The following is a 216,963-nucleotide window of genomic DNA, read 5'->3' on the forward strand; positions in this document are numbered from 1 at the left end:
AGCTGGCCGAGTTCGTCCTCGCGGAGGCAGCCAAGGAGCTGGCCGAGCTCGTCCTGTTGTTCTTCGCCGGCCAACGCCCCGACCTGTGGCATGCCATGTGGGCCAACATCAGGCCCAGCAACCAGACGTCGCCGAATGCCATCGGCCGGCTGTGGAGTGAAGAGGCATGTGCCACGGCCTGGCAGATCTACTCGGCGTGCGACAGCGCCGAACACCGCGACAAGGTGCTGGACACCCTGTACGACCTCAAGCCGTAGCCAGGCGCCCGACCGGGAGCCCCAAACCCCCGCGACCCCGTACAGACTGGTCGCGGTTTCGGCTGGGCGGCTCACCGTCGCCTGTCGACAGAGACCACTGTCCAGACGGCAGCGGCGCGGCCCGGTGGTGACCTATGACCGGTGCGTCAACACCCGCTGTCAACAATGTGCGCGGCGCCTACCTATGGTCACAGCCTGCCCGGGACCAACGCCCTACAGCCGAGAGCCACCGGGGAGATCGTGGAAGAACCCCTGGCCCGAGGGAGTATCGGCATGTCCGAAGATCCGGACCTAAAGTTCCTCAACCGATCCGAGTGCCTTCGGCTCCTCGCCAGCGCCACAGTGGGACGAGTCCTATTCACCCACATGTCGTTACCTACCGCGCATCCGGTCACGTTCGTCCTCGACGGAAACGCTGTCATCTTCCAGACCAAAGACGGCTCAACCCTCGCCGAAGCCGTCGACAATCGAGTGGTCTCCCTCGAGGTCGACGAGGTCGACATCGAACAAAAACGCCGATGGTGGATCAACGTCATCGGCAACTCCCACACGGTCACAGACCCAGCCGAAACCGATCGCCTATCCGGCCTACCACTGCTGCCCTGGGGATCCGGTGAACACCAACACTTCGTCCGCATCAAGGCACAAGCAATTCAGGGCTGGCGACTCAGACCCGCCGAATAGCCCGCGCTGTTCACCGGCCTGGCCCGGCCGTGGTCGCCATCGTCGCCCAGCCGCCCAGGCGCTCGCCGAAGGCGTGGTCGAGGAGTCCGACCTCGTGACCGCCCTGGTCCGCTCGGCGCTCGCGTCGGACGTCGTCCAGGGCGCGGCGCACCGTCCGCCCTGGAAGGAAACCTACGTCGGCACCGTGGTGCCCGGCACCGAAGCGGCCGGTCTGGCAGCGGCTCTGGGTGCGAACACTGGCGAAGACGAGGTCGTGCTCGAGGGTTTCATCGACCTCATCTACCGGTCCGACGACGGGCTCGTCGTCGTCGACTACAAGACGGACGCGGTGCCGATGGGCGCGATCAACTCCCGCGTGACGCTCTAAACCGTCCACAGCTGGCGGCGTACGTCCGCTGCGTCGAAGCGGCCACCGACCAACAGGTCGCGCACGCCGTCCTGCTCTTCCTCTCCCCCGGAGGTTCTCACGAGCGCTGGCTCACCCGAAGAGAGCTACACCTATCTGCAACGCCTCCATAGCCGCCCCCGAAGCAACAAGTCGCACCCAAGGCGGCAACCGCCTATCCACCCTGCCTCTGTGCTGTGGATCACTGAACACATTTCAAGTCCTGTAAGGACTGTGCCCTTGACCTGCGGCTTCTTGCCTCCGGGGCCTTCGGGCCGAGCGCATTCCCCGCGCGTGGGATGACACCCTGACCGCGTGCCCAGCGTCGCGGGCGCTGCGCGTTGCTGGATGGAGCCGTCGCTGGGACCAAGGGCGGCGGGTCCCTTGCTACTCGTCCGAGGCTTCGAGCCTTACTGACTCGTCGGTCACACCGATCTGCAGGCCGGTAATCGGCGCAAGCCAATAGTGAAGCAGTGGGTCAAGGACGCCAACACGCTCGCTCGGTGTGAGGGCTCGGACCGCCTTCGTCGCCGCAGCCAGGCCTCCGGCATGAAGCTCGTCCACAAGTCCGGACAGGGCTCCGCCAGAGACCTCGACGGCGAGGAAGCGCGACACGCCAGACCCGTAGGGCCAGCCACTTCCCGGAAGGGATCCTCCTGTCTGGCGGGCTGCACGTTCACAGGCAGCAAGCAAGTGGACGATGTGTATGGGGCCGTCCAGGTCGTCGTGCGCGATCTCGTGCATGTGCTGTTGAAGGTCACCGTCACACAGATCCAGCGCTACGCCAAGTAGCCTCGCTAATGGCGCTGGGTCCACATCCCAGCAGGTGTCGACAGGCCGCCGTTCCGCAGGTGAGCCGCCGAAGTCGACGGAGTCGACCCACATCAAGTTCCCGAAGACTCCCGGCACATCGGGAGTGTGCTTCTCAAGACCAGGCACTTGCCTCAACCCCCATGACCTCGCGATGGATACCTACGGTAACGCTGAGTCTACTTTAAGCCACGACCTTTACGAGCGCGGGTTCCTGCCCGAGAGGAGTCGACCCCATCCGCGAGTTTGATCACGTACCAAACACAAGATCGTCGATCGCCTGACGGCCACGCCTGCTGCCCGGTAGCCTCGCTGCTCGCTAGACCGACGTCCGTGACGACTCGGAGCTGGGATCAGAGAAGTGGCATCGACGTGACGACCGTCAACCCCGTCGTCGAAACGGCCGGCGGCGCGAGCCGTCCGATAGAACCGAACCATGAGCCCGACCGGAACGACTTCGAAGGAACGCAGTGACCGACCGCATCAGTCTGTCCGAGCTGGAGCAGTACCTCGCCAGGGCCGCCGACCTGTTGCGCGGCAGTATCGACCAGGCCGACTTCAAGGCGTACATCTTCCCGCTGATGTTCTTCAAGCGGATCAGTGACGTCTACCTGGAAGAGTTCGCCCAGGCCATGGAAGTGTCCGGCGGCGACCATGAGTTCGCGGCGTTCGCCGAGAATCACCGCTTCACCATCCCCGCGGGGAACCTGTGGGACGACGTGCGCAACCACACCGAGAACATCGGCAGCGCCCTGCAGACGGCGTTCCGCGAGATTGAGAAAGCCAACCCTGAGACGCTGTACGGCATCTTCGGCAACGCGAACTGGACCAACAAGGACAAGCTGCCGGACCGTAAGCTCGCCGACCTGCTCGAGCACTTCTCGAGCAAGAGGCTCTCCAACGCGAACGTGGCCGCTGATGTGTTCGGTAACGCGTACGAGTACCTCATCAAGCGCTTCGCCGACCAGTCGAATAAGAAGGCCGGCGAGTACTACACCCCCCGCTCGGTCGTCGGTCTGCTCATCAAGATCCTCAACCCTGCCGAGGGCGAGAGCGTCTACGACCCGGCCTGCGGCACCGGCGGTATGCTCATCGAGGTCATCGAACATGTCAAGGCCGCCGGCGGCAGCCCCAAGACTCTTTGGGGCAGGCTCTACGGCCAAGAGAAGGTGCTCGCCACCTCGGCCATCGCCCGCATGAACCTGCTGCTGCACGGTGTCGAGGGAAAGGTCGTCCGCGAGGACACCCTGCGCAGGCCCGCCTTCTACACCGGCAACCAACTCGCCCAGTTTGATTGCGTTGTCGCCAATCCACCCTTCTCGTTGAAGAACTGGGGCGACAGCGAGTGGGCCTCGGACAAGTGGGGGCGCAACAACCTCGGGGGCGTCCCGCCGAAGGGGTACGCCGACTGGGCATGGGTACAGCACATGCTCACCTCCGCACGTCCCAAGACCGGTCGCGTCGCCGTCGTCCTGCCACAAGGTGCACTCTTCCGTCAGGGGGCGGAGGCACGGATCCGGACCCACATCCTCAAGTCCGACGTGGTCGACGCCGTGATCGGACTTGCCCCAAACCTCTTTTACGGCACCGGCCTTGCCGCTTGCGTCCTGGTCCTGCGCCACAAAAGGCAGCCCAACGAGCAGGGCAAGGTCCTATTCATCAATGGAGAGAGCCTTCTCAAGAAGGGGCGCAACCAGAACACCCTGGAGTCCGAGCACGCCCAGCTGGTGCTTGACGCATACGAGACTTTCGGCGATTTTGACGGCCTCTCACGCGTCGTCGACCTCGACGAGATCGCGGGCAATGACTACAACCTCAACATCCCCCTCTACGTGGCCCCCGCCGATGCCGGCGAGAAGCTGACGCTGGAGCAGGCGCTCGCCGACCTCGAAGCCGCCCATGCGAGAGCCGCGGAGGCCCGCTCCGCCCTGGAAGCAGAGCTGGCGAAATGGAGGCTGTCGGTATGAGCACGCGAATCACCCAGCGCGAGCTGGAAACCTACCTGTGGGGCGCCGCCATCGTCCTGCGCGGCCTTATCGACGCCGGCGACTACAAGCAGTACATCTTCCCGCTGGTCTTCCTCAAGCGGATCTCTGACGTCTACGACGAGGAGCACGCCGCCGCAATGGAGGTGTACGGCGACGAAGAGCTCGCCGACCTCCCCGAGAATCACCGCTTCGCCATCCCCGATGGCTGCCACTGGGACGACATTCGGTCTGTCACCAGTGACATCGGCAGCACTGTCCTGAAGGCCATGCGCGCGATCGAGTCCGCCAACCTCGACACCCTCCCGGGCGTGTTCGGCGACGGCGACTGGGGCAACAAGAACCTCTTGCCCGACTCGACGCTGAGCGACCTGATCGAGCACTTCTCGACCAAGACTCTGTCGATCGCGAACCTGCCGGAAGACGAGTTAGGCAACGGGTACGAGTTTCTGATCAAGAAGTTCGCAGACGATTCTGGCCACACTGCGCAGGAGTTCTACACCAACCGCACCCTCGTCCACCTGATGACGCTCATGCTCAAGCCACAGCCGGGGGAGTCCGTCTACGACCCCGCCTGCGGCACCGGCGGCATGCTCATCTCGACTGCCGCAGAGGTAAAGCGCCAGGGCAAGGAGTGGCGCAATCTGCGCCTCTACGGCCAGGAACTCAACTACGGGACGTCGGCCATCGCACGGATGAACCTGTTCCTGCACGGGGTCACCGACGGTCATATCGCCCACGGCGACACCCTGTCGCGGCCGGCATTCCACGACGTGAAGGGACGCTTGCAGACCTTCGACGTCGTGTTGGCCAACCCGCCCTACTCCATCAAGGCATGGAACCGTGACGCCTTTGCCAACGACCGCTACGGCCGCAACCTCTGGGGTGTTCCGCCTCAGGGTCGTGCGGACTACGCCTTCTTCCAGCACATTGCCAAGAGCCTCGACCCCAAGACCGGACGAGCAGCGATTCTGTTCCCGCACGGAGTGCTCTTCCGCCGCGACGAAGCGAGGCTGCGCGAGGCGCTGGTCAAGTCCGACCTGGTGGAGTGCGTGCTCGGTCTGGGCGAGGGGTTGTTTTACAACTCGCCGATGCCCGCCGCCGTCGTGATCCTCCGCACCAAGAAGGATGCAGTACGCCGTCGGAGGGTACTCTTCATTGACGCCGCCGCGGAGGTTGCCCGCGAGCAGTCGCAGTCCTTCCTGCGTGACCGGCACCAACAGCGGATCCTCGATGCCTACCGCGCTTTTGAGGACATCGACGGCTTTGCGGCCGTCGCGGCTATCGAAGAGATCGGGGCTAAGGGCCACACGCTGGCGATCCCGCAGTACGTCTCGCCGTTGTCAGTCGAGGGCGGGGCACCCGAGGTGAGCGTCGAAGGCGCAGTCGCGGCTTGGCAGAAGACGGCCAAAACATCGGATTGTGCCGTTGCGGACGTTATCGGCCTGCTTCGATCCGGGGTGACCAGGTGAGCCTCAACCTGGACAGGCCCGCCTGGAAGCGCGTCGCCCTCCGAGAACTCGTGCGTCACGTCACCGATCGTGTTGATCCCGAGACCTCCGGCTTGGAGCGATTTCTTGCTGGCGAGCACATCCCGAGCGGTGAACTCGCGATATCTACCTGGGGGGTCATCGGTGAGGACCCAATCGGCCCGATGTTCTACAAGCGGTTCAAGCCCGGGCATGTCCTCTACGTCTCTCGACGCACCTACCTGCGCAAGGTCGCCGTACCAGACTTCGAAGGCATAACCGGTGAGAAGACCTTCGTGCTGGAGACCCTAGACCCGCACGTGCTGCTCCAGGGGTTTCTGCCGTTCGTGCTCTCGGCGGAGCGCTTCCACGCCTATGCCATCGCTAACTCGCGCGGCTCAGTCAACCCCTACCTCAATTGGGGAGAGCTCTTGGCGTATGAGTTCGACCTACCGCCACTGGAGGAACAAAAACGCCTCGCCGACCTCCTCTGGACCATCGAGGCCGAGCTACGAGCAACTGAGGACCTTGCGTCCTCGTTGCGGGCTGCTCGTGGGCGCCTTGTCGACGCGTTTCTCAAGCGGCCGGAGTACGAAGTAGAACCGATTGATCGCGTTGTTGAATTCCTGCGTGACGGGCCGTTTGGCTCGAAGATCAAGTCTGAGCACTACGCCGATGCGGGTGTCAGGGTCCTCCGCCTCCAGGATGTCCAACGAGGATATGTCTCAGATGAAGACATTGCGTATCTGGACGAGTCCCACGTCGTGCGGGAGTTGGAGCGTTATCGCGTGGCGGAAGGAGACGTGGTCATCGCGGGACTTGGGGATGAACGTCATCCCGTGGGACGTGCATCGCTCGCAGGGCGCGTTGCAGGTGCGGTTCACAAAGCAGATGTGTTCCGGGCGCGCGTGAAGCAGGACCGCGTGTTACCCGAGTTCTTTGTCAACGTTCTCAACGCTGAGCTTGCCCGGCCGCGAGTCGCCGCGCTGAGTCAGGGAACGACGAGGCTTCGAATCAACACATCCAATCTCAAGAAGGTTGCACTGCCCTGGCCGCCTGTGGCGGACCAAGGGGCTCTGCTCAGCGCGGCCGGCGAGTTCGACGACGGCATTGAGTTGATCAGCGCTCGAATGGCCTCCGCGGCCGCCGTCAGGGCGACCCTCCGTAACGAAATCTTCGGGGGCGGCCGATGACGCAGTTCAACGAAGCCAACTCCGTCCGGGACTTCATCCGGGGCCTGATGAAGTCGATCCATGTCCAGTTCGTTCCTGGCGCAGAGCTGCCACGTCGAATCGACGAGGTGATGCTTGAAGGGGCGGTCAAAGCGGCGCTGATCCGTCTGAACCCCGAGATCGAGGCCGATCCAGCGAAGGCCGACGAGGTCATCTACAACCTCCGAGCGATCCTGATCGCCGCCCGGACCAGTCCGCATCCCGTCGTGGCGAACGAAGAGTTCATGGCGTGGTTGACGGGACAGAAGTCGATGCCCTTCGGCCCGAGCGGCGAGCACACGACCGTCCGGTTGATCAACTTCGATGACCCTCAGGACGACTCGTCGAACCAGTGGGTGATCTCGACCGAGGTCACCTTCAAGCAGGGACGCGTCGAGAAGCGCTTCGACCTGGTGCTGTGGTGCAACGGTTTGCCGCTAGTGGTCGGTGAGGCGAAGACTCCGGTTCGGGCCGCGTACACGTGGATCGACGGCGCTGCGCAGGTCCACGACGACTACGAGCAGAGCATGCCGCAGTTCTTCGTACCGAACGTCTTCTCGTTCGCTACTGAGGGTAAGGACTTCCGCTACGGCACGGTCGGTATGCCTGTCGAGCTCTGGGGTCCATGGCGCGAGGAGACGACCGACGACGATGCCCCGGCCAAGGTCGGCCTGGTCGCCGTCAAGGAGGCGGTCGAGGGCGTCCTTAACCCAGCAGCCGTACTGGAGTTCCTGCGGTTCTTCACGGTCTTCGCCACCGACAAGAAGCACCGCAAGATCAAGATCATCGCCCGGTTTCAGCAGTTCCAGGCGACCAACTTGATCGTCGAACGGGTGCTGCTGGGCAAGATCAAGCAGGGTCTGATCTGGCACTTCCAAGGCTCGGGGAAGTCGCTGCTCATGGTCTTCACCGCGCTCAAACTGCGGGCGATGGCTGCGCTGACCAACCCGACGATCCTGATCGTGGTCGACCGCATCGACCTCGACACTCAGATCACCGGCACCTTCAACGCCTCCGACGTACCCGGACTTCTATCGACCGACTCGCGAGCACAGTTGCAGACGCTGCTGAGCCAGGGTGCGCGGAAGGTCATCATCACCACGATCCACAAGTTCGGAGAGGCGCCTGGCGTGCTCGACGCTCGCGGCAACATCATCGCGATGGTCGACGAGGCGCACCGTTCCCAGGAGGGTGACTACGGGCAGAAGATGCGCGAGGCCCTGCCCAACGCGTTCCTCTTCGGCTTGACCGGCACACCGATCAACAAGCGTGATCGCAACACGTTCATGTGGTTCGGATCGCGCCAGGACGAGGGCGGCTACCTGTCACGCTACTCGTTCCATGACTCTATCCGCGACGGGGCCACCCTGCCGTTGCACTTCGAGCCGCGCCTGTCGGACCTGCACATCGACCAAGAGGCCATCGACACTGCGTTCGAGGAGCTGGCGGTTGAGGAGCGGCTGACGGAGGCTGAGAAGATCACCCTGTCGAGGAGGGCCGCCTCGATCGAGGTTCTGATCAAGACCCCTTCACGGATCGCGAAGATCGCTGCCGATATTGCCGCCCACTTCAGCGCCAAGGTCGAGCCGCAGGGGTTGAAGGCGCAGGTCGTCGTCTACGACAAGGCCTCGTGTGTTGCGTACAAGGAGGAGCTCGACAAGCACCTCGGCCCGGACGCGTCGACAATCGTGATGTCGAGGTCGCGTGGCGACTCAGCCGACTGGGCGAAGTGGACGCCGGCCGCGGACGAGCTGGAACGCATCGTCGCGCGGTTCAACGACCCCGCCGACCCATTGAAGATCATCATCGTCACAGCCAAGCTGCTCACCGGGTTCGACGCCCCCATCCTCTACTGCCAGTACCTCGACAAGCCCCTCAAGGAGCACACCCTCCTGCAGGCGATCACTCGTACCAACCGGGTCTACCCGCCGAACAAAACTCACGGCCTGATCGTCGACTACCTAGGCATCTTCGACGACGTCGCCAAGTCACTGGCCTTCGACGAGAAGTCCGTCCAGCAGGTGATCTCCAACATCGATGAGCTCAAGGCACAGGTCCCGCCGGCCATCGCCTCAGCGCTCGCGTTCTTCCCCGCCGTCGACCGAACCGTGGGCGGCTACGAGGGCCTCGTCCAAGCTCAGTCCGCGATCGCGGATGACGCCACAAAGGACGCCTTCGGTCTCGCCTATAGCGTCGTCTCGCAGCTGTGGGAAGCAACCAGCCCGGACCCGATGCTCGCGCCGTATCGCGACGACTACCGCTGGCTCACTGACGTCTACGAGTCGGTTCGTCCATCCGACATCACCGGCCGACTCGTGTGGCATGCACTCGGAGCCAAGACCATCGACCTGATCAACGAGCACGTCCAGGTCGAGATCCCGCAGGGAGACGAGACGATCGTCCTCGACGCACAAACGATCGAGGACCTGATGACAGGCAAGCGCAACGACATTCCGCCCGAGGAGGTTGAGAGGCAGATCACCGCCCGGATCGCGCGCCACCTCAACAACCCCGTCTTCATCGAACTCGGCCAGCGGCTCAACGCATTGCGGGAGAAGTACGCCGACATCCAGCAGTCGAGCCTCGACTTCCTGCGGGAACTGCTTGAGCTGGCCCGCGACACTGTCGCTGCTGAGAAGGCGGCAGCGGACGTGCCTCGAGAGGAGCAGGGCAGGGCCGCGCTCACGGAGCTCTTCGAAACCCTCAAGGGCGACGAGACACCCATCATTGTTGAGAACGTCGTGAACCGGATTGATGAGGTCGTCCGCGGTGTCCGGTTCGAAGGCTGGCAGGCCACCATCCGGGGCGACCAGGAGGTCCGGCAGGCGCTCCGGCGCACTCTCTACGTTCAGTTTAAGATCCGCGACCCGGACGTGTACGACAAGGCGCTGAGCTACATCCGCGAGTACTACTGAAGGTTCACCGATCGGGCCCGGGGAGAGCTTCGCCGATATCCAGGCCGGCTGCACCGGTCCCGCCACCACGCAACCACGCATGGTCACCCGGTCCCGGATCGCCGACGTGCTCGACGCTGGGATCGGCGCAGGCTACCTCGAACCCCGCCCTATTCGCCCGCGTCGAGCAGGCCATCGACGAGCTACTCGTCCAGCTCGACTCAGGCGAGTTGACCAAGCGCGTGCTCGCAAACGACGGCCAGGGCCTCCGCGACTGGCTCGGCCTCCCCACCGACGCCTGGACCGAAGCCGCTGACCAGACAGCCAAACGAGGACACGGGATCTGGAGCCAGAACCGCATTGGCACGAGCCCGTCGGCGGGCGGCCACCGATTGCAACGAGCACCGGTGGTCCCGCTAGAGCAGCCGCCCATCGGAGTCGACTCTCTGTCCCGACCGTGCCCCGGCTCAAGCGCATATGCGCACGCCTACGCTGTAACGTGCCAGGCGTCGATGTCGCCGTTGAGGGTGATGCGGCAGGCGCCGTTGGACGGGGTTTCGTGGCTGATGTGGTAGAGCTGCCCGGTCTGGAGTTGCGGCTGGCTGACCCATCTAGCGATGGGGTGCGAGTAGAAGTCGCGGAGTCTCCAGCCAGTTCCGGGGTTGTAAAGCAGGATCCGGTGATCGTCAGCGCCCGAAACTACGAGATCGTGTGCCGTCTCTGCGTCAGGCGAGGCGAGGCACGGAACTCGTAGGCCGGCGACCTTGTGGGTGTGCGGGCTTGGCCGTGCCTCGTGGGGGTCAACGTCTGTGATACCGACGCCAAGGTCGATCGGTTCCTTGCGCTGACTGTCGAGGACTGCCAAAGGCCCGTACGCACCCTCGGTGATGATCTCGCTCGGCTGTCGGGACGCCTGGTAGGACACCTCATATATGGCGCCGGACCAGCGACCGGGCACCTCTGCGATGCGGACGGGCTGGATCCCGATTCTGGAGTAGTAGTCCTGGAGGGCGTCGTTCGTTCGCCAGACGTCCCATCGAAGGGTCGGAACGTCGCGTTGCGCGGCGTAGTAGTTGGCCCAGTTGATGAGCATGGCGCCGAGCCCGCGTCCTCGCTGGTTGAGGGCGGTCGCGAGTTTGCTCAGGTAGAGCGCCGGGGTTGCTCGTTCGTCAGTGCTCCAGAAGTCGGGGTCGCCGACGCTGGTCAGGCTGAGGGTGGCAACGGGGGTCTGGTGTTCCCAGAGGAGCCAGGTCTGGCCGCTGGCGATCGCGTTTGTCATGATCGGCCGGAAGTCGCGCGTGGACCATTGGTTGCTGCCCCGGTCGTGGAGCCAGGAGATCCGGTCGGCGAGCAGCTTCATTACGGCGTCAAGGTCCGCGGGCGTGGCGCGCCGCATCGTGTAAGCACTCACCTGGCGTCCTCGCTGTTGTGCGCCGCACGGATGAGGTCCAGGCCGCCTGCGTCGCCGACTTCCCACACCAGCCGGTTTCGTTCGGCGATGCGGACGTATCGCATCACGCGGGTTACTCGATTTGCGGTGGCGGCGATTCGGGTCTGCATTAGGAGTGGTGCGCCGATAGTGAGGCCGAGATCATGGGCGTCCTGAGGGCCGGCGGTCTCGTAGGTGAGTTCGTCGCGGTGGGCGATCTCCTGGTGTCCTGCGTCCGCTAGTGCCCGGATGGTGCCTTGGGGAATGTCCTCGGGTGTGTCGAGGCCTACTTCCTCGGCGAGGTCGCGGGGGTAGTAGCCAACTTCGCGGGACCACGGCTCGCCGTCAAGCAGCTGGTGGAGCGTTCTTATGACGACGAGAGCGCCTGGGTCGACCCCAAGGATCTTCGTCACGGACTTGGGTGCGGGTTCCATGCGCATCGAGAAGCGCTTGGATGCCCGCTTGCCGACCTTGGCGGCGTTCTCTGTGAAGGCGTCCATGGTGGTGCGGTCACGGTCTGGTCGGAGCGCATCGGTCAGGTAGGTGTCGATCTTGCCCTGCGAGCGAACGATGGTTCCGCGCCGTCCACCGATGTAGCCGGTGTAGACGAGTCCGCGTCGGGCGAGTTCCTCCAGGCCTCCGCGGACGGTGATTCGGGACACGCCGAATCGCTCTTCGAGGGCGGGGATAGTCGGAAGCGCCGATCCCGGCGGCCAGACGCCGTTCGCGATGTCAGCCGCGAGCTCCTCGGCGACTCGCTCGTATGCGTGCATTGCTCCACTCTCCACGACTTGGTTATGACGAACATACCCGACCCCCTTGACCTGTGGTACGGTCGTTCATCATGTTGGTTATAACCGAGATGTCCAAGAGGAGCGATCTTGAACACACCACTAGGTACCGCCGCTGGGAATCGTTCGCAGGCTTGGTTTCGGCCAGGTCGCTACGTGCCAGTCCGCCGCATGCCGGTATCGAGTGTTCTCGGTACCGAGGTCCTCGCTGAGTCTCGCCGCGGTGTGCAGGTGGGGCGTACGACGATCCATGGCACGGCGGGGGAACTGCGCGAGCTGGCGGCGCAGCTCCTGCGTGCCGTCGGGATCGTCGAGGCGGCTGAGAGGAACGCGCGGGAACCCGGGCTCGAGCCCGGCGATCGGCCGCGCGCCGCATGAGGACCTGAAACCCGTCCTGGCGGTGCTGGTCCGGCCCGCATGCCGTGATGCGGACCGGGCCAAGGCCTTCAGGGCCTGACCGGGGCCATCGGCCCTACCGGCTGGTTGAGAACTGAAGACGGAACTGCGGGGCCGGACGGCTTGCCCTTCAGAGGTTGGTCGGGGTTGACGTTCCACATGGTCCCCCGACGCCGGACTTCTGGCCCCGCAAATCGCTTCGGGTGGCTGCTTGTGCTGCCCACCTGCACACGAGCCTTGGTGGCTCGTGGCGGCTGGGGAACCCAAGACGCGAACACCCTTCCTGGAAAGGATATCGAGGCGATGAGACACAACCGCCGGCCCGTGCTACTGGCCAGCAACCTGAACCCAAACATGATCTCGCTGCATCCGGGTGAGCATCCGTCCGCGGCCTGTCCGGACTGCGGTCGGTGGCGGATCCTTCGCCGCGGGATGCTCGCCCCTCACCGCGACACCGATGGTGCCACCCGCTGTCCTGGCAGTGGCCAGCGCATCGTCGTCGACATCACCCCAGCGCAGTGGATGTTCCGGCTGAGCACTGCCACCCGCCACGCCTGGCGGTTCCGGGCGCCATACTCCGTGCTGCGGACGCGGCCGAAGCCGCAGCCGCCGCTCGCGGCGCCGCTGTTCCGCATGCCTGCCGCATAACTCTGCACTTCCCGCCCCACGGCCGGCCCGTACGTCGAGCCCACCGCTCAGCGTCGGGCCGGCCTTTCTCGTCGCCGCCACCGTCCCGAACGCACAAGAGGAGTGCGACTGATGGTATCCGCTTGTTGGGCCTTCCGACCGAGTGTCAAGCAGTCGTGGACACCCTCGTCGGTTACAGACGAGAGAGCCGGGTGGTGTGAGCGAATGTATAACCGCCAGCTGCGGTCCTCTGGGCAAGCCATGAACGATAAGGCGGGCCGCCCCAAGGCCAGGGGTGGCCCGCCGTCTGCAGCGATCAGGCGAGGGTGAGGTCCAGGGCGTCCAGCGCGGTGGCCCCCACCGCGTGGGTTAGCTCAACGAGTTCTTCGTCGCCGCGGCGCATCCCGAGAACGGGAGCGTTCGCCCGGACGAGTGCCTGCTTAGCAACAGACTTTACGACAGGAGCGGCCCGTTCACCCTGCCGCGCCGTTGACCCTTGGCTGTGGCTACTTGGTTTCGGTGGCGTCGGCGCTTGGGGCGGTCGCTTCTGGCGCCTGCAACTCGTCGATCTGTCGAAGTCTCTTGCTCTCCTCGTACGGCAGCTTCGTCACATACGTGTAGTCCAGGAACGCCTCACACATGAACATGGCATTCTGGGCGGCCCAGCAGCCGACGTGCGCGCCGAGGAAGTGGGCGCCACGGTTCCTGAGGCCCCTGAGGTCTTGTGCCACGTCGTACTGGGCTTCGTCGATCAGGTTCAGATCCCGCATGGTGTCGAGCATCTGGCCGAGCATGCCCTTGGTAACGCCGTGGTCGACGCAGGCCCCCTCGATGACCCGGCCAGCCATCACAACGGCCGCCCGGAACGCCTTGGCGTTGAAGCACTTCGCCGCCTCGTAGTACTCAGCCTTCAGCTTTTCCGGGATGAGCTCGCTGAGGTAGCCGCTGGGAGGCCGGGGCCGAGTCAGATTCCAGTGATCGTCAGTCGGTATCTGGTATTGGTCGGTGGCGTAGGAGAAGACGGCCGAGCGTCCGCAGGCATCACACACGACGAACGTGGTGACGAACCAGATGTGGTCATCCAAGTCCGCGAAATACAGCTCCGAACTCTCCTCCTTGATTCTCGCGAGCACGGTGGCGGTGCCTCGCGTGTCGCAGGTGGTGCACATGATGGTGACCTTCCCCTGGTCACTCTGGTCGCTCACCTGGTTTGACTCCCTCTTTGATCAGCTGAAGCTGGGCGACCCTTGCGGAACCCCCAGAGCGGGTCAGCGGTTCCCCAAAGGCCCGCAGCGGCCCCCGAACGCTACGGTGCGCCGCCCCAAAGGATCAAGGGACGGCGCACCGTAGTGGGGGCTAGCACTGCTGTAACCCCTGGCCGGTTGGTCATGTCGAGCTACGCCCGACTGACCGACCGGCTTTGTCATGCCTGCTACCGCACTCGTGGTGTCGGTCCGCGATGTCGACACCCAAGCCCCTCACCACTACCGCAACGAAAGGAACGAACTCGTGTCTGTTGCTGCCATCGTGCTCGTGATCGGCTGCATCGCTTATGCGGTGTGGCATCGAGGTCAGGACTGGTTCGGCATCACGCTCGGCGCGGCTCTCGGCGTAGCGATCGCCGGGACCGCTATCGGGCAGATGCTGACCGCGCTTCTGAACGCGCTCGGATCGGCTGGATCCGACGTCATGGCCTCGATCTTCTCCTGACAGGGGTTGGCGCCGCGGCAAGCCCAAGCAGCCCGCGGCGCCAACCCACCAACACCCTCTGTCTCGCCGCCGCTCGCTGTCGTGCGCGCGGTCTGCCCTCTCGCCTCTTGTTTCTAAGCCGTTGGGAGCTCGCCATGCCCACCGACCTCGATACGTTGACCGCCGTGTGGCGTGCACACGGCTACCAGCTGGTGCTGGTCGGCCTGGTCGTCACCGCCATCTTTCTGATCGTGACGCTGGTGGCGGCGCACCGAAGGGGCCACACCAACCAGTGGGTGGCCCGGGTCGCCTCCGTCGCCGTGCTCGCCCTGTCTGCTGAGGGCATGTGGGTAGTCGCTCGCGAGCGGTTGGGTCTGCCGGTCGTCCTGGCCGCGGCGGTGTTCTTCGTCGCCGAGGCGCTGATGGTGTCGGCGGCGTTGCAGGCCCGCCGCCACTACGAACGCACGACTGAACGCGGCACCGACGGCCGGCTGATCCGACCCGGTCATCCTGGTCCGCACGGACGTGCGGTGTGGGTGATCGCCGCCGTCGCCGGCGGCATCGTCGCGCTCAACTCGAAGTCAGCTGTCGAGGTGCCGCTGCGACTCGCGTTGCCGCTGGCCGCCGCCTACATGTGGCAGCTCGCGCTCACCGCCGACGGCACCACCCGGCCCGCCGGGGCGTGGCGGTGGACACCCCGCCGCCTGCTCGTACGGCTCGGTGCGATCGACCCCACCGAGCAAGACCTGACCACAGCTGATCGGGAACGCCGCACCGCCACGATGACCGTGGCCGCGCGCCGGATCCACTCCGGCGCCTGGCCTGCCGGCTGGCATCTGATACGGCTACAGCGCCTCGCCGCCAACGCCGACCCGGCGATGGTCGCCGAAGTCGCCCGACGAGTCCGCCAAGCACACCGGATCCGCGAACTCACCGATCCCACCGTTCACGAACCGTCTACGAACATCTCGGACAACAAATCCGCGAACACCACAGCTGGCCATGAACCATCCGCCAGCCATGCGTCCGACGCTCACGGGGCCAACCGGCCCGCACGTGCTGGACGCCGTACGACAGGCAGCGCCAAGCGGACGGAATCGCGGCGCACGACTGCCGAGGACTACCTCGCCGCCGCACGGGCCGCATGGGCTCCCGGCGTCGAGGTCGACGTCGGTTGGATCCGCGACGTCACCGGATGTTCCCGGACTACCGCGTACGCGCTGCTGCCCCAGCTCCGAGAACACCTCGCGAACGACCCACACACTCCACCGGCAAGTGAGCAGGACGGTTCTGGGGTGAACGTGGTCGCGTTCGCGAACGGTCCACGCACCGTCCACCGATAGCAGGCCGCGAAACGTCCGTGGCCGCCGGATGCGCCTACCCGAGCCCCGGCGGCCACGGACCACCAAGAAGGGAAGGAGTACCACACGTGGCGACACCACACGCGGTTCGTCGACGGCCGCGCGGCCCCGCGGTCCGGAGCCGGCCCGGTCGCACCCCGTCTCGTCCACGCCGGTCGTCTCGTCGACAGCCGGGAGTTCTGGCTGCCGTCCGACGTGCCCGCACCTCCTGGGAACGGCCCAACACCCTGACCGGGTGGGCAACCAAACACGCCCTGCTGGCCACGCGGTGGACCCTCGTCCGGGCTGGCCGGGCCGGCTGGCGGGCGACCCGAGCAACTGGCCGCGCCAGCGCCAGGGCCGCGGGGAAGATCCGCGTCGGGATCGTGCGTGCCGCCGACTGGGCCGCCGACCGTTCCGCAAGCGGGGGTCGCGACGGCGCTGCTGGGGCGTGGCGGTGGCTCGCCAACGCCGTCGGCCGGCGCACCACTTACACCTGCTGCGGCCAGTCCTGGACCAACCAAGACGTCTACCGGACCCACTGGAACACCCACCAGCACGAGACACACCAGTCAGGCATCCCCGCTTTCCCGGAGACAGGCGTAGCGGATGTCGCCGAGACTCCCCGACCGACCGGTGTTCCCACCAGCGGTCGGAGCCGCGCCACCACCACCGCGACCCCCACGACTACGACGACCAGCACTGTGACCCGGGCCGCCGGTCGGGCAGCCCGCTACTGGCAGAGGAGAACCCACATGGCCGAAGGTGCCAAGCAGTACCTCGACTCCTTCAACGGCCTGCTCGAAGGCCTGCAGGAGTTCGACAACCACGCCGATTTCGCCGCCAAGCTCGACGACCTGGCCGCGATCGAGCGGCAGCGTGCCGAGATCGTCGCCGACTTCATCGCCGACCTCGGCTCCTGCATCAAACTCGACCACCGCGTCACCAACGTTCTGGTCACCCGCGCCGAAGACGGCGACCTGCTCGGCGCGTTCGAAGACGCCGCGAAAACGTTCCGCTCCGTCTACGAATCGATCCTCGAAGCCGAGGAGAACGGCGTCGCACCACTCAAGGCCGCGTCCTAACCCACCATCCACCCACAGCACCATCCGCCCACAGAGCACTACTCGGTCAGAGCACCACTAGGTCACAGCGGGGCCGGCTCGTCTTCACGGGCCGGCCCATTTTCCTACCTACCAACCGAATCGACACAGCCGAATCGGCCCAGCAGAAGGGAACACCTGTGATGGCGAGACGACGTCCCGCCCGCCGACCGGCGCGGCGAGGTATGCGGCGACCGGACCGTTCGGTGGCACGTCACCAGCAACCCCTCGAACCCCTCAACCGCCCATTCGACCGCCGCGGAGCCGGACGTTTCGACCGGCCCAGCCCCCGGAACCTGAGCGGTCCGCGGAACGTGGGCGGCTGCCCCGAGCCGCGTCCGTGGGCGACCTATGGGCGGGCATCTGCCCGGTTGGGCCGCTGGTACTACCGGTACCGGTGGGAACTCGCACCCGTCACCTGGGCGGCCGTGACCGCCGTTGTCGGTGTGGTCGCGGCAGAACTGCTCGCCACCTCGACGATTCTGCTGGTCGCCGGCGCGGTCTGGGCCGGCACCGCAATCGCGGTACGACGGTGGAAGAACGCCCGCTACCGGACCCACGCCCACGCCGCCGCCCTGGCGACCGGCGGCTGGGCAACCGCCGCCTCGGTGTGGGGGCCAAATAATCAGTGGGTGGCGGGCGCCCTTGTCGCGGCGACCGCCGCGGTCGGCATCCCGTGGTGGCTCAACCACGCCGTCCGCGACCACGTCGTACAACTGCGGGAGCGGGAACGCTGGTCCGACATTGCTGGCCAGATCCAGCTGGCCGGGTCGAAAATGCTCCGCCGCAAGAAGCTCACCGACACCACGACCGGCCGCGAGATCGGCTGGGAAGCCCTCATCGAGCTGCCACCCGGCCAGACCGCGAACGCCCTCGCAGCCCAAAAGGCGCGGATCGAATCGCTGCTCGGACTGCGGATCGGATCCGTGCAGGTCGACAAGGTGCTCAAGCACGCCCGCCGCGCCACCATGACCGTGGTCCGCGACGACGTGTTCACGGCCACCGGCGAAATCCCCCACCCAGCCCTCGCCGAGGCATGGGAAGCCGGCTCGCGGTCGATCGTCGACCCCGTGCCGGTCGGGGTGTGCGAGGACGGCACCACCGCGACCATCCAGCTCGTCGACCCCAACTCCGGCGCAAACCGCGGCCTGACCATGGGCGCTGCCGGTGGCGGGAAGAGCAACTGGATCAACGTCAAACTCGCCGCCGCCGCGGCCAGCTCAGACTGCGTGATCTGGTACGGCGAGGTCGCCAAACGCGCCGCCAAAGCCCGCCCCTGGCTCGCCTGCCTGGACATGCCACCAGCCGACACCCCGGCCAAGGTGCTCGCCATGCTCAAAGCCGGCGAGGCGATCATCGCCGAACGCGGCCTGTTCGCCGGCGAGACCTACAACGACGACGCCATCCCACCAGGCAGCGGCACGCCCACGGTGCTGATCATGTTGGACGAGTTCGCCTCCATGGTCGCCGACCCCACCCACGGGGAGGCGATCCTGGCCTCGGCCACCAACGTCGCCCGCACCGGCCGGTCACTGCTGGTCTCGATCGACATCCACAGCCAGCACGGATCCGCCGGCGCGTTCGGCTACGGCCAAGCCGCGCAGCTGATCGCACAGCTGAACATCCGCGCCTGCTTCCGGCTGGCCAAGAACGAACACGCCCGGTTCGTGTTCCCATCCCACTACTCCCAGATCGACGCCTCCGCCCTGCCGCACGACGGGTCGTTCTACCTGTCCACCCGCGGCGACGCACTGCCCACACTGCACCGGGCCTACGCGCTGTACAAGCCCGAGGACGTTCGCAAAGTCGCGGACCGGCTGTCCACCGGCACCCGGCCAAGGCTCGACGAACGGTCCGCCACCGCCGCCGCGAACGTCCTCGGCCCCCTGTACACGAACACCGCGAACGCAGCATCCGGCGACCTCGAAGAACCCCCGGCGCAGGTCCGAACCCCTCCGCGGACCCTGGCACCGGCACCCGTCCCGATGTCCGCAGACGAAGAAGAACGCGTACGGGTCGACATCGAAACCGTCCGCGAACGAATCAGCCAAGCCGCCGACGCCGCGTTCCGCCGCGCAGACGCCACCCGCGCCGCCACCGGCGGAACCGGCTACCTGACCGGCAACACCACCACCCTGCCCACAGCCCGCCAGGCCGTTGACGATGACCTGGCGAAGAACGACGAACCGGGCGATGCGCACGACGATCTGGCGCGTCGCATCCTCGACGTTCTCGACAAGGCGGCCGGAATCCCCGTCAGCGCCGGCTCGATCCAGGCCAACTTCGGGGTCGACGTGTCGAGGGCGACCATTGTGCGCCGCCTCAACACGCTCCAGGAAGCAGGCCTGGTCCGCATGGTCGGAGCCGGCCGCGGCGCCGGGTGGACCAGCACCCGTCACCTTGAGTAGCCAACTTTCGGCTCATAAACGAATCAGCTCATGAGTCAATTCGCCCATCGCCCGCGCGTAGAGACAGTTTTCGGTTTTCGGCTCACGTGAGCTGATTCGATTCCGCGCGCACACGCAGTGATCACCCACTGCGCGAGCCGGGGGCGGCCGACCAGCCGCCAAGCAAGCGGCCGCCCCCGCAGTCCCCTCATCGAAAGGACGGTCCTCAGTGTCTCGTACCCGAACTCTTGCTAGGCCCGGCTGGGTCCTCTCGGCCGGCGCCGCCGTCATCGCAGGCCTGGCCTTGTCGGCCATCTCGCCTGTCCTGGCTGTCGCGGCCGGCGTCCTCGCCCTGGTGGTGATCGGCGTCGACATCGCACAGATCGTGGCAGGGCGGTGGAGCAGATGACCCCGTCCATCACCGCGCGACAGACGGCCCGGCACCTCCGCGCCCTCATCGGCGCCGGCATGACCATGCCGCAGATCTCTCGCCTGTCCGGCGTCGCCGTGCGGGTCGTTCAAGACGTCGTGAGCGGCCGCCAGGACAGGGTTCTCCGTGCAACCGCCGAGCGGCTCCTCGCCGTCACCAACCCCGCCCCAGGTCCCGCCGGATCAGTGCCGTCCATCGGTGTCCTCCGACGAATCCAGGCACTGCTGGCCATGGGATGGCGCCACCGCGACCTGGACCTCCGGACCGGCCTGGACACCAGGACTCTGCTGGACCGCGGCAACGGCTGGGTACCACCCTCGGTCCACGCCGAGGTCAACCGCGTCTACGACAGCCTCTCCATGACACCAGGGCCGTGCGCCCGCACCCGCGACGAGACACGCGCCGTCGGGTACGCGCCACCCCTGGCGTGGGAAGACAACACCATCGACGACCCAGCCGTGCTGCCGAACCTGCACGGCGACGGCCAGGACGCGGGCGTCGACGAGGCCGCCGTACTGCGTCGCATCGCCGGCGACCGGGTGCCCGTCACACCGGCCGAAGCAGCGCAAGTGATCGCCAGGATGCGCCGCACCGGGCTCCCCGACGCGGCCATCACCCGAATCACCCGGCTCCGCACCGACCGGTACGCACCGCTGCAGCGTGACCTGAACCGGGCCGCGTGATGCGCCGGCCGTACGGGTGGCGCGACGCGGTGATGATCCAGCTCTGGGACGGCAGACAAGCACCCGGCCGTTGGATCAGCGGACTCCCCGCCTTCCGCTACGGCTGGGCACCCGACGGACTCGCCACCCGCCGACAACTGCGAGCAAACGGTTTGTGTCCCGGCGGGCAGGAGCCGTACGCGCTGCTGGTGTGGCGACACGACCGTGCCTTCGCCTGGCTCTACCGCCTCGACCTAGCCCAACCGCGCCCCATCCCCACACCCGCCCAACAGGACGCGCTCGCCCGCGCGATGGCGGCCCGCCGCTGGTGCGCCGGCTGCCAACGACACGCCGACCACTGTGTCGCCCGGTCCACCGGACTGTGTGGCGACTGCATGGCCAAAGCCGCCGACAACGCGGCATGACCCCACGCCAACCCGGCGTCGGTATCACCAACCCACATCCAAAGGGAGCAGCACATGTCCGAGACCACCCTCGACCACGGCGAGCTCTTAGAGCTGGCCGACGACGCCGAGAACGACGGCGCCACCGACCTTGCCGCCCAGCTCCGCTACCTCGCCGGCGAACGATTGGAAGACCTCGCCGACCGCGGCGGCTGCCTCGACTGCGGCCAGACCATGACCGAGCTCGCCTCCGGCGATGTTGTCTGCACTCCGTGCGGCAACACCTGGGACGACTGGGACGACTACCTGCGCGACGTCGAACGGCAGGCCGCCTGAATGCCGCGTCTCCAACGCGACCTCCGTCCCATCGTCAAAGCCGCGCTCAGGGCCGGTTGGCGCGTCCAGACCACCCGCCGTGGCCACCTCAAACTCCGATCCCCACGCGGCGCCATCGTCGTCCTCGGCGGCACACCGTCGGACCGCCGCGCCCACCGCAACGCCCGCGCCCACCTCCGACGCGCCGGCCTGAACTGCTGACCCACAACCAGCCCAACCCCTTCTCCGAAAGGAAACTCCATGCGCAATGGTGAGATCACCACAACCGTGGCCGGCAACCTCACCGGCGACCCCGAGCTCCGGTTCACTCCGAACGGTGCGGCCGTCGTCTCGTTCACGGTCGCGGTCAACTCCCGCAGCTACGACCGGCAGACCGGCCAGTGGACCGACGGTGAGACCTCGTTCGTCCGCTGCACGGCGTGGCGTCAGTTGGCCGAGAACGTCGCCGAGTCCCTGCAGAAGGGCGACCGGGTTGTCGTGGCGGGCCGGTTTGCAGAAGACCACTGGACCGATGCCAAGACCGGTGAGAACCGGTCCGCGTGGAAGCTGACCGCCGATGCGGTAGGGGTTGAACTCAGCTTCGCCACCGCCACACCGAAACGGGTCCGCCGGGCGCCCGCGACGTCCCCTGATGACCCGTGGGCCAACGGTACCCGGACACGGCCCGAGCCAGTCGGCGCCGGGTCGGAACCTGCCGACGAACCACCCTTCTAACCGCACAGTTTCATGACCGACACGGCGGCCTGGCGCGCCCCTCGTCCTCGAGGGTGTGCCTGGCTGCTCGTGCTCGTGCCTACTGTCCGCCTTCCCCTCATGCGTAGAGAGGTTCCGAGACTGTGGTGGCTCCCGATCACGACGACCCGCCTGACGATGCCGGTGCGTACGAGCCTGCGGGGATGGCTGCCGACCCGTCCGGGGATGGGAAGGGGCCGACCCAGGCACAGATTCTGATGCAGATGGCCGAAGACGCCTACCGGCTGGTCCGGTCCACCGACGGCCGCACCTACGCCGTCCCGCTCGGCTCAAAGTCCGGCTCCGGGATCCGCGCCAAACTGGCCGACTCGCTGTGGCGGCAGACCGGCAAGGTCGCCACCGGCTCTGCCCTGTCCGACTGCATCAACGTGCTAGAGGGCGAAGCCAGCGAACTCGACCCGCAGCCTGTGTTCCTCCGCATGGGCCACCATCACGATGCCGACAACCAACCCGGACATGCTGCCGGCGGCGACAGCAACACCGTCGCCGATGGTGTGGGGGCGTTGGTGGTGGACATGGGCACCGAGACCGGCCAATGCATCCGCATCACCAGCGACGGGTGGGAGATCTGCCCGTCCTCGCCGGTGATCTTCCGCCGCTCCGAACTCACCCATCCCCTGGTCATGCCTGTCCGCGGTGGGACCCTTGACCAGCTGCGGGAGCTGATCAACCTGTCCGATGACGACTTCCGGCTGGTCATCGCCTGGGTGGTCGCCGCGTACTTCACCGACATCCCGCACCCGATCCTGCTCGTCCAAGGTGAGCAGGGCACCGCGAAGTCGAACCTGATCCGCTGCCTGCTCGGCCTCATCGACCCCCAGCCCGCCGAGGACCGGGAAAGCCCAGCGGACAAGCGGGAGTGGGCGATTTTCGCCCGCGCCTCCTGGGCGTTCTCCTTCGACAACGTCACCGAGATCCCCGACTGGCTGTCCAACTCCCTCTGCAAAGGGGTCACTGGTGATGCGGTGCTGCAGCGGGTCCTGCACTCCGACGAAGACATCGCCGTGTTCTCGTTCCGCCGGGTGATCGCGATGACCACCATCGCCATCAAGCACGACCTGGCCGGTGACCTGACCGACCGGATGCTGCTGGTCGAACCCGAAGTCATCGAAGAACGCATCCCCGAAGCCGAGATCACCCGCCGCCGCAACGCCGCACTCCCCGATGCACTCGGCGCCGTCCTTGACCTGGTGGCCGGCGTGCTCCGCGAGCTGCCCGCCGTCCAGCTGCAGGACCCGCCGCGGATGGCCGACTTCGCCCACGTGCTCGCCGCCCTCGACAAAGTGACCGGCTGGGCCACCCTGCCCGCCTACCGCGCCCGGGTCGCTGCGCTGGGAATGGCCCTGATCGAAGGCAACACTTTCGCCCGCGCGCTGCACTGGCACGCCGCCAGCCTCAAACCCGGCCACACGGGCGCGGCCTTCGAGCCAGGGGTGTGGGAGGGCACAGCCGAGGACCTCCTCACCAGGCTCCGAGCTATCTGTGAACGTCACGGGCTGCCCGTCGACGAGCTTCCCAAAGACTCGCGAGCGGTCGGGCGGAAGATCCGCGAGATCGCCCCCTCGCTGCGCAAGGTCGGCGTCGACATCCGCCCGGACCGGACGAACAAGCGCCGCACGCTGAGGCTGCAGCGGATTACCGACCCCGACCTGCTCTCCGGCCAGGGGTAACAGTGCTCTCTCCTTCTTAGATTTGAAAAGGAGGAGAACTGATGTCACTGATGTCACCGGCGAAGCATCTGCGCAGGTCAGGGGCGGCTTTCGGCGGTGACAACAAGCCGAGTCTGTTGTCACTTTGTCGTCACTGATGTCACCGCTCCGGTGACAACAACCCGGCCCCTGAGACGTCAGGTGACAACAAGACCGGGCTGATGTCACAGCTCGAAAAGCCGGCCTGACCTGCGCAAATGCGCGGCCGGTGACAACAGTGACATCAATCCGGGCCCATTCACCATCTACGAACCCCCGCGCCGTAGTTCGCCTGCCCGACCACGGCGCGGACGGGGCGGGGGATGTCTAACCCCTCACCCCGCACTCACCTGTCGCCGCGCCACACACCTGCATCTCCGCCGCGCCGCGGCCTGGGGGCCTGCCGTCAGTGGCGGCGCCGCGGTGGCCTGCCGTAGGCATCCCCCGCCCCAGCACGAAGGGAGGCCCGTCGCGTGTCCGAACCGCGTTGTCGTCGCTGCCGTAGCCGGCTGATCCCGGTCTACCCCGGCCAGACCGAACACCCCGGCCGCTCACCCACCCCCACCGGCTGGATCCCCAAACCCACCCCACGCCAGGCGACGCTCACCCCCACCGAGGACCAGCCCGGTGTGCGTCTCGCGCTCCAGCTGGCCGGCCTCGGCTGGCATGTCTTCCCGCTCTCCCCCAGAAGCAGACGACCACTCGCAAACTGCCCCGCCTGCCGAACGACCACCCGCACGACGCCGCACCCAATCGAGCAATGCCCCTGCCTGCCCGCCGGCAAGTGGTGCCACGGCGTCCGCGCCGCCACCACCAACTCAGTCACCATCACCACCTGGTGGCGGACCAAGCCGAACGCCATCCCCGGTGTCGCCGCCGGACCGTCTGGCCTGGTCCTCATCGACATCGATAACCACCACGACCCCCTACCCGACGACCTCGCCACCGGACTGCTGCCCGGCATCAACCTGGTCGCCGAACCCATCCCCGAACACGAATGGAACGACGCCACCCGCTGCCGGGACGGCCGCGACACCCTCCGCCTACTCGCCCAGCTGCGCGGCGGCCCAAACCCCTGGCCGGGCGGGCCGCAACACCGGCCCGTCGCCGTCGACACCCCCTCTGGCGGACGACACCTCTGGTACCAGGCACCCGTACAAGGCCTCCACCAAGCACTCAGCGACCACGGACTCGCCTGGCAAATCGACATCAAAGCCGGCTGGTCCTACGGTGTCGCTCCCGGCGCCACCGCAACCGCCGGCCCGTACGAGGTTGTCGCCGGCGACATTGCCAGCCCCGGTCAGCTGCCCACCTGGCTTTCCCGCGAAATCATCCGCGTCACGTCACGGCATCCAACGCGGCCAGTCCCGCGCTCGCCCAGACCTCAACAGGGCCGTTCGGGACGAGGACCGGCCGCCTACGTGACCACCGTCATCAACCGCGGCGCCGAACGGCTCGCCACCATGCGCGACGGCCGCAAACGCGCCCTCGCCGCCCTCGCTTACCAGGTCGGTGGCCTACTCGACTGGTCCGGTCTCGACGAGTCGGACGTCGCCGAGCAGCTCGTCATCGCCGGCTCCAACAGCGGACTCTCAACCAGCCAAGCCCACCGCATCACCCACCGGTCATTGGTCCGCGGCATGGCCGCACCGCTGCCCAGGCCACGTCCTCGAGGCCTCGATCGCCTCACCGCCGGCTGACCAGGCTGCCGGCTCCACTCTGACCCGGCGGTCCGACCGAGGCATTGCACGCCCGATCCCGTCACGACGCGAAGTCGACCCAGCGTCGTACATCCTTCGCCTTGCAACCAAAGGAGTGCCAACCAGCATGGCTGAGCCCAACCCCAACCAGAAGCTCACCATCCCCGAAGTCTGCTCCGAGCTGCGCGTATCGCGGAGCACCTTCTACCACTGGCGCCAGATCGGAAAGGGGCCGCGCTGCATCAAGCTGCCCAACGGTGACGTGCGGGTGCGCCGGTCCGACCTCGACGCATGGATCGAGACCTACACGGAGGCCGCATGAAGACTTCTCGGCAGCGAGGTGCCGCCCACACGGGCGGCACCTCGCTCTCGCACAAGGTCCGGATCTGGGGTGTACGCAAGAACCTCAGCCGGAGCAAGCAGGAGAACGCGAAGCAGAAGAAGCCGACCTACACGGTTCGATGGAACGTAGACGGTGTTTCGCATCAGTCGACGTTCGCTACCCGCGCCCTGGCCGAAGCCGAGCGAAGCACGCTGCTGGCGTACGCCAACAAGGGTGTCGCCTTCGACAAGGTGACCGGCCTGCCGGAGCCTCTGCTGCGCGAACGGCAGGCACGGTCCTGGTACGAGCACGTGTGCGCCTACGTCGACATGAAGTGGTCCACTGCGGCCGGCAACTCACGGCGGAGCATCGCAGAGACAGTGGCAACTGTGACGCCAGCGTTGATCGTGAAGCGACGCGGTATGCCAGACCGGGCCCAGATTCGCCGAGCCATGTACGAGTGGGTGTGCGTGAAGACCGAGCGCGACTCCAACGTCCCACCCGCCGACCTGGCACGTGTCATCGCTTGGTTGCAGCAGAACACCGTCTCCCTCGCGGACCTGCAAGACGATATGACTGGGCCCGATCTGGTCCGCTCCGCGCTGGACGCGCTGTCGCTGAAGCTCGATGGCACCCGTGCCGCGAGGAACACCATCACGCGAAAGCGAGCGGTTCTCTACAACATGCTGGCCTACGCGGTGGAACTGCGGCAGCTCCGGCAGAATCCGATCGACCAGATCAGCTGGAAGCTGCCCAAGGCCGTCGAAAGCGTCGACGCCAGGGTCGTGGTCAACCGCCAGCAGGCTGGCCGTCTCCTGGACGCCGTAGCCGGACAGGGCGAGAGAGGCGCCCGGATGAAGGCATTCTTCGGCTGCATGTACTACGCCGGCCTCCGCCCATCTGAGGCCGTCGACCTCCGCAGGGAGAACCTGGTCTGCCTGCCCGAGTCGGGTTGGGGTGACCTTCTGCTCACCGCCTCGAACCCTCGTGCTGGCAGCGCCTGGACGGACTCGGGCACATCGCGGGAGCGTCGGACGCTGAAGCACCGGGACCGCCAGGAAACGCGGTCCGTGCCGATCCATCCGAACCTTGCCGAGCTGCTACGAGCACACCTGGAGCAGTTCGGTGTGCACCGTGACGGGCGGATCTTCGTCGGCAAGTACGGCGGCACGTTCCAGGAGACCACCTACCACGCCGTCTGGAGCAAAGCCCGCGAGAAGGCCTTTTCTGCCGCCGAATACGACTCCCCGCTAGCCGCCCGGCCCTACGACCTGCGGCATGCCTGTGCCTCCACCTGGCTCAACGCTGGCGTGGCACCGACGCGGGTCGCACAATGGCTCGGCCACAGCGTGGAGGTGCTCCTACGGGTCTACGCCAAGTGCATCGACGGCCACGAGGACGCAGATCGTCAGCGAATCGAGAGGTTCATGAGCCCCGACATCGAGCCCTGACCACGCGAGTCCGCTCACCGACACAACGATGGGCGCGAGGCCGGCGGCACGGACACGCGCCTATCGTCGATCATGCGTTCGTGTCGACACGCCTGACCGATCCGGCCCCAATTATCCGCGCAAACCGGCATCCTTTTGTCATGCCTTCCACCCAGCTGATCGAGATGGACGTGGTTGCCGCTCTGCGCGAAGGCGAGCTAGCGCCCCTTCGCCTGCAAGCCGGCAACGCACTGCACGCCAGTGCGCTCAAGAGCCTGTATGAGCGCGGCGCCGGCCAGGAGCTTGTGCGGCAGCAGTACACGGGTCGCTATCCATTCGAACTGCTCCAGAACGCCAACGACGCGGCCGGCGACGCCGGAACCCGCGGTCGAGCCTACTTCCACCTCACCGAGTCTGCGCTCATCGTCGCGGACGACGGCGCGGGGTTCGGTGATGTTCAAGTCAACGCCATCTGCTCTCTGGGACGATCCTCGAAGGGGCCTGGCGAAGCAGTCGGGCACAAGGGACTGGGATTCAAGTCGGTCGGCGAGATCACCGATCGCCCTCAGATCACGTCGGCGCTCACATCGTTCCAGTTCAATGACAGCTGGGCCCGGGACCAAGTGTCCGAGATCCTGGGCCCACTTCCACCTGGACAGAAGCTACCCGTCTACGCGATTCCGTTCCCCGTTGAGCCCTCAGACTTCGGTCCGGATGAGGCTGTTGTCGAAGCGCTGCGCGTCGACGGATTCGCCACCGTGATCCGCTTACCGTTTCGTGACGGGGTTGATTGCGGCACCGTCGAAGAACACCTCCTTCTCAACCTGCAGCCGCGGCTGCTGCTGTTCCTGCCTCACGTCGACCACTTAGAGGTGCGGGGCACCAGTCGCGACTTCTCGTCCAGGGTCTTCCGGAGCCAACAAGGTGGCGCCGAACATGTCCAACTCGACACCGATGGTCGAAGCGAAGAGTGGTTCATCTACCGAGGGACAACTACACCCGATCCGACTGTGCTCGAGCCACTGGGCGCGGCGTGGAAGAGGCTCGAGCAGGTCAGGTTCGCCGTTGCAGTTCCTGTCGATGGCAAGGGCCAGCCTTCCCCCAAAGAGACATTCCCGCTCCACGTCTACTTCCCAACCGACGAACGGCCCGGCCTGCACGTGGCTGTTCACGCCGAGTGGGCACTCACCATGGATCGCCGTCAAGTCGCCACAACACCTGAGGCTCTGCCGTTCAATCACATGTTGACAATGGCGGTGGCGGAGTTCCTGTCATCGACAGTCGCCCAAGACCTGGTGAACCGTACGGGTGCAAGCGCAGCCGCGATCCAAACGCTCGTGCCCGCAGCATGCGGACCAGTGGGAGAGGGGGGAACAGCGCTTCGCATGCGATGGACGGATGCGCTGATGAGCGCCGCCTTCCTCCCGAGTGCAGACGGGCAATTGCGACTACCAGCACAGATCCGTTCGCTCCCAAGGAGTCTGCCCGATCTGACCACCGCACATTCGCTTGCGGCGTTGGACCTCGCTCACACGCTGCGCCCGGAGATCGAGCGTCTCTCAACCGTGAGAAGCTTCCTGGCCGACGTCCCGGAGATCGACGAGATGGGCGTGTCCGAGTTTCTTTCTGTGCTGAAGCCGCCAACGCAGGACACAGCGGCGGCCTACTACTCGTTCTTGGTCTCATGGCGTGATGCTGTCGGGTACGCCCTCCTGGGCGACCTGAAGAAGTTCCCGATCGTGCTCAGCCTCAACGGCCAACTGCTGGCACCGGGCGAGGAGACCATCTTTTTTCCGAGGGAGCGCGGCGAGGTCGCACTCCCGGACGATCTCCCAGTGCCCATCGCCTACGTGCCCCAAGTCGGCGGCACGCAGACGTTGCTCCGAGAACTCGGAGTCAAGCCATTCGAATGGCGCGAACTCATTCGGGACTTCCTCATCAAGATCCTGAGTGACCCCGAAGCAAACGATGACGCCAGGGCAAGGGCCTTTGCAGGCCTGCGTGCCTATCATGAGGTACGTCTGTCGGGAAACGAGGATCTTGAGCCGGTGCTCGGCCGGGTGCTCCTGCCTGCCCGAACTGCCGATGGATCCGTCCGCGCGTTCCGCGCGGCGGCAGAGGTCTACTTCGGTGCTTCCTGGACCGGCTCAGATGACCTCGAGGTCATCTACGGGCCGTTCGGCCAAGCCGAGTTCCTAGATGTCGACGTGCCGGACGACACAGACCAGCGTCAGAACGACCTAGACTTCTACCGGATGCTCGGGGTCGAAGCGCACCCGCGTCTCGACGAAGCCAAGCCGACCGAGACGTCTGGGTACATGGTCTTCGGAGGCCGTCACCCCCATCGCGGCCCGCTCTTCCAGGAGTGGATGGCGCTGCCTGCGGTCGTCGAGGCGGCGCGCTGCCCACAAGGTCACCCGCAGTCACAGCAGCTCAAGCGGTCCTTCCGCCTCGACCGGCACGCTGAACTCATCGACTCCCAGGACCCAACCAGGCTCATGGCCCTATGGGACCAACTAGCGCGGCGCTGGGGCTCAGTCTACGAGAACGGTATACACGCCCTGTTCTACTGCGTGCACGGCAGCCACGCCGGCGAGCGCGGACGCACGGCGCCATCACTCTTTTCACACTCTCTGCACTCGCGAAAGTGGGTGCCCGTGGACCACGGCAACACTGCTGCGCTCGTACGACCCGCGGAGGCATGGATCGAGGCCGCACAGATACCACGACGAATCCAGGAACGGATCCCGCGGATCAGTGAGGCGATGTACCAGACCCATGGCGGGGCCGGCCTAGCGGCGGCTCTTCATCTGACCGACGCTGGTCGCCCTCGTGTCGCAGATCTGCTCGCGCTGCTCAACAGCATCGCCGACGAGGCGGAGGCCGCCGGGAGCACGAATCGGGAGATAGACCAAGCAGCGCGCTGGGTGCAGCGCACGCTGCACGACGTGCTTCGGGACGAACAGGAACCCCATCCAGAACCGCAGACTGTGCGGCTTCTGGCCAGCCAAGACGGCAATACGCACTTCGTGGCTCAGCCACCCTACGCCGACGATCCACTCCTGCGAGACACGTTCGAGAGACGCCGCCCATTGCTGTCTGCGGAGGCAGGGCTCAACAAACTGACTCGATACCTGTCACTGATCAAGCTCGACGAGGCCGTGAAGACCTCTGCCCTACCGCTCGGCGAGCACCACGATTCGACCTACGATGCCGTCCGGAAGCGCATCAACGCGATCAAGCCGTACCTCCTCGCCCTAGTGCGAGCCGAGAACTCCAGTGCCGAGAACCGCGTCCGTCCCGCTCTACGGAATCTGGAGCTGGTCGTCTGCGACCAGCTCATGCTCAGCTATGAATACGAAGGCACGCAGGTGGCTCGCTCGGACGCGGTCTGCTACATCGCAAGTCGTCAAGAGAGGCGGCGTGGGCACATCGTCAATCTGGGGACTGCGTTCCTCGAACTCGACCCGTCGACTAACGAACCGCACTGGTTCCCACTTGGGCGCCAACTCGCACAGCATCTGAACGTGCCGACCCTTGCAGATGCCTTCACCATGCTGCTGACGGCCTCACTGGACGACCGCAAGCGCATGATGGCAGCCCGGCAGATCCAGGCTCATGACATCACTGAGGCCAGGCACATCCTGCAGATCGCTCCTGAGGACGATGAGGAACTGACCAACATCCTTGACTCGCTCGTGCCTGAGCCGACTGACGATGACCAGAGCGAGCCAAGTGAAGTCGCGGCGCTCAACCAGGCCGCCGCGGCGACGGTCACCGCACTGATCCCCGAACCAGGCGATGAGCCCACGGCTGACGATACTGAACCGCCGACGGCACCGGACTCGAGGAAGCAGGCGCCGAAAGGTCCCCCGCCCGTAGATTACTCATCACTTCACATCGTCGATGCCGTGCCGGGAGCAGCTAGCCAGTCGGCGCCCAATGAGCGATCTGTGCGCCACAGCGGTGGTGGGGGCGTCAGCTACGCACCCGGAATCCAGACCGAGGAGGAGAACCGTCGGGTTGGCAAGAGAGGGGAGGACGTAGCCTTCCACGCCGAACGGCGGCGGCTGAGCGAACTCGGTAAAAACCCCGATTCTGTCCACTGGGTCTCGACGAGCAACGAGCTGTCGCCCTACGACATAACAAGTGTGGACGAAGACGACCAACGCATCTACATAGAGGTGAAGTCGACCAAGGGGGCCGACCCAAGGGAGCCCTTCTACATCTCCCATGGCGAGCTGATCGAGGCGACATACCGGCGGAGCCGGTACTACATCTACCGCGTCACCGACGTCGACGCCGAGGTGCCAGTGGTAACTAGGTGGAAGGATCCGCTGACGCTCATCAGGGAGGGCAATGGCCGCCTACTGCTTGCCAAAGCGCAAATGGCGCTGGCGCTCGAGAACGAGGCCGACGGCTCAGGCACGTCACGCGGCCCCGACTACAGAGCTGACGGTCCCGATTAGCTCGGAGTCCCCTGGTGCGCGTGACAGGGGTGTGCCGTGGGATGCAGGTGGACCTTCGGATGTCAGGGACTGTCGACGCACCGGTTGGGCCGAGGCACATGTGCGCACGTGGCCCCTAACCGACAGTTTGGTCCGACACTTCGACGCCGCCAGATGTTGCCCAATCCCGCACCTGCTGCGCGTCATTGTGACTCCAGTACCGGATGCGGAATGAGCCGTCGCGCGTCACTTGGAGTGCCTCTGGGTATCCGAAGTGTTGAACCAGGCCGGTAGTGATGGCGTAGGTTGCGGAAACGAGCGGTGGACCGTTCTCGGCGAGGTCGTCGATATCGAACACGCCCGTTGCCACAGGCTGACTTGCAATCGCCTCGCGGCCGAGTTGATCCGTCATTCCGTAGAACCGACGGTGGACTAGCTCTGCGGGCAGCTGTGCGGAGACGGGCCAAACGGTCGCCCTGGCTGTGGCGTTCCCGCCGGCTGCGGCCCGATCTCGAGCATGCCGAGCAAGGAACCGCAAGCCCGACCACACTGCGTTGACCATATGTTCATCGTCGACCTGGCTTGACGTGGCGTCGCTACCACGCAATGCCACGGCGGCGGCGAAGGACCCGGCGCCGCTCTCGCGGAGCTCGCAGGCCAGCCACCTTGCAGCACCCGTGTCATGCGTGCCGTCGGCGACCAGACGGCGGTTGCCAACTCGGACTCGGTACCAGTGGAAGCCCCGGCGGAGTATCAGTGGCTCCTTCTGCTTTATCTCGGCCTCGAAGTCACGCATGGCTTTCGTGTCGATGGTGAAGCCGCCGGCGAGATCGGGGATCAGGGTAACCACGACATAGGCGTGCTCGGAGGTGTCGAGCCGGTCGAGGAGATCTCGCTCGTCGCTGGCGAGTTCGTCGAACCTGCTCTGAAGCCCGGCGAAACGATTTCGGTAGGCGGCGGCGACCTCGGGTTCGGAGAGGTAGGTTGTGGTCGTCCCATTGCGGCGTGGGAAGCGCAGACCTTCGTTGACCAGCACGGCGTGTGGCGCGGACGGGCTTCGTGGAACTGCGATGAGGAGAAAGCCTCGCCCAGCTCGTTCTGGATCTTCGACCGGCTCTATGTCGAATATTGGCACCGGGGCGACCAGCGAGGCAACGATCTGACGTATCCGCCGGGTCTCGCCGTCGCTAAGCGCAACCCCCGGAGCGGCTGCCGCCTTCGCCTGGTCGTCCTCGGCGACTCCTAGCACGATGACGCCACCGGCAGTGTTCGCCAGCGCAGCGACGTCACCTGCACATGCTCGTTTGTCTTTGTCGGCATTGCCGTACAACTCCGCCTTGAAGTCGAGGTCGTACGCCTCTGTCACCGCGTTCGTGACCAAATCGGCAATCTGAGCATGCGAGACGGCATCAATCCGAGCGCCGAGGAGCCGCTCCAGGCGGCGTGAGCGAAGAGCGACCATAGTTGGATCTTGGACTACGGAAGGGCTGATGTCACGGCGCAGGAGTCTCTGCTCGGGCAGCTACCGCGGCAACCCGCGACTGCGGGACCAATGTGGCGTGGGTCGCGACTCGGCACCTCCCGAGCCGGCCCCGCGTATTCCCCGCAGCTACTCGTTTCCAGCCGCAAATCACTGCACAGCACTGGACGGTGGGGCGGTCAGAGCAGGCGCAGGGCAGGCCCTCGAAACAGGCTCTGACCTGCGGGAACGCTGGTGAGCGGAGGGCGTGGGATTCGAACCCACGTGGCGAGGGGTTACCTCACCTAGCGGTTTTCAAGACCGCCGCACTAGGCCACTATGCGAGCCCTCCTGACCTGCGGATTTATCCCGAGAGCCTGGCTCCTCCCCGCCCTCTGCCCGTGATCTGCCCGCAGTTGCGCCTCCACCCCAGGGCAGAGGCTCCGCTCGTCATTCTCCCATCTGACGGGTGCGGCTCCGGTACGTGGTCGATGGTCAAGGTGAGGTGATCCGGCGGCCGCTCCATTAGCGCGTTCTTGGTCACCTCCAAACTGTCGATGCAGTTGGCGTACACGGACCACATGACTCCGCGCCTATGGCCCGCTCGCCTGGCGACGTCCGCCGTCGGGACCCCAGCCATAGGGAGATGCCCGCATGCCGCGAGACGTTCGCTCTGCGCCAAAGGGGAGGCGCCAGGTCCTCACCCAGCGCAGCGACTCGTGTCCGCCGCCGGATCTGGCCTGCATGGACTCCACCGTTCCCGCTCGGCGGCGGGTCCCCATCAGCCTCACCCGTCCGCGGCAACGTTGGGTCCTCATGAAGAGCCACGCTGGCGATAGATCCCCTGATCCAGGAAACCTTCGCAGGTGGGCACCACCGAGCTGATCATCCAGGCGACAATCGCCGTACTCGCTCTTGTCGACCGTTCACCCGAGCAGTGTTCTTCCGGATCCTGACCGAGCACGAGCCAGAGCGACGCCGTGAGTGCGTCATCAAGATCATCGGTCCAGTGGGCAATCGTTCTTGGCTGATCGGCTCTGATCGGTTGTGTGGTCCTGGACCTGTTGGGCATCAGCTTGGCTGCGTTCGGCGTCGCGGGAGGCATCGTGCTCGATCCGCAGCCGTTGAGTCCCAAAAGACTCCACTCTGGTGCCCTAGGCCATCCCGTTCATGGCGGCCCTACGTCTGCCACGGGGGCGTCTCATTTCCAGACCGCCGGACGCGGACCCCGCGCCCCATCTGACACGGCTGTTAGCCTCCGCAGCCGAGGGCGATGAAACCTTCGTCCGTACGTACGAAGGAGGACGATGACGAACCCGGCCCCAGCTACGGCACCAGGCACGTCCGCCCCCGCCACGAAACCTGCGAGCCTTGACGCCCTTCGCCGGCCGTCCGGAGGTTTCGCCATGGTGGCGCTCGACCAGCGCGAGTCGATGCGGGCGATGTTCGCCGAGCATCAGGACGGCAAGGTCAGCGACGCGCAGGTGACCGAGTTCAAGCTGACCGCCGGTCGCATCCTCGGGCCGCACGCCTCTGCGGTTCTGGTCGACCGGCAGTTCGCCCTCGACCGCTACCTCGACGACGGCATCCTCGGCCCGGACACCGCCCTCATTGCCGCCGGCGACAAACTGACCGCCCGCGGGGACGAGATTGTCGGCGAAGCCGCGATCGACGAGGACATCGACCTACCCGACTACCGCGCCAGGGGGGTCACCGCGATGAAGCTGCTGGTGCTCTACCGCCCCGACGACGAGCCCGCGGCCCGCCTCGCGATGGTCGACCGGTTCGTCGAGCGCTGCCGGAGCGCCGGACTGCTGAGCATCATCGAACCGGTCTCCCGCCCGGCCCGAAGTCGCACGAACCCCTCGCGCATACACGACGGCATCCTCGCGGCGGCAGCGGAGCTCGGTGCCCGCGGCGCGGACCTGTACAAGGCCGAGGTACCGCTGCATGGTGAGGGCGCCGATGATGACATCCGCCGCATGTGCGGCGCGCTGACGAGCCTGATCGCCTCGCCATGGGTGGTCCTGTCCTCGGGCGTACGCCAGGACCGTTTCCCGCGCGCCGTCGAGCTCGCGTGCAGCGAGGGCGCGTCGGGGTTCCTCGCTGGCCGGGCAGTCTGGCGGTCGTGCATCGGCCAACCGGACGTGGAGGCCGCCCTGCGAAACGACGCGGCCCGACGGCTCCAGCACCTCGCCGAGGTCGTCGACGCGGCCGTCACGAAGGGGTGACAGCCGGGCACGCGGGCGAGCGCCGGGGCGCTCTCAGACGTCGAGCGCGATCCGGAGCATGGAGCCGATGCGTTCCATGACGTCATCCTCGACGACGTCGACCTGCTCGAGGCACGAACGCCGATACAACGCGTCGAGGTGCTGCGGCGCCACCCATCCGTGCCGCGGCAGCTCCACGGCCAGCAGATGGCCGGGGTCGTCCGGGCTGACCTCCACGGCGAGGAACCAGCCCTGGTCAGGGGCGGCGTTGACGGCATCGGTGCTGACGACGACGATCAGCCGTTCGCGGTTCAGGCCCTTGGAGACGTACCGCCAGACCTCACCCCGCCGCACGGTAGGCGGCTTCCTCCGCCGAACGGTCCTCTTCGTCGCGCAGCTGCCGGTCGTCGCTGACCGGGCTCGGCGACTGCCACAGGGCGTAGTGGCAGGCCGCCCGGGACAGCCAGGCGGACAACGACATGTCGGCCTGGACCGCGGCCTTCTCCGCGAGCCACAGAGCGTCACCCGACATGCTCACGGTGATCTTCTTCGTCGTTGCCATATCCGGGACCATACCGATCGCCTTACCCGACCGCCATCCCCGACATACGTCCGTACGCCTGAAAAGCGCAGAACCCTACTGCTTCGGCGTACTGCAGTCCGCCCTCGCCGCGCGGAAGGCTGCCTCGGCGTCGTGGAACGCATCGATGTTGACCGGGGCCTTCTCGTACGCCGCCAGCCACATCGTCGTCGCGACGCCCGGGTCGAGATGACCGGAGCGCCGGTGCGCCATCGCGGCGAGGTGCGCCTTCCACTCTGCGACCGCGTTCCGTGCGGCCGAGAGCGCCTTGTCCGTCTCCTCGCCGAGCACCCGGCACCCGTCGATGGCGCCCTGCTGTTCGGCGGTCATGTCGGCCGCGTCGACGTCGGCGCACACCGCACGGACGTCCTGGTAGTCGGCAGCCGCCTGCTCGAAGAGCGTGACCCGGCCCGGCCCCGCGGTCCGCGTCTCGGTCCAGATCGCCTTGGTCTCGGTCTCGGTGTTCCTGCCGGCCTCGAGGTCGGCCATCGCCTGGATGTGCGCCGCCCAGTCGTCGACGGAGTCATCGGCCGCCTCGACCGCATCGACACCCACCCGGGCGGCCGATCGACACTTCTCGACCGCTTTGGCCGACTGACTCTCGACACTCGTCGCGTCCACGTCGCCACGAGACGTTTCGCGTGGTGCGGATCTGGTTGCCGTCGGACTCACCGTCGCTCCGGCATTTTCGGCCGCCCACATGCCGATGCCGATTCGAGGCGCCAGGAGAAGCCAGCCCAATCCAGTCGCACCTGCCACAATCAGGACGCTGATCCCAATTGCCAGCCCTCTGCCCCGTTTGCGATGAATCGCTTTCCTACGCCCGCCTGCCACCAGATTTCCCTTTGCCCTGAAGCCGCTCCCGTGCTTGGGCAGATTAGAGGCTCATTAGGCCGGACAGAAGCCTGTAGGTCACGATAATGAGACGACCAAGCTTCGAATTCGTACCAAACCTGATCGTTATGGAATGCGTTTTTGCCAATAGCCCGGCGAGTCAAAAGGCGATCAGCCCGGTTAAGGAAATTCCGAGGCAAATGACCGGAATCTCCTTAACCGCACGGAAACACGCAGGATCAGCGGCGGACGAGAAGATCCACGAACAACGGCAGGTGGTCCGACGCGTCGGTGGGCACGACCTCGGCGTGGCGGAAGACCAGGTCGCGGGAACCGAGTACGTAGTCGATCCGGCTCACCGGGTTCTCCACCGGGTACGTCGGGCCGGCACCTTCGCCGACCTCCGCCCACGCGTCGGCGAACACGTTCGTCAACGTCGCGATCTCCGGTGTGCCCGGAAGGGCGTTGAGGTCACCGGTGAGGAGGGTCCGCCGCGGGTCACTGCCGAGCAGTTCGACGATCGCGGCCGCCTGCGCCTCCCGTTCGAGGTTGTCGTTGTGCTGCAGGTGGGTGTTGGCGACCCGCATCGCAACGCCACGGACCTTGAGGTTCGCGACGAGCAGACCGCGCTGCTCGTGGTTACCGAACTTCGGAAGGTACGTGTTGCTCCACGAGGTGATCGGGGAGCGGGACAGGATCGCGGTGCCGTACTGACGGCGCTCCTGACCGGGCTCTGCCGGGTCGAGGTCGAGGTTGGCGCCGTAGACGGCGTACATGTCCAGTCGCTCGGCGAGTTCTCGCGCCTGGTCGGCGAAGTCGCTCCGCTCGCCCCAGTGCCGGTCGACCTCCTGCAGACCGATCACGTCGGCGTGCATCGAGGAGAGGACCTTCGCCGTGTGCGCGACGTCGAGCACGTCGTCAGGCCCGGCGGCGTGGTGGATGTTGTAGGTGGCGACGCGGATCTTCACCAGGTCGGAGTCCGTGTCTTGCGCGGCCGCCGATCCGGCGACAGGACCGAGCGCGCCGGCGGCACCCGCGGCCATCACACCCACCATGGCGAGAACGCGCCTCCGGCGCAGCGTACGTCGTAGCACGAACGGCTCCCTTCACGAGCACGAGATGCGAGCGCCATCTCACCGCCCCCGCGAACACACGACCTGAACGAACAAGTAACACTTCCTGACGAACAGCGCTCGGATTCCGGCACAAACTAACGACACCACGCAGGCGGCGCGCGACACCTCGCAGACCAGGCCGGAGTTGGTCATCCTCGCCGCACCCGCAGCAACCATGCCCGCCCCCGGGAATGATCACGCATGCGTGATCATTCCCCACGCAACCCGGCGAATGTGGCGTGCATCGTAGGGGAATTGCCGAGCATGCGTGATCATTCCCCACGCAACCCGGCGAATGTGGCGTGCATCGTAGGGGAATTGCCGAGCATGCGTGATCATTCCGCGGCGGGTCCCAGCCCCCTGGGCACGGCGGCGCTACGACACGGCACTGGTCCGCCCATGGGTGGTCACGGCGACAACGGTGTAGCTGTACGACGCGTGCGGCAACGCGGTGGCGTCCCGGAAGACCTGACAGTCGGCGGTTACGTAGGTGAGGTAGGTGTCCGGGCCTGGCGGAAGGCCCTGCGTGGCCCCGCGGTAGATCCGGTACGCCGCGACCGGGCCGCTCGCCGGCTCCCAGGTGACGACCCGCGCGCGGGTGTCGTCGACGGTGACGGTGACGTTCTGCGGCACGCCCACCGGCGGGTCCGGCTGCGGCAGGACCGTCACCGACCGCGGCACACCCGAAGGCGCCACCGTCTCGTGACGACCGTCGCTCGCGACCACGACGTACTCCACACCGCGCTCGGTCAGCGCCCACGCCGGCATCGCCGCGACGAAGGTCCGCGCCCGGCCGCGGACGTTGGGACACATCGCGACCTTGTGCCAGTCACGTTCGCCGATGATGCGGTAGCGCAGGTGTGCGCTGAGCTCACTCGCCACCCGACTGCCGAGCACTGTCGCCGACACGGGGAAGGCCGCGCCGGCGTAGGCCTGGTCGCGCGCCGGCAGCAGGAGCACGCGTGGCGGTGGTGTGTCGTCGGCGTCACCGGCCTGGACCGATTCGACGCAGGAGGGTGGACTCTCCGAGCCGGCCGTACCCACGGCGGTGACGCGGTAGCGGTAGTGGCCCGACACCTCGTCGTCGTAGGCCTGGTCCTTCACCGGCTCCCCGGTCAGGCGTACGAACTGCTCCGATCCGTCCTCTGGCGCGCGGTCGACGTGGAACCCGACCACCTCGTCCTCGCGGCCGGGGTAGGCCTTCCACGTGAGCGCCGCGCCGTCGGGTGTGCTGCGAACGACGACATCGATCGGCGGAGCCACCGGGAGGCCCGCCACGAACGTGTCCTGGTAGGACCGCAACGGGTCCTTGACACACCGCGGCCACGCCGGGTCGCCGAAGTACCACCGACCGCCCGCCGCCGACACCAACCCACCCAGCCCGGGCAGGTCGCGCACCATGTCCTGGTAGGCGACGATCGCCTCCCGGAACCCGCTCCCGTGCAGGTCCGCCCACGTCGTCGCGCCCGGAACGATCGCCCGCGCGGTCCAGTACGACTCCAGCCACCGCAGGAACGCCAACCAGTACGCCAGCTCGTCGTTGCCTTCCGCGCCGCCCGGCACGAGCGCGGCCAGGTGTTCGAACTCCGTGCGTACACGGGCGTAGCGTTCGGCGTACTCGCTCGCCCCCGGTTCACCGGCGAAGCCCCAGCCGTGGAACTCCGAGGTCTTCATGCCACCGCCCGCGAACCCGTAGACACCCGCGGCCTCCAGTGCCGACAGCGCAGCCGCGCCGGCATCCGCCACGTCGGCGGAGGCCGCCTCGGTCCCGGCCAGCGTCGCCGCCGCGAAGTCGCGGTAGAACCCCTCCGCCGGAACCACTGTGCCGGGTGCCTGCCACAGATCCCTTGCCAGGTAGGCGACATTGGCATCGGCCGCGCGTTCGCGCCACAGGATCCCGATCACGCCGTGCACGCCAGTCGCCCGCAGCTCCGGCAGCCGGCGCTCCATCAACTCGACCGCCAACTGGGGCTCGGACAGTCCGCCGCCGAACTCCAGCCACGGCACCGCCCACGCCTCCCGGTCGGCGGCGACCTGTGCCCACTCCGGTCGTACGGTCATGTCGTGCGGCATCAGCGTGGAGAACACCACGTCGCCCGGCACCGCCGCCGCCAGCTCCGGGAAGCGTTCCTCCTGGAACCACGACCCGGTGACCAGCCGCACCTGCGGTGCGCGCTTCGCCAGATGATCGCGGACGATCGTGTACGCCTTGGCGCCGTCGGCGGTCGAGACCTCGTTGACCTCGCTGAAGTAGAGCTGGACATGGCTCAGGTCGGGATAGGTGTCGAGGATGTCGTCCACCCGTCCGGTCAGCACGGCCGGATCCAGCGGGTCCAGCTCGTCGCGCAACGCCTCCGGCACGATGTCGAAGTCTGTGCCGAGCACGACCTCGACCCCGCGTTCGCGGGCGTACGCGATCACCTGCCGCAGCATCGTCGCCGCCTTGGCGTAGGCATGGTCGCGCGCGTCCGGCTGGCTCGCCACGTCGCGCGCGGCGTCTGAACCGAGGACGTCGAAGGGCAGCAGGTCCCCCGCCCCGAACGCCAGGTCGTCGGCCCGGCTCGCCGCGAGTCCCCACCGCTGGTGGTCGACCGAGGTGTCCAGCCATGCGTCGTAGCGGGCGTGGCCGTCCTCGTCGCGCGCCACGCAGGCGAACGGCTCGTTGATGTCCTCGCCGGGGTAGCCACCCTGGTAGCAGTGCAGGACCAGGGTGTTCATCCGGAGCTTCACCAGCTGGTTGACGTACCGCTGGAAATCCTCGAGGGAGTACGCCGACGGGCCGCCCCGGAAGTCGTGCCAGGGCAGCAGGCCACGCCGCGCCACCGCCGGCTGCTCGGTGAGGTCGAGGTCGCGCACGACGAACGCCGCCGGACGCACCGCCTCCGCCCCGGGCTGGCCAGCGCTGTCAGAGCGGTTCGGGCGGTCTGCGGCGACGTCCGGGTCGTCTGCGGCGACGTCCGGGTCGTCTGCGGCGAGGTCCGGGTAGTCTGCGGCGAGGTCCGGGTCGGCCGGCACCCGCGGCGGCAGGACGTCGCGGCTCAGCAGGAAGCGGACGCCGTACTCCTCCAGCAGCCGGTACGCACCATAGAGCGTGCCCAGCGAGCTCCCGCCCATCACGGCGATCACCGGGCGCGGGCCCGCCAGCGTGGCGGTCCGGATGACGTAGCCCTCCGGCGCGGGTGCCTCCGGTGGCAGCGCACCCGCCTCGACGAGAGCCGCGATCACGGCGTTGGAGTTCCGGTCGCCGACCGCGAGCACGGGATCGGTTCCGTCGTCCGGATAGGGCCCGATCTCCATCGCCTGGCCGGTCAGGTGGTACAGGTAGCGCCGCAGCTCCGCCGCCGCCAAGCGCTCGCGCTCATGAGCGTGTTCGCCGACCACGATCACCGCTTCGGTCCCCTCCCTGGTGACGTACATGGGACAGACAGTGCTGTGCCTTGGGCAGTGCCGTGCCTCGGAGCCCCTCCCGGGTTCAGCGCAACGACGCCGGATCCACCGGTGTACCGAGGCGGGCCGACTCCCCGCCGGCCAGGGCGAGCGTCAGCGCCACCAACCCGTCCTCGGCGGTGACCCGTGACTCGGCGCGCCCCTCGAAGGCGGCGACGAACTCCGCCAGCTGCTCGGCGTACGGATCGACCGCACCGTCGTCGGCGTAGACCACCTCACCCGCGCCGTCGGTCACCACCGCCGACGGCTTCGAGTCGAACCGCAGCACGCCTTCGTCGCCCACGATCTCGAACGTCGACCGCAGCTCGGTGCCGGGTACGTCCCAGATCCCCGTCACCTCCGACTCCACCCCGCTCGCGTGGGTGAGCGTGGCCGACGCGTGGACGTACTCGTCGGGGCCTGCGCCTGGCTCCGACGTCGTGAGGGGCTCGGACCGGCCGACCACGTGGGTCACCTCGCCCGCCACCCAGCGGGCGAAGTCGAGGTCATGGATGGCGAGGTCGACCAGCACGCCGCCGGACCGTGCGACGTCGACGAACCAGGTCCCGCGACCCGGGCTCGCGTTGATCCGGAAGAACCGCAGCTTGCGGAGCGCGCCGATCCGGCCGGAGAGTACCGCCTCGCGGGTGCGTACGTACGCCGGGAAGAAGCGCAGCACCTGCGCGGGAAACAGTCCCACTCCCGCCGACCGGCAGGTCTCGATCATCGCCCGCCCTTCGGCCGGCGTCCGCGCGAGTGGCTTCTCGCAGATCACGTGCCGGCCCCTGGCGGCCGCCTCGAATGCCCACTCGGCATGGGTGTCGGTCGGCGTGCAGATGTCGACGATGCTCACCCGGCCCAGCAACTCCGCCTGATCGGCGACCGCGGTGATCCCGTGCTCGGTCGCGAACGCCTCCCCGCGGCCCCTGTCGCGGGAATGCACGACGACCGGGATGCCGAGTCGCTGCCACGCGACCGTGTGCTGGTTGCCCATCAGGCCGGTACCGACCAGCCCGACGCACGGCGTGGTTTCCGTCATGCGGCCTCAGCTTAGATCAGTGATTCCGCTCCGAATCAGTCCTCCGGAGTGCCGGTCAGCGGTCATCGGCCAGCACCGGCGGCGCCGGCGTGCGCTGGACCCGGGCCGTGAGGCAGTTCGTCGTCGACGAACCTCGGCCGCGCGGCCAGCAGCCCCGCGGCCATCTGCGGAAGGACCAGCACCAGGAGGAACCCGATCGGGATCGTCCACCCGCCGGTCACCTCGAACAGTGCCCCGAGGGCGAGCGGACCGATGGCGGCGATGAGGTACCCGATGCTCTGTGTGAACGCCGACAGCGGGCCTGTCACGTCGTACGACCGCGACCGCAGCCCGATCATCGTGAGCGTCAGCGGAAACGCGCCGCCGCCCAGCCCGAGCAGCACCACCCACGCCACCGCACCGGCCCGGGGGGCGAGCAGGAGTCCGGCGTACCCCACGAGGAACGCCACCCCGCACGCCCACACGAGAATGCGCTGGTCAGGGAGCCGGGCCGCGATCGTCGGGAACGCCAGCGAGAGCGGGATCCCCATCAGCGGCAGGACCGCCAGCAGCAGGCCCGCCGACGCCGCCGAGACACCGGAGTCGCGGAAGATCTGCGCCAACCAACCGAACGCGGCGTACGCCTGAAGGGACTGCAGGCCGAAGTAGAGCGCCAGCGACCACGCCAGCGGCGAGTGCCGGAGGTCGGCGAAGCCGCGCTTCCTTCCGTTCCTACGACGGGAGTCGCGGTGGCCACGCGCTCCACCGAACACCAGCAGCCAGCCGACCAGCGCGACACCGGCGATGACCGCCCAGACGCCGAGACCGGACCGCCAGCCACCGAGCGTGGCGGCGAGCGGCACCGTCAGCGCCGCCGCGATCGCCGCCCCCGCCGCCATCGACGTCGTGTAGGCGGCCGTGGCGAGGCCGACCCGCCGCGGGAAGTACTCCTTGACGAACGCCGGCAGCACGACGTTGCCGACCGCCATGCCTGCCAGGGCGAGCGTCGTGGCCAGCAGGAACACAGTGCTCCACGGCACCACGGCCCGGACCGCCTGGCCCACCACCACGACCGTCAGCGCGACCGTGAGGACGTTGCGGGCACCGAACCGGCGCGCCCACCCGGCCGCCACCGCACCGAACGCCGCGAAGCACACCAGCGGCAGGGTGGTGAGCACACCCGCGACTGTCGGCGTCAGGTGGAGGCCGCCGCGGATGTCGGCAAGAAGGGCACCGACACTGACGACCGCCGAACGAAGGTTGAACGCCAGCAGAACGACCGCCGCGAGGAGCAGCCAGCCCGGCCACCCCTTCACGCTCCCGGCGGGACGAACGCCCGCCGCGGGGACGCCGTCCCCTGCGGCGTCACAGGATTGAGCGGCGTCTGCCGCGTCAGGGGCACCTGCCGCGTCAGCGGCGTCGTCCGCCTCCGGGGCGGAGTCCACTTGTGCTGGCAGGGAGGGCGAGGGGACTCGCGGCGATAGTGACACGTGGTCCCACCCTATGGCGTCACTCCAACCCAGCAGGTGGCGGCCGAATCCTCGGACACCATGTTGGCGGCGCCGGAGACCCAGAACGGGTGGTCAGGAAGGTCGCGCCCCGCGGGACGGCCGGAGCCGACGTACGACGTCGCGGACGACGAGGGCGATGAACCGGGTGTTGGTCACGGCGTACCGCCCGAAGAGCCGGCGCGGCTCCTGCGCCAGCCGGAACAACCACTCCATCCCCAGCCGCTGCACGGTCACCGGAGCGCGACGGAGCTCACCCGCCAGGACGTCGAAGCTGCCGCCCACGCCGATGCAGACGGGTACGCCGGTCGCCTCCGGTCCCGCCACGACGACGCGTTCCTTCGCCGGTGTCGGCATCCCGACGAACAACACGTCCGCGGCGCTACGGCGGATCTCGGCGAGGATCGCCGGCTCCTCCTCGGGTGCGTAGTAGCCGTTCCGGAGCCCGGCGACCTGCACGCCGTCGGCACGGAGACGTTCGCCGAGGCGGGTGACGACGTGTTCGCGGCCGCCGAGCAGATAGACGCACCAGCCGGCTTCGCGCGCCAGCCGCAGCACCTGCTCCATCAGGTCGATGCCGGCGACGCGTCCGGGTAGTGGCTGCCCCAGCATCCGCGCCGCCCAGACGAACGGCTGCCCGTCCGATCCGATCAGATCGGCGCGTTCGAGGAGGGCGAGATAGTCGGGGTCGTCGCTCGCGCGTACGACGTTGGCCGCGTTGACACACAGATGCGTGCCCGGCCCACGTGCGGCGATCCGATCCTCGACCCAGGCGAGGGTCTCGTGCATGTCGACGGCGTCGACCGGAACACCGAGGATCCGCATCCTGCGTCCCTCGCTGACCGGTGCCATCCTCGCCGCCCTTGCCTGTCGCGCGCCCGCGGACACCCTAGATGTAGCGGTCGACGACGGCGAACCGGCGGTGGGCAAGGGTGGGATTGCGCTGGCGTACGGCTTCCACCCGGGCCGCGTCGATCTCGCCGACGCAGCTGCCTGGCTCCTCTCCCAGGCTGGCGACCACCACGCCCATCGGGTCGACGACCATGCTCCGCCCGCAGTAGGCCGGCGGGGACTGGGCGGCCGCCGCGACGTAGCAGGTGTTCTCGATCGCCCGGGCCCGCAGGAGGGTCGACCAGTGGTCCTCCTTGAGTGGCCCGCGCATCCACGCCGCCGGGACCACGAGGACGTCGGCGCCGTCATCGGCGAGTGCGCGGGTGAGCTCCGGGAACCGCAGGTCATAGCAGGTGAGCAGGCCGAGCCGATGGTCCCCGAGGGGGACGATGACCCGCTCGCTGCCGCCCGACACCAGGCGGTCGGACTCCCGGTAGCCGAACGCGTCGTAGAGGTGGATCTTGCGGTAGGTGTCCATCAGCGAACCGTCGGGCCCCAGCGCGACCAGCGTGTTGTACGCCCGCGCGCGATCATCGTCACAGGTCTCGAACATACCGGCGATCACCGCGGCGCCGAGGTCCTTCGCGAGCCCGCCAAGCGCCTGGACGAACGGACCGTCGACCGGCTCCGCGGCGTCGCCGAGCGGCGTGTCCGGCGTCCCGAAGTCGTACATGCTCGCCTCCGGGCACACCACCACGTCGGGCGCCGCCCACGCCGTGGCCTGGGCGAGGCGTCGGATCTCCGCGAGGTTCTCGGTCTTGTCGAGGCTGGCACGGAACTGCAACAGGGCTATGCGCACGTACGCCAGTCTGCCCGGTGAGGGTGAAAGACTCGACCTGTGGGCGACCAGGGATCCGCGGACTTCGACGTCGTCGTTCTTGCCGGTGGGACGGCGCGACGGTTCGGCGGCGCGGACAAGGTCCTGCTGCCCGTGGCCGGCCGGCCGATGCTGGAGCGGGTGGTCAGTGCCGGTGCGGCGGCGCGGACGGTCGTGGTCGTCGGACCGCAGCGGCCGCTCCCCCCTGGCGCGCCGACCGTGCGGTGGACCCGGGAACAGCCGGCCGGCTCCGGCCCGCTCGCGGCTGTGGCCGCCGGCCTCGAACTCTGCGGTTCGGCGATCGTCGTCGTCCTGGCGGGCGACATGCCGTTACTCGACTCTTTCGTCGTACGCACGCTGGTCAGGACCGTCGCCGCATCGGCGGGCGCTGAGGGACCCGCGCCCGTCGACAGGTCCCCCATCGACAGGTCCCCGCTCGGCAGGTCCCCGGCCGCTGAGCCTGCTGTGGACGGGGTGGTCCTCGTCGACGCGGAGGGTCGGCGGCAGCCGCTGGCCGCTGCGTACGTCCGCGCATCTCTCCAGCGCGCCTTCGCGACGATCGGCGATCCGGCCGACCGGCCGATGCGGTTGCTGCTGGACCAGCTCCACGTCGCGACTGTCACCGACCCGCGGGCGGCGCTCGACTGCGACACCCCCGAGAGCCTCGCCCGCGCCGACCACCTGGCCGACTCGCCACCCGACGCCGAGCCGCCGCCACGGTGACTGCCCTCGCACCTGCGTGAAGCCCCCCGGTGGAAATCCCGGCGTTGGCCGCTTGCCAGTCGATGCATACGTGGTATACATACTCGGTACGCACTCGTCGGCGAGGGGAACAGGGATGTCCGTTCGACAGGGGTTGTTGACCCTTCTGGAGCAGCAGCCGATGTACGGCTACCAGCTCCGCATGGAGTTCGAGTCACGCACCGGCTCGACCTGGCCGCTGAACATCGGTCAGGTGTACACCACGCTCGCCCGGCTCGACCGCGACGGGATGGTGGAGGGAGCCGGGTCGGACGAGGAAGGCCACGTGATGTACCGCATCACCGACGCCGGCCGAGCCGAGGTCGCGGCGTGGTTCACCACGCCGGTCCAGCGCACCCAGCCACCACGTGACGAACTCGCGATCAAGCTCGCGCTCGCGGTCACCATGCCTGACATCGACGTCGCGGCGGTCATCCAGGGTCAGCGCCGGGCCACGATGACGGCCCTGCAGGACTACACCCGACTCAAGCGCACGGCGGAGGACAGCACGGCAGCGGGCGGGCAGGTCGACCCGGCCGGACTTGGCTGGGGTCTCGTGCTCGACTCGCTCGTCTTCGCCGCCGAGGCCGAGATCCGCTGGCTCGACCACTGCGAGGCACGGGTGCGCCGGGCCGCGCGGGAGCGACGACCCTCCGTCGAGTCCGCACCCGCACCCCAGGACACGAAGGCGGACGCGTGATGAACGACGTCGTTCTCGAACTGCGTGAGGTCAGCCGGGTCCACGGCGCCGGACCGACCCAGGTGGAAGCGCTGCGGTCGGTCTCCGCCCAGGTGTACGCCGGCGAACTGGTGGCCGTGATGGGTCCTTCGGGATCTGGCAAGTCCACCCTGTTGACCCTGGCAGGGGGCCTGGACCAGCCGTCGTCGGGCTCGGTTCTCGTCCAGGACAACGCCCTCGAGACGTTGAACCAGACCCGACGCGCTCGCCTGCGGCGGACCACCATCGGCTACGTCTTCCAGGACTTCAACCTGATCCCAGCCCTCACCGCTGCCGAGAACGTCGCGCTGCCGCGGGAACTCGACGGTGAGCGCGGGCGCGCAGCCCGCAAGGCTGCGCTGTCGGTACTGTCCGAGGTGGGGCTCGGCGACCTGGCCGACCGGTTCCCCGACGAACTCTCCGGCGGACAGCAGCAGCGGGTGGCCATCGCCCGAGCCGTCGTCGGCAACCGCCGCCTCATCCTCGCCGACGAGCCGACCGGCGCGCTGGACACCGAGACCGGCGAGGACATCCTCCGCCTCCTGCGCGCCCGCTGTGACGCCGGCGCCGCAGGCGTTCTGGTCACCCACGAGGCACGACACGCCGCCTGGGCGGACCGGGTGGTGTTCCTCCGGGACGGGCGCATCGTCGACCAGTCCCGCGCCGACCGGCCGGACACGCTGTTGGAGCCGGAGGTGACCCGGTGACAGCCTGGCGACCCATGCTGCGCATGGCCCGCCGGGACGCCACGAGAGCCCGTGGTCGCAGCCTGTTGGTCCTGCTCATGATCGCGCTGCCCGTCTTCGCGGTCACCGCCGCCGACGTGGTGATCCAGACCGCCGAGATCTCTGGGGCGGAGGCACTTGAGCGGCGCCTTGGACCCGCCGACGCGCGGGTCGATTTCGACGGCCACGGCCGCGTGGTGCAGGGAGTCGACCCGAACTCCGGCGTGAACGCCTCGGCGTCGAAGGACCCCGCGCCTCCCACCCTGGCGACGGTGAGCGAGGCGCTGGGACGCCCGGCGCACGGTCTCGAGCTCCGCGAGGGGACCGTGCGGGTGCGTACGGACAAGGGCGTGGCCAATGCCGAGGCCACCGAGATCGACCTGCGCGACCCGCTTGCCGACGGCCTGTTCAGGTTGACCGCCGGACGGCTGCCACAGGAGCCGGGCGAGGTGGTGGTGAACGCCGCCCTGGCCGCGCGTGGCCCGAGCCTCGCCGAGAAGGTCGACGTGGTGGGCGAGCAGGAAGTGACGGCGACGGTCGTGGGCATCGCCGAGTCCATGTCAGCCCGCAACTACCCGGTCATCGTCGGTCCGCTCGACACCCTCGGGCTGACACATGGCGAGAACGCCGCGACCTGGCTGGTCGACGCGGGCGACGCGGTGAGCTGGCAGGACGTCAAGGCCCTCAACGCAGACGGCGCCGCCGTCCTGTCGCGCGCAGTCCTGGAGGATCCGCCGAGCGCCTCGCAACTCCCTGACAACCTTCCTACGTCCAGTTCCGATGCCGCGGTCGCGATCATCGCGCTCATCGTCGCGATGGCTCTCGTCGAGGTCGTCCTGCTCGCCGGACCGGCGTTCGCCGTCGGTGCACGCCGGCTCCAGCGCACCCTCGCGCTGATCGCCTCGAACGGAGGAACCCCACGACAGCTCCGCCGGGTCGTCCTCGCATCGGCCGTCGTACTCGGTGGCGCGGGGTCGGCACTCGGCGTCCTGGCGGGAATCACCGTGGCGTTCGCGGCACTGCCACTCGTGCAGCGGCTCTCCGACGGCTGGTTGGGTCCGTTCGACGTCCCCTGGCTCCACGTGCTGGGCATCGCCGCCTTCGGCCTGCTCAGCGCGGTGCTGGCCGCGGTCGTACCCGCTGCCCTCGCGGCGCGGCAGGACGTCGTCCAGGTGCTGGCGGGTCGTCGCGGCGACCGGCGACCGGGCCTGCGTTCGCCCGTTGTCGGGCTGGTCCTGCTCGGTGCGGGGATCGGCGGCAGTGCGTACGGAGCGCTGGTAAAGAGCTCCGGGGAGCTCTACATCGCCGTGTCCGCACTGGTGGCGGTCCTCGGCATGATCCTGCTGGTCCCCGTCGTCATCGCGACGGCGGCCAAGGTCTCGGGACGGCTGCCGTTCCCCCTCCGGTACGCCGTCCGTGACGCCGCTCGGCACCGCACCAGGACCGCGCCGGCGGTGGCCGCCGTCGCCGGCACCGTGGTCGGTGTCGTGGCGCTCGGCATCGGCGCGTCCAGCGACGCACTCGAGAACGAACGCACCTACGTTCCGTCGCTTCCGCTCGGCACCGGCGCCCTCGTGTCATGGAATGCGAAGCCGGCGGAATGGCCACGATTCGAGCAGGCCGTACGCCGAGAACTGCCCGGCAACGAGGTCGTACCGGTCCAGGGCATTCCCGAGCAGGCCGTCGACGGCTCTTCGGTGTACCTGGAGTTCGGCGTCCCCGCGGGTGGAGGACGCCAAATCAACAACTGGGGCTCGTCTCTCGGGTCAGCCTTCCTGGTCAGCCAGGACTCCGTTCCCGTGGGACTCGTCGAACTCGACGCCGATCAGCGTGAGGTCGTACGCCGCACACTGGCCAGCGGCGGAGCCGTGGTGATCACCGACCAGCCGGTCGACGCCACCACGGTCAAGGTCTCGGCAACGTACTTCGACGAGAACGGCGAGCCCGACGAACACCGGCCGGTCACCGTCCCAGCGGCGTTCGTCGACATCCCTGGCCCCATGGCCCCGCTGCAGGCGGTCCTCTCCCCGCAGGCGGCCGACCGGCTCGACCTGGAACCCGTCGTGACGGGACTCTTCGTCGACGGACCGATTCCCGCACAGGCGGAGACCAACATCGGTGAGGCGATCTCCGCCGTGAGCCCCGATGCGGGCTTCCAGGTGGAGCGGGGCTACCAGGCAGGCGGCGAGACCCAGATGGTTCTCCTGATCCTGGCGGCCCTGGGTGGCGGGCTGATGCTCGCCGGCACGCTGACCGCGACGTTCCTCGCGCTCTCCGATGCCAGACCCGACCTCGCCACTCTGTCCGCGATCGGCGCCACCCCCCGTACCCGCCGAGCCGTTGCCGCCTCCTACGCCGGGACGGTCGGCCTGCTGGGCGCGATCCTCGGCGCCGCGGTCGGGTTCGTGCCCGGGATCGCCGTGTCGTATCCGCTCACCTCGTTCGGCTGGACCGACATCGACGCCGAGGGGCGTGCGCTGCCGGACCACTTCCTCGACATCCCGTGGCTGCTGCTGGCAGCGGTGGTCGTCGTGCTGCCGCTGCTCACGGCCCTGATCGTCGGCCTCGCCACGCGGTCCCGCCTGCCGCTTGTCGCTCGCGTCGAATGAGTGCCGGCAAGCAGCCCTGCGGCGGCGGTCGCTGGACCCACATCGCTCGGCGCTGCAGGAGCTGCGGCCGGCCCGGTGTACCCCGGACCGGCCGGTAGCGGCATGCTGCTTTTCATGGCAGTCGCGCCGACCGGAGGAAAGGGACCGACCATGCTCACCGAATGGATGCAGGACCTGGCCGATGCGCTGGGCGTCGATCTTGCCTCCGTGGGTGACGCGGAACTCGTGGACCTGATCCTCGACCTGGCCCGGGACGCCGCCCACGCTGTCGACCGTCCGGCCGCGCCGCTGACGACGTTCCTCGTCGGCTACGCGGCGGCGCAGCATGGCGGCGGGCGGGCGTGTCTTGCCGAGAGCGCCGCGGCGGCCCGGGACCTCGCGGCCGCGTGGGAACGAAGGTCGTCGACGGACCGGCCCGGCGACGAACCTCCGGACGGACACCGGACGGCTGGCGGCATCGCGGAGTCCTGACCTCGGCTACTGTCGTCCCGCCATGTCCACATCCCGCCTGTCCAGCGTGTCGTCCGCGTCGGCCCGCCTGCCGGACGTCCGCCTTCCCGCCCCCTACGTGTCGCCGCTGCGTCAGATCGGGACCAGGATCGTCGCCGCCCTCGTCCTGCTGATGCTCGTGGTTCTCGTCGTCTACCTCGGCCGTGACGGCTACCGGGACAGCGGCGACCCCGAAGGTCAGCTCAGCCTGCTCGACGCGTTGTACTACGCAACGGTCAGCCTCACCACCACCGGCTACGGCGACATCACGCCGGTGACCCCCGGCGCGCGTCTCGTCAACATCCTGCTCGTCACGCCGCTGCGGGTCGCGTTCCTGATCGTCCTGGTCGGGACCACACTGGAGGTGCTGGCGACGCGGAGCCGCGAGCAGTGGCGCATCTCGCGATGGAGGAGTCGGTTGCGCGATCACACAGTCGTCGTCGGATTCGGTACGAAGGGCCGCAGCGCGGTCGACACCCTGGTCAACGGCGGGATACCGCCCGAGCAGATCGTCGTCGTCGACCCGCAGCAGTCCGCGATCAACGAGGCCAACGCCGCCGGGCTCGGCGGCATCGTCGGCGACGCCACCCGTGCCGACGTGCTGCGCCGCGTCGAGACGCAGACGGCGAGCCGGGTCATCGTCACCACCCACCGCGACGACGCCGCCGTCCTGGTCACCCTCACCGCCCGCCAGCTCAACCCCGACGCCACGGTCGTGGTCGCGGTCCGCGAGGCAGAGAACATCCCGCTGCTCCGGCAGAGCGGCGCCGACATCACCGTCACGTCGTCGGACGCGGTCGGCCGGATCATGGGTTTGTCGACGGTGAGTCCGGCACTCGGCGCCGTGCTCGAGGACCTGCTCACCTACGGCGACGGCCTCGAAGTGGCCGAGCGCTCGGTGCTGCCCCGCGAGGAGGGCTGCTCGCCGCGCCAACTGGACGATGTCGCGGTGGCCGTCGTCCGAGACGGCGAGGTCTACCGCTACTACGACCCCACCGTCTCCCAACTGCTGCGCGGTGACCACGTGGTCGTCGTACGCCCGGCCCAGGAACTGCCTTGGGCGCCGCGACCAGGCGCCAACGGCGACGACGACGCGATCGCGCCCGACGAGGAGGGGGATGGTCCGGGCCGGCCGGGTTCGTCGACCGGCGACCGTCCCAGTCCGGGGAGCTGATCGATGATGCGGGCAGTCGTGGCGACCGGCACAGGCGGTCCGGAGGTCCTCACCGTCGCCGAGGTGCCAGATCCTGCACCCCCGGGACCCGGCGAGGTCGCGATCGCGGTCACGGCGGCCGGCGTCAACCGCCCCGACCTGGTGCAGCGTCAGGGCAACTATCCGCCGCCGCCCGGCGCGTCCGAGATCCTCGGCCTGGAGTGCTCCGGCCGGGTCGCCGAGGTCGGCCCAGACGTGCAGCACCTCGCACCCGGTGCCGAGGTGTGCGCCCTGCTGGCGGGCGGCGGCTACGCCGAGCGGGTCGTCGCATCCGCCGGTCTTGTCCTCCCCCGCCCCGAGGGCGTCTCGCTGGTCGAGGCCGCGGCACTTCCCGAAACCGTCTGCACCGTCTGGTCCAACGTCTTCATGCTGGCCGGCCTGCGTCCCGACGAGACGCTGCTGGTCCACGGTGGCGCGAGCGGGATCGGTACGACGGCGATCCAGCTCGGGCGCGCCCTCGGTGCCCGGGTGCTCGCCACTGTCGGCGGTGCGGAGAAGGCCGCACGTTGCCTGGAGCTCGGCGCCTCGGCGGTCGCCAGCTACCGCCAGGAGGACTTCGTGGAGTTCGTCCGGCGTGAGACCGATGGCCACGGTGCCGACGTGATCCTCGACATCGTGGGAGCGCCGTACCTCGCCCGCAACCTCGACGCGCTGGCCACCGCGGGACGGCTGGTCGTCATCGGGCTGCAGGGCGGCCGCCGGGGCGACATCGACCTCGGCACGCTGCTCGCCAAGCGGGGCGCGGTCCTTGCGACCACGCTGCGTGGACGCCCGCTCCCGGAGAAGGCGGCGATCGTGGCCAGCGTCGCCGAGCACGTCTGGCCGCTGGTCGCGGACGGCCACCTCCGCCCGGTGATCGACCGGGTTCTTCCGCTCGACGAAGCCGCCGAAGCCCACCGCGTCCTGGAGGCGAGCGAGCACGTCGGCAAGGTCCTTCTCGCCGTAGCGCCAGGCTGAGTGCGCGCTGGGACCGGATGATCCAGTCTGAGTGGCTTGTCGGAATTCGGTCAGATTCTGGTGGCTTCGGGGAAACCGTTCGGGCGGTCCGCCGCGTCGTAGCCAGATAGCCATGGCACGCCGTGCCACTCCCGTCGCGCGCGGTGTGGCCGCACGGGACGCGCACGCGATGCCCGGTAGTTCGGCAATGAGGGAGGCAGGCGACCGATGAACATCGACCACGCACTGAGGGAACGCCGGCTCGCCCGCATCCGGATCCGCGCCGAGGTGGCCCGCAGGCGTTCCGAACGCATGCGCACCGGACAGCGAGCGGGCGGCCGGTCCGCTGGATCGGTCCGTACCTACACACCCGGTGGTTCCCCGGGATCGGGCTCCTGACCTGGGCAGGCGTCAGCTCTGACCTGGGCAGTTCCTACCGTGGCGTCCTCGTCGAGGGGGCCGTCCTCGCATTGCGTACGACATGGGGTAAGGATGGGGCCATGACCGATGCTCCCCAGAGCCCTGGCGTCCCCCACGACGAGGACAGCGACGGGCAGGACAAGCAACGCCGCGACGAGTCTCCCCGCGTCATGATCGTCGGTCCGGACGGCATGGCGGTGGAGGGTCCGCCCGCCAAGGAGTCCGACGGCGACGACGAGGAACGCTCGGTCACCGACCTTGTCGAACAGCCGGCCAAGGTGATGCGGATCGGCAGCATGATCAAGCAGCTGCTCGACGAAGTGAAGGCCGCCCCGCTCGACGAGGCGAGCCGGCAGCGGCTACGCCAGATCCACAAGTCGTCCATCTCCGAACTCGAGAAGGGCCTCGCCCCCGAGTTGGTGGAGGAGCTGGAGCGGCTGTCGCTCCCGTTCGACGAGGGGACGGTGCCGAGCGAAGCGGAGCTTCGGGTCGCACAGGCGCAGCTGGTCGGTTGGCTCGAAGGCCTCTTCCACGGGATCCAGACCGCGTTGTTCGCGCAACAGATGGCGGCGCGGGCACAGCTCGAGCAGATGCGGCGGACGCTTCCGCCGGGTACCCCGATCCCCCCGCAGATGCAGCCGCCGGCCGACCACGACCGCCCGGGCGGCATGTACCTCTAGACGGTATGCGGAGGCTGAGGCCTCGCGCTCATACCGTCGAGAAGCCGAACAGCTTGTCGAGGACGGCTGCGACGCCATCGTCGTCGTTGCCGGGGCACCGGCGCTCGACCGCTGCCAGCACGTCGGGGTGTGCGCCGGCCATGGCATAGGCCGTGCCTGCCCATGACAGCATCGCCAGGTCGTTCGGCATGTCACCGAACGCCACCACCTCGTCCGCCGAGACACCCCGCTCGGCGCAGAACGCGGCAAGTGTGGTCGCCTTCGACACCCCGGGCGCGGAGATCTCGAGCAATCCGGCACCCCCGGAGTACGTCAGCTCGGCGAGGTCTCCGGCGACCTCACTGGCCTTGGCGAACAGCACGTCCGCGTCATGTCCGTTGTGCTTTGCCAGCAGTTTCACGGCCGGCTGGCTGCCGAACAGCTCCGTGACCTCTCCGACAAAGGTCTGGCTGGCGAAGTCGCCGAGTGGTTCGTACGTCTGCTCGTGACCGAACGTCTCACCGAACTCCACCCCGAAGCTCACCCCAGGTATCGCCGCCCGAATGGCGTCGACGACCGCGAGCCCGATCTCGGGAGCGAGAGGGTAGCTGTCGACGACCCGCTCCTGGTGCAGGTCGTAGACAAGGGCGCCGTTGGAGCAGACCGCGATGCCGCGGTGTCCGGTGGCGTCGGCGATGTGGCGGAGCCACCGGGGCGGCCTGCCGGTGGCGAACACCACCGTGGTGCCGGAATCCTCGACGCGGGCGAGGGTACGGCGGGTCCTGGGCGACACCGTTCCGTCCGTGCGCAGAAGAGTGCCGTCGAGGTCGCTCGCCACCAGCCGAGGTCGACCGGCGCTCGGGGGGCGGTGTGGGCGCGGAGGTGGCGGCGACATACCCCCATCCTGTCAAGTACGGAGACCCGCTCCGTCCCGGACCTGGCCGCGGGGGATCACAGCTACCGTTGCCCGCGTGGGATTCGAAGGGTCATACCTGTGGCGGCTGCGGCAGAAGATCGGCAATGAGCTCCTCCTCCTTCCGGGTGCTGACGTCCTGGCCTTCGACGACGCTGAACGCGTGCTGCTGATGCGGCGTGCGGACACCGGGCGATGGTCGGTGCCAGGCGGTTGCGCTGAGCCTGGTTCTACGTTCGCGCAGACGGCGATCCGTGAACTCGAGGAGGAGACCGGCCTTCGCGCCGATCCTTCTGGTCTCGAGCCGTTCGCCAGTCTTTCCGATTCGACGACGACGTACCCGAACGGTGACAAGGTGCAGGCGTTCGTCATGTGTTTCGCTGTCTTCAGGTGGACCGGCGCGCTGAGGCCGTGCGATGGTGAGGCGCTGGAGCTGAGCTTCTTCGCGCCGCAGGAACTGCCCGACGATCGGAACCCGTACGTCGACGAGGCGCTGTCCCTATGGAACGCGTACCGGAAGACCGGGCGGTTCCAGGCCTGCTGAGCTGGCAGCGCGTCAGCCGACGGCCCGCTCCAACCGGGCGGCTGCCTTCGGCGCCACCTCGTCGGCGACCTCGCGTGCCTCGTCCTCGCTGGTCGACCAGACGTAGACGGCACTGACCAGGTCGCCCCTGCGCTGGTAGACCGCAAGGTAGGAGTAGTCGGTACCGCCCTTCCGGCTGTCCTGACCACGCCACGCGAACGCGTCGCCGAGGGTACCGGTCGGCGGATCGACGATCTCGACGTCCGCCATCTCGCCCTGGCTGTGCTCCCAACCGTCGCAGCCCCCGACTGCCTTCTTGATCTCCGCGAACGCCGCCGCGCCCTTGCCCGGCTGGTAGGCGACCGCTTCGTTGCTCACCACGAGCTCGGCCACGTTTGCCGACTTCCAGAAGAAGTCCTGGTTGCGGGCGAGCCGGTCACCATCGGCCGCCGACTTCCGCGCGCAGATGTCGTTGGTTGGTGCGTCGAGGGAGTCGTCCTGGTCCTGGACCTCCACCTCGCGGCCGACGTCACCTTCGCCCAGCACGATGACACCGATCGCGGCCTTGAGCTCCGCCGCGGTCATCTTCCGTTCGGGCTTCGGCTTGTCACCGACCGGCTTCGCCGCTGGCTTGTCGGACCGGGAGGCGGTCTCGGGAGACCCCTGCTCGTCCGAGCTGCAGCCGGCCAGCATCAACACGCCGACCGCGAGCACGGAAAGGACATATCGGGTTCTAGGCACGGGTCGGCACTCTAACGAAGATCCGCCGAGCGCCGACAGGCCCGGGCGCCGACCGCGATGCAAATGACCACGCCACCCATGCCTGTGGAAGCCGGAACAGGTGTCGGTACCTGTCCAACGGCCAAAGGCATACCCAGCGTGGTCATTTTGCGGCCGTGCTGCCCAGCCCGTACGCACTGTCACGGTGAGCCATGGGCCTCGACGCGAGGAAACACGGGCTCGGGCGTCGGCAGTTCCCCGCCCGGACCGACGACGCCGGTCTGGGCCACCAGGCGTCCGGCGATCTCCGGCGTGAAGGGGTGGAGTTCGACGGCGAGGGCCCGAAGCGCCGCCACCAGGACTCCGAGCACCGTGTCGAGCCGTAGTCCCGCATCGCCGTCGCCGCCGCGTTCGGCCTTGGCCAGCAGCCACGGTGCGGCGTGCTCGACGTACCGGTTGGCCGCATTGACCACCGTGGTCACCGCCGCGGCCGCACCGCGCAGGTCGAACCGCTCCAGCGCGGCGTCGATCCGCGCCGGTAGTTCGGTACACGCGGACAGCAGCGGCTTCGCGTCGGTGTCGGCGTACCCGCCGTCAGGAGGCGGCGGGACGACGCCCTGCCGGTAGCGGTGCACCATGCTCACCACCCGCTGGGAAAGGTTGCCGATCCCGCCCGCCAGGTCGCGGTTGGCGGCGTCGACCAGCCGCTGGACCGTGAAGTCGGTGTCGCCGACCTTCGGTACCTTCGCGACGAGCCACCACCGCACCGCGTCCGTACCGAAGTCGGCCGCGAGCTGCGCCGGGTCGACGATGTTGCCGAGCGTCTTGCTGAGCCGGCGCCCGTTCGCGGTGAGGAAGTCGTGGACGAAGATCTCGTGCGGCAGCGGCAGTCCGGCCGACAGCAGCATCGCCGGCCAGTAGACCGCGTGGAACCGCAGGATGTTCTTGCCGATCACGTGGACGCGCCGGTCGCTCTCGCGCCACCAGGTACGAAACGCGTCCGCGTCGGAACCGGTGCCGTAGTCGAGCGAGGTGATGTAGTTGCCGAGCGCGTCCCACCAGACGTACATCACCTGGGTCGGATCGTCGGGCACCGGAACTCCCCAGCCACGGGTGCGTTCGGCCGAACGCGAGATGGAGAAGTCCTCCAGACCGGCGGCGACGAACGCCTTCACCTCGTTGGCCCGCACGGCTGGCTCGATCCGGAGCCGGCCGCTGTCGAGGAGATCCGCCAGCTGGTCCTGGTAGCGGGAGAGCCGGAAGAACCAGTTCTCCTCGCTGACGAGTTGCGGCGTCGTCTCGTGGTCGGGGCAGAGGCCGTCGACCAGTTCGTCGGGCGTGTAGAACTGCTCGCAGCCGACGCAGTAGAGCCCTTCGTAGTGGCGCCGGTAGAGATCGCCGGCGGCCGCGCACGCCCGCCAGAGTCGTTCGGCGCCGGGACGGTGACGCGGGTCGCGGCTGGTACGGATGAAGTCGTCGTACGACAGGTTCAGGGCATCCCGAAGCGACTCGAACACCGCCGCGTGGTCGTCGACGAACTCCTGCACGGGCACGCCGGCCTGCTCGGCGGCCTGGACGTTCTTGAGCGCGTTGTCGTCGGTCCCGGACTGGAGCCGGACCTGCTCACCGCGCAGGCGGCGATGTCGGGCGAGGACGTCGGCCTGGACCAGCTCCAGGGCGTGGCCGAGATGCGGGTCGGCATTGACGTACGGAATCGACGTGGTGACGTAGTACCGCTTCGGTGCGGTGGACATCGGGCTTCCTTTCACGGGTGGTGCTCGCGAGAGGGCGCCGGCCACAGACTTTGCGGTGACATGAGAAAGGCCCCTCCGCGAGGGGCCTTCGGGCAGTGAGTACGGCACGTAGGCGGCCCCTAGCGGGGCCGCATCATCTCCTCGGCGCCGGCGATGCGCGCCGGGCGTGGACTGTGGTGCCGGATGGTCATGGGGTTGAGATTACCAGCCGGCTGAGGGTTCGCCCGCTGGTCCAGCGGACGGAGCGAGGGCGTGGGGACCGAGCGAGGGCGAGGGGACGGCAACCCCCGCGCCTGGGCTGCGTCACGCCAGCGATCGGGCGAGGTCGGCCAACCAACGCTTGGAGTCCGCCGCCGAGCGCAGTCGCACGACCCGCACCCCGGACGCGCTGAGCTCCGACAGCCGGCCCGGCAGTTCACGGCGATGCCGGCGGTGCGACCTGACCGCCCACACCAGAAGCGAGTTCCGGCCGAACAGCGCGGCCCAGTGCTCCCGGTTGCCGTTCCACAGCTCGGTCCGGCGAACGATGCGTACGACCGTCCGCCGGACGATTCTGGGGACGATCACCCACAGCGGCAGGTCCAGCCAGACCACGACGTCGGCCTGGGGCCACAGGCTTCCGCTCACCCGATCGAGGTAGTTGCCGTCGAACACCCATCGCGGCCGCCGGGCGTGCTCCTCGACCGCGCTGGTGAACTCCTCAACCGGCCGCGGTGACCAGTTCGGTCCGTGGGCGAGACTGTCGAGCTCCACATGATCGGCGCCGATGAGTGAGGCGACTCTGGCCGCGAGCGTGGACTTCCCGGTACCGGTGGTACCCAACACCACCACCCGGCGCGGGGACTGCGGCTCCGCAGCCTCGTCCGCCTCCCGCCGACTCACCGCCATCGCTTGTGCCCTCCTCGCTCTCCTCGCCCACCGGTGCCGTACGCGCCTCCTCGAGGAGCGTACGGGCCGTCAGAAGCACGACGTTCCGGCACTTCCGGCAGCGAGGAGCTCCAGGGCGTGCCGCGCGTGCGCCGACAGGGTCACTCGGTCGAGGTCATCCGGGTGGACCCAGGTCGCGCCATCGGTGCTGCCGTCCCCTGGCTCGGCCCGGAGCGTTCCGCCGATGATCGTCACCTGGTAGAGCAGACGTACGCCATGGATCGAGACCCCGGCGCTGTCGTAGACGTTGGCGTGGACGCCGAGCAAGGCTCCGACCCGTCCGATGAGGCCGGTCTCCTCGGCCAGCTCCCGGAGTACCGCGTCGCCCGGGTCCTCGCCGTGCTGGACCCCGCCGCCGGGCAGGGTCAGAGTGCCGGGCGTACGCGACCGTCGCGACATCCGGCACAACAGCACGCGGCCCGTTTCGTCGAGAGACAGGGCGTACGCACCGACCCGCTGCCGCTGCCCAGACATGGGGTCACTTCTCCCCGTCACTCGCTCCGGTCACCCTTGCCGTGCGACGGGTGTTCGGCGACGAAGACTCCGCGCTGCGGCACGATGATCACCAGCCCGTCGTCCGCGAGGAGGCGGACCGCCTTCCGCACGGTGTCTCGGGCGAGGCCGAACTCCTGCACCAGCCTGGCCTCCGACGGGATCGCGCGGCCCGGCCGATAGTCCCCGCGGGCGATCCGCGCCCGAAGGATCGATGCAAGCTGTCGGTACGGCGGCACCATGTGGCCATGGTCGATCTCGGCGTCCGGTCCGAAATCCATGGCTGCAGAGATTAGGCGTCTGGCCACGAGGCTCCCCCTCCATCCACGTGCCTAGACGTGGCTGGCTCAGCTCAGCTTACGGTGCTCGCTATCGGTGCGGCGGCTGGTTGACCTGCCCGACCCCGGCCCTCGGTCCCGGCCGCCGCACCGACCCACACCGCGAGGAGGCCGAGCAGTGCGCTGGAAGCCGGCGACATTTCTGACCTGCGCCACCCGGCAGGGGCGACCATGATCATGCGCGGACAAACGGGCGGTCCAGGCATCGAAAGTCCCCGACTTCCCGCGCCTGATCATGGCTCAGCTACGCCGACGACCGGATCGCCCGCAAGCCCCTCGGTGGCCCAAGCCCGGCAGGCTTCGGGGAGTGCAGTCCACCACGCTTCAGGGAGTGGGGACGTCGGCGAACCAACGGCGCAGCTCGACCGCCACGCCGTCCTCGTCCAGGGGCGCGGTCACGTGGTCGGCGGCCGCCAACGCCTCGGCCGCGGCGTTGCCCATCGCCACCCCACGCCCGGCCCATCGCAGCATCTCGACGTCGTTCGTCCCGTCGCCGATGGCGAGCACGTCCTCGCGCCGGACCCCGAGCCGTTCGGCCACCTTCGCAAGGCCCGTCGCCTTGCTGACACCCTCGGGCGCGAGGTCGAGCCAGGCCGTGAAGCCGATGTAGTACGCCACACCGTGGACGCCGACCCGTTCGATCACCTCGAGGAAATGCTCGGCCTCGATCGACGGCTCCCGCAGGATCACGCGGGTCACCGGGTCGGCGATCAGGCGTTCCAGAGGTTCGACGCTGAGCTCACCGGTGAGTTCACCCGGCGGGAACGGCGCGTTGACCCGGTACCCCACGCCCAGCTCCTCGACGGCCACCAGCACGCCCGGGAGGTGGGAGAGCAGCATCCGCAGGACCGGCGCCGCGTCGAAGGTCACGACGTCGACGAGTTCGACGTCCGGGCCGGCGGCCAGTCCGGGGTTGCCCCGCTCGATCGGGTGAGGGCGCCCATCGGGCCCGGCAGCGGGAGCGCCGTCCGGGTGCAGACGTACCGTCACCGCACCGTTGCTGCACACGAGGTACGGCAGCGACAGGTCGAAGTGCAGCGCGAGCGGCCTCGTCGCCGTGAGCCCGCGCCCGGTCGACAGAACGACGTACGCACCAGCCTCCGCCGCATGACGTACGGCAGCGTCGACGGCGGGCGTGACCTGGTTCTGCACGTCGACGAGCGTCCCGTCGATGTCGAGCGCCACCAGGCGGGGTCGCCACGCCCCGGGTGGGTGGTCCGGGTCACGGTCACTCGTCACCCGGGCCGTCACGCGAGCGGCTCCAGGTGGGCCCGCCCGCCGAGGAACGGCTGCAGCGCCTTCGGGACGCGTACGCCTCCGTCGGCGTCCTGGTGGTTCTCCAGGATCGCCACGATCGTCCGGGTGGTCGCCATCGCGGTGCCGTTGAGCGTCGCCGCGTGCCGAGTGCCGTCGTCGGTACGGAACCGGACGCCGAGCCGGCGGGCCTGGAACTCCGTGCAGTTCGACGTCGACGTGACCTCGCGGTACCTGCCCTGCGTCGGGATCCACGCCTCGATGTCGAACTTCCGCGCGGCACTCGCGCCGAGATCGCCGGCCGCGGTGTCGATGACGCGGTAGGGCACCTCGAGCCTGTCCCAGAACTCGCGTTCCCAGGCGAGGATCCGCTGGTGCTCGGCCTTCGCCTCGTCGGGATGGACGAACGAGAACATCTCCACCTTGTCGAACCAGTGCACGCGGATGATGCCCCGTGTGTCCTTGCCGTGGGACCCAGCCTCACGACGGAACGACGGGCTGAAACCCGCGTAACGCAGCGGGAGCTGGTCGGCGGCGAGGATCTCGTCCATGTGGTACGCCGCCAGCGGGACCTCCGACGTGCCGACGAGATACAGGTCGTCGCGTTCGAGCTTGTAGACGTCCTCGGCGGCCTGGCCGAGGTAGCCGGTGCCCTGCATCGCCCGCGGCTTCACCAGGGACGGCGGGATCATCGGCGTACACCCGTAGCTCATGGCCTGATCGACCGCCATGTTGATCAGGGCCAGTTCGAGGAGGGCGCCGATGCCGGTGAGGTAGTAGAACCGCGAGCCCGAGACCTTCGCGCCGCGTTCGATGTCGATCGCGCCCAGCACCCGCCCCAGCTCCACGTGGTCCCGCGGCTCGAACCCCTCCGCGGTGAAGTCGCGCGGCTGGCCGACCTCGTCGAGCACGACGTAGTCGTCCTCGCCGCCGGCCGGCACCTCCGCCTCGACGAGGTTGTCGATCTGGAGCATGAGTCGGTCGTACGCCTGGGCGGCCTCGTCCTGCGCGGCCTCGGCGGTCTTGACGTCGGCGGCGAGCTGCTTCGCCCGCGCCAGCAGGGCCTGCTTCTCCTCGCCGGCGGCACGCGGGATCTGTTTGCCGAGTGTCTTCTGTTCGGACCGGAGCTGCTCGAACGCGGCGATCGACGACCGCCGGCGCTCCTCCGCGGCGAGCACCTCGTCGACCAGCTCGACGGAGGCGCCACGGCGCCGCTGACTCTCGCGTACGCGGTCAGGGTCTTCACGGAGCACCTTGGGGTCGATCACGCCTCGAGATTAACCGGGAGTACGGGAGGCACCGCCACCGGTTTCCTCTCCGCGTGGCGACGGGCGGGTACGCCTGGTGCGACCCGGCGTGGCGGCACTGCCTACCGGACGGTAGACATTGCTTCCGTGGACGCGGGTGTCGGACGTCGCGGTGGCTGGGAGAGGTCATGAGACCGCCGCATGTCGCGACTCATCGCCGTGGCCCGACTCGCCATGGCTTGTCCGGCCTTGACCTGGCCGGCGGTGGCCTGAGTGGCATTGGTGCGCCGGTGGCGATCTGTGTGGGCGGCGTCGGTTTCGTCGTTCTCCTGGTCCTCGTCCAGTCCGGATGGGCGCCGCTCGTGGGGTTCGACCGGAATGTCGCGGCCGAGCTTTCCGCCGATCTCGCCGCGCATCCTGCGCTGGTCGGGCTGTTCGTCGTGGTCCAGGAGCTGACGCAGCCGTGGGTGCTGCGCGGAACCGTCGTGATCGTGGCCGCACTCCTCATCCGGCGAGGGCGCGCCCACCAGGACACCATCGACCGGGGCCTCACCCCGCAGGCCTTCGTCCGGCAGGACCTCATCCGGCTCGGCTGGTGGCTCGTCGCCGTCGTCATCGCCGGCGCCGGTGCGGAGTACGTCTTCAAGCGCGCCGTCGCGCGTCCACGCCCGCAGGTCTCCGACGGACTCGTCGAGATCGGCGGGCACGGCTTCCCGTCCGGGCATGCGTTGGGTTCGGCACTGTTGGTCGGCGCACTCCTCATCGTCGTCTCGCAGCTCAACGTGACCCGCCGCCTGCTGATCACCCTCTGGACCTCGGGCGCCTGCGTGGTCGTGCTCGTCGGCTTCGACCGGGTGGTCCTGGGTGTCCATCACGTCTCCGACGTCCTGGCGGGTTGGTGCCTGGCGGCGGCTCTGCTGGGGGCGACGACCGCGGCGTTCGGGATCGGCCAGGCCCGTACGCGGATTCCGCGCCGGCGCGGACGCTCGCGACAGCGGGTCGCCGTGATCGTCAACCCGTCCAAGATCGACGACGCCGCGGCCTTCCGCGCACAGGTCGAACGCCACGCCGCCCGCGAAGGATGGGCGACACCGCTGTGGTTCGAGACCACCCGCGACGACCCGGGCCAGGAGATGATCCGCGCCGCCGTCGACGCCGACGTCAAGCTGGTGATCGCGGCGGGCGGCGACGGGACGGTCCGCGTGGTGTGCGCCGGGCTCGCAGGTACCGGCGTACCCCTCGGGATCGTGCCGGTCGGCACCGGCAACCTGCTCGTCCGCAACCTCGGCCTGCCGCTCGACCGAGCGGCCGCGCTCCGGGTGGCGTTCACCGGGCAGGACCGGCAGCTGGACCTGGTCCGCGTCGAAGGTGACGGCGTACCGACCGACCGGTTCGCGGTGATGGCCGGGCTCGGCCTCGACGCCGCGGTCGTGGGTGAGGCACCGCCGAAACTCAAGGCGCGGATGGGGTGGGGGGCCTACGTCGTGTCGATCGCGCGGAACCTGTCGTTCCCGGCGGTGCGCGCGGAGATCTCCGTCGATGACGAGCCGCCGGTCCGGCTGCGGGTCCGTACGGTCCTGATCGGCAACGTCGGCACCCTGCATGCCGGGCTGTCGCTGCTGCCCGACGCCCGGCCGGACGACGGGATGCTCGACGTGGTGGCCGTGGCGCCTCGCCGGCTGACCGACTGGCCGGGGCTCGCGTGGCGGGTCGTCTCCAGGTCGGCCGCGCAGGACGACCGGCTGCGCACCTGGCGCGGCGAACGGGTCGTCGTACGTTCGGTCGAGGCGTGTCCGCGGCAGCTGGACGGAGACGTCATCTCGACCGGTCACGAGCTGCGGTGCGAGGTGGAACCCGGCGTCCTGCTGGTCCGTGTTCCCAGGCGCGCGAACTTCTAGGGATCCCGCTGCCCGCCGGCTTGGTCAAACGCCGACTCGGCGAGGAGCTCGGCCAGGCGGTCGGGCTCGAGGAGGATCACCGTCAGTGCGTGCCGTTGGTCCCAACGGCCGGCGGCGTGGGCGAGGGCGCGGGCGAGACCTTCGCCTGTCGCGGCGTGGGCGGCCCCGCCTTCGTCGACCCACCAGTCGACCTCCTGGCCGTCCACCCGGAGGTCGTCGTGTTCCCACCATCGAGTGGGTACGCCGGGAACCAGGATGCGCGCCGCCTCGGGTACTTCCCGTTCGGCGCGCTCGTCATCGTCGTCGACCGCACCGGTCGCCGCATCGGACGCCAGTGGCAGGTCGAGCAGGTCGGCGAGCCGTTCAGCGGCCGCGCCCGGCGCGACGACCTGCCCGCCGAGGTCGGTCCGCTGCATCCACATCGGACCGTCGACGACAACGGCGGCGGAACTGTCGACCACCCGAGTGCCGCTCCCGCCGGTTGCCGGCTCGGTGAGGACGCGGACCTGTCGTGGCGGGGTCGGGCGCGCGTCGTCCGTCGGCGGCTCCAGGTCGGCGAACTGCGCCCAGAGCGCCAGCATGGTGGTCGCCGACACCTCGAGCGACGGATCGCTGAGCCGATCCAGGATCGTGCGTACGCCGGTGGGATCCAGGTCGGCGATCCGGCCCACCAGGCCGAGCGCGCGCCGGACACCGGCGTCCAACTCGGCAACCCACCGCGGCGGCGGGGTCAGCAGGGCGGCTACGGCCGGGTCGGCGTCCGGATCGGCGAGGTCGGTCAGCGGTACGCCGTCGATGCGGACGTGGCGGCGTAACCACCAGGCGGTGTAGGACAGCGCGGGGGTCGCGGCCCGATCCGGCCGGGCGACTGCGTGCACGCGGACCGGTTCGGTCAGGGCCCGTCGGGTTGCCCGTTCACCGGCGAGCAGGCGCAGGGTCCGCGGCCAGGCGTCGTCGCGTACGAAGTCCAGGTCCCGGACGGCGACCACCTCGTCGATCCGCGCGGCGGCCGGTCCGCCGCCCTCTCCCGGGCCCCGGTCATCGCCAGCGCTCGACGCGGCGTCCAGTGTCTCGCCGACCCATGCATCGATGTCGTCGAGTTCGGCGAGCTCATCGGGGAGTACGTCGAGATGGACATCGGACGCGGTCACCACGCCGAGCGTCCTCGCCACCCCGACGGCCTCGAGGACGTCAGGACCCCACCGGTCCAGGAGTTCGGTGGCGACCGGCGCGAACTCCTCCGGATCCAGGACCGCCTCGGCCTCGGAGCCGGGCAGGACCAGCGCGTTCGCCGCCGCCAGGTGCCCGCCCGTGTCGGACAGAAGCAGCTCCCCCAACCACGGCAACTCCCCCGGGGACAGTTCACCGGCGGAGGTCGCGGCGGCCACGAGGGCGAGTACGCCGTCGGCGACGGTCGGGTCGTCAGACTCCGCCGCGTCATGGACCGCCGCCTGCACCGCACCGTCCTCCAGGAGGACGCGCGGGCCGGCCCGCTGGGCACCCAGGCGTTCGAGGACGCCCGCTGCCGTACCCGTCGCGGCCTGCGGATGGACGAGCCGAAGTCCGGACGACGCCAGCAGGCCGAGGGCGTCCTCCGACAGGCCACCGTCTGCCGTGGTGCGGTGGGTGCCCAGACCGAGCGCCTCGTCCGGCAGGAGCAGCCCGCGCGCACCCCGGACGATGCGGCCGTCGGCCAGCGGTACCGGCAGGGCGCCGAGAGCCTCCCGGCGTACCGGGTCGGCGACGGTCGACACCAGCACGGTGTAGAAGTCCCGCCACCACTCCGGCGGATGCGCGGCCGCGACACCGGAGAGCTCCTCCACGATGTCGGCCAGGGAGAGCCGTCGTACGCCGAGGGCGTCGTGGGCCGCCCGGTCACCGCGGCGCTCGGCCACCAGCCCCGCCATGAGCGGCGCCAGCGCCCGGACCACCTCGTCGTCGGCACCCTCCACGACGACCGCGTCTCGGGACCGGATCAGCGTGTGGTCCTCGACGGTACGCAGCAGCGGGGTGTCGGGAAGCCGGCGCAGTATCGCCTCGCGGATGGCGCCGTCGAGCCGCCCGGCCGGCAGGCCCACGGGCACGAGGTGGATCACGTTGTCGCCAGCCTCGGCGCGGGAGCGGGCCAGGTCCGCGTAGGCGCGCGCGGCCTCCTCGACCAGTCGGTCGGTGAGCGGGCCTTCCGCGACATGGCGACGGGTCGGGTCGAGCGGGAACGACGCCAGCAGCATCGCCGGCAGCGACAGCGGCTCGTCGGTCGGTGTGGGTGCGTGGACGACTGCGGGCAGGTCGCCGGACCGCGCGCCGATGCCCGCTCCACCGGCGCTCGGGCCGGTCACGCTCGGGCCGCCGAAGGGATCCACGGTCGTGGGCGTACGCGGAAGAGCCCACAGCACGGTCCACGACGGGCGGCTCCGCTCCTCGGTCGGGCGGTCGGCCAGCAGCTCCGCACGTTCGTTCGGCGTCCAGACGCCGCTGGCGCGGTGGGCGTGCCACCGCTCGCCGACGCCGGTGAGCACCCGCACGCCGTCGCCGTCCTCACCCCCACCACGGGCATCCGCACGACCGGCATCCGTACGGCCGGACTCGCCGGGGTCGATCTCGATCCGGTCGAGGTGCGGCAACGCGAGAAGCAGCGCGTCGTCGGCCTCGGCCAGCAACCGGCGTACCAGGTCAGCGGCCGCCTCGTCGCGCAACGGCAACAGGACGGCGGTGTCGAAGCCCTCCGGCGGCTCGCCGTCCGCGGCGAACGGCAGCCGTAGTACGGGGACGTGACCGTCGCGGCGGCGCTGCTCGGCCGCCAGCCCAGGGGCGGCCTCCCCGGCCTCGGCGACGAGGGCGGCGGTGTCGTCGCGGGAGAAGCGAACGCCTCCGGTACGGGAGACGATCGTCGGTTCGTCCGTCACGGCCAGCACCGCCGCGAAGCCGACACCGAAGCGACCCACGGTCAGATCCTGACCGGACGTCAGAGGGGTCGACTCGGGCACCGGCGTCGGGGACTCGTCCCGCTTCGCGGAGGCCCGGAGAGTGGCCAGCGCCTCGACACCGGCGGCGCTCAGAGGCGCTCCGGTGTTCGCCGCGATGAGGACCGGCCCGCCCGACTCGGCACGCGTCTGCGGATCGTCACGAAGCGTGAGCCGCAGCCGTCCGGGTACGCCGGCGCGTGCGGCCGCGTCAGCGGCGTTCTGGGCGAGCTCGACCACGAGCCGGTCGCGGTAGCCGCCCAGCGCCAGGTCCTCCTCGGCATTGGCGTCCTCCCGGAACCGGACCGGCGAAGCCGACCAGGCAGCAAGCACCCGGTCGCGGGTGGCTGCCGTCGCGAAGGGATCAGTCACCCGGGTGATTATTGAACCTTTGGCGGAATCGCGCCCGTCTATCGCTGGCCAGCAGGGGTCGGCGTGCTGCGGATGAGGGGACCGCACCGCCCATGCGGCTTCGCACCCCCGGCAGTTCCCACTAGTGCCCAGACCGGCGCTCGCCGCCGTCGGGTCCCCAGAAGATCACCCAGGTCTCGAAGTCGGCGCTGAAGTCGACGAAGCGATGCTCCACGCCCGCCTCGACGAACAACACGTCGCCCGCCTGGCAGAGCGTCTCCACACCGTCGTTGACGAACCGACTCGTGCCCCGACTGACGAGGTAGAGCTCGTCCTGGCGATGCGGGCTCTGTGTGTCGACGCCACGCGGCGCGAACAGCTCCACCCGCATCGAGCCGTGTGCCAGGGCGACGACGAACGGCACGTCGCTCGTGGCCAGCGCTTCTCGCAGATCCGCGGTCCGTGCCTGCCACGCCTCGTCCCGCGCCCTCTCTTCCCGCATCAGTGCTCCTTTTCGGGACGCAAGTCGCCGTCTGTGTCGTGGACCCTATCTCCGCTGATGAATGGGCAATCGCGGGCGAGACCGAGGACCTCCAGCAGGGCGTCGTAGTGCCGTCGAGTGGCGCCCTCGGGCACCGGTCCACCGAGTTCCTCCGCGCCCGCGAGCGGTGTGGCGAACCGGCGCAGCGCTTCGCGGAGAAGCATCGGGACGACCAGCGTACGTTCGGTCGAGGTCAGCGCTCGGCCTTCGTCGTACGCCGCCACACTCGCCCGGATCTGGTCGACGTCGATGCCACCGGAACGGCGGAGGCCACCAGGATGGACGGGCCCACCAGATTGGTCGGAGCCACCCGGATGGACGTGGAACCAGTACAACGCCGACCCCAACCCGAACAACGCGGACTCGTGGAACGGCGTGAAGTCCACGATCGCCACCACCTCGTTGCCGTCATAGAGCACGTTGTCGGGTCCGATGTCGCCGTGGACGAGCTGTCGAGGCAGGGCGGCGATCTCCGGCGCGGCGGCCACGAGCAGGGCCAACCCTTCCGCGACTGAGCTCGGATCGACCCACCCCGGCGCGTGGTCCCGTACCAGCCGAGGCAGGTTCTCGCCCAGGTAAGTCGGCGACACGACGCGCGTCCAGAGGGTGTCGGCGGTCAGCCAGGCGACGGGCACCGGATCGACGGGCCCCTGATCGACGGGCCCCTGATCGACCGGCACGTGATCGGCGGTCAGCGGGATCGTCGCCAGCGCTTCGTCGTACGCCGCGAGATGGCGCATCGCCCGGTCGGTCTGCCGGCGATTCGGCCGTTCGGTCATCACTGCGGTCAGGAACTCCTGGACGCAGTGGCCCGACGTGCTGACCACTGCGCCGGAGGGAGTGCGGAAGAGCCGCGCCTGTCTCACGCCCCGAGCGTTGAGGGCCCGCTCGACCACGGCGTACAGCTCCCAGTCGGGCACCCGGTAGACCGGCTTGACGACGAAGCTCCCCTGCGGGGTGGTGAGCTTGACGACCTCCGCACCCCCGCCGCGGAGCGGCTCGGCGGCGACCGGCGTACCGAGCTCGAACTCGCGGGCCACCCGCTCGAGCAACCCGGTCTGGAGACCGCTGGTCGGGCATGATCGGGAGTCATCCACACCGGCGATGCTCCCAGAGCCGCTCGGCGAGCCATTTCGGCCGGCCGCCCGCAGGCGGACATCGATGACAGTCGGCCCGGCGGGTCCGGCGAGCCAGCCGAGCCTGACCGCGAATGACCACGCTGAGCAGGTCTTTGGTATCCGGCGGGGCGTCGATGCCTAGCTCGGATACCACACGCCTGCTCAGCGTGGTCATTCGCGCATCGCCTGCGCGCCCCCAGGTGACCGGCCACCTTTCCTCGCGGTGTCTGCGGCGGCGGTTGTGTGGTTCGGGGTTACCGGCCTTCCTTGAGTTCGGCCAACCAGTTGGCCGCGCTCTCGAAGTCGGCGTCGGTCGTACCCACCCGCAGGTGGGGTCGGGCGCCGTCGGCGCGCGGATAGGACCCGAGGAAGCGAACATCGGCGCACACCCGACGCAATCCCATCAACGCCTCTCCAACCCGCGCTTCGGCCACGTGCCCCTCGCAGTCGATCGAGAAGCAGTAGCGCCCGAGGCCGTCGCCGGTCGGCCGGGACTCGATCCGGGTCAGGTTCACCCCGCGTACGGCGAACTCCTCCAGGATCTCCAGCAACGCGCCCGGGTGGTCGTCGCGGATGAACGCCACCATGGACGTCTTGTCCGACCCGGTGGGCGACGGTAGCGGGCCGGGCCGAGCGACGAGAACGAACCGGGTCACGGCGTCCCGCACATCCTCGATCTCCTCGGCGAGCGTTACCAGCGGATAGTGCTCGGCGGCGATCGGCGAGGCGATCGCGGCGTCGAACTCCGAGCCCGGTTCGGCGACGGCGGCAGCCGCGACGGCATTGGACGACGCGAGCATCACCTCGGCCTGCGGCAGGTGCGTCGCCAGCCACCTGCGGCACTGGGCCGCGGAGTGCGGGTGCGTGGTGATCCGCTTGCAGTCGGCGAGCTGCGTGCCAGGGCGGGCGAGCAGAGCGAACGACACGGGCAGCAGGATCTCGCGGGTGATCACGAGGTGACCGCCGGCCAGGGTGTCGAGGGTGACCGACACCGCGCCCTCGACGGAGTTCTCGATGGGGACGACGGCCCCTTCTGCCTCTCCGTTACGTACGGCGTCGAGCGCGGCGGGCACGGTGGCGAGGGGGATGGGCTCCACCCGCGCGATCTCCGGCAGGGTCCGCAGGGCGGCCTCGGTGAAGGTGCCCTCGGGCCCGAGGTAGGCGTAGCGCGGCGATTGGGTTCCGGTCACGCTGTCGAGCGTAGAGCCAGCCGCGAGCCGCGCCCGCGGCGACCCGCCCTGGTAGCTCGTCGTGTCGCCGCACGATTGGTCTGGCTCACGGGCGCCTGATCGGCTTAGGCGTACGCACCAAAGCGTGCTTAGCGCGCCCGGAATCCTCACGCCGGTCTCACGAGGGACCCCTCACACGAACCTATTGGATCAAGGCGCCCCTCATCCAAACGCCCGTTGCGCGATGGCGCCCCGCACCCAGACCACCGATTGCCAGAAGGTGCCCCTCATCCCAAAAGAACAGCCGCGCGGGCCGGCCAGGTCGGGCGGCCGGCCAGGCGCGCCCAGCGCCGCCGAAACGGTGATGCCGTCGTTCAGCGAGCGGCGATCTCGTCGACGTGGGTGACGTTGGCCCGGTTGTCGGCGTCCTCGCTCGCGCTTCCCGCGAACCACGCGTCGAGGATCTCGCCCAGCAACGGTTCGGACACGACCCGCAGGCTGAGCGCCAGGACGTTCGCGTCGTTCCAGCGCCGCGCGCCGTCGGCGGCGTAGGCGTCGGCGCACAAGGCGGCCCGCACGCGCGGCACCTTGTTCGCCGCGATCGACGCGCCGGTGCCGGTCCAGCAGCATACGACCGCCTGGTCGGCCCGCCCCTCCGCGACGTCACGCGCCGCCGCCTCGCTGGCCCACGCCCAGTCATCGCGTTCGTCGGGGTTCAGCGCCCCGTGCGCGACGACCTGGTGGCCGCGGCGGCGCAGCTCGTCGGCGAGGCGGACCGCAACACCTGCGGACATGTCGGACGACACCGAGATTCGCATGTGTACGACGCTACCCCGGACGGCCGGACCAGCAGGACCGCTCGTCAGGCCCCGGACTCGGTCTTGTCCCCGGACCAGTCGAGGTGGAAGGTGCCGTCCGCGTCGACCCGACGGTACGTATGGGCGCCGAACAGGTCCCGCAGCCCCTGCACCAACGCCGCCGGCAGCCGGTCACGCCGCAGGCCGTCGTAGTAGGCCAGCGCGGCGCTGAAGCCCGGCACCGGAACCCCAGCCGTCGCCGCGACCGACACCACCCGGCGCCATGACTCCTGCCCGTCGCTGACCGTCTTCGCGAAGTACGGGTCGACCAGCAGCGACGGCAGGTTCGGGTTCTTTCCGTACGCCTCGCGGATCCGGTCGAGGAACCGCGCCCGGATGATGCAGCCGCCGCGCCAGATCGTGGCCATGTCGCCGAGGTCGATCTCCCAGTCGTAGGTCTGCGATCCCGCCCGGATCATGTCGAAGCCCTGCGCGTAGGCGACGACCTTGGAGGCGTACAACGCGCGGCGTACGTCGTCGATGAAGCTTTCCGGCTTGCGGTTGGTCGACTTCCGCGCGGGCGGTGGCGCCAGCGCCTCCCGAGCGGCTGCCCGCTGCTCGGCGTGGGCGGACAGCGACCGCGCGAAGACCGCTTCGGCGATGCCCGACACGGGCGTGCCGAGGTCGAGGGCGATCTGCACGGTCCAGCGACCGGTGCCCTTCTGCTCGGCCTCGTCGAGGATCGCGTCGACCAGAGGGCCTCCGGTGCGCGGGTCGGACGTGGCGAGGACCTCGGCGGTGATCTCGATGAGGAACGACTCGAGGTCGCCTTCGTTCCAGCTCCGGAACACCTCGGCCAGCTCCTGAGGCGACCGGTCGAGGACGGTACGCAGCAGGTCGTAGGCCTCGGCGATGAGCTGCATGTCGGCGTACTCGATGCCGTTGTGGACCATCTTGACGAAGTGCCCGGCACCGTCGGGGCCGACGTGGACACAGCACGGCGTGCCGTCGACGTTGGCCGCGATGGACTCGAGGATCGGGCCGAGCGTTTCGTAGGACTCGGGCGTGCCACCCGGCATGATGCTCGGGCCGTTGAGCGCGCCTTCCTCGCCGCCGGAGATGCCGGTGCCGACGAAGTGCAGGCCGCGTTCCCGCAGCGCCGACTCGCGCCGCCTGGTGTCGATGAAGTGCGCGTTGCCGCCGTCGACCACGATGTCGCCGGGCTCGAGAAGGTCGGCGAGCTGGTCGATCACATCGTCGGTGCCGGCGCCGGCCTGCACCATGACGATCACCGTGCGCGGCCGCCTCAGGGAGGCCACCAACTCGTCGAGGGAGGCGGCCGGAACGAACCGCCCCTCGTCGCCGTACTCCGCGACCAGCGTGTCAGTGCGCGTCTTCGTCCGGTTGTGAACGGCAACGGCGTGGCCGTGACGTGCCAGGTTGCGCGCGAGGTTACGGCCCATCGTGGCGAGCCCGGTGACCGCGATGTCGGCCAGGTGATCCCCCTGCGAGGCGGCCGCCTCGCCGCCGCTGCTCGCCACCTCGGGGGACTCGGTCGTCGTCTCCGTCGTCTCCGTCATGCCACGATCCTCTCGCCTTCTAGGCCTGGATGCGTAGTCGGGTCGGCGCGACACCGGGCGGCGTCTCGAGAGTGATCGGGTCTGTACCCGGAGTGATGCTGCCGAGGATCGAAGGAGCGCTCGCACCCGTACACGCAGGCACCGTCGCCGGAATCCCCTTCGACGTAAGGAATCCGAGCAACGCGAACGCGTACGCCTCCTTCGCATCGGCGGGCAGCCCGAGGTCGTCGATCGGGCGCAAGGACATGCCGGGATCGGCCAGGATGCCGATGCGTCGCATCAACCACGTGTTGCGTACGCCGCCACCGGACACGAGCAACTCGCCCACGCCGTGTTCCTCGCACTCCTCGGCAACCACGATCGCCGTGAGCTCCGCCAGCGTCGTCATGAGGTCGGGTGGGGAGACGTCGGGGAACGCCGACAGCTTCGCGTCGAGGTAGCCGCCGTGGAACAGTTCCTTGCCGGTCGACTTCGGCGCCGGTCTCCCGTAGTACGGCTCCTCGAGCAGGGCACCGAGCAACTCCACGACCACCTGACCGCTGGCGGCATGCCGGCCGCCCAGGTCGTACGGCTGGTTGAAGTGCCGCCGCGCCACCAGGTCCATGAGCGCGTTGGCCGGGCCGATGTCGTAGGCGAGGACACCGCCGTCCGGTCGTACGACAGTCATGTTGGCGATGCCGCCCAGGTTGAGCGCGGCCTTGGGTGCCGTACCGGGTGGCATCAGGAGGACGTCGAGGATGCTCACCAGGGGCGCGCCCTGGCCGCCCTTCGCGATGTCGCGGGCGCGGAGGTCGGACACGACGGGTGCGCCGGTGCGTTCGGCGATCCAGGCCGGCTGGCCGAGCTGGAGCGTGCCCTTGGCGGCGCCGTTCTCGATCCAGTGGAAGACGGTCTGGCCGTGGGAGACCACCAGATCGGCGTGTCCACCGGCCAGCTCGTCGATCCCCCGTGCGGCGGCGGCGGCGAACGCCTGGCCGAGCAGCGTGTCCAGCCGGCAGACGTCGTCGAGGGTCACCTTGGCGGGAGGGAGTACGCGGTCGATGAGCTCCCGTGTCTCGGCGGTGTGCGGGTGCTCCAACGCACCGAGTGGCGTGAGGACGACCTCCTCGCCGTCGACGCTCAGGTCGGCCACCGCGACGTCGATCCCGTCGTACGACGTGCCGGACATGAGGCCGATCACCCGGCTCGCGGACTCCGGTGGAGGCCCGGGGGCGGGCTTCGGCGTGGATGTGGGCGAGGGCGTTGGCGTGGGTTGTGGGGTGGGCTCGGGTTCGGGCCACGGCGGAGGTCCGGGAGGAGGCTCGGCTCCGTGTGGTGGCGTCGGCTCCTGCCCAGGTCGTCGGGTGGGGGCGGCTCGCTCGGGCCCGGGCGTGGGGGCGGGCGCTGGCCACGGCATCTGGCCAGGCTCGGGCTCGGGCCACGGCGTCTGCCCCGGCTCGGGCTCAGGCTCGGGCCACGGCGTCTGCCCAGGCTCGGGCTCGGGCCACGGCGGGGACCCTGGACCAGGCTCGGGCCACGGCGGGGTCCCGGATGATGCGGGCAGGCCTGGACGGGGACGAGGCGCGTTCCCTGGCGCGATGCCATCCATGCGGGCCATCCAACCGGGCGAGCCCCCATGAACGCCAACCGGGCGATGCCCTGGTTCGACGGTAGTGGTACAAGGTCTGCTCCCACCCCTGTCGTGCGTACGCCTCGATGCTCACCATGCGTGGCTGGCAGACGTACGTTGCGTAGGCAGTTATGGCCTGCCCTGGCCGTCGAGGTGCCGGCGGAGGAACGGGATCTGGATCGGCGACAGGACGCTCTCGTCGAGCTCCGCCGGTGGGACGACCCGGCTGGCGAGCTCCCACCCCTCCGTGTCGGTCCAGGCGGCGTCGACGCCGACCGATCGGCTGCGGGCGATGCCACCGAAGATCAGCTGGAGGCCGTCGGGATAGGGGTACGCATAGCCGTCCGGGCGCGGGCCGAGGTGGGCGAGGTGGACGAAGCCGAGGTAGGTGAGCGTCTGCGGATCGAGCTGCCAGGCGGTCTCTTCCGCGATCTCGCGGACGACGGCCTCGGTCATGGTCTCGCCCGACTCGAGTCGACCGCCGGGCAGGACGTGCTGTTCCCGGCGGTTCTCGCAGACGACGATGCCGCCGGGGGCGGTGACGATGCAGCGTACGGACGTGACGAGCTCGTCAGGCACCCGCGCCGTCGTGAGATACGCCGAGAACTCCAGCGGAAGCGTCCCGGCGCCCCACACCTCGCGATGCGTTGCGGCAGGGCGGTTCCGGGCGAGGACATCCAGGAGTTCCGGGTGGCGACCAGTTGATCCCTGCGTCATCACGGCCCCCTCTACGTTCCGGCGTATCCGTCCATACCCGTGGTAGCAGAGCTTCGGAAGTACGCCCGCGGAGAAGCCGGACGTCGTCCACCACCGCGGAGCTCACCCAGACGCCGCCGACCTCTCACCTGGTGCCACGCTTCGGGTAGTCCTCGACCACGTAGGCGCCCCGACCGGCGATGACCACCAGGATGCCCTCGTCTGACATGGCCTTGATCGCCTTGCGCACCGTGTCTCGACCCAGTTCGAACTCCTGGATCAGCTGCGCCACCGACGGGATCGCACGACCAGGCTGGTAGTCGCCTCGCTCGATCCGTGCCTTGAGGATCGCCACCAGCTGCTGGTGCGGCGCCACCATGTGGCCGCGGTCGATCTTGGCGTCGGGTCCGAAGGTCATGACCTGGACCGTAGGTAGCGACCCATAGGCCCTCCACTTCCTCCCCTAGAGGCCCCTAGGGGTAGACGTGCCAGGTACGGCGTGGTTACAGGTCGAAGCCTCGGCGCGGTGGTTGGTCGAGCCAGCTCCCAACCACGGGACCCGCACACCAGCCACCGGGCCGAAGCCGGCAGGAGTGCGGGCGACCTGGAGGCGGGCCGCCCGCGTTCCTTCGACACGGGGAGGCGATACGGGTGGGCTGGCGAATCGGCCTGTGGCTGGTGTGCGTGACACTCGGCCTGCTGCTGACGGCGGTGGTCCGATGACCCGCGAACCGATCGACTCGGGGCGACTGGACTGGACCTGGAAGAAGCGTCCCTCTACGTCCCAGCGCCCCACACTTCGCGATGCGTTGCGGCAGGGCGGTGCCGGGCGAGGACATCCAGGAGTTCCGGGTGGCGACCAGTTGATCCCTGCGTCATCACGGCCCTCTCTACGCCCCGGCGTATCCGTCCATACCTGAGGTAGCAGAGCTTCGGAAATACGCCCGCGGAGAAGCCGGACGTCGTCCACCATCGCGGGGCTCACCCAGACGCCGCCGACTCACTCAGGTCGCTTCTGGACCGCCGTCTCTCTCGGCGACATAGGTGCCGCGGCCCGGAACGACAAAAAGGACTCCGTCAGCGACGAGCATGCGAATAGCTCTGTGCACGGTGGTCCGCGCCACACCGTACTCCGACGCGAGTCGCTCCTCCGCCGGGATCGCTCGGCCCGGAGTCCAGTCACCGCGATCGATCCTCGCGACGATGATCCCGGCCAGCTGCTTGTACGGCGTGAGCGGTGCGCCGTGATCGATGGTGGCATCAGGATCCATTCGATGAACCTACGTATCGCGCCCTGCCGTACTCCCGTGCGCTACTGGGCGACCATAAGCGCTACTGGTCGCTACTGGTCGATAATGGCCTAGACGTATGACTACTGGCGGCGTTACAGTTCGAATCCTCGGCAGGAGGGCGGGCGACCTGGAGGCGGGCCGCCCGCGTTCCTTCGACACGGGGAGGCGATACGAGTGGGCTGGCGAATCGGCCTGTGGCTGGTGTGCGTGACACTCGGCCTGCTGCTGACGGCGGTGGTCCGATGACCCGCGAACCGATCGACTCGGGACGGCTGGACTGGATCTGGAACGGTGAGCTAGGCGAGCAGGGCTACACCGACCTCGACCTGGAGACGACCAGCCGCGTCCTGTCCCGTTTATGTCCGACCTGCGCGGCAGCCATCGGCGAGTGGTGCCGGACAGCGGGCGGCCACGTGCTCGACCACCTCGACCTGCAACACCTCACGCGGCGGAGGTTCGACTGAGCCCGCGCCAGCCGACGTGCATGCTCAAGCGATGGCCTAGCCCGAGTTGTTGGAGGTTTTCCGGCATAGAAGCCGGAAAACCTCCAACAACTCGGGTGGCGGGCGGAAGCTCAGCGGAGACCATCGGCTCCGTCGAGACGTCAGGGCTTGGGGAGCCAGTCGGCGACGAGAGAGCGCTCCTGCTCCAACTCCTCGGTCGTCACGCGCAGCCGCTCCTGGGCCTCCGCGTCGTGTGTCAGGCCCTCGACGACCCGCCACTTCGTGCCGTCGGACGTGACCGGGAAGCTGAACGACAACCCTTCCGGTACGCCGTACTCCCCACGACTCAGCACGGCCATCGACGTCCAGTCGCCGGCCGGCGTCCCGCCGTGCAGGGCCTGCACCGAGTGGACGATCGCGTTCGCCGCCGACGCGGCCGAGGACGCACCCCGTGCCGCGATGATCGCCGCACCGCGCTTCTGGACCGTCTCGATGAACTCGCCGCGCAGCCAGGCGTGGTCGTCGATCACCTCGTGCGCTGGGCGGCCGCCGATCCGGGCGTTGAACGCGTCGGGGTACTGCGTCGCCGAGTGGTTGCCCCAGATCGTGACGTTGCTGACGTCGGCGATCCGCGCGCCGGCCTTCTTCGCGAGCTGCGCCTTCGCGCGGTTCTCGTCCAGCCGGGTCATCGCGAACCACCGGTCGTCGGGGATCTCCGGCGCGTGCGCACGCGCGATCAGACAGTTGGTGTTGCAGGGGTTGCCGACGACGAGGATGCGTACATCGTCGGCGGCCTGTGACGCCAGCGCGGTCCCGATCGGGCCGAAGATGCCGGCGTTGGCGCCGAGCAGGTCGCCGCGCTCCATGCCCTGCTTGCGCGGCATCGCGCCGACCAGCAACGCCCACGACGTACCGTCGAACGCCGTGTCCCGGTCCGCCGTCGCCACGACGTCGTGCAGCAGTGGGAACGCCGAGTCGTCGAGTTCCATCGCCACGCCCTCGAGCGCGGGCATGGCCGGCTCGATCTCGAGCAGGCGCAGCACCACCGGAGTCCGTGGCCCGAAGACCTCGCCGGAGGCGATCCGGAAGAGCAGCGGGTAGGCGACGTTGCCGGCCGCTCCGCTGATGGTCACGTGCACAGGGCGTACGACAGAAGCATCGGACATGTCCGTGAGACTAGCCGGCACGCCCTGGCACGAGCGCGAGGGCCCTCCCGGTCGCGCGGCGGCGCACCTGATGGTCACGACCCGCGACGGTGAGGCCCAGGTTTCCGGCGAGACCTTTCCGGTAAGGCCACTCTTCGGGTGCGACAGTCAAACTCCTGCGTCTTGGCCGAATCCAAGTCTGCGCCACCCAATGGGCCGTGGCGGGATCTCTCGCCGATGATCAGAATCAGGGCGCGGAAATGAAGCAGCTCTTCAATGTCGTCGCCATTGGCTTGGCTCCGTTGTTCCTTCTCGCTGGAACGCCAGAGGCGCCCGGCACCATCGAGCCGCCGGAGCGCCAGGCCGCCCAGCAGAGTGCCGGCCCAGCAGCGGGCGCACACACCTTCGCGGCGAGCTACCACGGTGACGGCTGCGCCCCCTCGGTTTCGGATCCCGTCACGGTCGTGCTCGCGCACAAGGTCCGAAGCAAGCCGCATCCTGAGCCGACGTACGTACCCGCGGGCATCAGGTCGATCGCCGATGTGCGGCCGGCAGCAGTGCCCGCCCGGAAGAGCGGAAGACTGGCCGAGATGTTCGGCTACGGCTTCCTGGCCTCGATGGGGGTGGCAGGTGTCCTGCTCGTCGCCGTGCCCGCCTATCGCAGCCGTCGCCGCCGGAACGCCTGACCGGGAGGCTACTCGGGCTCATGAGACGTGGCCCCTGCATACGTGTGGAGGGATCCCGCCAGGGCCCTGACCGCGTCCCGTAGTTCCGCCGGCCGCCTGATCACGAACGGCCGGCCGAGCCCCGCCAGCATCTGCGCCACGCCATCCAGCCGCTCCGCCCGGAGCGTCACGACCACGCCACCAGCCGCACCGGAGTCGTCCACTGGAGCGTCGCCACCCACACCGGGCCCGCCCACACCAGGGCCGCCCACACCGGGCCCGCCCACACCAGGGCCGCCCACACCAGGGCCGCCCACACCAGGCCCGCCCGCCAGTTCGGTGAGGGTGGCCATCGACGGCGGGAGCCGGCGGCGGACCTCCGCGAGCGGTGCCCGCACGACCACCTCCACCTCGTGGGTCCAGGGCACCCGCGCCAGCGACCGGTGGACATGGTCAACGGCGTCGAAGTCGGCCGGCGGCGTAAATGCCTCGGCGCGGACCTCGACGTCCGCGATCCGATCGACTCGGAAGGTACGAATCTCGCCACGCCGGTGATCGTGGCCCGTGACGTACCACCGGCCGCCCTGAACAACGAGGCCGTACGGGTCGAGGTCGCGGACGCTGCGTTCGCCGGCTCTCGATGCGTACGACATCCGCACTCGGTGTCGCTGGTGCGCGGCGGTGGCGAGCCGCAACACGACAGCCGTCGGCGGGGCGTGACCGGGGTGCGGTGTGAGCCCGAACCCCAGTGTGTCGGGCACCGCGGTGATCTGGTCCCGCAGCGCGTCGGGCAGCACTCTGGTGATCTTCGCCAGCGCGCTCTCGGTGGCGACGTCGCTGGTCGTGGTCGCCACACCGGCCGCCCGCGCCGCGAGCAGCCCGAGCACGACCGCGGTCGCCTCGTCGTCGGTGAACATCAGCGGCGGCAGCTTGTAGCCCGGCCGCAGCCGATAGCCGCCGTACCTACCGCGTTCGGCCTCCACCGGGATCCCGAGGTCGGCGAGCCGGGTGGCGTACCGCCGGACCGTTCGCGGATCGACGCCCAGCCGCTCGGCCAGGTCGACCCCGGTCAGCCGGCGGTGTGCCTGGAGGAGTTCGAGCAGGGCGAGGATCCGGGTCGTCGGGTGCTGGCTCTCGATCGTGGACACGGAGACAAGAATGCCGCGCAATGCGGGCGGAGTCGGTCCGGATTAACTCCTACGGTACGTACAGACCGCCCGCCAAGGGGGCGACAAACCGGAAGGGAAGCCCGACATGGCTACATACGTCCTCGTTGCCGGCAACTGGCTCGGCGGCTGGGCCTGGTCCGACGTGACGCGCCACCTGCGCGCCGCCGGCCACGACGTCCATCCCGTCACGCTGACCGGTGTCGGTGACCGGGTGCATCTGGCGTCGTCCACGATCGACCTGGACACGCACATCAGCGATGTCGTCCACACGATGGAGTACGCAGACCTGCACGACGTGATCCTGGTCGGGCACAGCTACGGCGGGTTCCCGGTGACCGGCGCGGCCGACAAGGTGCCCGACCGGCTGGCGCGAGTGGTCTACGTCGACAGTGGCCCACTACCGGACGGGTCGTCACAGCTGGACACGCTCGGGCCCGAGGGACGAGACGCCATCCTCGCCCGGATGGGAGCGGACCCCGACGACGGTTGGCGCGAGCCGCTTCCGACCTGGGCAGCGGTCGAGGCGGACGGCACCGGCGGCGGACTCGACGAGGCCGCATGGGCGCGGATCGCGGCCCGCGCCACGGACCAACCACTCGGCGCCAACGCGCAACCGCTCCACCTGGTCGACGACAAGGGCAGGAACGCGATCCCCCACACCCTCATCACCTGCCTGTTCCCGCTGGAACAGGTGCGGGCCATGATCGCGGCGAAGCATCCGTTCTTCGCCGCCTTCACCGCCGACCAGGACTGGTCGTACGCCGAACTGCCGACCGGTCACTGGCCGATGTTCTCCGAACCGGAGCAGCTCGCTCGCATCCTCGACGACCTCAGCGGCCAGTAACCCCAGGAAGCGAGGTGCCGTACCGGTCGCCCACCGGCTCCGGGAGACCGTCGAGCTCCGCCAGCGCGTCGGCCGGCAGCTCGAGGTCGCCGGCCCCGGCGTTGTCCTCGAGGTACCGCAGCCGCTTGGTCCCGGGGATGGGCACGACATAGCGGCCCTGCGCGACGACCCAGGCCAGCGCCACCTGCGCCGGCGTGGCACCGAGGCGTTCGGCGACGGCACGGACACCCGCGACGATCGCCTGGTTGGCCTCTGCCGCGTCGGCCTGGAAGCGCGGCATCTGGCGCCGCATGTCGCCCTCCGGCAGATCCTCCGCCGAGGCGATCGCACCGGTGAGGAACCCTCGCCCCAGCGGCGAGAACGGCAGGAACGCGATGCCCTGATCCTCGCAGTACGGCACGACGTCGGCGAGCTGGCCCCGCGTCCACAACGACAGCTCGGACTGGACGCTCGCCACCGGATGGATCGCCTGCGCCTGTTTGATGTCGTCGACGTCGACCTCTGACAGTCCGATCGCCCGCGCCTTGCCTGCCGCGACGACCTCGGCCATCGCGCCCCAGGTTTCGGCAAGCGGTACGGCCGGGTCGATCCGGTGCAGTTGGTAGAGGTCCACGTGGTCGACACCGAGCCGGGCGAGGCTGCCGTCGATGGCGCCCCTGACATACTCCGGCCGGCCGTTGCGGTGCATCGCACGGGCGCCGTCGGTGAGCAGTCCGACCTTCGTGGCGAGCACGACCTCATCGCGGCGACCAGCCAGCGCCCGGCCGACCAGTTGTTCGTTCGAGTAGGGGCCGTAGACGTCGGCGGTGTCGATCAGTGTGACGCCGAGGTCGATGGCCCGGTGGATCACGTCGAGGGAGGTCGCGTCGTCCCGACCCGCCTCGTCGTACGCCCAGGACATGCCCATGCAGCCGAGGCCGATCCAACCGACTGGTACGCCGTCTGCGCCAAGAGTGGTTGTCCGCATGTCACCCATCATGGTCGTACGACGGCTCAGGCGAACGACCACCCCGAACCGGCGTGGCCTGGCCAGCGGCGAACGCCGCCGCCAGCAGGCACAGCGCCGCCGGTGAGTAGAACAGACCGACGCTCAGCCCGGTGATGACGACGCCGGCCAGCGCCAGGACGGCGATCGTCCACAGCACCGGCACGTGAAGCGCCGTGGGAAGAAGGGACGTCGCCACCGCGAGAGCAGTCACGGCGACCGGCGTGCCCAGGACGACGGCCGCACCGACCACATCGACGCCGAGATCGACCGTCCCGCCCATGAGTGCCAGCCCTGCCACGACCGTCATGACCACGACGTAGCCGAGGGCGACGATCCGCAGCCACCAGCTCACGCCTCCCGCCCGGCGACGCCACCCGGCCGACCGGCCGAGCAGGGCGAGTACGCCGAACATGACGGCAGCGAGGCAGGTCAACACGATCGTCACCACGGGTCGACCTCCGGAGTTCCACGGGCGCGGTCCGCCCGAGCACGTCAGCTGACGTCGGCCGCCAGGTAGTTGCCGTCCTCGTCCACCTCGCCGGCCGCCCAGGCATCGACCCACTCGCTCACCAGATGGAGCAGGAACAGGTGCATCTCCTGCGTACGCGCCGTCGTCATGGACGTAGCCAGCAGCGCCAGGTCGGCGTACTGGACTGCTTCACCACCGTCACCCGCCGCGAACAGGACCGTCGTCGCACCGGCGGTCCGCGCCGCCTCCAGGCCCTTGACGACGTTGACCGAGCGACCGCTGGTGGTGAATCCGACGACCACGTCCCCGGGGCCGGCCAGGGCCGTCACCTGGCGGGCGAACACCTCGTCGAACGTGTAGTCGTTGCCGATGCAGGTGACCACCGAGGGATCGACCGTCAGCGCGACAGCGGGCAGTGGCCGACGCTCACGGCGGTAGCGACCGATGAGTTCGGCGACAAGATGTTGTGCGTCGGCCGCACTGCCACCATTGCCGAACGTGTATGCCCGGTTACCACTCTCGAACGCCTGGCACAGCTGCCGGCCGACGTCCTCGACCGAGGGAAGCAGAGCTTCGACAGCTCGAGCGGTCTCCAGATGGTCAGCAACCTGCCGGGCAAGCAGATCACGCATCTCGCACCTTCCACAACGCTTCTGCGGGGCAGTGGTGCCCGGCTTCGTGAGGCTATCGCGCGGGGGCCCGACCTACCTCCGCGTCCACGTCCAAACGGATCGCCCCGCCCATAACTGGACAGTTTGATCGGTTTAGCTCGTCTCGGTCTCGGTCATCGCGTCGGTCTCGGTCATCGCGTCGGTCTCGGTCATCGCGTCGGTCTCGGTCATCGTGTCGGTCTCGGTCATCGTGTCGGTCTCGGTCATCGTGTCGGGCACGGCTCACTCGGCTCGCTCGGGTCCTCGAGCAGGTTGGCCGCGACGACCGGCTCACCCGCGGCCGTGGGGACGAGGAAGGTCCTGATCTCGTGCGGGCCGAAATCCGCCTGGACCGTACGACCGAGGAAGGGCAGGTCCAGCCGCATCGTCCCTGCCACCCCGGTCGATTCGTACGCCCGGACCACCACGTGGCTGCCGCCGTCCTCGGCACGCTTGACCACGGTGGGGACCACCGGACCGTCGGACACCGCCACGAACGACGCCGTCGGCGGGCGGGTGCCGGCGTGGAACGACTCGTACATCGCGACCGGACGCTGCGCCAGTTCGGCGGCGAGGCGGACAACGCCGGCCGCCCGCCAGTCACCGGCATGCGGCACCAGCAGGTACCGGAACTGTTGGCGGCCCTGGTCCTGGAAGCTGTACGGACTGGCTGGGCCCAGCTGGTCGGCGTCGAGCTCCCGCGGCTCGTGCCAGGCGTAGACCGGGCTGCGGGCCGCGGTGATGCCGATGTCGCCGGTGCCGTCGGCCGCGCCGGACGTATCGGGCTCCGCGCCGGACGTGTCGGAGGCCGCGCCGGACGCATCGGAGGCCGCATCGGCGGACGTGCTCACGTCGTATGCGGACTTCGCGTCGTTGATCACCGTCAGCCCGGCGCGGGAGCCGTCCGGCAGCTCACCGGTGACGTCGACCCACGTCTGCCCGGGCTCCTCGGCGCCGTCGGCGGGGCGTTCGAGATGGCCGTACGGGATCTCGTAGGTCGCGGTCGGCCGGCGCAGCGCGGTGGGAAAGCGCAGCTTGAGGAGCTTCAGGCGTTCGTGCCAGTCAAGAGTGACGCGAACCTCGAGATGTCGGGCGTCAGCCGCGAGGACCAGCTCCTCGACAAGGGTGGAGGCGCCGTACGTGCTCTCGATCCGCACGATCGAGCGGACCGGGCCGTGCTCGGCGAGGCGTACCGACCGAGCGGTGAACGGCGTGCCCGGCTTGGCGTAGGACACGACGCGGTGCCCCCAGGTGTCGGTCGGGTCGTCGGTGACGACGGTGTGCGGGCGGTTGACGCCATAGGCCAGGTCACGCCCGGTGCTCTTGTCGAGGAGGCTGCGCAGCCAGCCGGTGGTCGGGTCGACCTCGACGCGAAGGTGCGCGTTTTCCACGACGGTCTGCGAGCCCGGATCGCTGGGACTGGCGGCCCCGGAACTGGCGGCCCCGGAACTGGCGGCGCTGGAACTGGCGGCGCTGGGACTGGCGGCGCTGGGACTGGCGGCGCTGGTCGGAGCGTCGCCGGGGCAGATCCGGTAGAGGCGGTACCCGAGCGGCGGCAGGTCGACAGGGAAGACCAGTCGGCGGGGGTTGGACGTGGTGGCGAGCGGCTGGGCGTACTGCACCGGCACCGGACGACCCTCCGCGTCCTCGACGCGCCCGCGTTCACCGCTCAGGCCGAACTCACACTCGACGTACGTACGCACCGCCCACGGGTGCGGGTTGAAGACCATGACCGGCTGGTCGCCCTCCCGGAACCGGATGTCCACGTCGCGCGCCAGGGTCTGCAAGGCGAGGTTGACAGTACGCCGGGCGATCGAGCGGGCCTCGCCGAGTTGGTCGCGGGCATCGTCGTACGCCGGCTCGATCGACGTGCCGGGCAGGATGTCGTGGAACTGGTTGAACAGCACCTGCTTCCACGCGTGCGTGAGTTCCTCATGGGGGTAACGCGTGCCGGCGACGTGAGCCGCGACGGTCGCCCACTTCTCGGCCATCATCAGGGCGTGCTCGGCACTGCGTACCCACGCCTTGATGCCCGAGTGCGCGGCGTAGCAGCCGGCCGCGTGGTGCTGAAGGTCGCCGCGCCAGGTCGGGATCTCGGCACCGGAGTTCTTGACATCCTCGACGTAGGCGGGCGGGCTGGACAGGCGCAGTTCGCCGTACGCACCGAGTTCGTCGAGTCGGCGGATGCTGGCGAGGTTGGCCTTGGTCGGACCTCCACCATGGTTGCCGACGCCGTAGAACACCATCGCCGTGGTGAGGCCGGGCGGCAGTTGGGCGATCGCCTTGTCCGTGTGGTGGGCGATGTCGGCGCGGGGACTGCAGTATTCGTGCGGGATGCGGTAGGCCAGGACCCGCGACCCGTCCGGCGACTCCCACCAGAACGGGTTGCCCGGAAGCTCCGCCTCGTGCGGGCCCGGGCGGAGGAAGCAGTAGGCCTCCATGCCCTGCTGGCGCAGGATCTGCGGAAGGTTGGCGTGGTGGCCGAACGGGTCGGCGTTGAGACCGACGGTCGCTGCGACGCCGAACTTATCCCGCAGGTAACGCTGACCGTAGAGCCCTTGTCGTACGAACGACTCGCCGGTCGGCAGGTTGCAGTCGGGCTCGACCCACCAACCACCGACGTTGACCCAGCGGCCTTCGGCGACGCGCTTGCGGATCGCCTCGAAAAGGGTGGGATCGCTCTCCTCGACCCAGGCGAGCAGGGCAACCTGGTCGCAGGTGAAGACGAAGCGGGGATACTCGGCCATCCGGTCGATCGCGGAGGCGAACGTCGCGCGCGCCTCGGCGAAGCCCTCGGGCCACTGCCAGAGCCACACGGGATCGATGTGGGCGTTGCCGATCATGTGCAGGATCCGGTGCGGTGCGGCGGCGGGCCTCGGCATGGACTGGCACTCCTCCTTCTTGGCTGCAAATCCCGTCTTCTTCGCTGTGGATCCCGTCTGCCCGACGGCGTGGCGGTCTGGAATCGTTACCACGTTGAAGGTAGGGGCGCCTGTCCCTCACCGTCAAACGCTGCAGCTCGCCCGCGGGGCGGCCTTGCACCCGGGAGAGCCCGCGAATGACCACGCTGAGCACCGCGAATGACCACGCTGAGCAGGTGAATGTCATGGTGACAAGGCGTCGATGCCTGGATTTGGTTCACAGGCATGCTCAGCGTGGTCATTTTCAGCGGCAGCGGCGGCACACATCAGCGGGCAACCAGGGCCGGACGGACGTAGGTCAGGAACTCGTGCGGCTCGACGCGCGGCGGCGGCCGAGCCGGGCGGTGGAGCCGCGCTCGATCAGCGGACAGTCAAGGCGGATGGTACGCGGCCTGCCAGGCTTGCCCATCCGGTTCACCAGCTGACGCGCGGCCCGGGCCCCGACCTCAACCGACGGCTGGCCCACCGTGGTGATGCCGGGCTGGACCATGCTCATCCACGGCGAGTCGTCGAACGCCACGAAGGACAGGTCGTCCGGAATCCGCAGCCCGAGCCGAGTCGCCTGCCGCCACACGATCTCCGCGACCAGGTTGTTGGCCGCGAACACGGCCGTGGGGCGGCGCCGCTTCGACAGCAGCTCGGTCACTTCCTTCTCGATGCGTTCGGGATCGAAGCCGCAGGACACCACCGCGTCGTCGCCGGCCGGCCGATCCGCCTCGGCCAACGCCTGCAGGTAACCCTTCGCGCGGCCCGCACCCGTCGTCCACCCCAACTCGTCGGCGATCAGGGTGATCCGCCGGTGACCCAGCTTGATCAGGTGCCGGGTGAGGTCACGCGCGGCCGTGACGTTGTCGACGAGGACGGCGTCGCACTCGCCCCGGCAGTACTGCCGGTCGATCTCGACCACCGGTACCCCCTGCCGCACGATGAACTGCGTCGCCGCGGCCGAGACAGGCGTCAGCAGAACTCCCGCCACCCGCATGGCGAGGAACGTCCGTGCCGCGTCCATCTCCTCCAACTCGCTGCCGGCGTCGTCGACCAGGAGGATCGTGTAGCCCTGCGCGCGCAGGACACCGCCGGCCCCTGCCGCGACCTCCGCATAGAACGGATTGCGCAGATCCGACACCAGCAGGCCGACCGTGGGGGTGCGGCGCGCCTTCAGGCTCCGCGCGTTGGCGTCGGGAACATAGCCCAACTCCTCGGCGGCCGCGTCCACCCGGGATTTCACCTCTGGCGCCGCATAGCCACGACCGGTCAGTGCACGCGACGCGGTCGAACGTGACACGCCGGCATACGCGGCGACATCGGCGAGGGTGATCCGAGCCGGGACATCTGACCCTGCGGTGGTACGCCGCTTCGCGTGGGTCACGCCACCTCCCAACGAGCGAACCGCGACCAGTCGCGGGTCAGGAAACATGCGTCGGAAGTCCCGCGCGCAAGGAATATCAACGGACCGTAGCCAGTGTTCGGCAGGAGCGTCAACAACGCGTCAGTGGGGAGTCGGCGCGTCGCCTGTGAGATCTGCTCCGCGATGGACGTGTGCGGTGCCATTTCCGGCCCGGAATACACCCGGCGTGACACCCCAGTGCCGGCTGAATGCGGTGGTGAAGTGGCGCACATCGGGATATCCGCACGAACGCGCGATCTCCGTAATCGACCGCGGCCTTTTCGGTACGGCCCGTTCCAGGAGTCGCTGTGCGGCGATCTCCAACCGGAGCCGGACGAGAAATCCGTGGACCGTCGTACCAGTGAACGCACGAAAGACACGGCCGGCGTGGCGCTCGCTGAGATGCACCTGTGCCGCCACATCGCGGACCGCGACCGGCCGGTCATAGTTGTCCTGCAGGTACCGCACCATCGTGCGCGCCACCTGTTCGTCGCGGGCCGGCAACGCCGCCTCGGGACTGGGGATGAGGGTCGGGTCGTCCACGACCGCGCGCGCCGTGTCGATCACCAGCATCCCGGCAAGCCGGTTGACGATTTCACCGAATGCCGGACCCGGCTGGCTCGCCTCGCGGGCAAGGAGTTCGAGTAACGCGGGTACCCGTACGGCGGAACGGGAAAGGACCGGCGTCGCCGGACTCGCGAAGGTTTCGAGCAGCCGGCGTCCGTGATCGGTCATCTCAGAGTCGTGAGCGGTCAACCCGGTTCCGGGGCCGGGATCGGGACCGAGAAGGGGACGGGCGTGCCGCTGCGTCGTTCGAACGGGCGCGGGAATGAGGGTGTAGGACCAAAAGTGCAGGCAGAGTGGATCATCCGTACTCGAGATGATCTCGTGGACATCTCCAGGCCGGGCCACGAACAATGTGCCGGAATCGACGGTGTACTCCCGCTCGCCGGTACGGAAGACGCCGCTTCCGGAGTACGCATAACAGATCTCGAAGAATGAATGCGTATGCAGAAAGTTTCGCCACGGGCGCGGTTCGTAGAAACCCCAGTAGAGGAATTCGGCACGGTGATCTGCGACATCCACCCCAATTCGTACAGAATGGAGGAATTCGATATCTCGCCCGTCGTACGCCAATACCGGGCCGCCCGGCTCCCGGGCCGGCAGGTGTGTCGCCGACCGGTCCGAGATCGGAAGGTCCGGTGTCTGGGAGTTGGCGGTGTCGCCAACCGGAACCACACTCACGGCGAGGCTTCGCTCCGACAGGTCGGGTCGACACCGCGGAGGATCATGCCCTGGCCGAGCGAGTTGGTGTGCATGTCCGTGGTCGGCGGGTCCTCGGGATCGCGGTACTGCACGAGCAGCGTCGTCCGCGCCTGGTCGGTCGTGTTCACGCCCGACCCGTGCACCGTCAGGTAGGTGAAGAAGAGGACGTCGCCCGCCTCCGCCTCACAGGGCACCGACTTCTCCAGCGGCCACTCCGAGAACGGCAGGTGGAAACTGCCCTCGGACGCGTGCGCCAGTGGGCCGTTCTTGTGGCTGCCCGGCACCACCCGGACGCAGCCCTTCGCCAGCGGAGCGTCGTCGAAGTGGAAGATCGCGGCGCCCATCGAGTGCTTCGCGTGCGGGAAGAAGGGGTGGTCCTGGTGCAGCGGGAAGGGCGACCCCTTCTCCGGTGGCTTGATGAACAGCTTGGTGTGGTGGAGCTGCACATTCGGGGTGCCCATCACGGCCGCGGCCACGTCTGTGAACCGCGGATCGATGATCAGCCTGGCGAACGCCGCCGCGTAGAACTGCACGTCGTGGCAGTGCTTGAGCTCGGTCTGGTTGCCCATCGCCAGCGCTCGGGCGCTTCCCCAGGTGGGGTCGGCGTCCCGGTTGAGACGCTTGATGAGGGCGTGGGACTCCTCGCGGTACTGCGCCGCCTCGGCCTTGTCGAGCAGGCCTTTGACGAGGACGAAGCCCTCCTCGGCGTAGGACGCGGCGTAGGACGCGAGCTGTGCATCGTCGACCATGGTTCCTCCCGGCTCTCCCACCTCGTCTCGGCGGAGGTGGTGACGTCGTGCTACGTGCCGACGTCCCGACCGTAGGCGCGCACGGCGCTCGGGTCGCGGGGCCTCGACGGACATCCTTGTTGAGGAAACGGACATGGACGAGTGGTACGCCGGAGTCGGACACCTGCCTACGGCGCACATGTCGGCGCCGGCACTGCTGCGCGGAGCGGTCGCGCGGGCCCACGGCGCACCTCGGCGCGGGGCGGTCGCGCGGGCCCACGGCGCACCTCGGCGCGGGGCGTCGGCGCGGGCGGGCCTTCGCTTGCTGGGTGACCCGCAGCTTGGCCCGGCACTGCTTGACCGGTGGGTACACGCTCTGCTTGCGTACCGGCCGTGAGCAGGTTGGTCTTCGTCGGATCCGTGAACGCCGACACCATCGCCGTCGTGCCCCGACTCCCCGGTTCGGACGAACGACTCCTCGCCGATGCTGTCATCCATGCCGGAGGAGGAAACTCGGCCACTGCGGCGGTCACGGCGGCGCGGCTGGGCGGTGACGTGGCGTTCATCGGGCCGGTGGCCGCGGACGAGCAGGGCGAACGGATCCGGGCCGACCTCGTTCGCGAAGGCGTGGACACCGGCGGACTGGTCCCTGTCCCCGCGGGCACGGGCGGTGCGAGCGTCGTGCTGGTGGACCGGTCGGCGGGTACCCGGGCGATCTGTACGCGACCGCTCCCGGCATTCGGCATTCCAGACACTGAGCGCTCTGCCCGCGACCTCATCGCCGGTGCGCGGTGGGTGCACTGTGACCACATCGGGTGGGCGGCAGTCCGTCCACTCCTCAACCCTTCCGCGGCGGACGGACCACGGCTGTCTGTCGATGCGGGCAACCCGATTCCCGGGTTCACACCCTCCGGAGTCGACCTCTACGGGCCGACGGTGGTGTCGCTGCGACGTGCGTACGGCGATCTTCCCGTGCCGGACCTGCTCACCCGCGCACTCGACGACGGCGCCCGTTGTGTGGTCGCCACTGATGGTGCGAGGGGTGCATTTGTCGCCGGAGATCCGTACGCCAGCGAACCGGCGAGTGCCAATGGAGATCGCCAGGGTGACACGCGGGACGAGGCGGTGCACGTTCCCGGCTTCACGGTTGACGTGGTGAGCACGCTCGGCGCCGGTGACGTGTTCCACGGCGCTCTCCTGGTCGCTGTCGACCGCGGGCTCGACCTCCCAGCCGCCGTGCGGTACGCGAACGGCGTCGCCGCTCTGTCGTGCCGCGCCGTCGACGGACGTTCCGGCGTACCCACCGATGCCGAGGTGACGGCCTGGCTGACTCAGGGCCCAGGCTGACTCGGGGCCCTGGCTGACTCGGGGCCATGGCTGACTCGGGGCCCTGGCTGACTCGGGGCCCTGGCTGACTCGGTGCTCGGGCGTACCGATCCGGCGACGCGGGGCGTCAGAGCAGTCACGCAGGAGTTGATGGTTTCCGGGTGCCGGAAGCCATGTTTCGAAAGGGCGTCCGAGTCCGGACAACGGCACCACGGCCGTTCGTTCACCCGCCCTAGGCTCGACCCGCCGACGCACCACGCACGACGCATCCACCGGGACAACCCGAACGCTGACAACGCACCGGGTCTCCAGCGTTCCGAGAGGAGCACCAGCGATGGCCATCGACGCCAGGCTCGCCGCAGATCCGTACAAGCTGACGGCCGACGGGATCAAGGAACCACCCACGGGTTGGGGCGCGAGCCTGCGCTACCTCGGCCCAGGACTCATTGTCAGCGCCTCGATCGTGGGATCGGGTGAGCTCATCGCCACCACGACGCTCGGCGCCCAGGCGGGCTTCGCGCTGCTGTGGATGGTCATCATCTCGACCACTGTCAAGGTCGCCTTGCAGGTCGAGCTGGCGCGCTGGACGATCTCGACCGGCGAGCCTGCGCTGTCGGGCTACAACCGCGTCCCGCCACGGTTCGGCCGGATCGGCTGGATCAACGTCCTGTGGGTACTGCTCGCCCTGTCGAAGGTGCTGCAGTTGGGTGGCATCGTCGGTGGTGTCGCGGTCGCCTTGAGCATCCTCATGCCGTTCGGCGACCCGTTGGGTACGACATCGCTGGCGATCTGGACCGTGATCATCGTCCTGGGCACGGTCACGCTGCTGTATTCCAATCGCTACAGCCTGATCGAGCGTGGCGCGTTCGTGCTCGTGGTCGTGTTCTCGGTCCTCACCGTGGTGATCGCCTTCGGTCTACCCTTCACTCCGTTTGCCTACGACAGCAGCGAGATCCTTGGCGGGTTGGCGTTCCGCATTCCGGCCGGCGCGGTCGGCGCGGCGGTGGCGATGTTCGGCATCACCGGCGTCGGCGCGGACGAGATCACCTTCTACACGTACTGGTGTGTGGAGAAGGGGTACGCCCGCTGGGTTGGCCCCAACGACGGCAGCGAAGCGTGGGTGCGCCGGGCCAACGGCTGGATCAAGGTGATGTACAAGGATGCCCTTGTCTCCTGGGTGGTCTACACCTTCTCGACGCTGGCGTTCTTCATCATGGGGGCGGCTGTTCTGCATCCGCAGGGGCTCTCACCCGAGGGCAACGACATGTTGACAACCCTCTCCAGGATGTACACCGACACCCTCGGCGAATGGGCCACCATCGCATTCCTCATCGGCGCGATCGCCGTGCTCGGCTCGACCCTGTGGGCGGCCGTGCCGAGTTGGGCGCGGATGTACACCAACGTCCTCGCGACTCTCGGCGCCCTCGACTGGCGCGAGCCCTTCGCGCGGCAGCGGTGGATCCGGCTGTTCATCGTGGTGCTGCCCATCGTGTGGGGTGCCGCGTACCTTCTGATCAGCTCGCCGGTGATCATGGTGCAGATCGGCGGCGTCATGACCGGCGTCTTCCTGCTCGCCGTGGTCGTCGCGGTGTGGTACCTGCGGAAGATCGATGTGGACCCACGGCTGTACGGCGGCCGGGCGTTCCACCTTGTCCTGGTCGTCAGCAGTGCCGCGATCGGGCTACTCGGGCTCTACACGCTGGTGAGCGTGTTCGGCTTCACGATCGAGTAGCTCGATCGGCCCCAGCTCCCCCGGCGCGTCTGGCGACGAGTTCCCGATTGGATGAGGGGCCCCCTGATCCAATGGCGGTTCGCATGAGGGTGCCCCTGATCCACTAGGTTCGTGTGCGGGGTCCCCTCACCCAGGCGACTCCCGTCGCAAGGGTCCCCTCACACAGGCCAGGCCCGTGGCAAGGGGTTCCCTCGTACCAACGAGATGTCCCTCGCCCCGTGCTAAGGTGCGGCTCATGCGCAGACGGAACGCACTCCAGCTTCAGTGGTGGCGCCGCCTCTAGGCGGCAGCCCCTCGTTCCGTAACGCAACTGACGATCGAACGATGCGACCGCCCTCACCGGCGGTCGCTTTCTTGTGTCCTACGCAGGAACAACCCACCGGTGCGGGCCCACCTGAAAGGGCGACCACCGTGGACGACACGACCTGCTACCGCACCGCCGGCGGGATCGCCGTGACGCGCACCACCAGCCGCGCCGACCGTATGGACCTGGCCGACCGCGCCGACCCCAACCACCCCGTCGACCCCACTGACCGCGCCGACCCCGTCGACCGCGACGGCCGCGTCGACCGGCCCGACCGGACCGACTACGCCGAGCGCGGCATCCGCGACCAACTCGAGGAGTTCGCCTCCGGCGTCGAGACGCGGCGGGGCGGGATCCTCAGCTCCGGCATCGACTATCCGGGCCGCTACAGCCGCTGGCATCTTGGTTACGTCGACCCGCCGCTGGAGATCGCGGCGCGCGGTCGCCGGATCACCGCGACGGCGCTCAACGCGCGGGGTGAGGTCCTGCTGTCCGCTGTCGCGGCCGTGATGAGTCGTACCGGCGAGGTCGTGGCGACCGCGGCGGATCACCTCGAGGTCGAGGTCCCGGCTGCGGCCGGTGACGCGTTCGCTGAGGAGGAGCGCAGCCGGCAACCGACCGTGTTCACGACCCTGCGGGCGATCGTGGCGCTCTTCTCCTACGACGGCGATCATCAGCTCGGGCTCTACGGTGCGTACGGCTACGACCTCGCCCACCAGTTCGAGCCGCTGCGCCTGGTGCACGATCGCGGCACCACCGCCCATCGCGACCTGGTCCTGCACCTGCCGGACGAGATTCTCGTCGTCGACCGGAAGCGCGAGACTTCCGTGCGATATGCGTACGACTTCATCGTCGACGGCGTCAGCACGGCCGGTCTGCCCCGCCACACCGAACCGACGCCGGTGGTACGCAGTCAGGATGTGCCGCCCGCTCCCGTGCCCGGCAGGTACGCCCAGATCGTCCGCGACGCGAAGGAGCGGTTCTTCCGGGGCGACCTGTTCGAGGTGACGCCCAGCCATGTCGTCCACGGCCCGTGCGCGTCGCCGGCGGCGTTCTACTCGCGGCTGCGGGAACGGAATCCGGCGCCGTACGAGTTCTTCTTCAACCTGGGCGAGGGTGAGTATCTCGTCGGCGCGTCGCCGGAGATGTACGTCCGCGTGACCGGCTCCCGGGTCGAGACCTGCCCGATCGCGGGGACGATCCGCCGAGGTGCCGATCCACTGGAGGACGCCGAGCAGATTCGTACGCTGCTCAACTCCACCAAGGACGAGGCCGAGCTCACCATGTGTACCGACGTCGACCGCAACGACAAGTCCCGCGTCTGCGTACCCGGCAGCGTCCGGGTCATCGGCCGTCGCCAGATCGAGCTCTACAGCAGACTGATCCACACGGTCGACCACATCGAGGGGACACTGCGGCCCGGGCTCGATGCGTTCGACGCGTTCCTCACCCACATGTGGGCGGTGACGGTGACTGGCGCGCCGAAGCAGTGGGCGATGCAGTTCATCGAGGACCACGAGGACGCGCCGCGCCGGTGGTACGGCGGAGCGATCGGCGTCGCCGGCTTCGACGGGTCGATGAACACCGGGCTCATGCTGCGGACGGCACACATCTCCAGCGGTGTCGCGTCGGTGCGGGTGGGGGCGACGCTGTTGTACGACTCGGATCCGGAGGAGGAGGAACGCGAGACCCACCTCAAGGCGCAAGCGCTACTGGACGCCCTCGCGACGCCGGGTGACGTCGACCGCGGCGCGGCGGAAGCGCCGTCTGGTGGCTCAGGATCTGGTGGCGCAGGATCGGGTAGCGCTGGTTCCGGGGGTGTCGCCCCGGCGGCGGTCGAATCCCTTCCTGGTAACGGGATGCGGGTCCTGGTCGTCGATCACCAGGACTCGTTCGTCCACACGCTCGGCGACTACTTCCGGCAGCAGGGTGCCGGCGTGACGACGCTGCGGTACGGGTTCGCCGAGGCGATGCTGGACGAACTCGCGCCGGATCTCGTCGTGCTCTCCCCCGGTCCGGGACGCCCGACCGACTTCGACTGTGCGTCGCTGCTGCGGGCGCTGGACGCACGCGGCCTGCCGGCGTTCGGGGTGTGCCTGGGGCTGCAGGCGATGGTGGAGTACGACGGCGGTGCGCTCGACCTGCTGCCCTATCCGGCGCACGGCAAGCCGGCCGAGGTCCACGTGCTGGGTGGCGAACTGCTGGCCGGCATGGGCGCGAGCTTCACGGCCGGGCGGTACCACTCGCTGTTCGCCACACCCGACCAGGTTCGTGCCACGGCCGTACGAGGCGGTGCTGGCGGTGGGTTCGCGGTGACGGCGACGACCGCGGAGCAGGCTGGTTCGGGTGGGACAGCGGCCGTCGCGATGGCGATCGAGGATCCGGTCCGCCGTCGCTGGGCGGTGCAGTTCCATCCGGAGTCGATCCTGACGGCGACCGGCCGCGCGGGTCACCAGGTGGTCGGCAACGTGCTCACGCTGTGCCGGAGTCGCGCGACGATCACTGTGATCTGAATGCGTGCCTTCCCATGATCATGAATGGGCCCTTCCCATGATCATGCGTCAGAAACTGGGCTAATGAGCCGCACAATGGCCCCGTTTGTCCACGCATGATCATGGTCCAAGGGGACGCCGGCAACGGTCCGCCCGGGCTGGCGTCCCCGATCCTGTCGCCACGCCCCCACCGCCCTGTCGCCACGCCCCCACCGCCCTGTCGCCGCGCCCCCACCGCCCTGTCGCCGCGCCCCCACCGCCCTGTCGCCGCGCCCCCACCGTCCTGCCGCCGTGCCCCCGCCGGACCCCGGCGTCCTGTCGCTCCCCGGGGTGGTGGGCGCTCAACCGAGCCGGCGTGGAAGGCTCGATGCTGTGCCGCCTGACCCGCGTACGTCCCACCCTCGAGGCCGCCCGACCGGTAGCGACCACCCGACCGGTAGCGACGTCCCGGCCGAGGCCGTCCATGCCGTGCTCGCGAAGGTTGTCCGAGGAGCGGTGCGCTTCGACGCGGGCAGCCGGGCGATGTGGTCCGCCGATGCGTCCAACTACCGGCACGTGCCGATCGGTGTGGTCCAGCCGTACGACACCGACGACGTCCTCGCCACCCTCGACGTCTGCCACCGCCTCCGCGTCCCCGTACTCCCCCGCGGCGCCGGCACCAGCATCGGCGGGCAGGCGGTCAACACGGCGGTGGTGCTGGACTTCAGCCGGCACCTGAACTCCATCGTCGAGATCGACCCGGACCGACGCCGGGCACGCGTCCAGCCCGGCGTCGTCCTCGACGACCTGCGGGCGGCGGCGCGGCCGCATGGGCTGACGTTCGGGCCCGACCCGTCGACGCACAGCCGGTGCACGCTCGGCGGGATGATCGGCAACAACGCCTGCGGAGCTCATTCGGTGGCGTGGGGAAAGACCGTCGACAACGTGTCCACGCTGCGGGTCGCCCTGCTCGACGGTACGCAGCTCACCGTCGGCCCCACCTCGGCCGCGGACCTCGCCCGCCTCACCTCCGCCGACGGACGGATCGGCCGGCTCTACCGCGATCTCGCCGCCATCCGCGACCGCCATGGCACCCGGATCGACCTGCTGTACGGAGGGAACCCGGCCGACCGACCCCCCAGCCCCGCCACAACGACGCCGACTCCGACGCCCACAACGGCGCTCACCCGGAGGGTGTCCGGCTACAACCTCGACCAGCTTCTGCCCGCGCACGGATTCGACCTCGCCAAGGCACTGGTCGGCACCGAGGGGACCTGCGCCACTCTGCTTGAGGCCGAGGTCGCGCTCGTGGAGTCGCCGCCGGCGCGCGCCCTTGCGGTATTGGGTTTTCCGGACCAGTTCGTGGCCGCCGACAACGTCCTTCCACTCCTCGATCTCGCTCCCCTCACGATCGAGAGCGTCGACGCGGCGATCGTCGAGATCGTCCGCAGCCGCAACCCCGCCAACCCGGTGCTCGACACCCTGCCTGCCGGCGGCGCCTGGCTGTACGTCGAGACCGGCGGCGAAACACCCGCACACGCCCGTCAGCAAGCAGAGGCCGTCGCCCGCGTGATGGCCGGCGTCGGCGCGACGAACCTCGTCGTGTCCGATCCCGCGCACATGCGGGCATTGTGGCGAATCCGGGAAGAGGGCGCCGGAAGCACCACCCGGCTCACCGACGGCGGCGAGGCCTGGCCCGGTTGGGAGGACGCCGCCGTACCACCGCACCGGCTCGGTAGTTACCTGCGCGGATTCGACGCGTTGATGCGTACGCACGGCAGGCGCGGTATCTACTACGGGCACTTCGGCGACGGGTGCATCCACGTCCGGATCGACTTCGACCTGCTGAGCGCCGAAGGCGTCGCGGGCTTCCGGAGGTTCATGGAGGAGGCCGCCGACCTCGTTGTGGAGCACGGCGGGTCACTGTCCGGCGAACACGGTGACGGCCAGGCGCGCGCCGAACTCCTCGACCGGATGTACCCCGACGACATCCGTGCGGCGTTCGGTGAGTTCAAGGCCGCATGGGATCCCGACGGACTGATGAACCCCCACCGGATCGTCGAGCCGGCGAAGCTCGACGACGATCTGCGGGTCTTCGTGGCACCGCCGACGTTGCGACCCGCCGAGACGACGCTCGCCTTCGCCCACGACGTCGACGGCTTCTTCGGCGCGACGAGGCGCTGCATGGGAGTCGGCAAGTGTCTCGCGTCGCAGGGTGGCGTGATGTGCCCGAGCTACCGGGTCACGAAGGAGGAGAAGCATTCGACCCGGGGCCGGGCGCGGCTGCTGTTCGAGATGGCGAACGGCTCCGTCGTCTCCGACGGTTGGCGGTCTGAAGAGGTGCACGACGCGCTGGACCTGTGCCTGTCCTGCAAGGGATGCAAGACCGACTGTCCGGTCGGCGTCGACATGGCGAGCTACAAGGCGGAGTTCCTGTCGCAGCACTACGCCCGCCGCTTGCGTCCACTTTCGCATTACTCCATGGGGTTTCTGCCGCTGTGGCTGCGGATGGCCGCGCCGTTCGCGCGGGTCGCGAACGCCGCCGCCCGGGCGCGGGCGCTTGCGGCCGTCGCCAAGAAGGTCGGGGGGATCACACCCGAGCGGGAGATCCCGCCGCTCGCGGACAAAACGTTCGTCCGTACGTTCCGGCGGCATCGCGCGGCGGCCGGGGCCCTGCCGGTCGACGCGCCGCGGGTGGTGCTGTGGCCGGACACGTTCACCAATGCGTTCGACCCCCAGATCGGCATGGACGCGGTGGCGGTGCTGGAATCGCTCGGCTACCGCGTCGAGGTGCCGACGAAGCGGGTGTGCTGCGGCCTCACCTGGGTGTCGACCGGCCAACTCGGTGTCGCGAAGCGTGTCCTGCAACAGACCTTGGCGACCCTGCAACCCTGGCTTGACGACGGCGTTCCGGTGGTGGGGTTGGAGCCGAGCTGTACGGCGTTGTTCCGGGGTGAGCTGACCGACCTGCTGCCCGACGACGTGCGAGCGACGCAGTTGCGGCGGCAGACGATGACATTCGCCGAGCTGCTCGCCCGCCACACCGACGATTTCGTCGTCCGCACGCCAGATCTTCGCGCGCTCGTCCAGGTGCACTGCCACCAGCATGCAGAACTCGGGTTCGCGGCCGACACCGCAGTGCTCGAAGCCCTGCGGGTGAAGGCGGACGTGCTCGACTCGGGATGCTGCGGACTTGCCGGCAACTTCGGGTTCGAGAAGGGCCACTACGACGTGTCGATGGCGTGCGCCGAACGCGTGCTGCTCCCGGCGGTCCGCTCAGCCGACGACGAGACAGCCGTGCTGGCGGACGGGTTCAGTTGTCGTACGCAGGTACGCCAGGCCGGCGAACGCGAGCCCGTGCACCTGGCGCAGCTCGCCGCCCGCGCGCTCGGGGTGGGCTCCGCGTCCGGAGGTGAAGGTCAGCGTGCGTGAACCGTTGAGGATCGCGGTCGCCCAGCCGCCGTCGGTGTCGTACGACGTGGCGACGAACGCGGCGAGCCACGCCGCGACGATCCGAACGGCACGTGCCCGGGTGGTGGCCTTTCCCGAACTCTCGCTGACCGGATACCAGCTGGACGCGAAGCCGATCACGGCCGAGGATGCTCGCCTCGACCCCCTCGTCCAGGCCTGCGCCGAGACCGGCTCGCTCGCCCTGGTCGGCGCCCCGGTGGCGGGCGAGGCTGGGCGGTCGTACGTCGCGATGCTGGCCGTCGACGGCACCGGCGCCTCGGTGGCGTACCGCAAGATGTGGCTGGGCCCGGCAGAAGAGCGCCGGTTCACCCCAGGCAGCAAGCCCGCCACGCTCGACGTCGACGGATGGCGGCTCGGCCTCGCGATCTGTAAGGACACGGGCATACCGCAGCACGCGACCGACACCGCCGCCCTCGGAATCGATGCGTACGTCGCCGGCGTCCTGGAGTCGGCCGACCGCGCGGGCATCCTGGCCGAGCGGGCCCATCGGATCGCCCGCCAACACAGGGTCTGGGTGGCGGTGGCGAGCTTCGCGGGTTCGACCGGTGAGGGCTACACCCACGCCGCCGGGCGGTCAGGAATCTGGAACGCCGACGGCACGATGGTCGCGCAGGCGGGCCCCGAACCCGGCGCGATCACCCGCGCCACCCTCACCTCGTGAGCCGTCGGCGCAGCCGACCGTTTAGCGCGGGCGGGGGGCGAGTGGCGGGGCGCCGAGACGAGGGCGTTCGTCGGACGTCGGTACGTGCGGCGGGTGGGCAGCCAACTCCTCCAGCGCCACCTCGATCGCCTTGTCCAGTTGCGGATCCTCGCCTCGGGCGAAGTTCTGTGGCGTGATGTCGACCTCGATGTCGGGGTCGGTGCCGTAGTTCTCGACCCGCCAGCCCACGTCGTCGAACGAGAACGAGAACTCCGGCTGGGTGGTGATCGTGCCGTCGGCGAGCCGGTGCTGGGGCGAGATGCCGATCACGCCACCCCAGGTACGCCGGCCGATCAGCGGGCCGAGCTTCCGCAGCTTGAACGCATGGCAGAAGATGTCGCCGTCCGAGCCGGCCGCTTCGTTCGTGAGGGTGACCAGCGGCCCGCGCGGCGACTCGGGCGGATACGGTTCCGGCTCGCCCCAGCGCGGGAAGTCGTAGCCGATCCGGCGGCGGGCCAGCTTCTCCAGCAGCAACGGCGACACATGGCCGCCGCCATTGAACCGGACGTCGATCACCAACGCGTCCCGGTCGTACTCCCGCAGGAACGCACGGTGGAACTCCGCGAACCCGCGCGGCCCCATGTCGGGAATGTGGAGGTAGCCGACGCGACCGTCGGTGCGGTCACGGACATAGGAACGGTTGGCCTCTACCCAGTCGCGGTAGCGGCCGGCCTGTTCGGACTGGACCGCCCGCACGCTCACGGTCCGCGGGTCCGCCGCACCAGCCGCACTGCCCGCACCAGCCGAGTCAGGAGTAGCAGCCGCGTCAGCCGTCGCAGCCGAGCCGGCCCCTGACTCCGAAGCCGAACCGAGGACCGTCAGTTGCACCTCTTCGTCGGCCTGGTTGACCAGCGGCTCGCCGGGCACGACGTGGCGCCCGTCCGGCGTACGACCGATCGGTTGGCCGTTGATGGCGAGCACGACATCGCCCGCCGCGATGGACACACCTGGCCGGTTCAGCGGCGACGTGGCACCGGTGTTCCATTGGTCACCGCCGACGATCCGGTCGACCTGGTAGTGCCCCGTCTCGGGGTCGAACAGCCAGTCGACTCCGAGGAAACCCTGCTGGTAGTGGGGTCCTGGCCGGTACGCGCCACCCAGCTCGTACGCATGGGAGGTCCCGAGCTCACCCTGCAGCTCCCAGATCAGGTCGGACAGCTCGGCCCGGGTGGCGACCCGATCGACGAGCGGCAGGTAGCGGGCGTAGACCTGGTCCCACGCCACACCCGACATGTCCTCGACCCAGAACTGGTCGCGCTGCAGGCGCCAGGTCTCCCGGAACATCTGTCGCCACTCGGCGCCCGGGCGCACCGACACCTTGACCCGTTCGAGGTCGATCCAGCCGGTGGTACGCCGGGCCTCGTCGTTGTCGTCGCCCGGTTTCTCGCCGGCCTTCAGCACCCGCAGCCGCTCGCCGGCGCGGTAGAGGAGGGTGCGCGCGCCCCGGTCGAGCCAGAAGTCGCTGATGCCGTCGACCAGGCGTTCCTTCTTCTGGGTCTCGAAGTCGTAGGAGTCCAGCACCGCCCTGGCCGCCGGGGCGAGGTTGTACCACGGCGCCTCCTGGCTGCCCTCGACCGGCAGGCTGGCGAAGAGGGCCTTGCCGTGGATGCCAGCGATCTTGGTGTAGTGCCCCTCCGGCACCGGAAAGGTCACCACCCGGTCGGGCAGGCCGTCGACGTCGATGTCGACCGGCGTCGGTTGGTCGGCCTCGGCCTCCTCGTCCCCCTTGCGTTCCTCCTCGGCCTTCTTCTGCTTGGCGGCGGCCTCGCTCACCAGTGGCTTCGGCTCGGGTACGAACGGCGAGCCGACATCGCGCCGCAGCGCCACCGCGTAGGGCCGGGTCCCGAGCGGGAATCCGAGCTCGAACTGCAGGGCGTCGTAGACCGGGTTGAAGTCGCGTTGCCCCAGGAAGTAGAGGTACTTGCCGTCGGGGTCGAAGCTCGGTGAGCGGTCGCGCAGCACGGGCCGCGTCGCCGGCCAGGTCTCCCCGGTCTCCACGCGGCACAGGGTGATCGCCTGCGTCTGCGGACTCTCCGGCTTGGCGTAGGCGAGCCACCGGCCGTCAGGAGCCCACGCCAGGTCACCGATCCGTCCGGACCGGCTCGCGTCGAGCCGCCGCGCGCTCGGATCGTCAGCCGCGAGGTCGACGACGAGCAGTTCGCAGCGGTGGTTGGCGACCGCCACCAGGTCGGCGTGCGGCGAGACGGCCAACTCGACGACCCGCCCGATGTCGACCCCGTCGAGCCACCGCGGCGGGGCGCTGCCGTCGGCGGTGAGGACGACCAGGCGTTCCTCCTCGCGGTCATCGCTTCCCGCCGCGACCAGCCGCTTGTGGTCGCCGAGCCAGGTCAGCAGGCGGTACCGCACGCCGTCGGGCTCCCCGTGCTGGCGGACCGCACCCTCCCAGTGGGCGAACGAGAACGCCTTGCCGCGGGTGGTGACCGCCAGGTCGCTGCCGTCCGGGCCGAGGGAGGCGGAGTCGAGATACGTCCCGGCCGGCACGAACTGCCGGTTGCGCTGTGTGCGGGACGTCGCCAGCCGCACCGGGATCTGCCGCGGCTCGTCGTCGGCCGGGTCGAGCAGGTAGAGGTCACCCGCCCGGTGATAGACCAGCCGCGCGCCATCGCCGCTGAGGTTCCGCGCGTAGTAGTCGTCGTGATCGGAGTGCCGACGCACGTCCTCGCCGGCCGGCGTGCAGGAGTAGACGTTGCCGATGCCCTCGTGGTCGGACAGGAAGTAGATCCGCTCGCCCACCCAGCACGGGCTGGCCAGGTTGCCGTCCAGGGTGACCAGCCGGCGGAACTCCCCGCTGCCGTCGGCGTCGACCCAGAGCTCGCCGGCCGTGCCGCCGCGGTAGCGCTTCCAGCGGGCCGGGTCGGCGGTGTTGCGGCCGAGCACGACCCCACCGGTCGGGGCGGACGACATGGACTGGGCCCATCCGTACGGCAGTTCCTCCGACGGGCCGCCGTGCCGGCTCACCGCGCGCAGGCGGGCCTCGTTGACCGGGCGGGTCGCGGTGCTCGCGTAGGCGATCGTGTCGTCGTCGAGCCAGGCCGCCACCGCGCATCGCGGCGCGGCCTCGAACGTCAGCCGCCGCGCGGTGCCGCCGGCGGCCGGCATGACGTAGACCTCGCCGGGTCCTTCCTCCTGCCCGATGAACGCGAGCTGCGACCCGTCGGGTGACAGGCTCGGGCGGGACGCCTCCGCGACTCCGGCGGTCAGCCGCCACGCCCGGCCACCCTCGGCCGGCACGCTCCACAGATCATCGTCGCTGACGAACACCACGACGTCGCCGTTGATGCTCGGAAACCGCAGGTAGCCCGCGTCGTCGACCATGCCGTTCGTTCCCTCCCCAGGCGCGTGGGCCTCGAGCCTATCCGCGACCACCGGTGCGGCCCACACCCCGGAAGTGTCGCCGATTCACCGGTGGGGTACGTCGCAATGAGCGCATGGAGCATGCCGTGAGAGCCAGGTGAAACATCAGCGTGGATGCCCAGATCACCCTCCGAGTCGATGGCGAGCCCCGGTCGCTGACCGTGGACACCAGGACGACGTTGTTGGACGCCCTCCGCGAACGGCTGGGGGTGACGTCGCCGAAGAAGGGCTGCGACCACGGCCAGTGCGGCGCGTGCACTGTGCTGCTGGACGGCCGCCGGGCCCTCACCTGTCTGGCGCTGGCGGTCGCCCACGACGGCGCGGAGATCACGACCGCGGCAGGCCTCGCGGACGGTGGCGAGCTGCACGAGATGCAGCAGGCGTTCGTCGACCACGACGGGTTCCAGTGCGGGTACTGCACACCGGGCCAGATCTGTTCGGCGGTCGGAATGCTGGACGAGGTGAAGGCCGGTCATCCGAGTCACGTCACGAAATACCTCAATGGCGGGCACATGGAGCTGGTCGACGAGGAGATCCGGGAACGGATGAGCGGCAACCTGTGCCGGTGCGGTGCGTACGTCAACATCGTCGCCGCGATCCGGGAGGTGGCCGCCCAGTGAAGCCCTTCGACTACACGCGGGCGCTCGACGCACCCACCGCCGTCGCGATGGTGTCGGAACGACCCGGGGCGGCGTACCTGGGCGCCGGTACGAATCTCGTCGATCATCTGAAACTCGGCGTCGCCACCCCGAACCTGCTCGTCGATGTGAGCGGGCTCCCCTTCGACCGGATCGTGCCGCGGCCGGACGGCGGTGTCCGGGTGGGCGCAGCGGTGTCCAACACTGACCTGGCCGTGGACCCGATCGTCCGGGCCGGCTATCCGATGCTGTCGCGGGCGCTGCTCGCCGGCGCGTCCGCACAACTGCGCAACGTGGCGACCACTGGCGGGAACCTGTTGCAACGCACCCGGTGCGTCTACTTCCAGGACGTCACCACTGCGTGCAACAAGCGCGAGCCCGGCACGGGCTGCTCGGCGATCGACGGGTTCCACCGCGACCTCGCCATCCTCGGCGCGTCCGAGCACTGCGTGGCGACGCACCCGTCGGACATGGCCGTCGCTCTGGCGGCACTGGACGCGTCCGTGGTCGTCCTCGCTGTGGACGGCGAACGCAGCATCCCGATGACCGACTTCCACCGGCTGCCGGGTGACGAGCCGGAGCGGGACACGGTGCTCGCGCACGGCGATCTGATCACGGCCATCGACCTGCCGGACCTACCGATGGCGGTCCGTTCGACCTACCGCAAGGTACGCGACCGGGCGTCGTACGCCTTCGCCCTGGTGTCCGTCGCGGCTGCTCTCGAAGTCACCGACGGCACGGTCTCCGACGCCCGGATCGCGCTGGGAGGCATGGCGCACAAACCGTGGCGTGCGACCCGTGCGGAACAGGCGCTGCGGGGCGCACCCGCTACCGAGGACAGTTTCCGGCAGGCGGCCGACGCCGAACTCGCCGCCGCGCGACCGCTTCCCGGCAACGCGTTCAAGGTCCCGCTGGCGCGGAACACCATGGTCGCGGTGCTGCGGGACCTCGCGCGTGAGGACTGGGCATGAACCGCCCCCGCGGCCCGTGGCGGTCGTCGGCCGACGGACCGGCGAAGGAGACACCGTGACCGACCTGCTCCGGCCGCGCGAGATGGGCCAGCCGCACACCCGGGCCGACGGCGTCGCCAAGGTGACGGGCACCGCGTCCTATGCGTACGAACAGAAGGTCGACCACCCGCTCTACCTCTATCCCGTCCAGGCGACGATCGCCCGCGGCCGGATCACCGGGATCGACACGGCGGCCGCCGAGGCCTGCGACGGTGTGGCCTTCGTCCTCACCCACGAGAACGCGGCACGGCTCGCCTCGAACGACGACCTGGAGTACTGGGTACTCCAGTCGGGGGACGTCGCCTACCGCGGCCAGTTCATCGGCGCGGTCGTGGCGGAGAGTTTCGAGACCGCACGACACGCGGCGAGCCTGGTCCGCGTGGACTACGCCGCGGACCCGCACGACGTCGTCCTCCGCGCGGACCACGACGACCTCTACGCGCCCGATCATGTGAACCCGTGGTTTCCCACCGACAGCGTCCAGGGTGATGTGGAGGCGGCGTTCGGGGACGCGGCCGTCACGGTCGACCAGACCTACACCACGCCCACCGAGCACCACAACCCGATGGAGCCGCACACGACCGTCGCGGTGTGGGACGACGACGGACTGACGATGTACGACTCGTCCCAGGGTGTGCACTGGGTCAAGGCCACGATGGTGCCCGTGTTCGGCCTCGACGCCGACACCCTGCGGGTCGTCTCGCCGTACGTCGGCGGCGGTTTCGGGTCCAAGGGCATGCCGCACGCCCACAACGTGCTCGCCGGGCTGGCCGCCCGCATGGCCGCCGGCCGACCGGTGAAGTTCACGCTGACCCGGCAGCAGATGTTCGGTCCGGCCGGGCACCGGACGCCGACCATCCAGCACATCCGGCTCGGCGCCGGCGCCGACGGGCGCCTCACCGCGATCGCCCACGAGGTGGTCGAGCAGACGGCGAGGTTCAAGGAGTTCGCGGAGCAGACGGCCGTCGCGACCCGGCTGATGTACGCCGCGCCGAACCGGCGGACCACGCACCGGTTGGCGCGCCTCGACGTTCCGGTGCCGACCTGGATGCGGGCACCCGGCGAGACGCCCGGGATGTTCGCGCTCGAGGTGGCGATGGACGAGCTCGCGGTCGCCTGCGGCCTCGACCCGATCGAGCTGCGGGTCCGCAACGATCCCGAGCGCGACCCGGAGTCCGGGCTGCCCTGGTCGAGCCGTGGTCTGGTCGCCTGCCTGCGGGAGGGCGCCCGACGCTTCGGGTGGGAGTCGCGCGACCCCACACCGGGCGTACGCCTGCGCGACGGGTGGCTCGTCGGCACCGGCGTCGCCAGCTCCACCTACCCTGCCGGGCGCCTGCCCGGCTCGGCCGCCTCGATCCGTTCCGGCGGCGACGGGCGGTACGAGGTGTCGATCGGGGCAGCGGACATCGGTACCGGGACCTGGACGACCCTGGCGCAGATCGCCGCGGACGCTCTCGACGTGCCCCTCTCCGCGATCGACCTGCGCATCGGCGACACGGCCCTGCCAGCCGCCTCGGTCGCCGGCGGATCCACCGGGATGGCGAGCTGGGGTTCGACGGTCGTCGCGGCGGCACGTGCGTTCCGGGAACGTCACGGGGTGGACGCGCCCGCCGGGGCGGAAATCACCGCCGGCATGCCGGACAATCCGCATCAGGAGAACTTCGCGATGCATGCGTTCGGGGCGCAGTTCGCGGAGGTCCGCGTCAACGCCGACACCGGCGAGGTCCGGGTCCCGCGCATGCTCGGGGTCTTCGCCGCCGGCCGGATCATCAACCCCACCACGGCCAGGTCCCAGTTCATCGGCGGCATGACCATGGGCCTGTCCATGGCCCTGTTCGAAGAAAGCGTCCTGGACCCCCGCTTCGGCCACGTCGTCAACCACGACTTCGCGACCTACCACATCGCCGCCCACGCCGACGTCGCCGACATCGACGCCACCTGGATCGACGAGGACGACCCCTACGTCAACCCCATGGGCTCCAAGGGCATCGGCGAGATCGGCATCGTCGGAGCGGCCGCCGCCGTCGCCAACGCCACCCACCACGCCACCGGAACCCGCATCCGCGACCTACCGATCACGCTCGACAAGCTGCTCAGGTGACGCGGCGCGTGCGCCACTCGGCCTTCAGTCCGTACGGATGAACTGGGCCATCTTCTGGCCTCGCCGGTGACTCCAGTCGCCGACGTAGACGAACTTCCAGGGGCCTACGCCGGCCACCCATTCCAGGTCCGCCTGGGTGTAGTGGAACGGGTCACGATGGGAATAGGTCCAGCCCTTCCGGTCCGGCCGGCGCTGCCGCTCGTCGAGCGGTAGGGCGTCAGCGGCCTCGAAGAAGGTCGTGAAGTAGCTCGCACCTGGCTTGGTCACCTTCGCCAGCTGGTGAAGACACAGCCGAAGGTGGTTCAGCGGCAGGTGGCTGAACACCGACACCGACAGCATGAAGTCGAAGGTGACGCCGAAGTCGTCGCAGGCGAACATGTCGGTCTGCCGCAGATTGGTCGCCGGCATCCGGTCGGTCAGTCCCGCCCTGGGAACCTCGTGTTCGATGCCTGCCTTGAGCAAACTCTGGTTGAGGTCGATGCCGTAGTAGTGCCCGGGTTCGAGGTAGCGGATGAAATGGAGACCGCCCCGCAGCGCGCCGCACCCGACGTCCAGCAACCGGTGATCGGGCTGCAACCCCTGGGAGACAAGGAAGTCGAACTGGAGCTTCCCGACCTCCTGCCAGTAGGCGCCGACGCGCTTGCGATGCAGGCCGGCCTCGATCTCGTCGTCGCTCAGCTGCTTCGCGTAGTTGTTGAACGACCTGACCCGGGACAGCGCCGGCGAGCGGAGCTTCGGATACCACCGCCGGGGGTTGTTCTTGCCGGACCGGCTTTCCTTGTCCATCGGCGCGCCATCCAGATTGGCCGACTTGTCCCACTTGTTCCAGAGCATGGTTCTCCAGCGGAGCCGAGTCCCGTGGCAGGCACGTCGTCACGACGTCGAACACGGCACCGTAGGCTCCGCCCCAGAGAGTGTCAATGTGGCGATGGGCTGCTCCTCACTGTCGTTCACTGACGGCCGCACTGTCGCTCACTGTCGGCCCCACTGACGGCCTCACTGTCGGCCTCACTGTCGTTCACTGTCGTTCACTGTCGGCCCTCATATCGAAGCGGTGCTCGGCTCGGTCCCGCGATCCTGAGCGTGATCACGAAAGTTCTGCTCCGGATGCGATCATCGACCGATGCGAGAGCTGAGCGCGCTGCCCAAGGCCCACCTGCACCTTCACCTCGACGGCGCCCTGCGCCTGTCGACCTACCGCGAGCTCGCGGCAGCGGCCGGGCTTCCTGCTCCACTGCCGACGTCGTACGGCAGCTTCGCCGATTTCGGCGAGACGATCATGGCCGCGGCCCGGTCGATGCGCACCCGGGACGACGTGGGTCGGGTCGTCCGGGAGATCGTCGAGGACGCCGCAGCGGCCGGCGCCCGCTGGGTCGAGGTGTCGATGTGGCCGGGGCTGTTCGGCGGCCGGATCGGTACGCACGACGAGGCGATCGCGGTGGTCGTCGAGGCGGGCCGGGCGGCCGCGGCGGCGACAGGCACCGGATTCGGGCTGGTCGTCGCCGCCAATCGGGACCGGGGGCCCGCGGAAGCGGTCGAGGTGGCCCGGTTGGCGGCCGCTCGGGCGGGCGGTGGCGTCGTGGGCTTCGGCCTGGACGGCGACGAGACCGCCGCGCCGCCGGCGGACTTCGTGGACGCGTTCGGCATCGCCCGGGCGGCCGGGCTGCTCGCGGTGCCGCACGCCGGTGAGCTGAGCGGGCCGTCGAGCATCCGCGACGCCCTCGACCTGCTCGGAGCGAACCGACTGATGCACGGTGTGCGCGCCGTGGAGGATCCCGCGCTCGTGTCCCGGCTCGCCGAGGGGCCGACCAGCCTCGACGTGTGCCCGACGAGCAACGTCATGCTCTCCGTCGTACCTTCCCTCACCGACCATCCGCTGCCCCGCCTGCTCGACGCGGGGGTGGCGTGCAGCGTGAACGCCGACGACCCGTTGCTGTTCGACACCGACCTGCTCAGAGAGTACGAACGGTGCCGTGCCGAGCTGAAGCTCACCGACGACCAGCTCGCCGTCGTCGCGCGGACCTCCGTCCTCGCCTCCGCCGCGCCAGCACAGGTCAAGGAACAGGAGACCGCGGGCATCGACGCCTGGCTCGCCAGCTGACCGGCTCCGTGGAGTTCGCCAGCTGACGGGCCTTGCGGGCCACGTCAGCGGACGCGCGTCTCCGCGCGCTACACCAGCTGGGCGCGTTTCCGCGGGCTACGCCAGCTGCGCGCGGAGCCAGGCGAAGGCCGACTCCTGCATCGCCTCGTCGAACTTGTGCGGCCCGTCGTAGAACTCGCCGAGGTACGCCTCGGGCGCGCCCGCCTGCCGGTAGTGCTCGGCGATCGCCGCATCGGCGGCCTTCATCCCGTCGAGGGTGAAGATCTGGTCGTCCCGGTCGTACTGAACCAGCAGCGGAGCGGGCGCCCGGCTCGCCGCGAGGTCCGGCCAGTCGCACAGTCGGGCCAGCCCGGGCGGGAAGAACATCCACGTGTGGTTGTCGACCAGCCGGTCCAGCAAGGCGGCGTGCGTACTCATCATGCCGACGACCACGGCGGCGCCGATGTCGTCGCAGGTCGCCTGCAGCAGCGCCGAGCGGCATCCGCCCCCAGACAGGCCGACACACCCGACGCCCTCCCCGGCGACGTCTGGCCGGGACCGCAGATAGGCGACCGCCACCCGGTCTTCGTATGCCACGACGCCGGCCAGCGTGGTTCCCAGGACGCTGCAGTACTTCGCCACCAGGTCCTCGTGCAGCCGGGCACTGCGTTCGTATGCCCCTTCCGGACCGTCACCCGCCGCGGCCGCCGACTGCGCGCCCAGCAGGCGGATGCGTTCGGGCATCGTCTCCAACGGAAACCGCCGGCTGCTCCAACAGAAGGCATCGGGCACGACGACGACGAAACCCTCGCGCGCCAGTGCGTTCGCGTACGCGCGCCCGCCGTAGGCCTGGCCCCGCATCCGCGCGACCGTCTCGGCGACGGACCCGTCGGGACCGTCGGCGATCTTCTCCTTGCCGTACGCCTTGACGCCATCGTGGCTGTGCAGCGCGACAATGCCGGGCAGCGGCCCCGTGGCGCCGGCCGGCCTGAGCACCCATGCCTGCGTCCGCGGGCCGTAGCCCACCGACCACGAGACCTCCTCGCCGGCAACTCCGTCGCGGGACCAGGTGCGATCGGTGCGTACGTCGGTCGGGACCGCCGGCAGCGCACCGAAGCCGAGGACGTCGCGGATCGCGTTCCGGAGGTCCGGGCCAGGCTTCACGGGCGGGCGCGCCCCCTGGTGCCGGGCGGCCGCGTGGACGAGATCGGTGTAGGCGCCGAGGTGCTTCACGCGAAGACTCCTTTCCGTGCGACCGGTCAGGGCGGCCGTAGGACCAGTCAGGACAGCGGGCGGTAGAGGTCGGCCTGGAAGCGGTACGCATCACCGCGGTAGGTGGTCCGGCTGGTCAGCACCGGCACCTCCTCGGCGTCGTAGGTGATCTCCTGCCCCACGAGCACCGGACTGCCTTCGTCGATGTCGAGCAGGTGGGCGGCCTCGTGGTCCGCCGCGGCGGCCTGCACGGCGTAGGAGCTGCGCGCCACGACCACACCGCACAGCTCGGCCAGCGCGTCGTAGAGCGAACGGTCCTCCAGGTCGGCGTCGACCAGCGCTTCGGCGCGGGCAGCGACCAGGACCGTGGTGTCGAGGCAGACGGGTACGGCGTCCATGCCGCGGACCCGCCGCACCTCGAGGACCCGGGACGACGGGGTGATCCGGAGACGTTCCGCCTCCTCGAACGTCGCCGGGCGTACCTCCTGGGCGAGGATGTGCGAGCTGGGCTCGAGTCCCCGGGCGCGAGCCATCTCGCTGAAGCTCTGCAGGATGCTGGGTGGCTCGCCGACGACCCGGCGCGCCACGAACCAGCCGCGCTGTGACGCTCGCGTCAGCTGTCCTTCGGCGGCGAGGCGGCCGAGTGCCTGGCGCAATGTCGTACGACTGACCCCGAGCCGCGCGGCGAGGTCCCGCTCGCCGGGGAGGCGGGAGCCCTCCGGATAGATACCGCGGCGGAGGCCGTCGGCCAGTTCGGTGTAGGCGACCTGCGCGGCGGGCCCCGGCACCTGTGCAATGTCGGAGTCCAGCGGGGCAGGCGGGTCGAGGGCGGGGTCGGGCATCGCGGCGCTCCCCGCGCCGGTCCCGGTCCCCACCTGGGTACTCACAGCGTGGACGGTACCAAGCCGGCGACCGCTCACGTCCACGTCAGCATCCGTGCTCAGGTCCGGACGAACGCCGGTGGTGGCATGGACGCCCGCAGACGGGAGGTGACCTCCGGAGTCACCTCCACGCCGGCCTCGGCCAGCGCGTCGAGCGCGGCGCCCGCGACGGGCGGCAGGGTCGCGAGCCGGGGTCGAGCACTGGCGAAGCGTTCGGGCAGGGCGGCCAACACGGCAGCCCGCACCGGTGACCCGTCGGCATCGATCACCGAGCCGGCGAGGACGACCGGCACCTCGTCGCTCGCGACGTCAAAACCGACTCTCGCCGCCGTCACCCGCGCATAGTCGGCCAGGTGCTCCCCGTGTTCGCGTAGGATCCGCAGGGCCTCCGCGTCGCCGTCCGCCGCCGCCCCTGCCACCTCCCGGGCAGCGGTGTGCCACGGCCGCGACGGCCGGTCGCCCCGACGGGTGAACTGGTGCAGCATCTCCTCGACGTCGGCGTACCCGAAATAGGCCAACAGCCGCTTCGTCAGCGCCGTCTTCGGCCCGAGACCCAGCTCAGCCCGGTAGACCGCCCGCAGCGCGCCGGCCACCAGTCCCGACGCGCCGTGGGCGTCCTGGATCCAGAAGCTCATGCTCCACTCCGCACCGCCCGGCCCGCGCCCTGCCACCGCCGAGCCGGTGCCGCCGATCACCGCCACGCCGTTCCCGCTCGGTTCGCCGCAGCGGATCGCCGCGAACCCGTCGTTCGAGATCGAACACCGGTCGTACGCCCGCAACGCCGCGACGTCCGGCAACTCCGCCGCCAGCGCGTCGACCCAGAACGCATGGTCCTCCGGCCAGTCGACGCCGGCCAACCGGAAGGCCGCGCCACCGATGCCGTCCGGTTGAGCGCCGGCCACCGTCAAGGCTTCCTTGACGGCGGCGATCACGGCCTCGACCGCGGCCCGTTCGCTGGAGGCGCCGTAGATGTCGCCGTTGCCGGACCGCCCGCTGCCCACGACCTCCCCGGCGGCGGTGCAGAGCAGGACCACGGTCTTGCTGTTGCCGGCGTCGACGCCGAGGTAGAGCGGGGTCATCAGGCCAGCACCTTAGACGAACGGCAGGGGGTGTCTGGTGGGATCACGGTGGAGCAGCCGCGCTCTCCCTAGGCCTGCAGCCGGGCCGGCAGGTGGGCGGCGTGGGCGGCGGCCATCTCGGCGTACAGCTCCTCGGCGACCGGCAGGGTCGGCACCAACGGATGGGCGGCCAACGCACGGACCCCGTCGACCGCGGACCCCTCCCAACCGGCCTTCGCCGCGAGCACCTGGTGCTCGGCCAGCGCCTGCACGAGCCCGCGCACCGCATGCGGCAGCGGCTTCTGCGGCAGCGGCGTGAACCCGCTCGCGTCCACCTTCGTCGACACCTCGACCACCACGTCGTCGTCGAATCCGGGCAGTGCCCCACCGGCGTTCGGCAGGTTGACCGGCAGCACCTCGCCGGTGTCGTTGTAGAAGGCGTTCATCGCGTCGATCGCCAGCTCCAGCTCGTGAATGCCACCACGGGACCGCCGCGGGTCGAGCACGGGCGCGTCGGACTTCGCCTGCTCGGTGTAGTGCGCCCAGTAGCCCGGGACCTCGGCCATGATGTCCTCAGCCCGGGTGGTCGCCTTGCCGCGCAGGTGTCGCAGAACCTCGTCGCGGTAGTAGTAGTTGAGGAAGTAGTACGACGGAACCGACTCCATCGCGAGCGCGAGCCGGATCAGCTGGTGGGACCCCTCCGACATGCTCGGGTCGTCGCGGCGCCCGTCGTACGCCTCGCGCAGGACGGCGATGAAGTCCTGCCGGTCGTAGGTGTGGTCGGTGCTCCAACAGTTGTGGTTGATGCCGACCATCGTCGCCTGCAGCTTGTCGGGATCGAGACCGGCGGCCTCCGCGACCCCGCGCGGGAAGATGATCGGCCCCTCGCACAGCGAGACGATCGGGATGTCGGTGTAGCTCGTCATCGCCTGCGCCACGATGTTGACCGGGTTGGTGTAGTTGAAGATCCGGGCGTTCGGCGCCACCGCCGCGAGATCGTCCGCCACCGCCTGCATGACCGCGATCGAACGCAGGGCCATGAAGAACCCGCCCGGACCCTGCGTCTCCTGGCCGATCACGCCGTGCTTGAGCGGGATGCGTTCGTCGAGGGCGCGGGCCTCGAAGCCACCGGGCCGGAAGCTGGACAACACGGCGTCGACGTCGCGCAGCCCCTCCCTGCGGTTCGTCGTCGCGGTGATCGTGAGGTCGAGGCCGGCATGCTTCGCCATGCGTACGGCCAGCTCCTTGATCAGGGCGAGGCGTTCGGCATCGAGGTCGATGAGCACGACCTCGGATCCGTCGAACTCCGTGCCGTGATGGACGAACGACGCCATCGTGCCGGCCGCACGCGTCGAACCTCCGCCGAGGTAGGCGAGCTTGATCCGGGCCATGACTTCTCCTTCGCCTGCGTACGGGACGATCTTCGAAAGCGGCTGACTGTCTTCGAAAGCGGTGGACTGGGGCGGGCTCTGCGGCAGGGGGTGTGGTCAGAACCTCGTGGCGTGTGGTGGACCGGACTGGGCGGCCTTGTCGACGTACAGCGCGGGATTCTGGCACTCGGTGATCACGGTGGCCGGCCAGTCGGGGTCGTACCGATCGGCGGTGCTGAGCCTGGCGGCGGCCTCGGACTTGTCGGTGCCGTGGACGAGCATGACGGCACTCTTCGAATGGCGCCGGATCGTGTCGATGCCCACCGTGACGCCGTGTTCGGGGACCCGGTCGAGCGAGCGGAGGTGCGGGAAGGTCACGAGGTTGTCCCGGCGCGTGCTGTCCGCGAGGGTGACGACCCGGCTGACCGAGCCGGCCGGCGTGCCCGGCGGGTTGAACGCCACGTGCCCGTCCGTCGCACCGGTGGCGAGGATGAAGAGGTCGATCCCGCCGGCGGCCGCGAGCTTGTGGTCGTAGTCCTCCGGGTCGGCGGGATCGGGCATCCACAGCTGGTCGGCGGGGATGGCCCGGCCGGGACCGGCGGCGGTCGAGAGCGGTTCGGCGATGACCTCGCGGCCGAACCGGCGGCAGCTGTGCGGCAGGTTGTCCGGGACGTGGGCGAAGCCGGCGGGCCGCGTCGATGCGGGCTCGACGTAGTCGTCCATCATCGCGATCACGAGCCCGGACACGTCAAGCTGGCGCTGGCGGACCAGGGCGGCGAGAGCGGTGTAGGTCGTCATCGGGCTCCGCCCGCCGGGGCAGCCGAGGACGTAACGCCGACCGGCGCTCGTCGCCGCCTCGAGCCCGTCGGCGATCCTGACCGCCAGCGCCTCGCCGAGTGCGGACGGGTCGGCGAACACGGTGGGATGTACGCGCACGCGGGTGGGCTCCTTCGTCGTGTTCATCATCGCCGGCTGGACCACCTGGACCTTGTAGACGTTATCTGGTCTAACTGGTACGCCTCAAGGGGAGTTTTCGGCATCCAGACCGCCCACCGAGGCCCGACGCGTGCGCGACAATGAAGGAGTGCGGCTCCTTCTGAACGTGATCTGGTTGATCTTCGGCGGCTTCTGGCTCGCCCTCGGCTACGCCGTGGCCGGGGTGGTCCTGTGCCTGCTGATCATCACGATCCCCTTCGGTGTCGCGTCGTTCCGGATGGCCAACTTCGCGTTCTGGCCGTTCGGGCGGCGCCTGATCGACCGTCGCGACGCGGGCGCGCCGTCCCTGCTGGGCAACGTGATCTGGGTCGTCCTCGCCGGGTGGTGGCTCGCGCTCGCCCACATCGTCACCGGCATCGCACAGTGCCTCACGATCATCGGGATCCCGCTCGGACTGGCCAACTTCAAACTGGTGCCGGTCTCGCTGTTCCCGCTGGGCAAGGAGATCGTCGACGCCGACGACCCGCTCGCCTTCGTCGCCCGCTGAGCTCCCGACTCCGGTGACGGCGAAGCCGACTGCTCTGAAGGTGAGACGCCGCCGCCAGCTCCTGCAAATGACCACGCTGAGCATGCCCCAGCACCCCGGGCAGGGCATCGACGCCTCGCCGAGGAGCACTTGCCTGGCCGCCCAGGCAAGTAACCTGCACGGCCAGGGTTCTGAACGGGAGCCTGTTCGACGACCAGGGTGATGAGCCAGATCGACCGGGACCGACCAGCGCAACCAGACAGACCGACCAGCGCAACCAGGGAGCTGAAGGCGGCGGGGGTGAAGCCGTACCGGAACCGGATCAGCGACCCGGGGCAACCAGACAGACCGACCGGGCCGATCGACCGCCCAACCAAACATGCCGCCCAACCAACCAGACCGCCCGAGGAAGCCGAGCCGCAAAAGCCCACGCTAGCCAGGCCTGTGGACTTTGCCGAGGCGTCCATGCCTGGTCCAGGTACCACAGGCATGCTCAGCGTGGTCATTCGCGGCCCCCGGGCGACCTACCAGATGAGCGGCGACCTACCGAATGAGCAAGGTGACGATCTGACGCTGGCCGTAGACAGTGAACCCCAGTCGCCGCAGGATCGGCGCCGACGTACCCACGTTGGCGTGGACGAGCGCCAGGGTCCCGCCGCGCGCCACGGCGTCGCGCAGCCGCGCGGCAACCAGCGCGCGATAGGCACCGTTGCCCCGCAACGCCGGTAGGACGCCGGCACCCCACAGCCGGGCCACGGGACCGGCGAGAGTGTAGCCGCCACTTCCGGCAGGCTCATCGGCGTGTCGAGCGAGGAAGAGTCCGGGCTCGTCGCCGAGATTGTCGTACTGCTTGTCGATCTCGGCGTCCGTCGGTTCGTCACCACCCCAGACCATCGCCCCCACCCGCATGGCGGCGCCCGTGTCCTCCCGGGTCGCGACCGGCCCCGCGGTCACACCCTCCGGCACCGGAATGGTCGGCATGCCGGTAGTGAGGTCGTACGCACAGACGTCCAGCGTCACGGTCACCTCACCGCCCAGTGCCTGAAGGACGTCGAGCAGGTTCGCGGGCCGTGTGTCGGGGCCGACCCCCCACATCACCCGGTCGGCGCCGTGGCGGCGGGCCAGGTCGGCGACCTTCATGATCAGCCGGCGAGTGGCGTCCTCGGTGTCCGGCGTACCGACGGCGCCAGCACCTTCGGGAGCGAGTTCCGCAGCCGTTCCGGTGCCCGCGCCCAGGCTGGCAGCAGGGTCGGGGTCGGCGGCAGGGTCGGGGTCGGCGGCAGGGTCGGGGTCGGCGGCAGGGTCGGGGTCGGCGCGGATGAGGGTCGCGGCTCCTGCGTTGACATACAGGTGGATCTGGTCCGTCTCCACCTCCGTCGCGCCCGGCGGTATCCAGTGCCACTTCGCCGACTCGGCGAGAATCTGGTCCGCATCCCACGTCGTCACCCTCGACACCTCACCTCTCGTGCGCGCGGAATTGGCCTGGCCGGCCAGGGTCGTCCGACGATAGAACATCAGGATGCGACCGAAGTACGGAGAAGTGCTGCACTTTTCCGAGGATCCCACGATCACGAGGTTCGTCCCGCACGTCGCGCCCACCTCCAGCCAGGAGGAGGCGTACGTATGGGCGGTCGACGCCGGGCGCGCACAGGACTACTGGTTCCCTCGCGACTGCCCGCGGGCGATGGCATGGGTCGGTCCGAACACGACGGTGGCGGACCGTGACAGGATCATCGGGGCGGGATGCGGGAACCGAGTGCACGCGATCGAGTACGGCTGGCTCGAGCGAATCCAGAGCGTCGGGTTGTACGCCTACCGCCTGCCGGCCGCACCGTTCGCCCCTATTGGCGGGGCGGAGCCACACGCGGTCGTCGCCACGGAGCCGGTCGAGCCGCTGGGCCCGCCGGAGCCGGTGCGGGATCTCCTGTCCCTCCACCGGGCGGCCGGGATTCAGCTCCGGCTGCTCGACAACCTCTGGGAGTTCTGGGACGAGGTGATCGCCAGCACCCTGAGCTTCAGTGGCATCCGGCTGCGCAACGCCAAACCACGGCGCGGATCAGGCGAGACTTCCCCTGCCGCCGACGCCTCCCCCACCGCCGAAACCTCCCCTGCCGCCGACGCCTTCCCCGCATAGGCGCCAACTGCCCGACTTGCCAGGCTTTGGGTCGGCTGTGAAGTGCATGGTCCTGTCCCGGCGGTAGCGTGGACAGCGGGATCACTGTGGCGACCACTCGTCCACGTCGTCGGGCGATTGCCGTCGTCACTGCAAAAGGGGGACGCCAGATGTTCAAGGACGCCAGGGCATTCAGCGGGTTTGCGGTCAACGACATCCCGGCCGCGAAGAGGTTCTACGGCGACACGCTCGGGCTGGACGTGTCCGAGGAACACGGGATGCTCACATTGCACATCGCGGGTGGAACCGAGATCTTCGTCTATCCGAAACGCGACCACACGCCAGCGACGTTCACCATCCTCAACTTCCCGGTCGACGACATCGACATCGCCGTCGACGAACTCAGGCGGCGTGGCGTCGAGTTCGAACGGTACGAGCGAATCAAGACCGACGAGAAGGGCGTCATGCGCGGCCACGGACCGGATATCGCATGGTTCAAGGATCCGGCCGGCAACGTCCTGTCCGTTCTCCAGGAGAAGTGACGCCCGGGCCGATCCGCCGGTGGTGCTATCCCTGCGCCATGTCGACGAAACGTTGGTAGTGACCCTGAAAGGCGACGGTGAGGTTGGCCGTAGGACCGTTACGGTGCTTGGCCACGATGAAGTCCGCCTCGCCTGGCCGCGACGATTCTCTTTCGTACGCATCCTCACGATGCAGGAGAATCACCATGTCGGCATCCTGCTCGATGGAATTATGCACGGCAATTCCCTCCGCGAGGAAATTGTGTGTGCCCAACACCGTCGCGTCATAGACATCCTGCTCGCCAAGACTTTCGACCGAAACCACGGTGTCCCAGAGAAGGTCATTGGTGGCCATCAGCTCAAGCTCTTCAGATTCCAAGACCGATGCAATCCTCGCCAAGCGTGTCCGGCCGACACTGTGACCACTTCTAAGGACACCGGATGTGGAACCCATAGCGACAGCTAGCGATCGGCTGGTCATCTTCCTTTCCTGCAAGGCGCCGCGAACACTCTCCCATACCTGCTCAGGCACCGTATCGACGTTTGCCTTTGGCTTGATCTTGCGCAATTGGTCCGCGACCTCCCGACCAATCTCACCGCGAGACCCGTTGATACCGATCTCGTCGAGAAAGCGCACCTGATTCTCCGAGCCATGGACCTGGAGGTGATACGAGTCGCGATACCCAGACTTGTGGACAACCTTTATTCGCGCGCAGATATTAAAGCGGAGAAGAAGTCGAGCAAGGTCGTCCACCATATGCCGGCTCGTCGATGCGTAATAGACACGGGCGAAGCCGTACTTCCTGTACCAGTGGACGCAGCCGTCGGTGGCCCAGAGGTGTCGGAGGAAGAGCGCGACCTGCGCCTTCGGGAGCGCGAACACGCCCGCAGGGATGAACTTCTGGGGCGACCGCAGCCCGAAGAGCCCCAACTCGTCCAGCCAGGCGGCGATCGGATTGCGGCGCCCGTGCGTGAGCCGATACGGCGCCGGAAGCCTCAACGTCGTCACCCGCGCGGCCGGGTAGTCGTCCCGGACGGCCGTGATCCCGAAGCGGCGCGCTGCCGCCTCCGTGACGGCCGTGAGGTTGGCCTCGTCGATGCTCGCGTAGCGGATCGGTTGCCGGCGTACGAACGAACCGTCCCCCAGCAGGTGCGCCAGCATCACCACCTCGTCGGGATCCCAAGGCTCGACGTCCAACGGTGGTGGAACGTGGCGGGCGACCCCGACCCGAGTGCCCTCCGCAAGCTCACCGAGCGGTCGCCATCCGTCGTAGGTGAGGAACGGATGGTTGGCGGTGGCGGTGATCTCCCTACCGGAGGCCAGACGCAGCCGGAACACCTCCTTGACACCGCTGGGGAAGACGTGCGTCATCGTGCGCGGCACCAGCTTGAGCCGGTCGTCGAGGGACCACACCGGCACATCCCGCGCACCCGACGCCAGCAGCTCACCGAGTGACACCTCCGCACCGGTGTCGGCACGTAGCAGCCGCGTGTCGGCGGTCAGGCACCCGGACTCGCGAAGGTCGGAGAGCATCGGGCGTTTGTCGGTGCGCTGCTCGGGACCACGGTTGAGCTGGGCGACCGCGACGACCGGGACCTCGAGCTCCTTCGCGAGCAACTTGAGATTACGCGAGAACTCCGACACCTCGACCTGACGACTCTCCACCCGCTTGCCCGACGTCATCAGCTGCAGGTAGTCGATGATGACGAGCTTCAGATCATGCCGCTGCCGTAGGCGTCGGCACTTGGCGCGGATCTCCATCAACGTCATGTTCGGCGAATCGTCGATGAACAACGGTGCTCCGGACACCTCGCCCATCTTGCGAGCGAGCCGCGCCCAGTCGTCGTCGCTCATCGAACCCTGCCGCATGTGCTGCAGGGGAACCCGCGCCTCGGCCGACAGCAGCCGCATGGTGATCTCGGTGCGGCTCATCTCGAGTGAGAAGATCACCGACGCCAGATCGTTGTGGATCGACGCCGACCGCGCAAGGTTGAGAGCGAGGATACTTTTGCCCACGCCGGGTCTCGCAGCCACCACGATCAGCTGGCCGGGATGGAGGCCGTTGGTGAGGCTGTCCATGTCGGCGAAGCCGGTCGGCACCCCGATCATCTGCCCGCCACGGGAGCCGATCGCCTCGATCTCGTCGAGGGTCGCCTCCATGATCTCGCTGAGGGGGCGGTAGTCCTCGCTGCCGCGCTTGTCGGTGACGCCGTATACCTCGGCCTGCGCGCGGTCGACCACGTCGTCGACATCACCGTCGCCGGCATAGCCGAGCTGGGTGACCTTGGTGCCGGCCTCGACGAGTCGACGCAGGATCGCCTTCTCCCGCACGATCGCGGCGTAGTAACCCGCGTTGGCGGCCGAGGGTACGGAGGCGATCAGGGTGTGGAGGTAGGGCGCCCCGCCGATCCGACCGAGTTCGCCGCTGCGCTGAAGCTCGGCCGACACGGTAACCGCGTCGGCCGGCTCGCCTCGTCCGTAGAGGTCGAGGATCGCTTCGTAGACCGTCTCGTGCGCCGGTTTGTAGAAGTCGGTGCCGCGGACCGCCTCGATCACGTCGGCGATCGCGTCCTTCGACAGGAGCATGCTGCCGAGGACGCACTGTTCCGCGGTGACGTCCTGCGGCGGGATGCGGTCCGGCATGCCACCGGGCGCGGCCGATCGCGGTCCAGGTAGCTCACTCACGCTCACAGCTGGTGTAGTCCTTCCCCCAGGCTCGGTGTGCACCGACGAACTCCACACGTAGCGGACGTCGCGACCCTGTCACGCCCCCGAGGTGGTGGGCGACCAGCTTCCACCGGCGTGCGAGATCTGTCCTACCGCAAGGCACCGACAGCTGCCGGCGGAGCTCGGATCGGGGGTGTGAGCAGGGCGAACGCCGCTGTGCGACGTGGAGCACGACAGTACGCGGGAACACCGCCCGCCACGAAGCTCGTCGTCCACAGCAGCTGTGGACGACTCCCGTGGAATGGTGCAGAACCTGGGGATTCGCTGTGCACAGCCTGGGGACTTCCCTGTGGATGGCCGCCGGTTGCGGTGTCGATCAGCCTGATCGCCTGCGCATTCGACGTCCCCACGCTGTGGATAGAAACTATGTGGTGGGCAATTTCCGCGCGCCGCCGTCGCCGCTCGGATGCCCGTCCATCGGGGGTCGCTGTGGACGCCCTGGTTTCTGAGAAGTCCCACTCTGCTGTCCGAGGAGTCACCGCCTGTGTCATCACGCCTCCGGCGCGCGCTGCGGAACCCGCACGACCCCGAGATCCTCCGGCTCGCCGTCCCGGCCTTCGGCGCCCTCGTCGCCGAACCCCTCTACCTTCTCGCCGACTCAGCCATCGTCGGCCACCTCGGCACCCCTCAGCTCGCGGCGCTGGGTCTGGCCGGCACCGCCCTCCAGGCGTTGGCGACGCTCTTCATCTTCCTTGCGTACGCCACCACCGCGACCGTCGCGCGGCGGCTGGGGGCGGGCGACCGGCGAGCCGCGATCGCCGGCGGCATCGACGGGCTCTGGCTCGCGCTCGGACTCGGTGTTGCCCTCGCCCTGGTGGGCGTGGCCGCCGCACCCGCCGCGGTGGGGGCGTTCGACCCGTCGGCGGCGGTGCAGGAGTACGCCGTCACCTACCTGCGGATCGGCGTCCTCGGCATGCCGGCGCTGCTCCTGACCTTCGCCGGCACCGGCGTACTCCGTGGCCTCCAGGACACTCGGACGCCCCTGTGGATAGCGGGCGCGGCGTACGGCGCCAACGTCGTCCTCAATGTGCTCTTCGTCTACGGCTTCGGCTGGGGGATCGGTGGCTCGGCGTGGGGCACCGTGGTGGCGCAGACCGGTGGCGCCGTGGCGCTCGTGGTGGTCGTCGTCCGGGGCGCCCGCCGGCACGGCGTCTCGCTGCGTCCCCACCTGGGCGGGATCCGCGACTCCGCACACGGCGGGGTCCCACTGCTCGTGCGCACCCTCACCCTGCGGGCGGCGATCCTCGTGACGACCTACGTCGCCACCGAGGTCGGGGACACCGCGCTCGCCGCCCACCAGGTCGCCTTCACCCTGTGGACAACTCTCGCGCTCGCCCTGGACGCGCTGGCCATCGCCGGCCAGGCCATCGTGGGGCGCTATCTCGGCGGCTCCGACGTCGCCGGTACCCGGGCGGCGACTCGGCGGATGATCGAATGGGGCGTTGCGGCCGGCCTGGTCTTCGGGCTCGTCCTGGTGCTGGCCCGGCCGCTCTACATCCCCCTCTTCACCGCGGATCCGCAGGTGCAGACGCTGCTGGCCGACGTGATCCTCGTGTTCGCCGTCTTCGAACCACTCGCCGGCATCGTCTTCGTGCTCGACGGTGTGCTGATCGGTGCGGGCGACGGGCGCTATCTGGCGTACGCGGGACTCTGGACGCTCGTCGCGTTCCTGCCACTGGCCGGACTGGTGCTCGGTCTCGACGGCGGGCTGGTGGCGCTCTGGTGGGCGTTCGGCGGGTTCATGGTGGCGCGCCTGGTGACGCTCATGCTCCGCGAGCGCAGCGGCGCCTGGCTCGTCACCGGCGCCGTCGCCGGCCCGGTGAGCACGCGGCACGGTAAGCATGAGGACTGACCCGAGTCGGCGCACCGTTTGCTGATCATCGGCCGGTCGGCGGGGTCGGGGACCGAGAGCTTCGGCCGGCGAATGACCACGCTGAGCACGCGGGTGATGTCCCGCAAGCCATCTACGCCTGGCCCGGGTTCCCCGCACCTGCTCAGCGTGGTCATTTACCCTCGGCGCGCCATGATGAGGTCGATGTCGCGCCCGAGCGTGGCGATCTTCTCGGTGTAGGAGACCGGGTGGATGCCCGGCGGGTCGGCCGGCTTGTGGGCGTCGGCGAACCGCAGACCGAGGTTGGTGTAGACCACGACGATGTACGACCGCTGCCGCGCCGCGCCCGCACCCGCACCCGCACCCGGCAGGGAGCGGACGATGCCCGCGTCACCACCCGCCTGGTTGGTCAGGCCGGTCTTGTGGGCGAACTCCACCTCGGCGGTCTCGTTGCACGGTCGTACGTCCTGGCCGAAGACCCGCTCGGCGACGGTCACCGTGCCGTCGTCCGGATCGATCCAACGGTCCGGCACCCGCTGCGGGATGCCCGCGGCCGGGTAGTCCCGACCGCACCAGTTGGTTGTGGAGAGTGCCTGATTGAGACCCTGGTCAGCCAGGTGTCCCGTGAAGAACTCGCGCGAGGACGCGCTCAACAGGTCGGCGGTCACCGGTTCGCCGGCAGGCGTACGCCAGAGTCTCCCGATGCCCCGGAGACGATCAGCAGGAGGCGTGCGGTGTCGAGCGCGGACATGTTCATCCCCAGCCAGGTACCGCCGGTCGCGGGGTTGGAGCCCCGCACCTGCAGGGTCCCGAGCCCCAGGTCGGCGAACGTCGCGTTGAGCGCGTCCACCTCGCCCAGGTCGTGCAGCTTCTTGAGCAACGCACAGGTCGCGCGGTTGTCCGAGACCGTGATCATCAGTTCGAACCACTCGGCGACCGTCATCGTGTCCGGCTCGCCACAGCTGGGGTTGGCCGGTGCGTACGCCAGATCGTCGTCGAGCCCGAGTACACCCTCGTCGACCTGCTGGAGGACTCCGAAGCCCACCATCAGCTTCAGCACCGACGCCGGGTAGGGCGACATCATCTCCAGCGGGGCGTGCTCCCGGCCGGGAACGACGTCCACCGATCCGGCCGAACCGGCGTCCCACTCCTCGGTGTTCCAGCGCCGCCAGCGGACCTGGGTGGTCCCGAGATCCTCGTCGACCGGCACGACGACGCCGTGCGGGTAGTCCTTGCTCAGCAGGACGTTCGCCACCGCGCTCGGCCGACCGGAGCCGTCGAGTTCGATCACCGCCGCGTCGACGTTCGGCGTGCGGGTGTTGGCGACGCTCGCGTCGTTCGGCCGCATCGGCCACGGCCCGCCACCGATGTCCTCGCGGAGGAGATCGGCCGGTGAGGTCGCCGGTGGCAAGAGGTCGACGAGACCGTCGGCGAACCGCTGGTCGTCGACGGCCTTCCTGAGTTCGGCGGAGAGCCGAGCGGACTCAACCGGTCGTCTCCCTTCTGGTGACGCGAGACCCCCCGCCGGGCCACCAGCATCGGCCGGTGTCGGACCGCCGGCCCATGCGGGGACGGCCATCAACCCCACCAGCAGAGATGCCATGAGTGTGGCCCCGAGGTGTCGGGCTCGTCGCTGGTCCCGCATGGTCGACTGCTCCGTCCGTTCCTACTTGATCCCGAGCCGGTCGGTCTGGAGCGTGCTCTTTGCCACCGACCCGGTCGGGACCGGATAGACGGGCCAGTCCGGGTGGTTCGGCATCGGCGGCGTCTTCGTGCCGTAGAGCCACTCCTGGAGGAACGGCTTGACCGACGGATCACCGGACACGTCGGCCGCCATGGCGACGAACTGCGCCGTGCTCACGTTGCCGTTGCGGTACTTCGCGAGGATCGCGTCCTCGATCCGCGCGAACGGCTCCGGACCCACCTTCTCCCGCAGGGCGTAGAGAACGAGGACACCGCCGGTGTAGCGCTGGTTGTCGAACAGGTTCGCGGCGTTCGGGTCGGCCACCGGACCTGACTCGGCCCGCCAGATGTCGCCCTGGCTGTAGGTGTACTTCATCCGCTGCTCCATCGTCGTGAAGCCGCGCGCGTCCGGCCAGCCGCGTTCGTACCGGTAGAGCAGGCCGTAGTAGTCGGCGTGCCCCTCGTTGATCCACAGGTCCGACCACGACGCCGGTGACACGCTGTTGCCCCACCAGTTGTGCACCATCTCGTGCATCATGTGCGAGCCGATGTTCTTCTCCTCCTGGGTGAGGAACGCCGGCTTGTAGAGCGTCAGGGTCTGCGTCTCCAGACCGGTGAAGTCGAACGCCTCGGGGTCGTCGGTGTCGGCCGGCAGCAGGCCGTACGCCTCCAGCGGGAAGTCGCCGAGGTAGGGCCGAATCCAGTTGAGGTGTCCTGGCGTCAAGGACAGTGCGGGCTCGAGCGTCGACACCTTCTCGGCCGGCACGACGTCTCGCAGGTGTACGCCGGTGTCGGTGCCACGGTCGACGATCTCGTAGCCACCGACGGCGATCTGGAGGAGTTCGGTCGCGATCGGATCGCGGGAGACGTACGCCACTGTCGTCCGGCCGTCCTTGGTCGACTCGGCGACCTTGGTGCCGTTCGCCACCGCCGTCGTCCCCTCCGGCACCGTGATCCGGAACGCGAAGTGGGCCTTGTCCGACGGGTGGTCGTTACTCGGCAGCACCGCGTGCGCGCCTGCCGGCTGGGGGGCCAAGGCGAAGCCGCGCTCGGTCGGAACCCAGCCCTGGTTGGGAACCGGCGTGCGCGGGTCGGCGCCGTAGCTCACCTTGACGACGAAGGTCTTGCCCTTGCCGAGTGCCGAGGCGGGGGTGATGACCAGTTCCTCGCCGTCCTGCGCGAAGGTCGCCGGCCTGCCGTTGACCTCGACGGAGTTGATGGTGAGGCCCACGGCGTCGAGGTTGAACCTCGACAGGTCCTGGGTCGCCCGGGCCGTGAGGAGGACCTGGGCATCGACGGTCTGGTCCTGCTCGGCGTAGTCGAAGTCCACGAGGTACTTCGAGACGTCGTAACCGCCGTTGCCGAGGTTCGGGTACACCTTGTCGCCGACATCTGGCGCGCCGGGTGTCGGCGCGCCCGCGGCCAGGGCACGAGCGGCCAGCGCACGAGCGGCCGGCGACGAGGCGTCGGGTTCGACCGCGACCGCTGGCAGCAGCGGAGCCGCCGTCACGGCCATCGCGGCGGCCGCCGGCAGCAGCAGCCTGCTCGCGCGGGAGTGCACACGCATCGTGAGGAATCTCCTTCACAGGATCCGGATCGAGTTGCTCGAGGCGGAGCGGGGTCCAGCAGCACGAAGCCTGTCCGAACGACCTGAATCCGCGCTGTAGCGAACCTTCACCCGACTGGTGGGACTGGAGTGACTGGTGCGACTGGTTCGACGCGCATGTTCACGCCACTGGACAGACCTCTTACGGCGACCGCGGTCCAAAGGTGGCACACGGCTGAAGGAAATTTCCACACCTGGCCGGGCATTCGCAACCCGGATGTGATCTTGGTACGCCGACAGTGCACTCCTGTGTCCGCGCAGTGCGCTCCCGCTACCCGTCACCGATCAGCGCAGCCGGCATCCCCAGGACCGGAGAGCGGCATTCCCCGGCCGCCGCGATGTTTGGCGTCCTTTGCGGACGCTAGGGACTCGCGTGCCGCTCGATCATGATCGTGTCGATGCGGTGGCCCAGTTTGGCGATCTTCTCGGTGTAGGCGACCGGGTAGGTGCCCGGCGGATCCGCCGGCTTGTCCGCGTCGGTGAAGCGCTGGCCGAGGCTCGTGAACACGGCCACGATGTAGTGCCGCTCAGGCGCTCCCGGCAGCGACCGCACGATCCCCACGTCGGCGGCGGCCTCCATCGACAGGCCGGTCTTGTGCGCGAAGGTCACCTCCGCCCGCCGGTTGCACGGGCGTACGTCCTGCCGATAGGCACGGCCGTCCACCGTGACGGTGCCGTCCGTACGCCGGATCCACCGCTCGGGCACCCGCTGCGGTATCCCGCTGGCCGGGTACTCCCGTCCGCACCAGTTGCTGGTCGACAGCGCATGGTTCAGGCCCTGCTGCCCGAGCGTCCTGGTGAAGAACGCCCGGGAGGACGGGCTCAGCAGGTCTGCGGTCACGGCCGCGCCCTCGCGCGTACGCCAGAGCGTGCCGGGAGCACCGGAGAGCACCAACAGGAGGCGGGCGGTGTCGAGGGCGGACATGTTCATGTCGAGCCACCAGCCGCCGGTCTCCGGATCGGTGCCCCTGACCTGCAGGGTCGTGAGGCCGACCCGGCGGAACGTCGCGTTGAGCGGCTCCACCGCCTCCAGGTCGTGCAGCCTTGCCAGCAGGACGCAGGTCGCGGCGTTGTCCGACACCGTGATCATCCGGTCGAACCAGTCGCGAACGTCGCGGGTGAGCTTCTCCCCCCGCTCCGTGCAGCTCTCCGGAGTTCCCGTGTAGGACAGCCGATCGTCGAGCGAGAGCTGGCCGCGGTCCACCGCGCGCAGCACGCCGAAGCCGACCATCAGTTTCACGACCGACGCGGGGTACGGCGACATGAGCTCCAGCGGGGCGTCCTCGCGCCCGCGAACGACGTCGTCCGTCCCGGCCCTGCCGGCCTCCCACGCGTTGATGTCCCACCGTCGCCAGCGCACCTTCGTGGTGCCGAGGTTCTCGCCGATCGGCACCACCGCTCCGTGCGGATGGTCGGCGCTCACCACCGCGTTCGCCACCGCGCTCGGCCGACCGGACGCGTCGAGCTCGATGACCGCCACGTCCACATTGGGCATGGCCGCCCGCCGGTCCAGGGTCAGGTCCACGATGCCCTCACCGAAGCGCTGCTCGTCGAGCGCCTGCCGAAGCTGGGCCGCGAGCCTGGTCGTGTCGACGGCGGATCCGGAGTCCGGGACCGGCATACCGCGGTCGCGTCCAGCGCGTCCGTCGTGACGAGGCGTGTCGGTGGGGGTCGGTGTGGCCGAGCGGGTCTTTGTCCGCGGTGCCGCCTTCTCGCGCGCCGACCCACCTGCGTCCCGCTGCGTCCCCGTCGCCTCACACGCCGTCATGCCAGGGAGGAGAACCACGGCCAGGGCGGCAGCGATGACGCGAAGCTGTCCGGTGCCCTGTCGCCTCACGTCGACGCTCCCTTCAGCGGGTCGGTCGGTTCCGCCCGTGAAGGTGGTCGCAGCTTCGCGATGCCTCGGCCCACCGTACGCACGGATCGCGGACGGGCGGAACCCCTGAGAGGGATGGGCGACCGACGATGCGGCGCGGCCACGCGGGAAACTACGCGAGCCGAGGTGGCCCACGTCCGGACGTGGACGACGTGACCACAGCAGACGGTACGCATCGGCATGGTGACACTGCGTACATGGTGGCGACCGTTCGTTACCCTCCCACCTGCGCCGGCTACACCGAAGAGGGAGTACGTACGTGGCACGCGAACAGGTCCGGAACCTTGTCGAACACCGCTGGTTCCAGCAGTGCGTGACTGCCGTGATCGTGCTCAACGCCGTGACACTCGGCCTCGAGACCTCACCCGGCCTCCTCCGCGAACTCGGGGACGCACTGCACTGGATCGACCGCGCAGCGTTGATCTTCTTCGTGGTGGAGATCCTGCTGCGGATCTACGCACACGGCCGGCGGTTCTTCCGCGACCCGTGGAGCATCTTCGACATCACCGTGGTCGCGATCGCCCTTATCCCGGCGTCGGGCCCGTTCGCCGTCGTCCGGGCGCTGCGGGTCCTGCGCGTGCTCCGACTGATCTCCCAGGTACGTTCGATGCGCCGGGTGGTGTCCGGCCTCCTCGCGGCGATGCCGGGCATGGCGTCCACGGGCGCCCTGCTGGCCCTCATCCTCTACGTCGCGGCCGTCATCGCGACCAAGCTGTTCGGCGGGGTGCTCCCTGCGTACTTCGGCGACTTCGGCACCACGCTCTTCACCCTCTTCCAGGTGATGACCGGCGAGGCGTGGCCCGACATCGCCCGCGAGCTGATGGCCGAGGTGCCGCTGGCGTGGATCTTCTTCGTCATCTTCATCCTGATCTCGAGCTTCGCCGTGCTCAATCTCTTCATCGCGGTCGTGGTGAGCGCGATGGAGGCCGAGATCGCCGCCGAACGGGCCGTCGAGGAGGCCGAGCAGGAGGCCGCGGCACAGGAACGCGACCGGGTGCTTCTCGAGGAGGTCCGCGCGCTCCGCTCCGAGATCGCCGAACTCCGGCGTTCCGGTGTGGCGGCACCCAGCCACGACGCGGCGGACCCGGTCAGCACGCCTTGACCCACGAGCACTCGAACCCGTCCGGCGCCATAGCCGGTCTTCGGCACCGAGGGATGCTCCCCTCTGCCCGCGGCACCGTGTTCGCGATCTCGTCCCGGCAAGATCGGCCCTATGCTTGCGGTGATGTCACTACAGCTCATCGGGGCAGGCTGGGGGCGAACCGGGACCGTGTCCCTGCGCTCCGCACTCGCCATCCTCGGCTACACCCCGCATCACATGAGCGAGGTGTTCGCGCACCCGGAGCAGGCCGAACTCTTCGTCCAGGCGGCTGACGATCCCGCCTTCGACTGGCAGCGGATCTACGCCGACTACACCGCGACACTCGACTGGCCGGGCTGCGCCTTCTGGCGCGAGCTCGCCGACGCCTACCCAGAGGCGAAGGTCCTGTTGAGCGTGCGCGACCCGGCGGAGTGGTTCGACAGTTACAGCGGCACGATCTACCGCCCGGTCGCGCTCGGGTGGACCGACGATCCCACCGGGTCGTGGAACGACATGGCGCGGCGGGTCATCGTCGAACGCAGCCTCGGCGGCGAACCGCACGACCGCAGGCACGTGATCGACGCGTTCCGGCGCCACAACGACGCCGTCCGAGCGACCATCGCGCCCGAACGGCTCCTCGTCCACCGCGTCGACCAGGGCTGGAAACCGCTGTGCGAGTTCCTCGGACAGCCGGTTCCCGACCAACCGTTCCCCCACCTGAACACCCGCGGCACCTGGGAGTGACCGCGCGCTGGGCTCCGCTGTCCCACGTCAGGCGGCGGAGACGACCTCCAGCGACAGGGTCGCGCTGAGCTCCGCGTGCAGGCGTACGGACACCTGGTGGCTGCCGAGTGTCTTGATCGGCGTCGTGATCTCGATCCGCCGCTTGTCGATGTTGGGCCCACCAGCGTCCTTGACCGCCGCCACGATGTCGCTGACGGTCACGGAACCGAAGAGCCGGCCACTGCCGCCCGATCGCGCGGTGAGCTTGACGTCGAGACTCTCGATCTGGCCCTTGACCGTCTTGGCCTGGCCGAGATCGCGGATCTCGCGTACCTCGCGTGCCTTGCGGATCGATGCGACCTGCTTCTCGCCGCCCCGGGTCCACCTGAGCGCGAGCCCGCGCGGCATGAGGTAGTTGCGGCCGTAGCCGTCCTTGACCTCGACGATGTCGCCGGGCGCGCCGAGACCCGACACTTCCTGGGTGAGGATGAGCTTCATGTCAGCGGCCTCCCTCAGCGCGCGGTGCTGGTGTAGGGCAGCAGGGCGACCTCGCGGGAGTTCTTGATCGCCACCGCGACGTCACGCTGGTGCTGCGTGCAGTTGCCGGTCACCCGCCGGGCGCGGATCTTGCCGCGGTCGGAGATGAACTTGCGCAGCAGGGTCGTGTCCTTGTAGTCGACGTAGGAGATCTTCTCCTTGCAGAAGACACAGACCTTCTTCTTGGGCTTGCGAATAGGTGGTTTGGCCATCGTGGTGCTCCTCCTCAGAAGCCCCGCTGGTGGTGGGACGGACCGGCGAGCCGAACTCGTCGGGACCGGCACAGCACAGTGCGGGAATGGTCAGTGATGGACAGATACGGAGTCTCGGTGGTCGTGGTGCCGGGAGGTCCGGTCAGAACGGCGGTTCGTCGTAGGACCCGCCCTGCTGGCCGCCCTGGGCTGGACCGCTCTGGCCGCCGCCCCACGGGTCGCCGCCTCCCGACTGGCCACCGCCGGACTGGCCGCCCCGGCCGCCACCGCCGCCTTGCGGCGTCTGCCACGGGTCGTCGCCACCGAAGCCGCCCTGCGAGCGGGTCGTCTTGGTGACCTTGGCGGTCGCGTTGCGCAGGCTCGGGCCCACCTCGTCGACCTCGATCTCATAGACCGTACGGCGTTCGCCCTCGCGGGTTTCGTACGACCGTTGCTTCAGCCGGCCCTGCACCACCACGCGCATGCCGCGCTGCAGCGACTCGGCGACGTTCTCCGCCGCCTGCCGCCACACGTTGCAGGTGAGGAACAGCGTCTCGCCGTCCTTCCACTCACCGCTCTGCCGGTCGTAGGTGCGCGGAGTGGAGGCGAGCCGGAAGTTGGAGACCGCGGCGCCGGACGGGGTGAACCGCAGCTCGGGGTCGTCGACCAGGTTGCCGACGAGGGTGATGATCGTGTCGCCTGCCATGAACGTCTCCTATCAGCGGGCGTCGGGGCGGATGACTTTAGTCCGCAGCACCGACTCGTTCAGGCCAAGCTGACGGTCGAGCTCCTGTACGACCGCAGGCTCACACGACAGGTCGAGGACCGCGTAGATGCCTTCGGACTTCTTGTTGATGGCGTACGCCAGGCGGCGCCGACCCCACACGTCGACCTTCTCGACCGAACCGCCGCCCTGACGGACGAGCGTGAGGTACTGGTCAAGGGACGGTCCGACGGTGCGTTCCTCGAGATCGGCGTCGAGGATCACGATGACTTCGTAGCGACGCATGTGGAACCCCACCTCCTCTGGACTCGGGCGGCCACGGTCTCTCCGTGGCAGGAGGGCTTGCGTCAGGCCAGCGACGGCTGAGGCGCGCCATTGGGGGTGCGCTTTCGTACGCCAGACCGAACGGACAGGCTACCAGCCGACCACGGGGCAGAATGCGCGGACCTGCCGCCGTGGCGGGGCGGTCTCTGGCGATTGCGCGGGACCTTGGCGAAGCGGGACATTTCCCGAGCTGGGCCCGGTCGTCCGCGTGAGCTCCCGCCGTGCGCGCCGCCGACGAGGATGCCCACGCGGTCCCCGTACGCACCGCTGCGCGCAGGGTGTCGGCGGTACCTCGTAGGGTTCGGAACATGACCAGCGTGCCCATCGGCGCCCACGTCGATCAGGAAGACCCGATCGCCGAAGCGCGCGCCCGCTCCGCCGACATCGTGCAGTTCTTCCTCGGCGACCCGCAAAGCTACAAGGCTCCGAAGATCGCGTACGCCGGAGGTGCCGAAGGGCTGGCCGCGGCGGCCACCGAGGCGGGCGTCGGGCTCTACATCCATGCGCCCTACCTCATCAACGTCGCGACCACCAACAACCGGATCCGGATCCCGTCCCGCAAGCTGCTACAGCAGTTCGTCGACGCGGCGGCCGACGTGGGCGCCCAGGCCCTGATCGTGCATGCGGGTCATGTGCTCAAGGACGACGATCCCGAGATCGGGTTCGACAACTGGCGCAAGGCCATCGACCGGCTCGAGATGCGCTGCCAGGTGCTGATCGAGAACACCGCCGGCGGCGACAACGCGATGGCCCGCCGGCTCGACCGGATCGCCCGACTCTGGGAGGCGATCGGGTCCGCCAAGGGCGGCGACGCCATCGGGTTCTGCCTCGACACCTGCCACTTCCACGCCGGGGGCGAGGAGCTCGCGACCGTTGTCGAGCGGGTGAAGTCGATCACCGGCCGGGTCGACCTGGTGCACGCCAACGACTCCCAGGACGGGTTCGACTCGGGGCGCGACCGGCACGCCAACCTCGACACTGGCAAGATCGCCCCCGAGGACCTGCTGACGGTGATCCGTTCCGCCGAGGCGCCCGTCGTGGTGGAGACACCCGGCGGCCCTGAGGGGCAGGCTGCCGACATCGCCTGGCTCCGCAAACACCTCGACGCCAGATAGCTGGCCCCGCGGCCTCTCCCGGGCGTCCCGACTGTCCCGCCCACCAGGGCTCAGCTGGCGGACAGCCTCCGCCACGGCGCGAATGACCACGCTGAGCATGCCTGTAGCACCACACCCAGGCATCGACGCCTGTCCTGCGCCCATAGGCATGGGCAGCATGGTCACTGCCAGAGAGCAGGCATGGGCAGCGTGGTCATTCGCACGACCCAGAACGCCAAACACCCGGGCGCGCCCGGGCACCCGGCGCAGGACAGCCTGGCCACTCGGCCGCGAACCTCTCCCATGACCGGTAGCCTCGCGTGCGTGGCATTGCGCGTACGCACCCTGGCGCCGGAGGAACATCTGGCCTTCCTGGCCACCCTGGAGTCGGCCAGCTTCCTGCAGACCCCTGCCTGGGGGGAGGTGAAGCGGGAGTGGCGGGCCGAGTCGGTGGGCTGGGTCGATGACGCCGACGGTGGCGAGAAGGTGATCGGCGCCGGACTTGTCCTCTACCGGCGGCTGCCCAAGATGCGCCGCTCACTGGCGTACCTCCCCGAGGGGCCGATCATCGACTGGTCGGACCCTGACCTCGGTCGGTGGCTGACGCCGCTCACCGAGCACGTGACCACGCAGGGGGCGTTCGGGATCCGGATGGGGCCGCCGGTGGTCACCAGACGCTGGACCGCGGCGACGGTGAAGACCGCCCTCGCCGAGGGGGCCACGCAGGCGCTTGGCGATGTCCCCGCCGATCACACCGACCACGCGGCGACGGCGGTCGCCGACCAGCTCCGCGCGCTCGGCTGGCGCCCACCGGCCGAGAACGCGACCGGGTTCGCGGCGGGCCAGCCGCGCCACGTCTTCTGGGTTCCGCTCGACGGGCGTGACGAGGACGGCCTGCTCAAGGGCATGAACCAGCTCTGGCGCCGCAACATCAAGAAGGCCGCCAAGTCCGGCGTCGTCGTCACCCGTGGCAGCGCGGACGACCTGCCCGCCTTCCACGAGCTGTACGTCGAGACGGCGCGGCGCGACCACTTCAATCCCCGGCCGTTGACGTACTTCTCGACGATGTTCCGCGCCCTCAATGCCGAGGAGCCCGACCGGATCCGGCTCTACCTCGCCCACCACGAGGGCGACCTGGTGGCAGCGACGACGTGGGTACGCATGGGCAGCCACGTGTGGTACTCCAACGGTGCCTCGTCCACGCACAAACGGGACGTCCGCGGCTCCAACGCCATCCAGTGGCAGATGATGCGGGACGCCCTCGACGCCGGCGCGACGGTCTATGACCTGCGCGGCATCACCGACACCCTCGACGAGGACGACCCGCACTTCGGGCTCCTGCAGTTCAAGGTCGGCACCGGAGGCGAGGCGGTGGAATACCTCGGCGAGTGGGATCTCCCGATCTCCCGACTGCTCTACAGCGCGTTCGACCTCTACATGCGCCGACGCGGGTAGACACAGGTACGAGGCCGCACACGGTGAGGACACTGCCATGGCTCTGACGTTGTACGTCGACACCGAACGCTGGCGGGCGCATCATGCCGCCTCGCTGGTGGCGTACCCCCGGATCGTGCCGGTCGCCAAGGGAAACGGCTACGGGTTCGGTCTGGCCCGGCTTGCCCGCGAGGCGGCCCGCCTGGGCGCCGACACGCTCGCGGTGGGCACCTACCACGAGCTGGCCAGCGTGGCGGACGAGTTTCCGGGCGACCTACTCGTGCTGACGCCGGTGCGTGCGTTCCACGGGGTGGGCGACGGACCGCAGGGAGCAGCCCGTACGTCGGGGCCGGGGCCGTCCCAGAGCGCAACCGACACCGACGGCGTGCCGGAGGCACGGATCATCCAGACGGTCTCGCGGCTCGCCGACCTGCAGGCGCTGGTGGACGGCCCCGGCGAGCCGAGGGTCGTCGTCGAGTTGCTCACGTCGATGAAGCGCCACGGCATACCCGCTGATGATCTTCCGATGGTCGCCAAGCTCCTCGACGGCGTGCGATGTGAAGGTTGGGCGCTGCACCTGCCCCTCCCGATCGCCGGTGCGCACCGACAGGAGGTCGAGAGCTGGATCGAACGCTTCCGCGAGGCCGACCTGCCACTCGACCGGCTGTGGGTCTCCCACCTCACTCCGCAGGAGTTGGCGGAGCTCACCGCCGCGCATCCGGCGACAGAGTTCCGCCCCCGGGTCGGCACGAAGCTGTGGCTGGCCGACCGGGACGCCTTCCACGCCAGGGCGCACGTCCTCGACGTCCATCCGGTACGCCGCGGCGAGCGGTTCGGGTACCGCCAGCGGAAGGTGCCCGGCAACGGTCACCTCGTCGTCGTGAGTGGCGGCACGGCCCACGGCATCGCCGTCGAGGCGCCGAGCCATGTGGGCGACCTGCGCACACGGGCCAAGACGCTCGCGCTGAGTGGCCTCGAAGCCGCCGGCCGGGCGCTGTCACCGTTCACGATCGAGGGCCACCGGCGATGGTTCGCGGAGCCGCCGCACATGCAGGTGAGCGTGCTGTTCGTCCCGTCGTCCGTACGCCCTCCCGAGGTCGGCGCGGAACTCCCCGTCAACGTCGGGATGACCTTCACGACGTTCGACCGCATCGTCATGGACGAGGCCGTGCCCGGCACCCGTGACCCGCGCGCCTCGTCGGAGGCCACCGACCCCACGTGACGTCGACGTTCAGCCGGCCCACTTGCCGGTGACGTACACACACGTCCACATGCCCAGCAGGGGGACGGCCACCAGGAGGTACGTCAGCCACACCCACTGCCTGCGGAGCGAGATCGCCGCGAGCCCCATCCACAGGGGGAACCACAGCAGGGATGCCCGTGGCACGGAGAAGAACCAGTACGACGTCATGAACGCGAGTACCTGGATGCCGACCCAGGTAGCTTCGCCCCAACGGCGGATGGCCAGCAGGACGACGGTCAGTACGACGCCGACCAGTATCGCGACGATCTCGGCCCGGAACATCCACTCGAAGTTGGCCCGGACCGCCTCGCTGACGTCGCCAAAGACGTCCTTCCCGCCGGCGGCATCCATGGTGTTCATGAGCGCCTCGTTCGGTGGGGTGAAGCCGCGGTACCACTCGTCAGCCTGGGCGTTGTACCACCGCAGCCAGTCGCCCGTCTCGACCTTGAGATAGGCCATGTAGCCGAGCAACGGGGCGAGCGGCAGGGCCAGCCACAGCCCCTGCACCCATTCCCGCCGTTTGGGGGAGGTCAGGAACTCGACGGCGAGCGCGAGCGCGAGGAAGAGTCCGGAGACCCGGACCGTCGACGCACCTGCCGCGAGCACCGCGGCGAGCCACCAGTGGCCCCGCCGCGCGGCCAGCCAGGCCGGAATCGCGAGTCCGAGGAACAACGCCTCCGTGTAGGGCGCGGCGAGGAAGATCGCGGGGGGCGCGACCATCCACATGACGGCGGCCCTCCGGCCGGCACCTTCACCCCATTCGGCCTCGGCGAGCCTCGCCAGCGCCACCGCCGCCACTCCGCCGGCGACGAACGACACCAGCAGGCCGACCATGACCGTTGGCAGCCCGACGGCGTGCCCGAGCCGCAGCACGGTCGGTAGTCCAGGGAAGAACGCCTCCACCGGCACATCCCACCCTGGTGCGAAGTAGCCGTGGACAGCGATCCGGTCGAAGTGCCAGAAGTCCCACTGCTTCCACCGGTCGAGGAAGCCGGGGACCTCGCCTTCGGTGAGGAAGAGCAATGGCCCACTGAGAACGACGATCAGAATGCCGAGCCTGGTCAGCAACCACCACTGCAGGACTTCGAGGTCGAGCGGCGTGAGCCGAGTCCAGGCCATGATCCGCGAACGCGTCTCGGCGTACCCGTCGGACTCGGCTCTGGACCCGACCTCAGAGGCACCGGCGGGAGCCACGCCCACGCGGCGGGTACCTGGCGGCGGATCGCCGCCGTGCCGGCGACGCTCACCGGACCGGTCCTGCGGGGCGTCGGCCCACCGACCGGGTACGGGATCGGTGCGGGTAGGCGCCTCACTACGGAGACCCTCACCTCGCAGACCTTCGCCGCGAGGTCCCTCAGACCGGTGGCCTTCGGCCCGCAAGCCGTCCGCGCGCCGGTGCGGTGACTGTTCCATCATCTGGCCCGGCGGTGGGTCGATGAGATGGTGACCCGTGGTTTCCGCGTCCGGGCCGCCCCATCGTCCGTTCCAGCTACGGTCGTCCCCCCACCGATTGCTGTCATCAAGCCCAGGCGCGCGTGCATGCTCGTGCCTGTCGATCATCCACCCCTCACTCCGCGTACGCCGCGGCTGCTCGTCAACCCACTCAGCATGGCTGGTTGTCGTGGGATCGTCGAGTGCGTCGTGCATACGTGGCCGCGCCGACGGGACTTCCGAGTGGCCCCTACCGGCCAGACCGGACCCGGCGTCGGCGTACCACAAGCCGGGATCGGTGACGGGCTCACTGACCTGCTCGATGCCGGTCCGAGGCTCGGCCCCCCGTGACTGGTCGGAGTTCCAGGCGGCAATGTCCGCATGTCGACCAGTGTTGCCGTTCCTCGTGTCGGGCACAGCCGGATTTGTCATTCCCCATCCCTGCGGTGTGCCGAGCGGGTCGGTCCACAGCGGCGGCTCCTCCTCGACTGGCGTGGCGTAGCCGCGCAGAGGAGGTTGCTCCCACCCCGAGGCGAACTGCTGCTCTCCCCGGGACGACTGCTCCCGCGATGGCGGTGCCGGCGTGTGCTGCTCCCACGGAGGTGCGCCTAAAGCCGGCGGCAGCTCGGGGGCGGCCGACGGCGGCGCGGACATCGCCCCCAACGGACCGCTCAGCGTCCCGCTCGGCGGGCCGTTGACGTTGCCGTTCGGACCGTCCGACAGACCGTTGGGGTTGACACGCGGTGGCCATTCGCCACCTCCTGGCCAGCCACCCGGTGGCGGGTCGGCCGGTGGGGGCCAAACGCCGGGCGCCGGATGCTCGGGCGGCTCGACTCGACGTGAGGCGCGCCGTGGCTGGTACGTGCCGGGCCCGGCGCCCGCGCCCCAGCCAGGGATATCGCTCCGCCGCCGGGCGTGCTGGCTGGAAGGAGGTGGAGGTGCGCTGGAGTGCCGGTGACCGTCACCGCTTTGGCCGTGCTCGTCCGGCGGTGGCCCGTCGCTCGCCCTCCTTCTCCCGCTCACGGCGTGGCGCCCTCCCCGACCGGGGCGCGTCCTGGCCTCTCGGCACCGAACCAGCGCCGGAGCCTGCCCGCGTCAGCCGCGTGATCGAACGGACCGCCGGCCGGGTCGTCGATGAGCCCGCCCTCACGTACGACGTCGGTCGCGGGGGCGAGGATGTCGCGTATCACCATCACGCACAGGTAGACCGTCGCCGCGATCCGGACACCGACCGCGAGCCAGTAGAACCGGTCCGGAGTCCCGTCGGCGGCCGGAACCAGCGCCCCTGCCAGGTGCAACCAGATCGCCACCCAGTAGATGAGCTCACCGGCCTGCCACACCGACCAGTCCCGCCACCGGGGCCGAGCCAGGGCGACGAGGGGGAGTAACCAGAGGACGTACTGCGGCGAGTAGACCTTGTTGACCAGGACGAACGCCGCGACGGTCAGGAAGACCAGTTGCGCCAGCCGGGGTCGCCGGGGAGCGAACAGTCCCAGCCACGCGATGCCGACACAGGCGAGTGCGAAGAGCCCGAGTGAGGCCGCGTTGACCATCGACACGGGGTGTCCGGCAAGGCCGAGGACATACCAGATCGAGCCGAAGTCGCCGGCCCGGTCGGCGTTGAACGACCAGAAGGCCGCCCAACTGTCCTGCGCCAACAGCAGCAGCGGCAGGTTGACCACCATCCAGGCGGCGACGGCGGACAGCAGCGTCACGCCCCACAGGCGCAGCTTCCCCGACCGCAGCGCCAGCACCAGTAATGGACCGAGCAGGAACAGCGGATAGAACTTCGCGGCCGCCCCCAGGCCGAGCAGGACCCCCGTCGCGAACGGCCGGGACTTCGACCAGGTGAGCAGCGCACACGTCGTCAGCGCCACCGCCACCAGGTCCCAGTTGATGGTGCCGGCCAACGCGAGGGTCGGCGCGGCGGCGAAGAACATCGCGTCGTACGGACGATGCGGGGTGATCCGGCTCAGCGCCCATGCGGTGAGCAGGGCGAAGCCGAACAGCACGACGACGGTCAGGTCGTTGAACAACACGCTGGCGGCTACGGCGTCTGCGCTCTCGAACGTCTGCGTGACCCACGCCGTGACCTGCATGACCGCCCCGGTGAGGACGGGGTACTCCAGTGGTGGGTAGTCCCCGCGGTCGAGGTAGGCGATCCCGCCCTCGGCGAATCCGCGTTCGCGGTAGAGGTACGGGACGTCGGTGTAGCAGAGGTGGCTGAACGCGTAGTTGTCACGCGGCCAGCCCTGCCCGTGGCACGGGGCCTTCTCGACGATGCCGATGACGAACAGCGCGGTCGTGACCAGGAACGCGACGGCGAGCGGCGTCCACCGGGAGACACCGATCCGCGCATGGCGACCGATCGGACCCCCGAGCCACGTGGTCGCCAAGCGGGCCAGCGGATCTTCCCGCGACGGGCTCCTGCTCACCACGCCTCCGTGAGTCCTACCTCGCACCGGCTGTCTGGGGTGCGGGACCACCAGCTCGAAGGGGCATGAGCGAGTCGGTCCCGGTTCCGCCCCATCGTGCCCTATCGAGCCCCGGTTGTCGGTACCTGGAGAGGACTCATTTGCCCGTCTGACCCGGAATTATTACCCATCGGTAGGCCACCGTACGAAGATCACGCAGGCAGATCAGTTGTTTCGGCCCCAGGGCGGCCAGTCATCGTCCTCGGTCGGTGTGGGCTCCGGGGACTGGGTCGGCTCGGGCTCACCTGGCCCGGTGAAGGTCGGCTTGGGATTCGGGCCCGGGTCCTCGCCGGGCCCCGGCGGGACCGTCGTGGTGGGTTCGGGCTCCGCGGTCGGCGTCGGCGTCCAGGTCGGCTTCGGGTTCACGTCCTTGCCGACCTCGGCCGGCGGCGGGAACGGGGTCCTGGGCTGACCCTTCAACGCCGCCTTCATGAACGACGTCCAGATCCGCGCCGGATAGCCGCCGCCGAAGAACGTGCCCTGGCCGCCTACGTTGTCCAGCGACTCCTTCTTGCCGTCGCCGTCGGCGTCCTTGTAGAACGCGACCGCGGTCGACAGCTGTGGGGTGTAGCCGACGAACCAGGCGGTCTCGTCCTCGTGCGTACCGGTCTTGCCGGCGGCCGGCCGGCCGATCGCCTTGGCCTCGTTCTCACCGGTTCCGTTCTGGATGACGTCCTGTAGTGCGTGGTTGATGTCGCTTACCACGTCACTGTCGAACGCACGGTCCAGTCCGATCGGATGCTCGTATTCGACCTCGCCGCTGCGTTTGGCGACCTGCTGGACGACGTGCCATTTCGTGTGCTGCCCACCGGCGGCGAAGGTGGCATAGGCGTTGGCCATGTCCGTCGGCGACACCGAAGCGAACCCGAGAGCGACCTTGGCGTGCTTGTCCAGACCCTTGGTGTCTTCGGGAACGCCCGCCCGGATGGCCGCGTCGACGACCTTACCGGGACCACCCGGCTTGAGCGCGTTGACAGTCAGATCGGCAAAGGCGGTGTTGATGGACTCGCGGGTCGCCGTCGTCAGGTCGACGTACTCGCCGTAGTCCTCGTCGAACTCGTTGTTGACCTCGTCGCCGTTCTCGAGCTCGAACGGCGAGTTTCCGGAGAACCTGCTCTCGAGTGAGATGTTGTTCTCGAGCGCTGCGGCCAGGGCGAACGCCTTGAACGTCGAACCAGGCTGCAGCTTCGCCTGCGTCGCGTCGTTGAACTGCCGCTTGAGATAGTCCGGCCCGCCGTACATGGCTACGACCTCGCCCGTGCCGGGGCGCACTGCCGACGCTCCGGCGTGGACACCCTTGGCGTTCTTCTTCGGGAAGTTCTTCGTGAACGCCTGCTCCATCGCCCGCTGCGCCTTGGGGTCGAACGTGGTCGTGACCTTCAGGCCCCCGGAGTCGATCTCACGTTCGCTGTAGCCGAGCTTGGACAGCTCCTTGCGGACCTGCACGAGGAGGAAGCCGTTGGGCCCGTCATAGGTCTTGTTGTTGCTGGACTGGTTGATCTTGGGTAGCGGCCACGTCTTGGCCTGCTGGGGAGTGACCTTGGAGCCGAGCTGCGCCATCCCGGAGAGGACGTACCGGTAGCGGCCCTCGAGCCGAGGCTTGTTCGTCGGGTCGACCGACGGGTCGTAGTTGTTCGGCGCCCGCAACACCGCGGCCAGCACCGCCGCCTCCTGCGGGGTGAGGTCTTGCACGTGCTTGCCGAAGTAGGCGTCGGCGGCGACTTCGATGCCCCAGGCTCCTCGGCCGAAGTAGCTCGTGTTGAGGTAGTTCTGCAGGATCTGCTGCTTCGACTGCGTGCGCTCGATCTTCAGCGTGATGAAGAGCTCTTTGAACTTCCGCTTCCAGGTCTGTTCCTGGGTGAGGTAGTAGTTCTTGACGTACTGCTGGCTGATCGTCGAGCCACCCTGCGTCGACTGGCCGCGGGCCTGGTTCCACACGGCACGGGCGATGCCGGTCGGGGAGATCCCGCTGTCGGTCCAGAAGGTCCGGTTCTCGGCCGCGATGATGGCGTCCTGGACGCGCTGCGGCACCTGGTCGAGCGGAACCGAGATCCGGTCCTGATCCTCCAACTGGAACGACCCCATCACGCTCTTGCCGTCCTTGTAGTACAGGGTCGTGGTGTTGGCCGTCGCCAACTCGTTGGGGTTTGGGGGCTCGGTGCGCGCGTAGATGATGACGAACGCCACGACCGCCGCGAGCAGGCCGAGACCGGACGTCAGCAGCAGCCCGATCAGGATCTGGCGACCACGCCGGCGACGCCGCACCCGGCCGTGCGACCGACCACCACCTGCGCCTCCTCGACGGTGCCCCAGCGGTGCACCAGGTCGGCCACCACCCGCACCACCACCGTTCGCGCGTCCTCCGCGGTGACCGTCGCCCGCACGGCCGGAGTAGCCGTCGTCCAACACGTCGACCAGACCGAGGGATCGCCGCTCGGTCGGGCGGTCGTCGGGCATCCCGCTGAAGCGGTCGGCACGCTGTCCGACGTAGCCGTCCTCGCGCGCGGCGATGGAGGTGGGGCCACGACGACTGCCGTAGCCGTCGGTGTGCCGGCCACCGTTACCGGTGTACACACCGTTTCCGGAGTGCGCACCGCCGCCGGTGTACGCACCGTCGGCGCGCCGAGCGTCGTCATACGAACTGCCGCCGGTACGCCGACCGGCGGCAGGTGTGGCTCCGCGATAGTCGTCACGGCCGCCACGGGAACGGATCCGCGTCACAGTGTCGTCCCTCTAGGGTTGGCCGGCAGCGACTGGCGCTACCGACGGGTACGGCAAAGTGTCCGGTCTACGAGTATTCGTCCTCCACCGTGCGCTGTCGACGGGGGGGTCGCCGCGGCACACCATCGCCGAGGACGTAGGAGGTGGTGAGGTGATTCCACCCGCAGCCCTGGCACACCTCGACGACGTACACGCGAAACTCCCCGTGCTCGCGCGCCATCGCCTCGAGTTCGGCGGTCTGGCGAATTCGGCCGGAGTACTGCCCGAGCTCGTCACCGAACACATAGGTGACGTTCGTGAGCTTCTCCTTGCGGCAGACCGGACAGGTCCGGTCTGTTGGTTCCCCGTGAAACTTCGCCGCCCGTAGGAGATACGGGTCGGCGTCGCAGACGTCCTCCATCACGGTCGCGCGGCCACCGAACAGCGCGAGCAGCGTGGCTTTGCGCTGCAGGCTGTAATCGACGACCGACCGTTGGGACCACATGGCATCGAGGGTACGGCCTCATGCCAGCGGGTTGAAGGTCGCGCCCATGCGCGGTTCGTACGCCGATGGGGGTATTGCGCCGGACCGGCTCGCTGACCTATCGTGCACGCCTATCGCGTCGATGTATCGATGCGATATATCGGAGCTGGTGTCCGACCACGAGCGACGAGGCTCGTCCGGTGCTGGGCGGCGTCGCCTGCCTGAGGCCGCACCGCGGTCGACGCCGGCATGGCATGGACCCAGCGCGACTCCGGTGTCGCTGGGCCCCCGGAACGAACCCCCGGAACGGATGAGAAGGCGTGGCACGACGAAGCGGCGTACTCGAGATGGCTGTGCTGGGGCTGCTGAACGAAACCCCGATGCACGGGTACGAGATCAGGAAGCGGCTCAACGCCCAGTTCGGGTGGGGCAGAGCGCTCTCCTACGGCTCGCTCTACCCGTGCCTCAAGGCGATGCTCCGGCAGGGCTGGATCTCCGAGGACACGTCAGACACGACCACAACTGGACGGCGCCGCGCGAAGATCGTCTACCAGCTCACCGACAGCGGTGAGGACCGGTTCGCCGAACTCCTGGCAGAGGGTGGCCCTTCGACCTGGGAGGACGACAACTTCGGCGTCCACTTCGCCTTCTTCGCCCGTACGGACATCAGCGTGCGCCTGCGGATCCTCGAAGGGCGGCGGCGCCGCCTGGAGGAACGGCTGGACCGGGTCCGCACCCAGCTCGAACGCACCCAGGAACGGGTCGACTTCTATGCCGTCGAACTCCACCGCCACGACCTGGAGTCCGTCGAACGGGAAGTGAGCTGGCTCAGCAGCATGATCGCGTCGGAGCAGCGGGAACGCGGACAGCCAGCGAACTGAGCCGCGTCGACCTTCGCGCGCGAGACGACTTGGGAGACACGCCCTAGCGGTGCACAAATGACAACGGTGCGCTTCACCTTCAGGGGTGCATCGACACTGCGGTGCTTAAGACAAGGGAGATGACCTTGAGGGATTCGCAGGCGATCCGGGTTGCCCTCGTAGGTGTCGGCAACTGCGCGACCTCACTGATCCAAGGCGTCCAGTACTACCGGGACGCCGACCCGGGTCAGCAGGTGCCGGGCCTCATGCACGTGGAGTTCGGCCCGTATCACGTCCGGGATGTCCAGTTCGTCGCCGCTTTCGACGTCGACGCCAAGAAGGTCGGCCAGGACATCGCCGACGCCATTGGTGCGAGCGAGAACAACACGATCAAGATCTGTGACGTTCCCCCGACCGGAGTGACGGTTCAGCGCGGACCGACATTCGACGGACTCGGGAAGTACTACCGCGAGACCATCACCGAGTCGGACCAGGATCCCGTCGATGTCGTGCAGACGTTGAAGGACGCCGGGACCGATGTGCTCGTTTCGTACCTTCCGGTGGGTTCTGAGCAGGCCGACCGGTTCTATGCGCAATGTGCGCTCGACGCGGGTGTCGCTTTCGTCAACGCCCTGCCAGTCTTCATCGCGACCGACCCCGCATGGGCGAAGAAGTTCACCGACGCGGGGTTGCCGATCGTGGGCGACGACATCAAGAGTCAGGTCGGCGCCACCATCACGCATCGCGTGCTGTCGAAGCTTTTCGAGGACCGCGGCGTCGTCGTCGACCGGACGTACCAGCTCAACTTCGGCGGCAACATGGACTTCATGAACATGCTCGAACGCGATCGGCTCGAGTCGAAGAAGATCTCGAAGACCCAGTCGGTGACGTCGCAGATCCCGCGCGAATTGGAAAAGCGCAACGTGCACGTGGGTCCGAGTGATCACGTGCCGTGGCTCGACGACCGCAAATGGGCGTACGTACGACTGGAAGGGCGTGCGTTCGGTGATGTGCCGCTCAGCCTGGAATACAAGCTGGAGGTCTGGGACTCGCCCAACTCCGCCGGCATCATCATCGACGCGATCCGGGCCGCGAAGATCGCGAAGGACCGCGGCATCGGCGGCCCGATCCTCTCGGCGTCGGCGTACTTCATGAAGAGCCCGCCCGTGCAGTATTCCGACGACGAGGCGCGGAATCTGGTGGAGAAGTTCATCCGCGGCGACGTCGAGCGCTGAACCTTCCACCCTCACCATAGAAGCGCTGAGCTTCTTCTCCTCCACCCCGGGCAGCCGGTTCGTCTGGCCCCGGGGTGGAGGCTTTGCGAACTAGCCTTGGGAAGTGCAGTTCGTGACCGACCTCAGGGTGCTTCTGGGGTACCGGGATTTCCGCCGGCTCTTCGCGGTCCGTCTTGCCTCGCAGTTCTCCGACGGGATATTTCAGGTCGCACTCGCGTCGTATGTTCTCTTTTCTCCGGAAAGGCAACCGACGGCTACCGCCATCGCGGCCGGGTTCGCGGCGCTGCTGCTGCCCTTCTCCTTACTGGGGCCGTTCTGCGGGGTGCTTCTCGACCGCTGGTCGAGGCGGCAGGTGCTCTTGGCGTCCAACCTCCTCCGGGCGGTCCTGGCGGCCGGGATCGCAGTGCTTGTGTCCGGCAACGGTGACGGTCCCGGTTTCTACCTGCTGGTCCTTGCCTGCCTGTCGGTCAACCGGTTCCTGCTGACGGCCCTGTCGGCGGCACTTCCGCATGTCGTACCGCTTGATCGTCTCGTCATGGCCAACGCCGTCTCCCCGACCTGCGGCACCCTTGCCTACCTCGTGGGGATCGGGGTTGGCTCAGGCGTCGCGACACTCAGCGGGGACATGGTGTCAGCGGGCCCTGAGACGGTGGTGCTCAGCGCCGCCTCAATCGGTTTTCTGGCCGCCGGGCTGCTGGCGCTCCGCATGTCTCGACGGCTGCTCGGGCCGGACCTCGACACGGCGCGGCGGGCGGTACGAGAGGCGGTCGGGCACGTCCTGCAGGGCTTCGTCGACGGCACCCGGCACGTGTGGTCGAGGAGGTCGGCCGTCTACGGGTTGGCGGCGATCGGCGTCCAGCGGTTCGTCTACAGCGTCTCCGCGGTGGCGATGCTGCTGCTCTACCGCAACTACTTCTCGCCCGCGAACGCCTCAGCTGGACTCGCCGGCGTCGCCACCGCCGTTCTCGCCAGCGGGCTGGGTTACGGCACGGCCGCGCTGCTGACGCCCATCGTCGTACGCCGGATAAGGAAGGAGACTTGGATGGTCGCGCTCTTCGGTGCGGCGGCGGTGAGCATCGTCCTGCCGGGCGCGTTCTACACCCGGGTCAGCATGCTGGCAACGGCCTACGTCCTCGGGGTCGCGGCGCAGGGCATCAAGATCTGCGTCGACACGCTCGTACAGGAGACGATCGACGACGTCTACCGCGGGCGCGTCTTCGCACTCTACGACGTGCTGTTCAACGTGGTCTTCGTCGCGGCGGCGGCGTTCGCGGCGGTCACGCTGCCCCCGACCGGCAAGTCGTACGCGATCCTCATCTGCTCGGCGGCGGTCTACGCGGCGGCCGCGGTGGGTTACGCCCGTGTGACCGGAGTCTGGACCCGCCCACGGGACGACGCGTACGCGGAGACCCGCCGTTCCCTCCCCTGACCCGCCGTTCCCTCCCCTGACCCGCCGTTCCCTCCCCTGACCCGCCGTTCCCTCCCCTGACCCGCCGTTCCCTCCCCTGACCCGGCGGGCTGACCCACGCGGCAAGCCGGGCGGGTCGGCCGGGCGGGTCGGCCGGGCGGGTCGGCCGGGCGGGTCGGCCGGGCGGACAACCTGGACCAGCCGCGCCAGCCGGCCGGCGGGGAATGACCACGCTGAGCAGGCCTGTGGACACTTCCGAGGCGTCCATGCCTGTTCCAGGTGCCACAGGCATGCTCAGCGTGGTCATTCGCGGTCCGTTCGCGGTCCGACCGCCGTCCGACCGCCGCCGGGCCGTCCCGTCTTGAGCCGGTCCTGTGCCGAGCTGTCATTCGCACGCAGCTCAGCCGGTGGTCCGCCGGCAGTCCCGGGTCACTCCATCTAGCCGGAGGACTCGGGTTGGTCCTTCCACCACCGGAGGAGCTCCGCCCGGACGGCCTCGGGGTCCTGCGGTCCCTGGTCGAGGCGGACCTCCAGCAGGTGCCGCCACGCCCGCCCCACGATCGGCCCCGGCCCGACGCCGAGCAGCTCCATGATCGCGTTCCCGTCGAGGTCCGGCCGGATCCGGTTGATCTCCTCCTCCTCCGCCAGCCGGGAGATGCGTTCCTCCAGCTGGTCGTAGGTGCGCTGGAGTGCGGCCGCCTTGCGCTTGTTCCGGGTGGTGCAGTCGGCCCGGGTGAGCACGTGCAGCCGGTCGAGGAGCGGGCCGGCGTCGCGGACGTAGCGTCGTACGGCCGAGTCGGTCCACTCTCCACCGCCGTAACCGTGGAAACGCAGGTGCAACTCCACCAGCCGCGCCACGTCGTGGATCTGCTCGCCGGAGAACCGAAGCGCCCGCATCCGCTTCGCGGTCATCTTCGCCCCGACCACCTCGTGGTGGTGGAACGTCACCCGACCGCCGCCCTCGAACCGGCGCGTCGCCGGTTTGCCGATGTCGTGCATCAGCGCGGCGAAGCGGGTCACGAAGTCGGCGCCGCCGTCTGGGCGCACCCGCTGCTCCTGCGCGATCGCCTGCTCCAGGACGGTGAGGCTGTGCTCGTAGACGTCCTTGTGTCGGTGGTGTTCGTCGACCTCGAGCCGCAGCGCCGGCAGCTCTGGCAGCACCTGATCGGCCAGACCCGTGCTCACCAGCAGCTCCAGGCCCGCCCGCGGATGCGCACCGCAGACCAGCTTGACCAGTTCGTCGCGGACGCGTTCGGCCGACACGATCGAGATCCGGTCCGCCATCGCCCGAATCGCCTCGACCACCTCCGGCGCCACGGCGAAGCCGAGCTGGCTGGCGAAGCGCGCCGCCCGCAGCATCCGCAACGGGTCGTCGGTGAACGACGCCTCCGGCGTACCGGGAGTACGCAGAACACCCGCCACGAGATCGGTCACACCGCCGTACGGATCGACGAAGACCCGCTCCGGCTGGGTGACCGGCAGCGTGACGGCCAGGGCGTTGACCGTGAAGTCGCGCCGGCCGAGGTCACCCTCCAGCGTGTCGCCGTAGGTCACCGTCGGCTTACGGCTCTCCGGGTCGTAGGACTCGGCACGGAACGTCGTGATCTCGATCGTCCACTCGCCCTTGCGCGCGCCGATCGTGCCGAAGTCGCGGCCGATGTCCCATGTGGCGTCGGCCCACCCGGTCAGCAGGCGTTCGATCTCGTCGGGTCGTGCCCGGGTGGTGAAGTCGAGATCGTGGCCGAGCCGCCCGAGCAGTGCGTCACGCACCGACCCGCCGACCAGGGCGAGCGGGACGCCCGCGGACTGGAACCGCGCGCCCAGCTCGTCGATCACGGGTGCGATCCGCAACAGTTCGCGTACGCCTCGGCGCTGGGCCTCGCTCAGCCGGTCGCTCGACACGGGAGGCAAGCGTACGGCGTGGCCCCAGCCCGTCTGGCCGTCGCCCGCCCTCCCGCCATCCCCGGGACGGCCGATGCCTCTCAGCGGCGACCATTAGCATCGAGGGGTGTTGCCGCGTCCGAGGTTGCTGTGCGCGCTGCTGACCGTGCTGGCCAGCCTCGTCAGCGTGCTCTCGGCCGCGACCCCGGCCACGGCCGACGGGGAGCCTCGACTCCGCGTAACCGTCGACTCACAGACCCCCTATGCCACGTCCGCCACCAAGGAGATCCGGGTCTCCGGGCGGGTCACCAACACCGGTGACGTCCCGCTGTCCACCGTCAACGCGATGCTGTGGCTCGATGAGACCCCTCTCACCACCCGTGATCAGCTCGCGACGGCGGCGGCCGAACGTCCCGGCGAACGCCTCGGCGTACGCCTGGACGAGCCATGGGAGCTCGTCGACGAGGTGGCGACGACGCTGCCACCGCGGGCGACGAGGAAGTTCGAGGTCGCCGTCCCCACTGACGAGCTGCAGCTCGACGAGTCCGGTGTTTATGTCGTCGGCGTCGACATCCGGGCGCTCCCACCGGACACCTCCGAGCGGGAGACCTGGCGGGCCCGGTCGTTCCTTCCGTTCATCGAGAAGGGCACCACGATGACGCCGGTGGAGGTGTCGTTCCTGCTGCCGATCAACGGCCGCCCCGGCCTGGTCGCCGGTGAGGAGATCAGCACGCCACCCCGGACGAGTCCTTCGCGGAGCACCACCACACCGGACGGCCTGCCGAACCTCAAGGAGTTCGGACCGAACGGCCGGTTGAGCCGCCTTCTCGAGCTCGGTTCGGCCCATGACCTGACCTTCGTCGTCGACCCGGCGCTCCTGGCCGAGGCCGAACGCATGGCCGACGGTTACACAACCTCCAACGGCAGGGAGGTCAAAGCCAGTGAGACCGCCGACATCCGCCGGTGGCTCAACCGCGCCCGTGGAGTGTTGGACGCCGGTCACACCCTGATGCTGCCGTACGCGGATCCCGACCTGCCCGCACTCGAGCGTCACCGGTTCACCGAACGTTCCGGCCAGGCGGTCAACGCGGCCAAGCAGGCGGTCAAGGACTACCGCGCGAGCGGCACCCTCGCCTGGCCGGGCGACGGTTACGCCGATGCGGGCACACTGGAGATGATCGCCGCGAGTGGGGCCAAGACCGTGCTGCTGTCGAAGCACGCGATGCCGGACCTGCCGCGCGACGGATCGAGCCCGGTGGCGTCCCTCGCGACCCCGGAGGGCGCACTCACCGCCCTGGTGGTCGACCCGGCCCTCACGGCCGGTGGTGGTCCGGCGGTCAAGTCCTCGGTGGTCAACGTCCAGCAACGGTTCCTCAGCGAGACCGCGCTCCTTGCCATGCAGGAGGTCGACCCTGACGCCGTGGCCGCGGGGAGTGCCGCCTCCTCGGGACCCGCCGGGCCGCCTGGCACCGGCGCCGCCCCCGCGGCTCCCGGGAGTCCTCAGGACCCGCAGCGCCGCGTCGTCGCGGTGTTCCCCCGCGGGTGGAACCCCGGCGCGGCCGGCTCCCACCTGTTCTCGACCGTCGACTCCACGTCCTGGCTACGCCCGGTATCGGCGGCGGCGTTGCTGTCCCAGCCGCCGACGGCGTACGGCGGTCCGCTCGCCAGGTCTGGCGCCGACGAACGTGCCGAGCTGAGTCCTTCCGTCCTCAGCCAGCTCCGGGAGCTCGATGCGACCACCGACACCGTCCTCGACCTGCTCGCCGATCCCAAGGAGTCCCGCGCGCGCGTCGACCTCGCGTTCCTGCGCGGGACCTCGATGGCCTGGCGGCAGGAGCCAGAGCAGGCCGCCGAGCTGATCGACGCGATCGACGCCGACCTACGGGAAACGATCACCGACGTGTCGGTGATCCCGCCACCTCTGGTGACCTTGTCCAGTCGTACCGGCCGGTTCCCGGTCACCATCGAGAACAAGGGCGACAACCCGGTCCAGGTCCAGCTCGACGTCCGGTCCACCAGCCCTGACCGGCTCAAGGTCGCCCCGATCGAGCCGGTACGCGTCGACCCGAACCGCAAGGTCACCGTCCGGGTCGACGCCGAGACCTCCGGCGGCGCGCGGTCGGTCCTGATGCAGGTGGGTCTGACCACGACGGCAGGAACGGAGTTCGGGGCCACCGAATCGTTCCCGGTCAACATCCGGGGTTACGGCCAGGTCGGCTGGGTGATCATCTGCGCGGGCCTCGGACTGCTGCTGCTGGGCGCGAGTACCCGGATCTTCCGCCGGGTCCGTGCGGTGGTCACCCGCCGACACGATGCCGACGAGCATCCAGACGAGGGTCCTGGCGAGGGTCCTGGCGAGGGTCGAGGCGAGGGTCGAGGCGAGGTCGGCGAGACCGGGGACGAGGAAGGGACGGAGCAGCCGCCCCCCGCCCCGCGGGGCGTTGCGTCGCTGCCGGACCTCGAGCTTCCCGACGGCGCGTCGAACGGCCAGATCAGGCTGAACGCGGCACACCAGGACCGGAACCACACCACCGAAGCGGAGCACAGCACCGGAGCGGAGCACCCCGCCGACGCCGGCACTGGCGCCGACAACGGCATCGACACCGGCACAGCCACCGGCAATTGCACAGGCACTGGCCTCGACGCGAGCCGTGGCGCCGACGCCGACCGTGACCCGGCCGCCCACCACGGCGTGCGCGCGGGCTCGGAGTCCAACGGCACCGACCCCGACCACGACAGGACGAGAGCGCCGCGGTGAGCGAGGAAACTGTGGCCCCGGCGGACGCGCCGGCCCGCCAGTCGAGTCTGCTTCGCGCCAGCGCCGTCATGGCACTCGGCACCATCGTCTCCCGGCTGACGGGTTTCGTCCGCAGCCTGGTCCTGGTCTGGGCGCTCGGCACCGCGCTGTTCGCCGACACGTTCAACCTCGCGAACGCCCTGCCCAACTCGCTCTACATCCTGGTCGCGGGCGGCGCGCTCAACGCGGTCTTCGTACCCCAGTTGGTCCGCGCGATGAAGAACGACCCGGACGGCGGCCAGGCGTTCGGACAGCGGCTGCTCACTCTCACCGCGATCGTGCTCGCCGGCATGAGCGTGGTGGCGGTGCTCTTCGCACCCGCACTTGTCAGCGTCTACGCGAGCGACGACCTGCTGGAGCAGGCCAACCGGCCGTACTTCACCCTCGCCGTCACCTTCGCGTGGTACTGCCTGCCGCAGATCTTCTTCTACGGCCTCTACATCATCTTCGGCCAGATCCTCAACGCCCGTGGACGATTCGGCCCGATGATGTGGTCGCCGATCCTCAACAACCTGATCGCGATCGCGGTCTTCGGTACGTTCATCGTCGTCTCCGACGCCGACTCGCCGCAGTCGATCGACGGCGGCGACATCGCGTTGCTCGGCCTCGGTTCGACACTGGGGATCGCGCTGCAGGCGCTGTGCCTCGTTCCCGTTCTCAGGAAGGCCGGGTTCCGGCTCCGTCCTCGCTTCGACTTCCGCGGCGGCGGCGTCGGCAGGTCTGGCAAGCTCGCCGCCTGGACGATCGGGTACGTCCTCATCAACCAGCTGTGGTTCGTCACCGCGACGCGACTCACCACCGGAGTCGGTGCCCAAGCGCTGACCGTGTACGGCGCCGAGCAGGGCTACGGCCTGACGCCGTACCTCAACGCGTACCTCATCCTGATGCTGCCGCACGCGGTGATCACCGTGTCGATCGTGGCGGCCCTGCTCCCCCGGATGAGCCTGGCGGCCGCCGAGAACGATCCGGCGCAGGTGCGTTCGGACCTCTCCCACGGGCTGCGGCTCACGGCCGTCGCCATCATCCCGGCGGCGGTCGCGTTCCTCGCGCTCGGTCCTGACATGACGGTGGCCCTGTTCATGCACGGCCAGGTCGACGAGGCGAGTGCACGGTTCATGGGGTACGTCCTCATGGGCTTCGCGCTCGGCCTGATCGGCTTCTCCAGCCAGCACATCATGCTGCGTGGCTTCTATGCGTACGAGGACACCCGGACGCCGGTCTTCATCCAGATCCTCGTGGTGGCGGCAAGCGCGGCGTGTGCGATCACCGCGTACGCCGTCCTTCCAGTGCAGTGGAAGACGGTCGGCATCGCCGTGTCGTACGGCATCGGCTATTGGATCGGCTTCTTCGCCAGTGTCGCGGTTCTCCGGCGGCGGATCGGCGGGGTTGACGGCCGTCGCCTGCAGAGTACGTACGCCCGGGCGGGTGCCGCGGCACTGCTCGCGGGGCTGGGGGCGTACGGTGTGGGCCGGCTGGTGTCAGGCGCCCTGGACGGTGGCGCGATCGGGGCGGCGACTGCGGTGCTGGCCGGTGGCACCGTCCTGGCAGGGGGCTATCTTCTGCTGGCACAGGTGTTCCGGGTCCGTGAGATCGCCGAACTCGTCGCGCTGGTCCGTGGTCGCCTCGGCCGTGGCTCAGTCTGAGCCGCCGGCCGTCCCCGGCGGGCGCAGCGGTCACCGGCCAGGGCCTGGTCGTGGTCTGCTTCGACACGTCTTTCGTAGGCGGGGTCCGACCGCCGCGAAGGTGCCGGAGAGGTGGAAGTTGCCGTTCCAGCACAAGGACGGCGCTGGCATTAGCATGTAGGCGCAAGCCAACCAAACTGGGGCGCGGCGTCGTCCCCCGGCGGGCAGGAGGGCCGTGCATCCCACTGATGTCGACCCGGGCGTGACGCTCGCTGGCCGCTACCGGGTCGCCGAGCTTCTCGCGGAGACCCCGGGTGATGGTGGCGTGGCGCAGACCTGGCGCGCGGTCGACGAAGTCCTCTCACGTTCGGTAGTGCTGCATGTGCTGGCTGCCGACGACCCCCGTGCCGACCAGCTCCTCGACGCGTCTCGCAAGGCCGCCACGGCTTCGGACGTCCGGTTCCTCCGAGTCCTCGACGCGCTCCGTGACGATGGCGTCGCCTACGTCGTCCGCGAGTGGGTGGCCGGTCGCAGTCTCGGCACCGTCCTGGCTGACGGCCCATTGCCGCCCCACCAGGCCGGGCTGCTGGTCCGCGAGGTCGCGGAGGCGATGGCGCGGGCCCATGACCAGGGCCTGACCCACGAACGCCTCGACCCGGACAGCATCGTCGTCACCGACTCCGGTTCGCTCAAGATCGTGGGTCTTGCGACCCAGGCGGCCCTCACCTCCAACGGTGGCGGCGGAGGAGAAGATGAGCCGGGCCGGCTCGACTCCCTCGGCCTCGGTCGGCTTCTCTACGCCGGCCTCACCGCCCGCTGGCCGACCGGTCCACGGTCCGGGCTCAGTGCGGCGCCGAGGGCCGCCGATGGCTCGCTCCTATCGCCACGGCAGTGCCGGGCCGGCGTACCCCGTCCACTGGATGAGATCACCGAACGCATCCTCGTCGAGCATCCACGCAGTGGCTCGCCGTTGCAGACGGCGCGGGAGATCGCCACCGCCCTGACCGAGGTCGTCGGCGTGACCCCGATCGAAGGGCTGCTACCTCCTGCCGGGGCGTCGGGTGCCGATGCACTCGGTGGAGCGATGGAGCCGCGGCGGTCCCGCTACGCCGACGAGCCGACCCAGGTGGGTGGGCGACCGGTCGACCTCGATCCAGGCGTCCCCAACGGTGCCGTGGCGATGGAGGGCGGCGAGAGCACAGGCGCTTTGCCTGCTGACCGCGGCGGCCCAGCGAGCTACGGCGGTCCCGCTGGATACGGCGGTCGTCGAGACGACGACGCCCACAGCGCGTACCGGCCTTCGGGCGCCTACGCGCCCATCCGCCAACATCACGGTTACGCACCCGCCCCACGCCCGGTCAACCCGCGCTGGCGGCGCCTCGCCGGCGTCTTCGTCGGGATCGTCCTGCTCGCCGGCGCAGGGCTGCTCGGCTGGCAGCTCATGAGCCAGGCGTTCGGTCCCAGCGACCCCGGCCCGACGTCGTCGCCTGGTTCGACGCCGTCCGATGCCAAATCGCCCGCCAACGTCAAGATTCAGGTCGTTGCCGCGAAGGACTTCGACCCGCCGCCCGGCGGCAACGGCGAAGAGCATCCCGAGGAGATCTCCAACGCCTATGACGGCGACCCGGGAACCTCGTGGACGACGATGTCCTACTTCGACGACCCCCTCACCACATACAAGCCCGGCGTCGGCATCTGGTTCGACCTCGGCAAGGCGCAGGATCTCACCTCCGTACGCCTCACCCTCGTTCCGGGCGGCACCGACCTCCAACTCCTGGCTGCGCCGAAGGACGCCAGCGGCCCGCCCGCGACTCTGGACGGATGGGACCCCGTGGCGTCAACCAAAGGCGCCGACGAACAGGTCACGTTGAAGCCCAAGAACGAGGTCAGCACGCGGTACGTACTCGTCTGGATGACACGGCTCCCGCCCGACGGCGGGGAATATCGCGGCGGCATTGCGGAGATCGTCGTCCGCCGATGACCTCGAGCACCCCTAGCCGTCTCATCGAGGGCAACGACGTGCCCACGGACAAGGAACTGATCGCCCGCCACGTTGCCGGTGACCCCGATGCTTTCGCCGACCTGTTCCGCCGGCATCGCGATCGGCTCTGGGCGGTGGCGCTGCGAACCCTCGCCGATCCGGAGGAGGCCGCCGACGCCCTCCAGGACGCCCTGGTGTCGGCATTCCGCAACGCCGGTCAGTTCCGGGGTGAGTCGGCCGTCACGACCTGGCTGCACCGGGTGGTCGTCAACGCCTGCCTCGACCGGGTACGCCGCCGCGCTGTCCGCGCCGCGGATCCCCTCCCCGAGGACGACCGGGCGGCTGAGCTCGCGGCCGTACGCCCGCCGGATCCCGCCGAACAGCAGGAGCTCCGGATCGACATCATGACCGCTCTCGACAGCCTGAACGCCGATCAGCGGGCGGCGATCGTGTTGGTCGACATGGAGGGCTACTCCGTCGACGAGGCGGCCTCGATGCTCGACTGCGCGCCGGGCACGATCAAGAGCCGCTGCGCCCGTGGGCGTGCCCGGCTGGTCCCCCTTCTCCTCCACCTGCGGGGTGGGCGGGGGGAACCGGACCAGGATCCGGGTTCTTCCGGGAACCCGACCGCGTCATCTGACGTCCAAGGCGTGCCTGGGCCGGGACAGCTGCCGGATCCGGGTTGGCCGACGGCTTCCGGAGGACGCCGTCGGCGTACGACGGACCGACACGCAGGGGAGGCGAGGTGACGGTGGGTCCCCATATCAGCAACGACCTCCTCGCCGACTTCCTCGAAGGTCTGCTGACCGATCATGAGACGGCGCAGGTGCATGCTCACCTGCGGGCCTGCGGATCCTGCCAGGCGGTCGCCGACAGCCTGGGCGAGCTTCGCCTGCTGCTCCGCGACGCCGGCACCCGGCCCGCCCCGATGCCCGTTGTCGTCAGTGACCGGCTGGAAGCGGTGATCAGCGCCGAGGTCGCCGCACGGGGTGCGGAGGCTTCAGGAGCCTACGAGCCCGGCTACGTTTCCGACACCGCCACTCCCTCGGGAACCAGCCTCGGACGGGTCAGGCGCATGTCGCGTCCTGGAGCCCGCAGGGCCGAACGAAAGAAGCCACGCTGGGTGCCAGCGCTCGCCGCAGCCGCCAGTGTGGCAGCACTCGCCCTGGGCGGCGGTGCCGTCTACTCCGCCCTCAGTGGCGCCGGAACGCCCACGGCGCAGAAGCCGGGTCCGTCGTCGAGCACTCCGGCACCGAAGGGCGACACCACGGTCGGTTTCCGGGCCGGAACAAAGGCGACACTCTCCGCCGGAAGCTTCGCCGACCAGATTGACGGCCTGCTGGAACGTCGGCGGGCGCCCTCGCCCACGCCGAGCAAGTCGTTCCAGACCGACGACATTCCCGGCATCGCGCCGCCCACCCGCCCGACGGACCGCTGCGTCAAGGAGCTGCTCGAGACCGAGAACGCCGGCAAGCTCCTCGCCACGATGTCGGCAAGCCTCGACGGCAAGCCGGTCACCCTCGCCCTCACCGAGACCGGCAAGCCCGGACTCGTCCGTGCGTACGCCATCGCCTGCGGTATGAACGCCAAGATTGTCCGTTCCGCGGACATCGCCCCCCGCTGACGAGGGCCTCCAAGGTCCCGCCTCGTAGCCACCCGTGGCGCCCTCCCCGTCACGGAATGTCGGGCACCTAGGATCGGTTACCGCAGTGACATCGCTCCAGATTGCCCCGACGAATGCGAGGATCGGTCCGTGACTGACGTCCGCAATGTCATCATCATCGGATCCGGCCCGGCCGGTTACACCGCGGCCCTCTATGCCGGACGTGCCCGGCTCAACCCCCTCGTCTTCGAAGGCTCGGTCGAAGCCGGCGGCGCGCTGATGAACACGACCGACGTGGAGAACTACCCCGGTTTCCCCGACGGGATCATGGGACCCGACATGATGGACGCGTTCCGCAAGCAGGCGGAGCGTTTCGACGCCGAGCTCATCCCCGACGACGTCCAGCGGGTCGATCTCACCGGCGACATCAAGGTGGTCGCCGACAGCTCCGGCACCGAGCACCGCGCGCGGGCAGTCATCCTGGCGATGGGTTCCCGCTACCGCAAGCTCGACATCCCCGGTGAGGACCTGCTGTCGGGGCACGGCGTCTCGTGGTGTGCGACCTGCGACGGGTTCTTCTTCCGCGACCAGGACATCGCGGTCGTCGGCGGCGGCGACTCGGCGATGGAAGAGGCGTTGTTCCTCACGAAGTTCGCCAAGTCCGTCACCGTGATCCACCGGCGTGACGAGCTGCGCGCCAGCAAGATCATGCAGGACCGGGCATTCGCCAACGACAAGATTTCGTTCGTGTGGAACTCCACCGTGAGCGAGGTCCTCGGCAAGGACAAGGTCGAGGGCGTACGCCTGACCAACCTGCGTACCGGCGAGGAGTCCACCCTCCCGGTCACCGGGCTCTTCGAGGCGATTGGCCACGACCCGCGCAGCGACCTCGTACGCGGCCAGGTCGATCTCGACGACGAGGGCTACGTCAAGGTCGACGCACCGACGACCCGCACCAACCTGCCGGGCGTCTTTGCCGCAGGCGACCTGGTCGACCACACCTACCGTCAGGCGATCACGGCGGCCGGCACGGGTTGCGCCGCGTCGCTGGATTCCGAGCGGTTCCTTGCCGCGCTGGAGGACGTCCCGGAGGTCTCCGCCGCGCAGACCACAGCGCCCACCATGGGGGCGGGATGAAGAAGCCCGTCCTCGGTGTTGTGCTGAGTACGTAAGCGGAGAGGAGAAGCCCGTGGGCGCGATCAAGCCCGTGACCGATCTCGAGTTCGCCACCACTGTCTTGCAGAGCGACAAGCCGGTGGTCGTCGACTTCTGGGCGGAATGGTGTGGTCCGTGCCGGCAGGTCGCGCCGGTTCTCGAGGAGCTCGCGACCGAATATGCCGACAAGATCACCTTCGTCAAGCTGAATGTCGACGAAAACCCCCAGACGCCGTTGGAGTACCGCGTCACCGGCATTCCGACGATCAACGTCTATGTCGGCGGCGAAGTCGTGAAGTCGTTGGTAGGCGCTCGGCCCAAGGCGGCGATCAAGGCGGAACTCGCCACCCTCGTCGCAGCCTGAGCACCAACCGCACCTGACCAACCCGCCTGCTGCTCAGCCGCACACCTCAGCCGACGAGCCCGGGCCACCCGCATGGGTGAGCCCGGGCTCGGCATTTCCGTACGGTCTTCCGGGCTTCGCGGCGGCGCCGGGCGAGCGTGGGGAGGTGGCCCAGCTAGCATGGCGTGGGTGATCCGGAAGACCACGACCGGATCTGCGTGCAACGCGACGTCGTTCGGAGGCGCCCATGGCCGAGCATCGATACGGGCTGGGCAACCGCGGTCCCGCGGTGGCTGAGATCCGCTCCAAGCTCACCCAACTGGGCCTGCTGGCCGCCGCCCCCGACCAGGATCTCGACCCGGGCGCCGCCGTCTTCGACGAGAGCGTCGACCGGGCCGTACGCCAGTTCCAGCAGCAGCGCGGCCTCACTGCCAACGGCGTGGTCGATGCCGAGACCTATCGCGTGCTCGACGAGGCCCGCTGGCGCCTGGGTGACCGGTTGTTGTCCTTCCAGGCCGGGCACCTGCTGATCGGCGACGACGTGGCGACCCTGCAGCAGCGGCTGCTGGAGCTGGGATTCGGCGTCGACCGGGTCGACGGGGTCTACGGTCCATCCACCGAACGTGCCGTCAAGGAGTTCCAACGCAGCGTTGGTGCGCCGCCCGACGGAACCTGCGGCCCCGCGACGTTCAAGGCCCTGGCGCGCCTCTCCCCGATCGTGACCGGCGGACGCGCCGACGCCCTGCGCGAGTCCGAACGCATCCACCGGGCCGGCCCGCAACTCCCAGGCAAGGTCGTCGTCATCGACCCGGGCCACGGCGGTGTCGACCGCGGCTGCTTCTCCCACGGCCTGTCCGAAGCGGAGATCGCATTCGACCTGGCGTCCCGGATCGAGGGTCGGCTCGCCGCCACCGGCGTACGGGTCTTCCTCACCCGCGGTCGCGACACCAGCCCTGACGAGGCGGAGCGGGCCCGGTTCGCCAACGAGACCCGCGGCGACCTGGTGGTCTCCCTCCACGTCGACGAGCACCCCAGTCCGGAGGCGGGCGGCGTCGCGACGTACTACTACGGCACGGTGGGCGACGACGACATGCGGTCGACGCTCGGCGAGCGGTTCGCCGGCCTGGTGCAGCGGGAAGTGGTTGCCCGTACGGACCTACGGGACTGCCGTACGCATGCCAAGACCTGGGATCTGCTCCGCTACACGAAGATGCCGGCCGTACGCATCGAGCTCGGCTACGTCACCAACGCAGGCGACGCACTCCGGTTGTCCGATCCGGGATTCCGCGACGTCGTCGCCGAGGCCATCGTCGTCGCCGTCCAGCGGGTCTACCTCCCACCGGACATGGACTCACCGACCGGGGTTCTCCAACTCGGCCAGCTCATCCGCTGATCGAGGACACGCCCCTGCCGCGCACCGCTGCACCCTCACCAGGTCACCTGGCCAGCCTTGTCGTTCCGTAGGACAATTCGTTCGCCGTCCGGTATCTCTTTCTCCCGTCGTGGTACATCATTTCGCCGCTCGCGGGAGGTTCTTCGACATGAAGTCTTGGCGCACCATCGCGGTCACCGTCGCCGCCACATCGCTCCTGTTCCCCGGACCTGCGTCCGCCGCACCACAGGCCGACGCCGGGCACGGGCACAAGGCCTTCGACCTGCAGGCGCATCGGGGCGGCCTCGGCCTGGTGGTGGAGAGCACCCTTCCCGCGTTTGCCCACGCACTCGAACTCGGCGTCAGCACCCTCGAGCTCGACATCCAGGTCACCGAGGACGGCGAGGCCGTCGTCACCCATGACCGGCGGATCAGCGACCGCAAGTGCCAGGACACGGCGCCGGTGGTGGCGGGCGACCCGGAGTTTCCGTACGTCGGCAAGTACATCAACACGCTCACCCTCGCCCAGGTCAGGACGCTCGACTGCGGGTCGCTGACGCTGCCGGAGTTTCCCGGTCAGCAGGCGTTCCCCGGCGAGCGCATGCCGCGCCTTCGGGAGGTGTTCGCGCTCGTCCACCGGTACAGGGCATACGGCGTGACGCTCAACATCGAGACCAAGGTCGAGGCCGGGGCACCCAGCGAGACGGCTCCGCGGGAGCAGTTCGTCCAGGTGGCGGTGAAGGAGATCCGGCGGGCCCGGATGCTCGGCCAGGTGACGATCCAGAGCTTCGACTGGGGCGCCCTCATGCGGATGCGTGAGGTCGAACCCCGGCTACCGATCGTCGCCCTGACCAACCGGGACTTCCTGCAGACCGGGCAGGCCGGAGCGTCACCGTGGCTCGGCGGTCTCGACATCGACGACTTCGGCGGTGACCCGCTGGCGGCGATCGCGTCGTTCGGTGCGGACGCCTTCTCGCCGGTCCACGGCTTCCCTCAGAACGGCAAGGTCACCGACCCTGGCTACGAGCCGTACGTCACCGCCGACATGGTCGCGGCCGCCCATGCACGTGGGATCCAGGTGATCCCCTGGACCGTCGACGACGAACCGACCATGAACAAACTCATCGACGACGGTGTCGATGGGATCATCACCGACTACCCCGACCGGCTGCGGTCGGTGATGGCAGAGCGAGGGTTCCGGCTGCCCCGCGCGTACGCTCCCCCACCGGGGAACTGAACATCAACTCCGGACCGGGCGGAACGCACCTTCGGGTGTCATCGAGCCGAGGAGCTTCTCCAACGCCGCCTCGACATCTTCCTTCCAGGTAAGGGCATTGCGGAGTTCGAGCCGGAGGCGGGGATAGCGGTGGTGCGGGCGTACCGTCTTGAAGCCCACGGACAGCAGGTAGTCCGCCGGGACGACGCACGACGGCTTGCGCCACTTCGCGTCACCGAAGGCCTCGATCGCGCGGATTCCACGCTTGACCAGGTCCTTGGCAAGGCCCTGGACCAGCATGCGTCCCAGGCCGGCACCCGCGAACTCCGGTATGACGTAGGCCGTCATCAACAAAACGGCGTCCCCGCTCACCGGAGAGGTGGGAAAGGCGACCGAACGCGGGACGTACGTCGGTGGTGCGTACACGACGAATCCGGCCGGCGTCCCGTCGACGTAGCAGACCTTGCCGCAGGAGCCCCATTCGAGGAGTACGGCGGAAATCCACGCCTCCTTCTCGAGGGCGGGATCACCGGCCTCCTCGGCCCGACGGCGCGCCACCGGGTCCAATTCCCAGAAGACACAACGACGACATGGCCGCGGCAGATCGTCGAGGTTGTCCAGAGTGATGTTGGCAAGGCGGCGCATCGTACTCATATCGCGTATGTGATGCCAAAGGGCGCATTCCCCGACAGTTACTGACCGGGTTGGACGGCGGTGTGATCGTCAGACGGCGTGGGGGCGAAATATCCACCCGCATAGTTCGTCACGAGAGGTTCCGGATGCTTCGGCCGACGACGGAGCAGACCCGTGGCAAAGCCGGCCAGAACGCCGGCACCTATTCCGCACAGAATCCAGGACACGATCCGCATGACAACCCTTCCAGCGAGCACCCACTCCCCAAGGGGACGCCTCATGAGGCATCGTAGTAGCTGGGTGGCCCGCCTGGTGACAACGGCTGGGCCGCTCTCGAACGGAGAGGAGCCGTATCCCCATGGAGGAGAGCCCGGATCGTCAACCTTTGCACCGTGAGACGCGTTTCGACGCCGACGTCGCACGGTACGCATCCCGAGCTCGCGGCATGGTCGCCTCCGAGATCCGCGCACTCTTCTCCGTCGCCAACCGGCCCGAGGTGGTGTCGCTCGCGGGCGGTTCGCCCAATATTTCCGGACTCCCCCTCGACGTCGTGAGCTCCCTGATCGGGGACCTGGTCCTGCAGCGGGGCACCACGGCTCTGCAGTACTGCACCGCGCAGGGCGACCAGACCCTGCGGGAGCAGATCACCGACGTGATGCGGCTCGTCGGCATCGAGGGGTCGGCCGACGACGTGGTCGTGACCGTCGGGAGCCAGCAGGCACTCGACCTGGTCACGCGGATCTTCTGCGATCCGGGCGACGTGGTGATCTGCGAGGCGCCCAGCTATGTGGGGGCGCTCGGGGTGTTCGCGTCGTACGAATGCGACGTCGTCCACGTCGCCATGGACGACGACGGGCTGATCCCCGAGCACCTCGACGCCGCTCTCCGCAGCGTGGCGGCCAGTGGACGGCGCGCCAAGTTTCTCTACACGATCCCGAGCTACCACAACCCGGCCGGTGTCTCCCTCAGTGCCGAACGCCGGGCCGCTGTGCTGGAGATCTGCCACCGGTACGACGTCCTGGTGGTGGAGGACGATCCGTACGGCCTGCTCGGGTTCGACGGTGAGCCCTACCGTGCGCTCCGCGCGGACGACCCGGGACGGGTGGTCTACCTCGGGTCGTTCTCCAAGACGTTCTCCCCCGGGCTCCGGGTCGGGTGGGCGCTCGCGCCACACGCCATCAGGGACAAGCTGATCCTCGCCCAGGAGTCGGCGACGCTGTGCCCGCCGGCGTTCAACCAGCTGGCCGTGTCGACCTATCTCGCCAACCATGACTGGCACGGCCAGATCAAGGCGTTCCGCGAGATGTACCGCGAACGCCGGGACGCCATGCTCGAGGCACTCGCCGACCTGATGCCGGCCACGACAACGTGGACCACGCCCAAGGGCGGGTTCTTCGTCTGGGTGACACTGCCAGACGGCATCGACGCCAAGGCGATGTCACCACGTGCTGTAACCGCTCGTGTCGCCTACGTACCCGGCACGGCGTTCTACTCCGACGGGTTCGGCAGCCAGTGCATGCGCCTGTCGTACTGTTTCCCGCCACCTGATCGGATCCGGGAAGGGATCCGTAGGCTCGCCGCCGTCGTCGAACATGAGATGGAACTTCGGGAGACCTTCGGACCACTTCATCTGGGTAGAGGTCAAGGTGTCGAGTTTCCCGGGCCAGATCTGCGATGAGTGGCCGGCGACCCGGGTGGAAGTGAAGGGGCAACAGATGAGCGATCTCGGACGGGTCCAGGTGTTGGCCGGCGGACTCTCCCATGAGAGAGACGTGTCCCTGCGGTCCGGGCGGCGGGTGAGCGAGGCGCTGCGGGCGGTCGGCGTCGAGGTCGAAGAACGCGACGCCGATGCAGGCCTCATCTCCGCGCTGGAGAACGATCCACCCTCGGCGGTCTTCCCGCTCCTGCATGGCGCCGCCGGTGAGGACGGTGCGTTGCGGGAGGTCCTCGACCTGCTCGACGTGCCGTACGTCGGATCCACCGCGGTCGCGTGCCGGGCGGCGTTCGAGAAGCCGGTGGCGAAGACGATCGTGTCCGCCGCCGGTGTGCGGACTCCGCCGTCGGTCGTTCTCCCGCACGACACCTTTCGGGAACTCGGCGCGCAGACAGTTCTCGAACGCATCGCCGACCGGCTCGGTCTGCCGTTGGTCGTGAAGCCGTCCCGCGGTGGATCCGCGCTGGGCTGCACGGTGGTCCACACGATCGCGGACCTTCCGGCGGCCATGGTGAGCTGCTTCGCCTACGGCGAGGTGGCGCTGCTCGAACGCCACGTGGCTGGCACCGAGGTCAGCGTGGCCGTGATCGACGTCGGCGACGGACCCCGCGCCCTGCCTGGTGTGGAGATCGTTCCCGACAGTGGGATCTACGACTACGCGTCGCGCTACAACGCCGGCGCGACGGAGTTCGTCGCTCCTGCCCGGCTCCCCGATTCGGCGGCCGACGCCTGCGAAGAAGCCGCGCTCGCCGCGCATCGGGCGCTGGGGTTGCGCGACCTGTCGCGTACCGACCTGATCGTGGACTCCGCGGGGGTCCCGTGGTTCCTCGAGGTCAACGTCGCGCCTGGGATGACCGAGACCTCACTCGTGCCGCTCGCCATCGAGTCGGCCGGCCGGGATCTCGGGGTGCTCTGCCGCGACCTGCTCCAGGCCGCCGCCCAGCGGTCCGAGATTCGACGCTCCTGACGATCGGTCACCCGACGCCGGTCGACGGTCCCGATCGGTCGGTCGGTCACGGACCGGCGGGGACCAGAGCGGCTCCCAGCTACCGTCAGGCGCTGCGCGGATCCATCAGGTCGACGATCCGCTCGAGGTCCTCGAGCGACGCGAACTCCAGCGTGATCTTGCCCTTCTGGCGACCCAGATCGACCTTCACCCGGGTGTCGAAGCGGTCGGTGAGCCGGGCCTCCAGATCGCCGAGCCGAGGGGCGACCGGCTTCGGTGAACGGGCGGCCTTGCTCTTGCGTTCCTTTCCGCCGGCGCTGACCGTGACGATCTCTTCGAGCGCCCGCACCGAGAGTCCTTCCGCGACGACCCGGTGCGCAAGCTTCTCCTGCGCCTCCTCTTCGGCGACGGACAGCAGCGCTCGCGCGTGACCGGCCGAGAGAATCCCTGCCGCCACTCGGCGCTGCACCGCTGGTGGCAGCTTGAGCAGTCGGAGCGTGTTCGTGATCTGAGGGCGCGACCGTCCGATCCGCTGGGCGAGTTCGTCGTGGGTGCAGCCGAAGTCGTCGAGCAGCTGCCCGTAGGCCGCCGCCTCCTCCAGCGGATTGAGCTGTGCGCGGTGCAGGTTCTCCAGCAGCGCGTCGCGCAGCATGTTCTCGTCGCCGGTGTCCCGAACGATCGCCGGGATGACGTCGAGGCCCGCCTGCTGCGTGGCGCGCCAACGCCGTTCACCCATGACGAGCTCGTAGCGCTCATCCCCCAGCCGGCGTACGACGACGGGCTGGAGAAGGCCGATCTCCTTGATCGAGTGAACCAGCTCAGCCATCGCCTCCTCGTCGAAGACCTGGCGCGGCTGGCGCGGGTTGGGCGAGATGGTGTCGATGGGCAGTTCGGCGAAGTGGGCACCCTGGACCGGTGCCGGCTCGTCGGGCGCAGACGGGGAGGGGTGGTCGACATCCACCGCCGCACGATGCGCCGGTTCAGCGCCGCGCTCCGGCGGGGCCACCTCGCTGGCGGGTGGAGCGGACTGGATCAGGGCGCCGAGTCCACGCCCCAAGCCACGTCGAACCGTCATCTGAGATCCCCTCGATCGACTCCAGTCGCGGTCGCCGAGCCTAGTACTTCCTGCCGAACGACGTCGGGTGCCGCGATCGAGCGGTTGGCGCCGGCCGCGGATGGTGCCGCCGGATCGCGGAGCGCGAGCTCGCGCGCCGCCTCGAGATAGGACAGAGCTCCCGGCGAACCGGCATCCCATGTCATGACCGTCTGCCCGAAGCTCGGCGCCTCCGAGATTCGTACGGACCGAGGGATCGCGCTGCGGAGGACGGTGTGGCCAAGGCTTTCCCGAGCGTTCTCCGCCACCTGGGCCGAGAGCCGCGTGCGGGCGTCGTACATCGTGAGGATGACCGTCGTCACCTGCAGGGAACGGTTGAGCTCGCGGACGAGGTTGACGATGCGGAAGAGCGTCTCGACGCCTTCGAGTGCGTAGTACTCGCACTGGATCGGGACCAGTACCTCCCTGCCGGCGACCAAGGCGTTCATGGTCAGGAGGCCGAGTGAGGGCGGGCAGTCGATCAGGACGTAGTCGTACCGCTCGCCCGCGGCCGCCTGCTCGTCGAGGTACGCATCGAGGAACTTCTTGAGCCGGGCCTCTCGTGCGACGACGCTCGCGAGTTCGAGCTCGGCACCGGAGAGGTCGATCGTGGCAGGCACCCCGAACAGTGTCGGGAAGCGATGAACCGGATGGACGAAGTTTCGCATCGGTTCACCCTCGACGATCACGTCGTAGATGTTCGGTACGCCTTCGGTGTGGTCGATGCCGAGGGCGGTCGATGCATTGCCCTGGGGGTCAAGATCGACGACGAGGACACGTGCACCGGAACCAGCCAGGGCGGCTGCGAGATTGACGGCGGTCGTGGTCTTGCCGACGCCACCCTTCTGGTTCGCCACTACGAAGACCCGGGTCTGCACCGGGCGGGGAAGGGTGGGACTGAAGGCGACGGGCACATTGGACTGAAGTCCGGCCGTTGGCGGCGGTTCGGCATCTTCGGGTGTTTCACGTGAAACGGTCGCTGCCGCGGCATTGGTGGCACCCAGATCGGCCGTCTCCTCGGCGGACATCTCGACCGCTGAGGACACCTGTGGAATCGCACCGAGGTCCGCGGACAACGCCGACGTTCCAGGGGTGCCACCCTCGCGCCCTTCGTCCTCCACTACCGCAGTGGAGGTCGACATGGGCGCCCCTTCGCCGGCGCCGACCTCCGTCGCCCAGCGGAGTCCAGCGGGCCCTTCGACCGGCCAACCCAGTCCACCCACGGCCTGACGACGAGGCCGAGTCTCTTCGGCATCCTGTTCCTCGGTAGTCGACGGCCAGTCGAGCGGCCATCCAAGTCCAGCGGTCACGTGAACCTCCGTCACACTCAGCCTCCCCACCAAACCGAAGCTCGGGGGCGACGGCCACTTCGACACTTGCTACCGCCGACGGCGGTTGGCCCCAGCGGAACGTGCGATGAGCCGGACGATGGTCGTCGGTGGCGACACGATGCCTTCACCGACCTTCTCGACCGACCAGGTCGCCACCCCCCACCGCGGGAGCTCGGGCGCTGCTTCACGAAGCTCTTCCTCGGCCCGCTCACCCTTCACCGCCCACAATGAACCACCGGGCCGACAAAGCCGCATCGCGACACGAGCGAGCCGGCCCAACGGCGCCACGGCTCGTGCGGTCACGACGTCATAGCGTCCCGCATGTTCCTCGGCGCGCGCGCGTACGACACAGGCATTTGCCACACCAAGTTCAGCGACGGCTTCGAGAAGGAAGTCTGCCCGACGTAACAACGGATCGAGAAGGGTGACGGAGACGTCAGGGCGAGCAAGTGCGATGACGAGCCCCGGGAGACCAGCTCCGGTGCCGACGTCGCACAGCGATGCATCCGCGGGGACGAGCGGGGCGAGTACGCCACAGTTCAACAGGTGCCGGTCCCACAGGCGCGCCACCTCCCTGGGCCCGAGCAGCCCGCGTTCGACCCCCGCGCCGGCCAGCAGTGCGGCGTAGCGCTCGACACGCTCGAGATGTTCACCGAAGACCTGTCGTGCGACCAACGGCGGGGAAGGAACGTCTACCCTCGTCCCGGTTTCACGTGAAACACCCTCAGGCTCACGCCGGCTGGATGACCACCCGTCGTTCGGGCTCTTCGCCCTCCGACTCACTCGTCAGTCCCTTCGCAGCCACCGTGTCGTGGACGATCTTTCGTTCGAACGGTGTCATGGGCTCCAGTCGCGCCGGTTCACCACTCGCGATGACCTCGGCCACGATCTTTTCCGTGAGAGCGATGAGGTCACTGCGTCGCTGTGCCCGGTATCCAGCGACGTCCAACATCAACCGGCTCCGCTCACCGGTCTCCCTGTAGACGGCCAGTCGGGTCAGCTCCTGGAGCGCCTCGAGGACCTCACCGTCCCGACCCACCAGGTGCTGCAGGTCACCTCCGACCACGGCCACCATCGCTCGACTTCCCTCGACGTCCAGGTCGATGTCCCCGTCCACGTCGGCGATGTCGAGCAGCTCCTCGAGATAGTCGGCCGCCACGTCCCCCTCACGTTCGAGGCGCGCCACGTCCTCCGGCGACGGCTCGGCGGAGCCTTGGCGGGGCGGTGCCTCCGCCTGCTCGGCGTCGACCGCCTGGCCTTCACCGCCGTCGTTGTCGTCCTCGACGAACGAGGTAGCGCGATCACCCACGACTTACTCCTTCATTCCCCGCGCCCTCGATCGGACGCCAACAGCCAGGTTCGTTCGCCCCGACGACACACAGCCGGGTCGAGAGTCTCAACGGCTCTTACGCTTGCTCCGCGGCAACCGCTGCGGCTGCACTCGCTTGACGGTGGGCGCCGGTGTCGCCGCCTCACCGTTGTCCGTGACAGTCGGCGTCGCGCCGTTCGGCGTCTCCTTCGTCCCCGGGATCAATGCGGCCAGGCCACTCCGTGCGCCCTTCCCGCCCTTCCGCTTCTGGTACGCCTCGAACGCCGGGCTCCCCGGTGCAGGGTTGCGGCGGATCACCCAGAACTGCTGGCCCATCGTCCACACGTTGGTCGTGAACCAGTAGATGAGGACGCCGATCGGGAAGTTGACACCGCCGACCGCGAAGACAACCGGCAGCACGTACAGAAGGATCTTCTGCTGCTGCGCGAACTGACCGGTCAACGCCTCGGGCGGCATGTTCTTGCGCATCAACTGCCGCTGGGTCGTGAAGGTCGTCGCCGTCATCAGCAGGATCAGCACGACCGTGACGATCTGGACGTTCAGGCTGTCGGCGCCGATGAACTTGTCCGAGATCTTGGCGCCGAACAGGGTCGCGTCGCTCAGCGAGTTGACCAGATCCTGGTTCAACCCGCGACCGCGCACGATCTTGTGCGCCGCACCGTCCAGCACCCGGAAGAGGGCGATGAAGATCGGTGACTGCAACAGGATCGGCATACACGAGGAGAACGGGTTGGTCCCGCTCTCCTTGTACAGCTTCATGAGCTCCTGGCCCATCCGCTCCCGGTCGCCGCCGTACTTCTTCTGCAGCTCCTTCACCTTCGGCTGGATCAGGGCCATGTTCCGACTCGCCCGGATCTGCCGGACGAACAACGGGATCAGGACGATCCGAATGACCACCACGAGGCCGACGATGGACAGCGCCCACGTGAAGCCCGAGTCAGGTCCGAGGATCGGGGCGAAGAGAGAGTGGAACGCCCACATGATCCACGACACGACGTCGTAGAGGGGCGACAGGATCTTGTCGTACCAGGCCACGCTTTATGCACCTCTGGTGTGGGTTGGCGCGCCCACACCGGCGCGCGTTCGGGCGGGCGGAACGGGGTCATATCCGCCAGGGGTCCATGGGTGACACCGCACCAGCCGGCGGGCGGCGAGCCAGCTGCCGCGGACGGCCCCGTGGGTCTCGACGGACTCGAGGGCGTACGCGGAACAAGACGGGTGGTAACGACACACCTGGCCATACATCGGGCTCACCACCAGGCGATAGCCCTTCAGCAGCATCACAAGGATCGTTTTCACCGCGCACTCTCCACCGCGAGGTATCGCGGCCGTGCAAGCGCCTCTTCGAGCGCCGCGTCGATCTCCTGACCCAGCCGCTCCGACGTCGCCTCCGCTGCCGACGGTAACGCGCGGACCACCAGCAAGGTTCCGGTGGGGAGGCCGGTGAGCCGCTCACGCATGAGGTGACGCAGCCGCCTGCGCACCGTGTTGCGGACGACCGCGTTGCCCACGGAGCGACTCACGACGAACCCGATCCGTGCGGGTTCGTCGCGGCGGCTGAGTACCAGATGGACGACCAGCGTCGACCGGGACGCGCGCCGGCCACGACGAACCGCCGTCGCGAAGTCCCCCGAACGACGCATCCGGTGAATGGCCGGCACCACGACATCGCACTCGACCTGGGCGAGACCGCGTGGCGCCTCAGACCGCGAGGCGCTGGCGCCCCTTGCGCCGCCGGGCGGAAAGGATCGCGCGACCCGCCCGGGTCCGCATGCGGAGGCGAAAGCCGTGCGTCTTGTGACGTCGCCGGTTGTTGGGCTGGAACGTACGCTTCACAGGAATTCTCCCGATCAGAAATCATGAGGACGCGGGCACCGACGCCTCGACGTCACCGTCCACCCGCGGCTGCGTTGTCGCGTCCTGCACCAGACGACCTCAAGTCGGCCCCCTGGACCGACTCCGCCTGAGGCGCAGTGTTGCGACTGTCCGTGAGCATACGGCGATCGCCGAGAGAACGGCATCGTGACCGACTTACGGTACGGGCCGGCCGGTCGCCCGGTCAAACTGCCCCACCTGATCAGGTGGACCGAAACAGCCCATCATTCGGACGGCGCCGTGGCGTGTCGACGCGACACGCCGACACGACGCCAGTCCGCACGGCGATTTCGGGCGTACGGCCACGCTCCCGCCTTGAACGCCACCTTGTGAGCTTGTTACCGTCCTGCCCTTCTAGTGTCATCCACAACCTCTTTGCACAGGTTGTGGAACAATCTGTGGACGTCAGCCGGCCGCCCCGCGGCGCTCACCGTGAGCCACCAACGTGGGTCATGGACGCCGTAGAAGAGCCATGTCGCAGGCGCACGGGGAGTCAGGACATCGCCTGAGCAGAACGGGAGTAGCGCAGTGGTCGCGGAGTCTGACGCGTTGACCGCCACCTGGCGACAGGTGCGGGACAGCCTCGACCAGGACCTGCAGGCCACTCACCGCGTGTGGCTGGCACAGTGCAGGCCGGTCACGTTGCACGGCAACACGGCCATCGTCGCCGTCCGCGACGACTTCACCCGCACTCAGCTCGAGACCAAGCTGCGCCCCCGGCTCGAGGACGCACTGTCCTCCGCCCTGGGCGAGTCGGTACGCCTCGCCATCACCGTCGAACCGTCCCTCTCACTCGACGACCTCGACCATGCCGACGAGACCGCCGGGGCCGAGTCGAGTGACGATACGTCGCGCCAGTCCTACTCCACGTCATCGGCCGATCCTGCACCGCTTCCCGATCATGACGAGGCGGACAGCCACCACCGGTCCGGGCTCGCGGTGGCGCCCAAGGGCACCGATGCGTTCACGCTCTCCTCGGCACCACCGGGCCAACCGGTGCGCTCCGACACCGAGCCGCCGCGGCTGAACCCGAAGTACATGTTCGACACGTTCGTCATCGGCTCGTCCAACCGCTTCGCGCACGCGGCGGCGGTAGCGGTCTCCGAGGCGCCCGGCAAGGCGTACAACCCGCTGCTCATCTACGGCGACTCAGGGCTCGGCAAGACCCACCTGCTGCACGCGATCGGTCACTACGTACGCAATCTGTACGCGAACGCGCGGATCCGGTACGTGTCGAGCGAGGAGTTCACCAACGACTTCATCAACTCGATCCGCGATGACAAGGCCGCGACGTTCCAGCGCCGCTACCGCGATGTCGACGTGCTGCTCGTCGACGACATCCAGTTCCTGGAGAACAAGGAGCGAACGCAGGAAGAGTTCTTCCATACGTTCAACGCCCTTCACAACGCCAACAAGCAGATCGTGATCTCCTCCGACCGGCCACCGAAGCGGCTGGAGACGCTGGAGGACCGGCTGCGCAACCGGTTCGAGTGGGGACTGATCACCGATATCCAGCCGCCCGACCTCGAGACGAGGATCGCGATCCTCCGGAAGAAGGCCGCGCAGGAACGCCTGACCGCCCCGCCGGAGGTGCTGGAGTTCATCGCGAGCAAGATCCAGACCAACATCCGGGAGCTCGAGGGCGCGTTGATCCGGGTCACGGCGTTCGCGAGCCTCAACCGGCAGGCTGTCGACATCGCCTTGGCCGAGATCGTGCTCAAGGACTTGATCCCGACCGGTGGCGAGCCGGAGATCACCGCCGGACAGATCATGGCCCAGACCTCGTCGTACTTCGGGCTGTCGCTCGACGACCTCTGCGGGTCGAGCCGGAGCCGCGTCCTCGTCACCGCCCGGCAGATCGCGATGTACCTCTGCCGCGAGCTGACCGACCTCTCTCTCCCCAAGATCGGCCAGCAGTTCGGCGGCCGCGACCACACGACGGTGATGCACGCGGACCGCAAGATCCGCCAGCTCATGGCCGAGCGCCGCAGCGTCTACAACCAGGTCACCGAGCTGACCAACCGGATCAAGCAACAGGCCCGGCCATGACGGCCCGCGTCCTCACGTCTACTGCCCACGATCCGTTCCCTCTCGCCGTTCCTTCCAGCCCACCACACCTCCGAACCCGGTCCACACAGGCTGGGGACAACTCTGTGGATCAAGCGCGGATCGTCGTGGGAAGGACTGTGGACGACAAGGGACGACGCTTCGCCCTCCACCGAGGATTCGGCGCACGCCCCGCTTCGCCCACAGCCGGCGTGGACAACGCCAGACCTACTGACCTGCAAAAACGCCCGTCGTCCACAACATCCACCGCACCTAAGACGATGTCGAGTCTCCTTACGTGAATGACAAAAACACCACAATCCACAACGCGCACCCGGCTCCACCAGGTCGCTTCGCCCCGGTGTACCGTCGTGCTCCCGGCACTCGTTCCATGCCGGCCGCCGTACGTCGAGGAGGCGATGAGCGGTGAAGTTCCGCGTAGACCGTGACGTCCTCGCCGATGCTGTGGCGTGGGTGGCGCGCAGCCTCCCCACCCGACCCTCCCTGCCCGTCCTCGCCGGCATGCTCGTCGACGCCCGCGACGGCGAGATCCTGCTCTCCGGCTTCGACTACGAGACCTCGGCCCGGGTATCCGTACCCGCCGACGTCGAGGTCGAGGGCGTGGTGCTCGTCTCCGGCCGACTGCTCGCCGACATCAGCCGGAGCCTGCCTGCCCAGCCCGTCGAGCTGACCGCGGAGGGCGGCAAGGTGGTCGTGACCTGCCGCAGCGCGAGGTTCACCGTCCAGACCCTCCCGGTCGAGGACTATCCCGCACTTCCGGAGATGCCGACCGCTTCGGGCACCGTCAAGGGCGACGTGTTCGCCAACGCGGTCTCCCAGGTCGCGGTCGCCGCTGGGCGCGACGACATGCTGCCTGTCCTCACCGGCGTACGCATCGAGATCGAAGGCGCGGCGGTCACCCTCGCGGCCACCGACCGCTACCGGTTGGCGGTCCGCGAGTTCAGCTGGACGCCCGAACAGCCTGACCTCTCGGCGACCGCTCTCGTCCCAGCCCGCGTGCTGGCCGACACGGCGAAGGCGTTCGCGAGCGGCTCCGACGTGACGATCGCTCTCGCGAGTCCCGGCACCGGTGCCGGCGAAGGCCTCGTCGGGTTCGCCGGGACCAGCGGTGGGTCGATGCGGCGGACGACCACCCGACTCCTGGACGGCGAGTTCCCGAAGTACCGCACCCTGTTCCCACCCGAGCAGCAGACGGTCGCCAGGGTGGAGACCGGCCCTCTCGTCGAGTCACTCAAGCGGGTCGCCCTGGTAGCCGAACGCAACACCCCCATTCGGCTCACCCTCGGCGACGGGATGGCGACCCTCGAGGCCGGCAGCAGCGACGAGGCGCAGGCGTCGGAATCGATCGAGGCCGGCATCGACGGCGAAGCGCTGACGATCGGGTTCAACCCGCAGTACCTCCTCGACGGGCTCGGTGCGATCGAGTCGCCGGTGGCGCAGTTCGCGTTCACCCAGCCGACCCGGCCCGCCGTCCTCACCGGACTCACGGCCATCGACGCCGAACCCAACCTCGACTACCGCTACCTCCTCATGCCGGTGCGTCTGCAGGGCTGATCGCGGAGCCGCACCTACGCCCGGGGAAGGACCGCTTCGTCATGGACATCGGCCTCGTCGGACTCGGCAAGATGGGCGCCAACATGCGCGAGCGGTTGCGCGCCAAGGGCCAGACCGTCGTCGGTTTCGACCCGCACACCGACACCTCGGACGCAGACAGCCTCACCGACCTCGTCCAGCGCCTTCCGTCGCCGCGGGTGGTCTGGGTGATGGTGCCCGCGGGTGCGCCGACGCGGCAGGTGATCGCCGACCTGGCCGAGCTGCTCGGCCCGGGCGACGTCGTGGTGGACGGCGGCAACTCGCGGTGGACCGACGATGACGACAGCGCCCGGCTGCTCGGTGGGCGCGGCATCGGCTTCGTCGACTGCGGGGTCTCGGGCGGAGTCTGGGGTCGTACGAACGGCTACGCCCTCATGTGCGGAGGCGACGCCGAGAACGTCGCCAAGGTCCAGCCAGCGTTCGACGCGCTCAAGCCCGACGGCGAGTTCGGTTTCGTCCATGCCGGCCGGGTCGGAGCCGGGCACTTCGCGAAAATGGTTCACAACGGGATTGAGTACGCCATCATGCAGGCCTACGCCGAAGGTTACGAGCTGCTCGAGGCCACCGAGACCGTCGACAACGTCTGCGATGTCTTCCGGTCGTGGCGCGAAGGCACCGTCATCCGGTCGTGGTTGCTCGACCTGCTCGTCGCGGCGCTGGAGAAGGACGACGGTCTGACCGCGATCAAGGGGTACGCCGAGGACTCGGGCGAAGGCCGCTGGACGGTCGAAGCCGCGATCCAGAACGCCGTCCCGATGCCCGCTATCGCGGCCGCCCTCTTCGCTCGGTTCGCGTCCCGGCAGGACGACTCGCCTGCCATGAAGGCGATCGCGGCGATGCGCAACCAGTTCGGCGGACATGCGGTCCTCCCAGACTCGAGTGCCGCGCGGCCGGATACCGAAGCTCCCTGACAGATGGCGACTTCCCTGACAGAGACCTGGCTCCCCTGTCCGTGGGCGAGATCCCGTGTCCGTGGCGGAACCTCAGGCGCCCGCGCGGCGGGTGACGGCAGGGCCGGCTAGCGTGGAGCCACCGTGTTTGTCGCCCGTCTCTCCCTCACCGACTTCCGGAACTATCCGGCGGTCGACCTGACCCTGGCACCGGGCGCGACGGTCTTCGTCGGCCTGAACGGCCACGGCAAGACCAACCTGGTCGAAGCAGTCGGCTATCTCGCCACCCTGGGCTCGCACCGGGTACCCCACGACGCGCCGATGGTGCGGTCGGGTGCCGAGCGCGCCATCGTCCGCGGTGACATCGTGCGCGACGGGCGGCACGCCCTGATCGAGATCGAGATCACGCCACGGCGGACCAACCGGGCGCGGCTCAACCGGGCGCCGGTGTCGCGGCCGCGGGACGTCCTCGGGATCCTGCGTACCGTCCTCTTCGCGCCGGAGGATCTCGCCCTGGTGAAGGGCGATCCCGACACCCGGCGGCGGTTCCTCGACGACCTGCTCGTGGCCCGTACGCCCCGGATGGCCGGCGTACGTCAGGACTACGACCGGGTCCTCAAGCAGCGCAACACCCTGCTCAAGACCGCGGCCCAGGCCTCATCGGGAGCACTCAAGACGCTCGACGCGTGGGACGCGCACCTGACCCGGCTCGGTGGCGAACTGCTCGCGGCCAGGCTGGCCGTGGTCGACCTGCTGCAGCCGTTGGTCGCCAAGGCGTACGCCCATGTGTCCCCGGCCCAGGACGAGACCCGGCTCGACTACCGCAGCAACTGCGACCTCGGCGACGCGGCCGACAAGCCGAGCGCCGACGCGCTCGCGGCGAAGCTCACCGACGCGCTCGCCGAACGCAGGGACGAGGAGCTCCGGCGCGGCGTCTCGCTGGTCGGGCCGCATCGCGACGACCTGGTGCTCAGTCTGGGCGAGTTTCCCGCCAAGGGGTACGCCAGCCACGGCGAGTGCTGGTCGATTGCACTGTCCCTGCGGCTTGCGGCGTACGACCTGCTGTGCGCCGACGGCGGCGGCGAGCCGGTGCTGGTGCTCGACGACGTGTTCGCCGAACTCGACAGCGGTCGGCGTGCCAGGCTGGCCAGCCTGGTCGCCGGGGCCGAACAGGTCCTGGTGACGGCGGCGGTGCGCGAGGATGTCCCGGAGCAGCTGGCCGGGCTGTGGTACGACGTGGCCGGTGGGGAGGTACACGGTGTCGAGTGAGCGTGGCAACCGTGACCGCCGGGGTCGTGACCGCCGGGGTCGTGACTCCGACTGCCGCGATCGTCCAACATCCCGGACCGCGGGCGGTCCCTCGGATCCTTCGACGGCCGACCCGACGAGCGACCCGACGGCCGGCGTCGCGGGCGACGCAACGGGGGGCGATCCGGCGGCACCCGCGTGGGATCCGGCCGGGGTCGAGCTCGCCCGGGCGGTGGCCGCCGCCTTCGGCGCCGCGGCGAAGCCCCGCGGTATGCGGACCTCCGGGTCCGGGGGGCGGGCCACGCGCGGTCGTGGTCGCGCACGCGGCGACCGCTCGACGCGGTCCGGAGCGGCGCCCGACGATCGCGATCCGCAACTGCTGGACAACACGATCGATCGGCTGGTCAACGATCGGGGGTGGGCCACCGACGTGGCCGTCGCCGGCGCGATCGCGCGCTGGGACCAGATCGTCGGACCGGACGTGGCGGCGCACTGCCGCGCGGAGCGGTACGCCGACACCGAGCTGACTGTCCGTGCCGATTCGACCGCGTGGGCGACCCAGGTCCGGCTTCTCGCCCCGAGTCTGGTGAAGCGACTGAACCAGGAACTCGGTGACAACACCGTCACCCGGGTGACGGTTCTCGGACCAACCGCGCCGAGCTGGCGTCGCGGTCCCCGCAGCGTGCGGGACGGCCGTGGACCGCGCGATACGTACGGTTAGCAGCTCCACACACAGCGGAAATCGCGGTGGTCGCTCGACGCGCCCGGTTTGGTGGAGGATGCCCTGCCGCGAACCTATGGGATGAGGATGTCCCTCATCGCACGCGACGAGCCCCGAAATCTGCCGGTCTGACGTATTTGTGACAACTTCCATGTACTCCCGCTCATGACCGGCAGAAGCGCCGCACGCCGCTTCGGAGATCAGGAGCATGATGGGGGATACGTGTCCCGCAACTTCTCAGGCGAGGACCCCTTCTACGGCCTGCCAGCGGGCGTCTTGAAGTCCGAGCCAGGTACACTGAACAGGAGTTCAACGGCTGCTCCGCCGTCTGGGGCGCCACGTTCCGTCAGGCGCCGGACGTCCACACGGAGCGGCCCCTTTTCGTGTCCTGTTGGCAGGAGGTCAACCCCACGTGACGACTGCTGAAGTGCCTCAGCCGCCGGTGGCCCAAGCATCAGTAACAGAGTACGACGCAAGCGCGATCACAGTTCTGGAAGGTCTGGACGCCGTACGTAAGCGTCCGGGCATGTACATCGGCTCGACCGGCGAACGCGGACTCCACCAGCTCGTCACGGAGGCGGTCGACAACGCCGTCGACGAGGCGATGGCCGGACACGCCGACCGGGTTGAGGTCACCCTGCTGGCTGATGGCGGCGTTCGCGTCGTCGACAACGGACGCGGATTCCCGACCGGGATCATCGAGAGCGAAGGACGCTCGGCGGTCGAGGTCGTGCTCACGGTGTTGCACGCGGGTGGGAAGTTCGGCGGCGGTGGCTACAAGGTGTCGGGTGGCCTGCACGGCGTTGGTATCTCTGTGGTCAATGCCCTGTCGACCAAGCTCGAGGTCGACATCAAGAACGCCGGCTACCGCTGGACGCAGTCCTACCATCTGAGCGAGCCCGACCACCCGCTGCAGCGGCACGAGGAGACGGACGAGACCGGCAGCACTGTGGCGTTCTGGCCGAGCCCCGACATCTTCGAGACGACAACCTTCTCCTACGAGACGATCTCGACCCGCCTGCGCGAGATGGCCTTTCTCAACAAGGGCCTGACGATGGTGCTGCGCGACGAGCGCACGGAGATGAGCGAGTCCGGTGAGGTGCGCGAGGTCGTCTACCGCTACGACGGTGGCCTCGTCGACTACGTCCAGCACCTCAACGCCACCAAGGATCCGGTGCACCGCAGCGTGGTGTCGTTCGAGGCCGAGGACGCCAACGTCGGGATGAGTCTCGACGTGGCGATGCAGTGGAACATGTCGTTCACCGAGTCGGTGCACACGTTCGCCAACACGATCAACACCCATGAGGGCGGAACGCACGAGGAGGGTTTCCGTTCTGCGCTCACCAGTCTGGTCAACAAGTGGGGCGAGGACTGGGGCCTGATCAAGAAGCGGGAGGACCGGCTCTCCGGCGACGATGTGCGGGAGGGCCTGACCGCGATCATCTCGGTGAAGCTCGAGGAGCCGCAGTTCGAGGGCCAGACCAAGACCAAGCTCGGCAACACCGAGGCGAAGACGTTCGTTCAGACGCTGCTCTATGACCGGCTCGGTGAGTGGTTCGAGAAGAACCCGAGCGAGGGCAAAGACATTGTGCGTAAGGGTATCGCGGCTGCGACGGCCCGGATCGCGGCGCGTAAGGCACGTGATCTGGCCCGCAACCGCAAAGGTCTGCTCGGTGGTGGTGGGCTTCCCGGCAAGTTGTCCGACTGCCAGTCGACCAACCCGGAGGAGTGTGAGATCTTCATCGTCGAGGGTGACTCGGCGGGTGGGTCGGCCAAGGGTGGTCGTGATCCGCGGATCCAGGCGATCCTGCCAATTCGCGGCAAGATCCTCAACGTCGAACGGGCGCGGATCGACCGGGTCCTGCAGAACAACGAGGTCCAGGCAATCATCGCCGCCCTCGGCACAGGGATCCACGAGGACTTCGACATCGACAAGCTGCGCTATCACAAGATCGTGCTGATGGCGGATGCGGATGTCGATGGCCAGCACATCACCACGCTGTTGTTGACGTTGCTGTTCCGGTTCATGAAGCCGTTGATCGAGGCCGGCTATGTGTATCTCGCGCAACCTCCGTTGTTCAAGATTCGTTGGACCAACGCGCCGCACGAGTTGGCCTACACCGACCGGGAACGTGACGGCCTGCTCGCTGCGGGCCAGGAGGCAGGCCGGAAGCTTCCCAAGGAGAACCCGATCCAGCGTTACAAGGGTCTGGGAGAGATGAATGCCGACGAACTGTGGGAAACCACGATGGATCCGGTCGGCCGCATTCTGGGGCAGGTCACCCTTGACGATGCCGCACAGGCAGACGAGATCTTCTCCGTACTGATGGGTGAGGACGTCGGCGAGCGACGTTCGTTCATCCAACGCAACGCCAAAGACGTCCGCTTCCTCGACATCTAGAGCAGCCTCGATATCGAGTGCAGCCGTGACACCTGGGGAAACAGCCTGCTGTTCGAGCACAGTCGTCGAGAACTGAGAGAGACCTTTCAGAGACCGAAGTCGTGCTGACCGCACGTGTGAAGGAACTGAGCCAGTGACCGAAGACACCACCGCCCTCCCGCCGCCGCCTTCGCGGATCAACCCGGTCGATCTCCAGGCCGCCATGCAGCGTAACTATCTCGACTACGCGATGAGCGTGATCGTGGGTCGTGCGCTGCCCGATGTGCGCGACGGCCTCAAGCCGGTCCACGTCCGCGTGTTGTACGCGATGTACGACGGCGGCTACCGACCCGACCGCGGTTTCTCGAAGTGTTCCCGTGTCGTCGGTGACGTCATGGGTCAGTACCATCCGCACGGCGACACCGCGATCTACGACACCCTGGTCGGGCTCGCGCAGCCGTGGACGAAGCGTTATCCGCTGGTGCAGGGGCAGGGGAATTTCGGTTCGCCTGGTAATGATCCGCCGGCGGCGATGCGGTACACCGAGTGCCGGATGGCTCCGCTCGCGCTGGAGATGGTCCGCGACATCGACGAGGACACCGTCGACTTCCGGCCCAACTACGACGGCCGCAGCCAGGAGCCGGTCGTTCTTCCGAGCCGGTTCCCCAACCTGCTGGTCAACGGCTCGGCCGGCATCGCGGTCGGCATGGCCACCAACATCCCGCCGCACAACATGCGCGAGGTCGCGGCCGGAGCCCTGTGGGCATTGGAGAATCCGGAAGCGACGCGGGAGGAGCTGCTCGAGGCGCTGATGGAGCGGGTCCACGGACCCGACTTCCCGACGGGCGCACTCGTCGTCGGGCGACGCGGCATCGAGGACACCTACCGCACCGGGCGTGGTTCGATCACGATGCGGGCCATCGTCGACATCGACGAGGACTCCAAGGGCCGCACCTGTCTCGTCATCACCGAGCTGCCCTACCAGGTCAACCCCGATAACCTCGCCCTGCGGATCGCCGAGCTCGCCGACTCGGGCAAGGTGACGGGAATCGCCGAGGTGCGCGACGACTCGTCCTCGCGGACGGGCCAGCGGCTGGTCGTCGTCCTCAAGCGCGACGCGATCGCCAAGGTCGTGCTCAACAACCTCTACAAGCACACGCAGCTGCAGGACAACTTCGGCGCCAACATGCTGGCGCTCGTCGATGGGATCCCACGCACCCTCTCGCTCGACCAGTTCATCTCGCACTGGATCGACCATCAGATCGAGGTGATCCAGCGGCGTACCCGCTTCCGGCTGCGCAAGGCCGAAGAGGACGCGCACATCTACCGCGGCCTGGTGAAGGCGCTCGACGCGCTGGACGAGGTCATCGCCCTGATCCGGCGGAGTCCGTCAGCTGAGGAGGCGCGGACCGGGCTGATCGAGTTGCTTGACATCGACGAGGTGCAGGCGCGGGCGATCCTGGACATGCAGCTGCGCAGGTTGGCGGCGCTGGAGCGGCAGCAGATTGTGGACCGGCTGCGGGAGTTCGAGGCGCTGATCGCGGACTTGCAGGACATTCTCGCCTCGCCGGCCCGGCAGCGGGCGATCGTGGCTGAGGAGCTGACCGCGATCGTGGACAAGTATGGGGATGAGCGGCGGAGCCGGCTGATCCCGGCCGATGGTGATCTGACCGAGGCGGACCTGATCCCGGATGAGGACGTGGTGGTGACGATCACCCTCGGTGGCTATGCCAAGCGGACCCGCGCCGATCTCTACCGCAGCCAGCGGCGTGGTGGCAGGGGTGTGCGGGGTGCGGCGCTGCGGGGTGATGACGTGGTGGGGCAGTTGTTCGTCACCCGTACCCATCATTGGATCTTGTTCTTCACCAACCGTGGCCGGGTGTATCGGGCAAAGGCGTACGAACTGCCCGAAGCGGCACGGGATGCCAAAGGTGGGCATGTCGCCGGGCTGTTGTCGTTCCAGCCTGATGAGGAGATCGCGAAGGTCGTCGCGCTCGGGGACTATCAGCAGGCGCCGTATCTCGTCCTGGCGACGAAGAAGGGTCTGGTCAAGAAGACCCCGCTGCAGGAGTACGACTCCAACCGCGCGGCTGGGATCATCGCGCTGAACTTCCGCGAGGACGACGACGAGTTGATCGGTGCCGAACTGGTCGGCCCCGACGATGAGTTGCTTTTGGTGTCCCGCAAAGCCCAGGCGGTGCGGTTCCGGGCCGACGACGGCCAGCTGCGTCCGATGGGCCGGGCCACGTCCGGTGTGACTGGCATGCGGTTCCGCGACGACGACGAGCTTTTGGCCATGGCGGTGATCCGCGCCGGGCAGGAGGAAGGGCAGTACGTGTTCACCGTCACCGATGGCGGGTATGCCAAACGTACGGCCGTCTCCGAATACCGACGCCAGGGCCGGGGCGGTCTCGGTATCAAGGCCATGCGGATCTCCGATACGCGTGGATCCTTGGTCGGAGCGATCGTGGTAAGCAACGGAGATCAGGTGTTGTGCGTCAAGACAAGTGGACAGGTGACCCGGAGTCCCGCTGCCGACGTGCCCGTCAAGGGACGTGACACGATGGGCGTCATCTTTGCCGGCGTGCGGGAGGGTGACGCGGTCGTTGCCATCGCACGAAACACCGAGGACGATGCTGGGGACGACGGGAAACTTGAGACGGACGGGGACCTGCCCGCAGATGATGGGCTTACGGATGGTCCGGATGAACAGCCCCGGGTCGACAGCCAGGAGGACAGCACGTGACAGGGAAGCGCGGGCCTGACGAATCCGCAACCCAGGTCATCTCCACGTCGGGTTCCGGATCGGGCTCCGCGCCTGGCGGTGGTAGCCAGCAGTCAGGACAGACTCGCCCAGGTTCGGGGGCCGCGGGTTCGACGGGTTCGGGTTCGGGGAAGTCGCCGGGCCCGATCGGCTCGGCCACGTCCGGAAGTTCCGGGACAAGTGGTTCGCACCCTCCGACCGGTTCACCCGGGTCAGCGGGTTCACCCGGGTCCGCTGGGCTGGGTGCGCCGGCAGGTACGGAACGATTCGAGCGTGCGGAGCACCAGCCGCGGAGCACGGCGTCGCGGCCGGACGTCCGGCGGCCGGAACCGCAGCGACCGGATCCCACGAACGCCGGCGCCGGTGCGTCCCGTGAGGCGGGCCAGCACGACACCATCGCCCTCGACAACAACAGCCTTCGCCGCTGGCAGCAACGCCCCGCCCCGCCTCGTCCCGAGCCGCCGGATCGTGCCCGGGTCCGCCGCGCCCGGCTGCGCGCCGTACGTGTCGACCCGTGGTCGGTGATGAAGACCGCCTTCCTGCTGTCGATCGCGTTCGCCATCGTGACCGTCGTCGCGGTAACGGTGGTGTGGTACGTCCTGGATGCGGCCGGGGTCTATGACTCGATCAGCCGGACCATCACCGATGTGCTCGGCAGCGCGTCTGACACCCGCTTCAACCTCGAGGACTACATCGGACTGCAGCGGGTCCTCGGGTTCACCGCCCTGATCTGCGTGGTCGACGTCGTACTCATTACGGCGATCTCCACACTCTGCGCGTTCCTCTACAACCTCTCAGGCAGCCTGCTCGGCGGCCTGGAAGTCACCCTGGCCGAAGAGGACTGACCGCTCTGCGCGCATCGTTTCTGACCTGGTCCCGCCAACCCTCCGCCACGGTCCCGCCCCCTGGCTGTTGTGATCCCGCCCTGGTCGGGCCCGGTTTTGGGTGGACGCTAGGGTTGAGGTAGCGTTCCTTGGCGCGCTGGGGCCTATAGCTCAGTTGGTTAGAGTGCTTCCCTGATAAGGAAGAGGTCACTGGTTCAAGTCCAGTTAGGCCCACCCACAAAGGCCCAGGTCAGAGCCGGTCCGGCACTCGGATTGGACCGGCTCCAACCTTCTCCAAACGGCCAGGGGGTCAGACAGGGGGTCTAACAGGGCTCCGTGAAGAGTCGATCAATAGCCTCCGCACCCTCAATGAGCATCGGGCGAAGTTCCAACCGGTACACCTTCTGTGTCGCCGTCGTGGTGGCGTGACCAACAAGCCTGGCGATCTCTTCGACCGTCACGCCCGCGTGGTTCGACAGCAGGGAGACAAAGCTGTGGCGTAGCTCCTGTGGTGTCCACCGCGCACCGTCCATTCCGGCCATGTCCAGGAGCCGTCGGAACGCTCGCCGAACGTTCCCGGACTGCCCCTCCCAGCCGACGTACTCACGCGCGAGAGCGGTCAGACCCTGCCGCCCGGTCGGGGACCTCCGGTCGGTCAACCGGCCGGCCTTGGCGCCCTCCAGGCCACCAGTTGGCGCGTCCCATCAGCTGCATCGCGGCGGGCACGATGATCGAGCGGACTACGGTGGCGTCGATCACCACCGCTAGCGTCAGCCCGATCCCGATGGTCATGACGAACAGCGATGTGGCGGTGAAGCCCATCGCGGCGAGGACGATGACCATCAGCAGCCCGGCCCGGGTGATGACGGAACCGGTGCTCTGAAGGCCCACCCGGATGGAGCGCTGGTTGTCACCGGTGGCCCGGTACTCCTCGTAGACGCGGCTCACCAGGAACATCTCGTAGTCGGTGACAAGACCGAAGGCGATGGTGATGATGACCGCCAGGCCCCACACGTCGGTTGTGCCCACCAGATAGAAGTCCAGGAGGCCCTGGAAGCCGCCCTCCTGGAATCCCCAGACGATGAGGCCGAGTGAGGACCCCAGCGAGAGGAAGGCGACGACAACGGCCTTGATCGGCACGAGCACCGACCGGAAGCAGATGATGAGCACGATCAGGGTCGACAGGCCGAGGAAGGTGAGTGCCCACGGCAGTGCGTCGGTCGTCGCCTCGTTGTTGTCGAGGCTGACCGCCGGGGTGCCCTCACCGCCGACGAGCACCTCGTTTGCGCCGGCCGGGGCGTCGAGTGCTCTGACCTCGCGCACCATCTCTTCGTTATGGTCGACGTCGACCTCGCCCCGGTAGCCGACGCTCACCCAGGTCACCTCGTCGTCGGCGCGGTGGACGACGGGATCGTACGCCCCGTCTACGCCGTCCACGGCTCGCATGTAGTCCGCCAGGGACTGCTCCTCTACCGGGCCGGTGATGGCGATGGCGAACTGGACTTCGCCCGCATGGTCGTCCGGGAATTCCTCGTTCAGGATCACGGGAACCACCTGGGCCTCGTTGTCCTCGGGCAGGTAACGGTGGTTGGTCAGGCCCGGCTCCAGCGACAACAGCGGGGCCGTGGCGGCGGCGAGCGCCAGCAGGCCACCGGCCAGCCACGGCATGGGCCGCTGGGTGACCGAGCGGGCCAGGCCGGCCCACGCCTGGTCCTCCCGGGTGACGGCGCCTCGCCGGCGACGCAGCCAGCGAGGGCTGAGCGCGTTGATCCGGGGGCCGAGCGCCGCCAGCGCGGCGGGCATCACCACGAGCGCGGCGAGGATGTTGAAGAGGACCACCGTGATGCCGGCCCAGCCGAACGAGTGGGAGATCGGCTGCGGAAAGAACAGCAGTCCGCAGAGTCCGATGACGACGACCATGCCGGAGAAGGCGATCGTGCGTCCGGATGTGCTCATCGTCGCCACCAGTGCCGCGCTCACGTCGCCGTCGTGGCGATCCAGTTCGTTGCGGAACCGGGTGACCATAAAGAGTCCGTAGTCGATGGCGAGGCCGAGGCCAAGCAGCATGGTGATCTCCATGGCGAAGATCGAGATGTCAGTGACGTATGCCAGGCAGCGCAGCAGCATCATCGAGCCGATGATCGCCAGAATCCCCAGGGCGACAGGGATGGAGGCGGCCACCAGGCCCCGGAAGGTGATCAGGAGCAGGATCAGCAGGATCGGCAGCGAGATCATCTGCGCGGTGGCCAGGCCTTCTGCGGCCTGCGCCTGGAGGTGGTGCACAGTGGTGGACCCGCCCGAGAAATAGGTCTCTAGCCGACCGTCGTCGGCGCGGGCCAGGCCCTCGATCTCGCCAAATGACTCAAGGCGTTCGGTAGTGTCCTCACCTTGCAGAGTGAGCCTGATGAGCGTGGAAGACCGGTCCTCGGAGACGTAGCCGGCGCGCTCCTCGTCGGTGAGCTCCGGGCTCCAATAGCTGGTCCAGGAGAGGACCTCGGACTCCGGCAGCCGCTCGAGCGCCGCAGTCACCGCTTGTTCGAAGGCCGGGTCGTCGACCCTCAGCTCGCCGGTGGGGTCGGTGTAGACCGCCACCGAGTCCAGGTCACCGGCCTGGTGCCCGAAGTGGTCGTCCAGGAGGTCGACGGCCCGTTTGGACTCCGCGTCCGGCGGCTCCAACCCATCAGTGACCATCGCGCCGAAAACTCCGGTGCCCCAGGCGCCACCGAGCACCACGAACAGGGCTGTCGCGATGAGGATCAAGCGCCTACGCACGTAGGCGAAGCGGCCTAGCCACGAGAACATAGAGATACCACCTGATGAGTAGCCACGTGAACGAAGTAGATGTGAGAGCAGCTGTCGATCCCGGCCGGCCAGGAGCATCCGGGTACCAGGCGTCCCCGACTCATGCCGCCTGCATGCCGCCATCAACCGAGAGGACCGTCCCGGTTACGTAGGAGGCGCGGTCGCTGAGGAGCCAGGCGGCGGCCTGGGCGATCTCGTCGGGCTCGGCCGCGCGACGCAATGGGGTCCGCGCGTTGAGCTGGTCGACGATGCCAGGTGACAGCTCGTTCCAGCCGCGCACCATGTCGGTCAGCGTGGTGCCGGGGGCGATGGCGTTGACGCGAATGCCTTCCGGGCCATAGGTGATCGCCGCCGACTCGGTGAGACTGTTGACCGCCCGCTTCATCGCGCCGTAGGAGGGCAGCGGGGCGTTGCCCCTCAGGCTGCCGACGGATGAGTTGTTGACGATGGCACCCGTGCCGGCGGTAGCCCGGATGGCGGCGACCTCGGCGACCATGGCCGCCCAGGTGCCCTTGAGGTTCACGGCGTAGATGTGGTCGAAGTCGGTCTCGGTCGCCTGGTCCATCGGGCCGGGCGACACAGCGGTCGCGCCGTTGTTGAAGGCGACGTCGAGCCGTCCGTACAGATCTACGGCGCGGTCGACGGCGGCACGGACACTGGCCCCGTCGGCCAGGTCGCACACCGTGTAGTCCGCGGCGCCGCCGGCCGCCCGGACCTCCTCGGTCACCGCCTTCAGCTGTGCCTCCGTTCGGGCCGCGAGCAGGACCCGGGCGCCCTCCCGAGCGAACAGCCGCGCCGCGGCGGCGCCGATACCGCGACCGGCACCGGTGATGAAGGCGACCTTGCCGGCCAGCAGCCCATGAGCCGCGGGGGTGGAGGTGTCGGTGGTCTGTGTGTTGTCCATGGCAGCGAGCCTGCGTCCGGCCGCACAGCCGATCCAGGCACCAGCGGTACCTGGATCGGCTCCGCGCTACCAGCGCACACTAGGGACGTGGACAGACGAGAGCTGGCCGGCTTCCTGCGCAGCAGGCGTGAGCGCATCACCCCTGCCGACGTGGGGCTGCCCGCCGGGCCGCGCCGCCGCACTCCGGGGCTGCGCCGCGAGGAGGTGGCGCAGCTGGCGTTCATCTCGACCGAGTACTACACACGGCTGGAGCAGGCCCGTGGCCCGCGCCCGTCGCGCGAGGTACTCGCTGGTCTGGCCCGGGCCCTGCGCCTGTCGGACGCCGAGCGCGGCCACCTGCACCACCTCGCCGGCGCCCCGCCCGGCCCGCCGGCCGGGCCCTCACGCGAGGTGCGGCAGAGCATCCTCGACCTCCTGCGGCGGCTGCCGAACGCCGCGGCGATCGTGCTGTCCGCGACGTATGAGGTGATCGCCTGGAACGACCTGGCGACCGCCCTCCTGGCAGACTTCTCCGCTCTGCCGCGGCACGAGCGAAACCTCGTGCGCCAGGCCTTCCTCGCGGCGCAGTCGCGGGAACGGCTGCTGTACAGCCTGTCCGACGCGGAGGCGTTCGCCCGCGCCGCCGCCCGGGACCTGCGTGCCACCGCCGCCCGCTACCCCGACGATCCCGAGATAGCCACCCTGGTAGGTGACCTCATCTCCGGCAGCGCGGAGTTCGCCCGGCTGTGGGCCGCCCACGACGTACGCACCGAGCTCACCCTGCGCAAGACAGTCAACCACCGGCTGATCGGCCCCATCACCCTCAACTGCGACGTCCTCGACATCACCGACCGAGACCAACGAGTCGTGATCTACACGGCCGAGCCCGACTCTCCAGCAGAGGAGGCACTACGGCTACTCTCCGTGATCGGCACACAGCGCATGGACGTGCCCGGCTGAGTCTTTGGGAGATCATCTTCCACGCACGAGTGGATGGTCTTGGCTGACTGCTCACGCTCGGCGGCTTGGACCTCGCGGACCGAAGGCCAGGAATGCAGGCCACGAGCTGCGCCCGTTCTGGCCCGCGAGCACACCTAGAGAGGCCGACCAGTGCTCCTCCAGCGCGTCTAGCGTCTGACGCGCTCCACGTCCGGTGTCACGTGATCGCAGACACGGCCCATACCTCGCATCCGATGGCCCAACCTCGCCCGCCGGGCCACTTCGGGGACCCGATCTGCCGCGAGCCAGGTCGAATGGGTGTGACGACCTTCGTGGAACGTAAACGCAGGAAGGATCGCCGAGGTCGCACCAGCGTCGCCTGACTCAGCCCTCCATTGACGAGTCGCGACCTCATCACTTGGTTCCGGGCCGCGGTTTGAATCGGCGAACCTCCTGGGGCCAGCCGCACGCTTCCGCGACCTTGCCGGCCCACATCCTGGCGGCATCCTCGTCGGCAACGTCCACCACGGTGAGCCCGCCCAGGAACTCCTTGGACTCGACGAATGGCCCGTCGGTGAACATCAACGTGCCGCTGGTCGCGTCAGCGCTGAAGGCCTCCTCGATTTCCTCCTCCAGCCCTCCGGCGAACACGTACACGCCAGCCGCCTTCATCTCGTTCACGACCGCCATGGCGAGCGGCCCGCGCCCGCGGAACCACTCCTCGGTGTGGTCGCCCACCCACTGCTGGTTGAAGTAGATGAGGTACTCGGTCATGTCTGCTCCTTGTCCCGGCGGCCTCCTCCGGCAGCCTCTCACCTGTTCTACGAACGCCTCGCTTCGGATCCGACAGCCTGCCGGCAAAATCTTCACGGCTACGAGTAGTCCAACCGGTCTCATCTGCCAATGAGCGCGCAGTCGACGCCTAAGGGCATGATCGTGCATTCCGTCCCGACGTCACCACGATGGCGGGATGGGCTAGAGGCATCGTCCGAACAGTCAAGGAGTCGGGCCTGTGGTGGAGCCTCGGGAGGCAATGTCCCGCTGGCTCCCTTGCCATACGCGCCGTAGGCAAGCATGTCGTCCAGATGGGGTTTGACCAGAGTCAACAGTCGGTCAACAACCAGCGGATCAAGACTGTCGTCGAGATTCGGCCCGCGGAGTAGGGCCGGCCCATGGGTGCACCACGACGAAGCACACGGAGCGTGTATATGCCCAGGTCAGAGCCGGTACCGTGCCTCCTGGTGCCGACTCTGACCCTTGTGAGGCGATCACAGCGCTGCCGGGCTCGGAGATCCTTCCGTGCAGCCGGGGATGTTCATCGGCCTCACGATCGTCTGCTCCTCAGCAGTGCCCACAGTTGGGTCGTGCGGTGACGACGGCCCCATGCGACGATCGCGACCAGAATGCCTACCGTCGCTGGGATGACCGCCAGGGCAAGGTCTCCGTACACGGCGACGGTCATGATCACCGCGCCGATCATCAGCCCGGTGAATGCCAACGCGGCGAGGCCCGAGAGGATCGGGATCATCAAGGCGACCGCTCCGGCGAGTTCCAGCACGCCGATCAGGACCCGGAACCAGTCGCCCCAGCCGATCGCGTCGAATCCGGCCACGGTCTGTGCCTCGCCGCCGACTTTGTTGACGCCGCTGAACAGGTACGTGAGGGCCAGGAGTGCCTGCAGCACCCACATTCCGATGTTGGCCCAGCGCGGCGGCGTGGTGGTTCTGATGGCCTGGGTTCCTGCCACTGCTTCGTTCGTTGTCATCGACCGCTCTCCCCATACGTGACGCGTGAGTAAATTGTGTCCAGTGGACACTGTGTATGCTAGACACGGTTCTCGAACACTGGCAAGGCCCGACATGGACGGGAGTACGAATGGCGGACCAGAACGGCAGCCGTACCCTCCAGCTGCTCTGGGGGCTACGGAAGCCTCCGACCCGCGGACCCAGGCCGGCGTTGAGCGTGAGCCAGATCGGCCAGACAGCGGTGACCATCGCCGACGCGGAGGGCCTTGGCGCGGTCTCCATGCAGCGGGTCGCCGGTGAACTCGATTTCACCAAGATGTCGCTCTACCGGTACGTCGCCGGCAAGGCGGAGCTGATCGCGGTGATGATCGAAGAAGCGGTAGGCGACCCGCCCGATCTGGGTGCCGTAGCCGGCGACTGGCGGGAGAAGCTGACGACGTGGGCCCAACTGCTCTGGGAGACCTGGGACCGGCATCAATGGCTGCCCGCCGCCACCGAAGGCACCCGGCTGATGGGCCCCAAGGAAGCAGGGTGGGTCGAGGCGGCGCTTCGCTCCCTGCACCGTACCGGCCTCACGGACGCCGAACAGCTCGCGGTGGTCCGGCTGATCAGCGGCCATATCCGCAACACCCAGTCGACCCGCCGCGCCGGCACCGGCCTCGACCCGGCGCAGTTCGGATCCGAATTTTCATCCGTCCTTGCCGACCACGGTGACGAATACCCGGCGCTCCTGGCGGCCAGCAAGTCTCCCGTCACGCTGGACATCCGATCGTTCGGCTTGGCCCGGATCATCCACGGTGTCAGCCAGTTGATCGAGGAACGGACTCCGAAGGACGTTCCGGGAGGCGCAGGCGGCTCAGGTGACGGGGGTTGAGCTGGCAACGGCGGATAGCGACCCGCAGCCTCTGCGTAGCCACAAGTCACGGTAGGCTCGCAGCGACCCTGACAAGGAAGCGGTCGCTGGTTGTGGTCCAGGAAAGGCCGGTCATCTGGAGCGGGATCGGCGGGTGGGAACGCCTGGCCGTCGGCCACACCACCCGGGATGTCCGGCTGTTGGTCCGCGTCGGCCAGCCACGCTTCCGCGATGGGCTGTTGGACCGTTCGCTAGGAGGCTCCACTCATGAGCAAGAAGTTGCTTCTCGTCGTACTCGCCGTCCTCGGCGGCTGGCTCGCCTACCGGCGGCTGCAGGCCGACAAGGCAGAGGAGAGCCTCTGGGCCGAAGCCACCGACACGGTCCCGCCGGCAGGTGGCGTGCGCTGACCCAGGCGCGGCGAGGTACCCTGCGTCCACACCTCCAGGGGGCGTAGCTCAACTGGCAGAGCACTGCCTTTGCAAGGCAGGGGTTAGGGGTTCGAGTCCCCTCGTCTCCACCACCAGGAATCCCCAGGTCAACCGCTACGGAGCGGACATCTGTCGTACCGTCACACGACATCACAGTCCGCTCGGCGTGCCCCCTGCGTGCCCTTCACGCGTCCTCCGCTCGGTCAGATGGGAGCCGAAGTGCACCCGCCAAGTGGACGTTCATCGAGTCCGCGATAGCCCGGTCTCTCTCGTTCGCCGCGTGCAGGTAGATCAGCGCTACCCGTGAGCTGGCGTGGCCCATCCTCTCCATCAGCTCCCGGAGGTTGGCCCCACTGCTTGCCGCCAGCGTGTTGCCGGTGTGACGGAGATCGTGGAAGTGGACAGGGGCGACGTCAGCCTTGCTCAGGGCACGAACCCAGATGCGTCGAAAGTTCTGCCGCCGCAAGTAACCGCCATACGGCCCGACAAAGACGCGCCCGGACGGACCAGGCTCGGCGAACTTCGAGATGTGCCACCGAAGCGCAGGAAGCAGCTCGGACGGGATGCCCACACGACGCCTGCCGGCCTCCGACTTCGGCCCTTTGATGATGAGCTGCCCCGTGCTCAGCTCGACCTGACCGTGGACCACCCTGACCCATCCGTCGTCGAGGTCCAGGTCCTGCCTACGAAGTGCCGCCAGCTCACCAAGACGCAGACTCGTGAACGTCGCAAGAAGGACCAGAAGCCGGTACCGCTCCTGCATGGAGTCAACCACACGATGAACCTCAGCGACGGTGAGGACCTGGCGCTCAGGGCTACGGTCATCGCCCGCTCCCTTGATCCGGCAAGGGTTTCTCCGGATCAGTCCGTCCTCCACAGCCGTGTTGAGGATCGCGCGCAGGAGACGGTACGCCTTCGCCACCGATGGCCAGCCGTTGCCATCATCGAGGACGGCACGGTGCCATCTACGCACCGTAGGCTCACGGATCTCACCGATCGGTAGGTCACCAAGGCGGGGCAGGATCTTGAGCCGGAACGCGCTCTCGTAGCGCTCAGCGGTCCCCTCGTGCGACCTGCCCTTGCACCTCAGCGAGATACAGATTCGCGTCCCGCTTCCGGGAGAAGGAGTGTGGCGCCGAATGCCGCACGCCATCAGGCCCGCGATACCTTGCCTGCCAGCGTCCCGACGGGAGTTGCCGAACAGTTCCGAATGCACGTCGCGCGGTAGGCATCAGGCCACCGCCCTACGTCCGCACGACCGAGCCGTCATCGCGTCGACGGTGCGGTCGTCGATGTACTTCCGAAGAGCGCTCGCCGGGATACGGACGTGCCGGCCGACCTTGACGAATCTGATCCGGCGTTCGGCGACAAGGCGTCGGGGGAAACGCGACGTCGTGCCGAGGATCTCGGCGGCCTGGTCGATGCTCAAGAGCCGTTCCATGACTACTGTCCCCTCTCGTTCGCCATGACTGCCTGCTGAGTTGCCGAATTGCGGCTGAGGTTGGGTCCGGCGCGTTGCTTCGCCTGCTCGTACTGGGCACGCCAGCGGTGTCGTTCGCCGATGGATGCGGCGATGATCTCGATGTAGTCGGGCAGGTCGTCACGGTCGACGGGCCGCCACTGGTAGCGGGGTTGGCCGTCGTCCCGGGTCTGTGTTGCCGAACAGCGGTCGGCCTCGCCGGGATCGACGCCTGCGGCTTCGAGTACCTCGCGAACGACGGAGCGTCGGTCGGCCCGGTGGGTGGAGAGGGTCTTGCCGGTCCATTTGCGGGAGACGAGGACACGAGGGCCCCCGCAGCCGAGGTGTTCCTGGTCGTGGGCTTTGTTCGGGCAGTGGCCTGGTGCCGCTCCGTCGGCGGCGTCTTTGGGCTGGATGCCATACGCGAGCCAGTTCCAGCACCTCCGCGAGCATGGGAGCCACCGGACCTGTTCGTGCAGCCGGTCAATGTGCGCCAGCCGGGCCGCCGACACGTCGTCCGTCTCGTCGTCGAGCGGGTCTGTGATCGCCTACCCGACCCTGCGGTCGGCCTGACCAAGTACCTCACCAAGGCGATCACAGACCCCCTCGCCGCCACCGTCGCCTTCGACACCTACGCCGACCCCCACCTCTGGACACCCGAGGAGATCGACGAGCCGGCGATGTACCTGCACCGCCTAATCGTCCGCCGCCCCTACGCCGGCCTCGGTACCGAGATCCTCGACTGGGCATCCGCCAAAGCCGCCACGCTGGGCAAGGCCTGGGTCCGCATCGACGTCTGGACCGACAACACCCCGCTGCACCGCTACTACCAGCGCAACGGCTTCCAGCACGTCCGCACCCTCGACAGCGACTACCCCTCCGGCGCCCTCTTCCAGCGCCCGGCCAACACCACCGACTGGGACGGCAGCGGCCGGCTCAAGGAAGTGTGAGGCGGCGCCACTGGTCGCACACGGAGCTCATGCCGGCGTTGTCGGCAAGCCGCCTGTACGCGCCCTGCCGGCTGACTGTGTGGCGACGTACCAGCGGCGGGCGAGGACGATCCCGCCGGCGCCGACCAGTCCAACCGCTGGTATCCGCACCAGCCATCGCAGCTCGTCGCATTGGGACGCCGGCGGGTCAACGATCCTAATCGCGCCGCCGGGCTGCCGGTCAGCCAAGCCGTTCACGCGTGCGTCGTTCACGCGTGCATACTCCCGCTCGTAGCTACTCGGGACGAAGGCCGAGCCACAGTCGTAGCCGTAGCTGGTGAAGGGTACGAACCCGGCGATCAGCCCGACGCCGAACAGGACCGCACCGACGATGCCAAGTCTCGTGGCCATGACCGGAGAGTATGTGCGTACAGCAGCCAAGAGAAGACCATCGCTGACCGGAACTGAGTCCGGAACGCCGGCGAAACAGGTTGGCCGAACACGACGAGTGTCAAGCATCAGGTGGCACAGGACACAGGGCGTCATCTCTGCATTGCTGAGTTGACCTCTATGAGATCAAGGCGCCGCTGGCGCGGCGCACCGCCCGGCTACCGCCCTTGCGGGCCGCCGTGGGCGGCCGTCCTCGGGCTCGCCGGGCGGACAGACGAAGCATGTCGAAAGCGGCTGGCCGGACATTGCTTTCAGGTGACCCGGCCCTCCTCGCATGCCAGTCTCCGGCCTCCACTCCGGCCCTCAATGACGCCTGGCGGCGTCACTTCGTGATCGGCTCCGCCGACCATTGACCGCCTCCGCTCCAGCCTTCAATCTGGCTGGTTGCGAGGACGACGGGGATGAGTGGTCGCCGCAATCAAGTTGCCGCCAGCGCGCCCGCAACGAGATCATCGCTCGATGATCGACCCACGGCTTGTGATGGTGGACGGGGTAGCTCCCGGTATCGGAAAGTCGACCCTTGCGGCGTCCATTGCTGCCGTTCTCAAAGATGGCGGTGCGGCCGCCGACCTCTTTCCGGAGGAAGATCTGTTCACGCGCCCCGAGTTCGCGCACGTTGCCCAGGGGTTCCGAGACAAGAACTCCCCGACTCCGGAGGTCTTCCTACCTGCGTACACGGCGACCATCGAGCAGATGAGGGCACGACACGCCTGGGGGATCTTCGACTGGACCTGTGTGGGGATGGCAAGTGACATGCCGTGGGCGATAGCGGAGCCGCTGAGACTCCACCGCTTGGTGCGTGACGTCCAGAAGCTGGCCGCCGAGATGTCGCCGGTCGTCCTGTTCCTCACGGGCGACGTTCGTGAAGCGACCCGCCGCGCGGCCGCAGAACGCGGCCAGGTGTGGGTCGACTACTGGGTCCGCATCGCCGCCGAACACGGCGCACCCTCAGGGCCGGACCTGGAGCGGATCGTCTACTACCAGGAACGCTCGCAGCAACCCCGGCAAGCTGACCTTGAGATCCTGAGACAAGCGGGCTGGATCGTGCTCAGCGTGGATGCAATGGAGGGACGCTCCGGCGTCCTAAAGCAGGCCCTGACCCGTCTCGGACTTACGCCCTCGCCATGACCGTGCGTAGGTCGCAGCGGAAGGTCGTCGTGCCAGTCGCGTGCCAGATGGAGCGGCCGATCATGGTCAACAACGGTCACCACGGCGGTGCCGGAACGTGAGGCCGATCCACACTCAATCGAGCGTGGTGACTCGTTCGCCCTCGCCGGGCCGCCAGATCGTGATCATGAGCTGGTTGTTCTTGCCGGACGTGACCGAGGAGGCCCCGGTGAGGTCTGCCACGAAGAACGGATCGAACGCTTGGCGCCGAAGGTCGAAGCCAGCCTCCTCGTACAAGTTCGTGAGGAATAGCCGGTGGAAGTCCTTGTCCTGCATGTTCTGGACGCGACCCCAAAGCTTGGCGTCCCCGTCACGTTGGTGAGGAGGGGACGTTGCCGTATGGAGGCAGAACCTAGGGTCACGTTCGAGGTCGCGAAACTTGAAGGTGTTGGGCATGCCGAGCAAGACGAGGCGCCCCTCGAAGACCCGAGGCTCCATCGGGCTTATTCGCGGCGATCCGTCCGCTCGCAGTGTTCCTAGCAGGCACAAGCTGCCGGCGGCGGCATGACGTCGACTGAAGACCTCAGCGATCCGCGGGGCCTCACTAGTGAACTCGCACCACGACACCATGGCTGGCGACAGTACCAAGCGCTTCCCCCACCAGCGGGGTTCGGCGTGCCGTCCGCCTGTTCACGCCACGGCAGCCTGTTCACGCCACGGCAGCCTGTTCACGCCACGGCAGCCTGTTCACGCCACGGCAGCCTGAGGGTCGGCGTGCCCTCCGCGTGCCCCACACCAGGGCCGATCATGGTCTGCAACGGTCAACTACGGTCACGACAGCCGAGCTGAGACGCGGAGGCGACTCACGCTCAGTGCGGCGTGCGAGCCCGACGTTCCTTTGCAAGGCAAGGGGTGAGGGGTTCGAGTCCCCTCGTCTCCACACGTACGAATCCCCGGGTCAACGCCCGGACAGAGTCCCGGGCCTCTCCACGTGTCGGACGTCGCGACCGTTCCGCGCGGCCCTCGCGCGTCCTCCCTGTGCTGGAAGGGGAGCCGAAGGGCACGCGCGGTGTCCCCGCCCGCACCGTGGGAGGTCGGATCCCAGGTGGACGTTCATCGAGTCCGCAATGGCGCGGTCCCGGGCGTTCACTGCGTGCAGGTAGATCAGCGCAGCCCGCGCTGGTGTGGCCCATCCTCTCCAATTCGCCGCCACCGTCGCGCCCGACACCTACGCTGATCCCACCTCTGGACACCTCAGGCCGCGGACTTTAACGGCAACGGTCGCCTCGACGAGGTGTAACACCGGTCCACTGGCACCAGACTGAGTTCACTTCGGAGTTGTCGGCCAGCCGCCTGCACGCGCCCTGCCGGCTGACTGTGTGGCGACATACCAACGGCTGATGAGCACAGCTCCTCCGGCCGCGACCAGTCCGAAGGCTGTTATTCGCACGAGCCATCGCCGCTCGTCGCATTGGGACGCCGGCGGGTCAACCGTCGGACGGCCAGGCTGCAGGTCAGCCAAGTCGTTCACGCGTGCAAACTCCCGCTCGTGGCTACTCGGGACGAAGGCGGAGCCGCAGTCGTAGAAGCCGCTTGTGAAGGGCACGAACCCGGCGAGCAGCCCGACGCCGAGAAGGATCGCACCGACGATGCCGAGTTTCGTGACCATGATCGGAGAGTATGTGGGGCCGACAGGCATGAGAAGACCGTTGGTGACAGAAACAGACGCCGTGGCTGCGATCTCGCCACCTGTGTGCGCGTGAAGGCATCGTCCGTCGGACCGTGCGTGCGGTCAGAATCTGAGCGCTCAACGCATCTGGCCTATCACCGCAGGAGGGCCGAGTCACAAGAAACCTGACGCCACGCGAACTTCGGACCGCTAGGTCGGGTGCAGTCAACGTGCGCTTGCTGCGTCAGCCATGGATGGCTCGGGCAAGGAGCAGTCCGGTGTAGCCGGCGCCGAGTCCGGCGGCGACACTGGCCGCCGCGTTGAGGACGGCGTACAGGCGCGCGCCGTCCTGGGTGAGTCGTAACGTCTCATATCCGAACGTGGAGTATGTGGTCAGCGCCCCGCAGAATCCGATGCCGGCAAGGGACATGACTCCGCTGGGGGCAGGTAGTCCGGCCAGCAGGCCGAGGAGCAGGGAGCCGGCGACGTTGACCGCGAAGGTGCCCCACGGAAACAGGCTGTCATGGCGGGCACGTACGGCCTGGTCCACCAGATAGCGCAGCGGCGCACCGATCGCGGCGCCGAGCGCGACCAGCAGGATGGTCATCGCGCCTCGCGCCCGCGGCCGACGTAGCGGATCACTTCAACTGGCTCGACGATGACCAGGCCCTCGCCGATCAACTCGTCGAGCTGAGGGAGGAACGCCCGAATGCGGTCGGGGTCGTCGACGATGACGATGACGAGTGGAAGGTCCTCGCTCAGGCTGAGGATCCGGGTGGTGTGGATGTGGTTGGAGGCGCCGTAGCCCTCGATTCCGCGGAGTGCGGTGGCGCCGGCCAGACCCGCCTTGTGAGCTCGGTGGATGATCTCGTGGTACAGCGGCCTGTGGTGCCACTGGTCAGTGTCGCCGACAAAGATCGTCAGCCGCAGGGCTTGACCCTCGAGTTTCATGAGGACTCCTGGCGTCGTCGGGCGATGGTCTTGTGGGTGAGTGTGGCGCCGATCCACACCGCGGACAGCGCGAGGAGCAAGGTGCCGGCCAGGTAGGCCAACCCGGTTCGCGGCGCCTCAGCTGAGGTACGGATGGCGTCAAGGATGTAGGTAGAGAACGTCGTGAACCCGCCCAGTACCCCAATCCCCAGGAACGGGCGCAGCAGCCGTCGGCCGGTCCATACCTGCTCGAGGAGCACCATCAACACACCAATGAGCAGGCATCCGGAGACGTTGATCGCGAACGTCGCCCACGCGAACTCGCCGGACCTGTGAGGGAAGGCGACGGACACGCCGGAGCGGACCAAAGAACCGAGCACCCCACCCGCCGACACCGCCGCCAGCACCGGCAACGCTCCCCGCCACTGCTGGAGCCGACGGGTCCGAAGCGGTAGATCATCGCTGGCTGTGGCCGGACGAGAATGCATCGGATCGGGCATATGGGCCTCCTACCAGCAACACGCGCTCTCCACTGGCAGGGACCGTTGGCGGCATACGCCGCAGTTCTCCCGACCATGGCCGGGGCGGCGGGCCCCACCGCCGCGGTCCCTCGCACAGAAGGACCGCTCGCAGCTTAGCGGGCTCAGCGTCGGACTGGGTATCGCAGGTGAAGGGCACGGCGTCCCTGGACGACAATTGGGTCCTCGAGGAGTTGGTGGCCCTTTTCCAGCTTCGTGAAGTAGGGGATCCCCTCGCCGAACAGCACTGGCACGAGGCTGACACACACCTCATCTACCAGACCGAGGGCGATTGCCTGCTGGGCGATCGCCGCACTCGCGATGGTGACGTCCTGGTCGCCGGCGATCCTTCTGGCCCGGGTGATCGCGGCTTCGACGCCGTCGACGAATGTCGTTCTCGGCCATCTCTTGGTGGCGTCCTCGGGTGCGCGATGGGTGACCACGACGACGGGAGCACCGGCCGGATGCTTGTCACCCCAACCGTCGGCGATGTCGAACAGGCGTCGGCCGGCGACGAGTGCACCGGTGTTTCCGGTCAACTCTCGTAGCACCTCCGCACTGGCATCGTCGACCTGGAAGGAAACGTCCTCATTTGGGTTGGGCACGGTCACGTCCCCGGCCTCGTACCAGTCGAACAGTTCCCGGGGCTGATCGTTCGGATCCGCGATGAACCCGTCCAGCGACATCGTCATGTGGGTGAACACCTTGCCCATCGTGGGCCTCCTCTGCTTGTCAGCTGTCACTCGTACCGACCTCCCATGACCGGGAAACTCATCGGCACCGGAAGGGACGGCGTGACACCGGCCAGGAGCTCGTGCCGCTCAATCAGCAGGGAGCACGTGGTAAGTCAGGTATGCGACCTGGCCAATCTGTTCGACGTTCGACAGCGAGAGCCGTGACGAGGTGAGGTGGCCAGTAAACAAGGGCTTGCCACTCACCAGCATCACCGGCACGACACCGATGAACATCTCGTCCAACAAGCCGGCATCGACGAATGCCGTGGCCAAGGAACCGCCGCCGGCGACCAAGATGTTCCTACCACTCGCAGCGCGGACCATCGCCCGGTGCGCCGGGCGGACGTCGCCGCTGACGAACGTGATGTCGGCGCCAGGGACCTTCGGCAGCTCCCGATGAGTGAACACCCATACCGGCCTGTCGCTGTGCGCCTCCTGCCACTTCTCAGGATGCTCCAGCAGCTGCGAATCCCGGAGCACGCACTCGTAGGTGGCGGCGCCCATCGCCAAGGCGCCAATCTCGCCGACGAACGACGACACGTCGCGATCTCCCGGATCGATCTCGTAGAGCCAACCAAGCGAGTCGTCCGCGCCGGCAATGAATCCATCGATGCTGCTGGAGACGTAGTAGATCGTCTTGGCCACAGGAGGATCCTCCCAGCCCTGGCGGCGGGCCGTAATAACCGCAAGAAGCACACTGGACACGCCTGCGGTTCGAAGCGCCAAACCCGAAGGGGTTCCGCGGGAGATCACTGGCTGGCATTCTGCGGCCATGCCCGACGTGAGACTTACCGCGAAGCAGTTCCAGGAAGCTGGCGGCACGGAGGACTGGCGCGTGCTCGCCGTCGGGGCGAGCAGCTGGTTCGATGCGCCGTCTCATGCGGCTGGTGCGGAGCTGCTGCGCGGCATCGTCGCTCTGGTCGGCGATGGCGCACGGCAGCCGGACGTCGACCTGCGCCAGAGCGGAATGCACGTACGGATTCCGTCCGGCCCTACCGGCCTGACGGCCGCGGACGTGTCGTTCGCCCGTGCGATCTCGGATATCGCCCGGGGCCTGGAGCTCAGGGCCGATCCAGCGGCGCTCCAGTCCGTACAGCTCGCGATCGATGCTGTCGACATGAAAGCAGTGATGCCGTTCTGGCGGATCGTCTTCGGTTACGAGGAGTCGGAGGACGGCCTCACCGACAGCCTGCGCCGGGATCCGGGAATCTGGTTCCAGCAGGCCGATCAGCCGCGTCCGCTGCGTAACCGGATCCACGTCGATGTCGCTTGGGCGGACGACATCGCCAACACGCGACGTGCGGAGGTGCTGGCCAACGGTGGTCACGTGGTCAACGACGAGCGCCCGTGGGTGATCGACGACCCCGAGGGAAACGAGGCCTGCCTCCCGCTCGGGCCGACCGCAGCCCTGGGCGACGACCCGGAAACTGAAGACTGGCGGCAGATGGGCAGCGCGATTACGTGCTACCCGACAGGCTCTTTCCGCGAGTCGGTCGACCTTGCTACGGCCGTTGCCCGACTCGCCGACTATGCCGGGAAGGCGCTGATGGTGGACGTGCGTCCCGGCTGCATCACGCTCGACTCCGGCAAAGACCAACACGAGACCGAGAACTTCGACCTCGACGAGGGGTTCATGGAGCTGGCCCGTCGGGTTCAGGCCGCGGCGCGTGGGATGGGGCGCCCCGCCGATCCCTCTCCCCGCCGACGGTTCCTCCAGATCTCGATCCACGCCGTCGACGTTCCAGCGGTGCGGCCGTTCTGGATGGCAGTACTCGGATATCAGCAGGGTCCTTACCAACGTTTGCTTCAGGACATCTACGATCCACGCCGGATCAACCCGGTGTTCTGGTTTCAACAGATCGACGCCAAGGACGTCCATGACGAAGCGCGGCGGGCGCAGCGCAACCGGATCCACGTCGATCTGTTCGTCCCCGACGACCAGGCACAGGCCCGGATCGACGCCGCGCTGGCAGCCGGCGGCCGGATCGCCAACGACTCCGAAGCACCCGCGTGGTGGACCCTCGCCGATCCCGAGGGCAACGAGGTGGATGTCGCCGTCGCATCCGGACGCGAGGAGGCACCTCGTCCGACGTCGCACGCACCTGCTTGAGACCTTGCGCTCAGCGTCCCGCGCACCGATCAGGTGCCCATGTCCGAGGCAATGATGGGCAGCGGTTCGACCACGGCGCCCTCCTCGGGGAGGCCAGACTCGCGGATCTGGAAATGATCCGCCCTTCGCGGCCACTCACGGAAGCGCCGAAATGCCATCGGAATGCCTCGAGCAGCAGACGCGTCCGGGCCGTCCATCACTTGTACGTGCACATGCGGGTGGGTCGAGTTGCCGGAGTTGCCACAGTCCGCGACCCGCTGCCCCGCCGTCACCTTCTCGCCGACCGTCACCCGAACGGAACCGTCCCGCAGGTGGGCCAGGGCAACGAATGCGCTCTCGTGCCGCATCGCGATGACCAGGTGGTTGCCGGCCAAGGCAGTTACACCCTGGCGGAGGCGGGCAGCCTGACCTAACGCGTAGGGCACGAGGGCCAACTGCGACCGGCGCGCCACGTGATCGATCTCGCCCTGGTGCACCTGGACGACGACGCCGTCGGCGGGCGCCAGGACTGGTCGGCCGTAGGCGAAGAACCGCTCCACCGGTTCGGTGGCGAGAAGAGTTCGCCAGTCACGGCGCTCTGCGACACGATGACGGTGATCGACACCGATGAAGTCGATGGCGTACCGCCCGCCCATCAGGTCGGCACCGTGACTGGGAACCCGCCGGGCCGGACTGTTTCTCGCAAGCCAACGTCCCTCGAACGGCAACGAGATCACGATCTCCGAAGTCACACCGTCAACCCGTCTTGGTAGTGGACTTGCCGGTCGAAGAGGAGCTGAGAATCTCCGCCAGCGCGACCTTCACGTCCTGGAACCGGTCACGTCCGACGATGCCGTCCCAGCGGGCCTCCAGGTCGGCGAAGAAGCTGGTCGCGACCATGGCGGCGCTCGTACCACGGTCGGCGTAGACGACGACCCGGCCTCGACGGTCGACAGGATCGGGGACCCGCCGCACGTAGCCGTGTTGCTCGAGGTGGCTGACCAGATCGCTCATCGCCTGAGGTGTCATCCCTGCTCGGCGCGCCAACTCCGTCGGCCGTGTGCCCTCGCAGTCCATGAGTCGGAGGACGTTGAAGCAGTGGGTGGGTCGCAAGTCCTCATACCCGGCCTCGATGAGGTGGCGGTGCAGGTCGTTGAGAAGTCGGTCGAAGACCTGACCGATGAGCTGGGGCAAGAACAGAGCCTCACTTGCTTGTTGTTCGGTCACCTTATAAGTTCACCTTCTAAGGGCGCCTGTATATATCAACCGTAACCGAAAGGTCGAGCGATGTCACACCCCGAACCCGCCCCAGAAGCTGTCCGAGCGCGGGCGAGACCGGCGACGACGTGGCGCAGGGCCGCCCGGGTGAGCGTGGGAGTAGTCATGACGCTGCTCGGCCTGTTGTGGGTTCTTCAGGGTGCCGACCTCGTTCGGATTCAGCCCATCGCGTGTGTGGCTGACTGCCGGCCCGTGACCGGTGGATCATTCGTGTGGTTCGCGGTCGGTGTGCTGACCCTGCTCGGCGGGCTCGTAGTGCTCGGTGTACGACGGCGCCGCCGCTGAACGGCGCCCACAACTCGGCAAGCAAAATGCCTTGGGGGACGGCTGCCGCATGATCGGAAAAACGCGGTCCGCGCGTGTATCTGTCGTCCGCGGTGAGCCCGAACAGACCGGGACGCGGGACGGGATTGCCTTCAGCTATTCACCGATGACGCAGAAGAGATTGCCTTCCGTATCGGCGAGAACCACGAAGTCGGCACCTTCTGGATACACCCAGTCCACTCGCTTTGCGCCGAGAGATGAGCCGCTCGACTTCAGCCTGCACCTCTTCTCCTTCGTCCACCCACAGGTCCAGATGGGTCCTGTCATCCTCGTCCAGGTGAAGGCGGGTGCCCTCGCCGTTCGCAGGGATGAGAAACGCTGGATTGTCGGTGGGAACGTATCCGAGGGCTTTGCTCCAGAAGTCAGCAGCCCGGTTGATACTCGAAACCTTCAGCACGATCGATCCGAGACTCACCATCGCCGTAGCATCCCATGATCTGCGTGGAAAGCACTACAGCAACTGCCAGCACAAAGGTCCTTGACGCCTAACGACCAAGATGATCGAGAACGGCCGCGAGATTGCGATCCGGTGGCTGTATCGAATCGATGATCAACGCCTCTTCGTCCCAGGAAGGGAATTTCGCGAGGCGTCGCGCGACGTTGGTCCAGTCGCCGCCATCGTGCCAGCCGGGGATACCACGATGGCGGTCCTCGACGCGGGCGCGATGGACTTTCGGGTCTGAGCACGTACACACGATCACCTTGAAGTCGGCGTTCGCGCGCCGGGCGAGACTGCGCCAACGTACGCGGGTCGCGTGGTCCTCGACGGGGGTGTCGAGGATCGCGGACTGTCCGAGCGTGAGCTGGCGTAGGGCGAGGGTGGTCAGCTGTTCCACTCCGATATCCCACAGTTCTGCGAAGTGGCGTCCGCCGAAGGGGGTAAGGGCACCCAGCAGCCAGTCGATCGCGAAGACGGGGATGTTGAGCTTCCGCCCGGTGGCCTCTGCGATGGTGCTCTTACCACTCCCAGGTACGCCGGAGAAGATCACGAGTGCGGCCCGTCGCCCGGATTGCGCGCCGTCCAAGCCGTCGAGGTCGCCGAAGTCGCCGAAGTCGGCGGAGTCGGCAAAGTCCATCGGCAATCGAGGTGTCAGGCCGGCCGGAACCATGCCGAGCATCCACGTCATCGTGATGCGGTGCGGCGGCTCAGGCTCGACCTCGCAGCTGAGGACATCGACGTCGCCGTCCGGCCGGCGCAAACGAGCCTTGGCGGTGTGGTCGGAGACGTCGACACCAACGACCACCACCGGCGCGTACGTCTGCGTGCGGGTTCGTACCCGGTCCACGAAGACATCCGGTGCCACGACCGCCGTGAACTCCGGTGCCAGCACCGAATCCACGTCGGCGCCCCAGTCCTCGGCGCCGTCGAGTCCTGCGAGGATCCACTCCAGCCGTTCGACGGCTGGTGTCCTGTGTAGGCGGATCATGACTCCCCCCGCTTCGACCTGGCACCGAAGTGTATGCGCGCCAGGTGGCTCGCGGGTCGGTGCGCTGGGACGATGGTGGACATGTCTGGCGATCACGTGGACACCTCTGCGCGCAGATCCGTGGCGGCAGGTCAACGCCCAGACGGGCGGTCGGCTGCGCCTGGTCGGCCTGCCCGCGCACGGCACGATCAGCGACGCCGCCTACGTATGTTGGTTGGACGGCCGTGCCGGAGTACTCACGAAATCAACCGCCAGCATCGAGACCCCCGACCATGACACGGATCTCGCCATGACTCACATCTCCCCAGCGTGATCGCCCGCGTCACGATGTCGTCCGTTCGGGCGCGTTCACGCGCACGAGCAGCACGCGTTGCGTCACTGCGGTTTCGTCAAGCCGGTCGACGATTTCGGCGGCCGTCTCGGCCGGCGAGTGATGGCCGTTGTCCAGCCACAGCCCGAGAGACGACGAAGCGCTGGATGGAGTCGCCGTCGATGTGCACGGCTCGCGGCAGCAACGAGGCGACTTCGTTGCCCACAGTCGTTTTGCCGGCGGCGGTCGCTCCGGTGATCAGCAGTAGCCGGCCGATGACGGGATTCGGCATGGGCTCTCCCGACGGGATGTCAGACGGCGAACTCTCTGTGCTGCGGTGAGTTTCTGCGCGGCGAGAGGTGGGGGCGCAGCCGATCTGCGATGCCGTCGGTCTCGGCGATCGAAAGTCTCGGGACCTCGCCCCACTCCGTTCCTCCGCCAGGCAACGTCCCGGCCACGTGAATGTGCAGGTGCGGAACGGACTGGCGCGCTGACACGCCATTGTTCTGCCACACGGCTACGCCCTCGACGTCGAAGGCTCCTACGATCGCGGCCGTTGCCCGCTGGGTCAGTTCCAGCAGCGGTGCGAACTCGTCTGGTTGGAGGTCGAGCATGGTGGGCCGGTGGGCAGTCGGAATCGCCAGCAGGTGGCCGATACCGCGCTGTTCCCTCGTGACCAGGAGGGCAACCGTGGCAGAGCGCTCCAGGATGGTGTACGGGCGGTGCCCGAGCAGGAAGACGCAGAACGAGCAGTCGTCCTGGGCAGGAAGGATCATCGCCACGGGGAGAGTGTTACCGGTGCGATCCCTGAAGTCCAGCAACGTGTCCCCCGTGAGGGTCATGACTCCACTCCCTCAGATCGCCGCCGAAAGGTGTCGAACGCAGCGATCAGCCAGCACGCTCGGCGGCGCCGCGCTCCACGCAGAACTCGTTCCCCTCGATATCGGCGAGGGTCACCCACCCTCTGCCGTCCGGCACGCGGTGGTCGCCGACCAGCGTCGCGCCCAGGGCAAGCAGCCGTTCCACCTCCTCGTCGCGGGTGCGGTCCTGCGGCTGGAGATCCAGGTGCACCCGGTTCTTTACGCCCTTGGGCTCGGGCACGGTGACGAACAGCAAGGCCGCGCCCGTCGTGGTGACCAGCGCTTCAGAGTCACCCGGCTTGTCCTCATCGGAAACCGCACTGTCGAGGACCTTCGCCCAGAACGACGCCAGCTGGTAGGCGTCGGCGCAGTCGATGGTCACGTGTCGTACGAGAGATGCCATGCACCAGACCCTACGACCGTGTTTCGGCAAGACTGGTGGTGTGTGGGTGATGCTGCGCGTTCCACCACTTGCGGAACTCGCCGAGGCTGAGGTGACCTACCCGGAGGTCGGCGCCACCGCGAGCGAGCTACCGGCCGGCTATCGGCATGTGGTCCGGAGGGCAGAACTGGGGCACGGCGACGACGTCTTCGAGCGCTGCGGGCAGGCCGTCCTGTCCTGGCAGTTGCATCGAGGTGCGGGCCTTCGCGTCCACCCGAGCCATCCTGTCGCGCAGCCTGACGCTGTTGTCGCGGTCGTGTTCGGCGTCGGTGCCATCGGAGTCGTGGCGCCGTGCCGGGTGATCTATGTCGTACGCGAGGAGAATCGGCGGGGTTTCGCCTATGGGACCTTGGCCGGCCATCCCGAGTCCGGCGAGGAGTCCTTCGTGGTGTCGCGGCAGGCCGATGGCTCCGTGGTCCTGGAGGTGACGGCGTTCTCCCGTCCGGCGAATCCGTTGAGCCGCTTCGGCGACCCGGTGATCCGCCGGATCCAGGACTGGGTGACAAATCGCTACGTCACCGCGACCAGACGGGTCGCACTCGCCGCCGAGCGGCCCCCTCGTTAGGTCGTGGTCCGGGCTACCGCACACCTGCGGTGACCGTCAGGGTGCCGGCCGCCGTGTCGACGGTGGCGTTGGTGCCGAGCGGCAGGGTGGGCAGATGCGGGTTGTGCGCGTGACCGATGGGCAGCCCGCCGAGGACGGGAACGCCAAGCCTGGTGAGCCGGTCACGGAGTACGTCGATGATCGTCCACCCTCCTCGAACCGTCTCCTCGAAACCCGGGAACTGCCCGACCGCGACTCCGCGGAGCCCGTCGAGTGAGCCTGACCTCATGAGCTGGGTGAGTTCCCGGTCGACCTGGCCGAGCCCCGTGCCTTTGACGTCCTCGATGAACAGGATGGCGCCGTCGAGGCTGGGCAGCTCGACGCCGACTTCGCCGCGGAGCTCGCTGAGGTTCCCGCCCATGAGGAAACCGCTGGCGCTGCCCTCGACCGTGACCGCGGCGGTGGGTTCGGCCGGGTCCTGGTGGACCGTGATGGGGTCGGTCGTCATCAGCGCCCGCCGCAGCGACTCCGCCGATGCCGGCCCGGTGTATTCGTCGTACCAGTTGACGAACGGGCCGCTGAGGCCGACCAGCCGGCACCGCCGCCACAACGCGAGATGCAGGTGCGTGATGTCGCTGAATCCGACAAGGGGCTTCGGGTCGCGTCGGGCGGCGGCGAAGTCGAGGTCACCGGCGATCCGGTAGGCACCCTTGCCGCCCGTGGTCGCGAAGATCGCGCGGACGCCCGGGTCGCGAATAGCGTCGTTCAGGTCGGCCAGGCGATCCTCGTCCGCTCCCGCGAGATAAACCCACCTGATCGAAGGCGTGCTCGCCGATCTCGACCGTGAGTCCCCAGCCCGTCAGCAGTTCCTCGCCGCGCTTGACCCCATCACGGGTCGGCGGACTGGCCGGCGAAACGAAGCGGACGCGGTCCCCGTGCTCGAGGCGGGGTGGAACCAGCGCGGTGCGCACGCCGGCGAAGTCTGGCACGCGTCGCCGACAGTCCTGCGTACACCGGATGGGCAGACCACGGGGCTGGTGAAGCCAGTCGACACAAGTCCGCGAACGTCCTGGGATCAGACGCTTCCCGGCCAGGAGGGCCGCTCTGTGCTGTGGCCGAGGCCGAACCGCTCCGCGTCGTCGCCGCCCGGACGCCCGCTGCCGGGCGTACTCGGCTGGTCCGCCAACAACCGCAACGCCAACTGCAGGGCGTCGCGCAGGGTCGAGCGCGACCGGAGCTGCCCGAGGTCGACGCCGAGGTTCACCATGGATTGGGCCACCTCCGCACGTACGCCGCTCAGGATGCTCACCGTGCCCATCAGGGCGACCGCGCGAACCGTGTTGAGCAGGTGCTGGGCGAGGACGGAGTCGATGGTGGGTACGCCGGTGACCTCCAGGATGATGACCTTTGCCTGCGTCTCGGCGATCGTCGCCAGCAGCCCTTCGGTCAGGCGGGCCGCGCGGCGAGAGTCGAGGGTGCCGATGATGGGGAGGACGAGTACGTCGTCCCAGACCTGGACGACCGGCGTCGACAGCTCGAGGATCTCGTCCCGTTGCCGCTGTTGGCGTTCCTCGATGTCACGGCGTTCGGTCTCGTCACGGGTGACCGAGACGAAGCCGGTCAGTTCACCGGTGTCGCGGCGAACCGGCGCGAGAACCACACCGGCCCAGTACTTGTCGCCGTCCTTGCGCCAACGCCATCCCTGGAACTCCGACCGGCCGACGTCCTGCGCGGTCCGCAGGCGGCGCTCGATCTCGGGCCGGTCGTCATCGGCGTAGAACATCGAGGCGGGCTGGCCGAGGACCTCCGCCGCCGTGTAGCCGGTCAGGGCTTCCCCACCAGCACTCCAACTGGCGATACGTCCGGACATATCGAGCATGGTGACCTCGAATGCCGTAATCGCGGCCAACATCGCCTCGATCTCACGGATTCGCTCCGCCGGGTCCTCTGACCGCTTTTGCACGCCAGGCATACCACGACACCCCCTCTTCCCTTCATACCTCACGTGGATCCGTGCGTCAGGCGACCGTCAGGCGCGGGTCTGCCGGCTGCGCTGGAGGAAGGTGCGCTCGGCGGCGTTCTGGGTATGGGCGATCGCGGCGTCGTACGCCTGCGCGGCCTCAGCGGTGCGGCCCAGGCGGCGGAGAAGATCGGCGCGGATGGCGTGGAACACGTGGTAGCGCTGAAGGCCGAGGCCGTCGACCAGGGCGAGTGCGGCCGCGGGCCCTTCGACCTCGGCCACCGCGACGGCACGGTTGAGCGCGACGACCGGCGTGGGGGTCAGCGCCAGCAGATGGTCGTACAGCTGGAGGATCTGCGCCCAGTCCGTGTTTTCGGCGGTGGTCGCCTCGCTGTGGACGGCGTTGATCGCCGCCTGGATCTGGTACGGACCGGGCTGGTTGCGCCGGAGGCACTGTCGTACGAGGGACTGACCCTCGGCGATCAGCTCACGGTCCCAGCGTCCGCGGTCCTGGGCAGCGAGCAGCACGAGGTCGCCGTCCGTTGTCGTACGGGTGGCTCGCCGTGACTCGATCAGCAGCATCAGCGCGAGCAGGCCGATGACCTCCGGTTCGTCGGGCATGAGGTCGGCCAGCAGCCGGCCGAGCCGGATGGCCTCACCGCAGAGGTCCTCGCGCACGAGCCGGTCGCCCGAACTCGCGGTGTAGCCCTCGTTGAAGATGAGATAGACGACAGCGAGTACGGAACGGAGCCGGTCGGGAAGGTCGGCATCGCGGGGGACGCGGTACGGGATCCTGGCGTCGCGGATCTTGCCCTTGGCGCGAACCAGTCGCTGCGCCATGGTCGGCTCGGGTACGAGGAAGGCGTGGGCGATCTCCGCCGTGGTGAGCCCGCCCAGCAGCCGGAGCGTCAACGCCACTTGGACGCTGGTGGCGAGCGCCGGGTGGCAGCAGGTGAAGATCAGGCGTAGCCGGTCGTCGCGCACTGGTCCCTCCTCGGCGTAGCCCGAAGACTCGTCGCGGGCGTGGAGGAGGGCGGCTTGGGCGTGGCGGTCCTCCCGTGAGGAGTCCCGGCGGAGCCGGTCGATCGCCCGGTTGCGGGCCGTGGTGATGATCCACCCCGCGGGGCTCGGGGGGAGCCCGGTGTCCGGCCATCGTTGGACGGCCGCGGCGAAGGCGTCCTGGACCGCGTCCTCGGCGATGTCGATGTCACCGAAGACGCGCACCAGGACGGCAACCGCACGGCCGTGCTCCTCCCGGAAGACGCGGTCGATCTCGGCGGCGGACACCGATGGGTCGGGTGCGTCCGGTGGGTCGGGTGCGTCCGGTGGGTCGGGCGTCACCGGAATCTCACGTGCAGGTTCCGTACCGCATCGGCCACACCTCGATCGGGAGCGTGATCGCCCGGGCGAGCTTGCGGCCCCACTCGAGCGCGGCGTCGAGATCCGGCGCCTCGATGACGGTGAATCCGCCTATGTGTTCCTTGCCCTCGGTGTAGGGGCCGTCGGTCGTGAGCACGTCGTCGTCCTGGAGTCGCACCACGGTCGCGGCGCCCGGAGAGTGCAGGCCGCCGGAGAATACCCAGGCGCCGGCTGCCCGAAGTTCGGCGTTGACCGCCTCGATGTTCCGCATGATCGGCTCGAGGACCTCGGGCGGCGGTGGATCACCATCGGGTTGGTAGATGCTGAGCAGGTATTTCGCCATTTTGTCCTCCTCCTTCGGCGCTCTCGAGGCGCTGGGCGTGTTTCGTGGCCGTGGTGCCGGCCCTTCTCACACCTCTTATACGAATGACGGGCCGTCGGATCGACAGGGTTCGCCGCGGATGATTCGGGGACCACGGCAATTTCCAACGTCGCGGGTGCCCCTCAGCGATGCCTGAGCAGTGGTGGGCTAACCGAGCCCGCCAGCAGAACCCCTTTGTACGACAGCAGAAATCACGATCCAACAGTGAATCGGTAGACATTGGTGTCCCGCCTGACGAAGCCGACTCGTTCGTACAGTCGGATCGCCGACGCCCGCGACGGGCGCGACGTCAGGTGGACGGTCCGGGCGCCTGCCTCCGCTGCGATCCGTACGGCCTCCGATGTGAGAGCCGCACCGATGCCCATCCCGCGCATGTCGGTGTCGACGACGACGTCCTCGATCCATGCACGAAGGCCGGTAGGAATGGGGATCATGACCAGCGTCAGCGCGCCCACCAGGCGCCCGTCGCCTCGCGCCGCGAGCACGGTATTCGTGGGACACGCGATGATCTTCTCGAGGCTGGCGCGGGTCGGGGAAGGCGCGGACGAGGACAGTTGTGGCAACAGGCGGGCGAAGCATTCCACCGCTTCCTCAGTTGCCTCGCGAAGCGCCTCCACTTCGATGTCCATGCGTCGGAACGTTACCGACGTGGGTGCCGCCGGCGGATAGCATCCGCTGATGAAAGTCACCGCGATTGTGCCCAACCTGCGGGTCGACAGCACCGACGCGACCCGGGACTTCCTGATCGAGTTCCTCGGCCTACGCATGGGTTTCGACCATCGTGGAGTCGTCAACCTCCGCTCGCGCGAGAATCCCCTGGCGCAGGTCCAACTGAGTCAGGACGACGGACCGGCGATCTCCATTCACGTGCCCGACGCACGCGAGGCGTACGAAGAGGCGAAGTTCCGTGACTACGACATCGCCTATCCGCTGACGCATGAGCCGGACGGCAGGGTGCGGTTCTTCGTCCGCGCACCTGGCGGCATGCTCATCAACATCATCGAACACGACGACTCGGCACACCTTCCTTAGCGACGACGCAATCTCTCCGCTGAAAGCAATCTCCGCCTGAAACGTCGAGCGACCATCGCCGTGCGCGCTCGAGGAGATCCCGCACTATCCGGGCCTTGGCCGCCGAGTCGGGGCGGTCGGGTTGTCGGGGCGGTCGGGGCGGTCGGAAAGGATGGGCGCATGAACCATGCGCTGCTCATCGGATTCGTCGTCGCCGTCGCCCTCGTCAGTCTCGCGCCCGGCCCCGACATGCTCTTCATCGTCGCCAACGCCATCACCGGTGGCCGCCGGGCTGGCGTGGTCGCGGCGCTCGGCATGTCGACCGGGCTGGCGTGCCACACGGTGGCGGCCGCGTTGGGTCTGGGCGCGTTGATGCAGGCGGCGCCGACCCTCCTGGAGGGCGTACGGATCGCGGGCGCGGCCTTCCTCGTCTACCTCGCCGTGACCACGTGGCGTTCGAGTCGTACGCGCCAGGCGATGACGGTTGAGCGGCTCGAGCGCCCCCGATCGGTGTCCCGCGTCTATGTGATGGCTGTGTTGACGAACCTCGCGAACCCGAAGGTGATCCTCTTCTACCTCGCGTTCTTCCCGCAGTTCCTCACGACCGGTGCGGGCAGCTGGCCGGCGACGGCGCAGTTCCTGGTGCTTGGCGGGACGTTCATCGTGGTCGGACTGGCCGTCGACGCGTCTGCGGGAGTGGCGGCCGGAGCACTCTCCGAGCAGGTGCTGCGGCGTACCGGTGTCCGCCGGTGGCTCGACCGCGCCTCGGCGGCAATCTTCGGTGGCCTCGCGGTGCGCCTGGCACTCGACTCCCGCTGATCTCGACCCGACGCTTTCGCGTGGGGAGCGCCCTGCGCCAACGGGCCCGTAGCTCTCTCGCAATACCTCTGCGACAGAGCTATTCTGCGAGGGTGGTGTCTTCCGTACCAGACGAGGCTCCGGTCCAGGACGCGATCGAGGACACTCCCCTCGAGGAGGCCGCGGTCACGGACACCTCGAGAGTGCCCGCCCCTTCGCTCGAGGACGAAGCTGAACTGACGCTCGCCGAGGACCTCCTGAGCGGCATCGGAGCACTCCGTCGTGGTCTGCTGCGCTGCGGTCCCGACTGGCCGTTCGGGCCGCTGACCGGCGCCCAGGCTGAACTGCTCCGTCTCGTCCGCCGCGAACCAGGCATCTCGGTCGCCTCAGCCGCAGCGACGCTGAGGGTTGCCCCTAACACGGTGAGCACACTCGTCCGCCAGCTCACCGCGGCCGAGCTCCTGCGCCGGGACGCCGACGCCAGCGATCGCCGGGTGGCCCGCCTTCAGCTCACCGCCGCGGCGGAGGGGCGGCTCGGAGCCTGGCGCGACCGCCGCAGCCATGCCGTCGCGGCGGCCCTGCGGACCCTGCCCGCCGACCAGCGCGCCGTCCTCACCGCCGTCGTACCCGCTCTCGCCGCCCTCACCAACCACCTCGAGGCGGCGACCAGCGCCACCAGCGCGATCACCAGCGCGACGAAGGCAGCCACCAACTCCGCCCAGGAAGCAGCACGAGGGGGCAGCCAGTGACCGACGACACCCTCACCACCACCGGTGCGGCCACCACAAACGAGGACGGCGCGTTCGCGGTGGTCATCCGTGGCCTCACCTACTGCTTCAAGGAGCAGGTGGCCGTTGCCGACCTCGACCTGGACGTACGCAGGGGCGAAGTGTTCGGCCTCCTCGGACCCAACGGTGCCGGCAAGACCACCACGCTCCGCGTCCTCACGACCCTGCTGCCGGTCCAGGAAGGCGAGGCCAGCCTTTTTGGCAACGACGTGCGCCACCGCAAGATCGCCATCCGCCGGCTCCTCGGTTACGTACCCCAACAGCTGTCCGCCGACGCCGCACTCACCGGCCGCGAGAACGTCATGCTGTTCGCCCGACTCTTCGACGTACCTCGCCGCGACCGCCGCCGCCAAGTCGACGAGTCCCTGGAGGTCATGGGTCTGCAGGACGCGGCCGACCGGCTCGCCGGTACGTACTCCGGTGGCATGATCCGTCGGCTCGAACTCGCCCAGGCTCTCATCAACCGGCCGCGCCTGCTGGTTCTCGACGAGCCGACCATCGGCCTCGACCCGATCGCCCGCGGCACCGTCTGGGAGCACGTCGCAGAACTCCGTGCCGACACCGGCATGACCGTCCTCGTCACCACGCACTACATGGACGAGGCCGACCAGATGTGTGACCGGCTCGGCCTCATGCACCTGGGCAGGCTCCGCGCCGTCGGGGCACCGGCCGAGCTGAAGGCCGCCCTCGGTCCGGACGCGTCGCTCGAGGACGTGTTCCGCCACCACGCCGGCGACACCTTCACCGACAACGACAACCCGGAAGGGGGGTTCCGTGCCGTACGCAGCACCCGCCGCACCGCCCGCCGACTCGGCTGAGGCCCGCATCGCCGGGCGCTCGCTCGGCTGGCGGCTGCCCAGCCGGGTCGCGACCCTGTGCCTGCTCGAACTGCAGAAGCTCCGCCACGACCGCACCGAGCTCGTCACGCGGGTGATCCAGCCGGCGTTGTGGCTCACGATCTTCGGTACGACGTTCAGCCAGCTGCGGGTCATCCCCACCGGGGACGTGCCGTACCTCGACTATCTCGCCCCCGGGATCCTCGCCCAGTCTGCGTTGTTCATCGCGATCTTCTACGGCATCCAGATCATTTGGGAACGCGACGCCGGTGTCCTCGCGAAGCTGCTCGTCACGCCGACGCCTCGGGCCGCGCTGGTCACCGGCAAGGCGTTCGCGGCGGGCGTTCGCGCCTCGGTACAGGGCGTCATCGTCCTGCTGCTCGCCCTGGTGTTGGGCGTGACGTTCACCCCCAACCCGCTGCGGATCATCGGCGCGTTCGTCGCCCTGGTCCTCGGCGCGGCGTTCTTCTCGTGCCTGTCCCTCACGATCGCCGGGCTTGTCCTCAACCGCGACCGGCTGATGGGGATCGGGCAGGCGATCACGATGCCGCTGTTCTTCGCGTCCAACGCGCTCTACCCGATCGACGTCATGCCGCACTGGGTGCGCTGGATCGCCCACGCCAACCCGCTGAGTTACGAGGTCGACGCCCTGCGTGGACTCCTGATCGGTACGCCCGCGAACCTCTGGCTCGACTTCGGGGTGCTCGTCGTCGCGGCCGTTGCCGGCATCACCGCCGCGTCCGCCCTGCTCGGCCGGCTCGCGCGCTGACGATCCGGCCGCCCGTACCGGGATCGGGACTGGTCACGACCAGGCGATGACCCGGTCATGTTGATCGAACGCGTCCGTGAACCCGTTGCCGGGGTGCCGTCATGGCGCCGCCGGCAGCTAGCCTCGGTCCGTGACCTCGACCGAGCGACCGAACATCGTCCTCGTCCACTGGCATGATCTCGGCACCCGGCTCGGCACCTACGGCGTGCCCGGCGTGCCGAGCCCCGCCGTCGACCGGATCGCGGCCGAGGGCGTGCGCTTCGATCGGGCGTTCTGCGCCACGCCGCTGTGCAGCCCGGCACGGTCGGCGCTGATGTCCGGCCGCTACCCGCACGCCAACGGCATGATGGGCCTGCAGCATCGCGGCTGGGAGTACGCACCGGGGATCGAGACGATGCCGATGCACCTACGTGGGCTCGGCTACCACAGTGCGAACTTCGGCATGCAGCACGAGTCACAGGACCCGTCGCGACTGGGCTATGACGAGGTGTACGAAGGGCGCGATCACGCGACCGGCTGGCAGCGCGCCGACACGGTGGTCGACGAGGCGACGACGTGGCTGGCGGCAGCCGACCGGCGCCGCGAGCCGTTCCTCGCCGTCGTGGGCTTCTTCGAGGTCCACCGCCCCTACCCCGCCGACCTCTATCCGCCGGACGACCCGGCGACCGTCTCCGTCCCGGCGTACCTCCCGGACAACCCGCACACCCGGGAGGACCTCGCGGCGTTCCACGGATCGATCCGGGTCGCCGACCGGGCCGTCGGCCGGCTCGTCGAGACTCTGCGCGCCGAAGGCTTGCTCGACCGCACCTGGATCGTCTTCACCACCGACCACGGAATGGCCTTCCCCGGTGCGAAGTCGACGTTGTACGACCCGGGCATCCAGGTGTCGTTGCTCATGCGCCCACCGGACGGGTCGGCGTACCGGCGCGAACCCACCAGTCGGCTGGCCGCACACGTCGACGTCCTGCCGACCCTGATCGACCTCGCCGGTGGGGCGCAGCCGGCCGGCCTGCACGGCGTGAGTCACGCGGGGTGGTTGCGGGGCGACGACATCCCGGTGCGGGCGGAGGTGTTCGCGGAGAAGACCTACCACGATGCGTACGACCCGATGCGGGCCGTACGCACGGATCGGTGGAAGTACATCCACAACGCCGAGCCAGGTCCACGGCTCCTGCTTCCACGCGACATCGAAGCGAGCGCGACCAGAGCCGGCATGGGTGACGCCCACCTGGTGGAGCGGGCCGCGGTCGAGGTCTACGACCTCACGGCCGACCCGTGGGAACGCGACAACCTCGCCGGGAAACCCGAGGTCGCCGACGTCGAACGCGAGCTGGCGGACACGCTCGTCCGCTGGCAGCGCGCCACCGGTGATCCTCTGCTCGACGGACCCATCCCCGCGCCCGCGTGACGCGTACTCGGGAACTGTGTCGGCCGGGTGTGGTCCGTGCGCACCGGGCGGAGGCGTCCCCCGGGAGCGTTGTCGGTTGCCGTCAGGTCCCGTCGGCGGAGTCAGCCGTTGTTCGGGCGGTTCCGGTTGCCGGCTGAACGCCCGCCGGCACCGGTCGATCCTCCGGACCTGCCGGGGCCACTCGACCCACCGGCGCCGCCTGATCCACCCGATCCAGCGGACCCGCCGGAACCGGACGAGCGGGGCGAACGCCGACGTGCGGCCTGACTCGGCGACGACGTACCCGACCTCGCCCCACTCCCGCTGTCCCCCGACTTCTGCGGAGGAACCGCCCCGCCTTCGGACGAGCCACTCGTGGCCGTCTCGGTGTGGGTCGTCGGATTGTCAGGGGTGGTCGGCCGGGTCGGCGGCGGGTTCGTAGCCGCCTCGTCAGCGACCGCCTCGTCAGGTGCCGCGCCGGCCGGATCGGACTCCTGCGCCGCACCCCGACTCGGCCCGGACGGCCCGGCGTTGTCCGAACGCGACGGCGGCGTGGTCGACGGCATCGGCTCCCACTGCCGGTCCGTACCGCCCTTGAGATAGCGGTACGCCGCCACCGCACCCGCGCCCAGCGCCGCGATGAACAGCAGCCCTGGCCAGCGGCGCCTGCGTCGGCGGGTCTCCACCTCGCCCTTGAGCGCGGCGACCGCGGCAGTCCCCCGCCTCTTCGCCTCGGCACGGTAGGGCTCACTGGCCGCCACCGCCGAGGACATGGCGGTGCTTACCTTGGGGGCGACGTCCTCGGCGAGGATGTTTCGCGCATGGTCCATCGCGGGCGCGATCCTCGTCCTGGCCTCGTCGACGGCTGGAGCGATCCGTTGCCGTGCGTTCGTCATCGCCGGGTTGACCTTCTCCCACGCGTGCTCGGCGGCCAAGTTGGCTTTGTTTAGGGCCTTCGGGGCCTTGCCGCCCCGTTTGTTGTGGCGTCCCATCAGGTTGCGCCTCCTCGTCCCGCAGCTGGAAGTGTGGGCTGGTCCGTCGGTTCCTGTACCGGTACCCCGTGCGTGATGCCTTCCCACGTTGCTTCCCGATCATGCCCCTCCATGAGGGACCTTGTCCGACGCACACAGCACAGACCGAATACCACCGCACGGGCACGGCACACCTGGCCTCGCGCAAAGGGCACCCCGAAACCACCTTGTACGTTGCCGTGAAAGGATCGCACTCGACGGCAATGAGCTGCAGACAAGGGGACATTCTCGTGACGGACGAGACCTTCGCGACACTTCGGACCTCGGCGGGCGACATCCAGATCAAGCTGCTACCCGACCACGCGCCGAAGACCGTGCAGAACTTCGCCGGCCTTGCCGAGGGTGACCGCGAGTGGGTCGACCCCTCGACGGGTGAGAAGACCACGAAGCGGTTCTACGACGGACTGACGTTCCATCGGGTCATCCCGGGCTTCATGATCCAGGGAGGCTGCCCGGTCGGCACGGGCACCGGCGGGCCCGGCTACCGGTTCGCCGACGAGATCCACCCCGACCTGCGCTTCGACCGGCCCTACCTGCTGGCGATGGCGAACGCCGGGCCCAACACCAACGGCTCGCAGTTCTTCATCACCGTGGGGCCGACGCCGCACCTCAACGGCAAGCACACGATCTTCGGCGAGGTCACCGACCCGGCGAGCCAGGGAGTCGTCGACGGGATCAGCACCGTGGAGACCGGGCCGATGGACCGCCCGATCAAGACTGTGGTCATCGAGTCGGTCGAGATCGAACACCGCGCGGCGTGACGGCCCGCGATGACCGACCACCCGCGACCGGACGAGCCAGCTGAGACTGGCGGTTCGGCGCCGCAGGAGCAGCCGGCCTGCTTCCGGCATCCCGAACGCGAGACCTACATCCGGTGCCAGCGGTGCGGGCGTCACATCTGCCCGGACTGCCAGCGACAGGCCGCCGTCGGGTTCCAGTGTGTCGAATGCGTACGCGAGGGCGCGCGGACCGTGCGGGCGCCGCGTACGCGCTTCGGTGGCGTCGTCCGCGGTGAAGGTGCGGTAGCCACCAAGGTCATCATCGGGATCAACGTCGCTGTCTTCGTCGCGGTGCTGTTGTTCGGTCCGGTGTTGTCCCAGTGGCTCGTGCTCCTGGGCGGCGACTCGTTCGTCGGCGTCAACGGCGGCGAAGTCCCGGGTGTCTCAGGTGGCGGCTACTGGCGCATCGTCACGTCGGCGTTCGTCCACCTCGAGATCTGGCATCTCGCGGTCAACATGTTCTCGCTGTGGATCCTGGGTCCGATGCTCGAGCAGTTGTTGGGTCGCGAGCTGTTCGTGAACCTCTACGTGATCTCGGCGATCGCCGGTGGGGCCGTCGCCTACGCGTTCACGCCGCCGGGCGTCCCGGTCGTCGGTGCCTCAGGTGCGGTGTTCGGACTGTTCGGGGCGATGGTCGTGCTCGCCCGCAAGCTGCGGGCCGACATGAGCTGGTTCGTCGGCGTCCTGGTGATCAACATCGTCCTCAACGTGCTGTTCCGGAGCTTCCTGTCCTGGCAGGCACACCTGGGTGGCTTCGTCGCCGGGATGGCCGTCGCGGCGGTCCTGGCCTACATGCCCAGGCGGCCGGGACTGCGTGGCCTGGGCCTGTCGGCGGTTCTGCTTGCGTCGTTCGCCCTCATCCTCTGGCGTACCGCACAACTCACGTCCTGACCAGCACATCCACCTGGAGACGGAGTTCTCCCCAGGAGCCTGTGGAAACTGGGGATAACTCGCGGTGACCACGTCTTCGCGTAGGACATCTTCGCAGGTCAGCGACCTATGGGCGGTGTACGCCGGGAGTGTGGACGAAGCCTCTAACGCTGCCTTGGCAGGAGGTTGTCCACAGCTGGGGACGGTGCGGTGGAGAACTACACCGCTGTCATTGCACGGTCACTGCCACTGAGTGGCGACGACGAAGCCGATCGTGATCAGGCCCATGCCCACCAGGATGTTCCAGTTGCCGAGATCACTCATGCCCGGGATCTGGCTGCCGGCGAGATAGAACGTCACAATCCACGCAAGACCGGCCAGGAAGCAGAACAACATGACCGGCGCCACCCAGCGGCCACCATGAAGTCTGCTGGGGGCCGCCTTCCGTGGTGGAGGCGTGAACGCCTGCTTCTTACGGTTGCGCGACTCAGGCACGTCGCCGACCTCCGCATGTGACGTCTTGGGCTCGGGTCAGTTGACCGCGATGTCCGCTAGCGTAGTCTCCACGGCTGCCGCGACAACGACGGAGGGCACGTGGGTGAGCAACGGGCCGGGCCACCGGCACGCCCAGCCGCCGAGTCCAGCGAGACCACGGCGCACCCGACCAGCCGATCCACCCGCATCCTGACCCGGTTACTCGCCGCCGCCACGTTCGGCGCGGCGGGGTTCCTCGGTGCGACCAGCGCCGTCAGCGCCGACGGCACCGACCTGCGTGCCGAACGCCAGACCGACGTCGCCGACCTCGCCCGCGCCCAGGTGCAGCGCAACCGCACCCTCGACGCGGACCGGTCCGAACTCCGAGAAGAGGTCAACGACCTCCTCAACAGCCAACTCGGCGGCGTCAACGCCGACCGCATGCAGAAGCAGGCGGAGCAGCTCGCTCCCACGGCCGGCCTCACCGCGCTCTCCGGACCCGGCGTGAGCGTCACACTCGACGACGCGCCCGTGAGCAGCCGTTCGGAGGACGTCGACCCGGACGCTCTCGTCGTCCACCAGCAGGACATCCAGGGCGTGGTCAACGCCCTCTGGGCGGGCGGTGCCGAGGCCTTGACCCTGCAGGGCCAGCGGGTCATCTCGACCTCGGCGGTCCGCTGCGTCGGCAACACCGTCCGGATCAACGGATGGGTCTATTCGCCGCCGTACCACATCGAGGCGATCGGTGACGCAGAAGGCATGGTCGAAGCCCTTGGCGAATCGCCGGAAGTCGACATCTACCGTGACTATGCGGCCAAATACCACCTTGGCTGGTCGTTGAAGACCTCCCCGAACATCCAGGTGCCCGCGTTCGACGGGCCGCTCAACCTCGACTACGCCGAGGAACGAAAGGACGCCCAGCCGTCTGACGAGTAGGTCGGCCGAGCACAATGGCCTGGTGACCGCACGCATCCTCGTCGTCGACAACTACGACTCGTTCGTCTTCAACCTCGTTCAGTACCTCTACCAGCTGGGGGTCGAGTGCGAGGTACGTCGTAACGACGACCTGGTGCCGGGCGACGTCGACGGGTTCGCCGGCATCCTGCTGTCTCCGGGCCCGGGCACCCCTGAGCGGGCTGGGGTGTGCATCGACGTCGTGCGCCACGCCGCCGGTCGGATCCCGGTGTTCGGCGTCTGCCTCGGCCTGCAGGCCATCGCGGTCGCCTACGGCGGATCAGTGACCCGCGCACCGGAGTTGTTGCACGGCAAGACCAGCCTGGTCCACCACTCCGGTGTCGGAGTCCTGGCCGGGTTGCCCGATCCGTTCACCGCGACCCGCTACCACTCGCTCGCCGTGGAGCCCGGGTCGGTGCCTGACGTTCTCGAGGTCACCGCGCGTACCGAATCAGGCGTCCTGATGGCACTCCGGCATCGCGAGCTGGCCTGCGAGGGCGTGCAGTTCCACCCCGAGTCCGTCCTCACCGAAGGCGGGCACCGGATGCTCGCCAACTGGCTGCAGGTGTGTGGCGAGACCGACGCCGTGGCCCGGTCGGCCGGCCTCGCTCCGGTGGTCAGCCGCTAGACCGTGGGTACGCGTCGCCAGCGTCCCCCTAGGTTCCCTTCGAGGTGTGCCATCGGGGTCGGGTGACTCGAGCGAGGCTCACTCGTCGTCCGGAGGGTCGGTCGGCGTGTCAGTCCGGAGGGTCGGTCGGCGTGTCAGTCGGGAACGGGAACGTCGGCGTGTCAGTCGGCGTCGGGGTCTCCGTCGGCGTCGGGGTCTCCGTCGGCGTCGGGGTTTCCGTCGGCTCCGGCGTGGGCTCCGGTTCGGGTGTGCGGGCGATCTCGATCGTCACCGTGGAACCACGTTCACGGCGCGTTCCAGAGCTCGGCACCTGCTCGATCACCGTGCCGGCCGGCGCCTCGGTGGTGTACTGGCCAACGGCGTTGACCTTGAAGCCGGCGTCTTCTAGTCGTGCTTCGGCGACTGCTTGGCTTTCGCCGAGGACTTCGGGGACTTCGATGAGGCCGCTGGAGTAGTAGACGGTGATGGTGGAGCCTTCGGGGGCGGGGGT

The 216,963-nt window shown here is 68.7% G+C and carries 200 protein-coding genes, 3 tRNA genes and 1 pseudogene; 99 read left to right on the plus strand and 105 right to left on the minus strand.

The features are described from left to right. The 3 genes from ABN034_RS23050 to ABN034_RS23060 form a co-directional block, all read left to right on the plus strand. The coding region (locus tag ABN034_RS23050; RefSeq protein WP_349693090.1) for a hypothetical protein at window positions 1–257 on the plus strand (257 nt) is incomplete at its 5' end. Between the two features lie 273 nt (window positions 258–530). Beyond that, window positions 531–941, plus strand: a complete 411-nt coding sequence (locus tag ABN034_RS23055) for a pyridoxamine 5'-phosphate oxidase family protein (RefSeq protein ID WP_349693091.1) — start codon at window positions 531–533, stop codon at window positions 939–941. Window positions 942–1,014: 73 nt separating this feature from the next. After that, window positions 1,015–1,308 carry a PD-(D/E)XK nuclease family protein gene (locus tag ABN034_RS23060; RefSeq protein WP_502879078.1) on the plus strand — a complete coding sequence of 98 codons (294 nt, stop codon included), beginning with the start codon at window positions 1,015–1,017 and terminating at the stop codon, window positions 1,306–1,308. Window positions 1,309–1,713: 405 nt separating this feature from the next. Here the strand turns inward: ABN034_RS23060 and ABN034_RS23065 are convergent, their stop codons facing one another. Then, the gene (locus ABN034_RS23065) at window positions 1,714–2,265 is read right to left on the minus strand and encodes a hypothetical protein (protein ID WP_349693093.1); all 552 of its coding nucleotides are present in this window, start codon (window positions 2,263–2,265) and stop codon (window positions 1,714–1,716) included. A 341-nt stretch (window positions 2,266–2,606) separates the two neighbouring features. On the opposite strand from ABN034_RS23065, the gene ABN034_RS23070 reads away from it, so the two are divergent. The 4 genes from ABN034_RS23070 to ABN034_RS23085 are packed head-to-tail and all read left to right on the plus strand — an operon-like array spanning window position 2,607 to window position 9,716. Then, the gene (locus ABN034_RS23070) at window positions 2,607–4,103 is read left to right on the plus strand and encodes a type I restriction-modification system subunit M (RefSeq protein WP_349693094.1); all 1,497 of its coding nucleotides are present in this window, start codon (window positions 2,607–2,609) and stop codon (window positions 4,101–4,103) included. Beyond that, complete coding sequence (locus ABN034_RS23075; RefSeq protein WP_349693095.1) at window positions 4,100–5,593, plus strand: type I restriction-modification system subunit M; 1,494 nt, start codon at window positions 4,100–4,102, stop codon at window positions 5,591–5,593. The genes ABN034_RS23070 and ABN034_RS23075 overlap by 4 nt, the downstream gene beginning before the upstream one ends. Then, on the plus strand, window positions 5,590–6,783 hold the full coding sequence (locus ABN034_RS23080; protein WP_349693096.1) for a restriction endonuclease subunit S: 1,194 nt from the start codon (window positions 5,590–5,592) through the stop codon (window positions 6,781–6,783). The genes ABN034_RS23075 and ABN034_RS23080 overlap by 4 nt, the downstream gene beginning before the upstream one ends. Continuing rightward, a complete protein-coding gene (locus tag ABN034_RS23085; RefSeq protein WP_349693097.1) occupies window positions 6,780–9,716 on the plus strand; it encodes a type I restriction endonuclease subunit R in 2,937 nt (978 codons plus the stop codon). Before ABN034_RS23080 ends, ABN034_RS23085 begins: the two co-directional genes overlap by 4 nt. Window positions 9,717–10,182: 466 nt before the next feature. Here the strand turns inward: ABN034_RS23085 and ABN034_RS23090 are convergent, their stop codons facing one another. Next, window positions 10,183–11,106, minus strand: coding sequence for a GNAT family N-acetyltransferase (locus ABN034_RS23090; RefSeq protein WP_349693098.1), 924 nt, complete (start codon window positions 11,104–11,106; stop codon window positions 10,183–10,185). Continuing rightward, window positions 11,103–11,897, minus strand: coding sequence for a GntR family transcriptional regulator (locus ABN034_RS23095; RefSeq protein WP_349693099.1), 795 nt, complete (start codon window positions 11,895–11,897; stop codon window positions 11,103–11,105). The genes ABN034_RS23090 and ABN034_RS23095 overlap by 4 nt, the downstream gene beginning before the upstream one ends. A gap of 189 nt (window positions 11,898–12,086) precedes the next feature. Between ABN034_RS23095 and ABN034_RS23100 the strand changes: the two genes are divergently transcribed. Next, complete coding sequence (locus ABN034_RS23100; RefSeq protein WP_349693100.1) at window positions 12,087–12,293, plus strand: hypothetical protein; 207 nt, start codon at window positions 12,087–12,089, stop codon at window positions 12,291–12,293. Window positions 12,294–12,614: 321 nt separating this feature from the next. Beyond that, entirely contained in the window at window positions 12,615–12,959 is a 345-nt protein-coding gene (locus tag ABN034_RS23105) for a hypothetical protein (RefSeq protein WP_349693101.1), read from the plus strand. Window positions 12,960–13,444: 485 nt separating this feature from the next. Here ABN034_RS23105 and ABN034_RS23110 read toward each other — a convergent pair whose 3' ends face one another. Continuing rightward, complete coding sequence (locus ABN034_RS23110) at window positions 13,445–14,071, minus strand: DUF4145 domain-containing protein (RefSeq protein WP_349693102.1); 627 nt, start codon at window positions 14,069–14,071, stop codon at window positions 13,445–13,447. 292 nt (window positions 14,072–14,363) lie between these two features. Here ABN034_RS23110 and ABN034_RS23115 point away from each other — a divergent pair, with 292 nt between their 5' ends. The 14 genes from ABN034_RS23115 to ABN034_RS23180 all read left to right on the plus strand — a co-directional run bounded on the left by ABN034_RS23115 (window position 14,364) and on the right by ABN034_RS23180 (window position 31,651). Continuing rightward, a complete protein-coding gene (locus ABN034_RS23115) occupies window positions 14,364–14,648 on the plus strand; it encodes a hypothetical protein (protein WP_349693103.1) in 285 nt (94 codons plus the stop codon). A gap of 134 nt (window positions 14,649–14,782) precedes the next feature. Next, window positions 14,783–15,970, plus strand: coding sequence for a hypothetical protein (locus ABN034_RS23120; RefSeq protein ID WP_349693104.1), 1,188 nt, complete (start codon window positions 14,783–14,785; stop codon window positions 15,968–15,970). Window positions 15,971–16,353: 383 nt separating this feature from the next. After that, window positions 16,354–17,052 (plus strand): hypothetical protein, encoded by a 699-nt coding sequence (locus ABN034_RS23125; RefSeq protein WP_349693105.1) that lies wholly within the window; start codon window positions 16,354–16,356, stop codon window positions 17,050–17,052. Between the two features lie 161 nt (window positions 17,053–17,213). Then, entirely contained in the window at window positions 17,214–19,478 is a 2,265-nt protein-coding gene (locus ABN034_RS23130; RefSeq protein ID WP_349693106.1) for a helix-turn-helix domain-containing protein, read from the plus strand. A 208-nt stretch (window positions 19,479–19,686) separates the two neighbouring features. Then, a complete protein-coding gene (locus ABN034_RS23135; RefSeq protein ID WP_349693107.1) occupies window positions 19,687–19,866 on the plus strand; it encodes a hypothetical protein in 180 nt (59 codons plus the stop codon). After that, on the plus strand, window positions 19,863–20,570 hold the full coding sequence (locus ABN034_RS23140; protein WP_349693108.1) for a hypothetical protein: 708 nt from the start codon (window positions 19,863–19,865) through the stop codon (window positions 20,568–20,570). Before ABN034_RS23135 ends, ABN034_RS23140 begins: the two co-directional genes overlap by 4 nt. Further along, window positions 20,570–20,974 carry an RRQRL motif-containing zinc-binding protein gene (locus tag ABN034_RS23145; protein ID WP_349693109.1) on the plus strand — a complete coding sequence of 135 codons (405 nt, stop codon included), beginning with the start codon at window positions 20,570–20,572 and terminating at the stop codon, window positions 20,972–20,974. Before ABN034_RS23140 ends, ABN034_RS23145 begins: the two co-directional genes overlap by 1 nt. Window positions 20,975–21,028: 54 nt before the next feature. Then, the gene (locus ABN034_RS23150; protein WP_349693110.1) at window positions 21,029–21,289 is read left to right on the plus strand and encodes a hypothetical protein; all 261 of its coding nucleotides are present in this window, start codon (window positions 21,029–21,031) and stop codon (window positions 21,287–21,289) included. 240 nt (window positions 21,290–21,529) lie between these two features. Next, window positions 21,530–22,003, plus strand: a complete 474-nt coding sequence (gene ssb / locus ABN034_RS23155) for a single-stranded DNA-binding protein (protein WP_349693111.1) — start codon at window positions 21,530–21,532, stop codon at window positions 22,001–22,003. 122 nt (window positions 22,004–22,125) lie between these two features. Then, window positions 22,126–23,712, plus strand: a complete 1,587-nt coding sequence (locus tag ABN034_RS23160; RefSeq protein ID WP_349693112.1) for an AICE element replication initiation protein — start codon at window positions 22,126–22,128, stop codon at window positions 23,710–23,712. Between the two features lie 491 nt (window positions 23,713–24,203). Continuing rightward, window positions 24,204–25,430, plus strand: coding sequence for a bifunctional DNA primase/polymerase (locus ABN034_RS23165; RefSeq protein WP_349693113.1), 1,227 nt, complete (start codon window positions 24,204–24,206; stop codon window positions 25,428–25,430). A gap of 127 nt (window positions 25,431–25,557) precedes the next feature. Next, complete coding sequence (locus ABN034_RS23170) at window positions 25,558–25,752, plus strand: helix-turn-helix transcriptional regulator (RefSeq protein WP_349693114.1); 195 nt, start codon at window positions 25,558–25,560, stop codon at window positions 25,750–25,752. After that, window positions 25,749–27,203 carry a tyrosine-type recombinase/integrase gene (locus ABN034_RS23175; protein ID WP_349693115.1) on the plus strand — a complete coding sequence of 485 codons (1,455 nt, stop codon included), beginning with the start codon at window positions 25,749–25,751 and terminating at the stop codon, window positions 27,201–27,203. The genes ABN034_RS23170 and ABN034_RS23175 overlap by 4 nt, the downstream gene beginning before the upstream one ends. Before the next feature lie 140 nt (window positions 27,204–27,343). Next, the gene (locus tag ABN034_RS23180; protein ID WP_349693116.1) at window positions 27,344–31,651 is read left to right on the plus strand and encodes a protein NO VEIN domain-containing protein; all 4,308 of its coding nucleotides are present in this window, start codon (window positions 27,344–27,346) and stop codon (window positions 31,649–31,651) included. Between the two features lie 115 nt (window positions 31,652–31,766). Here ABN034_RS23180 and ABN034_RS23185 read toward each other — a convergent pair whose 3' ends face one another. Together ABN034_RS23185 and ABN034_RS23190 are read right to left on the minus strand one after the other, a co-directional pair. Beyond that, window positions 31,767–33,092, minus strand: coding sequence for an AlbA family DNA-binding domain-containing protein (locus tag ABN034_RS23185; RefSeq protein WP_349693117.1), 1,326 nt, complete (start codon window positions 33,090–33,092; stop codon window positions 31,767–31,769). Window positions 33,093–33,349: 257 nt separating this feature from the next. Next, window positions 33,350–33,441 (minus strand) — tRNA-Ser (locus ABN034_RS23190). A gap of 955 nt (window positions 33,442–34,396) precedes the next feature. Between ABN034_RS23190 and ABN034_RS23195 the strand changes: the two genes are divergently transcribed. Beyond that, complete coding sequence (locus ABN034_RS23195; protein WP_349693118.1) at window positions 34,397–35,320, plus strand: aldolase; 924 nt, start codon at window positions 34,397–34,399, stop codon at window positions 35,318–35,320. A gap of 33 nt (window positions 35,321–35,353) precedes the next feature. Here the strand turns inward: ABN034_RS23195 and ABN034_RS23200 are convergent, their stop codons facing one another. The 9 genes from ABN034_RS23200 to ABN034_RS23240 form a co-directional block, all read right to left on the minus strand. After that, entirely contained in the window at window positions 35,354–35,653 is a 300-nt protein-coding gene (locus tag ABN034_RS23200; RefSeq protein WP_349330448.1) for a hypothetical protein, read from the minus strand. Then, window positions 35,640–35,861 (minus strand): hypothetical protein, encoded by a 222-nt coding sequence (locus ABN034_RS23205; RefSeq protein WP_349330447.1) that lies wholly within the window; start codon window positions 35,859–35,861, stop codon window positions 35,640–35,642. Before ABN034_RS23205 ends, ABN034_RS23200 begins: the two co-directional genes overlap by 14 nt. A gap of 75 nt (window positions 35,862–35,936) precedes the next feature. Then, a complete protein-coding gene (locus ABN034_RS23210; protein WP_349693119.1) occupies window positions 35,937–36,500 on the minus strand; it encodes a hypothetical protein in 564 nt (187 codons plus the stop codon). A 452-nt stretch (window positions 36,501–36,952) separates the two neighbouring features. Further along, on the minus strand, window positions 36,953–37,807 hold the full coding sequence (locus tag ABN034_RS23215) for an endonuclease/exonuclease/phosphatase family protein (RefSeq protein ID WP_349693120.1): 855 nt from the start codon (window positions 37,805–37,807) through the stop codon (window positions 36,953–36,955). 396 nt (window positions 37,808–38,203) lie between these two features. Further along, entirely contained in the window at window positions 38,204–41,245 is a 3,042-nt protein-coding gene (locus ABN034_RS23220) for a hypothetical protein (protein ID WP_349693121.1), read from the minus strand. Between the two features lie 55 nt (window positions 41,246–41,300). Then, window positions 41,301–42,293 (minus strand): Gfo/Idh/MocA family protein, encoded by a 993-nt coding sequence (locus tag ABN034_RS23225; protein WP_349693122.1) that lies wholly within the window; start codon window positions 42,291–42,293, stop codon window positions 41,301–41,303. Window positions 42,294–42,355: 62 nt separating this feature from the next. After that, window positions 42,356–43,588, minus strand: coding sequence for an MFS transporter (locus tag ABN034_RS23230; protein ID WP_349693123.1), 1,233 nt, complete (start codon window positions 43,586–43,588; stop codon window positions 42,356–42,358). Window positions 43,589–43,855: 267 nt separating this feature from the next. Further along, entirely contained in the window at window positions 43,856–44,632 is a 777-nt protein-coding gene (locus tag ABN034_RS23235; RefSeq protein ID WP_349693124.1) for a WecB/TagA/CpsF family glycosyltransferase, read from the minus strand. Window positions 44,633–44,669: 37 nt separating this feature from the next. Then, on the minus strand, window positions 44,670–45,470 hold the full coding sequence (locus tag ABN034_RS23240) for a carbon-nitrogen hydrolase family protein (protein ID WP_349693125.1): 801 nt from the start codon (window positions 45,468–45,470) through the stop codon (window positions 44,670–44,672). Window positions 45,471–45,509: 39 nt separating this feature from the next. On the opposite strand from ABN034_RS23240, the gene mobA reads away from it, so the two are divergent. From mobA to ABN034_RS23285, 9 genes are all read left to right on the plus strand, one after another. Then, window positions 45,510–46,211: a molybdenum cofactor guanylyltransferase gene (mobA, locus tag ABN034_RS23245; protein ID WP_349693126.1), complete on the plus strand. Its 702-nt coding sequence runs from the start codon at window positions 45,510–45,512 to the stop codon at window positions 46,209–46,211. Between the two features lie 115 nt (window positions 46,212–46,326). Next, window positions 46,327–46,929, plus strand: coding sequence for a PadR family transcriptional regulator (locus tag ABN034_RS23250; protein WP_349693127.1), 603 nt, complete (start codon window positions 46,327–46,329; stop codon window positions 46,927–46,929). Beyond that, window positions 46,929–47,654, plus strand: coding sequence for an ABC transporter ATP-binding protein (locus ABN034_RS23255; protein ID WP_349693128.1), 726 nt, complete (start codon window positions 46,929–46,931; stop codon window positions 47,652–47,654). Before ABN034_RS23250 ends, ABN034_RS23255 begins: the two co-directional genes overlap by 1 nt. Beyond that, window positions 47,651–50,281, plus strand: a complete 2,631-nt coding sequence (locus ABN034_RS23260) for an FtsX-like permease family protein (RefSeq protein WP_349693129.1) — start codon at window positions 47,651–47,653, stop codon at window positions 50,279–50,281. Before ABN034_RS23255 ends, ABN034_RS23260 begins: the two co-directional genes overlap by 4 nt. Before the next feature lie 114 nt (window positions 50,282–50,395). Next, entirely contained in the window at window positions 50,396–50,752 is a 357-nt protein-coding gene (locus tag ABN034_RS23265; protein WP_349693130.1) for a DUF6457 domain-containing protein, read from the plus strand. A gap of 22 nt (window positions 50,753–50,774) precedes the next feature. Continuing rightward, window positions 50,775–51,944: a potassium channel family protein gene (locus ABN034_RS23270; RefSeq protein ID WP_349693131.1), complete on the plus strand. Its 1,170-nt coding sequence runs from the start codon at window positions 50,775–50,777 to the stop codon at window positions 51,942–51,944. A 6-nt stretch (window positions 51,945–51,950) separates the two neighbouring features. Then, complete coding sequence (locus ABN034_RS23275) at window positions 51,951–52,940, plus strand: NAD(P)H-quinone oxidoreductase (RefSeq protein ID WP_349693266.1); 990 nt, start codon at window positions 51,951–51,953, stop codon at window positions 52,938–52,940. A 207-nt stretch (window positions 52,941–53,147) separates the two neighbouring features. Beyond that, the gene (locus tag ABN034_RS23280) at window positions 53,148–53,318 is read left to right on the plus strand and encodes a hypothetical protein (protein ID WP_349330437.1); all 171 of its coding nucleotides are present in this window, start codon (window positions 53,148–53,150) and stop codon (window positions 53,316–53,318) included. Between the two features lie 191 nt (window positions 53,319–53,509). Next, on the plus strand, window positions 53,510–54,019 hold the full coding sequence (locus ABN034_RS23285; RefSeq protein WP_502877623.1) for a bacterial proteasome activator family protein: 510 nt from the start codon (window positions 53,510–53,512) through the stop codon (window positions 54,017–54,019). A gap of 28 nt (window positions 54,020–54,047) precedes the next feature. Here the strand turns inward: ABN034_RS23285 and ABN034_RS23290 are convergent, their stop codons facing one another. Continuing rightward, entirely contained in the window at window positions 54,048–54,836 is a 789-nt protein-coding gene (locus tag ABN034_RS23290) for an HAD family hydrolase (protein WP_349693132.1), read from the minus strand. Window positions 54,837–54,969: 133 nt separating this feature from the next. On the opposite strand from ABN034_RS23290, the gene ABN034_RS23295 reads away from it, so the two are divergent. After that, window positions 54,970–55,455: an NUDIX domain-containing protein gene (locus ABN034_RS23295; protein ID WP_349693133.1), complete on the plus strand. Its 486-nt coding sequence runs from the start codon at window positions 54,970–54,972 to the stop codon at window positions 55,453–55,455. Between the two features lie 12 nt (window positions 55,456–55,467). On the opposite strand, the gene ABN034_RS23300 is transcribed toward ABN034_RS23295, so the two are convergent. From ABN034_RS23300 to serS, 7 genes are all read right to left on the minus strand, one after another. Further along, a complete protein-coding gene (locus tag ABN034_RS23300) occupies window positions 55,468–56,175 on the minus strand; it encodes a hypothetical protein (protein WP_349693134.1) in 708 nt (235 codons plus the stop codon). A gap of 179 nt (window positions 56,176–56,354) precedes the next feature. After that, a complete protein-coding gene (gene metG, locus ABN034_RS23305) occupies window positions 56,355–57,908 on the minus strand; it encodes a methionine--tRNA ligase (RefSeq protein WP_349693135.1) in 1,554 nt (517 codons plus the stop codon). A gap of 303 nt (window positions 57,909–58,211) precedes the next feature. Then, window positions 58,212–58,796, minus strand: a complete 585-nt coding sequence (locus ABN034_RS23310) for a P-loop NTPase family protein (RefSeq protein ID WP_349693136.1) — start codon at window positions 58,794–58,796, stop codon at window positions 58,212–58,214. 69 nt (window positions 58,797–58,865) lie between these two features. Next, window positions 58,866–59,309, minus strand: coding sequence for an NUDIX hydrolase (locus ABN034_RS23315; protein WP_349693137.1), 444 nt, complete (start codon window positions 59,307–59,309; stop codon window positions 58,866–58,868). A 17-nt stretch (window positions 59,310–59,326) separates the two neighbouring features. Next, entirely contained in the window at window positions 59,327–59,608 is a 282-nt protein-coding gene (locus ABN034_RS23320; protein ID WP_349693138.1) for a GntR family transcriptional regulator, read from the minus strand. A 381-nt stretch (window positions 59,609–59,989) separates the two neighbouring features. Beyond that, window positions 59,990–60,916 (minus strand): HAD family hydrolase, encoded by a 927-nt coding sequence (locus tag ABN034_RS23325; RefSeq protein WP_349693139.1) that lies wholly within the window; start codon window positions 60,914–60,916, stop codon window positions 59,990–59,992. Next, window positions 60,913–62,187 carry a serine--tRNA ligase gene (serS, locus tag ABN034_RS23330; protein ID WP_349693140.1) on the minus strand — a complete coding sequence of 425 codons (1,275 nt, stop codon included), beginning with the start codon at window positions 62,185–62,187 and terminating at the stop codon, window positions 60,913–60,915. The genes ABN034_RS23325 and serS overlap by 4 nt, the downstream gene beginning before the upstream one ends. 167 nt (window positions 62,188–62,354) lie before the next feature. On the opposite strand from serS, the gene ABN034_RS23335 reads away from it, so the two are divergent. Further along, a complete protein-coding gene (locus ABN034_RS23335; RefSeq protein WP_349693141.1) occupies window positions 62,355–64,064 on the plus strand; it encodes a bifunctional phosphatase PAP2/diacylglycerol kinase family protein in 1,710 nt (569 codons plus the stop codon). Here the strand turns inward: ABN034_RS23335 and ABN034_RS23340 are convergent. From ABN034_RS23340 to ABN034_RS23385, 10 genes are all read right to left on the minus strand, one after another. Further along, entirely contained in the window at window positions 64,061–67,399 is a 3,339-nt protein-coding gene (locus ABN034_RS23340; RefSeq protein WP_349693142.1) for a sacsin N-terminal ATP-binding-like domain-containing protein, read from the minus strand. The two genes, ABN034_RS23335 and ABN034_RS23340, sit on opposite strands and share 4 nt — an antisense overlap. A gap of 121 nt (window positions 67,400–67,520) precedes the next feature. After that, entirely contained in the window at window positions 67,521–67,880 is a 360-nt protein-coding gene (locus ABN034_RS23345) for a cupin domain-containing protein (RefSeq protein ID WP_349693143.1), read from the minus strand. Further along, window positions 67,880–69,016, minus strand: a complete 1,137-nt coding sequence (locus ABN034_RS23350) for a phosphotransferase enzyme family protein (RefSeq protein WP_349693144.1) — start codon at window positions 69,014–69,016, stop codon at window positions 67,880–67,882. Before ABN034_RS23350 ends, ABN034_RS23345 begins: the two co-directional genes overlap by 1 nt. A gap of 275 nt (window positions 69,017–69,291) precedes the next feature. Continuing rightward, a complete protein-coding gene (gene pheA / locus ABN034_RS23355) occupies window positions 69,292–70,227 on the minus strand; it encodes a prephenate dehydratase (protein WP_349693145.1) in 936 nt (311 codons plus the stop codon). 353 nt (window positions 70,228–70,580) lie between these two features. Continuing rightward, window positions 70,581–71,024: an RpiB/LacA/LacB family sugar-phosphate isomerase gene (locus tag ABN034_RS23360; protein ID WP_349693146.1), complete on the minus strand. Its 444-nt coding sequence runs from the start codon at window positions 71,022–71,024 to the stop codon at window positions 70,581–70,583. A gap of 44 nt (window positions 71,025–71,068) precedes the next feature. After that, entirely contained in the window at window positions 71,069–72,583 is a 1,515-nt protein-coding gene (gene gnd, locus ABN034_RS23365) for an NADP-dependent phosphogluconate dehydrogenase (RefSeq protein ID WP_349693147.1), read from the minus strand. A gap of 19 nt (window positions 72,584–72,602) precedes the next feature. Further along, window positions 72,603–73,763 (minus strand): anhydro-N-acetylmuramic acid kinase, encoded by a 1,161-nt coding sequence (locus ABN034_RS23370; protein WP_349693148.1) that lies wholly within the window; start codon window positions 73,761–73,763, stop codon window positions 72,603–72,605. 558 nt (window positions 73,764–74,321) lie between these two features. Beyond that, window positions 74,322–74,909: an NUDIX hydrolase gene (locus ABN034_RS23375; RefSeq protein WP_349693149.1), complete on the minus strand. Its 588-nt coding sequence runs from the start codon at window positions 74,907–74,909 to the stop codon at window positions 74,322–74,324. 124 nt (window positions 74,910–75,033) lie between these two features. Beyond that, window positions 75,034–75,306, minus strand: coding sequence for a winged helix-turn-helix domain-containing protein (locus ABN034_RS23380; RefSeq protein ID WP_349693150.1), 273 nt, complete (start codon window positions 75,304–75,306; stop codon window positions 75,034–75,036). A gap of 586 nt (window positions 75,307–75,892) precedes the next feature. Next, entirely contained in the window at window positions 75,893–76,159 is a 267-nt protein-coding gene (locus ABN034_RS23385) for a GntR family transcriptional regulator (RefSeq protein ID WP_349693151.1), read from the minus strand. Between the two features lie 263 nt (window positions 76,160–76,422). Here ABN034_RS23385 and ABN034_RS23390 point away from each other — a divergent pair, with 263 nt between their 5' ends. Continuing rightward, a complete protein-coding gene (locus tag ABN034_RS23390) occupies window positions 76,423–76,644 on the plus strand; it encodes a zinc finger domain-containing protein (RefSeq protein ID WP_349693152.1) in 222 nt (73 codons plus the stop codon). A 140-nt stretch (window positions 76,645–76,784) separates the two neighbouring features. Here the strand turns inward: ABN034_RS23390 and ABN034_RS23395 are convergent, their stop codons facing one another. After that, window positions 76,785–77,789: a malate dehydrogenase gene (locus ABN034_RS23395; protein WP_349693153.1), complete on the minus strand. Its 1,005-nt coding sequence runs from the start codon at window positions 77,787–77,789 to the stop codon at window positions 76,785–76,787. Window positions 77,790–78,028: 239 nt separating this feature from the next. Here ABN034_RS23395 and ABN034_RS23400 point away from each other — a divergent pair, with 239 nt between their 5' ends. Continuing rightward, window positions 78,029–78,454: an Ig-like domain-containing protein gene (locus tag ABN034_RS23400; RefSeq protein ID WP_349693154.1), complete on the plus strand. Its 426-nt coding sequence runs from the start codon at window positions 78,029–78,031 to the stop codon at window positions 78,452–78,454. A gap of 8 nt (window positions 78,455–78,462) precedes the next feature. Here the strand turns inward: ABN034_RS23400 and ABN034_RS23405 are convergent, their stop codons facing one another. Then, window positions 78,463–79,581, minus strand: a complete 1,119-nt coding sequence (locus ABN034_RS23405) for a helix-turn-helix transcriptional regulator (protein WP_349693155.1) — start codon at window positions 79,579–79,581, stop codon at window positions 78,463–78,465. A 106-nt stretch (window positions 79,582–79,687) separates the two neighbouring features. On the opposite strand from ABN034_RS23405, the gene ABN034_RS23410 reads away from it, so the two are divergent. Further along, on the plus strand, window positions 79,688–80,446 hold the full coding sequence (locus ABN034_RS23410; RefSeq protein WP_349693156.1) for an alpha/beta fold hydrolase: 759 nt from the start codon (window positions 79,688–79,690) through the stop codon (window positions 80,444–80,446). Here ABN034_RS23410 and ABN034_RS23415 read toward each other — a convergent pair. From ABN034_RS23415 to ABN034_RS23445, 7 genes are all read right to left on the minus strand, one after another. Then, a complete protein-coding gene (locus ABN034_RS23415; RefSeq protein WP_349693157.1) occupies window positions 80,433–81,413 on the minus strand; it encodes an aldo/keto reductase in 981 nt (326 codons plus the stop codon). The two genes, ABN034_RS23410 and ABN034_RS23415, sit on opposite strands and share 14 nt — an antisense overlap. Before the next feature lies 1 nt (window position 81,414). After that, window positions 81,415–81,879: a hypothetical protein gene (locus ABN034_RS23420; RefSeq protein WP_349693158.1), complete on the minus strand. Its 465-nt coding sequence runs from the start codon at window positions 81,877–81,879 to the stop codon at window positions 81,415–81,417. 47 nt (window positions 81,880–81,926) lie between these two features. After that, a complete protein-coding gene (locus tag ABN034_RS23425) occupies window positions 81,927–82,535 on the minus strand; it encodes a D-sedoheptulose-7-phosphate isomerase (RefSeq protein WP_349693159.1) in 609 nt (202 codons plus the stop codon). A gap of 242 nt (window positions 82,536–82,777) precedes the next feature. After that, on the minus strand, window positions 82,778–85,435 hold the full coding sequence (locus tag ABN034_RS23430; protein WP_349693160.1) for an alpha-mannosidase: 2,658 nt from the start codon (window positions 85,433–85,435) through the stop codon (window positions 82,778–82,780). Between the two features lie 337 nt (window positions 85,436–85,772). Further along, window positions 85,773–86,843, minus strand: a complete 1,071-nt coding sequence (locus ABN034_RS23435; RefSeq protein ID WP_349693161.1) for a LacI family DNA-binding transcriptional regulator — start codon at window positions 86,841–86,843, stop codon at window positions 85,773–85,775. Window positions 86,844–86,963: 120 nt separating this feature from the next. Next, the gene (locus tag ABN034_RS23440; protein WP_349693162.1) at window positions 86,964–88,106 is read right to left on the minus strand and encodes a helix-turn-helix domain-containing protein; all 1,143 of its coding nucleotides are present in this window, start codon (window positions 88,104–88,106) and stop codon (window positions 86,964–86,966) included. Next, the gene (locus tag ABN034_RS23445) at window positions 88,103–88,876 is read right to left on the minus strand and encodes a phytanoyl-CoA dioxygenase family protein (protein ID WP_349693163.1); all 774 of its coding nucleotides are present in this window, start codon (window positions 88,874–88,876) and stop codon (window positions 88,103–88,105) included. The genes ABN034_RS23440 and ABN034_RS23445 overlap by 4 nt, the downstream gene beginning before the upstream one ends. Before the next feature lie 133 nt (window positions 88,877–89,009). Between ABN034_RS23445 and ABN034_RS23450 the strand changes: the two genes are divergently transcribed. The 6 genes from ABN034_RS23450 to ABN034_RS23475 all read left to right on the plus strand — a co-directional run bounded on the left by ABN034_RS23450 (window position 89,010) and on the right by ABN034_RS23475 (window position 98,820). Then, window positions 89,010–89,252 carry a hypothetical protein gene (locus ABN034_RS23450; RefSeq protein WP_349693164.1) on the plus strand — a complete coding sequence of 81 codons (243 nt, stop codon included), beginning with the start codon at window positions 89,010–89,012 and terminating at the stop codon, window positions 89,250–89,252. Then, window positions 89,249–90,202 carry a carbohydrate kinase family protein gene (locus ABN034_RS23455; protein ID WP_349693165.1) on the plus strand — a complete coding sequence of 318 codons (954 nt, stop codon included), beginning with the start codon at window positions 89,249–89,251 and terminating at the stop codon, window positions 90,200–90,202. Before ABN034_RS23450 ends, ABN034_RS23455 begins: the two co-directional genes overlap by 4 nt. 313 nt (window positions 90,203–90,515) lie before the next feature. Beyond that, window positions 90,516–91,913 (plus strand): Nramp family divalent metal transporter, encoded by a 1,398-nt coding sequence (locus ABN034_RS23460; protein ID WP_349693166.1) that lies wholly within the window; start codon window positions 90,516–90,518, stop codon window positions 91,911–91,913. A 411-nt stretch (window positions 91,914–92,324) separates the two neighbouring features. Beyond that, the gene (locus tag ABN034_RS23465) at window positions 92,325–94,730 is read left to right on the plus strand and encodes an anthranilate synthase component I (protein ID WP_349693167.1); all 2,406 of its coding nucleotides are present in this window, start codon (window positions 92,325–92,327) and stop codon (window positions 94,728–94,730) included. A 351-nt stretch (window positions 94,731–95,081) separates the two neighbouring features. After that, on the plus strand, window positions 95,082–98,120 hold the full coding sequence (locus ABN034_RS23470) for an FAD-binding and (Fe-S)-binding domain-containing protein (protein WP_349693168.1): 3,039 nt from the start codon (window positions 95,082–95,084) through the stop codon (window positions 98,118–98,120). Further along, window positions 98,113–98,820 (plus strand): carbon-nitrogen hydrolase family protein, encoded by a 708-nt coding sequence (locus tag ABN034_RS23475; protein ID WP_349693169.1) that lies wholly within the window; start codon window positions 98,113–98,115, stop codon window positions 98,818–98,820. Before ABN034_RS23470 ends, ABN034_RS23475 begins: the two co-directional genes overlap by 8 nt. Before the next feature lie 21 nt (window positions 98,821–98,841). Here ABN034_RS23475 and ABN034_RS23480 read toward each other — a convergent pair whose 3' ends face one another. Then, complete coding sequence (locus ABN034_RS23480; protein ID WP_349693170.1) at window positions 98,842–102,195, minus strand: S41 family peptidase; 3,354 nt, start codon at window positions 102,193–102,195, stop codon at window positions 98,842–98,844. 149 nt (window positions 102,196–102,344) lie between these two features. Here ABN034_RS23480 and ABN034_RS23485 point away from each other — a divergent pair, with 149 nt between their 5' ends. Genes ABN034_RS23485 through ABN034_RS23495 form a run of 3 tightly spaced genes read left to right on the plus strand, consistent with a single transcriptional unit; the run spans window position 102,345 to window position 105,983 of the window. After that, window positions 102,345–102,854 carry a 2Fe-2S iron-sulfur cluster-binding protein gene (locus ABN034_RS23485; RefSeq protein ID WP_349693171.1) on the plus strand — a complete coding sequence of 170 codons (510 nt, stop codon included), beginning with the start codon at window positions 102,345–102,347 and terminating at the stop codon, window positions 102,852–102,854. Further along, window positions 102,851–103,843, plus strand: coding sequence for an FAD binding domain-containing protein (locus tag ABN034_RS23490; RefSeq protein WP_349693172.1), 993 nt, complete (start codon window positions 102,851–102,853; stop codon window positions 103,841–103,843). The genes ABN034_RS23485 and ABN034_RS23490 overlap by 4 nt, the downstream gene beginning before the upstream one ends. Before the next feature lie 55 nt (window positions 103,844–103,898). Beyond that, complete coding sequence (locus ABN034_RS23495) at window positions 103,899–105,983, plus strand: xanthine dehydrogenase family protein molybdopterin-binding subunit (RefSeq protein WP_349693173.1); 2,085 nt, start codon at window positions 103,899–103,901, stop codon at window positions 105,981–105,983. A 24-nt stretch (window positions 105,984–106,007) separates the two neighbouring features. On the opposite strand, the gene ABN034_RS23500 is transcribed toward ABN034_RS23495, so the two are convergent. After that, the gene (locus ABN034_RS23500) at window positions 106,008–106,817 is read right to left on the minus strand and encodes a class I SAM-dependent methyltransferase (protein WP_349693174.1); all 810 of its coding nucleotides are present in this window, start codon (window positions 106,815–106,817) and stop codon (window positions 106,008–106,010) included. A 289-nt stretch (window positions 106,818–107,106) separates the two neighbouring features. Here ABN034_RS23500 and add point away from each other — a divergent pair, with 289 nt between their 5' ends. Beyond that, entirely contained in the window at window positions 107,107–108,084 is a 978-nt protein-coding gene (gene add, locus ABN034_RS23505) for an adenosine deaminase (protein ID WP_349693175.1), read from the plus strand. Between the two features lie 96 nt (window positions 108,085–108,180). On the opposite strand, the gene ABN034_RS23510 is transcribed toward add, so the two are convergent. The 5 genes from ABN034_RS23510 to ABN034_RS23530 form a co-directional block, all read right to left on the minus strand. After that, window positions 108,181–109,296, minus strand: coding sequence for a dienelactone hydrolase family protein (locus ABN034_RS23510; protein WP_349693176.1), 1,116 nt, complete (start codon window positions 109,294–109,296; stop codon window positions 108,181–108,183). A gap of 47 nt (window positions 109,297–109,343) precedes the next feature. Beyond that, on the minus strand, window positions 109,344–110,162 hold the full coding sequence (locus tag ABN034_RS23515) for a GntR family transcriptional regulator (RefSeq protein ID WP_349693177.1): 819 nt from the start codon (window positions 110,160–110,162) through the stop codon (window positions 109,344–109,346). Between the two features lie 53 nt (window positions 110,163–110,215). Then, on the minus strand, window positions 110,216–111,235 hold the full coding sequence (locus ABN034_RS23520; RefSeq protein WP_349693178.1) for an N-acetylglucosamine kinase: 1,020 nt from the start codon (window positions 111,233–111,235) through the stop codon (window positions 110,216–110,218). A gap of 68 nt (window positions 111,236–111,303) precedes the next feature. Beyond that, window positions 111,304–112,605, minus strand: coding sequence for a family 4 glycosyl hydrolase (locus tag ABN034_RS23525; protein WP_349693179.1), 1,302 nt, complete (start codon window positions 112,603–112,605; stop codon window positions 111,304–111,306). Window positions 112,606–112,701: 96 nt separating this feature from the next. Next, complete coding sequence (locus tag ABN034_RS23530) at window positions 112,702–113,520, minus strand: 6-phosphogluconolactonase (protein ID WP_349693180.1); 819 nt, start codon at window positions 113,518–113,520, stop codon at window positions 112,702–112,704. Window positions 113,521–113,668: 148 nt separating this feature from the next. Between ABN034_RS23530 and ABN034_RS23535 the strand changes: the two genes are divergently transcribed. Then, a complete protein-coding gene (locus ABN034_RS23535; RefSeq protein WP_349693181.1) occupies window positions 113,669–114,067 on the plus strand; it encodes a YccF domain-containing protein in 399 nt (132 codons plus the stop codon). Window positions 114,068–114,589: 522 nt separating this feature from the next. On the opposite strand, the gene ABN034_RS23540 is transcribed toward ABN034_RS23535, so the two are convergent. Then, window positions 114,590–115,492 carry a GNAT family N-acetyltransferase gene (locus ABN034_RS23540; RefSeq protein ID WP_349693182.1) on the minus strand — a complete coding sequence of 301 codons (903 nt, stop codon included), beginning with the start codon at window positions 115,490–115,492 and terminating at the stop codon, window positions 114,590–114,592. A gap of 73 nt (window positions 115,493–115,565) precedes the next feature. On the opposite strand from ABN034_RS23540, the gene ABN034_RS23545 reads away from it, so the two are divergent. Continuing rightward, entirely contained in the window at window positions 115,566–116,180 is a 615-nt protein-coding gene (locus ABN034_RS23545) for a DUF6886 family protein (protein ID WP_349693183.1), read from the plus strand. 149 nt (window positions 116,181–116,329) lie between these two features. Continuing rightward, window positions 116,330–116,701 (plus strand): VOC family protein, encoded by a 372-nt coding sequence (locus tag ABN034_RS23550; protein WP_349693184.1) that lies wholly within the window; start codon window positions 116,330–116,332, stop codon window positions 116,699–116,701. A 25-nt stretch (window positions 116,702–116,726) separates the two neighbouring features. Here ABN034_RS23550 and ABN034_RS23555 read toward each other — a convergent pair whose 3' ends face one another. Then, window positions 116,727–119,324, minus strand: coding sequence for a replicative DNA helicase (locus ABN034_RS23555; protein ID WP_502879082.1), 2,598 nt, complete (start codon window positions 119,322–119,324; stop codon window positions 116,727–116,729). A gap of 568 nt (window positions 119,325–119,892) precedes the next feature. Between ABN034_RS23555 and ABN034_RS23560 the strand changes: the two genes are divergently transcribed. Then, window positions 119,893–121,260, plus strand: a complete 1,368-nt coding sequence (locus tag ABN034_RS23560; RefSeq protein WP_349693186.1) for an MATE family efflux transporter — start codon at window positions 119,893–119,895, stop codon at window positions 121,258–121,260. Between the two features lie 155 nt (window positions 121,261–121,415). Here ABN034_RS23560 and ABN034_RS23565 read toward each other — a convergent pair whose 3' ends face one another. From ABN034_RS23565 to ABN034_RS23580, 4 genes are all read right to left on the minus strand, one after another. Continuing rightward, window positions 121,416–121,907: a hypothetical protein gene (locus tag ABN034_RS23565; protein WP_349693187.1), complete on the minus strand. Its 492-nt coding sequence runs from the start codon at window positions 121,905–121,907 to the stop codon at window positions 121,416–121,418. After that, window positions 121,904–122,842: a serine hydrolase gene (locus ABN034_RS23570; protein WP_349693188.1), complete on the minus strand. Its 939-nt coding sequence runs from the start codon at window positions 122,840–122,842 to the stop codon at window positions 121,904–121,906. Before ABN034_RS23570 ends, ABN034_RS23565 begins: the two co-directional genes overlap by 4 nt. A 63-nt stretch (window positions 122,843–122,905) precedes the next feature. Then, on the minus strand, window positions 122,906–124,489 hold the full coding sequence (locus ABN034_RS23575; RefSeq protein WP_349693189.1) for a M1 family metallopeptidase: 1,584 nt from the start codon (window positions 124,487–124,489) through the stop codon (window positions 122,906–122,908). Window positions 124,490–124,889: 400 nt separating this feature from the next. After that, a complete protein-coding gene (locus ABN034_RS23580; protein WP_349693190.1) occupies window positions 124,890–126,365 on the minus strand; it encodes a serine hydrolase in 1,476 nt (491 codons plus the stop codon). 298 nt (window positions 126,366–126,663) lie between these two features. Between ABN034_RS23580 and ABN034_RS23585 the strand changes: the two genes are divergently transcribed. Next, window positions 126,664–127,506 (plus strand): ion transporter, encoded by an 843-nt coding sequence (locus tag ABN034_RS23585; RefSeq protein WP_349693191.1) that lies wholly within the window; start codon window positions 126,664–126,666, stop codon window positions 127,504–127,506. Window positions 127,507–127,629: 123 nt separating this feature from the next. Then, complete coding sequence (locus ABN034_RS23590; RefSeq protein WP_349693192.1) at window positions 127,630–128,229, plus strand: sulfotransferase family protein; 600 nt, start codon at window positions 127,630–127,632, stop codon at window positions 128,227–128,229. Window positions 128,230–128,256: 27 nt separating this feature from the next. On the opposite strand, the gene rplI is transcribed toward ABN034_RS23590, so the two are convergent. From rplI to rpsF, 4 genes are all read right to left on the minus strand, one after another. After that, complete coding sequence (gene rplI / locus ABN034_RS23595) at window positions 128,257–128,706, minus strand: 50S ribosomal protein L9 (RefSeq protein ID WP_349330376.1); 450 nt, start codon at window positions 128,704–128,706, stop codon at window positions 128,257–128,259. A gap of 14 nt (window positions 128,707–128,720) precedes the next feature. After that, a complete protein-coding gene (gene rpsR / locus ABN034_RS23600; RefSeq protein ID WP_349330375.1) occupies window positions 128,721–128,957 on the minus strand; it encodes a 30S ribosomal protein S18 in 237 nt (78 codons plus the stop codon). Window positions 128,958–129,099: 142 nt separating this feature from the next. After that, complete coding sequence (locus ABN034_RS23605; protein WP_349693193.1) at window positions 129,100–129,642, minus strand: single-stranded DNA-binding protein; 543 nt, start codon at window positions 129,640–129,642, stop codon at window positions 129,100–129,102. 12 nt (window positions 129,643–129,654) lie between these two features. Next, entirely contained in the window at window positions 129,655–129,945 is a 291-nt protein-coding gene (rpsF, locus tag ABN034_RS23610) for a 30S ribosomal protein S6 (protein ID WP_349330373.1), read from the minus strand. A 347-nt stretch (window positions 129,946–130,292) separates the two neighbouring features. On the opposite strand from rpsF, the gene ABN034_RS23615 reads away from it, so the two are divergent. The 3 genes from ABN034_RS23615 (at window position 130,293) to ABN034_RS23625 (ending at window position 133,734) form a co-directional block, all read left to right on the plus strand. Further along, a complete protein-coding gene (locus ABN034_RS23615) occupies window positions 130,293–131,099 on the plus strand; it encodes a deoxyribonuclease IV (protein ID WP_349693194.1) in 807 nt (268 codons plus the stop codon). A 303-nt stretch (window positions 131,100–131,402) separates the two neighbouring features. Further along, on the plus strand, window positions 131,403–132,533 hold the full coding sequence (locus ABN034_RS23620) for a lipid II:glycine glycyltransferase FemX (protein ID WP_349693195.1): 1,131 nt from the start codon (window positions 131,403–131,405) through the stop codon (window positions 132,531–132,533). A 37-nt stretch (window positions 132,534–132,570) separates the two neighbouring features. Beyond that, window positions 132,571–133,734, plus strand: coding sequence for an alanine racemase (locus ABN034_RS23625; protein ID WP_349693196.1), 1,164 nt, complete (start codon window positions 132,571–132,573; stop codon window positions 133,732–133,734). 9 nt (window positions 133,735–133,743) lie between these two features. Here ABN034_RS23625 and ABN034_RS23630 read toward each other — a convergent pair whose 3' ends face one another. The 4 genes from ABN034_RS23630 to ABN034_RS23645 form a co-directional block, all read right to left on the minus strand. After that, entirely contained in the window at window positions 133,744–135,840 is a 2,097-nt protein-coding gene (locus ABN034_RS23630) for a mannosyltransferase family protein (protein ID WP_349693197.1), read from the minus strand. A 365-nt stretch (window positions 135,841–136,205) separates the two neighbouring features. Beyond that, window positions 136,206–137,621, minus strand: coding sequence for a glycosyltransferase family 87 protein (locus ABN034_RS23635; protein ID WP_349693198.1), 1,416 nt, complete (start codon window positions 137,619–137,621; stop codon window positions 136,206–136,208). Between the two features lie 204 nt (window positions 137,622–137,825). Further along, window positions 137,826–140,381 (minus strand): transglycosylase domain-containing protein, encoded by a 2,556-nt coding sequence (locus ABN034_RS23640; RefSeq protein ID WP_349693199.1) that lies wholly within the window; start codon window positions 140,379–140,381, stop codon window positions 137,826–137,828. 67 nt (window positions 140,382–140,448) lie between these two features. After that, the gene (locus ABN034_RS23645) at window positions 140,449–140,865 is read right to left on the minus strand and encodes a DUF5318 family protein (RefSeq protein WP_349330365.1); all 417 of its coding nucleotides are present in this window, start codon (window positions 140,863–140,865) and stop codon (window positions 140,449–140,451) included. Between the two features lie 299 nt (window positions 140,866–141,164). Here ABN034_RS23645 and ABN034_RS23650 point away from each other — a divergent pair, with 299 nt between their 5' ends. From ABN034_RS23650 to ABN034_RS23660, 3 genes are all read left to right on the plus strand, one after another. Continuing rightward, entirely contained in the window at window positions 141,165–141,725 is a 561-nt protein-coding gene (locus ABN034_RS23650) for a PadR family transcriptional regulator (RefSeq protein WP_349330364.1), read from the plus strand. A 125-nt stretch (window positions 141,726–141,850) separates the two neighbouring features. Continuing rightward, complete coding sequence (locus ABN034_RS23655; protein ID WP_349693200.1) at window positions 141,851–142,939, plus strand: inositol-3-phosphate synthase; 1,089 nt, start codon at window positions 141,851–141,853, stop codon at window positions 142,937–142,939. A 103-nt stretch (window positions 142,940–143,042) separates the two neighbouring features. Beyond that, window positions 143,043–144,368, plus strand: a complete 1,326-nt coding sequence (locus tag ABN034_RS23660; protein ID WP_349693201.1) for an MFS transporter — start codon at window positions 143,043–143,045, stop codon at window positions 144,366–144,368. A gap of 417 nt (window positions 144,369–144,785) precedes the next feature. Here ABN034_RS23660 and ABN034_RS23665 read toward each other — a convergent pair whose 3' ends face one another. Continuing rightward, on the minus strand, window positions 144,786–146,249 hold the full coding sequence (locus ABN034_RS23665) for a CCA tRNA nucleotidyltransferase (RefSeq protein ID WP_349693202.1): 1,464 nt from the start codon (window positions 146,247–146,249) through the stop codon (window positions 144,786–144,788). Between the two features lie 106 nt (window positions 146,250–146,355). On the opposite strand from ABN034_RS23665, the gene ABN034_RS23670 reads away from it, so the two are divergent. The 9 genes from ABN034_RS23670 to ABN034_RS23710 all read left to right on the plus strand — a co-directional run bounded on the left by ABN034_RS23670 (window position 146,356) and on the right by ABN034_RS23710 (window position 158,338). Further along, window positions 146,356–148,986 carry a DUF6049 family protein gene (locus ABN034_RS23670; protein ID WP_349693203.1) on the plus strand — a complete coding sequence of 877 codons (2,631 nt, stop codon included), beginning with the start codon at window positions 146,356–146,358 and terminating at the stop codon, window positions 148,984–148,986. Then, complete coding sequence (gene murJ, locus ABN034_RS23675; protein ID WP_349693204.1) at window positions 148,983–150,668, plus strand: murein biosynthesis integral membrane protein MurJ; 1,686 nt, start codon at window positions 148,983–148,985, stop codon at window positions 150,666–150,668. The genes ABN034_RS23670 and murJ overlap by 4 nt, the downstream gene beginning before the upstream one ends. Window positions 150,669–150,882: 214 nt before the next feature. Continuing rightward, on the plus strand, window positions 150,883–152,628 hold the full coding sequence (locus tag ABN034_RS23680; RefSeq protein WP_349693205.1) for a protein kinase family protein: 1,746 nt from the start codon (window positions 150,883–150,885) through the stop codon (window positions 152,626–152,628). After that, window positions 152,625–153,377 (plus strand): RNA polymerase sigma factor SigM, encoded by a 753-nt coding sequence (sigM, locus tag ABN034_RS23685; RefSeq protein WP_349693206.1) that lies wholly within the window; start codon window positions 152,625–152,627, stop codon window positions 153,375–153,377. Before ABN034_RS23680 ends, sigM begins: the two co-directional genes overlap by 4 nt. Then, the gene (locus ABN034_RS23690; protein WP_349693207.1) at window positions 153,374–154,252 is read left to right on the plus strand and encodes an anti-sigma factor family protein; all 879 of its coding nucleotides are present in this window, start codon (window positions 153,374–153,376) and stop codon (window positions 154,250–154,252) included. The genes sigM and ABN034_RS23690 overlap by 4 nt, the downstream gene beginning before the upstream one ends. A 129-nt stretch (window positions 154,253–154,381) precedes the next feature. Continuing rightward, window positions 154,382–155,368, plus strand: coding sequence for a thioredoxin-disulfide reductase (gene trxB / locus ABN034_RS23695; protein ID WP_349693208.1), 987 nt, complete (start codon window positions 154,382–154,384; stop codon window positions 155,366–155,368). A gap of 52 nt (window positions 155,369–155,420) precedes the next feature. Continuing rightward, window positions 155,421–155,750, plus strand: a complete 330-nt coding sequence (gene trxA, locus ABN034_RS23700) for a thioredoxin (protein WP_349330354.1) — start codon at window positions 155,421–155,423, stop codon at window positions 155,748–155,750. A gap of 226 nt (window positions 155,751–155,976) precedes the next feature. After that, the gene (locus ABN034_RS23705) at window positions 155,977–157,122 is read left to right on the plus strand and encodes an N-acetylmuramoyl-L-alanine amidase (RefSeq protein ID WP_349693209.1); all 1,146 of its coding nucleotides are present in this window, start codon (window positions 155,977–155,979) and stop codon (window positions 157,120–157,122) included. Window positions 157,123–157,270: 148 nt separating this feature from the next. Beyond that, a complete protein-coding gene (locus ABN034_RS23710) occupies window positions 157,271–158,338 on the plus strand; it encodes a glycerophosphodiester phosphodiesterase family protein (RefSeq protein WP_349693210.1) in 1,068 nt (355 codons plus the stop codon). 3 nt (window positions 158,339–158,341) lie between these two features. On the opposite strand, the gene ABN034_RS23715 is transcribed toward ABN034_RS23710, so the two are convergent. Continuing rightward, a complete protein-coding gene (locus ABN034_RS23715; protein WP_349330351.1) occupies window positions 158,342–158,971 on the minus strand; it encodes a GNAT family N-acetyltransferase in 630 nt (209 codons plus the stop codon). Window positions 158,972–159,308: 337 nt separating this feature from the next. Between ABN034_RS23715 and ABN034_RS23720 the strand changes: the two genes are divergently transcribed. Beyond that, window positions 159,309–160,628 carry an aminotransferase-like domain-containing protein gene (locus tag ABN034_RS23720; protein ID WP_349693211.1) on the plus strand — a complete coding sequence of 440 codons (1,320 nt, stop codon included), beginning with the start codon at window positions 159,309–159,311 and terminating at the stop codon, window positions 160,626–160,628. A 37-nt stretch (window positions 160,629–160,665) separates the two neighbouring features. Further along, window positions 160,666–161,631, plus strand: coding sequence for a D-alanine--D-alanine ligase family protein (locus tag ABN034_RS23725; protein ID WP_349693212.1), 966 nt, complete (start codon window positions 160,666–160,668; stop codon window positions 161,629–161,631). Window positions 161,632–161,716: 85 nt separating this feature from the next. Here the strand turns inward: ABN034_RS23725 and ABN034_RS23730 are convergent, their stop codons facing one another. The 8 genes from ABN034_RS23730 to rpmH form a co-directional block, all read right to left on the minus strand. Then, a complete protein-coding gene (locus tag ABN034_RS23730) occupies window positions 161,717–162,685 on the minus strand; it encodes a ParB/RepB/Spo0J family partition protein (protein ID WP_349693213.1) in 969 nt (322 codons plus the stop codon). Continuing rightward, on the minus strand, window positions 162,682–163,845 hold the full coding sequence (locus ABN034_RS23735; protein ID WP_349693214.1) for a ParA family protein: 1,164 nt from the start codon (window positions 163,843–163,845) through the stop codon (window positions 162,682–162,684). The genes ABN034_RS23730 and ABN034_RS23735 overlap by 4 nt, the downstream gene beginning before the upstream one ends. Window positions 163,846–164,082: 237 nt before the next feature. Then, window positions 164,083–164,709 (minus strand): 16S rRNA (guanine(527)-N(7))-methyltransferase RsmG, encoded by a 627-nt coding sequence (gene rsmG, locus ABN034_RS23740; RefSeq protein ID WP_349693215.1) that lies wholly within the window; start codon window positions 164,707–164,709, stop codon window positions 164,083–164,085. Window positions 164,710–164,764: 55 nt separating this feature from the next. Beyond that, window positions 164,765–165,220, minus strand: coding sequence for a Jag family protein (locus ABN034_RS23745; protein WP_349330471.1), 456 nt, complete (start codon window positions 165,218–165,220; stop codon window positions 164,765–164,767). Between the two features lie 210 nt (window positions 165,221–165,430). Next, entirely contained in the window at window positions 165,431–166,399 is a 969-nt protein-coding gene (gene yidC / locus ABN034_RS23750; protein ID WP_349693216.1) for a membrane protein insertase YidC, read from the minus strand. Window positions 166,400–166,402: 3 nt separating this feature from the next. Further along, window positions 166,403–166,663: a membrane protein insertion efficiency factor YidD gene (gene yidD / locus ABN034_RS23755; RefSeq protein WP_349693217.1), complete on the minus strand. Its 261-nt coding sequence runs from the start codon at window positions 166,661–166,663 to the stop codon at window positions 166,403–166,405. After that, window positions 166,660–167,028, minus strand: a complete 369-nt coding sequence (rnpA, locus tag ABN034_RS23760; protein ID WP_349693218.1) for a ribonuclease P protein component — start codon at window positions 167,026–167,028, stop codon at window positions 166,660–166,662. The genes yidD and rnpA overlap by 4 nt, the downstream gene beginning before the upstream one ends. A 37-nt stretch (window positions 167,029–167,065) precedes the next feature. Beyond that, window positions 167,066–167,200: a 50S ribosomal protein L34 gene (gene rpmH / locus ABN034_RS23765; protein ID WP_092883951.1), complete on the minus strand. Its 135-nt coding sequence runs from the start codon at window positions 167,198–167,200 to the stop codon at window positions 167,066–167,068. 567 nt (window positions 167,201–167,767) lie between these two features. Between rpmH and dnaA the strand changes: the two genes are divergently transcribed. The 9 genes from dnaA (at window position 167,768) to ABN034_RS23810 (ending at window position 179,960) form a co-directional block, all read left to right on the plus strand. Next, window positions 167,768–169,288 carry a chromosomal replication initiator protein DnaA gene (gene dnaA, locus ABN034_RS23770; RefSeq protein WP_502879079.1) on the plus strand — a complete coding sequence of 507 codons (1,521 nt, stop codon included), beginning with the start codon at window positions 167,768–167,770 and terminating at the stop codon, window positions 169,286–169,288. A 423-nt stretch (window positions 169,289–169,711) separates the two neighbouring features. Continuing rightward, entirely contained in the window at window positions 169,712–170,860 is a 1,149-nt protein-coding gene (dnaN, locus tag ABN034_RS23775) for a DNA polymerase III subunit beta (RefSeq protein ID WP_349330342.1), read from the plus strand. Beyond that, the gene (gene gnd / locus ABN034_RS23780) at window positions 170,860–171,810 is read left to right on the plus strand and encodes a phosphogluconate dehydrogenase (NAD(+)-dependent, decarboxylating) (RefSeq protein ID WP_349693268.1); all 951 of its coding nucleotides are present in this window, start codon (window positions 170,860–170,862) and stop codon (window positions 171,808–171,810) included. The genes dnaN and gnd (ABN034_RS23780) overlap by 1 nt, the downstream gene beginning before the upstream one ends. 123 nt (window positions 171,811–171,933) lie before the next feature. Then, entirely contained in the window at window positions 171,934–173,058 is a 1,125-nt protein-coding gene (gene recF, locus ABN034_RS23785) for a DNA replication/repair protein RecF (RefSeq protein ID WP_349693219.1), read from the plus strand. Further along, window positions 173,048–173,758 carry a DciA family protein gene (locus ABN034_RS23790; RefSeq protein ID WP_349693220.1) on the plus strand — a complete coding sequence of 237 codons (711 nt, stop codon included), beginning with the start codon at window positions 173,048–173,050 and terminating at the stop codon, window positions 173,756–173,758. The genes recF and ABN034_RS23790 overlap by 11 nt, the downstream gene beginning before the upstream one ends. A gap of 388 nt (window positions 173,759–174,146) precedes the next feature. Next, complete coding sequence (gene gyrB / locus ABN034_RS23795) at window positions 174,147–176,159, plus strand: DNA topoisomerase (ATP-hydrolyzing) subunit B (protein ID WP_502879083.1); 2,013 nt, start codon at window positions 174,147–174,149, stop codon at window positions 176,157–176,159. Between the two features lie 202 nt (window positions 176,160–176,361). Then, on the plus strand, window positions 176,362–178,884 hold the full coding sequence (gene gyrA, locus ABN034_RS23800; protein WP_502879084.1) for a DNA gyrase subunit A: 2,523 nt from the start codon (window positions 176,362–176,364) through the stop codon (window positions 178,882–178,884). Further along, window positions 178,881–179,747, plus strand: coding sequence for a DUF3566 domain-containing protein (locus ABN034_RS23805; RefSeq protein ID WP_349693222.1), 867 nt, complete (start codon window positions 178,881–178,883; stop codon window positions 179,745–179,747). The genes gyrA and ABN034_RS23805 overlap by 4 nt, the downstream gene beginning before the upstream one ends. Window positions 179,748–179,886: 139 nt before the next feature. Next, a tRNA-Ile gene (locus tag ABN034_RS23810) sits at window positions 179,887–179,960 on the plus strand. An 89-nt stretch (window positions 179,961–180,049) separates the two neighbouring features. Here the strand turns inward: ABN034_RS23810 and ABN034_RS34525 are convergent. From ABN034_RS34525 to ABN034_RS23820, 3 genes are all read right to left on the minus strand, one after another. Next, window positions 180,050–180,385 carry a tyrosine-type recombinase/integrase gene (locus ABN034_RS34525; RefSeq protein ID WP_502879080.1) on the minus strand — a complete coding sequence of 112 codons (336 nt, stop codon included), beginning with the start codon at window positions 180,383–180,385 and terminating at the stop codon, window positions 180,050–180,052. Then, the gene (locus tag ABN034_RS23815) at window positions 180,330–182,528 is read right to left on the minus strand and encodes an MMPL family transporter (protein ID WP_349693223.1); all 2,199 of its coding nucleotides are present in this window, start codon (window positions 182,526–182,528) and stop codon (window positions 180,330–180,332) included. The genes ABN034_RS34525 and ABN034_RS23815 overlap by 56 nt, the downstream gene beginning before the upstream one ends. A gap of 100 nt (window positions 182,529–182,628) precedes the next feature. Continuing rightward, entirely contained in the window at window positions 182,629–183,432 is an 804-nt protein-coding gene (locus ABN034_RS23820; RefSeq protein WP_349693224.1) for an SDR family NAD(P)-dependent oxidoreductase, read from the minus strand. Window positions 183,433–183,519: 87 nt separating this feature from the next. Between ABN034_RS23820 and ABN034_RS23825 the strand changes: the two genes are divergently transcribed. After that, entirely contained in the window at window positions 183,520–184,371 is an 852-nt protein-coding gene (locus ABN034_RS23825; protein WP_349693225.1) for a helix-turn-helix transcriptional regulator, read from the plus strand. Window positions 184,372–184,764: 393 nt separating this feature from the next. Here the strand turns inward: ABN034_RS23825 and ABN034_RS23830 are convergent, their stop codons facing one another. Together ABN034_RS23830 and ABN034_RS23835 are read right to left on the minus strand one after the other, a co-directional pair. Then, window positions 184,765–185,124 (minus strand): YciI family protein, encoded by a 360-nt coding sequence (locus ABN034_RS23830; protein WP_349693226.1) that lies wholly within the window; start codon window positions 185,122–185,124, stop codon window positions 184,765–184,767. 550 nt (window positions 185,125–185,674) lie between these two features. Further along, window positions 185,675–186,115, minus strand: a complete 441-nt coding sequence (locus ABN034_RS23835; RefSeq protein ID WP_349693227.1) for a DoxX family protein — start codon at window positions 186,113–186,115, stop codon at window positions 185,675–185,677. 110 nt (window positions 186,116–186,225) lie between these two features. Here ABN034_RS23835 and ABN034_RS23840 point away from each other — a divergent pair, with 110 nt between their 5' ends. From ABN034_RS23840 to ABN034_RS23850, 3 genes are all read left to right on the plus strand, one after another. Then, the gene (locus tag ABN034_RS23840; RefSeq protein ID WP_349693228.1) at window positions 186,226–186,969 is read left to right on the plus strand and encodes a TetR/AcrR family transcriptional regulator; all 744 of its coding nucleotides are present in this window, start codon (window positions 186,226–186,228) and stop codon (window positions 186,967–186,969) included. Between the two features lie 246 nt (window positions 186,970–187,215). Continuing rightward, entirely contained in the window at window positions 187,216–187,356 is a 141-nt protein-coding gene (locus ABN034_RS23845) for a DLW-39 family protein (protein WP_349330332.1), read from the plus strand. Window positions 187,357–187,393: 37 nt separating this feature from the next. After that, a tRNA-Ala gene (locus ABN034_RS23850) sits at window positions 187,394–187,469 on the plus strand. Window positions 187,470–187,561: 92 nt separating this feature from the next. Here the strand turns inward: ABN034_RS23850 and ABN034_RS23855 are convergent. Genes ABN034_RS23855 through ABN034_RS23865 form a run of 4 tightly spaced genes read right to left on the minus strand, consistent with a single transcriptional unit; the run spans window position 187,562 to window position 189,348 of the window. Then, on the minus strand, window positions 187,562–188,479 hold the full coding sequence (locus ABN034_RS23855) for a tyrosine-type recombinase/integrase (protein ID WP_502879085.1): 918 nt from the start codon (window positions 188,477–188,479) through the stop codon (window positions 187,562–187,564). After that, entirely contained in the window at window positions 188,430–188,609 is a 180-nt protein-coding gene (locus tag ABN034_RS34530; RefSeq protein ID WP_502879081.1) for a hypothetical protein, read from the minus strand. Before ABN034_RS34530 ends, ABN034_RS23855 begins: the two co-directional genes overlap by 50 nt. Beyond that, window positions 188,609–188,818, minus strand: coding sequence for an excisionase family DNA-binding protein (locus ABN034_RS23860; protein ID WP_349693230.1), 210 nt, complete (start codon window positions 188,816–188,818; stop codon window positions 188,609–188,611). Before ABN034_RS23860 ends, ABN034_RS34530 begins: the two co-directional genes overlap by 1 nt. A gap of 2 nt (window positions 188,819–188,820) precedes the next feature. Then, entirely contained in the window at window positions 188,821–189,348 is a 528-nt protein-coding gene (locus tag ABN034_RS23865; protein WP_349693231.1) for a replication initiator, read from the minus strand. Here ABN034_RS23865 and ABN034_RS23870 point away from each other — a divergent pair. Next, window positions 189,325–189,786 carry a GNAT family N-acetyltransferase gene (locus ABN034_RS23870; RefSeq protein ID WP_349693232.1) on the plus strand — a complete coding sequence of 154 codons (462 nt, stop codon included), beginning with the start codon at window positions 189,325–189,327 and terminating at the stop codon, window positions 189,784–189,786. The two genes, ABN034_RS23865 and ABN034_RS23870, sit on opposite strands and share 24 nt — an antisense overlap. A gap of 27 nt (window positions 189,787–189,813) precedes the next feature. Here the strand turns inward: ABN034_RS23870 and ABN034_RS23875 are convergent, their stop codons facing one another. Further along, window positions 189,814–190,176, minus strand: coding sequence for a hypothetical protein (locus ABN034_RS23875; RefSeq protein ID WP_349693233.1), 363 nt, complete (start codon window positions 190,174–190,176; stop codon window positions 189,814–189,816). Between the two features lie 498 nt (window positions 190,177–190,674). Between ABN034_RS23875 and ABN034_RS23880 the strand changes: the two genes are divergently transcribed. Next, complete coding sequence (locus tag ABN034_RS23880) at window positions 190,675–191,343, plus strand: P-loop NTPase family protein (protein ID WP_349693234.1); 669 nt, start codon at window positions 190,675–190,677, stop codon at window positions 191,341–191,343. 114 nt (window positions 191,344–191,457) lie between these two features. Here ABN034_RS23880 and ABN034_RS23885 read toward each other — a convergent pair whose 3' ends face one another. From ABN034_RS23885 to ABN034_RS23915, 7 genes are all read right to left on the minus strand, one after another. Continuing rightward, entirely contained in the window at window positions 191,458–191,658 is a 201-nt protein-coding gene (locus tag ABN034_RS23885; RefSeq protein WP_349693235.1) for a hypothetical protein, read from the minus strand. A gap of 991 nt (window positions 191,659–192,649) precedes the next feature. Next, on the minus strand, window positions 192,650–192,991 hold the full coding sequence (locus ABN034_RS23890; protein WP_349693236.1) for a hypothetical protein: 342 nt from the start codon (window positions 192,989–192,991) through the stop codon (window positions 192,650–192,652). Window positions 192,992–193,235: 244 nt separating this feature from the next. Next, the gene (locus ABN034_RS23895) at window positions 193,236–193,598 is read right to left on the minus strand and encodes a fluoride efflux transporter FluC (protein ID WP_349330330.1); all 363 of its coding nucleotides are present in this window, start codon (window positions 193,596–193,598) and stop codon (window positions 193,236–193,238) included. Beyond that, entirely contained in the window at window positions 193,595–193,942 is a 348-nt protein-coding gene (locus tag ABN034_RS23900; RefSeq protein WP_349693237.1) for a DUF190 domain-containing protein, read from the minus strand. The genes ABN034_RS23895 and ABN034_RS23900 overlap by 4 nt, the downstream gene beginning before the upstream one ends. After that, on the minus strand, window positions 193,939–194,409 hold the full coding sequence (locus ABN034_RS23905; RefSeq protein ID WP_349693238.1) for a fluoride efflux transporter FluC: 471 nt from the start codon (window positions 194,407–194,409) through the stop codon (window positions 193,939–193,941). The genes ABN034_RS23900 and ABN034_RS23905 overlap by 4 nt, the downstream gene beginning before the upstream one ends. Before the next feature lie 155 nt (window positions 194,410–194,564). Continuing rightward, window positions 194,565–195,152 (minus strand): dihydrofolate reductase family protein, encoded by a 588-nt coding sequence (locus ABN034_RS23910; RefSeq protein WP_349693239.1) that lies wholly within the window; start codon window positions 195,150–195,152, stop codon window positions 194,565–194,567. A gap of 108 nt (window positions 195,153–195,260) precedes the next feature. Further along, window positions 195,261–195,818: a dihydrofolate reductase family protein gene (locus ABN034_RS23915; protein WP_349693240.1), complete on the minus strand. Its 558-nt coding sequence runs from the start codon at window positions 195,816–195,818 to the stop codon at window positions 195,261–195,263. Here ABN034_RS23915 and ABN034_RS23920 point away from each other — a divergent pair. After that, window positions 195,811–197,283: a 4a-hydroxytetrahydrobiopterin dehydratase family protein gene (locus tag ABN034_RS23920; protein WP_349693241.1), complete on the plus strand. Its 1,473-nt coding sequence runs from the start codon at window positions 195,811–195,813 to the stop codon at window positions 197,281–197,283. The two genes, ABN034_RS23915 and ABN034_RS23920, sit on opposite strands and share 8 nt — an antisense overlap. A gap of 29 nt (window positions 197,284–197,312) precedes the next feature. Here the strand turns inward: ABN034_RS23920 and ABN034_RS23925 are convergent, their stop codons facing one another. Further along, window positions 197,313–198,014, minus strand: a complete 702-nt coding sequence (locus tag ABN034_RS23925) for a M23 family metallopeptidase (RefSeq protein WP_349693242.1) — start codon at window positions 198,012–198,014, stop codon at window positions 197,313–197,315. A 4-nt stretch (window positions 198,015–198,018) separates the two neighbouring features. Beyond that, complete coding sequence (locus ABN034_RS23930) at window positions 198,019–198,489, minus strand: MarR family winged helix-turn-helix transcriptional regulator (protein WP_349693243.1); 471 nt, start codon at window positions 198,487–198,489, stop codon at window positions 198,019–198,021. A gap of 156 nt (window positions 198,490–198,645) precedes the next feature. Here ABN034_RS23930 and ABN034_RS23935 point away from each other — a divergent pair, with 156 nt between their 5' ends. Further along, the gene (locus tag ABN034_RS23935) at window positions 198,646–198,825 is read left to right on the plus strand and encodes an LPXTG cell wall anchor domain-containing protein (protein ID WP_349693244.1); all 180 of its coding nucleotides are present in this window, start codon (window positions 198,646–198,648) and stop codon (window positions 198,823–198,825) included. Window positions 198,826–198,964: 139 nt separating this feature from the next. Here the strand turns inward: ABN034_RS23935 and ABN034_RS23940 are convergent, their stop codons facing one another. The 4 genes from ABN034_RS23940 to ABN034_RS23955 form a co-directional block, all read right to left on the minus strand. Then, window positions 198,965–199,282, minus strand: coding sequence for a VOC family protein (locus tag ABN034_RS23940; protein ID WP_349693245.1), 318 nt, complete (start codon window positions 199,280–199,282; stop codon window positions 198,965–198,967). A gap of 67 nt (window positions 199,283–199,349) precedes the next feature. Continuing rightward, on the minus strand, window positions 199,350–200,291 hold the full coding sequence (locus ABN034_RS23945; protein ID WP_349693246.1) for a P-loop nucleotide/nucleoside kinase family protein: 942 nt from the start codon (window positions 200,289–200,291) through the stop codon (window positions 199,350–199,352). A gap of 621 nt (window positions 200,292–200,912) precedes the next feature. Then, entirely contained in the window at window positions 200,913–201,443 is a 531-nt protein-coding gene (locus ABN034_RS23950) for an HIT family protein (RefSeq protein ID WP_349693247.1), read from the minus strand. 46 nt (window positions 201,444–201,489) lie between these two features. Next, the gene (locus ABN034_RS23955) at window positions 201,490–201,864 is read right to left on the minus strand and encodes a VOC family protein (RefSeq protein ID WP_349693248.1); all 375 of its coding nucleotides are present in this window, start codon (window positions 201,862–201,864) and stop codon (window positions 201,490–201,492) included. Between ABN034_RS23955 and ABN034_RS23960 the strand changes: the two genes are divergently transcribed. Further along, window positions 201,863–202,468, plus strand: coding sequence for a DUF1990 domain-containing protein (locus ABN034_RS23960; protein ID WP_349693249.1), 606 nt, complete (start codon window positions 201,863–201,865; stop codon window positions 202,466–202,468). The two genes, ABN034_RS23955 and ABN034_RS23960, sit on opposite strands and share 2 nt — an antisense overlap. A 13-nt stretch (window positions 202,469–202,481) precedes the next feature. Here ABN034_RS23960 and ABN034_RS23965 read toward each other — a convergent pair whose 3' ends face one another. From ABN034_RS23965 to ABN034_RS23985, 6 genes and pseudogenes are all read right to left on the minus strand, one after another. Next, complete coding sequence (locus ABN034_RS23965; protein WP_349693250.1) at window positions 202,482–203,057, minus strand: hypothetical protein; 576 nt, start codon at window positions 203,055–203,057, stop codon at window positions 202,482–202,484. Window positions 203,058–203,081: 24 nt separating this feature from the next. After that, window positions 203,082–203,264, minus strand: a pseudogene (locus ABN034_RS34535) (LD-carboxypeptidase); the annotation flags it as partial. A gap of 258 nt (window positions 203,265–203,522) precedes the next feature. After that, window positions 203,523–204,419, minus strand: coding sequence for a PAS domain S-box protein (locus tag ABN034_RS23970; RefSeq protein ID WP_349693251.1), 897 nt, complete (start codon window positions 204,417–204,419; stop codon window positions 203,523–203,525). A 57-nt stretch (window positions 204,420–204,476) separates the two neighbouring features. Then, entirely contained in the window at window positions 204,477–205,748 is a 1,272-nt protein-coding gene (locus ABN034_RS23975; protein ID WP_349693252.1) for an RNA polymerase sigma factor, read from the minus strand. Window positions 205,749–205,755: 7 nt separating this feature from the next. Beyond that, a complete protein-coding gene (locus tag ABN034_RS23980; protein ID WP_349330313.1) occupies window positions 205,756–206,109 on the minus strand; it encodes a YciI family protein in 354 nt (117 codons plus the stop codon). Between the two features lie 230 nt (window positions 206,110–206,339). Next, window positions 206,340–206,777, minus strand: coding sequence for a GNAT family N-acetyltransferase (locus ABN034_RS23985; protein WP_349693253.1), 438 nt, complete (start codon window positions 206,775–206,777; stop codon window positions 206,340–206,342). A gap of 49 nt (window positions 206,778–206,826) precedes the next feature. On the opposite strand from ABN034_RS23985, the gene ABN034_RS23990 reads away from it, so the two are divergent. The 6 genes from ABN034_RS23990 to ABN034_RS24015 all read left to right on the plus strand — a co-directional run bounded on the left by ABN034_RS23990 (window position 206,827) and on the right by ABN034_RS24015 (window position 211,758). After that, window positions 206,827–207,180 carry a VOC family protein gene (locus tag ABN034_RS23990; RefSeq protein ID WP_349693254.1) on the plus strand — a complete coding sequence of 118 codons (354 nt, stop codon included), beginning with the start codon at window positions 206,827–206,829 and terminating at the stop codon, window positions 207,178–207,180. A gap of 159 nt (window positions 207,181–207,339) precedes the next feature. Next, window positions 207,340–207,978 (plus strand): LysE family translocator, encoded by a 639-nt coding sequence (locus tag ABN034_RS23995; RefSeq protein ID WP_349693255.1) that lies wholly within the window; start codon window positions 207,340–207,342, stop codon window positions 207,976–207,978. Window positions 207,979–208,073: 95 nt separating this feature from the next. Continuing rightward, entirely contained in the window at window positions 208,074–208,706 is a 633-nt protein-coding gene (locus ABN034_RS24000) for a MarR family winged helix-turn-helix transcriptional regulator (RefSeq protein ID WP_349693256.1), read from the plus strand. Next, window positions 208,703–209,563 (plus strand): ATP-binding cassette domain-containing protein, encoded by an 861-nt coding sequence (locus ABN034_RS24005; RefSeq protein WP_349693257.1) that lies wholly within the window; start codon window positions 208,703–208,705, stop codon window positions 209,561–209,563. Before ABN034_RS24000 ends, ABN034_RS24005 begins: the two co-directional genes overlap by 4 nt. Then, complete coding sequence (locus tag ABN034_RS24010) at window positions 209,520–210,350, plus strand: ABC transporter permease (protein WP_349693258.1); 831 nt, start codon at window positions 209,520–209,522, stop codon at window positions 210,348–210,350. Before ABN034_RS24005 ends, ABN034_RS24010 begins: the two co-directional genes overlap by 44 nt. A gap of 130 nt (window positions 210,351–210,480) precedes the next feature. Further along, window positions 210,481–211,758 (plus strand): sulfatase family protein, encoded by a 1,278-nt coding sequence (locus ABN034_RS24015; RefSeq protein WP_349693259.1) that lies wholly within the window; start codon window positions 210,481–210,483, stop codon window positions 211,756–211,758. 101 nt (window positions 211,759–211,859) lie between these two features. On the opposite strand, the gene ABN034_RS24020 is transcribed toward ABN034_RS24015, so the two are convergent. Further along, window positions 211,860–212,729 carry a DUF5324 family protein gene (locus tag ABN034_RS24020; RefSeq protein ID WP_349693260.1) on the minus strand — a complete coding sequence of 290 codons (870 nt, stop codon included), beginning with the start codon at window positions 212,727–212,729 and terminating at the stop codon, window positions 211,860–211,862. Between the two features lie 242 nt (window positions 212,730–212,971). Here ABN034_RS24020 and ABN034_RS24025 point away from each other — a divergent pair, with 242 nt between their 5' ends. Beyond that, a complete protein-coding gene (locus ABN034_RS24025; RefSeq protein ID WP_349693261.1) occupies window positions 212,972–213,529 on the plus strand; it encodes a peptidylprolyl isomerase in 558 nt (185 codons plus the stop codon). Between the two features lie 9 nt (window positions 213,530–213,538). Continuing rightward, window positions 213,539–214,438: a rhomboid family intramembrane serine protease gene (locus ABN034_RS24030; RefSeq protein ID WP_349693262.1), complete on the plus strand. Its 900-nt coding sequence runs from the start codon at window positions 213,539–213,541 to the stop codon at window positions 214,436–214,438. A 219-nt stretch (window positions 214,439–214,657) separates the two neighbouring features. On the opposite strand, the gene ABN034_RS24035 is transcribed toward ABN034_RS24030, so the two are convergent. Continuing rightward, window positions 214,658–214,912, minus strand: coding sequence for a cell division protein CrgA (locus ABN034_RS24035; RefSeq protein WP_349330302.1), 255 nt, complete (start codon window positions 214,910–214,912; stop codon window positions 214,658–214,660). 99 nt (window positions 214,913–215,011) lie between these two features. Between ABN034_RS24035 and ABN034_RS24040 the strand changes: the two genes are divergently transcribed. After that, window positions 215,012–215,827: a DUF881 domain-containing protein gene (locus ABN034_RS24040; RefSeq protein WP_349693263.1), complete on the plus strand. Its 816-nt coding sequence runs from the start codon at window positions 215,012–215,014 to the stop codon at window positions 215,825–215,827. A 22-nt stretch (window positions 215,828–215,849) separates the two neighbouring features. Beyond that, window positions 215,850–216,473 (plus strand): aminodeoxychorismate/anthranilate synthase component II, encoded by a 624-nt coding sequence (locus tag ABN034_RS24045; RefSeq protein ID WP_349693264.1) that lies wholly within the window; start codon window positions 215,850–215,852, stop codon window positions 216,471–216,473. Between the two features lie 109 nt (window positions 216,474–216,582). On the opposite strand, the gene ABN034_RS24050 is transcribed toward ABN034_RS24045, so the two are convergent. Then, window positions 216,583–216,963: PASTA domain-containing protein (locus tag ABN034_RS24050; RefSeq protein ID WP_349693265.1), on the minus strand; the 381-nt coding region annotated here is incomplete at its 5' end.

Source organism: Actinopolymorpha sp. B11F2 (assembly GCF_040195635.1).
Taxonomy (GTDB): Bacteria; Actinomycetota; Actinomycetes; order Propionibacteriales; family Actinopolymorphaceae; genus Thermasporomyces.

Excerpts from the sequence above, each read along its gene's own strand:
- ABN034_RS23055 (WP_349693091.1), top strand. The coding sequence starts at position 531 with ATGTCCGAAGATCCGGACCTAAAGTTCCTCAACCGATCCGAGTGCCTT.
- ABN034_RS23075 (WP_349693095.1), top strand. The coding sequence starts at position 4,100 with ATGAGCACGCGAATCACCCAGCGCGAGCTGGAAACCTACCTGTGGGGC.
- ABN034_RS23085 (WP_349693097.1), top strand. The coding sequence starts at position 6,780 with ATGACGCAGTTCAACGAAGCCAACTCCGTCCGGGACTTCATCCGGGGC.
- ABN034_RS23095 (WP_349693099.1), bottom strand. The coding sequence starts at position 11,897 with ATGCACGCATACGAGCGAGTCGCCGAGGAGCTCGCGGCTGACATCGCG.
- ABN034_RS23100 (WP_349693100.1), top strand. The coding sequence starts at position 12,087 with ATGCCGGTATCGAGTGTTCTCGGTACCGAGGTCCTCGCTGAGTCTCGC.
- ABN034_RS23105 (WP_349693101.1), top strand. The coding sequence starts at position 12,615 with ATGAGACACAACCGCCGGCCCGTGCTACTGGCCAGCAACCTGAACCCA.
- ABN034_RS23115 (WP_349693103.1), top strand. The coding sequence starts at position 14,364 with ATGCCTGCTACCGCACTCGTGGTGTCGGTCCGCGATGTCGACACCCAA.
- ABN034_RS23120 (WP_349693104.1), top strand. The coding sequence starts at position 14,783 with ATGCCCACCGACCTCGATACGTTGACCGCCGTGTGGCGTGCACACGGC.
- ABN034_RS23130 (WP_349693106.1), top strand. The coding sequence starts at position 17,214 with ATGGCGAGACGACGTCCCGCCCGCCGACCGGCGCGGCGAGGTATGCGG.
- ABN034_RS23140 (WP_349693108.1), top strand. The coding sequence starts at position 19,863 with ATGACCCCGTCCATCACCGCGCGACAGACGGCCCGGCACCTCCGCGCC.
- ABN034_RS23145 (WP_349693109.1), top strand. The coding sequence starts at position 20,570 with ATGCGCCGGCCGTACGGGTGGCGCGACGCGGTGATGATCCAGCTCTGG.
- ABN034_RS23150 (WP_349693110.1), top strand. The coding sequence starts at position 21,029 with ATGTCCGAGACCACCCTCGACCACGGCGAGCTCTTAGAGCTGGCCGAC.
- ssb (WP_349693111.1), top strand. The coding sequence starts at position 21,530 with ATGCGCAATGGTGAGATCACCACAACCGTGGCCGGCAACCTCACCGGC.
- ABN034_RS23170 (WP_349693114.1), top strand. The coding sequence starts at position 25,558 with ATGGCTGAGCCCAACCCCAACCAGAAGCTCACCATCCCCGAAGTCTGC.
- ABN034_RS23175 (WP_349693115.1), top strand. The coding sequence starts at position 25,749 with ATGAAGACTTCTCGGCAGCGAGGTGCCGCCCACACGGGCGGCACCTCG.
- ABN034_RS23180 (WP_349693116.1), top strand. The coding sequence starts at position 27,344 with ATGCCTTCCACCCAGCTGATCGAGATGGACGTGGTTGCCGCTCTGCGC.
- ABN034_RS23185 (WP_349693117.1), bottom strand. The coding sequence starts at position 33,092 with ATGGTCGCTCTTCGCTCACGCCGCCTGGAGCGGCTCCTCGGCGCTCGG.
- ABN034_RS23195 (WP_349693118.1), top strand. The coding sequence starts at position 34,397 with ATGACGAACCCGGCCCCAGCTACGGCACCAGGCACGTCCGCCCCCGCC.
- ABN034_RS23205 (WP_349330447.1), bottom strand. The coding sequence starts at position 35,861 with ATGGCAACGACGAAGAAGATCACCGTGAGCATGTCGGGTGACGCTCTG.
- ABN034_RS23220 (WP_349693121.1), bottom strand. The coding sequence starts at position 41,245 with ATGTACGTCACCAGGGAGGGGACCGAAGCGGTGATCGTGGTCGGCGAA.
- ABN034_RS23225 (WP_349693122.1), bottom strand. The coding sequence starts at position 42,293 with ATGACGGAAACCACGCCGTGCGTCGGGCTGGTCGGTACCGGCCTGATG.
- ABN034_RS23235 (WP_349693124.1), bottom strand. The coding sequence starts at position 44,632 with ATGGCACCGGTCAGCGAGGGACGCAGGATGCGGATCCTCGGTGTTCCG.
- ABN034_RS23250 (WP_349693127.1), top strand. The coding sequence starts at position 46,327 with ATGTCCGTTCGACAGGGGTTGTTGACCCTTCTGGAGCAGCAGCCGATG.
- ABN034_RS23255 (WP_349693128.1), top strand. The coding sequence starts at position 46,929 with ATGAACGACGTCGTTCTCGAACTGCGTGAGGTCAGCCGGGTCCACGGC.
- ABN034_RS23265 (WP_349693130.1), top strand. The coding sequence starts at position 50,396 with ATGGCAGTCGCGCCGACCGGAGGAAAGGGACCGACCATGCTCACCGAA.
- ABN034_RS23270 (WP_349693131.1), top strand. The coding sequence starts at position 50,775 with ATGTCCACATCCCGCCTGTCCAGCGTGTCGTCCGCGTCGGCCCGCCTG.
- ABN034_RS23275 (WP_349693266.1), top strand. The coding sequence starts at position 51,951 with ATGCGGGCAGTCGTGGCGACCGGCACAGGCGGTCCGGAGGTCCTCACC.
- ABN034_RS23280 (WP_349330437.1), top strand. The coding sequence starts at position 53,148 with ATGAACATCGACCACGCACTGAGGGAACGCCGGCTCGCCCGCATCCGG.
- ABN034_RS23285 (WP_502877623.1), top strand. The coding sequence starts at position 53,510 with ATGATCGTCGGTCCGGACGGCATGGCGGTGGAGGGTCCGCCCGCCAAG.
- metG (WP_349693135.1), bottom strand. The coding sequence starts at position 57,908 with ATGTCCACCGCACCGAAGCGGTACTACGTCACCACGTCGATTCCGTAC.
- ABN034_RS23310 (WP_349693136.1), bottom strand. The coding sequence starts at position 58,796 with ATGGCGGTGAGTCGGCGGGAGGCGGACGAGGCTGCGGAGCCGCAGTCC.
- ABN034_RS23315 (WP_349693137.1), bottom strand. The coding sequence starts at position 59,309 with ATGTCTGGGCAGCGGCAGCGGGTCGGTGCGTACGCCCTGTCTCTCGAC.
- ABN034_RS23320 (WP_349693138.1), bottom strand. The coding sequence starts at position 59,608 with ATGGATTTCGGACCGGACGCCGAGATCGACCATGGCCACATGGTGCCG.
- ABN034_RS23335 (WP_349693141.1), top strand. The coding sequence starts at position 62,355 with ATGAGACCGCCGCATGTCGCGACTCATCGCCGTGGCCCGACTCGCCAT.
- ABN034_RS23345 (WP_349693143.1), bottom strand. The coding sequence starts at position 67,880 with ATGCGGGAAGAGAGGGCGCGGGACGAGGCGTGGCAGGCACGGACCGCG.
- ABN034_RS23360 (WP_349693146.1), bottom strand. The coding sequence starts at position 71,024 with ATGCGAATCTCGGTGTCGTCCGACATGTCCGCAGGTGTTGCGGTCCGC.
- gnd (WP_349693147.1), bottom strand. The coding sequence starts at position 72,583 with ATGACGGAGACGACGGAGACGACGACCGAGTCCCCCGAGGTGGCGAGC.
- ABN034_RS23375 (WP_349693149.1), bottom strand. The coding sequence starts at position 74,909 with ATGACGCAGGGATCAACTGGTCGCCACCCGGAACTCCTGGATGTCCTC.
- ABN034_RS23380 (WP_349693150.1), bottom strand. The coding sequence starts at position 75,306 with ATGACCTTCGGACCCGACGCCAAGATCGACCGCGGCCACATGGTGGCG.
- ABN034_RS23385 (WP_349693151.1), bottom strand. The coding sequence starts at position 76,159 with ATGGATCCTGATGCCACCATCGATCACGGCGCACCGCTCACGCCGTAC.
- ABN034_RS23390 (WP_349693152.1), top strand. The coding sequence starts at position 76,423 with ATGACCCGCGAACCGATCGACTCGGGACGGCTGGACTGGATCTGGAAC.
- ABN034_RS23395 (WP_349693153.1), bottom strand. The coding sequence starts at position 77,789 with ATGTCCGATGCTTCTGTCGTACGCCCTGTGCACGTGACCATCAGCGGA.
- ABN034_RS23400 (WP_349693154.1), top strand. The coding sequence starts at position 78,029 with ATGAAGCAGCTCTTCAATGTCGTCGCCATTGGCTTGGCTCCGTTGTTC.
- ABN034_RS23410 (WP_349693156.1), top strand. The coding sequence starts at position 79,688 with ATGGCTACATACGTCCTCGTTGCCGGCAACTGGCTCGGCGGCTGGGCC.
- ABN034_RS23415 (WP_349693157.1), bottom strand. The coding sequence starts at position 81,413 with ATGCGGACAACCACTCTTGGCGCAGACGGCGTACCAGTCGGTTGGATC.
- ABN034_RS23425 (WP_349693159.1), bottom strand. The coding sequence starts at position 82,535 with ATGCGTGATCTGCTTGCCCGGCAGGTTGCTGACCATCTGGAGACCGCT.
- ABN034_RS23430 (WP_349693160.1), bottom strand. The coding sequence starts at position 85,435 with ATGCCGAGGCCCGCCGCCGCACCGCACCGGATCCTGCACATGATCGGC.
- ABN034_RS23445 (WP_349693163.1), bottom strand. The coding sequence starts at position 88,876 with ATGGTCGACGATGCACAGCTCGCGTCCTACGCCGCGTCCTACGCCGAG.
- ABN034_RS23450 (WP_349693164.1), top strand. The coding sequence starts at position 89,010 with ATGGACGAGTGGTACGCCGGAGTCGGACACCTGCCTACGGCGCACATG.
- ABN034_RS23460 (WP_349693166.1), top strand. The coding sequence starts at position 90,516 with ATGGCCATCGACGCCAGGCTCGCCGCAGATCCGTACAAGCTGACGGCC.
- ABN034_RS23480 (WP_349693170.1), bottom strand. The coding sequence starts at position 102,195 with ATGGTCGACGACGCGGGCTACCTGCGGTTTCCGAGCATCAACGGCGAC.
- ABN034_RS23500 (WP_349693174.1), bottom strand. The coding sequence starts at position 106,817 with ATGCTCTGGAACAAGTGGGACAAGTCGGCCAATCTGGATGGCGCGCCG.
- add (WP_349693175.1), top strand. The coding sequence starts at position 107,107 with ATGCGAGAGCTGAGCGCGCTGCCCAAGGCCCACCTGCACCTTCACCTC.
- ABN034_RS23520 (WP_349693178.1), bottom strand. The coding sequence starts at position 111,235 with ATGACCCCGCTCTACCTCGGCGTCGACGCCGGCAACAGCAAGACCGTG.
- ABN034_RS23525 (WP_349693179.1), bottom strand. The coding sequence starts at position 112,605 with ATGGCCCGGATCAAGCTCGCCTACCTCGGCGGAGGTTCGACGCGTGCG.
- ABN034_RS23545 (WP_349693183.1), top strand. The coding sequence starts at position 115,566 with ATGCGACCGAAGTACGGAGAAGTGCTGCACTTTTCCGAGGATCCCACG.
- ABN034_RS23550 (WP_349693184.1), top strand. The coding sequence starts at position 116,330 with ATGTTCAAGGACGCCAGGGCATTCAGCGGGTTTGCGGTCAACGACATC.
- ABN034_RS23555 (WP_502879082.1), bottom strand. The coding sequence starts at position 119,324 with ATGCCGGACCGCATCCCGCCGCAGGACGTCACCGCGGAACAGTGCGTC.
- ABN034_RS23570 (WP_349693188.1), bottom strand. The coding sequence starts at position 122,842 with ATGGCATCTCTGCTGGTGGGGTTGATGGCCGTCCCCGCATGGGCCGGC.
- ABN034_RS23575 (WP_349693189.1), bottom strand. The coding sequence starts at position 124,489 with ATGCGTGTGCACTCCCGCGCGAGCAGGCTGCTGCTGCCGGCGGCCGCC.
- ABN034_RS23590 (WP_349693192.1), top strand. The coding sequence starts at position 127,630 with ATGTCACTACAGCTCATCGGGGCAGGCTGGGGGCGAACCGGGACCGTG.
- rplI (WP_349330376.1), bottom strand. The coding sequence starts at position 128,706 with ATGAAGCTCATCCTCACCCAGGAAGTGTCGGGTCTCGGCGCGCCCGGC.
- rpsR (WP_349330375.1), bottom strand. The coding sequence starts at position 128,957 with ATGGCCAAACCACCTATTCGCAAGCCCAAGAAGAAGGTCTGTGTCTTC.
- ABN034_RS23605 (WP_349693193.1), bottom strand. The coding sequence starts at position 129,642 with ATGGCAGGCGACACGATCATCACCCTCGTCGGCAACCTGGTCGACGAC.
- rpsF (WP_349330373.1), bottom strand. The coding sequence starts at position 129,945 with ATGCGTCGCTACGAAGTCATCGTGATCCTCGACGCCGATCTCGAGGAA.
- ABN034_RS23615 (WP_349693194.1), top strand. The coding sequence starts at position 130,293 with ATGACCAGCGTGCCCATCGGCGCCCACGTCGATCAGGAAGACCCGATC.
- ABN034_RS23625 (WP_349693196.1), top strand. The coding sequence starts at position 132,571 with ATGGCTCTGACGTTGTACGTCGACACCGAACGCTGGCGGGCGCATCAT.
- ABN034_RS23630 (WP_349693197.1), bottom strand. The coding sequence starts at position 135,840 with ATGTCCGCGCCGCCGTCGGCCGCCCCCGAGCTGCCGCCGGCTTTAGGC.
- ABN034_RS23645 (WP_349330365.1), bottom strand. The coding sequence starts at position 140,865 with ATGTGGTCCCAACGGTCGGTCGTCGATTACAGCCTGCAGCGCAAAGCC.
- sigM (WP_349693206.1), top strand. The coding sequence starts at position 152,625 with ATGACCTCGAGCACCCCTAGCCGTCTCATCGAGGGCAACGACGTGCCC.
- ABN034_RS23705 (WP_349693209.1), top strand. The coding sequence starts at position 155,977 with ATGGCCGAGCATCGATACGGGCTGGGCAACCGCGGTCCCGCGGTGGCT.
- ABN034_RS23710 (WP_349693210.1), top strand. The coding sequence starts at position 157,271 with ATGAAGTCTTGGCGCACCATCGCGGTCACCGTCGCCGCCACATCGCTC.
- ABN034_RS23715 (WP_349330351.1), bottom strand. The coding sequence starts at position 158,971 with ATGAGTACGATGCGCCGCCTTGCCAACATCACTCTGGACAACCTCGAC.
- ABN034_RS23720 (WP_349693211.1), top strand. The coding sequence starts at position 159,309 with ATGGAGGAGAGCCCGGATCGTCAACCTTTGCACCGTGAGACGCGTTTC.
- ABN034_RS23725 (WP_349693212.1), top strand. The coding sequence starts at position 160,666 with ATGAGCGATCTCGGACGGGTCCAGGTGTTGGCCGGCGGACTCTCCCAT.
- ABN034_RS23730 (WP_349693213.1), bottom strand. The coding sequence starts at position 162,685 with ATGACGGTTCGACGTGGCTTGGGGCGTGGACTCGGCGCCCTGATCCAG.
- ABN034_RS23735 (WP_349693214.1), bottom strand. The coding sequence starts at position 163,845 with ATGTCGACCTCCACTGCGGTAGTGGAGGACGAAGGGCGCGAGGGTGGC.
- gyrA (WP_502879084.1), top strand. The coding sequence starts at position 176,362 with ATGCAGCGTAACTATCTCGACTACGCGATGAGCGTGATCGTGGGTCGT.
- ABN034_RS23815 (WP_349693223.1), bottom strand. The coding sequence starts at position 182,528 with ATGTTCTCGTGGCTAGGCCGCTTCGCCTACGTGCGTAGGCGCTTGATC.
- ABN034_RS23820 (WP_349693224.1), bottom strand. The coding sequence starts at position 183,432 with ATGGACAACACACAGACCACCGACACCTCCACCCCCGCGGCTCATGGG.
- ABN034_RS23830 (WP_349693226.1), bottom strand. The coding sequence starts at position 185,124 with ATGACCGAGTACCTCATCTACTTCAACCAGCAGTGGGTGGGCGACCAC.
- ABN034_RS23835 (WP_349693227.1), bottom strand. The coding sequence starts at position 186,115 with ATGACAACGAACGAAGCAGTGGCAGGAACCCAGGCCATCAGAACCACC.
- ABN034_RS23840 (WP_349693228.1), top strand. The coding sequence starts at position 186,226 with ATGGCGGACCAGAACGGCAGCCGTACCCTCCAGCTGCTCTGGGGGCTA.
- ABN034_RS23845 (WP_349330332.1), top strand. The coding sequence starts at position 187,216 with ATGAGCAAGAAGTTGCTTCTCGTCGTACTCGCCGTCCTCGGCGGCTGG.
- ABN034_RS34530 (WP_502879081.1), bottom strand. The coding sequence starts at position 188,609 with ATGCCTACCGCGCGACGTGCATTCGGAACTGTTCGGCAACTCCCGTCG.
- ABN034_RS23860 (WP_349693230.1), bottom strand. The coding sequence starts at position 188,818 with ATGGAACGGCTCTTGAGCATCGACCAGGCCGCCGAGATCCTCGGCACG.
- ABN034_RS23875 (WP_349693233.1), bottom strand. The coding sequence starts at position 190,176 with ATGGCCACGAGACTTGGCATCGTCGGTGCGGTCCTGTTCGGCGTCGGG.
- ABN034_RS23880 (WP_349693234.1), top strand. The coding sequence starts at position 190,675 with ATGATCGACCCACGGCTTGTGATGGTGGACGGGGTAGCTCCCGGTATC.
- ABN034_RS23885 (WP_349693235.1), bottom strand. The coding sequence starts at position 191,658 with ATGCAGGACAAGGACTTCCACCGGCTATTCCTCACGAACTTGTACGAG.
- ABN034_RS23890 (WP_349693236.1), bottom strand. The coding sequence starts at position 192,991 with ATGGTCACGAAACTCGGCATCGTCGGTGCGATCCTTCTCGGCGTCGGG.
- ABN034_RS23895 (WP_349330330.1), bottom strand. The coding sequence starts at position 193,598 with ATGACCATCCTGCTGGTCGCGCTCGGCGCCGCGATCGGTGCGCCGCTG.
- ABN034_RS23900 (WP_349693237.1), bottom strand. The coding sequence starts at position 193,942 with ATGAAACTCGAGGGTCAAGCCCTGCGGCTGACGATCTTTGTCGGCGAC.
- ABN034_RS23905 (WP_349693238.1), bottom strand. The coding sequence starts at position 194,409 with ATGCATTCTCGTCCGGCCACAGCCAGCGATGATCTACCGCTTCGGACC.
- ABN034_RS23910 (WP_349693239.1), bottom strand. The coding sequence starts at position 195,152 with ATGGGCAAGGTGTTCACCCACATGACGATGTCGCTGGACGGGTTCATC.
- ABN034_RS23935 (WP_349693244.1), top strand. The coding sequence starts at position 198,646 with ATGACGCTGCTCGGCCTGTTGTGGGTTCTTCAGGGTGCCGACCTCGTT.
- ABN034_RS23940 (WP_349693245.1), bottom strand. The coding sequence starts at position 199,282 with ATGGTGAGTCTCGGATCGATCGTGCTGAAGGTTTCGAGTATCAACCGG.
- ABN034_RS23945 (WP_349693246.1), bottom strand. The coding sequence starts at position 200,291 with ATGATCCGCCTACACAGGACACCAGCCGTCGAACGGCTGGAGTGGATC.
- ABN034_RS23950 (WP_349693247.1), bottom strand. The coding sequence starts at position 201,443 with ATGACCCTCACGGGGGACACGTTGCTGGACTTCAGGGATCGCACCGGT.
- ABN034_RS23960 (WP_349693249.1), top strand. The coding sequence starts at position 201,863 with ATGCACCAGACCCTACGACCGTGTTTCGGCAAGACTGGTGGTGTGTGG.
- ABN034_RS23955 (WP_349693248.1), bottom strand. The coding sequence starts at position 201,864 with ATGGCATCTCTCGTACGACACGTGACCATCGACTGCGCCGACGCCTAC.
- ABN034_RS23970 (WP_349693251.1), bottom strand. The coding sequence starts at position 204,419 with ATGCCTGGCGTGCAAAAGCGGTCAGAGGACCCGGCGGAGCGAATCCGT.
- ABN034_RS23980 (WP_349330313.1), bottom strand. The coding sequence starts at position 206,109 with ATGGCGAAATACCTGCTCAGCATCTACCAACCCGATGGTGATCCACCG.
- ABN034_RS23985 (WP_349693253.1), bottom strand. The coding sequence starts at position 206,777 with ATGGACATCGAAGTGGAGGCGCTTCGCGAGGCAACTGAGGAAGCGGTG.
- ABN034_RS23990 (WP_349693254.1), top strand. The coding sequence starts at position 206,827 with ATGAAAGTCACCGCGATTGTGCCCAACCTGCGGGTCGACAGCACCGAC.
- ABN034_RS23995 (WP_349693255.1), top strand. The coding sequence starts at position 207,340 with ATGAACCATGCGCTGCTCATCGGATTCGTCGTCGCCGTCGCCCTCGTC.
- ABN034_RS24020 (WP_349693260.1), bottom strand. The coding sequence starts at position 212,729 with ATGGGACGCCACAACAAACGGGGCGGCAAGGCCCCGAAGGCCCTAAAC.
- ABN034_RS24025 (WP_349693261.1), top strand. The coding sequence starts at position 212,972 with ATGAGCTGCAGACAAGGGGACATTCTCGTGACGGACGAGACCTTCGCG.
- ABN034_RS24030 (WP_349693262.1), top strand. The coding sequence starts at position 213,539 with ATGACCGACCACCCGCGACCGGACGAGCCAGCTGAGACTGGCGGTTCG.